A 230,686-nucleotide genomic window follows, 5' to 3' on the forward strand; every position below is an offset into this window, starting at 1 on the left:
AGTCAGCTCTTAAAATAGGTATTACAAAACTCTTGAAATCCTCATTGTCTCTGGAGTCTTTTGGTATCCCTCCTAAATTACATACCTCCGTCCAAAACATATCATCTGATTGATTGGTGTACTTCGTACTACGAACCCTAGAAGGAGGTGTTCTTCCTGTTATTATCAATTTTTCAGGCATTTTACGATGCATTTCCTGAAGCTTCACCGATACTTCATATGCCAGTAACCCTCCCATACTGTGTCCATAGAGGATATAATTTTCGTTACTATCCCAGATGCTTCCAATCTGACGCAGGCAGTCTTCTATTAATTCTTCAAATGTTTTTGCAAATTCCTGCTTCATTCTGGTTCCTCTGCCCGGATATTCTATCACCTTAATTTTATCTTTGTTTTCGATGTTTTCAATAAGGCTTTGGTAAGAAAACTTATGGCCTCCGGCAAAAGGGAAAAAAATTATATTCATCATTATAATTTAATAGTAAACTTTTATTTTGTGTTAAATAACCATTTTGGGATAATGTCCTTGTTATATAGATTTGGGTATATTGTGTGTTCCAAACCTGAAATCTCCCAGTAGTTATAATTTTTATTATTCATTTTTTTAAGATATTTTACCAACATTCTGTCTGGTTCTATAGGATTCTCGGTATCCGCATTTCCATGAATAATCCATATTGGTGACTTTGCTGCTTTTTCACTGAAGTCTTTATCTGGAATCCCAGAAATACTTACAGAGGCCTTTAACACACCTGGATTTCTAGCCAGCAGGTTATATAGTGTGGAAGCCCCCATTGAAAAACCTATTCCATAAACACGCTTTTCATCGATCCTAAGCTGAATAGTAAGGCTTTTTATAAGCGCGAAGGTGGCATCCAAGCAATAATCATTCGGTACGGAATACATCCGTTGGGACTGATCAAAAAGGTAATTGGAAGAGCGTACAGGATATTGTATTGCTACTATATAAGCGGGGTATTTGTTACGCACTTTTTCCTGAAGCCAGTATTTCGGAAGGGTCGTCATTTGGTTTCTGTTGTCATTCCCCACTCCACCTGAGTGGGGAAATATAATAACCAACGGATAATATTTTCCATCCTTTACTGAAACCGGTTCCAGAATCCTATAATTAAGTATGGAGTCTTTATAAGCAAATTTTTCAAACTTATATAACGAATCGTTTAACTTCATTACTTCCGCCCTTTTTTCCTTTATTTCGTTCATAGAAAACTTATTTTCTGTTAATGAATAAGCAGCATGATGCATTTTACACCCGATAAGGAGCAATATTCCTGTAAAAAAAAACAATCCTTTTTTTATCATGATTATTTAACTTTCAGATTTAAATTCGAAAATATAAGATTAGCAACCACTTTTGCAGGGCCTGTAGCCATAGTCATATGATTTCCAGGAGTGAAGCTTATCTTAATTTCGCCTTCACAATATTCACGGAAACCATTGTAGGGAGTATCATGATTTCTCTCAAATTCTGAAGTAAGTTCAGGTTTAATAAGAGCAATATCACCTTTATATATTGTACCGGGTCTGTAATGTTTTATGACATAATTAGAATGATATGCCTGCTCAATAAATCTGTGCATACCTATCGAATCCGGATCTATATTTTCCTGGATAAGTAAAGCTCTGATTATTTTTTCATAATCTTCTCTCTGCTTATTATCACTGTCAAATTCCGGTCTGTACATATTAGGATCCAATAATACCAGAGAGCTTACTTCTACTCCGAGTGCCTGAAGCTGGAGTGCTATTTCAAAAGCTGTGCTTCCTCCAAAAGACCATCCGCCCATATGTATTCTTTTACCTTTATACATTTGAAGGATAGAGTTTTTGTAAAAACCAGCCAATGTTTCTAAGTCTTTTGCCAGTTGTGGGTATTCTTCAATGGCAATAGTTTCGAAAACATAGAAATCTACATTTTCCTGAATAAATGGTTTTAATGTGTTAAACAGTGATGTTCCGGTAAGCGGTGGTATCAGGAAAAAAACATCTTCGTTAGCCTCATTCTGATTCAGGGTGTGATATATCTCTTCTCTTTTAAAGTTTTTATTGGCAATCATTGTATCTATAAATACCGCCAATTTCTCGATAGTATCATGCTGAAAAAGTTCTGCCCCTTTTAGGCTTATATTAAACTCTGTACTTAATTTATATGCAGCTTTCATTGTCAAAATGGAATTTACTCCCATTTCAAAAAACTCTTCATCAATGTAAATTACAGAACTTGGCATAATATCAGTAAAGATATCTTTTATCCTTTGTTCTGTCATGCTATTAGTTTCGGTTCTGTTTTTGTCTGTTACATTTATCTGTCTTTTCAAAAATTGTATATCTATTTTACCTGTACTGGTTCTTGGAAGTTCATCAAGAAAAAGTATTTTATTGGGGATCATATAGTTCGGCAGCATATCCTTCAAAAAATGTTTAAGGTTGATATCCGTGAACTCATCCACTTTTTTCACATGACAAAATGCCACGAGTCTTGCCATAGTCGGGTCTTCTACGTCTACAGGAACTATTTTCGCCTTCATCACTCCCTCAAACTTTTCCATCGCAAGTTCTATTTCTTCAGGCTCAATACGGTATCCCCTTAGTTTTAGCATTGCGTCTTTTCTTCCAATAAACTGTAAAATACCTTCCCGATCTATATATCCTAAGTCACCGGTTTTTAATCCTGAAATTTGACCTTCTTTATATATAAAGTTGTTATTTGTAGTTCCAATATAACCTTGTGCCACACTTTTACTTTCTACATATATTTCTCCTATAATTCCTAATGGAAGGACATTGCTGTTATCATCAATAATTTTAAACACAGTATTGTGTATTGGTTTACCCAAAGCAAAATATCTTGACGATGTGTTAAGATTATTTTCAAGCGCTTCGTTATAAGCTGTAGAAGATGCTTCTGTAGATCCATATCTGCTTACGATTGCGGTTGTTGGCATCAGTTTTTTAAATAACACCATGTCATCCATAGAAATTGCCTCACCACGTACTTCTAAGAAATTAAGCTTATTTAGGAAACTTTCTTTGTCATTTTCAATAAGAAGCTTAATAAAACTTGGAGTAAGTGAGAGTCTTGATATTTCTTTTTGAAATACGGTCTCTACGAACTTATCTATATTATGGTACAAATATTCCGGAAGGATAACGATTTTATTTCCCTGAATAATTGATTCCAGTATATTTCTTACTGAAGGGCTAAAAGAAACTCTTATGTTAAGACAAAAGATATCCTGAGAACTGGCCGGATAAGTTTTCAGAAGATATAATAGTCCGTTTAGGGTATTTTCATTAGAAACCTTAACTATCTTAGGAATTCCGGTAGATCCGGATGTGTAATAAATCGATAAAATATCATCTGTCAGGCTTTCTCTATCTTCGGTAAGATTATCTTCTGAAGGAATATTATCTGAAATATGAATCAATATACAGTTTTCTTTTACATATGGTAAACGGTCTCCAAAGAGCGTTTTTTCTTCAAAACTTATAATGCATGCCTGCAAATCTGTTTCCAGAGTAATGAGATTAAGCTGCTCTATCGGATAACCGTGCTCTAAACTAATCACCGTACATCCTGCTTTTAAGATTCCCAGAATACTTACAACCAGATTGGTCGAATACTTAAGGTGAACCCCTACGGCTCCATTAATGTTTTTCGCTATAAGTTGATTTGCGATATAATTACTTTTGGCATCCAGTTCAGCAAATGTGAGAGAATTATCCTCTATATCTTCTATTGCTGTTTTTTCTTTATGCTTTCCTAGTGCTTCTGTAAAGAGCTTTTGCAGAGAAACATTTTTCTGATCATATTTATCTCCGGTAATAACAGATCTTTCAATATCTTTTTTGTACTCAAAAATATCAAGATCAGAGTACTTCAATTCAGCAAGATTTTCCAGATTGTTGTAAAGTCCCATGATAATATCAGTCATATCTTTTATTATATCTTCAGAAAATATATCTGATCTGTAACTGATGCTAAATGAAATTTTATCTTTTTTTGCAGATGCCAAAATAGACAGTGGGAAATGCGATATACTCTGGCTCTCAGAAACCAGTCTTTCGATACCTACATCATTAAATGTGTCATTATTGTTTTCTGAAACATCCTGAAAACTTACATTAGCACTAAACAGATTTTTAGCATTGATAGCCTCATAAATTTCAGGCGTAGAGATATACGAGTACTCGCGTGAATCCAAAAGCTGATAGTGAAAATCAGAAATAGATTTCATAATAGTTTCCTGTTTCTCAAAATCATTAGCCACTGGTATTGTTGTAATCATAGGGCCAATAATATCTCTAAAATTATCATGATCCATATATCGGTGTGTTATTGTATTACCCCACACAAATTTTTTATTTCTGAAATATTTAGAGAACACCATTCCAAATAAAAAGTTGATCACCGTATTGCTAGTCAGTTTATTATTCTTCAGTATTTCCTGAGTCAAAGTATTCAGATCGTAGGTAACATTCAGTTCACCATAAGTTTCCCGAAGAGTTTTCTTAGCAGGAACAATTTGCTCTATTGGTGTCGCATCATAATTTTCTAACAGATTTTTCCAGTAAGACAATCCTTTTGCTTTGTTTTGCTTTAACAGCCATTTTGTATACTCAGAAAAAGGAACTGATTGCAGGGTCTCTGGAGTAACATTATTCTGAAATTTGTTATAATAGCTAAATAACTGTTGCAACATCAGCTGTACCGATACAACATCTGCTATAATATGATGAATTTTTATAATGATAATATACTTACCTATCAATGCAAATTTTATAAGCGATTCTTTAGAGATATCAAAGCTGCCTTGCCTGAAAGACTGCTCATCTTCTGAAGATATCTGTTCGCAGAAAAAATCGTCTGTGTCAATAATTTTCGACTTAAAAACCTGCTCCTGAGAATCATAATCAAATGATGATTTTAAAATCTCATTGCTTGATACCAAAAGTCCGCATGCTTTCTTAAAAGCATCAAAATCAATTTCTTTTTCAGATTTAAAAGTAAGATGGATAATATACCTTGAACTATCCGGATTATTTTTTACAAACCCCGCCAGACCTTCCTGAAAAGGTGTCATTCTGTAAACAGGAATAAGGCTTTCACTGTTCTTTGTTTCAAGATGTTTTATAAGATGTTCCTTGTTGCTTCTTATAGAGTCAATTAATTTTTTGTTTTCGGCGTCTTTTTTATTTAAGACAATGTTTAAGTTATAAGACTCATTAAGGCTTACATCAATGTTATTCTCCTCAATATATGTTAATAATTCTTTTAGTTCCATTAGTTAAAAAGTTAATGTTATTTTGTTATCGGTTATTGTTTGTATCTCTTGTGAAATTTGGTACAGATCTGTAGCATCCATAAGGTTTTTAAGACTATATTCTAAACTAAATTCTGATTTAATTTTATTCAGAATCACCATTGCTTTAAGAGAGTCACCTCCCAGTTCAAACATATTGTCTTTTATTCCTACCTCATCTAAGCACAGTACTTCCTTGATGATATTTACCAATTTGATTTCTGTTTCCGTTTCAGGAGCTATGTATTCTCTATTTGTAAATATTCGCTCTTTAGAGAAAGTAACGTGGTCCAGATCTTCTTCTTCTGTAACTTCCAAATATCCGGTCTCTACATCCATTCTGCTTCTGGAAGCAATTACAAGATGTTCTCCTGATGATATAGATTTAAAAAGTATTTGAAGCATCTGAGAAACGGTGATTGATCTGCTTAAAATAGATTTATGCCTGTATTCAGGGACGTTCTTTAACGCTTCGTTAATCATTCCTACGCCGGCTACAATAGGCCAGTGCACCGTTACTCCATTATTATTTGATATACAGTTATCCAGATATGAGTTTGCTGCAATATATCCCAACTGTCCTATAAACGGTTTTGATACAGCACGTGATGAATATCCTAAGAAAAACTGAAGAGAATTATTCTTTAAAATCTCCACTAAATTTTTACTACCATATATTTTAGGATTAAATACAGAAGAATCATCTGTTCCTCTTCTTAAAATGATCCCGTTATAGTCTCCTACTCCTGCAGCATGTATAACGCCGGTTACAGCACCTATTTCCTGTTGCGCAGCTTCAATTTTTTCTTTTAGCAGGTCGTAATCTGAAAGGTCTGCCTGCAGGTACATTACTTTGGTACCGTAGTCTTCAAGTATTTTTCTGTTTTCTGTATTTTCTTCTCCTCTTCCTATAATCATGAGGTTAGCCTGTGCATTTTCTGCAATATATTTGGCTACTTCAAAACCAAGTCCTCTCAAACCACCTGTTATCAAATAGGTATTTGGGCTGGAAACCTGAAAGAGATCTGACGGTAATTCCATTTCCTCAAATTTTTTGATGAGAAGCTCTTTTTCCCTAACAGCATATTCAAAATGTGCTTTACCATTCTTTTTAATGTGAGACAATATATCCTGAGATAAACTACCAAATTCCGGAACATCTGCGCAGGTAGCCGTGATATTCTCAAATTCCACATTCACCATTTTCAGGGCATTATATGCAGTTGCTTTTATTGCGCTTGTTTTTTCATTTGATTTAACCTTAAAGAATGAATCCCCTATTAAAGAGATATTCAAATCCTTATCAAAGAATACGCTATCAAATCCTCTTACGAAATGATAAATCGAACGATATCCGTACGAAAGTCCGTCCTCAGTTTCCTTATCTCCAAACCATACAAAATAAACCATTCTCGGTACAATGCCTTTTTTCTTTAAATTAGAGAACAACGCGGAGGTCTCTTTCTCATCTGAAAAATCAGCACATAAAATATTCTCAGATAATTCGGCCGAACAGCAGTTTTTATCCTGATTACAGATGTAAATGGTCTTTTTACCAAAAAAGGAAAGCTTCTCGTATATATTGCTGTCATCAGAGATCACAATAATCTGCTCTTCTTCTATATTGCTTTTATTTTCTGAAATATCTGTTCCCTGAACTTCCCATTTTTCACGATAAGTATAATATTCTTTTTCAGGTTCACTAGCTTCTTCTCTCTGAAATACAGGATTCGTTATAATTTCATCTATAAACTCCACTTTTTCAAAAGGATATGTCGGTGCTGATATGATATTGGCCTCCGGAAAGATTTTTTCCCAGTCTATCTCATATCCTTTCTCCCACAATGATGCGGTAAGGTTAAGCATCTGGCTATATTCGGATTCTTCTTTATTATAGGTATCATGAGTCTGGATGCTGATATCTACATTTTTCAATATTTTGGATACTGTAGTTCCCGGACCAATATTTATAATGGTAAGATTGTCTTTATTTGGAAGAATCGTACTGATGCATTTGTCAAACAAAACCGGCATTGACATATGATTAAGCCAATATTCTGATTCTATGACAGAATTTTCATTAATAGTATTTCCTCCGGCACAGGAAGTAAAAGGAATTTTTGGGGTTTTGAATGTGTAATTATCCAAAAATGACTTAAATTCCTCTTTTATAATTCCTGTAAAAGGAGTGTGGTACGGTCCGGCAGCCTGCAGTTCAGTAAAGTATATATCTTGCTCTTTCAACTTTTCTATCAAAAGAATTATATCGTCTTTCAAACCAGAAATAGTATAACTATCCTGTGAATTGTATGCAGATATAAATACATTATTATATTCTTTGATCATATCTTCAAGCTGTGATAACGGAATGCGAATACTTATCATTCTGCCTTCCGGTAAGCCTGCAAGTAATTTTGCTCTTTTATATATAATGCTTAGTGCTTCTTCATAAGAAATAACCCCGCTTAAACATGCACATACGTATTCTCCGAGACTATGCCCAATCATATATGATGGTGTCAATCCCACTTCTATTAATAGTTGGGCATACGAATACTGGAAAGCAAAAATTATAGGATTCGTGTGATCTATTTTTCTCTGATCTATTTCTTTTCCATCCAAGAATATTTTTCTGTAATCTATATCCGAAAGCTTTTCCAATGTAGAAAAACACAAGTCCATAGTATTCCTAAATACTTCAGAATTAAGATACATCTGTACACCCATTTCCATATAACTGGAACCTTGCCCAGAGAATCCGAAAACTAGTGGTTTGCTGGCAGGAGATATTGCTTGTACGCGTGAATTTCCTTTATAAAACTCTCTCAGCTTCAAGATTAGATCTCCTCTGGATTCGAATATAAAACTTTTTCTAAGATCAAAATTCGATCTGGAATTTCTGTACGTATATGCCAGATCATGAATATTTACATTTTCATTTTCTATTAATTCTGAAACATTTAAAGCTATTTTTTTAAGTGCTTTCTCAGATTTTGCAGCAATTGAAAAAACATCCAGAAAGTTGCCTTCTAATCTGTTTTTTTCTACAAGCGGAGCCTCTTCCAGAATAATATGAGCGTTTGTACCTCCTATTCCCAACGAAGTTACAGCCACTCTTAAAGGTGAATTCTTTTTTTCTATGTCTATAACGTTATTATTTACATAAAAAGGGCTTTGCTGAAAGTTGATGTTTGGATTTGGAGATTCATAATTAATACTTGGAGGAATCTGTTTATTCTCTAGGCACAATACTGCTTTTATAAAACTTAATATCCCTGAAGCATAACTCGTATGCCCGATATTGCTTTTTAGAGAACCAATTGGGATTTTATTTTCTTTTCCTAATCCATATGCTTGCGTAAGAGCCTCAACCTCAATAGGATCTCCCAAAGCTGTTCCTGTACCATGAGTTTCTACATAAGATATTGTTTCAGGTGAAACTCTGCTGAATTTCAGTGCTTTTTCAATACATTCTTTCTGCCCGATTACACTTGGTGCTGCATATCCGATTCTTCTGTTTGAATCATTATTACATGCGCTCCCTTTAATAACAGCGTAAATATGATCTTTATCTTTTATAGCATCTTTTAATTTTTTCAATACTACAACTCCTACACCTTCTCCCCAAGATGTCCCGGATGAATTTGCATCAAAAGCTCTACAGTGTCCGTCCTTCGATTCTACACCTTCTTTGTAGAGATAGCCTTTTTCTTTACTGTTGAAAAAATTGACTCCTGCTACTATGGAATATTTTGATTCTCCAAGCAAAAGGCTTTTGCATCCTTCATGAATCGCAACCAATGAACTTGAACATGCACTCATAATAGGCAGGGGCAATCCTGTAAATCCAAATTTATAAGATAAAAGTGCCGGAGTAAAATGATGCGCCGATAAAAAATTAAAGGAATAAAAGTCTATAGGCAATTTATCTCTTAGTGATCGTACATGCATCTGCCAGGTAAAATCTTCTATGATACTTACAAATAAACTACTGTTTTCTAATTTTTTAATATCACTTCCTGAATCTTCCACTGCTTCCCAGATAGACTGATGAAGCATTCTAGTTTGTGGCGAAAGCAACTGGGCTTCATTCTTATTATATCCAAAGAAAGAATAATCAAAATTTTTCTTGCTTTTTAATCGTCTGCTTTTGCAAACGTATTCTTTATTCTCAGCCAGCTCTCTTGGCACACCTGAAGCTACTATTTCATCAATAGTAAGTTCATCCATTGGCTCAAATCCCTTTTTAAGCTGATCCCAAAAAATATTGTGATTCTCTGCAGCGGGGACTTTACATGATATTCCAATCACTGCAATTTCTAAACCTGTATATTCGCTCATGTTATTCTGTTGGAAAATTATTTAATATGCTAAGAGTCTCATCTATAGTACTCAAAGATTCTTCAATACTTTTATTGTGATCAGATGTGGCTGTTTCACCTTTAAGATAAGCCGCCAGTTTTGAAATCTGAGGAAACTCGAAGATATTAACTGGAGTTACTTCTCTTTTTATTTCTGGCAACTGGTTAATTTCTTTTACCAACTGTAAAAGCTTTAATGAAGTACCTCCTATTTCAAAAAAATTGGCATTTGTGCTTATCTGAGATTCTTCAAGATTTAGAAGCGCTGCCCAAATTCTTCTGATTTTAATTTCAGAATCACCTTTAGCCTCAATATATTCTGTTTGTATAGTATCTTTAAACGACACTTCCGGCAAAGCTTTTCTGTCGATTTTTCCGTTTGGAGTCAGCGGAAATTCCTCTAATGAAATGTAATAGGTAGGAACCATATAATCCGGCAAATATTTCATCAGATATTTTTTCAGCTCAGCAGTGTTAATTGGCATTTCCGAGCAGTAATATACCGCGATATATTGCTCCGAATTATAAGAAACAACATTAGCCAAAACGGTTCTGATGTCGCTGGAATAATTACTTGCAGCAGATTCTATTTCCTGTAGTTCTACCCTGTTTCCTCTCAGTTTTACCTGAAAATCATTTCTTCCTAAAAATTCAATATTATAATCTTCCATTAGCCTTCCCAAATCGCCGGTTCTGTATAACCTTCCGTATTTAGGATGCTCGTAGAAACGAATATCTGTTTCGTTGGCATTGTTTGCATATCCAAGTCCTACACCTATTCCGCCTACAACAATTTCGCCTTTCAATCCTAAAGGAAGAACATTATAGTTATGATCCATAATGTAAACTTTTACATTTGGAATGGCTTTTCCTATAGGAAAAATATTTATGCTTTCTTCGTTTATCTCATAAAATGAAGAAACATCACTTGCTTCACTTGGTCCGTAAGAGTTGTATATTTTGATGTCACTTACAATGTTTCTAAGGTTTTTTACGATTACCGGATCTATTTTTTCTCCACCAAATATCACTTTATGCAGCGATTTTAGGACTTGATACTCTGCATCTGTAAAAGAGCTGAATATTGCCGGAGCTGCATTGGCTACCGTTATTTTATTTTTGTCAATAAACGAAGTAATACCATACAGCCCTGTATTTTCTAGATAAATGGCAGCTCCGGCTAAAAGCGGCGCAAAATAATTTTTCTGGGTAAGGTCAAAACTGATATTGCTTATAATACCTACTTTATCATTCTCGTTAATTCCTATATCGTTTTTATACCATTCTAATAGGTTCAGAAAACCTTTATGGGTATTAATCGCTACTTTAGGTTTTCCTGTAGATCCCGAGGTACACATCAGATACACAGGGTCTTCCGGAGTAATAGGCTGACTTTGCTCTACAGGAACAATTTCTTCTATCTTATCTAAAAAATCCTGAAGCTGTGCTTCATCAAAAATCAATTTACATTTAATATCTTCTAGCAATGACTTTTTCCTTTCTTCAGGAATAAAGGGATCAATTACAACATAGGCATTTCCTGATTTTATGACTCCGATCAATACGGGAATAAAATATTCTGATTTATTGATACAGATCCCAATATGACTTTTTTCGCTTTTTGTATAACTGCTGATATAGTGTGATACTTTATCTGATAGGTATTTTACGTCTCCATAGGTCAACGATTTCCCTTCAAAATCAATCGCTGTTTTGGTAAAATATCTATCAAAAGAATCTTCAAATTTCGAAATAAGACTTTCGTTTTCAAATACTTGTGATTCGGAAGAAGCCAAATATTCAACAATCTGATTTTCACTTTCAGACATATAACCAATCTCATTAAGAACGGTATGGAGACTTTCCGGTAAAGTATTAATTATATTTACCAGATGTTCCAGCAGTCGTTGAACTTGTTCGTGTTTATATGAAGGATGAGAATCTATACTAATATTCAGCTGCTTACAATCATCATGAACCAGAATATCAATATAGGAATTGCCTCTGTCATCAGATCTCTTGCCGTGTATCTTATCTTCGGAAGTGTATGAAAAAAACATTCCTGTTTTTACAATTTCCCCAAGCAGTTTATTTTTCTCACCATCTGCTAATAAATCTTTCCACTGATCATCCTCCGATGCAACGTGAATTGCTTCATCTTCTTTTCGAATAAGATTTTCTATCGTGTCTTTATCTTCAATTTTATTCTTTATAAATAGTGTTTTCTCTTCCTCTTTACTTAAAAAATTAGTACAAAGAATGAAGTTTTTCTGTCCCGTATATCGGTATAATAGTGCTCTGTAAATTGCAAGAAACAAAGCCTGCGAAGTAATATGATGTTCTTCAGTAAACTTCTTTATTTCATTATACTTCGTGCCTGAGATATCTCTGCTTATTACTGAGGAAACGGTATGCTGAATTTCTCCGCTATTCTTCAAATCATTCAGATCCAGTGTATCCAATTCTTCATGTCCAAAGTAAAGAACATCCCTGAAGAAATAAAATGAGTCTTTCCTGATGAGATACTCTATTATTTTTTCTTTATTCTCTTTCAAAAATGTTTTTTCTTCTACAGAAAGTTGAGCTATATTCCCTTTAAGCCTGATCTGTGTGTTTTCAACTTCCAGGCTTATTCCTTTTGCACCAAGCGTTTTTAAAATAGTTATGATTTTCATATTTATTTTATAAATTATATTAAAAATTCCTGATCCTGATTCATCTCCATTCTTAATGCCTCAAGAACCTCATCTAAAGTATCTCCTGAATTATTCGCCATTTTTTCAATCAAATCGGTATATAACTGTAGTAATTTTGTCATTTTACTTTCAGAAAAAATGTCTGTATTATATTCCAATCGAATTACGAGTTCTTCTTTTTTTACCGTTATATCTATTTTGAATTCTATTTTGGAGTGTGTACCTATTTCTTCTTCATGTACAAATTCTTCTATCTGTACGCCATCATCAAGCAGTATTGTACGGGAAACTTCTTCTTCATTATGAAGAATAATTGTTGTATCAAAAAATGGATTTCTCGATGCATCATTATTCGGCAAGTACTTTTCCACCATCAAATCAAACGGATAGTCTTCATTTTCATACACCTGCACAAATCCTTTAATATTTTCTTGAAGGAACTCCTGAAAATTCATTCCTGATAAAACCTTGATTTTTAAAGGCAGATAATTTATAAAAGATCCTATAATGGCTTCTGTATCTACGTGGGTTCTTCCAGAAGAAATTGTTCCGATATAGAATTTGTTTTGATTGCTGTAAGCATGTATTAACAGTCCATATATTCCAACAAGATAATTGTTCAGAGAAAGAGATTGTTCATTAATGCTTTGCTTCAGGCTGCTAAAGTTTTCTTTTATTTTTGTACTTACGGCGGTACCATTGTACGATATCATTCCGGGACGCGCATAATCTATCGGAAAATCCAGGGAAGGAAAATCCTCTGCAAAGAAGTTCTCCCAGAAATTTTCATGCGTCTTATATTTACCTTTGTGCCAGTTTACATAATCTTTATATTGTACGGTCAAAGGCTCAACATTGATATGTTTATCTTTAAGATAAGTATTGTAATTTTCTTTGATTTCTTTATATAAAATCTCACGCGACCAACCGTCAGAAATAATATGATGAAGCGTTGTAGCAAGCGTATATTCTGTCTCTCCCTTTTTTATTAGGTTTAACCTGATAGGCAATTCCTTTGAGAGATCAAAAGGTTTGTATCTTTCCTGACGTAAAAATTCGATCATCGACGGCATATCCTGTATAACTACAACAGGAATTTCGAGATCAATATTCTCGATTGGTAAGATGTACTGATAAATATCTCCATCTTCATATTTAAATATCGTTCTAAGGGTTTCATGTTTTTGTATAAGCGCCACAAAAGAAGCCCTGATCGCCTCAATATTCAAAGAACCATGGATTGAATAATGCATAGGAACATTAAACAATGCTGCACTTTCTTTTTTAATGGTCGAAAGCCACATGCGTTTCTGAGAATTTGAAACTTCATATCTGGACTGAACCGCTACGGGAGAAATCTTCGTGTAAGGAGATTCTCCACTCTCATTTACTTTTTCTAACAGAAATCCTGAAAGACTTTCAAAATCCGGGTATTTGTAAATATCACCCAAAGTTATTTTTACATTGAATTCTTTGTATATTTTGTTGAGCATCTGTATTCCCTTTAAGCTATGTCCGCCCAAAGAAAAGAAGTTGCTGCTTCCGGTTATCTCATCCGTTATTAAGGTTTCTTTCCAGATCCTTAATAAATGTTTCTGTAAATCTGAGGCTATAAAAAACGTATTTTCTTTAGAAGAATCATGAATCGCTTTATCCGATTTATGTTCCACATAAATATCTTTAAGAGCCTGCTGATTTACTTTATTATTTGTCGTTAACGGAATTTTGTCCACAAATAAAATTTCAGCTGGAACCATATATTCTGGCAGAGAATTTTTAAGGAATTCTTTCAAATCTGAAGAACTTTCTTTGGCGATCCCAGTTACAAAAGCACAAAGTCCACTATCTCCGTTGTTTTCTACAGCCAATACCGCAGAATCTGTTACTCCATCAAAAGTCCTGATGATGTTTTTCACTTCATCCGGTTCAACTCTGTAGCCTCTTATTTTTACTTGACTGTCTCCTCTTCCAAGGAACATGATTTCGTTTTCCATCGTAAAGAAACCGATGTCACCTGTCGCATATATTCTTCCATAATCGGGATGAACAATGAATTTTTCTGAGGTCAGTTCTTCATTATCCAAATACCCTTTTGCAAGTCCTGCACCTCCAATAAAGACGTTTCCTGTTTCATATTTTGAAACTTCTTTCTTTCTGTCATTTAAAATAACAGCAAAATTATTGGGAATCGGCGATCCTATTACAGGCCTTTGAATGTATTGCTCTATATTGTTTATTTTTTTAAAAACAGTTCCAATAGTGGTTTCCGTAGGGCCATAATGATTGATAACTTCTATTGTCCCGAAAGTTTTTTTAAAGTCTGCTAAATCTTTTGTCTTTATTTTTTCTCCTCCCACAATGACTTTTTTAAGATCTGATCCTTCAATCTTATTAAAGTTTTTTGCATTTAATATGGCGTTAAAATAAGACGGAGTCGTTTTTATATACGTTACTTTTTTATCTGTAATCGTACTGATTACCTCATCTACATCATACAGGAAATCTTTTTTTACCAGCTGTAATTTTCCTCCTGAAAGTAAAGTACCCCATAAGCTTGTATAACCCAAATCAAAGGCATACGAAGAAAGTAGTATAGAGGTGTCTGTATGATTTATATCAAGTGATCCGTTCAGGAAGTCGACATAGTTTATCAAAGATTTATCCTGAATACAAACTCCTTTGGGAACTCCGGTTGTTCCTGATGTATATATAACGTACGAAGTACTGTCCGGCGTACGAATGAAATTACTGATGACGGATGTATCACCCGTAAAATTGAGTATATCAATAAAGAGTTTTGGTTCAAATTCTTCTTTTTGATAGTGACTTCCCGTGATCAAAAGCTGAGCATTCGAATTGTTCAGTATATGCGTGATTCTTTGTTGGGAATCATTAGGATCTATAGGAACTATGCTTCCATTAATTTTTAATGTCGCCAAAAAAGCAACAATCACGTTATGATCCCAATCGCACATTACGCCTATTGTTGGCGATGAAGCATCTGCTATTTTATCCAGAATTAACGCTGCCAGCTCGTTTGATTTCTCATCGATCTGTTTATAGCTATAAGTTCCATTTTCATCTTCTATAGCAATATGGTCTGCAAACTGTTTTACTATTCCTACATATCTTTCTAAAACTGATTCTCCGGTCACTGTATTTTCTGTCTTCAGCGGTTTTTGAGTACCAGTTTCGTAAGGTTCGATAGCGGCTATATTTTCAGAATATTTTTCTATCATCTGAATACTATTGTGCTCCCACAGTTGTAAAAAGTACGTTATATCTTCACTTTTGATGTTATCTTTATGATGCAGCGCAACAGTAGTTTCTTCTTTTGCAGAATAAATCTGGGCGATAAAATCTGAATGGTCATTTTGGTGATCTGTAATCTGACTCAAAGGAGTTTTATCCCCGGTAATTTTACTCAGATCAATAAATTCAAAAATATACCTGAAGTTTGCTTTTATAAAATCTGCATATTCCTGATTATTCGGAATATATTCTTTGCGGCTGTTTAGTAATATCACCAGTTTCCCTATACTGTCACAGTATTCTTCTATTCCTGAAAAATCTTTTGCTGCTTCTGCATTAAAAGGTAAAGTGTTGGCATAAAGTCCAATATTTTTGTAAAGCTGCTCAAAGCTTCTGCCATGACTTACATATCCCGCGCCATATGCTGTATTTTTATCTGCAGATATCTGGCAAAGCGTATAATACCAACCTGATAATAGCAGTATCTCTTTATCAATTGGGGCATTTTGCAGTAATTGTATAAGCTTGTCGCTTAGTTTATAAAACTGAGTTTTCCTTTTTCCGGCTTCAGTAACATTCAATTCCAGGTTTGTTTTGAAAGGCTGAAAATTTTTCATTATATCTTTCCAGTATTCCAAATTTTCTTCATTCCCTTCTTCACTGATGATATGCTCTCTCCATGCAGAATATTGCAGGTAACTGATATCAGCCTTATCATAAGTACCTTTGTAGTATTTTTCTAAAATACGGTGGTAGAGTGTTATTATACTCCACTTGTCAAAAAAGTAAAGTCCGTATCTGAAGGCTATCGACACAGCATTTTCATTATCCTGAACAATGGTAATGCTCAGATTATGTTCTTTGGATACGGAATTCTCTGCATTTTCAATCTCTTGTTTGTGTACAAGTTCTACATCAAAATTTCTTTCCTCCTCAATATTTAAAAAGGCTTCTTTTCCTGGGGAAGTAATAGTCATATAAAGACATAACTCATCCTTCAGAACTTCATTTATATCATCACAGAGCTTTTGTCCCTGAATATTCTCCAGAGAAAAAACCATTACATTATACAAATCACCTTTACTCGCCGACAGATACGTAAGGTTTTGCTGGGGTGACAAATTATATCTTTTTATCATATGCTCAAAGAAATTGGATAGTAGTTTTTGATATCCACGTATTCTCTTTCGATTCTTCTCGCCAAAGCATCAAATTCAATTTTAAAGCCCATAGGATTGCTGATCCATTCTTTAGAATTTTGTGCTGTTTGAGAGTCTATAAGATTTACTTTTTCGTTCATTTGTCTTGCCAGTACGTTTAGTCTAAGGGTACGTTCCAGACTGATCATATACATCATAGCCGTTTCAATACTTTCTCCACAAGCAATTGCCCCATGATTAGCCAAAATGGCAACGTTTTTGTCTCTCAGCTTTTCAGCTAATTTAACAGCACGATCTGTTGTATTAACTGGACCATCGAACTCATTATACAAAACATAATTATCATAAAACATACAGCTATTCTGGTCAAGCATTAGGATTTCAGGTTTTTCCAGTGATGAAAAAAGTGTTCCCCAAGGAGAATGTGTATGCACGATACAGTTGGCTTCTCTACTGGTATTATGTATTTCTGAGTGTATGCAGAATCCTGCTACATTAATAGGATATTCTCCTTCAATAACTTCACCTTCGTTATTTACCAATATCAGATTGTCCGGTGTTATTTCATCGAATAATATACCGAAAGGATTTACCCAAAACAGGTTTTTCTCATTGGGTACTTTCATACTGATATGTCCACTGATACTTCCTTCATCAAGCTGAAGACTTCTCAGCATTCTACACGATAATGCAAGTTTATATTTAAGCATTGCTTTACTGTCTCCATATTTGGATTCGTTGGTGATAAAGAAAGAGGCTGTATTTTTTCTGGCTTCAGTCACTTTTTTTGTAGCTGAGGCTTTTACGTAGTTATTAATATTGTCTTCTTCAGACATTGATACAAAGAGTTGTCTTGCTCCGTCATAAGAATCACGACCATGAGTAAAATTAATATTATCCATCATCAAAAGATCGCCTTTGTCCCAATCAAATCTGAAAGCAACATCGTCATACGCTTGTCTTATCGCTTCCAGATCAGCGATAGATATGGCTGTACCATCTCCGTAGTAGCTGTTGCGCGGAAGATTGTCTATTCCGTATGCATCTATCAAATAGTTGTACACATCACTATCCAGGTTACTATAGTGGAAAAGATGCGCCTGATTGAACCATATTTTTTTATTAGTAGCCTTATCGAGAAGTGTAGCCTGTGCAACATAATCAATTCTAAGTCTGGTCTGGTCAATCTGTGTAAGATTCATATGATGCTCCTTACAGTATTTCTCTACTTCTTTTATATCTGATGTTCCAAAAAAAGTTTCCCACGGAATATCCATTTCCTGACTGAAATTTCGAACATACATTACGCCTCCTTTATCTTCAAATCTTTTGGAAATATCAGACGGAATTTTATTATACACAGCCGAACTATTACAGATAGGTGTACAACCGCCAATTTCAGAAGGACGTTCACAATAAAAAAACAGCTTTTTTGGCCATGATTTCGAATACGAATGCTCATTATGTTGAGGAATAGACTGCTCTTTAGGATATTCTGTAGATGTATATATTTTATCTTCAAGTCTCGTTCTCGGAGAAGAAGGCTCTGCATATTCTAAAGCTCCTCCTGAAGACAAATTGTCTACAACTGAAGAAAATTCTGTTTTAGAAGCAAAGCTTTTAAATTTTCTGAATAGAATGATTCTGTTTTTTTCATATATTTCATTTACAAAATCATTATTTTTTTCCAGCCAACCTTCCAGTTCGTTATCTTCAACCGAGGTTATAACTGCTATTTTTGTATATTCATTTCCAACTATTTCAAACTTTATATCTTTAGGATATTTATCACCGATTTCCTTAGGCTGGATATTTATAAGACTGCTAAAACTATTTTCCATGTTGTGTGTGATTTAATTGTTTATATTATTTAAAAGTTATCAAATGATTTTTTTGTTTCTTTATTTATTATTTTTTCAGGATGTACCTCCTGTATTATACTAAGAGAAGTAGGCTTCTTGTACTAATAACATTTTCTTTTCATAATGAATTTTTCCCTCATTGCTGATGGTTTTGTAACAATAGCTACTATTTTATCTAAATCACAAAATACCTGGTTTTCTTTAGGTCAGTGACAATAGCCTTTTATAAATGCAATTTGTCGTGCATCCTATCCACATTGTGGACACACAATCTTTTCTATGTTTAAAAAAACATCACTTTGAAAAATATTTTTTATTGCCAAGTGACATATATAATTTTGATCTATGGGTACTTTTTTTACATAAAATTTTTCTTCTTCAATTAAGGTAAGTCCCTCATTAATCTCAAAAGATTTCAAAGGGATGCTTAATCCCTTACCAGTCGCTTTAATAACTGCCTCTTTTTGAGTCCAATACTCATAAAAAGCAATTGTTTTATTGAGAGATAACTCAATCTTATTCCACTCCGTATTTGTCATTTGTAACTTAAAATCATCAATATCAATATCTTTGACTAGCTCAATATCAATTCCTACTTTATACTCTGAAGAAACAAATACCACTATATTACCTGAATGTGATATATTAAAATGTGGAAAACCCAAAATAAAAGGTTTCCCGTATTTGTTATATTCAATATCTATTAATTTATGAATATCCCCATTGAGAATATTGTTCAATATTAAATAAATACCTAATAATGAAGCCTGTGCATCCTGCCATCTTTTAAATTTCATTATTTTATCTCTCATTCTAAAGGGCAATTTTGACAAATAGAAGTCAAAATATTTAATATGAAATTCTTCAGATATAAATAGATACTTAATTTGGACAGGAAGATGATTGTTGCTTTTCATTTTCTGGTATAGCCACATTTTTAATAAAATCAATTACAAAGCTTTCAAATTCTTTATTCAGAGAAAATTTATATTCTTTGGCCACAATCGTTGAAAATTGTTGGTATAATTCAGCTGTTTTAATCAATGACTTTTGCATGTTATTTATATTATCAGATAATAACGTTCCATACAAATCATGATAAATTTCTTCTCCCCTCCAATCATATATTTTTAAACCATTATAAAAAACATCTATTGATTTTTTGTTTAGCATTGCCTCCCATTCTATCATTCTTATTAATTCTTTTTTTATGTAATTATCATAGGTTAGAATTGTAAAATAAAAGTCTTTTCTTACTAGCTTTATTGACGCGGTATAACAAGATTGCCAAAAAAAAATATAATGTTGGAAAAATGTATTTTGATCTAATTTTTTATCCAAAATAATAGTCTCAGAAAAAGCAATAGTTTTTTCTAAAATGTTTTTCAGATTAATTTTATCTATATGAATTTTATAACTTCTTTTTATAGTCTCATAGAATTTTACAATACTTCCCTCAATACCTTTTTGTAAAAACCTAGGCAACATAAATTTTAAGCCAATATTATTTAGTTTTAAATAATAGCTAATCAGCTTAATTTTTTTTATGTCGATAATTGTTAAATCATACATTAAACCATCTTCTAAAATCACTTTGTTTTTATCGACTCCTTCTTGAAAGTCTTTAAATACTCTTCTTGATATTATCTTTCCTAAGGGATTAATCCATGAGCAATTCTCATTGTCTAAATATTTTTTAGGATTATTAGTAAACAGATATAAATCTATATCTGAAAATTGATCTATCGAATTTTGAGAAAAACTCCCTATTGAGACCAATGAAATAATATCTTCGTTGACGGATAATAATAATTCAATGCCTTTATTTATAGTATCTATTCTTTCTGATGCATTCATAATAATTTAGTCTATTCGTTCTTTAATTTCATCTGAACCAGTTTCTCTTTTTCTTTGTTTTTTTAACTTGTTATTTCCAAAATTATAAGTAAACGTTAACCTTATAACTCTTGGTTCATAACTATATAGAACATAAGATCTGTTCAAATTATCTGTAGACTCAAAACTATAATCACGTCCAAAAATGTCGCTAAAACTCAATTGAACTCTACTATCCCATTTTGGAATTTTTTTATCTATACTTAAATTTACCCTCTGAAAATCATCTATATTGCTTACTCCTGATATTCTTTTTGAATTATAGGAAGCAAATACCTGAATAGAAAAGTCTTTTGGCAATGTGAAGTTTTGAGAGGTTCTTAAAACATAAAATGTATCACCATCTTTTTTATCATTCATTTTTTGATCTAAATAGGATAATTGAAGGTTATTTTGCATATCCCACCAATCTGCAATCTTAAATGGTAAAGACACAGAAAAATTTAAAACCTTCAGATGATCTATATTCAAGGACGTTAAAACTTGTTGGGTTGTGTTACCCAGAAATGTGGCTTGTGATCTGGCTATTGCATTTTTTTCAATTGTGTACTCCAGCGACACTATATACTTTTTGTATTGATAATTTGTTGAAAGTGCATTACTAATGGATGGTTTAAGCCCAATATTACCAAAATAATAAGTATTTGGATCCAAGAATAAAACAAAGGGAGCCAAATCAAAATAAGTAGGTCTTGCAATTCTTCTTCCATAAGAAAATTGCAAAGTGTTGTTCTTATTTAGTTTTCTGGATAAAAAGAATGATGGAAAAAGCTCGCTTAATTTAGAATCAAGAACATTTCCTTTGCTTAATAAGTTTAAATTCTGCGTCGAATATTCGTAACGCAGACCAAGTTTAATATCAGTCTTGTCATTTGCTTTCCAATCGACAGAAGAATAGGCCGCAGCTATATTTTCAACTAAATCTGATTTTTCGCTAAATTCTTCATTCCTTATATAGGCACCATTTATCAGATCCTCTACAAGTACGTTATTATCGAGATTTGAATTGGTATATTTTGATCCTAAATCAAATTTTACATTTTTGTTTATTTCTTTTGAATAGTCTACTTTCCCAACCCAAACATTTACGGGAGTCTTTTTTGTTGCCGAAAAAATTTCATTTTTATACTCAGTTCCTGTAGCATCAAAATAAATATTTTGGTAGTTATTGGGAGCTCCGTTATAATAGTTTAAATAATCAATATCAAAGTTTAAGGATTGTGAATCATCAATTTTCGTATTGAAATTAATATTTGTACTAAATAAATCTCTCTGACTATCTTCATCATTAAATAAAACGATCGTCGAATTATTGCCGGTTGATTCAGTTTGCACTGTATTCCCAAATACTTCTTGTTTAAATCTACTTGTATTACCATTAATAAGTAATCCAAGTGTGGTTTTACCATTTATATAATAATCCAGACCTAATCTTCCGGAATAGCCGTTTATTACCGGATATCTGTCGCTAACCGTTTTATTATAAAAAGTATTATTATCTGATTGTATGGTAGACGAATTCGTAAATTGTCGGGGATTGTTATTTCTGTCAAAATTTAAATCTCCAAAAAAATTAATGTCCTTTTTTCTTGTATTCCAGTTTATTCCCGCTTTTTCCTTGTCTTTTTCCCCATAACCTATTCCTAAAAGGACACCGCCATTTGTTCCTTCTGTATTTTTTTTAATCTGTTTTATGTTTATTAATCCACCAGTGAATTCTGCGTCATATTTAGATGGCGGATTCGATATTAATTCAATTTTATCAATGTCTTTTGCATTGGTACTGCTTAACATTTGCAAAAGAGATGCAATAGGAACTCTGACCAGCTTGTCATTGATCATTATACCCACTTCTGTTTTACCATTCAGCGTTATTGCACTTCCGTTTGAACCAATATCTACTCCGGGCATTCTTTGTAATACTTCTAATGCACTTCCGGAAATTCCTATTGGAGTACCCTCAACGTTAACAACCAAACGATCAGTCTTTTGAACCATTTGTTGTTTTTTTGTTGATATCACAACTTCCTTCAAAACATTATCCGTTATCAATATAATGGGGCTAATGTCCACGTCTTTATTTTCTATAGCGATATCTGTTTTATATTCCTGAAAAGACAAAGCAGAAACGATTAAAATATAATTGCCGTTTTTTATGTTTTTAATACTAAATGTGCCATCAATCCCTGAGTGGACAGGGTGAATCTTTACGGTATCATTTACTGCAATAATTTCAATTTTTGCCAATGATACAGCGCTTTCATTACTGTCTTTTATTCTACCCGATATATTATATTGTGCGATACAATTTGTAGAAATGATAAATAAAAAAATAACCGATAGTATACGTTTCATATTTTTGATATTCTGATTTAAAAATTAAAATTGATTTCGATGTTTTGCTTAAGTTCTTTTTCTGTTTGTAATAAAATGTCATAATCTGCCAATCTATCGTCAGGGCTTTTTATGATTTCCTTTATTATTTTTTTAAATTTTTCAATAATAATTGTAATATTATTCAGCGAGTAATAATCTGAATTGTACTCTAAGTCACAACATAATTTATCATCATCATAATAAAAATTAAATGTTAAAGGAAATCTGCTAACTTTGTGTTTATATTGAAACAGCTTTGTTTCAACTGCATTAAATCCCGAAATATTAGTTAATGAAAAATCCGGGTTTTGATATGCAATCATTACATCGAACAATGGTGAATTCCTATTTTGTAATGTTGTAAAAGGGAAATTTGAATTCTCAAATGAATCAATAATTTTTTGATTTATAGTATAGGAGACTTCACTAAAAGTATCCTCCTCCTCTATCATAAATCGTAATGGAACTGTATTTACAAACATTCCAATACATGGAAATAATTCTGTCGAATTTCGACCGGAATTTATCGTGCCAATACAAATATCTTTATGCTTGGAATACTTATGTATGAACGAACCTACTAATGAAATTAATATGGAGTATACCGTTAAATTAAGCGTGTCTGCTAATTTAACCAGCTCCGTTTTTTCACTGGCATCAATTATAAAATGAACCTGATTGCCATTAAACGAAACTTCATCATGTTTTAAGTCTCTAAAAAAGGAATCTTTGGTCTGATATCCTTTCAATTCTTTCCCCCAATATGCAGCAGCATTTTCATCTAAAGGCTGGTTATTTATCCATTCTGAATAATCTTTGAACTGAAATGGTAATTGGCTGATTTCATATTCATTTCCTTCAGACAATTGGTTGTAAATAGCCATTAACTCTTTTATAAAGACTTCAACAGACCATCCATCCATGATAATGTGGTGTGTTGAAAACAACAAATACTGTGTTAATTCATCTGTTACAACATGGTATAATCTTACTAATAAGTCTTGCTCTAATTCAAATTCTTTATATAAAATTGAAGCTGCGACAGTATCAAATTGTTCCCTTTCTACCTCAATAGTTTTCAATTCAAAATTTACTTCAGCGGCAGACTTTATTTTTTGTTTTGGAATTCCTTCCAATGCAAAAAAGTTCGTTCTTAAACTCTCGTGTTTATTAATAACCTGTGATAACGCCTGACTTAAAATAGATATATTAAGACTTCCCTGAATTTCATAAACAGCATTCATATTGTAGGCTATCGATGCTTCAGTTCGCTGAGATGCAAACCATATATTTTTTTGTACATGAGTAAGATCATAAAATTCTTTCTCAGGAGCAGTTGAAATTGGATTGATTATAGTTTCATTAGACGCATTATCGATTAATGCTCCTATAGACTTAATAGTTGGATTAATAAAAATATCTTTTTGAGACAAGTTACAGGCAAATAACTCATTGATCTCATATATTATTCGAACTGCATTTAAGGAATGACCGCCTAATTTAAAAAAGTTATCCGTGATACTTATCTGATTTACAGGCAGTTTTCCCAACCATATTTCAAGCAGCTTTTTCTCTGTTTCAGTTTGCGGCAACGCTACCTTATCCAGACTATATGTTATACTTTGGTTTGCCAGCGCTTTTCTATCAATTTTATTATTAGGCGTTAATGGAAAATTTTCTAATCTTACAATGATTTTTGGTACCATATACTCCGGTAATTCTTTTTGCAGAATTTCAGTAACCAAATCTTCCTGAAACAGATCATTCGTTTTTACAAAAGCAACCAAAAAAGCCTCGTCATTTATTTTTTTAGTAATTACAATAGCTTGGTCAATAGTAGATATTTTTACTAATTTTTCTTCAATCTCGCCTAACTCGATTCGATAGCCTCTTATTTTAACCTGAAAATCATTTCTTCCTAAAAATTCGATTTCACCTTTATCATTCCATTTACCTAAATCTCCGGTATTGTATAATCTTTCGTTATAAGCCGTTATATAAGGAAATCTTTCATTTGTTAATTCAGTATTCAGGTAATATCCTTTGGCCTGACCATCACCACCAATATAAATATCGCCAATTGCACCAATCGAAACCGGATTAAGCCATTGATCTAAAACATAAAAAGAGGTATTATCTATTGGTTTCCCAATGTTCTTAGCATCACAGGGTTGTACTATTTTTTTTGTACTTGACCAGATTGTTGTTTCCGTTGGACCATACATATTCCAAACTTCTTTACAAGTACTAATAAGTTTCCCAGCTAATGTTTCGCTTAGTAAATCTCCTCCACAAAGTATTTTTAAGGATTTATTCCCTTTCCATCCGGCATGAAACAACATTTGAAAAAAGCTTGGAGTTGCCTGTACAATAGTTGGTTTTGTATGCTCTATATCTGAAATAACTTTGGTTAAATCAGAAAGTACATCGCTCTTAACAATACGTAAAGCCGAACCTGAAATGATAGGCAGAAATAACTCCAGAATTGAAATATCAAATGAATAAGTTGTGACTGCATAAAAAATATCATCTGAGGTCATACCTGGCTCCTTTTGCATACTCCATAAAAAATTAATTAAGGATTTGTGCCCAATTTCAACCCCTTTAGGATTTCCAGTCGAACCAGATGTGTAAATTATATAGGCCGTATCTTCAAAAACCGGCAATGCCGTAATATAATTTTCAGCTTGAAAATCTTGTATATCTTCTAATATAAATTCTTTCGTATTTTTAAAATCAAAACTAACAGAAAGATCTTCGCTTATAATAATGCTTTCACATTTACTGTTTTCTATAATATATTCTAATCTATCTTTAGGAAAATTAGGATCAAGAGGAATATAAGGTCTCCCGGATTTAATAACGCCCAACAATACGCATACTAAATTAGCAGATCTGTTTAACAAAACTGCTATAGGCTTTTTTTCCTGCGAATCGATATTTTGAAGAATATAAGTTGCTATTTTATTGGATTCAAAATCCAGTTGCGAATAACTTAATTCCTGATCACCATCACTAACAGCTATTTTCTCCGGAAATAATTTTACATTTTTCAGGAAAATATCAACAAAAGTCTCAGAAGAATAGGAAACAGAAGTGTTATTAAATTCTTTTATGATTTTTTCTCTTTCCTGTACAGAAAGGTAATTTATATCTTTTATTTTTTGAGAGGAATCAATTAATACCTCCTGTAGTATATTTTCAAAATGAATAGCAAATTCATCAATATTAGAATCACTTAAGTAACTTACATTATAATCAAAATCAATTTTTACATCTTCCTGTTCGTCAAATTCTCTTATATAAACAGCTAATGCTACTCTTTCAGACTCATGGCTTAAAGGAATAACGGTTGTTTTTGTCTTGTTAAAATGACTGGAATAGTTTTGCTTTTCATAAGATAATGTAATATTAAATAGTCGCTCTGTCTCTTCAAAAATATTTAATGACTGAATAAGTTTGCCCAAAGGAAACCTTTGATGTCTGTATTCCTGACGTAATTTATTTTTAATTTGTAAAATTAATTCCTGAAAAGAATTGTCACAATCCAATGCCAGACGCAGGGGAGCAACCCCCATAAATAGCCCTACCGTTTTTTTAAAACTTGACTTCCCTCTGTTTAATACCGGAACACCTATCGATAAATCATCAGTTCTGTAATATCTTCCGAAGTAAACATACAATACTCCTAAAATGATATGAAAAGCAGAAGCATTATGTTTACCTGCCAGCTCGTTGATTTCATTGTATATTGCTCTCTTAATGTATAATTCCTTCCTTTTACTTTCATTCTTTTTTTCAGAAATCAACGGAATTAGTGCATCCGGTAAATTTGAAAATTCTTTAGCCCAAAATTTTTTGTCTTCAAAAAAAGCATCAGAACCTTGATAATTAATATCATCATGAACAAAATCAACATAATTAAATGGATAATCAGATAGTATTTTTCCATGCTCCACTATCTCATTATAATTTTGAACCAAACGCTGAAACATTAAAGATGTACCCCAGCCATCTGTAATAATATGATGGTATTTAGAGAATAAATAATATAAATCGTCCTGTACTTTAATTAAAATAAATTTATGCAGCAGCTCTTTTTTATTCAGGTCAAATGCTGTCTGGAAATTTTTACGCATAAATTCCAGAGAAATTTTCTCAGCATCAGCCTCATTAGAAAAATCAATATATTCTAATTGAGAGTTATGGTTATCAAGTATATAAAAATAAGGGATGTCGTTGTTTGAATCTATAATAATTCGGTACGCATCGTGTTGATTTATTAAATGAATGTAAGCATCTTTAAAAGCATCTACATTGATATTTCCTCTAATTTCAATTTTTGCCCCAATATTGTATATAGCGTCGTTTGGGTAGAGAATCTGTTCAAAATAAATATCTTGCTGTGGAAGTGTGAGAGGGAAATTATTGATTAATTGTTCCATAAAATAGCTTGACTAAATTCATTTTTTTCTATGCTTATATCTTTTATTATTTTTCCATATTCGAATTTTAAAATCCGATCTGCATGTTGAAAATAAGCGTCATCGTGAGTAACGGCAATAATTGTTTTGCCCTGTTGTTTGAACATTGGGATTAATTTCTCATAAAAATACTTTCTGAAATAAGGATCTTGATCTGCTGCCCATTCGTCTAAAATTAGTATCGGACTTTTTTCAAGCATCGCAAATATCATAGACATTCTTTTACTCTGACCTTTAGAAAATTTTCTTCTTGCCGATGATTCTTCATCATCCAAAAGAACCTTATCCAGCTCCATTAATTCTAATAAAGAGATATATTCTTTATTATTCTTAAGAGAATAATTATCATAATTCTGAGAAAAAATATAGTTGTCTGTAAATATTACAGATAATAAATTTTGATAATTGGGCGTATTGGATTGAATCTGAGTATTATTTAATAAAATTTCACCAGATGAAGGGCTATACAATCCGGTTAACATATTGATGAAAGTACTTTTACCACTCCCGTTTCCTCCAATTATAAAGATGGTCTCACCTTTATTTATAGAAAGATTTATTGGACCTAATCCGAAAGAAGAATTATGCTCAAATTTACAGTCTCTAAATTTTAAATTTTGAAAATCAATAATTTGCGATTGCTCCTTGTTCTCTTCAATTTCGTTTGTGTTAATTTCTTTAAAAAAGGATTTTACTCTTTTTATTGCAATTCTTGTCCTTGTGTACATGTTTTGCATTGTAATTATTTTATTTAAAGGACCTGACATAAATAGCAGTACCGTTACAAAAGAGACCATTTCTTTTGCCTGAATTATGCCAAACGCAGGAAGCAAAAAAAGGATGACACCAAAAACTACATAAAGCCCATATTGGCTTAATATATTGATAGCGTTAAAATTATTAGCTAAAAATTTATCTAAATCTTTGGCGTCGGTTCTATTGGCAGATACACTATTATATAAGTTATTTTTTCTTGTTTCGCTTATCTTTAATTCCTTGAATCCCTGAATAATATCATGAATGTATTTATTAAAAAAATCATTCTGACTTCTTAAAATACTCAGCTTTTTTGATAATTTTTTGCCGACAAGAAAGTACACATAGGCTATGATAGCAATCAAGACAACAATCACTAATGTGCTTTTATAGGATAGTATAAATAAATAACCAATACATAATAAGATCATTAATAAAGAATTGAGCGTATTTGTCATAATTCCGGGTAGAAATATAAAAACTCTCATTTCTTCAATAATTCCATATATTCTTTCAGTTCCTAAAGTTTCCAGTTGTTTTAAGGAAGAACTTTGAAGCTTTTTAGCTAGGAATAATTCATTATCATACACAAAATTGTAGGTGTAATCAATTATTTTTTTTTGAAAAAACAGGTTCAACAAATAAGAATAAACAATAAAAGAAAAGAAGGTAATTATTAGATAATTCTTAGATTTAAAATTTTCATCTGTTATTGCGACATTTAGTATATATATAATTCCAAGCGTTAATAAGGTATTAACTAACGAATAGAATATTAACAGTAAAATTTTATTTAGATTAATTTTAATCATTTAGTATTTCAATTTAATTACTTTTTCTTTAAGCTATTTTATTACAATTTTAAAATAATAAACGCTGTCAAAATTATTGTATCATCACTTTGTTATTGCCTTAAATTGGGCGTTGTCAATAAAATTCTTCCATGTTGACAATCCTTTTTCCGGTATGTTTTATTTATTCATGTAATTCAGAAAACTATCAAACACTTGTTTATTTTTTTGTTGCGTTTTAGTTTCCATATAAGCGGTATACTTTCCTTCAAAAGAATTTAATGAATGTATTTTTTCTGTTTGATTTTGGCTTATCTGCACTAGAACATCTTTATAACTATCTACAATCAAGTCCATATATTCAGTATCAAACAATTCTTTTTTATAGTCCAGAGATCCTAAAAGCCTGTTTTTTTTAATTCTCATAACAAGACTAAAATCGAATTTTGCGGTAAATTCTTTTGGCGTAAAAATTTCAAGTTTATTTACCTGAATTTTTTCGGCAATATTATTTAAATCATATAATTCTTCATTAAACACAAATCTGCCTTGAAATAATGCATTCGAATCATTTTTTCCTTTCAAATTCAGTTTTACCAACTCTTCCAAAGAAAGATTTTGATGATCAATATCCTGCATTATATCATTATTGGCTCTTATAAGCAGGTCAATGAATGTTTCTTCGGGATTGATTGTTGTTTTTATTGGTAATGTATTTACAAAAAAGCCTATAATAGATTCAAATTCTTTTCTGTTTCTTCCGGTAATAGAGCTCCCCAGCACGATATCTTTTTGATCTGAAATATGATGCAATAAAACACTGAAACTTGTCAGTAAAATTGAAAACAGGGAAACATTTTGCTCAATTGAGATTTTTTTCAGCAGGGTAAAAACCTCATCTTCAATATAAAAATCAGTAACATTACCTTCACTTTTACTATCCTTTTTAACAGGATGCTGATTTTTAATCAGGTTTAATTTCTCTATTCCGCCTTCCAGCCTGTTTTTCCAATATTGAACATTTTCATTATGCTCATCATTTTCTTTTATAGCGTTTTGCCATGAAACGAAGTCCAGATAGGTGTAATCAACTTCCGGTAAACTATTTTTTCTGTTCGTTACGAATGCATTATATATTTCAACCCATTCGTTTATTAAAATATTCAAAGACCATCCATCACTTATAATATGATGCATGACGATGATGACAAAGTAAGTATCATTGGGTAATTTAAGTATCTTTAATTTTGATAAAGGAGCAGTACTTAAATCAAAACTTGTTAAGTTTTCTGCATTTAAAATTTTTAATAATTCTTCATTATCGGGTGTATAGTCATAATCATCAATTTCAATTATTGGCGTTGCCTCTTCTTGTATAAATTGTATAGGATTTTCACCATCAAATTCAAATCTTGTTCTAAAACTATTGTGTCTTTTAATAAGCTCGTTATATGAATTTATAAAATGTTTGACACTAAAAATTCCTTCAATCAGCAATGCTGTTGAAATATTGTAAGCGCTGGATTCTATTTCATCCTGACTTAAAATCCATAATCTTCTTTGATTGCTGGATAATAATGATGATGTTGTTTTAGATTTTACTATTGTCAGGTTTGCATTATGTTTTAAATCCAGCCCATTAATAAACTTACTTAGACTTCTGACAGTTGGCTTACTAAAAATATCTTTTAGTTTTAGATCCAGAATAAGTTTTTTATTGATTGAATTTATATATTGTATAGCCAACAAACTATTCCCTCCCAATTCAAAAAAGTTATCGGTAATACAGATAGCATCTTTTTTAAAGAGTTCCATTAAAATAGTAACAAGAGTTTGCTGTACTTCATTTTCGGGAAGTATAATTTCGGCATTCTCTTTTGTACTGTCTATTTTTGGCAATCTTTTTTTATCAATTTTACCGTTAGAAGTCATTGGCAATGATTCCATTGTTACGATTATGGCAGGAACCATATAAACAGGCATTTTTTGGGTCAGATATTCTTTAAATTCATCTTCATCATATCCTTCTTTGGTCACTAAATAGGCAATTAGTATATTTTCTGAATTCGAATTTTTATCGACTTTTACACAGCTTTCTTTTATATATTGATTCCTGGCTATCATTACTTCGATATCTCCGAGTTCTATCCTGTTTCCTTGTATTTTTACCTGCCCGTCTTTTCTACCTATAAATTCAATATTTCCTTCTGGTAGCCATTTAACTAAATCGCCGGTATCATACATTCTTTCACCAATAACAAAAGGATTATCGATAAATTTAACCTTCGTAAGATCCGGATTGTTTAAATACCCATTAGAGACTCCTGCTCCGGAAATGTAAAGATTTCCAATAATCCCTATCGGCAGCGGAACCAAATCGCTTGTCAGAACATAAGCTGAGGCATTCGAAAAAGTACGTCCCAGAGGTGTTCTTTCCTGTAGTGGTTTATCATCCACAGGATAAATAAGCTTTCCTATAGTTGTCTCAGTAGGACCATAATGATTAACAATCTTTAATTGATTATTTACTTCTTTTATCTTTTCTATGATCCCTTTTGACAATTCTTCTCCTCCAAAAACAATCATTTTCTTCGGCAACAAAGGTTTATTGTTATTCACTAATGCTTTCCAAAAAGTAGGCACTATTTTTATGCAATCAATATCGTTTTGATCAAAATATTGATGTACATATTCTATATTTCTTAAAGAGTCCTTAGATAATAAATGTAATGTTTTGCCATAAATTAAGGAACTATATAAAGTAGTATTACCTAAATCTGTTGACAAAGAAGACATTAATAAAAATGTTTTAGCCTGATCGATTTGAATTTTAAAATTCAGCCCATAAAAATAATCTACCAAATTCAGTTGATTCACCATTACTCCTTTTGGAGCGCCTGTAGTTCCTGAAGTATATATTAAATACGCTAAACTATCCAGTGTTGTGTTATTAATATTTAATCCTTTTTCTTTTGAAAATTGATTATCAACTTTATTGTTTAATGTAATGATTTGAATATTATGATTTACAAAAATTCCTGAATCAGCATCATTTGTTACAACAAAATTGGCATTGGTGTCTTTTATTATATATGCCACTCTTTCCTCTGGCATATCAGCATCGAGAGGTACATAGACGCCTCCAGATTTCATGATTCCCAGTAAGGCCACAATTGACATACTCATATGCGAATTGTAACAAAGCAAAACAAAACCTCCTTTTTTTAGCCCATTGCTTAAAAGGTAATCCGCCAGTTGATTTGCTTTTTCATTAAGCTCGTTATAAGTGAGTTCTTCATCTTCAAAAACAACGGCAATAGCATCAGGAATATTCTTAGCCTGCTCTTCAAATAAATCTATAAGTGTTTTATCTTTAGGATAATCAACCAATATATCATTAAATCCAACTAAAAGTTCTTGTCGCTCCTCTGCTGTTAGAAAATCAATTTCTTCTACAGGCTTTTGCGGCTGCTCTAATGATTTTATCAGAATGTTTTCAAAATGAGAAAACATTTTTTTAATCAACAATGCATCATAAATTTCTGAATCATAATTTATTAACAAGGTCAAAACATCTGATTCCGAAAAAGTAAAGGTGATATCAAACTTAGAATTCTTGCTTTCAAATTCGTAATTTTCTATTTGTAAACCTGTTAATTCTTCTTCATTCACCAAGCTTTTTACTTGTTTTTGATTTTGTAATACTACTAAAACATCAAATAAAGCAGAACGACTGGTGTCCCTCTTTAAATTCAATTCGTCTAACAGCGCATCAAACGGATAATTTTGATGTTCGTAGGCTTCCAGCAGAATATTTTTTTCTTTGTTTAATAAATCAAGGAAACTATTTTTTTCCTCAAATTGAGTTCGTATTGCTAAAGTGTTTAAAAATAATCCCATTTGGTTTTCTAAATCCAGATGCTCTCTTCCTGCTATCGGAGTTCCAATTATGATATCATTTTGTCCTGTATATCGGTGCAATAGAGCATTGATTCCAGCCATTAAGGTCATAAACAAGGTCGCATCATACTCTTTTGAAAAGGTTTTCAGTTTATTTAGAAATTCTTTCGAAAAAATATGCGTGGCGCTGTTTCCATTATAATTGCGAACCAATGGGCGTGTTTTAAAACTTGGCAGCTCTAATACGGGTAATTCTCCGGCAAACTGCTGTAACCAAAATGCTTTAGATTCCTGGCTTTTTTCCTGTTGCAGTACTTCATTAAGCCATACTGAATAATCTTTATATTGAATACTTAATTCAGGCAGCTTAGCTTCTATTCCTTGTTTTAACGAATTATAGACTTTTACTATTTCTGATACCAATAACTCTATTGACCATCCATCGCCAATGATGTGATGCATCGACAGGGAAAACACAAATTCATCTTCTTTCAATTTAATCAAGCTTGCTCTAATCAGTACAGGTTGATCTAAATTAAAAGCAATTGCGTTGTTTTCCTGTAAATAGGTAAATACTGCGTTTTGGTCTTTTTCAGATGTAAAATCCTTTTCTGTTATCTTAAAATTAATTTCTTCTGTCGGTACTATAAACTGATGTACTTCTCCTTCTTCATTCGTTTTAAAATAGGTTCTCAATATTTCATGACGCTGGATTAAAAAGGCAAAGGATTCTTCAAATTTAATTTTATCGATATTTCCTTTTAACTTTACTACTGCTGGCATGTTATAAGCCAAAGAACCTCCTTCTAACTGGCTCAATATCCATAATCTGTGTTGAGATTTGGTTACAGGATATGATGCCTTCTCCGGAGCTTTAGTAATGAAGGTAAAATCTTGTGCCAGCAATTTTTGGCTAATTTCTTCAATTGTCGGGCTTGAAAAAAACTCTTTAAAGGTTATACCCTGATGCAGTTCTTTATGTATTCTATTGATAACCTGTCCAATGACTAGACTGTTTCCTCCCAGATTAAAAAAGTTATCTGTAATTCCTATTTTCTCAATTCCTAAAACATCTTGCCAGATTGCTGCTAATTTATCTTCGGTTTCGTTTTTTGGCGCTACATATTCACCTCTGATAATATCATCTCCGGTAACAGAAGGCAGTGCTTTTCTATCAACCTTACCGTTAGAAGTCAAAGGAATGCTCTCTAATGCAATATAGAAATTCGGAATCATGTAGTCCGGAAGTTTTTCCTGTAGATAATGATGGATTTCTATTTTATCAATTTTCGATTCTGAAACATAATAAGCAACAATTACTTTCTCTTGGTTTACTTCTTTAATCTCAACAATTACATTTTTTATTGCCTTTGAATATTGAAATAAATGCGTTTCTATTTCGCCCAATTCTATTCTAAAACCACGAATTTTTACCTGATGGTCTTTTCGTCCAATATATTCTATGTTTCCATCAGGAAGCCATTTGGCTAAATCTCCTGTATCGTACATCTTTGTACCCTGAATAAAAGGGTTATTGACAAACTTTTCGTCTGTAAGAACTGTTTTATTCAAATAACCTCTGGCAACACCAACTCCGGCAATGTACAGTTTACCAACTGCACCAATGGGTTTTAAAGATAAATTTTCGTCGAGAATGTATAAGCTGATATTATCAATAGGCTTACCAATTGGAACAGAATTAATATTATGCTGCTCTGCACAATCATAATAACTTACGTCGATACTTGCTTCTGTAGGACCATAAAGATTCATCAAAGAAATAGCTGATAACTCATTATAAAACAACTCCCTTTGATGTAATGTTAGTGCTTCACCACTTACAAATACTTGTTTTAAGCTTTTTAGATGTTCTTTTTCTTTCGGATTTTCCTTCACATATTCTAAAAAAACAGATAACATGGCAGGAACAAAATGTATGAGCGTTACATGATTTTCATATATATTTTGTATTAATTGAGCAGGATCTTTTTCTACTCCAGACTTAGTAACAGAAAGTTTTGCTCCATAGATAGCCCACCATAATAATTCCCAAACAGAAACATCAAAAGAATATGTCGTTTTTTGGATAAGAGTTTCACCGGAATCTAATTGATATGCTTTTTGCATCCAGGTTAATCTGTTAACCAAAGAAGTATGTTCGATCATTACTCCTTTAGGATTTCCTGTTGTTCCAGATGTATAAATTATATAAGCTAAATCTCTGGGAGAATTGATTTTAGCTAAATTTAAATTCGTATAGTTTTCCTTTTGATTATAGAAAATTCCGTATTCAGTTTCATCAATAATAATTTTACTTTTCGTATCACTTTCTATATAATCAATTCTATCCTGAGGATAATTAGGATCAATAGGAACATAAGCTGCACCAGATTTTAAAATACCCAATATAGAAACGATCATACGTTCGCTTCTTTCTAATTTTATACCTATCAGATCATCAGGCTCAATATTGTATTTTTCTCTTAGATAAGCGCCTAATTGATTGGTTGTCTCATTAAGTTGTTTGTAAGTAAGTTCCGTTCCCTCAAAAACAACTGCTACGTTGTTGGGAGCTTTTTCTGCCTGCTCTTCAAACAATTCGATGATGGTTTTATCCTGCGGATAATCTACTGTAGTATTATTAAAATCAAATAATAATTGGTGCTTCTCTTCTGAGCCTAATAAATCAAACTCATTTGTGCCACCACTAATAAATTCCTGAAGATGAACTAAAATTTTCGTAAAGCCAGAACCTAAATGTTGTATTAATGACTTGTCTACAAAATCTTCATTGAAGTAAATTGCTAATTCTAATGCTTCATTGGTTATATTAAAATTTAACAAAACGCCTTTGCATTTACTCGCACCTATTGACGCATCATTTAAACTGATTCCAAAATGAGAATAAGAATCTAAATTTAAATACTCTGAGTCATATGATGCATAACTCAATTTATTTTGAACTTCTTCTGATATCACCTGCAAATGCTCTTTAAAAGATTTGTTTAATGATGTGCTATCGTCTTCCAAAAAAAATGGGTTAGAATCTTTATTTCCTGTTAAAGAGTTGTAAGAGGTAATAATACCCGTATAATTATAAAAATATTTGTGCAGTAATATAGAATATATCGCAGTAATTATTGAAAATTGTGAAAGACAATTATTATTGGATATCTTTTGTAAATACCACAACTCTTTCAGTTCAATCGTGTATTTAAAGGAATTAACTTCTTTATTTGATGGAAATATTAGCTCTTTATCCTTAATCTTAGTATTCCAAAAAAGCTCTGCAATTTTATTAATATTCTCCATGAAACTTCTAATATTTTATTTAACGGGTGTATGTATCTGTTGTGAACGAAATATTTTTTTTATTCAGCTCAAAATTTTTATCAGTAATTCTAAAATCAAAAATGACGATTCATACTTATTAATATAACCGTTACTTATTCTTAACAAATTCATTAATAATGCATAAAATTCATTATGCATATAGCACAAAAATAACATTGCGTTTAGTAAAAAATTACGGGCTTTTTAGCTAAAAATTACGGGCTTCTCCCGTCCCTGCTTAAGTTTTGATAAAATTGTTTTGGAAAAAGTATTTTTACAGTTTTTAATAAAATCTTGCAATAGAATCATTTTTGTAAATGATAGAAGTTCTTGAATTTAGAAATGAATAGAAGATAATTTCGAAAGATTAAATTTTACTACGCAAGAGATTATTTTAAAGAAGGAAAAGGTAAAAATGGATCAAAAATCAATGCAAAACCCTTACTGAATGAAGCTTCATAGCAATTTGTGAAAGTAAAATCACTTGTCTATCAAAAGAAAACTGAGGTAAAAAAGTAAAATCACTTGTCTATCAAAAGAAAACTGAGGTAAAAAAGTAAAATCAATAAATTATTACACCTCTTTAAAACTGATTCAATACAATACTTTTAAATACCAGATTATTGATAGGCTTAGGAGCAATCAAATCTTCATATAGAATTTATTAACGAAGACTTAAACTATCAAGACAACATTATGAGTTGAAAGTCTGTAATTTGTATTATTAGACGTAGTCAATATCAACAGAAGGGAGAAATCACACATGTAAATCGACAAAGATTGGCAATTTTCTTTGCGGAGTTTCTAGTGAGATTTCTCCCTTCGGTCGAAAATGACAAACTATACGCTTAATCATTTGCTTAAAAAATATGGATTTATCTGAAATTTAACCAACAAAACATTATACAAAATCCCTTAACTTAATGACATTGAGCTTCAAGACAAAACTTTGTAGATATGATGATTAATTCCAGGAATACCTAACAGGTTTAAGAAAACCTATCAGGATAGCAACCTAAAAAAGTATTAGATTAAAAAATAGGTGTTTTTATTAATCAGATTCAGGTTTATACTAAAACAAGGTTACAGAGAAATACAATTAAATTGGCATTGGAGATTAACCATACCGTAATTAGATGATTCCCCAATGAAATAAATAAATAATTATTAATAAATAAGAAAACGCTATCGAAAAAACTACTTCTAAATTTGGTATAATCTTTATCTTAAATAGTAAGTATAATACATTAATTATTGTTGTTCCAATAAACACATAATTTAAAATAAACAAAAAGCTATATTTTTCAGGCAATCCAAATAGTAGAATAAACAAATTATAGTTAGAAGTTTGAAAAATAGCCCAAATAAAACCAAATACTACAATCATTGCCAACAATGAGTTTGCTATAAATAAGTATTTCAATACGTTCAAACTTTTATTTTTGCTCCTGAAAATTGAAAAAATACAGTATAATAATGTACCAAAAATAATCATTATTGCAATAATTAGTGGTGATATAAATAGCCAGATGGGTTTATTTAGACTTTTTGCCAATTTAGATATTCCGCTATTATATTTAATATTAGAAATAAATTCAATTTGAGTTAATTCTTCTTTTATTTCAGGCTTCTTATCAGGTGTTTTAATAAAACGTTCTACTATACCTTTTCCAGCTTTTGAAAAACTTGTTGCGTGACCGTATGGCATTTCAAACAGAAAGCTGTTTTTATATTTTTTTGCCATTTCCTTACCATTCTGTAAAGGTGTAATTGGATCATATTTTCCAGCAAAAATCAAAGCTTTAATGCTTTTATTTTTTTGCGTTGAATCATTTATTTTTTGTGCGCCAATTTCCAATTTTTCACAAACAGACAGATCTGAACGATAAAATAATATTCCCCCTTTATTTTTTTTAAATGCAAGAGTATTTTTGTCATATTCTTCAATACTTTTATTTGTAAACCCGTCATTACATGAAACGCAATAATAGGTCCCAAAGTCTCTTTTTAATGCCTCAGAAAAAGCATCTACTAAATTGGCCAATACAAATTTATCTTCTGTATAAAAACCGTTTATTATTAAAGGAATCATCTCTATTAATTGTTTATTATAAAGAGATTGATGGATAATTATTTTAAAATCGTCAGCATTATAGGTGAATCTTCCTGTTTGAACAATAGATCTCTCAACATTTACCTCTATACCTTTTTTGCTCAATTTATCTATTACTGAATAATATTTTGATTCTAAATCAGGGTATTTTTGTTTACTTTCTTTAAAAAGAGTATTCAGACTATTAATATAATTGAATGTATTATTTTTATAATATTCATTAAGGTCATTAATCGGAGAATCTAGAATAATGCCTTCGAAATCATCTGGAAATTGATGAGAATAAACCTGTGAGATATAAGTACCGTAAGATACCCCATAGACAAACCATTTATTTATGCCTAATGATTTTTTTAATGCATGCAAATCTTTTGAAATATTTAAACTATTATATGCTTTTATATCTATTCCTTTTTCGATAAGGTCATTTTTGCATTGTTCTGAAACATTGACAATTTCATTTATATCTTTAGTTGTATTATTATTTTCGGCAAGCACCCTTAGGATGTCTTCTCCTAGTTTAGGACATAAGCTAGGCTCAGAAAAACCAGTACCTCTTAAATCAATAAGTATAATGTTTGCTTCATTTCTTAGGGGATGATTTAACCATTTTTTGATAGGGCCTATACACCAACCGCCAGGGCCGCCAGAAATATGCACTACGTTTTTACTTGATTTTTTAAAACACGGTAATACAGCTATAGCTAATTTTACAGTTTTATTTGAACTGGTATTTTCCCAATTTTCAGGAACACTTAGAGAAAACCATTTTATATTCTGGCTATTTACTTCCTTCCAGTCTGGAAAATAACTTGCAGCAGTTTGAAGTCTATATGTGTTATTTGAATTTTGTGCATTTATGTGTAAAAATAAATGAAAAAAAATGATGCAAATAAATAGTTTTTTAATGTTGGACTTAATTCTCATTCGTTTATTTAAAATAATATATAATTTTTAGCTAATCTTGCGCTCACTTTTGTAATTGTTTTTTTGACAATGGGAAATTTTTATATTGATATTTATTACCTAATTCTCATTTTGTTTTTTACCAGGTGTTTTGCAAACAAATCTCCCCAACTGACTCATTTTTGTTTATTATTTCTTTTGTTATACTGTACTTAGTATATTGTTCAACAGTTATTTCTAAAATATATTTATTTGGCGGTAAATCATTTATCACAAACTCTCCGTTTTTATCACTAAAACTCAACTCTTTAACAAAAACCTTGTCTTTTTCTTTAAAAATTTTAATTGTAAATGTAGATACAGGATTAAAGCCATGATCAACTAATCTTCCCCATATTGAATAATTATTTATTCCATTAAAAGACATAAAAAGAAATGAAATGAATAGTAAGTATTGAATTTTTTTCATCTGATAGTGTTTTTATTTAAATATATTTATTTTATCTAATTTAGAATTGACACTTGTTTTGATTTTTAGAAAGATCATTTAATTCATAGTATACACCAGCAATCGTGATGTAATTGAGTGCCATCGGAACATGACGAAAACAAAAATCTACCAAGTGTTCATCCTCTTCATTCGTGTGTATTTTTACAGTTAATCAAAATATCACAGATGATATCTTTGTTTTCATATATAAAAAAATGATTTCCCTGCAAAATATTATAATCAAATCTGCTTTCTGTATAATTTTTCCAATTCAATATCAAGTCTGCTGATCTTTCTTCATTTCCCATCAGAGCAAAAATTGGCGTTTTAATTTTTGCTGCAGGGGTTACAGTATTCTTTTCAATAATTTCAAAATCGGCTCTTAATATCGGTTCAAATATCTCCAGAAGTTCTCTATTATTTAATATCTCTTCTGATAGTCCCCCTAATTCTTTTAGTTTTTCAAAAAATAAAGGATTCGGAATTTCAAATAGTCTTTCGTTTTTCCTCATATTCGGTCCGGGGTTTCCTGAAACTACCAAGTAAGATGGAAAATCTCCTGTTTCTTCTAATTCTTTAGTGATTAAAAAACCCAATTCTGCACCCAAACTGTGTCCAAATAAAATGAATGGTTTCTCATTTCTTCTTTCCTTTATTTGAAACAATAAATCTTTGACCGCCATTTCTTTATCATAAATTAAATCTTCTTCATACCTAAGTCCTCGCCCAGGTAATTCTACAGGCTCTAATGAAAATGAATCTTTCAATCTATTAGTAAATGAGTTGAAAGAATATTTACTTCCGCCTGAAAAGTGTAGCATAAATAGCTGATAATCCATTTTAAATATTATTTAAGTATTTCTTTGATTTTTCTTTGTTCTGAAATAACTCTTCAGTAATTATTGCCTTGATTACCTCCAAATTATTATTTATCATATTCATGTGGTTTCCTTCTACTATATTAAGGTTTATAATTCCTGAACAATATTTATCCAAATCATTAAATTGTTTATTATAATTCCGTTCATCAGCTCCTATTTTTGAAGGTTTAACTAATGTAATTTTACCTGAATAATTCATTGGTCTGTAATTCATCACTAATTTGTTGGCGTTTGCCATTCCGTTTACAACATTTTCTTCTATTTCCGAAATTAACAGCTTATTATCCTTTGATGATTTACTTAGGTCTTCATTTACATTTGAACTGATTTGGGTCTGATCAGAGAGTAATCTTTTTATTAATTCCCTACGTTTATCTTCATTAAGATTCTCATCGTAAGAAGGTGTAAAAAACCCAGGATCAAATAATATCACACTTCTTACTTTTTTATTCGATTTTTCTAATTGTGAAACCATTTCATAGGCAATTGTTCCTCCAAGCGACCATCCGCAAACATTAATACTTTTTAAGAAATCAAATGTGTTGACAGAATCTATATAATTTGCTGCTATATCTTCAATAGTGGTATTTACTGCATCATCAACGGTAACTGAATTAAAAACGACCAAGCTTACATTTTCCGGAATTATTTCTTCCCAAATTTTAAAGTTTAAGGTGTTATACCCTACTGGCGGTACAAAAAACAGGAACTCATTCTGCACATTGTAATTAATACAATAGAAATTATTTTCATAAAGGTTAAAATCATTTTTGAGTTGTTTATCTATGAACAATGAAAGATCTTTAATACATTGATTTTTGTAAATATCAGATGCGAGTATTTCAGCATCAAACATTTTTCTAATTTTGTGAATGGCTCTTAATGCTAAAATTGAGTCTAATCCGATATCGAAAAAATTAGATTGAATACCAAATTCCTTATATGGAATAAGTTCATGTATTATATCAAAAATTATTCTTTCAGTTTCTGTATCGGGTTCCATTAAATTTGTTCCAGTAATTAAATCTATACTTCTTGTCAATTCGATATAATTAATTTTGCCACTATCTGTTAAAGGAATTTTATTTATTTCAACAAATTCATGGGGAATCATATAATGGGCTATTTTTTTCTCAAGAAATGATTTTAGTTCGCCTTGATCTAAAGGTTTGTTTTGTGTATAAAATGCAACTAGTCTTGCATTGTTTTTATCCTTTATAGGTACTACAATAGCCTTAATTATTTTTGGATGAAGTTTCAGGTTATATTCAATCTCACCTGGTTCTACCCGATATCCTCTAACTTTTACCATTCTGGTTTTACGCCCGTGAAGAACTAATTTTCCTTCATTATCGATTAAACCTAAATCGCCCGTTTTTACATATCTGATTCCTTCGCTTTCCATAAAAGTATTTTCTTCGAGATCACTATGAAAATAACCTGTAGAAATACTAGCACCAGAAATGGCTATTTCTCCTATAATTCCCTTTGGGAGCAGTTCCTGGTTTTCGTTGAATACTTTAATATTGGTGTTTTGTATAGGCATACCCAATGGCAAAATTCTTTGGCTATCTGTAGTGTCTTTTGTATAATAGGCTACTCCCGGTGCTTCTGTCGCGCCATATCTGCCTACTACTTTTAAAGCTGGAAAAGAGTTCTTTAGTTTTCTGAAAAGTTCAACTGAAATAGGCTCTCCGCTTATCTCCAAATATTGCAATGATGATAAAGCATTTTCCATTTCACAGTCATACAATAACTGAATAAATGTTGGGGTTAAAAAAAGTCTTGTTACTGTATTTGTTCGCGATAATTCCTGAAATGATATTGGATTATTATTTGATTCATCAGAATATACAAATAAGGTGCTTCCCTGCATAAGTGGTTCAAATATTTCTCTTAACGAAGGTCCAAAACATAATAGTGTTTTAAAACCATATATATCTTCCGGAGTAGCAGGAAAATTATTTTTTAACCACAATATTCGGTTAACATGCCCGGAATGACTAATCTTAACTAATTTAGGTACTCCAGTTGAACCAGAAGTATAATTTATACAACAAAGCGAACTTGGATTAACTACCGGCAGTGTAATATCATCAACAAGATCAATTTCATTAATTACAAAATGTTTAATCTCCAAATTTACTTTTGATTCAGTATCGGTAAGTATCGCTGATAGTTTTATATTTTCATTTATCCATTCTACTTTTTCCTGAGGAAAGTCTTTTTCTATACTAACGATATGACAGCCTGCTTTTAATATCCCGATAATTGATGCTATTAAATTTGCTGAACGTTTCATATTAATACCAACCGGACCTGATATTTTATTTTTAAGAAGCAAATTGCAAATACCATTGCTCATTTTATCTAACTCTTGATAAGTAAGTTTTTGATCAAGATCAATTACTGCAATATTTTGAGGATACTTTTTTGCAATCTCGCTAAACTGCCCGTGTAAAGTAATATTTGACAAATCATAATGTGGTCCATCCAAACTTGCTTTTTTAAGTTCTGCAATTTCAAAAATGGATATATTTTTAAGTGATTTATCTTTAATTTTGTCTAAATTATTAAACATTTTGACAATTCCGTGAGTAATATCATTTAATAAATAGCTTGTAAAATTATCATTTCTATATCTTAGCTTCACTTTTAATCCACTTTTCTCTTCGATGAACATTATATTTATAGGAAAGTGGGAAGAAATATTACTATCGTGAGCAATTTGAGTCAAACTGAAATTATCCTCATCCTGATTTATTCCAAATTTTATATAGTTTTGAAATCCATAGGAAATACTAAACAAATTTTGATGGCCCGTATTTCTAATAATATCATTAAATGTAAGATAAGCATATTCCTGTGATTCTAAAACCTGAAATTGTACCTCTTTTATAGCATCTAAAATTGTTTTCTCTGAATTAAAATTTACTTTGACAGGAATTGTGGTAATACACGGCCCTACAATTGATTCCATATCATCCTGACCAAAAGGTCGTAAGGTAACAGTATTTCCCCAAACAAATGAATCTGTTCCATTGCATTTTGAGAAAATCAAACCTACTAAAAAATTAAATGTAGCCGATAATGTGATATTTTGCTTTTTTAAAATGTCTAGTGAGACTGTACTTATATCAAAATTATATTCTAAATCAGAGAATGTGTTTTCTTTCAGTTCAGACTCGCCTACTGTTTTATATTCTAACAAGCTTGGTTCAACATCTTTTAAGCGATCTGTCCAGTAATCTATTGCTTTTTTCTCATCTTTTGAATTAATCCAATCAACATAAGTTGAAAATTGTACTGTGGATGAGGCATTTATCAAAGGTTCTTTTCCTAATTTCAATTCGGTTGAAACTTGCATCAATTCATTAAGAATAAAAGAAATAGATGTTGCATCAATAATAATGTGATGGCTGGTTATTACTATTATACTTTTATTGTTTTTTATTTTTATTAATGAAAACTTAATCAAAGGTTCTTTCTCGATATCAAAGCCTTTAAATTTTATCTCATTCAGGAGTTTTATCAATTCTTCTGAGTCGGAATCATTCTCTATTTCAAAATGTTCGCATATTACAGTTCCAGGCGCTAAAGTAATAGACGCAAAATTTCCTGTATCGTAATTAAAGGTAAAGCAAGTCCTTAAAATTTCATATTTTGAGGTTACAATACTACATACCTGACGAAAAAAATCATACGATATGTTTTCCTCTGACTCATAACTATTTTGATTGATGTAATTCTTATTATCGGGATAATTTAATGCATAACCCACTAACCCTTTTTGAAAAGGGGTTATATTATCTTTTAAATTATCTTGTTTTTTATTGACTAGTTTTTCAAGATAATCTTTAAAAAAATCAATAAAATTATTGCACATTTCCTGATCGAATCCCAGTTCTTCACTGATATTAAATTCACAATTAATAATATCTTCCTGAATCCATGCATTAAAGATTATTTTATTAAGTTTATTTTGACTGAACCTGTCTGTTTTCTCAATAGTTGATGAAAATGCAGAATGCGAAGAGAGTATCAATTTATTATTACTTACTACTGATTCTGATTTTTGGCTGCCTGCTTTATATGATAAATCTCCCAAATAGTTAAAAAGTATAACAGGTATAGATTCAGATTCCATTTGTCTACTGATATATACCGGTCCGTAATACTTTAAAATTTCAAAGCCTATTCCGCCATTTGGCACTTCACCATTGCTTACTTTGACAGCACTTAATGTTTCTTCAAGAGATTGTTTAACAATGTTATACTTAGTAGGGTACTTACATGTAAACCAACCTATTACATCTGACACATCATGATTAGTAATGGAATCTCTTCCATGTCCTTCTCTTTCGATTACACAAGTTTCTGCTTTAGTAAGATCGTAAAATGAAAACAAAAGTGCTGTAATTATTTTATCCTGTAAATCTTTATTTGATTCATGATTTCCCTTTTTAATTTTCACAATATCTCTGAAGCTTATGCCATCATTTTTTTCAAACCCATCTGAAAAATCAATTTGTGACAACCAGTACTCTAATTCTGTATCTAATAGATTGTTTACTGCATTTTGATTTTCAAATATCCAATTTTTATAGCTATTCATTACTGGCGCTTTTTTTTATTTAATATAATTTAATTGTACATCACTAAGAAGTATTTGCCATGAAACTGCATCCATCACTAAATGATGACAGGCGATGAACATGACAGGTTTTTCTTCCTCATAAAACACGTTTATGTACAGTAATGGTCCCTTTTCTATATCTATTGACAAGATTGCCTTTTCAATAGCTTTTTCAACATTCATTTCTTCCTCTGTTGACTCTTCCAATAAATATCGTTGACTCTCGTAATCATAATGCTGTTGCCATAAACCTTTTTCTTTTTTAAATCTAAGACTAAAAGAGTCATGATCCTGGGTCAAGGTGTCAAAGCTTTTATCAATATTTTTTAAATCATATTCCGGACTGATGAAATAAGATGCATGCATGACAAAATTTAATTTATGCTTATTGACATCAAAAAAATATTGCTGGATTGGAGATAGAACAAAAGGTATATCTTGATTTTTATCTCTTTCTTGATTTACCTTTTTATCAGGAGAATGTTCTTTTTTATCTGTAGTCTCTAAAAAATTAAGATAAGGCGACATCATAAAATCTTTGATTGTTACCAGATATCCTTTCTTTTTACATATTGCAACTACTTTCAACATGGTTAAAGAATCTCCGCCTTGTTCAATAAAACTCAGCTCAGGATTTAAATTATTTATTGAAATATCAAGCACTTCTGACCATATCTCTGCCATCTCAAGTGATTTGGGAGATAATAGTTTTATAGTATCTTGCCCGCTTCCTCCATTTATGGAAGCTTTATATGTACTGATTAAGTTTTTCCTGTCTAATTTACCATTAGAAGACAGGGGTATTTCCTTGATTTGTTGAAAATGGTGTGGTATCATATATGCTGGAAGAGATTTTAATAATTCACTTCTCAAATGATTTTCTAATTGAAAATCAAGTTTTACTACATCATCAACTTGTATAAAACCAACTAGTTTATCTTTTATTTTTAATACATGCGCAGTTTTAATCTGCTCCTGCATTTCTAGTGTTTTATTAATTTCGCCAAGTTCAATTCTATTTCCTCTTATTTTTACCTGGTCATCATTTCGACCTAAATATTCAATATTTCCATCTGAGCGCCACTTACCTACATCACCTGTATTATACATGGATTGTCCTAAAACAAATGGATTGTCTATGAATTTTTGGCTGGTTAATTCAGCCTGATTCAGATAACCTCTTGCCAGACCAACTCCAGCTATAAAAATGGTTCCTTCAACACCTACCGGAACAATGTTGTGCTGGTTGTCTAAAATGTACATTTTTGTATTGTCAATTGGTCTGCCTATAGGTATAGAACTCAAATTTTTAGAACAATCAAAATACGTAACATCAATTGTAGCCTCGGTTGGACCATACAAATTAATTAGTTTTGTGCTTTCTAATAATTCATGAAATTTATTATTGGTTGCTACACTTAAAGCTTCTCCGCTTGCGTAGACTATTTTAAGGCTTTTTAGCTGATTGATTGATTCAGGTTCGCTTTCCACATATTCTAAAAATTGTGTAAGCATTGAGGGCACAAAGTGCATTACACTTACAGAGAATTGTGCAATATGCTCAATGATCTGAGCCGGATCTTTTTCATAACCGTCCTTTAAAAAAACAACTTTTGATCCTTCTATAGCCCACCAAAATAATTCCCACACTGAAACATCAAATGAATTAGGTGTCTTTTGCATAATCACATCAGTATCTGATAGGCAATATGATTTCTGCATCCAAAGCAATCTGTTAACTAAAGAATGATGTTCTATTAAAGTTCCTTTTGGCTGTCCTGTTGTTCCTGATGTATAAATTATATAAGCAACATCTTTTGATTTGTTCTTTCTTACTTTGTTAAGATCAGAATAATCATTTTTGCATTTTATAAATTCTTCTATAAAAGCAGCATCAATAATCACTTTACACTGACTGTCATTTTTTATATATTCTACCCTTTTTTCAGGTAAATTAATGTCAATTGGCAAATAAATCGCTGATGTTTTTAACACGCCAAATATTGATGTTATTAACCATTCATTTCTTTCTAGTTTTACTCCAATAACATCATTATCTGTAATAGCATATTTACTTATAAGATAATTTGATAATTGATTGGACAACTTATTGAATTCCTGATATGTAACACCTTTATTATCGGTTAAAATAGCTATTCTCTCCGGAAATTTATTTACTTGAGATTCAAACAAATCTACTATTGTTTTATCATCAGGATAAGAAACTTGAGTATTATTAAAATCAATTGTTAGCTTTTCTTTTTCTAATGCAGTAAGATAGGAGAGATTTTTTAATGGCTGATTTACATCTTCACAAATTTGCTCAACTAAATTAAGAGCATGATGAATTATGTTTTTAATTAGCGTTGTATCATATTTGTTATCATTGTATTTAAAATCAATTTTTAGTGATGATTTTCCAGGAACAATTATTAAATTAAAATCATAATTAGTTTGCTCAAATATTTCAACGGATTTTATTGTTAGTTCTTCCTCTGTATTTGACAAATCATTTTGAATTGCTTCCTGAACCATATAATTCTCAAAAACAAGTATATGATTTATTAAGCTCATTCCTAACTCACTTTGTGACTGGACTTGTGATAAATTAAGATAATGATAATCATGGGCAGTAACTGCTGCATGCTGAATTTCTTTCAGAAAAAATGTAGCTGTGTCTTCAGGATTATACTTAACTCTTACAGGTATAGTATTGATAAACAGACCAATAATCGTCTCTATTCCCGGTAAATCTCCCGGTCTTCCTGACACTACTGAACCAAATACAACATCTTGAGTATTATTATATTTTGAAAGCAAAAATCCCCATATTCCCTGAATAAAGGTGTTTTGGGTTATCCCTATTTCATGACACAAATCATTCATTTTGTTGAACAAATCGCCTTCTAATTTTAGTGTTTCTACTGATTCATTATAATCGTAATCAACAGAATTATCAATTTTAAAAGGAATTTGAGCAACATTTGAATAATCTGCCAGATAGTCTTTCCAAAATGATAAAGATTTTGCACTATCTATTTTATCCAGCCATTCGATATACTGAGAATAAGGTTTTGCTACGGGAAGCTCTACTGAAATACCCTGATTTATGCCATGAAGTATCTGATAAAAATCATTAATTAATATACTCATACACCATCCGTCAATAAGAATATGATGATGGCTCCAGATAAATTCATATTCATTATTTCCTAAATCAAGTACCAACAAACGCATTTGAGTAGGGTTTTCAAGATTAAATCCTGTTTGCTTATCCTTTTGTTTTGTTTCGTTTACAAAAACTTCACTAGTTTGGTTTCCTATTTTTAAAAATGAAAAATCACCTTCAACATTTTTCCTTACAATCTGTAATGGTTCACTAGCTAAATTTTCTGTAAAACTTGTTCGTAAAACTCCGTGTCTATCAATAAGTTTATTGTATGCTTCCTTAACATTGTCAATCCTTAAATTAGTCGCATTTATACGGTACGACATTTGTTCAAAATACATTGAGGAAGAAGATCCTGATGTCCAATGAAAATATAATCCCTGTTGTAAAGGTGAAAGTTTGTAAATATCCTCTATTCTACCATCGGCATTTATTCGATTTAAATCTTCAACACTTACTTCTTTAAAAGATAAATCAGAAGGTGTCAGATAGCTTATATCTAAACTTGCCAACTTCTCAATAAGCTTTATTAAGGCTTTTTCGTAAGAATTGATGATTTTTTGTACTGTTTCTGTATTATAGATTTCTTTAGCATACCTGAAATTGATATTGAGTTTTCCTTCGACCAATATTCCTATAACTTCTAAAGCTACATCTCTTTTATTTCGAGCATCAATATTTAAACCAATAAATTCTGAAGCATATTTTAATATGGATTCTTCTTTTTTATTATCAGCATTATTGCCAAAATCTCCTAAATAATTAAATGCAATTGACGGATTAATTTCAGGGATATAATGCGGGGATAAATATTTTAAAATTCCGTATCCTATTCCTTTATTTGGAATTTTCCTTAAACTTTCTTTAACATCTATCAAATTGTCTGTCAAGACATTTGTATCTGCAGTTTTTAAAACAAAAGGATAAACGGTCGTAAACCATCCTATAGTTCTGCTAATGTCAAGATCGGGAATTATATCTTCTCTTCCATGGCCTTCAATATGTAAAATACTTTTAGTTATACCCAGGCTTTCCTGTAGTGCAATCGCTAATGCCGTAAGCAAAACATCATTAACTTCTGTCTTATAGGTACGATTTACTTTGGTTTGCAGTAAATTAGTGATCTCAGGACTTAAAGTAAAAGTCAATACATCTTTGATATCAAATTCTCTGCTTTTTATTTCGCTGTCTGTTGGAAAATTAGGAATAGCTTCATTTGCTATTGCATTCCAATAGTTTTTCTCTGCATTTAACTTTTCCCCGTTTGCATATTCTTTCTGTGATGATGCCCATTTTTGAAATGAATCTGATTTTAAAGGTAGTTTTGGTTCTTTTCCTTTTTTGTATTCATTATATAATAATGTCAAATCTTCTAATAAAATGCGCCAGGAAACACCGTCAATAACTAAATGGTGAATAATAATTGCCAGTCGATCGCCATCTTTTAATCTAAAAAGTGCCGTTTTAATCAACGTTGTCTCATCAAGTTTAAAGCCCGCCTGCATTTCTGCTCCAATCTTAGAGATTGTTTCAAGTTCATTTTTATCCTCTCTAAGGTCGTAAAAATTTATAGCATGGTTTTCTTCAAGATTACTTCTGTTTTTTTGTTTCCATATTCCATTTTCATGACTAAAACCCATTCTTAGTGCATCATGATGGGTTAATATACTGGTAAAACATTTTTCCAGAATTTCAAGATCCAGTGCGGTTGTACTTTTTAATACTACTGATTGATTATAATAATTGTGCGCTTTAAAAACAGAATCATTGAAAAAATAACTTTGTATCGGTGTCAGCTCTACTGGTCCAACTACATCAGACTGATCGATGATTTTATTACTAACTTCAATATATTGCGCGAGATCCTCAAGTATAGGATTGTTGAATAAATGCAAAAGCGTAAGTCTATATCCTTTTTGTTTTAATTTAGATATAATCTGGATTGATTTAATCGAATCACCGCCTAAATTATAGTAATTGTCCTTAACACTAATAGATTCTCGTTTTAATACATCTTCCCAGACTTGTACTAATATTTTCTCTTCTATAGATCTTGCTCCTATATATTCTCCTTTTATTACGTCATCATTACCAACATCAGGCAATGCTTTTCTGTCTATTTTCCCATTTGGAGTTAAGGGCAAAATTTGAAGCTCTACAAAGAAAACCGGTATCATATACTCCGGAAGTTTTTCTTGTAAAAAGCTTTTTAATTCTGTTTTATCTATTTCAGAATTCGAAACAAAATAAGCGACAAGTGTTTTTTCCTCATTAACATCCTTAGCTTCAAGAACTACTTGAGTAATTAGCTCCGAATAATCTAAAACAGCAGCTTCTATCTCCTCTAATTCTATCCTAAATCCTCTAATTTTTACCTGATGATCTTCTCTTCCCAGAAACTCAATAGCTCCATTTGGTAACCACCTTCCCAAATCTCCCGTATCATACATTCGTTGTCCGGGTATAAAAGGATTTTCGATGAATTTTTTGGCTGTTAAATCAGGATGATTTAAATATCCTCTGGCGACATTGTCTCCAGAAATATAGATCCGTCCTGTTATATCTGTGGAAACGATTTGTAAATCTTTGTCTAAAATATAAATCTGAGTATTGGAAATAGGCTTACCAATAGGAATTACATTTTTGCAATTATTTACTTTTGCTACCGTTGCCCAAACTGTACACTCTGTAGGTCCATATTCATTATATAAGCCAATGTTATCAAAATGTGCGTTATGTGTGGCAATTACATCTAATTTAATTGCTTCACCGGCAAGAATAACATTTCGTAAGCTGAGATTCGCTTTTTCTTTTTTGAATGCCTCAAATAGTACCGAATAATAACTTGGTACACAAAGCATGTCTGTTATTTTATTATCTATTATTCTTTTGGTAATATCCTCAATATCTTTTAATACTTCATCTTTTTCGACTACTAAGGTGCCTCCAAGCAAGCCACTCCAGATAACGGCTATAGAGGAATCAAATGCAAATGAAGAGATCAGTAAAATTCTGTCTACCTGATAATAATTTAATCTGCTTAAAGTTGAATTTACAAGATTCCCGTGTTCTACCATTACACCCTTTGGATTTCCTGTTGTTCCGGAAGTATAGATAACATAAGCCAGATCTGATGCTGTGTTTGCAGCAACTGGATTTTCATTTCCGTATCTAAATCTTTCAAAATTATAAAGCATAATTTCTTCTGCATCCAGCACCAGTTTACATTTACTATCTTTCTCGATAAAGTCTACTCTATCTTCCGGATAATTTATATCTATAGGTAAATAAGCTGCTCCGGCTTTTAATATTCCTAAAATAGCAATAATAAAAGTCTCTGATTTATCCAGTTTTATTCCTACAATATCATTAGGTTTTATATTATAGTTTTCTAGTAAATATCCCGCTAACTGATTGGCTTTTTCATTTAACTCACGGTATGTAAAACGTTTATTATCAAAAAACAACGCTTCTTTATCTGGTGTACTTTCTACCTGATCTTCAAATAAGTTAATTATGGTTTTATCTTTAGGAAAATTTTCTTTAGTATAATTAAATTTTTCTAATATCTGTATTTTCTCATCTCTATTAAGATAACTGATTTTTGAAACTGGCATAGAAGGATTTCTTAATACCTCTCCTAAAAGTTGCTCCAGATGTTTTGATAATTGTTCTACAAAATCCTGACTGTATATATCGGTGTTATATGTAAGTGATAACCCAAGCCCTTTGTCTTTTTCAATAAAATTAAAGTACAAATCAAATCTACTGTTTAGATTTTCAACCGCATTATATGGTTTTATAGTAAAGTTATCGGGTTGTTTATCTGCCTGTTCATCTAAAACAGCAAAAGACTGTCTTAAATCAAGCATGACATCAAACAATCCACTTCTACTCATATCACGATACAGTGTTAGGTTCCTCATTAATTCATCGAGTGGATAAATTTGATTTTCAGAAGATTCTAAAGTTACTGTCTTAACATTGTTTAATAAGTCAATAAAACTTTCTTCTCTTTTTACTATGGTTCGTAATGGTAATGCATTTACAAAAAATCCAATGAGGTTTTTTAAATCTGCATTTTCTCTTCCGGAACTTGCACTTCCTATAATGATATCTTCCTGATGAGCGTACTTGGATAATAGAAGTTTCACTAAACTTAGTAAACTCATAAATAAAGTTACTCCTTGTGACTTATTTAATTCCTTTAGGGAGCTTAAAAGAGCTGAATTTAGTTCAAAATTTAAAGTTTTTCCGTTGTAAGTCTTTATAACAGGGCGTTGCTTTTGTGATGGCAACACTAATGTAGGCAAGTCACCACTAAATTGTTTGAACCAATATTCTTTGTTTTTCTCTAACTTATTGTTTTTTAACATATCCTGCTGCCAAACTGCATAATCTTTATATTGAATTATGAGTTCCGGCAATGAAACTTTTCCCTCTTTTTTTGAGCTGTTGTTATAAAAGCTGAATAAATCTTTTACCATCACTTCCATCGACCATCCATCACTTATGATGTGATGCATCACTAAGCTCAACAAGAATGTTGATTCTCCTGTCTGAAATATTTTTACTCTGAATAGTAATCCTTTTGCAAGATTAAAAGAGTTTATTTGTTCTTTTTCAATACTTTGATTTATAGCATCTAAACGCTCAATTGACCTAAAATCTTCGAAAGGCAAAGAAAAATCAATGTCTTCAAAATCTAAAATATACTGCTTTATTTCTCCATTTTTATCCTCTTTGAAAACGGTTCTCAACGACTCATGTCTTTTTATTAAAAATCTAAAAGATGCTTCGACCTGTTGTATATCTAAATCTCCTTCAAGCTCATGAACACTGGATAAATTGTATGCTGAGTTACCCCCTTCGAACTGGCTCAATATCCATAATTGGTTTTGAGCAGCTGATAATGGATAACTTTCCTGACGTAAAGCTAATGGTATAGAAAAAAATGTATCTGAGTCGCTTTTATAATTCTTAAAAAATTGAATTATATCCTCTTTATTATCTTTTATCAGGTTATAACTAATTTCATCTAATTCTTCTCCATCATAGTATACTTCCAGATTATCATTTTCCAGTTGAATATCTATATCGTTATTTTTTAATTGAACAAGTAACTCTCTAACCTTACTCATGGTTTTTTATTTTTTTTTATTGTAAAGTATTTCTTTCTCTCCAAATAATCTCTCAGCGACCAATCCTCTGGAAAGACACTCATTTATTAATAAATTAGATTGAACTATAGGGTTCGATTCGTCAGTATATTTAATACTGCTAATAAACTCACACCATGGTTCCTGCCCCATGGCATATACATATACTTCTTCTGGTTTAAATATATCTACCAAAGTCATCCCACGATTAAAATCACATCCGGCAAGTCTTCTTGATTGATCGTGTTCTTTTTGTAGCTCTTCTACAAGTAAAGGGCCATAAAGCCAGGTTAAAGGAGCTCCATCACATTCCATTCCCAGAAGAAGAACATCAATATTACCAATTATAGGTTGTGTATGTTCATATACTTTTTTTTCTAAAACTCTCGAATCAGCAACAAAAAGTAGAGAGAAATTGGATATTTCAATATGGAAACACAATTTTGCTTTTATATCTAAATCACTATGCTCTCCTGTAAAGGGAACACCAGTAATTTTACAATCTAAAAACTCCACAGTTTCAAAATCCTCAATTTCAATAACATTTTTAAAACCAATATTATTAAACATCAATTTTACTGAAGGGTCCTGAAGATGTCCTCCACCACTTCTTGGCACAACTAAGTTTTTTATTTTATGTCTCAAAGGCAAAAGTGTCTCAAATAAAACATGATCCTGATGATTATGAGTTATCAAAACATAATCAATTGAATCCGGCAAATCATAATCAGAAAAATGCTCAACACTTGATAAATAGCCATAATAGCTAATTAATGGATCTACCAATATACTTACATCTTTTGTCTCTATTAAAATACATGCATGTCCAAAATATCTCATTCTGATCTTATCTCCAGTATATTTAACATAAGGAACTGATGTTTCTTCAGTAAAAAAAGATTGAAATAAAGTCTCTTCATTTTCACTTAAATCCCCTAAATACCCTCGTATAACATCATATTCTTGAGGATTTCGACGCATTTTACTTAATTCGTCAATAAATTTATCATCAAAAGGTATATCTAAATGCAAGACATCATCCTCATTTAATTTTGGTGTGCTTAAGCAGAAAGGACGAGAATCATTATTGGTAACCCATAAGGCAATACTTTGGCTATTTTTATTATAATATTTGCTTTTATATAAAAGATTCTCAAAAAATCTAAATGATGCATTTCCATTCAAATCATAGATAAGTTCAACATATCCTTTCAAAATCTCTGGTACAAGCTCATAAAGCCCTTCCAATGATTGTCCTTTTGCTTCTTTTTTTAGCATTTTTACTAATTTTCTAACTGCTAATGAAAAGCTTATAGAATCTCTTTGATTTATTAAAGTAGATTCCATTAATTTTTTAATGTCCTCAGTCCTGTTTTCATTATAATCCATAAAAGGTCCGCCAAGCATTTTAGGATTATTGACCATTTCTTTATGAAGTTCCGGCGATTCTATATACGAATTCATTATCTCCAAATGTCGGCCTGTAATATTCATTGCTGCGGTTGAAGGCGATACTAAATGAGCCCATGCAAACCATCTTTCAATTAAGGGTTCAATTACTACGTTAGGTTTTAAATAAACTAATTTCTTCATGCTATTGTATTAAATTATTGTTCTTGATTTTCGAACATTATTCTTTTTATTTATAAAATTCAGTTCCTTGATTAATATTGATACTCTTTGAATAGTAGGGTTATTAAATACATCAACTGTTGTTATTTTAATTAAGAAATGACTCTCAATTATACTTTTTAGTTTCATCACAATGAGGCTATGTCCTCCCAACTCAAAGAAATCATCTGTAATTCCTATTTTTTCGATACCTAAAACTTCTTGCCATATCTCAACTAATTTTTCTTCAATTTCATTTGTAGGAGGGATATACTCTTTTTTAATAAAATCCTCTGATGATACTTCGGGTAAAGCTTTACGATTTACTTTTCCATTTTCTGTGAGTGGCAAAATATCCAGCTCTATAAAATAATTGGGAAGCATATATTCAGGTAATTTACTTTGCAGATAGTTTCTGATTTCTGATTTATCTAATTTTTTATCTGCAATAAAATAGGCCACCAACACTTTATTTGCATTAACTTCTTTGGTGTCTACTACTACCTGAAGCAGGTTTTCAGAATATTGTAATAATGCCATTTCAATTTCTGCCAACTCGATCCTGTGCCCTCTAATTTTTACCTGATTGTCTTCTCTTCCTAAGAAACCTATATTTCCATTAGGCAGCCAACGTCCCAGATCGCCAGTATCATATATCCGTTCGGCTTTGTTAAAAGGATTGGTAATAAATTTTTCTTTTGTCAAATCTGAATTATTGTAATATCCTTTTGCCAGACCATCGCCACCTATAAAAATATGTCCCGCAATACCTATTGGCACCATATTCATCCCATCATCTAAGATGTAAAATTTTGTATTATCAATAGGAGTTCCAATATTTAAAGCGTCTGAGGGGATTTCTATTTTTTTAGTGCTGGACCAAATAGTAGTTTCTGTAGGTCCGTACATGTTCCAGACCTCTTTTGCGTTTAAAAGTAATTTCTCTGCCAGCTTTTCACTTAACATATCGCCTCCGCAAAGAATCTTAATAGTTTTATCTCCTTCCCAGCCGGCATCAAATAATAATTGATAAAAACTTGGTGTTGCCTGAATAAATGTTGGTTTTAGTGCTTCTATTTTATCTGATAATTCTTTTTGATCAGAAAACAATATCTGATTTACAATATATACTTCTGCACCAGAAATTAATGGCAGAAAAAATTCCAGAATTGAAATATCAAATGAATAGGTTGTTACAGAAAAAAATAAATTCTGAACTTTAACATTCATTTTTTCTTTCATACTTAAAAGAAAATTAAATAGTGAACTATGTCCAATTTCCACCCCTTTTGGATTACCGGTTGAACCAGAAGTGTAGATGATATAAGCAGTGTCCGCCGGTTTTACTTTTGAATTATAGGGTGTATCTGTAACCTGTTCTTTACCTAGTTGATCACTATTTACGCATTTAATCTCATTAGAGTCATCGTGAAATTCATTAGTAAAAATGACTTTTATACCACTATTTTCTGCAATATATTTTATTCGCTTTTCAGGCAAATTTGGATCTATTGGAATATACGATTTACCTGCTTTAAAAATACCCAATAATAATGGTATAAGTTCTGCTGACCTTTTAATGCAAACACCAATAGGCTCGTAATTACTACCAAAATTTGCTGCAATCTCACACGCAATTCTATCTGATTTTAAATCTAACTCTTTATAACTATAACTTTTAAAATCATCTTTTACGGCAATATTATCAGGAACTTTTGTTACTTGTTCACGAAATAAATCTATAACTGTTTTATCTTTTGGAAAATCTTTCTCAGTAGCATTAAATTTTGATAATTCCAGTTTTTCATTTTCAGTGATGCATATTATATCCTTTAATAATACATTTTGATCTGCCAGAACCTGAGTTATCACCTGTTCAAAATGCCCTGCTATTCTTTTTGCAATTTGATGATCATATATATCACTGTTGTAATTCAAATTTAACAATAAGCCATTTGTACCTTGCTCAACAAATGCAAATGTCATATCTAACTGTGAGGTCTTATGACTATTTTCGTATTTACTTATTTTCAATTCATCAGAATTGTGATTCGGATTCTGAAAAGACTGGTTTTGATTTTGTAATATTACCATCACATCAAATAGTGCAGAGCGCCCAGTATTTCTTTTTAAATTTAGCTTTCCTACTAACTCATCAAAGGGATATTGCTGATATTGATAGGCATCTAACAATATTGTTTTTTGCAATTCCACAAAATCCAGAAATTTACTTTCCTTATTCAAGGGAGTTCTAATAGCTAATGTATTTAGATACAATCCTATTTGTTTTTCCAGATCAGGATGTTCTCTACCTGCAATTGGAATTCCTATTACGATATCATCCTGACCTGTATACTTGTGCAGTACGATATTAATCGCTGCAAGTAAGGTCATGAACAAAGTCGATTTTTTTTCTTTAGAAAATGCCTTTAAATTTTCTAAAAAAGTTTCAGAAAATCGATGACTAAAAGTATTCCCATTGTAAGTTTGAACTAATGGACGTCCTTTAAATCCTGATAAATTCAATACAGGAATAGTATTAGAAAATTGTTTTAACCAATATTGTTCCGCATTCTGATACTTCTTGTTTTTAAATTCGGCCGCAAGCCACACTGCATAATCCTTATATTGAATGGACAATTCAGGAACTTGTATTGCTTTTTCCTGAATCAGGTTTTTATAAAATTCTATTACCTCAGACATAAGTATTTGCATCGACCATCCATCTCCTATGATATGATGCATACACAGCGAAAATATGTGCTTTTTCTCTGCTAATTTAATTACTGAAACTCTTAACAACGGAGCTTTTTCCAGTTTGAAAGCTTCATTGTTTTTTAGTTCTAAATAAGAATCTACCTCTTGTGCCTGAATGGCAGAATCAGAATAATCTTTGAAACTTATTTTGAAATCGAATGTATTTTTTGGCAAGATATATTGCCTTACCTCTCCTTTATCATCCGCAACAAAATAGGTACGAAGTATCTCGTGACGATTGATCAAATAGTGAAAAGATTTCTCAAATTTATCAACGCAAAAATCACCTTCAATTTTTATTGAAGTAGACATATTATAAGCTAATGAACCATTTTCAAACTGACTTATGATCCACAAACGACCTTGAGAAGCAGTTAGTGGATACGATTCTGATTGTGGTGCTTTTGGAATTGAGTACACGTTTGATTTATTTACATCATCAAAACGAATATCGGTCTTGTGGCTTTCTTGCCCTTCAATTAATTCTTGCTTTAAAAATGCAATTAATTCTTGCTTTTTGCTAAGGATCTCTTGTTTATCACTTAATGTAACATTCGCAATATTCCCGATAAGTTTAAGATTTTCCTCAGAATTATCTAATGAAATGGTTATAGATTTCTTTTTAAATGTTAAAATTAGATCTTGTATATTATTCATTATTTAAATTATAATTAATTATTTTTATTTTGAATAACTAGATCACGTAGCATTTTTTCATACAAAAAAGGCTTTTTATCAATTTCATAAGATTGATTTTCAATCGTTATTAAACTCCTTTTAGAATTTAAATAATACAAGTTTAAAACTGTGAATCCTTTAGAATCAGAATAACCAGTATGTCCAACTTCTTTATTTATATCATTTAGATAAAGTGCAAAACCATAATGCATCTTTGTATTTCCAAAAACGGAGTGTTTGGTTTCAGAGTAAGGTGTGACCATTTCCTGAAATGACTTTTTCGAAATTAATTTACCACCAAATAAGTTGTTATTCCATATTAATAGATCCTGAACATTTGATATTACTCCTCCTGCCGGAACTTCAGACGGATCAAATGTTATTTTATCAATTTTAGATCGGGTCTCACCTATATAATTATAACTATGTACAAAATTTTGGAAATCTTTTTCAGGAAATATTGTGTTTTTCATTTTACATTCCTGCATTAGTTCAGTAAACAAATTCTTAAATGTTCTTCCTGAAACTTTTTCAATTATTTTACCCAACAATACATAATTTGCATTGTTATACTTAAAAGATGAATTGGGTTTAGAAATTAACGGCTCGTTTAAATCTACAATACCTGATGTGTGATTAAGTAAGTTTTTAACCGTAATATCTGAAGACCATTTTGGGTTTAAACCACTTAAATATTTATTTATTGGGTCATCAAGTGCAATATCTCCTTTTTCGACCAATCTTAATAATAGTACAGCTGTAATTTGTTTGCTAATAGACAAAATTATAAATTGATCATTTTTTTTCAGTGGTATTTTATTCTCAATATCTGAGTAACCAAAACTTTTACAATATTTAACCTTTGTACTATCTGCAATAAGAATTACACCATTAAATTTTCGGCCCTGATTAGAGCTATTAAAAACAGAATCTATTTTATGATCATAATCATACTCCGTATTGTTTTTTCTTTCCTTTGAACAGGAAATCAAAGAAATAAGAATGCAGAGCAATAAAATATATTTTTTTAAAATTGTCATATCTTTTTTATTATTAGATTAATTGTTTTATTATGTTTATCAAATGATTTTTATACGACTGAGATAACATTTCGATTTCCTGAACTGTAAAATGAAATTTGTTGAAGTTGATGTAGAGCAACAACTTGCCTTCGTTTATAATTCCGGTAAAATTAAGAATGTCGCTACACTCACTTTTTTCAGAAGCGTCCTGATAAGTAAATTCTATCCCTTTAAAAACACTATTATTTAAATTGTTTCTGATACTTGACGTAAAATCTCCTAAATAATTAAATGTAATTTCCGGAGTAACATTTAAGTCTTCATTTTTTAAATATTTCAAAATTCCATACCCAATACCTTTGTTTGGAATAGTATTGAGATTATTTTTAATTTCAAGTAAAGTTGCTATAACATCCTTATTATTCTCTTTTAAGTCAATATGGACTGGAAACATTGAGGTAAACCAACCTATGGTTCTTGAAATGTCTAAATCATAACCTATATTTTCTCTGCCATGTCCTTCTAAATTCACTAAAATTTGCTTGAATCCAAATCTTTCATTTACCGCTAAAGCAAGAGCTGTGATTAATATTTCATTAATTTCTGTTTGATGCTTTTTATAACACTTAGTAATTAAATCTTGTGTTTTATCCTCCTCCAGAATTATCAGATGTTTTTCTCTTTCTGCTATTGTATTTGCAGCACGAAAATTAATCTGTAATTTTTCAAAAGGCTTTTTGTTGATTTTGTGCCAATAGACACTCTCTCCTATAAGACTAAATTTATTTGAATACTCGATAAGTTTTCCTTGCCATTCTTTTAGTGAACTTCCTTTTTGAGACATTTCAAAATGGGTATCATATAAAAATTTATTATACAAATTAGATAGATCTTCCGCAAGAATTCTAAACGAAACACCATCAACTAATAAATGATGTACAATAAATAAAAGTCTATCCTGCTTTTCTTTTTTCAGTAAACAAACTTGTATCAAAGGCCCATTTTCAATATTGAGTTGTTTGCTTAAAGCTCTGTTTTTCTCGATAAAATCATTTTCATCCAGATAAAAGTCAGTAGAAAAACGATATACATTTTCTAAAGTTCCGTAATACTGTGTCCATTCATTATCAACTTTTTTAAACTTAATTCTTAAGGTATCGTGATATTGAATTAACTCTTTAATTGCTTTTTTAATACTCTCTACTTGTATTTCATGAGCATCTAAAACAATAGATTGATTGTAATGGTTGTAATCCCCTTTCTTTTTTTCAAAAAATAATTTCTGAATTGGCGAAAGCGGTACATCTCCGGAAAAAATATCCTCCTTGTTCTGGTTTGTCTTTTTTAATTTTACCTTTTCTGAAAAATCTTTTACTACAGGATTCTTTATAATTTCGCCCAGGCTAAGTAAATAACCACTCTGGCTCAATCTTGAAACTACTTGTATTGATTTTATAGAATCTCCTCCCAATTCAAAGAAATTATCGTTTATAGATATGGGTTTTCTATTAAAAATCTCTTCAAGTATTACTATGATTCTTCTTTGCAAATCATTTTCAGGACTGATAAATATAGAATTGTTTTTTTGCAAATCTACACTTGGCAACTTCTTTCTATCTACTTTGCCATTTGATGTCACCGGTATGTTATCAATCTCTACAATAATAGCAGGCATCATATGCATTGGAAGGTTTTTCTTCAGACTTTCCTTGAATTTCTGCTCATTATAGCCATCTTTTATCACTATATATGCTACCAGTATTTTATCTGAATTTAAATTATCAATGATAGTAACACTACATTCCTTAATATAATCTTGGTGAATAATTGTTGCTTCAATTTCACTTAATTCAACTCTGTATCCCTGAATTTTTATCTGATTATCGAATCTTGATCCAAATTCAATTTCCCCGTTCAAATTCATTCTTACAAGATCACCTGTCTTGTATAATTGGTCGTCGTCTTGAAATGGGCTTTTTATGCGCTTTTCATTTGTTAAAGAAGGCTGGTTTAAATAACCACGAAAAACTCCTTTTCCTCCTATTAACAGTTCGCCCCAGATCCCTTTTGGACATAAGTTTAAATTTTCATCCACTACATAAATCTTCGTATTTGAAAAAGGTTTACCAATTGGCACATTTTTCCCCATAAGATCATCTTTTACTTCATGCAGCAATTTTCCTATTGTGGTCTCTGTTGGTCCATAATGATTAATAATACGTATTGACGGTTTTACCTTTTTTATTTTATTTATGATGCTGCTTGACAATTCTTCACCTCCAAAAATTATCATACTTTGAGGCAATAGTAAATTATTATCATACTCCAATGATTTCCAATAAGTAGAAACTATTTTAATACAGTCGATCTCATGTTTTGCAAAATAATCGTGTATGTACATGGAATCGCGTAATTTTTCTTTTGAAAATAGGTGTAGCGTATTTCCATAAATTAACGAACTATACAGTACTGTGTTTCCTAAATCTGTTGACAAAGTTGACATTAGGCAATTAATTTTGTTTTTCCCGATGCTAATCTTATCGTTCAATCCAATAAAATAATCAGAAAGATTCTCATGGCTTATCATAACACCTTTAGGATTTCCAGTAGTTCCTGAAGTATAAATTATATAAGCCAAATCAACAGGATCTACAATATTAGTAGTTTGTGTATGCTGCATTTGATTCCAATCTTCATTTCTGTCATCCAAACATATTATCTCAATATCTTTATTGGCAAAAACTACTGAATCAACCTGGTTGCTTACTACAAATTTAGCTTTTGTATCCTTTATAATATAAGATATCCTATCCTCAGGAATATCAGAATCAAGTGGTATATATATTCCGCCTGATTTCATTATTCCTAATATTCCTATTATGGATTTATCCATAGTTGTATTAAAACATAGCAATACATTGGGATATTTTTCAATTCCCTCGCTGATCAAATAATGAGCTAACTGATTTGACTTTTCATCTAATTCTTTATAAGTCAAACTTATTCCATCAGAAACTACTGCTATATTATCAGGATAATTTTGTACCTGTTTTTTGAAAAGGTCAAGAATTGTGTAATTTTCTGTTTCTTCTTTAACACTAGGATTGAAGGATAGTAATTCATGCTTTTCCTGTTCCGTGATACATTCAATTTTTTTTATTACTAGGCTATCATCGGCAATAATACTAGTCACAATTTTTTCAAAATGACCAAATATTCTATTTATAATTTCATATTCATAGATATCAGCATTGTATTCAATTATCAGATCCAACTTTTCAGTTTCAATGAAACTAAAAGAAATATCCCAGATATGTTTTTTTAAATCAGGCTCCGACCATTTATTATCAATTATCCGATCTTCTCTTAGTACTTCTTTATCATTTAAAACAACCAATACATTAAAAAGCCCGGAATGGTGACTGCCTTTATTCAATTGATTTCTTAGTTCATCAAAAGGATATTCCTGATGCTCAAACGCATTCGACAACACTTTTTTTTGGAATTGTAAAAATTCCAGAAATGTGCTTTCTTTATCAATCTGAGTTCTAATAGCCAATATATTCATGTGCATATTAGAGTGATTCTCTAAACCAAAATGATCTCTTCCTCCTACAGTTGTTCCCGTTATAATATCGTCCTGCTTTGTGTATTTGTAAAGCAAAACATTTACCGCTGCCATTAACATTGTAATCAAGGTCGTTTGCTGCTCTTGAGAAAATTTCTTTACTTTTTTCAGAAAATCATTTGTAAAACTATGAGTAACCGAATCTCCAGTAAATGTTTGAATTAAGGGACGCGTTTTGAAACTGGGTAAATCTAATATTGGAATTTCTCCTTTGAACTGATTCAGCCAATACTCTTCAGAAGCTTGATATCTTTCTTTACCTATGAAAGATATCAGCTCTTCTTTTCTATCTTGTTTAAGATTTTTATCAATGGAATATAAATCTTTCATATTTTGAGAAATTGAATATTTTTATTATTGTTTAAGCTTTAATTTGTGTTAATCGCAATGGTTTAGTAACATAATAAACTAACCATAAGTGACTTGAAAAACACTTACAAATACTTAGCATTATTTTATTTTCTTTCCGTTAAACAGATCTTTAAAATGTTTTATAAAGTTTCATATAAATCAATTTTTTCTTTTCTCTCGTAAAGTTTGTGATTACACCAAAAATAATTGACACTTTCCCATTCCATTACACTCTTTAAATCAGGAAAAAATCCTTTACCTCTAAAGTTTGCACTGGTATTGCACAGTAATGGAATTCCGCTTATATCCTTATAGTGCGACAATAATTCGTAAATCACATTATTTTCATTTTCATTCACCGTTTGTAATCTGGCACTTCCGTCCAGATGAACAATGGCTGGAACTTTACTATCCCATTCTTCTTTTACTGTGTGTTCAAAAAGCATAAATGGATCTGGATTTCCAGGAAAGAATACTTCTGGTGCATCATTTTCCAAACAAATTGGAGCTACAGGTCTGTAAAATTCTCGTCCTTTTACTTTATTAAGCAAACTTTTCATTTTAATGTTTGTAGCAGGCGAAATAATACTTCTATTCCCTAATGATCTTGGACCTAACTCTGCACGACCATTAAGAACTACAACAGGTTCGTCTTTTTCATGTAAAAGTGCAGCAAGTTCTTTAATCGAAAATGGCTTGGTTAAATACGTATCACTTTCCTCAATATTTTCAATAATTGCGGGACCACTATAAACATTCCAGTCCAGAATAGTTGTATCACTTTTATCGACCATAGCACAACACGCAACCCCTATTGCACTTCCAGAATCGTTAGGAAAAGGCGGTACCCACATTGTGTCAAAAATCTCAGCATTACGTAATTTACTGTTCCATTTTATACTTAAAGCGCATCCTCCTACAAAACAAAAATTTGATCTTGAATAAGGAAGATTACCTACTATAATTTTTAATCTTTCGATTAAAAGATTTTCAAGAAAAATATGAAAAGTGCACAATACATCTTCATTACTTAATCCCATTGAATCACATAATTGTTTAGATTGACTAATGAATTGTTGTGTAATCCAATTGACATTTTTAATATTTATTACACCATTTATGTCTGCCTCTAATTCATTATAGATTCTGAAAAAATGCTGTAATAATTCTTCGTTTTTATTTCCCAGCGCGATATATGCCATCAATTTCCCTGAAATAGAGTAATCTTTTTTGTTTTCGCTAAATGGACTAAATTCATAAGCAAATTCTGGATAAACACCGCCAAACATTAAAAAAACAGGTCCATAGTTTACTACCTTTTTTTCCTTTGCCTCATAATAAAATAGTTGAGGAACCATTCCACCATCCCATGATAATATATATGAGTTTTCATTGTTTTTTGCATATGGACTTGAACAGTAAGCACCAAAAATATGCCCTGAAACATGCATATAACTAGAATAAGATAAATTTAAGGCATCAATTTTGGCATCATGAGATTGCAAAACATTATCAGTTTCTGACAATAAAACACCATATTTGGATAATTTTAAATCAATAAAGAAATCTTTTGACAATTCAAGATCTTTTAAAAGTGTCACCTCATCTTCTTGCTCTGACTTTAATACTTCTTGTTTATCATTTCTCCATCCATCGATAGCGATCTTGTCTAAAGTTGCAAAACTGTAGTTATATTTATTTAATATAGATTCAACCTCTTCAAAAGTTAGATTAAAATCGGCTAACCTAAAATTGTTGTTTAATTTTTCCATTTCATATGAAAAAATTAATTTTCCATTATCAATTAATGCAATTGCTCCGTCATGACTTGATTTTATTCCTAGTATTTTCATTGTTTTTTTTAATTTATCTTTTTATTTATTTTAAATATAATACAGATGTGTATTAATCTTTATTCGCCCGTAATCTTTAAAGCATAAGGAACATTATAAGCTTGGGATCCATTTTCTAACTGGCTCAACAACCATAATCTGTTCTGAGAAGAAGTTAATGGATAAAACTTTTCTTTGGTTGCTTTCTGGATCGAAAAAATATCTTCATCAATTAATTCAATTTCATTCTTTAATAATATTGGAATAAGTTCTTCTTTAATACTTAAGATGAGCTCTTTGTCTGTTGCAGTCAGGTTTTCGATCTTACCTTTTAACTTCAAATTATTCTTTGAGGCATCTAAAGATACATTGCTCCCTCTTTCATTTAAAGAAAGTAATAAATCAGTAATTTTATTATTAAATTTTGGCATAATATCTTTTATTATCTATAAAATCATTTCCTGAATTTCATTTGATTGATTCTCTGTATTCATTACTTCAAGTCCATTTTTTATTATAAAACCTGACAAACTTTCTACAGTACTGTTATCAAAAAAATCGTTCAAATTAACTTCTATTTTATGATTGTAATACATTCTTGAAAGTACATGGGTTGCCTTTAAAGAGTTACCGCCCAGATCAAAGAAATCATCATCAAGACCTATCTCATTTGTATTTAAGACTTCTGAAAAAATGTTCAATAAGATAGTCTCAATAGAGTTTGTAGATCCTACTGTAATAAGAGTTGCTTTATTGAATTTTGTATAATCTAATAATCTTAATGTTTTATAAATATTAGAATGCTGATCAGAATTCTTGTTTCTTATTACATTATCATCCCAAATCCATCCAACACTATCAGAAGTTAGAGTTTCAGATTTTTTAATATTATAATCTTCAACCTTCAAATGATTACTTAGCAAGGCATTTGGACTTTCGTAAGGTTTATTTATAGATACATTTATAGTTGTATTTTTTCTTTCCCAATGTTCTAATTCCAAATCAAAATTGGTATTTTCTGGAAGATTTAGTGTGTCCAAAAACTTTTTGAATGCCGAATTTTTACCAGTTTCTTTAAATACGAATTTTAAATTTTTAGATTTCTCAAAATACAAATCCTTTATTATTGATAAGATTTCATATTCAACACCTTTACCTAAAACTCTACAGCTTAAGAAGAAATTTGTAATTGTTAAATCTCCCTGGTCTTCTTTTAAGATAAGACAGCCAACGATACCATAATCACCAAATAAATCTTTTAAAGTAATAGAATATCCTTTATATCCTCGAGCCATCATATTACGCAAATCGGAATCCTCTAGAATTACTCCGTTCATGTTGAACTGATTGGTTCGTTTAGAAAGCTGAACCATCCTTTTCAGACTACTCTCATCAATTTCATTAAAATATAGCTGTAGATTTAATTTGGATAAAAAATCAATGTTTTGATCCTTGCTTTTTTCTGCATATTTGTTTCTTTCCTTTTCTGAAAGGTACATTTCGTTTCTAAGTTTGTCCTCATATGTGATATCAAACTTGTCCAAAGAAATAATACTGTTAAAAAAACCAGCAATATGCGATTCATTTTCAGGAAGCTGCAATGTCAATACTTCAGGGTTTCCTACAATCATAGTATGGCACTCCATCACATTATCATCAATAAAAATGAAATTATTTAAAGATAGATTCAACTCAGTTGCGATTTCCTTTATATTAAGATCCTTTTCATTCCAGTTAATTCTGGAAGAAATAATATGATTTTCTTTTAGAAGCATATCAGGATGATTTTGAAAGATATTCCAAACGTCCTCCTCATTATTTTTACTCAAAAGCACTATCAAAAATCCTTCTTCATGCTTTTTTAAGATAAACTCCTGCAAATATTTATGCCCTGCTGTTATTTTTATGTCTTCTATAGTATCTTCTCCACAAACTCCTGCCCATAAAGTATTATCACAGTCTAAAGCAATAACTTTTGACAGGATTGTCGATTTATTTAGGATTGCGCGAGTGATATAAGACGCTATTGAATAATAGAATTCTTCTTTATAAGGAATATTTGCATTTTTATTTCTGTAATTATCAAAAATAGGGACCCACGGAAAAATTTCAGAAAAATTCAATAAATTAATCAACGTAACATTATCTTTCCCTTTAGAAAAGTGCGTCAATTTATTGTAATAGCTAATTAATTGTTCATTTGTATCTTCGTTATATTGATCATGAGCAACAGGAAGAATAAATAGCAATACCTTTTGATCTTTAGAAACTCTTACCAATGATTCTTCTAATTTACTATATACCAAGGGTAAAGAATTGGTATTATTTTGATCAATGTAATCCTCAAAACGATTAAATACAACAATTAAATCATTATGCACTGAAGAGCGATGAATTTCATCCAGCCCTTGTAAAACCTGATTGTAATCAAAAAAAGAAATAGTATCGTTTATACTAAACTCCTTAAACCAAAAATCTAAATGCTCGCTTAGCGGGTTACTAACAAAAGATGAAAATATTTGTATTGACTTTTGAGAATTTTTAGGTTTGGATTTTTCTAAATTTTTAATTGGATTTTTTAAATCAGTTACAGAATTTAAAGTCATAGATTCAAAATCATTCAGCATGTTTTCCATCGAATCATTTCTGAAAAGATTAGAATTATATTCTAAAACGATGATAATTTCATCTTTTCCAATAGTTACGTCCAATTTAAAATCTAATTTAGACGAATCTCTCTCTGTTGTATCAATATACCTTGTAATTTCTGTATCATCTGATAACATTACTTTTGAGTCCTGATCTTCTTCATTATGAAATACAATCATGGTATCAAAAATCGAGTTTCTGGAATAATCGGTCTGTTTATTAAATTTTTCAATCATTAAATCGAAAGGATAGTCCTGATTTTCATAAACTTGTAAAATATCCTTATGCAATTCCTCTAAATATTCTTTTACAGTATAATTATTATTAACATTAATTTTTAATGGCAGATAGTTAATAAACACACCTATAATTTGCTCTAAATCAACATGGTTTCTTCCTGATACAATTGTTCCGATAATAAACTCATCCTGTTTGGCATACAAATGAATTAATAAACCATAAATACCAATAAAATAATCGTTTACATTGATATTGTTCAACTCTAATTTTTTCTTCAGATTGTTAAATTTCTCTCCATTTATGATTGCCTGAATGCTATTACCTGCATAAGTCATCCTTTTGGGTCTTGAAAAATCTAATGGAAAATTAAGAGGCTCTGTTTCTGAAATAAAGAAATTTTGCCAGAATTCCTCTTGTTTTTTACAGTTTTTTTCATGCCAATACACAAAATCTTTATATTGTACTTTCAATAAAGGAAGATTGTCTTTTTCGTTTTTTAGAATGGAATTGTAAAAAACAGGTATTTCACGATTAATAATTGTTCTCGACCACCCATCACTGATTATATGATGTAGAGTTAATAATAATATATATTCTTCGGCATTGATTTCAATGAGTTTCGCTCTTATGGCGATTTCATTTTCTAAATTAAAAGATTTTGAATTTTCTTCCAGAATTGCACTATCAATATTTCCAACATTCTTTAATACCTCAATTGAAAAATTTAATTCTTCAATAGGTAAGACATACTGCCTTAATTCGCCACTTTTGAATTTAAACAAGGTTCTGAGTGTTTCGTGGCGTTCAATCATTTTTAAGAAAGACTTCGCAAGTACATCTACATCAATATTTCCATCTATTTTAAATCTCAATGGCACATTATATAGATTTCTGGTTGCTTTTCTTTGTGATGCCAGCCAAAATCTTTTTTGAGCGTTGGAAACGCTATAATTTTCCTGAATTGAAATAGTTTCTATCTCATGAAAAACAGTTTCATTTTCTACATTCAATAATGAAGAAAATTCCTTAGGAGTTGGAAATTCATATATTTCCTTTAAACTTAATCGTATATTAAATTCTTTATGAACCCTGTTTAAAAATTGAATCCCTTTTAGGCTGTGACCTCCTAAAGCAAAAAAATTATCATGCAAATTTATCTCTTCTACTTGCAGTATTTCCTTCCAAAAAGAGATTATTTTCTCTTCTGTAGAATTGCTCACATACTGTTTATCATCTTTGACAGTTGCTTTTAATGGTAAATTTTTATAGTCAATTTTATTATTAGCCGTAATAGGAATTTTGTTCAACTGAATAATCGTTGAAGGAATCATATACTCTGGTAAGTGATTTATCAGATATTTTTTTATAACGATTTCATCTATGGAATCTTTTGATATTACATAAGCTATAATCTCTACATCATTATTTTCTTGACTTGTTACAACTACTGCCTGGTCAATATCAGGAATATTTTCCAATACATTTTTGACCTCATCTAGCTCAACTCTATATCCCCTGATTTTTACCTGATTATCATTTCTTCCTAAAAATAATATATCTCCGCTTAAAAATTTAATTCCTAAATCTCCCGTTGCATAAATTCTACCATATATATGATGTTCAATGAATTTTGTATGAGTCAAATCTACCTGATTAAGATAACCATGCGCTAATCCAGATCCTCCGATATGTATCTCTCCAATTACACCAAACTCGACTTCTCTGCCTTTTTTATCTAAAATTAGCCCAAAATTGTTTGAAATAGGTTTACCTATTACCGGCCTGGCCTTATATTGCTCAATTTTTGTTGAGTCTATTTTATGGGCTATACAACCAATAGTTGTTTCAGTTGGTCCATAATGATTGATAAACTGAATTCCGGAATTATTATAAGTAAATGAAATAATGTCCTTTGTATTTATTTTTTCTCCACCTAAAAGAACTAATTTAAGCTTCGAATCTCCTACTTTTGAAACATTAAATGAGTTACTTAAAACGTTAAAATAGGAAGGTGTCGTTTTAATATACGTAATTCCATTATCTGTAATATAATTTATAATCGAATCCGTTTGATAAATTAACTCTCTGTCAACAAAATGCAGTGTACCACCAGTCAATATCGTACCCCATATAGTAGTGTATCCAAGATCAAAAGCATACGACGATAGTAGTACTGAAGCGTCTGTTTCGTTAATTCCAAAATCAGTACCTAACCACTTCACATAATTTACCAATGAGCTGTCTTTAATACAAACTCCCTTAGATTTTCCGGTAGTTCCGGATGTGTATATGATGTAACCTATGTCTTCCGAAGACCTATTTGGAAGATGGCAATCATACTTCCCTAATTCATTAGAGTCAATTGTATCTAAAAAAATGGGAACACTGTTTTCAATATTTTCAAACAGATAGCTAAATTTCTCTATACTTAATATATGTTTTATCCCTGAGTCTGAAACAATATGATTTATCCTGTTACTGTTGTCATTTGGGTCAATTGGTATAAATGCTGATCCGAGTTTTAAAATGGAAAGCATTGAAATCATTAGATTATGATTCGGATCACATAAAACACCAATTTTAGAATTATTTTCAACTCCCTTTTCCGATAAATAAACAGCCAACAATGTAGAATTTATGTCTAATTCCTTATAAGTCAAAGAATTATAATCCGCTGTTATTGCACATTTATCTGCATGATTTTTTACCTGATAGTCAAATAAATCTAATATAGATTCTTTTGTATCAATTATATTTTTTGGTATTTCTCCATACTGATGGTAAATAATATCATTTATTTGCCCTTGGTCAAGATTATCTGTAATTTGAATACAATAGCTTTCCCATAAATCTAATATGTATTTTACCTCTTCCAACTGAAATACATTTTCGTCAAAAAACAAGACAATTTTAATATTATCGTCAGAATTATGTATCTGAATCCTGAGTTTTAAAGGCTGGTCATAAATCGATACTTCGTTTAATTTAAGTTCACCAGATTTACAAAACAGCTTATAATCAATATATTCAAATTGATACGTTAAAAAATCAGAAGTATATTCATAGTATTCCTTATCAATTGACAGGTATTCTTTGTGTGTATTTATAGTATTTAATTCCTTTTCAACATTCTTAAGGTATTCAGAAATTGACAGACTATTTTCAGTCGGAAGCAGCCTAAAAGGAATATTAAGTGAAAATGCTCCTAAATTACCATATAATTGTTCGAAACTTCTACCATTATGAATATATCCTAAAGTACCAGGTTCGTCTTTTTCATTTGACAAACGCGATAATGTATAATACCATGCCGATAAAAAACATAACTCTTTGTCTAAATGATTGGCATCTAATTTCAAGATTAATTCTTTATTAATAATCTTAGAAACTTGTGAAACATTAGTATTTTTAGCAACAGTTTCAAAATTAACTTTTAACCTTTTACTGTTTTTAATCTTAGCATTCCAGTAGTTTTTACTTTCTGCTCCATCATCAGACAATAACAATTGATTTTTCCACTCCGCGAATTGTAAATAATTAATAGATAATTCTTCTTCAGTATTACCATTAGCATAATGCATCGACTTATCGGCTATTGACAATAAACTCCACAAGTCCGAATAAAAAGCTGGAGATTCTAAAATAAGTTCTGATATATTTTCATCTATCTTTAATATCGTTACTTTCAGATTTACTTCTTCACAAGGCAAATCTTTTTGATTTTCTTTATTCTTTACAGATTCATCCGTTTCTTGTCTTATCAGGAACCTGTTTTTTTCGCCAAGTCTTATACAGGCTGTATTTTCCTCTTTTAAGATAGATACATCCATTTTAAGCATTATTTCATCCTTCACGATAGAAGTTAGACTTAAAATAAAATTATCTATACTACTATTTTTAATCTCAAGTACAATTCTGTTTAGTAGGTTATTGCTCTTTAAGCTATTAAAATGAATAAAATTTTGTTGAGGGGATAAACTGTAATAACTATTTTTTTCTAAAGACATGGTACTATTAATTATTTTTGGTGGTATTTGTTATATCATTCATTTGATTTTTTTCAATAATTATCAATAGAATCTTCTTCGGACATTGAAACCAGTATGCTTCTCTCGCCCTGATAAGGATCACGCCCATGTGTAAAATGAACATTATCAATCATAATAAAATTTCCTTCTTCCCAGTCAAATCGAAACATTGCTTTTTCATAAGCTTCTCGGATCTCATTTAAATCCTTTAGTTCAATTTCAGAACCATCTGCGTAATATGTATTTCTAGGTAAATTCTCCAGACCGTAAGTTTCAATTAAATATTGTGAGATTTCCTCGTTTAAATTAGAATAGTGAAATAAATGGGCCTGATTAAACCAATTTTTATCATTGCCATCTCTATCATTAAGTATAGCCTGAGAAATTTGAAAAATCCTCAGTTTATTGCCTTCCCCCCATTGTAATTTTATATTCTTTTTTTCACAATATTGCTCTACTTCACTCTTTACAGATGTATCAAAAAAAACTTCCCAATTAATATCCATTTCATCGCTAAAATTTCTCACATACATTACACCACCCTTTGACTCAAATTTTTTTGTAATTTCATCAGGAATTAGTTTATAAACCGAACGGCTATCCGCTATGGGTGTGTGCCCACCTAATACGGAAGGCTTTTCACAATAGAAGAATACTTTTTTAGGCCAAAAATCAGAATAAGAATGCTCATTATGCTGGGCTATTTTTTGTTCCTTTGGATATTCTGTAGAAGTATATATTTCATCCGTCACTTTTGTTCTTGGTGTAGAAGGCTCCGTGTAATTTAATGGTTTTCCTTGTGATGTAATAGTAACAATTTCCGAAAAATCTATTTTTTGGGTTAAAGCAGAAAAACCTTTAAATAGCAAAATCCTGTCTTTCTCAAAAAGTGCATTTACAAAGTTTATATTAGTTTGAATCCATTCTTTCAAACCCAATTGTTGATTTTTTGAAGTGATTAATCTAATTTTTGTATAATCATTCCCTATAATATCTAAATTTACATCTTCAGGCACATCCTTCATCGAGTTTGTTTTTTCGGATTCTGATTTTAATATATCTTGAAAATTATTTCTCATAGTAAATTTCATTTACGCTTTCCTATTTTTTTTATTTGAAAAAGAAAATTTTATTCTTATTTTTAGTAAAACTCAGAAGATTTAATAAAAGCACTATTATTGCTAATATCCACTTCTCTAAAAACACTAAATCAATTACATAAAAACCAACCAAATACAATAATTCAAATAAAAAAAACCTTTCTCTATCGTCTATAGTTTCTTAAAAAAATCCTGATACCACAAACACTTCTAGATAATTCTAAAAAGATAAATTCGGAAAAGCGATTATTTTTTTAAGAAAGTGAAAGAGCAAATGTTTCCACCTGCAAATGCAATAATTGTGTATGTTTTTCTATATATTCTGAGTTCTAGTTCGTAAAAATTAATCTTAAATTATAAAATTGACATAACTGATAGTCCTATTTTACAACTCTACATTTGTTGGTTTTTCCTTCACGAAAATAGCAGTATCATGTAGCTAAAAATTACGGGTTTTAAGTGTAAAAATTACGGAATTAGAATCCTGAAGATAAAACCATTTAAAATCGTAATTAATAGTAATATCTTTCTTTAAAAGAAGAAAGAGGAAAGAGGAAAGAAAGAAGGAGAAGAAGAAAAAGGAAAGAGGAAAGAAAAAAGAAGGAAGGAATAACCTAAAAGAAAATCTTAAATTATTAAGATCCCGATTTAAAAATGAAGTATAACTTTAATTCTGGTTCCTATCCCAATTTTAGATTCTATATGAAATTCTCCTTTAAGAGAATTCACACGCTCTTTTATATTGGTTAAACCTATACCTTTTCTTTTACTTTTAACATCAAAACCCTGTCCGTCATCAACAATAAAGATTATTAAGGAAGTATCATTAAACTTTTGAACACTTATTTCACAGTTTTTAGCATTTGCATATTTGTTAACATTCAAAATAGCTTCCTGAATTATACGATATAAATTTATTTTATATATATTTTGAATGCTTGACCAATCAAACATTCCATCATTTAGGTACTCAAACTGGGTATTGCTTATCTCTTTTTGATTTCCAATTAAATTTAATAGCAAAACATTAAAATCGCTATCTTCCAAAAAAGAACTTCGACTCAAATCATGTGAAATAGTTCTAATCTCATTTTCAATATTTTGTAATTCAAAAATATATTCTTTCCTTTTTTCAATTATTTCCTTGTCACTTTTAGAATTAAAGAAACCTAAATTCATTCGAACACCATAAATTTTATTCATTATGCCATCATGCAATTCTTTTGCTATTTTAGCTTTTTCATCCTCTTTTGCATCTTTTATTTTTTCATTTTGCTCAGTCAGCAGCAGATGTATTTCTTCATTAGCTTTTTGCTGTTTTTTTAAAAACTCTAACTCTTTATTTTTATATTTTAAATATCTTAAAACAATAATTATTATCAATAATAAAATCAACCCAAATGAAATAATTAAAATATAAAAGTTGTTGTTTGTCAAAATTTTATTTTCATCCTCGATTCTTGAGGTTTCATATTCAATTCTGGCATACTTATTATGAGCATTTTTTTGAACCGTATTGATACTATCGCTTAATTTTATATATTCATTTGCATAAAACAATCTCTGTTTTTTATCTAATTTAGAGAGAAACTTTAATGATGTTAAAATTTCATTACCATTCTTAATTTCAACAGCTAATTGATTGGCTTCTTTTAAAATCCGAATTGCTTTTGTAGTATCTTTCTGAGTTAAAAAATACTCCCCAATATGTATCTTTTTATACAAAATATCTGATTCTGTTCCAATACTATCAACAATTTTTAAGGATTCAAAAAACATCGACCCAATATTCTCATAATTCCCGTTTTTCATTTTGGAATATGCCAAATTGCTTAAAACATTAGCGTATAATCTTGGATTACTCTTTTTTAAATCTTCTGACAGCAGACTCTTTAATATTTTAATAGACTTCGGAAATTCACGTTTTAAATCATATAAATTACAGATGTTAATCATAGAAGACACGTAACAATTGTCTATCTCCATATTATCGTTATCTTTAATTTTCATTTTTTCTAGTTCACTTAAAGCTAATTTGTGATAACGTAATGCCTCGTTATAATCAACCAGTTTTTCTAAACAATTACCCATCAAAGTGTTACAAGAAAATATCAAGCGATGATTTGTAGATCTTTTTAAATATGGGAATGCTTTGGCAATTTGAACTTCACATTCTACATAATTTCCATTATAAAATAAAACATAGGCTTTACTAAATAACATTCGACCAACATTATCATAATCATTTATATTGTAGTACAGTTTTTCTGCAAGTAAATAATAAAAGTAGGCACTGTCTTTTTTTTTGTTAAGATAACAATCACCAACATAATAAGATGCTTTTGCCATTCTAACGCTATCGTTTGACTGTTTTGATAGTCGTAATGCATTTAAACTAGCAGATAAAGATTTTTTAAAATTATTAATATAATAATACTCTGTTGCAGTTTTTAAATATAAATTCCTTACAATTGAATCATTTTTTTTTAATTTTAATAAATCTACTATTGAATCCAGATATTTTTCTTTTTTATTTTTATCTAATTTATCTATCAGATTTTTATCTAAAAAAATAGCTGTATTTTTTTCAAAATCAACAGATTCTTTTCTTTTGCATGAAAATAATAGTAGCAGAAATAGAAAAATTATAGTAGCTCGAGTTCTCAAAATTGTAATTATTATTTTAAATTTCAAATATACTATTATGAAACAAGAAGACTATGTAATTCATATATAAATCACATAGTCTATCTTCAAATAATTACAACTTAATTAAGTCTTGGGGGTAGCGGATTACTTGGATCTCCATCTACATTAATTATTTCAACTTTTAAATTTACAGTCGTTGAATCAATTTTTTTTTCATTTAACTTATTTTTCAAGTAAGTATGCGGAACGATTTTTAAATTATTGCTTTTAGCTTCAGGAGCTTCAAAACTTTCATCATTAGAGCATGAATAAGTTAATGAAGAAAGGACTATAAGTCCTGCAATGTATAATTTGTTTCTCATAAAAATTTGTATTTAAGTTGATTTCGGGCAAAAAAACATATTAGATTTGCTTAAATTGTACGGTAAATCCGTAATATTTAATTATCTTTGACATCCCTATTAAAAAAAAATGAAGATTAGCCTTAAGATTTTGATCGTTGATGATCACCCCATGACAGTTGATAGCTATATTAATCTGCTATCTGACACGGATTTTCAAAAAAAACAACCAAGTTTTATAAAGAGCTATAATTGTGAGGATGCATATAATAAAATAAAACTGCAACGAATAGAAAACATAAATATAGATTTTGCCTTATTAGATATTAGCCTGCCTCCTTTTAAAGAGTTTAATATTAATAGTGGTATTGATTTAGCTATAGTTATTAGAGAAAAATTTCCAAATTGCAAAATAGTACTACTTACTATGCATAGTGATCCCTTAACTGTAGATAAAATCATTAAAGAAATAAAACCCGAAGGGTTCATTTCAAAAAGTGATATTAACTTTGAATTGTTCCCAATAATTTGCAAGAAAATTCTTGACGGAGATATATATCATAGTAATACCATCATAGAATCTCAAAGAAGATTATTTAAAAAAAATATAAATTGGGATAAACATGATAATCAAATTTTAACCTTAATTAACCAAGGAGTTAAAACTGTTAACCTTCCTAACTACATTCCTCTTTCAATGAGTTCAATAGAAAAAAGAAAAGCAAACATAAAAGATCAACTTTTAAAAGGAAAAGGGAGTGATAAAGATCTAATTGAAAAAGCTAAAAAATTAGGATTGTTACAAGCAATTGGAGTTGAATCCTTTTTTGGTTCAAAAAGTTAAAAGCATTCTTAAAAATACAAACAAATCATTTATTTTAAAAAAGTTAATCTATTACAAAAAAATCCAACTTGAAATATTGTTGCTTTGAGTTTCATGTCAAAATCATGATACGGGAGTTGCCTATGCCACAAAAAAACTAAGACGGTTTTAAGAAAAAGAAGTGAATGCTTGTTTTTTTTGACAATTGAAAAATTTTACATTGATGATAAAGCGGAAAAAAAATCTTAAATGTTGTTTTTTATTATTCAAATGAAATAAGCCTTAATTAAAAACATCTTTGACCAAGTTATTGCCAACCAATGGAAAGCCATACTCTCCTATGAAGGACTTTTCTCTACAATTTAAAACAAACCTATCTTGCATTAAATCTTATTAAAAAACTGCCATTATCAGTTACTCAGGCCTAAGTTATCAGAGAAAAAATATCACACAGCTTGAAAGAGAACTCAATATAACGCAGGGTTTGCTACATAAATGGCAGCGGGAATATTACAAATATCAAGGTGATTGTTTCCAAGGTAAAGGAAAATACAAAGTTAAGTTGCAAAGTACAACAAGTACCGGGCAATCTAAAACAAATATAAAATTAAAGTCTCGTTTTTTCGACTCAGCTTTTAAAGAAAGCGCAGTCCTGATAAGGTTATCAAAGAAACAATATTTCAGAGCTCGACAGGGAACTAAAAATACCATCAAGGTTTCTCCATTATTGGCGATATACCTATGAAAAATTTGGTGCAGGATGCTTCTGTGGAAAAGGCAGTATTCAGAACTTTGAAAAAAACTGCTCTGCAAAATGTATCTGCAAAGTTCTAGGCATTGCACAGCGCTCATACAGCAGATGGAAAAATCATTACGTCTCTGAAAGAAAAAAAAGAAAACTAGAACTCCTTCAGGTGATAACAACATTATTTATCACTAAAAAAAAGCGATATGGCTCTAAGAGAATAACTGTTGAACTTCGAAAGCGCGGTTATATTTTATCAATCTCAACTACAGCCAGATATATGAAGGAATTAGGTCTTTTCGCATCAATTAAAAAACCATGAGTATTAAACATTGGTTAAATCAAAGTATTAAAGTCTTTCGATTTATCATTAAAATTACTTATTTTTGATTTTGAAAACATGAATTATAGCTCTCATTTAAATAAGTTATCCTTTTTAAATTGTTAATAATTGACATATTAAATTTCGTGGCAAAATCGTGGCACAGTGGTTAAAAAAAAATGACAAATGCAGTATAGGCAAGGGTTTCCGACTTAAGGTTCGAATCCTGCTCTCCCCACAAAAAAGTCCTAATGAAAATTAGGACTTTTTTTATGCTATATAATTAAAAATTCCAAATCTCAATTTTTTAAGATTGGGATTTGGAATTTTTAATTATGTAATTTATTTTGAGTTAGTCTAAAATAAAACTAACGCTTACATTTGCTGTAATTTCTATTTCTCCAATCGCTAAAGTTTCGTTTGAAGCCCCCGCATCAGCTGATTCTTTCATTCTCATACCTGCATACATTGGCTGCGGTTGGTAAATTTGTGAATTATCAGAAATAGTAATTGCTTTACCTATTTTTTGTCCTAAAACCGAAACATAGTCTTCTGCTTTTGCTTTTGCATCCTTAATAGCCAGTTTTCTTGCTTCTGACTGATATTGGGCCAGTTTAGAAGATTCAAAAGAAACCTTGTCTATACGATTAATTCCTTGCTGAACCAAGCCTTCCATCAACTCATCGTATTTAGATAAATCTTTCAATACAATTTCTACAGTTTGGATAGCATTGTAGCTGGTCTTCTTTTTTTCATAATCATACTGCGGATTTAGAGCAACCTGTTTCGTTTTAAAATCAGCTGTTGGAATGTTCATTTTTTTAATGAATTTTAAAACTGCATCTATTTTTTCGTCATTTTGTTTTTTAACATCCTTAGCATTATTTCCTTTTGTTTCAACGGTAGCAGAAATACTGACCTGATCAGGTGTTACTTTTATTTTTCCTTCCCCATTTACATTAATTTGAGGAATTTGCTTGATTTCCTGACCATAAGTCATTGTCATAAACATGATTGTTATAAATAATACTAGTTTTTTCATTTTTGTTATATTTAAATTATTTGATAATGGCATTTCAAAAGTTGTGCCAACATTATAATTTATCCATTTTAGCCATCACAAAAAGTATCAAAATTGGAATCGCAAGTAAGATCGTCATTAAACTGTGGTCCATAATTAAAGACGGTTCTTTTATCAAAGTAATCAAATAACCTCCTACAGCACCTCCAAAATGCGCCGTATGTCCAATGTTGTCGTTTTTGGCTTTCATTCCATAAATAGAATACAATAAATATAAAATTCCGAAAAGATAAGCCGGGATAGGAATGATTCCAAAAATTCCCAACATCATATCAGGCTGCAATAATATTGCTGAATATAAAACACCCGTTACAGCCCCTGAAGCTCCAACGGCCCGATAACTGTAATCATTTTTATGGAATATCATCGTAAGTAAACTTCCAAAAATTAAACTTCCAAAATAAACTAAAATGAATGAAAAACTGCCTAAATAATCAATCACTGTAGGTGCAAAAAACCAAAGTGTCAGCATATTAAACGCTAAATGCATTATATCAGCATGTAAAAAACCCGAAGAAAGCATTCTTATCTGCTCGCCGGAACGAATACTTCCAACATGAAATTCGTATTTTCTAAAAAAAGCAAGATCGTTAAATCCTTTATAACTAATCAACACATTGGCAACAATAATCCCTATCAAAATGGTATTCATAAATTTTATTTTTATTTGAATTGTAAATATAGTCAATCTTGAAGACAACTTTCAAACTGTCCAAAACATATGGCGTCTATTCATTTTTACTTTATATTTGTGGAAAAAAAGTTAGATGCAATTTCTCGTTTATATTTTAGCTTATCCGATACTTTGGTTTATTTCAATCCTTCCCTTTCGAATATTTTATTGGTTTTCAGACTGTGTTTTTTTTCTGGTGTATCATGTTTTAAGTTACCGCAAAAAAATAGTACGTAAAAATCTTGCTCTTGCTTTACCGCATTTAAATGACACAGAACGAAAAGTCATAGAAAAAAAATTCTATCAGCATATGTGCGACATGTTTTTGGAAATGATAAAAACAATGAATATTTCTCCTGAAGAAATGGATAAAAGATTTACTGTTACCAATATTGAAGTAATGAGAGATTACGAAGAAAAGGGTAAAAGTATTGTTTTATTAGCTTCTCATTATGCCAGTTGGGAATGGCTTTTAAGCCTTACCAAAAGACTAAAATTCAGAGCTATTGGTGTTTATAAAAAAATTGCAAATCCATATTTCGATAAATTAGTCCGAAAAATACGCTCAAAATACGGGACGGAATTAGTTGAAACTAAAAAAACTATTCCGTTAATGGCACAAAATCAGCGAGATGGAGTTTTAAGCCTTTATGGCTTAGCCAGTGACCAATCACCTAAAATGGATAGAATTTTTCATTCCAAAACATTTATGGGAATTGAAGTTCCGGTTCATACCGGTGGTGAAATGCTCGCCAAAAAATATGATTTAAGTGTTTTATTTATTAAGGTAAAAAAAATAAAAAGAGGATATTATGAAGCAACAATAGTTCCGATTTGCGAGAATCCAAATGATTATCCAAATTTTGAAATTACTGAAATGTATTTGAAAGAAGTTGAAAAACAAATCCTTGAAGCTCCGGAATATTATTTATGGACGCACAAAAGATGGAAACACAGAAAATAAAAAAAGCCCAAAAGTAATCTCTCTTTTGGGCTTTTCATTGAATTAATTTTAGATAATTTATTCTTTTACAAGATAAATTCCATCTTCTTTAATTTCTATGAATTTATCCTTATAAAGAGCTCCAATTGCTTTTTTAAAAGTTTTTTTGCTCATTTTTAATACAGTTTTAATGTCCTCAGGATGTGAATTATCATTTAGGCGTAAAAATCCACGATTAGCTCTTAATTCATCCAGGATTTTCTCTGCATTAGGCTCAATACTCTGATAGCCCTGTACCTGCAAAGCAACATCTATTTTGTTATCCGGGCGAATATTTTTTATGTAACCGCGCATTCTGTCTCCGGTTCTTATCGCATCATCATAGACTTCATCTTTATATAGCAATCCTTTATGCTGTTCATTGATGATAACATTGATTCCTAATTCGGTAATATGCGAAACGATTAAATCAACCTCTTCACCTTTCTCAACTGTAAGCTCATCGTTCTTTAAGAATTGATTTAATTTACTTGAAGCTACTAAACGATTCGTTTTCTCATCCATATACAGATAGACCAAATAACGTTTCCCTTTTTCCATTGGACGGGCCTGCTCTTTAAACGGAACAAGAATATCTTTTTCCATCCCCCAATCCATAAAAGCACCAATCTGATTGATATAATTCACTCTCAATAAAGCAAATTCATTTAACAAAATATAAGGCTCAAGTGTTGTTGCAACGGGACGCTGCTCATGGTCTAAATAAACAAAAACAACGAGTTCTTCGCCGATTTCAAATTCATTAGGAACGTATTTATTTGGTAATAATATATCATGAATTCCTTCGGGGTCTTTTTCAGGATTTCCTAAAAATAAGCCAACTTTGGTGTCACGTAAAATGGTAAGTGTATTGTATTTTCCTATTTCAATCATATTCTTGGAGTTCTAAGCTCTAAATTAGCTAAGTTTTAAAGTGCAAATGTACGAAGTTTGAAAATGGTAAAGCGAAAAAATATTTATATAAAAAAGCGTCTAATGATGCTTTTAATTTTAAATCAACTCTTTGAAGTATTGCTTTAAAATAACATCATTTTCGAAGGTTGGAGTGAAAATTTCTAAAATATTTGGTTTATCATTTATTTCATAAAATGAAGTTATACTTTTTTCTAATGAAGGTAAATCTATTGCCGTCAAATAATTAAACTGATACATTTTTGCCAAATGCTCAGCAGTCAAATGATGTGAGGTTTCAAAAAAGGTATTAAAAACAGGTTTTTCCTCATGTCCTGGCAAAATTCTAAAGATCCCTCCTCCTCCATTATTAATCAAAATAATTTTAAAATTTTTAGGGATATAAGAATTCCATAAAGCATTACTGTCATATAAAAAGCTGATATCACCAGTAATAAAAATATTAGGTTTTAAGCTTGCTACAGCTGCACCAATGGCTGTTGATGTACTTCCGTCAATTCCACTTGTTCCGCGATTACAAAAAACTTCAATGGATGGGTCAATATCAATTAATTGCGCATATCGAATTGCTGAGCTGTTACTTATTTGTAATTGGCTGTTTTTAGGCAAAGATGCTATTACTTTTTCAAATACCTTAAAGTCAGAAAAAGGGATTTTATCCAAATACTTTTGCTTTTTAATTTTTCGCAATTCATAAATCTTATTTATCTGTTTGAAATAATCGCTTTTTACAAAAACCGTTTTGGATAATAAATCATTGAAAAAATCATTTGGCTGCATTACAACATGTTTTGTTAAAGCATTAAATGTATCATAAGCACGTAAAGTATCAATATGCCAATGATGCAACGGTTTATATTTTCGTAAAAAACCTTTGATACGTTTCGAAACGACCATTCCTCCAAAAGTTATTAAAATTTCCGGTTCAAACTCTTTAAAATCAATATCATCAAAGGGTGTAATTAAAGTATCAATACTATTAATAAAATTCGGATGATGTAAGTTAGAAGTGGTTTCTGTCAGCACGACAATCGATGGATCTTTAACCAGGTTCTCTATTATTTTCTCATCAATTGAATTTGCTTCATTTACACCAACTAAAACAAGTTTGCGTTTAGCCGAATTCCAAATAGAAACAAAATCTTCTATATTTTCAATTACTTTTGATTTAAAGGTTTCCTCAGCATAAGTAATTTTTGAATAAACCGAAAGTGCTTCAACCATTTCATATAAAGGCTCTTCAAAAGGTGCATTAATATGAACCGGGCCTCTTTGAAGAATTGCCGTTTCAATAGCTTTATTAATTTTTAAATCATTTTCTTCAGAAGCTTCTTCAGTTAAATTGGCATTAAATACCGAATGATTTTCATAAACATTTTGTTGACGGATTGTTTGACCGTCTCCAATATCAATCTTATTTTGCGGACGATCTGCCGAAATAACAATTAACGGAATCTGACTATAAAATGCCTCCGCAACTGCCGGATAATAATTCAATAATGCTGACCCTGAAGTACAAACAACTGCTGTTGGGAATTTAGTTTGCTGGGCAATTCCTAATGCAAAAAAAGCAGCGCAGCGTTCATCTGCAATGCTGTAACAATTAAAATTAGAATTTTGTGCAAAGCCTATAGTTAAAGGCGCGTTTCTTGATCCGGGAGAAATTATAATGTTGGTAATGCCTTTTGCTGAACAAATTTCTATAATACTTTGAGCAAGCGGTATTTTGGGGTAAATCATTCGTTATGGTATATTATTTTTTAAAGAAAATTATAAATTTCCTATGCTACAAAGTTACAAACTTCACATTATAAACAGGAAAGATATTAAGTCTCTTTTTGTGAAAAGAGAATATATTTGTAAAAAATAAAATTTTCGAATAAAATAAATTTCGTAAGCATTTAACAATCTTATAAAACATGGCAAATTTAACGATACGACCTGCAAAATTAGATGATTTAAACAAAATCCTGGAAATTGTTAATCATTCTATTTTGCACACAACTGCAAATTATAATTATGATATCCAGACTTTGCAAGTTCAGACAAAATGGTTTGAGGATAAAAAAACTAAAAACATGCCTGTTATTGTGGCAGATTTAGATGGTGAAGTCGTTGGTTTTGGCAGTTATGGACAGTTCAGGGAAAAAATTGGATACCAATATACTGTCGAACATTCTGTGTATGTAGTTGATAATGTGATTGGAAAAGGGATTGGTTCTAAACTATTAACCGAATTAATAAGATTGGCCAGGGAACAAGATTTTCATGTGATGATTGGTGCTATCGACGCCGACAATACAGGAAGTATTGCTTTTCATGAAAAATTTGGGTTTACAGCAATAGGAACTATTCGTGAAGTTGGCTATAAATTTAATCATTGGCTTGATCTGGTTTTTATGCAACTGATATTAAAGTAAATTTTAAACGATTACCTTGCCCTGACAAGAGTAACACGAGCAATAGCTAGCTAAACAGTTTATAAAAAATCCACAAACTTATATCTTATTATAAATTTGTGGATTTTTTGGTTTAGATAGTCTAAATATTAGCTTTTTATCCAATTGATGATTTCCGGATCGGTTGGCAATGTTTTTGGCTTAATTACTTTCACCAATTCACCCTTTTCGTTGATTAGGTATTTCTGGAAATTCCATTCTACTTCAGAATCCTGCAGGCCATTTTTAGATTTTTGAGTCAAAAATTTATATACTTCACACATATCGTCACCTTTTACAGAAACTTTGTCCATCATAGGAAAAGTTACTCCATAATTTTGCTGACAAAAAGCACCAATTTCTTCATTTGTTCCAGGTTCCTGTGAAGCAAAATTGTTTGCGGGAAAACCTACTATTACAAAACCTTTATCTTTATATTCTTTGTAAATGGCTTCAAGGCCTTTATATTGAGGTGTCAGTCCGCATTTTGAAGCGGTGTTTACAATCATTATTTTTTTACCTTTTAAAGAAGCAAAGTCAAAAGGGTTTCCTGATAAATCTTCAACTTTATATTGATAAATGGTTTCTTTTGTCATAACCTTATCTGTTTTAGTCGTTTTTGTTTTATTTGTTTGTGCCTGAATTTGGTAACTAAATAAAAATAGTAAACCACAGGACAGAAATAATATTTTTTTCATCGTTTTAATTTTTTTATAAAATTAATTAAAATCAGTTTTACATGAAGCTTTTGAGTGCTTTATTTTTATTAAATATAAGTTAAATAAAGAAGCCTAACATTAATCAGGCGTTAGGCTTCAGGCATATAAACAAATCAAACTATATTAAATTTTATTTCTTCCTTAACCCTTGGATTTAGATAATTAATATTGATATTTTTTACTTTTTACAAGAATTAACATCAGATTTTTACTATATAATCACGTACGTAAAAAATTAAATTTTGGTTTTAAAAAATGTCATAAAAAAACTAATTATTTTTAGTATCCCTTATTTTACAAAGGGTTTCATGCATAAAGAAAAAGCATTTCTATAAAAAAATAAATTATCTTTAATTCAGATATTTCATACACTTGTGCTCATTAATTGAAATGTATATGTTTGTATAGCTAAAACAAAAATTTATGGATCAGGAAGAATTATTAGTTTTAATTTACAAGAAAGATGAAAAAGCTTTCACACATTTATACGATATGTATTCTAAAAGCTTATTTTCTGTAATTAACGTTCTTGTAAAAAACAGAGAAGAAGCAGAAGATGTGCTTCAGGAAGTATTTGTAAAAATTTGGAAAAACATTGATTCTTATCACGAAAGTAAAGGCCGGTTTTATACCTGGATCCTAAATATCGCCCGAAATACATCGATTGACAAATTGCGTTCTAAAAATTTTAATAATAGTCAAAAAAACCTAAGTTCTGATAATTTCGTACATCTTTTAGAAGATAATAACAGGTTGAACAATAAAATTGATACAATTGGAATTCAGGAGTTTGTAAAAAAACTAAAACCAAAATGTATTGAAATTATTGATTTGTTATTCTTTAAAGGATATACACAACAAGAAGCGTCCGAAGAATTAGCTATTCCTTTAGGAACAGTAAAAACACAAAACAGAAACTGTATTAATGATTTACGCAATTATTTGAAAATCTAATGGAAGCAAAAGACTATATAGAATCCGGTATTTTAGAACTTTATGTATATGGATTACTAAGCGAAGACGAAAACATAGAAATTGTCAAAATGGCAAAAAGTAATCCGGAAATTGACAACGAAATAATTTCTATAGAAAAAGCAATTGTAGCACTGTCATCCAGCTTTTCACCTTTTCATTCGGTAGCTAATTATGAAAAAATAAAAGCCAAACTTGACCTCAAATATGGCAATGTTGTCGAAATGAAGCCGGTATCCCGCTGGTCAGAATATACCGGATGGGCTGCTGCCGTATTATTACTTCTGGGTATTGGATATCAGACATTACAGTTAAATGAAACCAGACAGGCAATTTCAGTTATTGGTACCCAAAAAAGTAAGATTGAAAGAGAATATGCCTATTTAGGAGAAAAAAGCAAAGCTGTCGAAAAAAGCCTGACTATTGTCAGGAATATTAAAAATACAGGTGTAACTCTGGGAGGTCAAGCGGTTTCGCCACAATCATTTGCAAAAGTGTATTGGAATAAAGAAACTAAAACAACTTACATTGATGCAGCAGGTTTGCCTAACCCCCCAAAAGGAATGGTTTATCAGGTATGGGCACTTAAATTAAGCCCAACCCTAACACCAACAAGTATTGGTTTGTTAAGTAATTTTGAAAAAAATGATCAAAAAATATTTGCAGTAAATCAAACTGTTTATGCTGAAGCTTTTGGTATTACGTTAGAACCGGAAGGTGGAAGCATTTCGCCAACAATGGAACAATTATATACTTTAGGAAAAGTTTAATTATAAAAATTACTGACCCAAATTTCAATTAGGTTTTTTATTTATTTATGCAATTTAACTCGCTTATACCTGTAGTCTTAAGATTGACTTAATTTTAAATGAGTTTTTCTTACAATATTTTTTTTAGTGTTCTATTTTATTCTTTTAATTATAGAGGGTTTTTATATTTTTTTTAAAAAAAGTTCTTAGAAATGCTTTATTTCTATAAATAATTGAATTAAGCACTTATTAATTCAAAAGTATATCATAAATTATAATTATTTTATAAAAATATTTATTTTAAATTTTATTCAATTAAATTTGTGCAATCGATTACATTAACCACAATCGTTAAATTAACTTAAACAATTAAACAAAAATTAAAATGAGAAAAAAATTCCCCTTATTCTTTTTCCTGCTAAGTTTATCCAGCGTTTTTGCACAAAATTATTATATGTCGGCTCCCGAAGGATTTGGTGCTGCAGCAACCGGAGGCGGAACCCCGACTGTTTCTAATACTGTGACGGTTTCAACTTATGCTGCTTTAAAAGCTGCTCTTACTTCAATTGCGACTGCTAATTCAGTAATTTTGGTTTCCGGAACTATTGATTGTGTTTATACTAGTGTATTATTGACCAATAAAACCATTATTGGTTTACCGGGAGCTAAACTTAGAAATACTCAGATAACAGTAACTTCTACCCCCCCATCAGCTAGTGATTCTTCAACATCTTCTGCTAATTCAGGAATTCTTTATATAAAATCCGGTTCTAAGAATGTTATTATTAGAAATCTTATTTTTGAAGGCCCTGGTGCTTTTGACGTTGATGGCCGCGATAATCTTACTAACGAAGGTACAGATGTTTGGGTAGATCACTGTGAATTTCAGGACGGAATTGACGGTAATTTTGACAATAAAGGTGATGCAGATAATGTGACCATTTCATGGTGTAAATTTACCTATTTGAAAGCGCCAACTGCTGGAGGGTCAGGAGGTTCTGCTGATCACCGCTTTACGAATTTAGTGGGTTCAGGAATTGATGATTTTCCAACAACAGATGCTAATGGAAGATTCAGTATTACCTTTAAAAACTGCTATTGGGCAGAAGGCTGCAAGGCCAGAATGCCAAGAGCCAGAAATGCTGAGTTGCATTTATTAAATTGTTATTACAAAACCAGCGTTTCAGGATCCACTGCTGTTGGTTTAGGTGCAGGAAATAAAGGTACGACTTGTTATGTTGAGAATTGTAATTTTGAAAAAGTGGGCACTATTTCCAGCCCTGTTACGGAAGGTACCGGAACAGTTCAGGTAAAATTTGACGGTTGTATTAAAGGAACACCAACTTCTACAGCTGTTACAGGTCTGGATGCCGGAACTGCACCTGCAAAACCAACTTATACCTATACCGTACTGCCTATAGGAGATGTAGCTACTTATATTCCAAATGCCACTTGTGGTGCGGGTGCTACACTTCAGGTTACTTCAGCCGGTGTAATTTCTAGTAGTTGTCCTAATTTAGGTGTTAATGATAATATATCTGATTTAGAACTTAAATATTATCCAACAGTTGTGGATAATTTATTGAACATTGAATTTTCAAGTATTGAAAATGGTACTGCACTTGTTGATATATTTTCTGCTAACGGAAGCAAAGTATATAACCATTCAAAAAGTGTTACTGCTAATGAAAAATTAGAATTAAACATTGGAAACCTCGTTAAAGGAGTTTATATCTGTAAAGTACAAATTGAAAACAGAGTTAAAACTTTTAAGGTTATAAAAAATTAGTTTTAAAACAAAACTAAAGCTCATTCATTAAAAATGTGCGTAATTATTTTAGACAGTAGTAGACTTAAGTTTACTACTGTTTTTTTATAGTCTAATATTAATTGTTTTTGCAATTATTCAATTACTATATAAATTAGTGTGTTATTATTAAAAGCTCTCACCTGATCCTCCTCCGCTAAAACCACCTCCGCCAAATTCCATTGGCGATTCCGGAGATTTTACTTCAGGTTTCATTCCGAATGTAGAGGCAATAATTAGAGCTTCTGCATTCAAAAAAGTATTTGAATTTGAAATTCTGTCTGGTTTAAAGGTTAATCCTGATTCTTTGTTTTTAAGTTTTTTTATTGAAAAATAAGCAATTCCAAATAAAACTAATCCGCCTAATATCAATGCAACTTCAGAAGGCAAAATATGGTGATAAGACCGAAAAGTAAAAAGTGAAAAACAAAGACACAAAAGACTAATCCAAAGCAAAATTCTTTGTTTGCTTTTGAGCGCATAAAACAAATAAAACGCCGGAACTATAAATGTAAAGCACCAAAAGATCCAGACAAATGGAATTTCCGGACTTTCTGCATAATAATTTTCTATTAAAAATGCCGAAAACTCTCGTACAATAAAATAATTTCCTGAAAGATACAGCAATATTAAACTAAGGCTTTTTATCAAAAGAATCCCGTTATTATAAAAAGTTTCTGTTAGATTATTTATAAGACTTCTGCAAAAATAATAAGTTCCAATACTAAAAATTATCATAAGAAATGGTAGAACTTCTTTTGCTGATTCTCTAAAATCAATTATCGCATATCCTATTGTTACCGTAAATGCTAAATAAAAAACGAATACAGACAATAAATGCAAATAGCGTAAAAACAAAATAAGTGAAACTATTGCTATAGTTATTGAAACAGCTAAAAAATTATCTCCATCTGTTGAAATTGCAACCGCAATACCAGCATTTAATATTGTTCCAAAAATAAAGGCTTCATCCAATCCATGTCTGTAATAATTATTTCTTCCAAAAAATTCAGAACCTGCCAATCCAACAAAAGCAAAAATATAGCAACAAACATTTAAATAATCACCAGGGTAAGTGTTATATCCAAATAATGAAATCGCACCTCCGATAGAAAAATATAAAAATACACCTAACAGAAAAAAACCTATCCGAATTAAAATATTATAATGAACCTTAAAAGACTGCAGCTCTTTTTCTATTACACGTTTTTGATCTTTATTTATAAAACCGCCTTGCAGCAAAGAATCAGCTTGTTCATGTAATGTTAAATTTTCCAATAACTTTTTATCATATACTATCATAGCGCTATTCCCTTATTAAAATCCTTAATTAATTTGATGAATAAAATCACTGAGCCTGCAAAATAAATTGGACTTATAAATAAAAAGAAATCGTCTAAATTCCCATAATTCCTGGAATCCAATAATTCTACAATTCTAAAAAGAAAAATCGAAATTCCGATATAAGCATAAATAATCATAAAAACATATATGGAAATTGCTTTTATTGGATAGCTGACTTTATAAAAATAATAAGAAGATATTGCTAACGGAATTATAGTCAGCAGCCATAAATCAGAATTAAACTTTAGTAAATTACTAATTAATGCAATACTGATTATGTGTAATGCAAATGTTAGATAAATTAAATTAAAATGTGTTTTTAGAGTGATTCGGGTGCTGTAAATTGTCCATAGAATTAATAAAATGCCCAACATTATTGCCGAATAACTTAAATTTTGATGAGAATAAAAATCGCTGTCCAATAAGTCCTGAGGCGTAACCGAAAAGCCTACATAAGCCGCCAAACCAGTAATAGCAATGGTCAAAACACTTTTATTATCAAAATAATAAGCACAAAAGAAGCTGACAATTGTCGGAATTAACGTTGCTAATCCGTAATAAGTACCAAAAGGCTTGTATTGAAATTGTAAATAACCTATAAAAATGCAGGTCAAAATATTCGCCATAAGCACTAAGTACTCTAAAACAGGACTTTCAAAAGTTGTTTCTGATTTCTGAAATCCCTTTGAATTTTTAAAACAAAAATAAAAGCAGATTGCCGTGACAATTAACAATAAAGATAAAATTGCAATGTGCCCAATTGTATCAATGTTTTTATAGATTAAAATTCCTATTCCGGATGTAAAAAGTAAAACAGATATATAGAGAAACATTTTCAATTCCGTATTTAGCGAAAAAATGCCTAAGTTTTTATAACTTTTTATCTGTTGAAATTGTTCTTTTGTAATGAAATTTTTCTCAAAGAGATTTTGAACCGACTCCTCGTCAAACTTTGCCATATGTATGATAACTTTTATGTTCAAATATATGGATTTAGCATGAATTTTCTGCTTTATTAAAAATCTTATACGAAAAAAAGCGTTATGAAATCATAACGCTTTTTTCTTTAATAGGAATTTTTCATTTTATCTTTAATTGCTTCTAAACATAAATTATTTATACTGCCTTCATGTGTGTGCTTTGTTTCTTTTGGCGATTGATAGGTTCCGGCTTCCAATTGTTCTGCAACAGCTTTGTAAGCATCTCTAAAAGGCATTCCGGCTACTACCATTTCGTTTAATGTATCAACCGTAAATAAGTAATCGTATTTTTTATCTTTTAAAATATTGTCTTTTACCGTAATATCTTTTACAGAGAAAATAGCAATATCCAGACACGCTTTCAGGTTTTGAATTGCTGGAAACAAACCTTCTTTCAATAATTGCAAATCTCTGTGATAACCGCTTGGCAAATTATTGGTAATTAAAGTAATTTCGTAAGGAAGTGCCTGAATCTTATTGCATTTGCCTCTGATTAATTCGAACACATCAGGATTTTTCTTGTGCGGCATGATACTGGAACCTGTCGTAAGATGTGCCGGTAGACTGATAAAATCAAAATTCTGACTCATATACAGACAAACATCCATTGCAAATTTTGAAAGCGTTGCTGCTACACTGCTCATGGCAAAGGCAACCGTTTTTTCTGCTTTTCCACGGCTCATTTGTGCGGCTACGGCATTAAATTTTAAAGTTTCAAAACCTAATTCCTGGGTTGTAAAAGTTCTGTTGATTGGAAAAGAACTTCCGTAACCTGCTGCAGAACCTAACGGATTCTGGTCTACAATTTTTGACGCGGCATTTAACATCGTTACATCATCAATTAAACTCTCTGCGTAAGCAGAAAACCACATTCCGAATGAGGATGGCATAGCAATTTGTAAATGTGTATAACCTGGCAATAAAACATTTTGATGTTTCTCTGCAGATTCCATTAGCAAGTCAAAAAGTGTTTTTACCTGTTCTTTTAAGGCTTTCAATTCATCTTTTAAATACAGATGAACATCAACTAAAACCTGGTCGTTACGGGAACGCGCAGTGTGGATTTTTTTTCCCGCATCACCCAATTTTACTGTTAGTAGATATTCGATTTTGGAATGTACATCTTCAAAACTGTCTTCGATTTCGAAATTTCCAACTACGATATCTGCAATAATATCATTTAAGGCATCAACTAAAGAAGTAGTTTCTTCTGAAGTTAATAATCCAATTTGTCCAAGCATTTTTGCATGTGCAATTGAACCTAAAGCATCGTATTTTGCAAGAACCAAATCCAGTTCACGATCGTTTCCGACTGTGAACTTTTCTATTTGTTTATCTGTTGGTATTCCTTTTTCCCAAAGTTTCATAAGATGTATATTTTTTTTTGTTTCACAGAGTTACTCAAAGAAACTCGAAGATTCACAAAGTTTTATTTTATTATTATGTTTCTTATTTCCTAAATGTCCTAGCCCCGATAGTAGTGAAAATCCTTTTTTGCCGGGGTTCGGCAAAAAAGATTGAAACGGATAGCGGGATTAGCTCCTTACCCTTCGACTTCGTTCAGGATGACAATTATAATTTAAAAAAATCAGTTAGTATTTTGATATACAACTCTACTCCTTCTTCGATTTCGTTGATAAAAATAAATTCATCTGCTGAATGTGACCGAAGTGTTTCTCCAGGCCCTAATTTCAAAGACTGACAACTCAAAACGGATTGGTCTGAAAGTGTTGGCGAGCCATAAGTTGTTCTTCCTAAAGCGATTCCGGCCTGAACCAAGTCGTGTACAATTGAAATAGACGAAGCGTTTAAATGCATGGATCTTGGCGTTACTTCGGCATTTACATTGGCTTTCACTACTTCAAGAATTTCAGCATTTGTGTAACAATCATTTACACGAATGTCCACTACCAAATCACATTCTGATGGTACCACATTATGTTGTTTTCCTGCACTGATCTGTGTTACGGTCATTTTTACGGGACCTAAAACCTCAGAGATTTTATCGAATTTATAATTTTTAAACCATTCCATTACCGGAATAGATTTATATAATGAGTTATCATCATTTTGATGCGCGGCGTGGCTTGCAGTACCTTTTACTTTTACATCCAGAACCAATAAACCTTTCTCGGCAACAGCCAATTGCATTAATGTCGGCTCGCCTACAATCGCGCAATCCAGCTTCGGTAAATGTTTTAACACACTGTTTAAACCGTTTTTTCCGCTGCTTTCTTCTTCGGCGGAAGCGACAATTACTAAATTATGTGACAAATTTTGATTTTCATAAAAATGAACAAAAGTCGCCAATAACGAAACCAAACATCCACCGGCATCATTACTCCCTAAACCGAATAATTTGTCGTCTTTTTCGATGGCTTTAAATGGATCATTGGTATATGCCTGATTTGGTTTTACGGTATCGTGGTGTGAATTCAGTAAAAGTGTCGGTTTATTTTGGTCGAAATATTTATTGAAAGCCCACACATTATTGTTTTCTCTTTTAAAGGGAATCTCGTTTTGATTGAACCAATTTTCTATTAAAAGTGCCGTTTGATCTTCTTCACTTGAAAATGAAGGTGTTTCAATCAGATTTTTTAATAATGATATGGCTTCCTGGGTAAGCGTTTCTATATTTTTCATTTCTTATTTTGGTACTGAGATGCTGAGATTGCAAAAGTCTTGGTTTATTGGGAACTTAGCAACTTTTTTTTTTATAATGTAATTGTCGTGTGCAGAACATCCGGGTTTTGCAGCATTTTATGATGTCCGATTTTGATTTTCTTGACGCCTCTCGACAAACTATTGAAACAATTATCCAATTTCGGAATCATGCCCGAATGAATTACTTTTTCGGACTTTAGTTTGTTGTATAATTCTTCATTAATTTCTGTAATTACAGAAGAATCATCCTCTGAATCCTGTAAAACGCCTTGTTTTTCAAAACAATAAGTCAGTGTAACATCAAAAACTTCTGACAAAGCAATTGATAGTTCACTTGCAATCGTATCAGCATTTGTATTTAATAATTGCCCGTTTTTATCGTGCGTAATAGCGCAGAAAACGGGTACAATTCCGTTTTCAAGTAACGTTTTCAATAATGCTGTATTTACTTGCTTTACATCTCCAACAAAACCGTAATCGATTGTTGGATGGTTACGCTTTGTAGATTGAATTAAATTTCCATCAGCACCTGAAAAACCAATCGCATTATTGCTTTTAGCCTGTAATTGCGCCACAATATGCTTATTGATTTGACCAGCGTAAATCATTACCACAACATCAAGCATTGGAGCATCTGTAATTCGGCGGCCTTCAATCATCTGAGGAACCAAACCAATACTTTGTGCCATTTTTGTAGCTGATTTTCCACCTCCATGAACCAGCATTTTATATCCTTCAATTTTAGAGAAATCCGTTAAGAATTGCTCTAATTCAGTTGGATTATCTATTATATTACCGCCAATTTTTATTACTGTAACTTCCATAAGTTGCTAAGATACTAAGTAGCTTTAAACTACAATTTCTTTAAAATCTTCTGTAAAACTAATTGTGCCGAATAGGTTCTGTTATTCGCCTGCTGAATTACAATTGAATTCTCGCTGTCAATAACTTCGTCAGTTACAATTACATTACGACGAACAGGCAGACAATGCATGAATTTACCGTTATTAGTCAATGCCATTTTTTCAGCAGTTACGGTCCAATTTGAATCTGAATTAGTCACTTTTCCGTAATCGTTGAAATTGCTCCAGTTTTTTACGTAAACGAAATCGGCATTTTCGAAAGCTTTATTTTGATCGTATTCGATTTTAGAATCTTTTGTAATTTCCGGGCTTAATTCATAACCTTCGGGATGCGTGATGACAAAATCCATGTCTTTTTGCATCTGCATCATTTCTACGAATGAATTTGCAACTGCCTGAGGCAATGCTTTTGGATGTGGCGCCCATGAAAGAACCACTTTTGGTTTGTGTTTCGTTTTGTATTCTTCCATTGTAATGGCATCAGCCAAAGACTGTAACGGATGACGAACAGCACTTTCCATGTTTACAATTGGCACTGTAGCATGTTTCAAAAACCCTGAAATAACTGTTTCAGCATAATCTTTTTCTTTGTCTGCCAAACCTGCAAAAGCACGGATAGCAATAATATCACAATACTGTGAAACGACTTCAGCCGCTTCTTTAATATGCTCTGAAGCACCGGAATTCATCACAGCTCCGTCTTCGAACTCCAATGTCCAGCCTTCGTTGGTAAAGTTCATTACCATAACGTTCATTCCTAAGTTTAAAGCCGCTTTTTGAGTACTCAAACGCGTTCTTAAACTCGGGTTAAAGAATAACATTCCTAAAGTTTTATTCTTTCCTAAACTTTGATTTTTAAGCGGGTTCTTTTTAATTTTTAATGCGCTTTTTACCCATTTTGATAATGAGTTGATATCTTTTATTGAAATATAGTTCATAACTTTTCTTTTTATTTTTTCTTACTGGTATCTAAAATTAGACGCGGATGAAACGGATTCGCTATCGCGAAGACGCGGATGAAAACTGATTTTATTTCTATATTTCATATTCTTACTTTTCTAGTGTTTTCAAATATTTTCCGTTTAAATTCTGGTTTTGTTCCAAAATTTAAAAGCAAACCTACTTCACAATTTGTTCCTTTTAAATAATTCAAAATTTGATTTTCAAATTCTTTTATTATACAATCAGCTGCTTTTAATTCCAATATAACTAAATCCTCAACAATCAAATCGGCGTAATATTGTCCAACCTCGATTCCCTTATAATAAACTTCAATTTTCTTTTGAGCTTCAACTTTAAATCCCTTATTTTTTAATTCTAAATATAAAGAATTCTGATAAACTCTTTCTAAAAAACCATATCCCAATTCATTATAAACTTCATAAAAAATTTTAATAATAGAATTTGTTAACTCCTCGTGTAATAATCCCATAATTAAAAAAATCAGTTTAAATCAGTGTCTTCGCGATAGCGAATCCGTTTCATCCGCGTTCTATAATTACACAATCTTAGTAAAAGGGATTTCGCCTTTTAAAGCTTTCAAAATAAAATTATCATTTAATCCGTTCACGATCCAGGTTTCAATGTTTGCCGCTTTTGCAATGCCTGCTGCTTCAATTTTGGACTGCATCCCCCCTGTTCCGTGTGATGATTTTGATTCACCGATTTCTTTTTCTAAAACTTTTAAATCACTCACTAAACCAATCGTTTCCGGATTTTCATTATGAATGGAAGCTTTTGTATATATTCCGTTAGTATTAGTTGCGATTATCAGAATATCAACATTTAAAAGAACTGCCGTTAAAGCTGCTAATTTATCATTATCCCCAAACTGAATCTCATCCGTGGCAACAGTATCATTTTCATTTATAATCGGAATGTAATTATTCTCAATCAAAACATTGATTGTATTGACAATATTTACTTTCGATTGTTCTTTTTCGAAATCAGAATAAGACAGTAAACATTGTGATGTCAATAGGCCTAAATCGCTGAAATTCTCATGAAAAATCCGCATTAAGTGAGGTTGCCCAATTGAAGCCAAAGCTTGTTTGACAATAATTTCTTTGCCTTTGCTTTCAAGTTTTACAAATTGTTTGGCAGCTGCAATCGCTCCTGAACTCACAATTACAAATTCGTAGTCTTTGTTTAAAGCGGCAATCTGCACACCAATATCCTCAATCTTTCCTCTCGAAATATGATTGGTTTCTTTGGTTAAGGTATTACTTCCTATTTTTAATAAAATCCTTTTTTTAGTCATTATTTTTTAGCTTCTAAGGTTCTGAGTTACTAGGATTCTAAGTTTTTTAAATCTAAAATCTGAACTCTTAAATCTAAAATTATCTAATTTGTCCTTCTCCGTAAATATACCATTTATTCGTAACCAGATGTTGTAAACCAATTGGACCTCTTTGATGTAATTTGTCGGTACTTATGGCCAACTCTCCTCCTAAACCAAATTGTCCTCCATCAGTAAATCTGGTAGAGGCATTTTGATATACTGCTGCCGAATCAATACTATCCATAAATTCCTGGGCAACGGCATTATTTTGTGTAATTATGGAAGCAGAATGACCACCACAATACTTATTGATTTTTGAAATAGCTTCTTCGTCAGAATTTACAATTCCAACAACAATTTTATAATTTAAAAACTCTTCGTACCAAATTTCATCATTTTCAATTGCAGGTACCTGAGTAGCATTTGCAAAAGCTGAATCACCCAAAACAGTAACATTATATTTTTGCAGTTCAGTAACTAATTGTTTTGCAAAATCTTCCCAATTAGAAAGTTTAACATCAATTAAAACTTTATCTAAAGCGTTACAAACACCTATATTTGTGGTTTTTCCGTTAATAATAATATCAAGGGCTTTTTTCAAATCAGCTTCTTTGTTTACATAAACAAAGTTATTGCCACGACCACTAACGATTACCGGACAAGTAGCATGTTTCTTTGTAAAAGCTATCAGCTGTTCACCGCCACGAGGCACGATTAAATCAACTCTTTGCGTTGGATTTTCCAAAAAAGCCTGAGTTTCGGCACGATTGTAATTCAAATATTCAACCCAATTCGTTGAAACTTCATTTTCTTCCAAAGCCTGATGCCAAAGAGAAACTATTTTTAAATTCGATAACAAAGATTCTTTTCCGCCTTTCAGTAAAATTTTGTTTCCGGACTTGAATGCAATTCCGCCAGCTTCAACGGTTACATCGGGTCTTGATTCATAAATGATCATTATTGTTCCAAAAGCTGCCGTTTTGTTAATGATTTTCATTCCGTTGTCGTGTACAAAATGAAATCGCTCAACACCTACAGGATCTTGCTGGCTGGCCAATTGCTGCATTGACAATATCATTCCGTCAATTTTGGCATCGTCCACCAACAAACGCTTTTCCATAGCCAGATCATCACCGGAATAATTGCTTAAATCCTGTCGATTAATACTTTTAAGATTAGCTCTTTCCTGTTCCAGAAGTTGAGCCATCCGACTTAAAACAGCATTTCTTTTTTCTATGGATAATAATGTATTCATCTTTAATTAGTTGTTTTTGGGCGTGTCCCTATCAGGTCGGGCTATTCGTTCCCGCTTTTTTATAATTCGCGAAAAATCGCTAATTATAAAAAGAGCTCCACTGCTATCCCTCACGCAATCAAAATATTATTTTAATTCAGCCAGCGACTCTTGTAAAGCCACAATAAACGCATCAATATCTGATTTTTTCACAGTAAGCGGAGGTAAAATTCTCAATAGATTTTTATTGTTCGCGCTTCCCGTAAAAATGTGTTTCTCAATGATTAGTTTCTTTCTCAAGGCACTTACGTCAAAATCAAATTCAATTCCGAGCATTAATCCTTTTCCTTTTACTTGTTTGATTCCTTCAACTTCTTTGATTTTTTCTAAGAAATAGACATAAATTTCATTAACATTCTTTTGTAAATCAAGCTTTTCTATTACGTCCAAAACCGCAATTCCTGCTGCACATGATAAATGGCTTCCGCCGAAAGTAGTTCCTAATAATCCGAAACTTGCTTCAAATTTTGGGGAAATCAAAATCGCTCCAACCGGAAAACCGTTCCCCATTCCTTTCGCAACAGAAATGATATCAGCGTTGATTCCGTGATGTTGGAAAGCAAAAAACTTCCCGCTTCTTCCGTACCCGGATTGTACTTCATCCAAAATCAAAACTACATCATGTTTTTTACACACTTTTTCCAAAGCCTGGAAAAATTCTGTTGTTCCCTGGTCCAAACCTCCTACTCCCTGAATTCCTTCAATGATTACAGCAGAAACATCTCCTTTTGCAAGTTCTGTTTCAACCAATTCGATTTGGTTAAGAGGTAAAAAAGTTACTGCTTGCTGTGCGTTAATCGGTGCTACAATTTTTTTGTTATCTGTAACCGCAACTGCAGCAGAAGTTCTTCCGTGGAAAGAATTATGAAAAGCAACAACTCTTGATTTTCCGTTATGAAAAGAAGCTAATTTCAAAGCATTTTCATTTGCTTCAGCCCCGGAACTGCATAAAAACAATTCGTAATCTTCTAATCCTGAAAGTTTTCCTAATTTCTGAGCCAATTCTACCTGCAAAGGATTCTGAATAGCGTTCGAATAAAATCCTAAATGATCCAATTGATTCTTTAGTTTTTCAACATAATCAGGTTGCGTATGGCCAATCGAAATTACACCATGTCCGCTATATAAGTCTAAATATTCCACTCCGTTATTATCTGTAATTGTGCAGTCTAGCGCTTTTACAGGAGTTATGTCGTAAAGTGGGTATACGTTAAATAAATTCATTTTCTATAAAGTTAAATGTTATTTGTTAGAGGTTAAGAGTTAAGATGTAGGCGTTTACATATAACTATTAACCTTTAACTTTTTTCCTAAAATCCGCTTGGTTTCAAATGTAAACCGGTGGTTTCTTCCAATCCAAACATTAAATTCATGTTTTGAATTGCTTGTCCTGAAGCACCTTTGGTTAAGTTGTCAATTATTGATGTTATTAAAACCCGGTTTCCTTTTTTCATTAAACTGATGATACATTTGTTCGTTTGAACTACTTGTTTCATATTGATGTTTGTCGTTGTCACCGTTACAAATGGTTCATCTTTATAGAAATCTTCGTATTTAGCAACCAATTGCTCCAAACTATCATCAGAAAGTGTATATAGGGTTGCGAAAATTCCTCTTGGAAAATCTCCTCTATTCGGAATAAAAAGCAATTCACTTTCAAAATCATCCTGCAATTGAACCAGACTTTCTGAGATTTCTCCCAAATGCTGATGTTCAAAAGCTTTGTAATGAGACATATTATTGTTTCTCCAACTGAAATGAGACGTTTCTGAAAGCCCAACTCCTGCTCCGGTACTTCCTGTTGTCGCATTAATATGAACATCATTATTCAGCAAACTGTTTTTCGCCAAAGGCAATAAAGCCAACTGAATTGCTGTAGCAAAACAACCCGGATTTGCAATATAATTTGCTTTTTTAATTTCAGATTTATTCAATTCCGGTAAACCGTAAATAAAATCTTTTCCTTCAAAATGAGCAGCTGCATTTAATCTGAAATCATTTCCTAAATCGATAATTTTAGTGTGACTTGCAAATTGATTTTCCTGCAAAAATGAAATTGATTTTCCATGTCCCAAACACAAGAAAACAACATTTACATTGGGGTTGACGGTATCAGTAAAATTCATTTCAATATCACCCATCAAATCGTGGTGCGCCACAGAAAGTGGTTTACCCGAATTTGTCGTACTGTAAACAAAATCGATGTTTACATTGGGATGATACATTAATATTCTGATAAGTTCTCCGGCCGTGTAGCCCGAACCACCAATTATTCCGATATTAATCATGATTTAAATGATTTACAGATGAAAATATGTTTTGAGCATTTCCTAAAATCTTAATAAATCCTTTTGCATCGTCAGACGTCCAGGCATTGTTCATTTCTCCATATTGACCAAAACCTGTGTTCATTAAATCATTTTTAGATTCGATTCCGTCAAGCGAAAAATGATATGGTTTTAATGAAACGGTTACAGTTCCATTTACCGTTTTTTGCGTGTCCTGCAAAAAGGTTTCTATGTTACGCATAACAGGATCTAAAAACTGGCCTTCGTGAAATAACATTCCGTACCAGTTTCCTAATTGCTCTTTCCAATATTGTTGCCACTTACCAAGTGTATGCTTCTCTAGTAAATGGTGTGCTTTGATAATAATTAATGGCGCAGCAGCTTCAAAACCAACTCTTCCTTTAATTCCGATAATGGTATCACCTACATGAATATCTCTGCCAATTGCGTAAGCGTTTGCCAGTTTTTCAAGTTTTACAATATTTTTTTCAGGAGCATCTTTTTTGCCATTTAAAGCAACCAATTCTCCTTGTTCAAAATGTAAAGTCACTTTTTCTTCTCCTTCTTTTTGCAATTGCGAAGGATAAGCTTCACTTGGCAAAGGCTGGCTTGAAGTTAAAGTTTCTTTTCCTCCAACGCTCGTTCCCCAAAGTCCTTTATTGATAGAATATTGTGCTTTTTCCCAAGAATAGTGAACACCATTTTGTGCTAAATAATCAACCTCTTCTTGTCTTGAAAGTTTTAAATCTCTAATTGGAGTGATAATTTCGATTTCCGGAGCGATTGTTTGAAAAATCAAATCAAAACGGATTTGGTCATTTCCTGCGCCAGTACTTCCGTGTGCGATGGCACTTGCTCCTACTTTTTTAGCATATTTAATGGCTTCAATTGCCTGAAAAACACGCTCTGCACTTACTGATAACGGATACGTATTGTTTTTTAATACATTCCCGAAAATCAAATATTTTATTGCTTTATCATAATATTTATCTACGATTGTAAGGTTGGCGTGTTGTGCGCTCCCTAATTCGTAAGCTCTTTTTTCGATAGCAGATAATTCTTCTGCATCAAATCCTCCTGTATCTACCAGTACGGTGTGAACTTCGTATCCTTTTTCATTTTTTAAATATTTCAAACAATACGAGGTATCTAATCCTCCACTATAAGCTAATACAACTTTTTTCATTTTTTATAATTTAGGCCAATACTTTCGTATTTAGCAAGTTTGAGATTCATTTATCTATTCATTCTTAGGATAAAAAGCCAAAAGAAAGAATTTTGCCTAAGAATAAAGCTTGTTTAATTTTTTTCAATCTTTTCAAAACAGCTTCATTAAAAGGATGTCTTGGCGGATCTTTTTGTTTTTCTTTTGGATCATACAACATTCCGGTACAAAGACACATTTTGTTTTCTTTGCTTTTTAGAATTTCATAATTGGTACAGGTTTTACAGCCTGACCAAAAACTAGGATCGGTTGTAAGTTCTGAAAAAGGTACAGGTTTGTATCCCAGGTCAGAATTAATTTTCATTACTGCCAGACCAGTGGTAATCCCAAATATTTTAGCGTCCGGATATTTTTGCAAAGAATAGTCAAAAACTTTTGATTTTATCTTTTTGGCTAAACCATGATTTCTATAATCAGGATGCACAATTAAACCCGAATGTGCCACAAATTGGCCGTGCTGCCAACTTTCGATATAACAAAAACCTGCAAATTTTCCGTCTGCCAGAGCAATCATCGCATCACCGTTCGACATTTTTTTCTGAATATACTCAGGAGTTCTTTTAGCAATCCCCGTACCTCTCAGCAAAGCCGATGATTCTATCGTATCGCAAATTTCCTGCGCATACTTAAAATGTTCTTCTTGAGTAACAACAATAGAGATTTTCATTTCAATAGTTGAAGTTTAGTGTTAAAAATAAAAACTGATTGCTTTTTCTGAAATCCAAAAAATAATCCGGTAAAATCAAATAGTATATCGACTATCAACCCTAAATCAACAAAATGATTGTGAGTGAAGTTTAAATAATAAATGCTTTTAGGATATGTATGCCCTATGGACAATTTGGATGATTTCAAAATGAAAATGAATATAAATAAATATGCGACGAAAAACTCTGTGAATACTATATAGATAGCATCCGTACTTCGGGAGAAGTAATCGGCAGGTTTGTCCGTGTAATAGAAATTATATGTAAACTTATTTTATTCATTGGTGCAAAAGTACACTATTTTTTTGTTTACAAATTAATTTTTTAGAATTCTAACATTTTTTTGGTTAAATGTTATTTTTAAAGCAAAAGAAAGCCCGATAGATTTATTAAACCTATCGGGCTGAATTATTTATAAATTTTTATTTAGTTTTTAGTGAACGGGATTTTTTGTCCATTACCTAAAATAATCATGTCAAATCCAGTCTTAGCATCATTAAACTTAAATTTCAATCCTGCTCTGTTGGATTGAAAAGTATCTTTTTCGTCAGCCACAGGCTCAACAGAAAACTTAGGGTAATTTGTAATTTCAACTGAAAGAGTGCTGTTTTTTTCTGTAAAATCAATTTTTAAAGGGGAGTTTGCAGTTGAATAACTTCCTACATAACTATCTAAAATAATGTCTTTTTCCACTTTACTTTTTCCTGCAGTCCAAACATTATTGTTTTCATTATAATCAGGAAAAGCATGGTCAGGATCAAGTGTTATGCTTTCGATTTCTTCTGTTGAATTATGTTTGAACGACCAATCTTTATTACGCTGCCAAATTTCAACAGGTAATTTAACTCTTGTTATCTTTCCACTTTTCGTTTTTACATCCAAAATAACCGGCATTGGCATTTTATCGAAGTTTTCTACTGTAATCACGACACCTTTGGCAGGATCATTTTTTACATATTTAATAGAATTAATTCCCTGATCAAAACGCCAGTTATTTACAAACCAACTTCTCCAGAACCAGCTTAAATCTTCTCCGGCAACATTTTCGATAGTTCTGAAAAAATCATCAGGAGTCGGGTGTTTATAAGACCAACGTTCAACATAAGTGCGTAATGCTTTATCAAATCGTTCTTCTCCTAAAACCTGTTCTCTTAAAATTGTCAATCCTGCACTTGGTTTTGAATAACACAAAACACCAATATTAGCTTCCTTCATATTATCAGGAGAACTCATAATAGTCTCTAATTTCGGGCTTGTATAATATTCCCAATCTTCATGCAAATCAGCAGGTTTTTGCTTATATTCTCCTTTATTAAAATCAATTGAACTTAGAGAATTGATAAAAGTATTAAAACCTTCATCCATCCAGGCAAATAAACGCTCATTTGAACCTACAATCATCGGGAACCAAATATGCCCAAATTCGTGATCTGTTACACCCCATAAATCCTCTCCTTTAGACTTCCATCCACAAAAAACAATGCCCGGGTATTCCATTCCTCCTTCATTTCCGGCAACGTTTGTAGCTGCGGGATAAGGATATTCGAACCATCTTTTAGAGTAATTTTCAATAGAGGATTTTACATATTCAGTTGAACGCCCATAAGCATCATTACCGGCGCTTTCTACCGGATAAGCTGATAAAGCCAATGCTTTTTTACCACTTGGCAAGTTTATTTTTGCTCCGTCTAAAATAAAAGCCGGAGAAGAAGCCCATGAAAAATCACGTGCATTTTTGATTTGATAGTGCCATGTTTTTTCGGCTGCAGCATTTAAATTAGCCGTTGCAGCTACTTCTTCTGCTGAACGAATCATAATTGTTTTATCACTTTGTCCAGCTTCTTTATAACGTTTAAATTGCTCCGCAGGCAATACCTCTGCCCCATTTAACAATTCTCCTGAACCTACAACATAATGATTTGCAGGTGCCGTAATTTTTACATCAAAATTACCATATTCCAAATAAAACTCAGATGCACCTAAATATGGCGCAGTATTCCAGCCTCTTACATCGTCATACACACACATACGCGGATACCATTGTGCAATCGTGAATATTTTACCGTTTTTGGTTTCTAAAACCCCCATTCTGTCCGATCCCTCAAAAGGTGCAATAAACGAGAACTCAATTTTAATTTTTACAGAACCTCCTTTTGAAGTCAATTCCTCTGGAAGAAAAATTTGCATTCTGGTATCTGTAACAATATATTTTGCTACAACTTCTGTTTTTTTCTTCCCACTGGAAATTACTTTTACGGATTTTATTTTATTTCCACCATCAAAAATCTGCCCCTGCGCACCGTTACGACTTCCGGTCAAAGGCACAATAGCATTTCCTCTTGAATCATTTTTGAATAAATTCTGATCTAGATTCAGCCACACAAAAGACATTTTATCCGGGCTATTATTGGTATACGTAATCTCATCAGTACCAATAATCTCATTTGTGGGAGCGTTTAATCTTGCAGTTATTTGATAATCGGCTCTGTTTTGCCAATATTCAGCACCCGGCTGACCACTCGCTGAACGGGTCGAAGTACCGTTCTTTGTGTAAAAATGTGGTGCAAATGCATCATGATAATCATAATTATTAACTGAATTTGTTGCTGTTGTAGCTGGGGTTTGTTGTGCCCAAACAGAAGAAATTCCAATAAATAAAGCCATACCTAATAAGGCTTTTGGAAAATTTGTTTTCATATTTATACCTATTTGTGTAACAAATTAATGAAAAAAAAAGCTATTTACAGAGAAAAACAAAAGCTATAATTCAATTTTAGTAAAATTTTACCAAAATAATAATTTAGCATTTTCTAAACTGAAAACTAAAATTTAAAAAATATATTTACATTAATAAATCAACTTAAAATCATTTACTATTTTGAATACATCTATTTCTAATAAAATATTAACGGCTTCCATAAAACACGCCGGAGCTGAACTATTTTCGTTAATTGACAATCAAAAAAAAGAATATATATGGAACGGAAACCCGGACTTCTGGCCAAAACATTCCCCTATACTTTTTCCAATTGTAGGCAGTTTAAAAAATGACACTTATATATTTAATGAAAAAGAGTATCATTTGCCAAGACATGGTTTTGCTCGCGATATGGAATTTCAATTGATCAAAAAAACAGAATCTTCGGCTACTTTTTCTTTATCTTACAATGAAGAAACGCTTCAGAAGTATCCTTTTAAGTTTGAATTGCAGATTATTTACGAACTTCAGGAAAACAAATTGAATGTGGCTTACAAAGTAATCAATAAAGGAGATATTCAAATTCCCTTTTCTATTGGTGCACATCCGGCCTTTGCTTTACCTAAAGAATTTTCAAATTACAGTATTCAATTTGAAAAAGAAGAAAAACTCGAGTATTCACTTCTTGAAAATGGTCTAATTTCTAATACAACTGAAATTTTAGAAACTTCAAATAATGCAGTTTCTTTAAATTACAAGTTATTTGAAAACGATGCCTTGGTTTTTAAAACCCTAGAATCAAATTCATTAACCATTCTTGAAAATTCAAAACCATATATTAAAGTTGATTTTGAAGATTTTCCCAATTTAGGAATCTGGACCAAAGAAAATGCTTCTTTTATTTGTATTGAACCTTGGTTTGGTTATTCTGATACGCTGGAAAAATCGGGGGATTTGTTTAAAAAAGAAGGAATAATAGTTTTGGAAGCAAATCAAACTTTCAACACTTCATTTGATATTGAAATCTTTAATTAAAAACAATAAAAAACCCATTTTGATACATATTTCAAAATGGGTTTAATTTTTATAACAAATTACATACTATCTACTCCATTCTGAAATACTATCCTTGTTCATTTTTACATAATCCTGATTGTTAGCCGCTTCAGCAGCAGCCAAAGAAATTTTAGCTGTTTCTATAGCGCCGGCTTTATCACCTTGTTTTGCCTGAATCAACGATTTTAATCTCGTAAGATAATAAGGTTTCTCTGTACTCATTTCCAAAGCTTTATCAACATAATCTCTGGCACTGATCATATTTCCATTTGATTGAAATAAATATTGAGATGCCGCATAATAGTCATTCCATGTTGGTCCGGCCAAAGTCTTTTGAATACTAGCAGTAGCAATTTTTGCAGTAGGAACTTCAAATTTCAATGCAACGTGAGAGTTTTCCCAAGCCATTTCCAAATAAGCAAAATTCTGATCCAAACCATTGATTCCGATTGTAAAAGTTTCAACAGGAGTCGGCAATGCTTCTTCTTTTACAGTTGTTCTTAAAGCTACATAAGCCTCATTCCAATTTTCCGGCAATCCCCAGTTATCTGTTGAAAGATAAAAAATCACTTCCCAGCTTTCTATTTTTGGAATAGTATAAATTGAATATTTTCCTTTTTTTAATGTTTTTCCATCAATTACAACATCATCACTAAAATTAATAATTGTATTTTCGTTGGCTCCTGTTCTCCATAATTTTCCAAATGGAACCAAATTTCCAAATACGGCTCTGCCTCTGGCTCCAGGTCTTGAATAGGTAACTTCAACATCTGTTAAACCAACAGTTTGCTTGATATATCCTTTAGGACTTGCCTGAGGTACTTTTATTTGTGCTTCTGTAGCAAATGGTGCTAAAATAATAGCGAATGCAATAAGAATTTTTTTCATTATTATAGTTTATTTGTTTTTTCCAAATTTACAAATTCAAAAAGGGCAAAAATGTTAAATTTTACTTAATTCAAGAGCATAGTTGTGATATTTTCTGAGCGTTTAATTCATTGAAATGATTTATAATCAAATCAGCTTCTGATAAATCCTGCATTGCGGAGTTTTCACTATTATATCCGACACAAAAAATGCCTGCAGCTTTTGCAGCCTTTACTCCATTGGTACTATCTTCAATTATAATACAATTTTCTTTCGGAGCAACCGACAAAGAAGCCGCATGTACAAAAATTGCAGGATTAGGTTTTGATTGTGGAAAATCTTCACCACTAACGATCGCTGAAAAATACTGATGTAAATTGAATCGGGTAAAAACGCGGTCAATGGTTACTTTTGATGCCGAAGAAGCCAAAATTAACTGAATTTTGCTATGATATAAATCCTTTATTAAATCTTCAACACCTTTCAGTAAATACAAATCTTCCTTGGTATCAAAGGCATCATTAAAAATATTTCTTTTTCTTTGAATCAAATCTTCAACACCATGCTCTATTGTTGGGAAAAAGCCTTTTAATGTTTGAAAAGTGTTACGGGTCGAAAATCCTGTAAATGAGGTATACATTTCTTCAGTAACATTAATATTTAATTCTGAAAATTGTTTGTAGTAGGCATAGCGATGAACAGGTTCCGTGTCGACAATTACACCGTCCATGTCAAAAATTACTGTTTTTATCATTTTATAATTGTGGTATTTTAAACTTATATGAAATTTAGATTTTACTTGTTTTTTTTAATCAAATAACGAATTACTGTTTCAGCTGCATATAAGCCAAATAAACCCGGCATATAACTATTGGTTCCATAGAATGATTTTTTATAATTTGAACCATCTGTCATTTTAAGACTTGATTCATCCTGAATTTCTGAAGAAAATACCACTTTTAGTTTATCAATTTTCACTTCTTTCAGGCGTCTGCGAATCGTTTTAGCAAAAAAACAATTTACTGTATTAGTAATATCGGCAACTTTTACTTTCGAGGCTTCCATTTTTCCCCCGGCTCCCATACTGCTGATTATTTTAACTCTTTTTCTCTTGGCAGCAATAATTAAATTTAATTTTGGAGTTACACTATCAATACAATCCAAGACATAATCAAACTCTTCCGAAACAATCTCAAAAGCACGCTCAGGTGATAAAAATTCCTGTACTCTGGTAAGCTTTAATTCCGGATTAATATCCTGCAGACGATCACCTACAATAGTAATTTTTGGTTGTCCGACAGTAGAATGCAGAGCCGGTAATTGTCTGTTAATATTCGTAATATCTACTACATCACCATCAACAATTGTCATTTTTCCAACTCCCGCCCTTGCTAAAAACTCAGCTGCAAAGGAGCCTACTCCACCCAATCCTACTACCAAAACATTAGAGTTTTGTAAATTATTTAATCCTTCTTTTTTAAATAAAAGCTCAGCTCTTTCTGTCCACTCTGCCATATTCTTTTGTTATTTATATTTTGTTTTTTTGTTTAAAGTTTGATGACTTTATTAATTAAATACACTTTTAAAATTACCTGAGATAATGTCTTTTAATTCATTGATTGATATGTTTTTATATTCTGAAGCTAAATCATATATCATTTGAATATTTTCGTTAATTGTATCAGTTTCCAGGAAAAAAAAATCATTTGGAATATTCTGAAAAACAGTTTTTAATTCGGGATTTTTCAGTAAATATTTTCCAAACGAAATATAAAATCCTTCCTTAATAAGCTGAACTGCCAGCTGTTTATTTTTTGAAAAACCGTGTACCGCCATCGGAACCGAAATTTTCATTTTTTTCTTAATAGCAATCAATTCCTGAAAAGCAGCTACACAATGTATAACAACTGGTTTTTTATATTTTTCAGCCAAAGCCAATTGCTTTTCAAAAACTGAAATTTGTAATTCTAAAGAAATCTCAATCCTTTTATCTAAACCACATTCTCCAATTGCCAGACAGTTTTGAGTTTGTAATTTCTCTTCAATAATTTTCAAATCAATATCAATTTGATCTTCTTCAATATACCAAGGATGAATTCCGATAGAATAAAACGGAATAGAATTATCAAATTCTCGTGGATATTGATTAACCAGTTCTAAAACATCAGGCTGATTTGTATATTGATGTGTATGAAAATTAAAGAATTCCATTAATGAAAAGTTTTTACTCCGGCTTTAATTTCAACATTCAAATCATTTTCCAAAGGTACAATTGGACATGAATATTTATGATTATAGGCACAATACGGATTGTAAGCTTTATTAAAATCAATTAGAATCGTATTTCTCTGCGGAATTTTCAAATCAATATATCTTCCGCCTATGTAGCTTTCTTTTCCACAAGTTTTATCTGAAAAAGGTAAAAACAAATAATCTTTATATTCATCAGACTTTGAAAGTTCAATATCCTGATAAACATTTAGTTTTAAACCTACACCATCAATAGAAAAGAAAACTGTACCATATTTTATATATTTAGGTTTTCTGTTTGTAGACGTTTTCATTTCAAAAACTTTTTCATCTTTCGCTTTAACAAATTTAGCATTCACAAAATATTTGCTGTTTAATGGATAAAAGTCTAAAGTTTTAAAAGTTTTTAAATCCGCCTCCATTAACGGACTTGTCTTCGCATCAGCATATTCTGAATTAATCTTCTTCTGAAATTTTTCTGCATCTGTTCGATCAAACTTCTTTTGGCAAAAGCCGAAATTAAAAGTTAAAAACACTGCAAGAATAAAGATTTTTTTCATTATTAAAATTTTAGCAAAATTAACCAAAAACAATTAATTATTTGTCTATACAATCCTTTCTATTTAAAACAATCTTATTCCATATTAAAACAATCAGGATTTAATTATTCAGGGCAAACTAAATTCACACTTATAAAATAAAATATTTATTAGTTAAATTATTGAACTAATTCAATTTTTTAATCAAAATAATTTAGTAATAATCATTTTTGATAGATTTTTTTTAAATAATATGTAATTTTGTATTATTTTTTTTATAAGTTTGCGTAATCGATTACATGCTGATTATCAATACTTTATTTTTTATTGATTTTTAGAATCGAGTAATTTAAAATAACAAAAAACTTTATTAACCACATTTATTAACCCAAATTATCAAACCCTTTAATTATTATGAAAACAAAATTTAAATTATTTGTATTGTGTTCAATTATTTCTTTCACAGCGTGTGAAACCAGCGAAGCTCCAGTAACTGACAACGAAACTGCAATTGATAATCAGGAAATTATACCGGACAACAGCTCTATTACGGCAAAAAGTACAACAGTTACAAATGAAGCTGCATTAAGATCTGCTGTTTCATCTGCAGTTGCAGGAGATGTCATTACAATCAGTGGTACAATAAACCTGACACAAACCTTAGAGCTTGCAAAAAGCGGTACTTCGAATTCGAAAATAAATCTAACAGGAGGTGTTCTAAATTGTTCAGGTCAACCATCAGGCAGCTGGGGAGTAAAAGTAAACGGAAGTTACTGGAATATTACTAACATGACAATTAAAAATGCACCTGATTGCGGCATAGTTTTTCAAGGCGGCGGTTATAATTATGTTTATAATGTAACTACTTCTGCTAATGGAGACTCAGGTTTGCAAATTTATAATGGAGGGCATGACAATTATGTATCCTCTTGCAAATCAAATGACAACTATGATGCTGCAAATGCAGGTGAAAATGCTGATGGTTTTGCCTGTAAATTATCAGCCGGAAAAAATAACGTTTTTGACAAATGCACTGCTAATCATAATTCTGATGATGGTTGGGATCTTTATGGTCAGCCATATACAGTAACAATCAAAGGCTGTACAGCGAGCAACAATGGCTTCGGATCTAATGGAGATGGCAATGGATTTAAATTAGGAAGTGCCGGTCAAAATGTTCCTCATACAGTAACCAATAACACGGCTACAAATAATTTAGCCTGGGGTTATGACGGAAACGGAAATACTGGACATATTACTATTACCGGCAGTGGAGGTTCCGGAAATGGGAAAGGTTTATTTACACGTTTATACTAATTTACAATCCATTTAATTATATTTTAAAGGCTGCCTTACTGAGCAGCCTTTTTTATTACTATGCCCTTAGTTTAAATATCCTTTACAAAAACGTATTCCAAACTATAAAAAAAGTTAAATAACTATTTTTATAGTTGTGTAACTAAAAAAATAGTTGTAGGTTTGAATTAAAATTAGAACACATGCAAAAGTTAACCAACAAAGAAGAAGAAATCATGCACATTTTATGGAAGCTTAAAAAAGCATTCGTAAAAGAAGTTCAGGCAGAAATTACCGAAGACCAACCGCATTACAATACACTTTCGACAATTATTCGCAATTTGGAAGAAAAAGGATTTGTCGCGCACAATGCCTTTGGAAATACACATCAATATTATCCAATAATAAGTTTGGAAGCATATAGCAAAAAATATATGAAAACTGCAATTGATAATTATTTCAACAGTTCTTATAAAAATATGGTTTCATTTTTTGCTAAAGAAGAAAAAATATCCGCAGCCGAATTACGTGAAATCCTGGCTATGATTGAAACACCAAAAGAAGAAAAATAACCGTTTATGGAAACACTTTTCATTTATATCGCAAAATCAAGCGGACTGTTAATTTTGTTTTATTGTGCTTATTATTTTTTGTTACGCAAAGAAACATTCTTCAACAGTAACCGCTGGTTTTTATTGGCAGGTTTGGTTACATCTGTCGCTTTACCATTTTTAGTGTATACCAAAATTGTTTGGATTGATCCAGTTCCAACTCAGAATCTAAACTATTCCCAGGCTTATATTCCTCAAACAATTCAAGAAGGATCTTTTGAGGTTAATTGGAATTATGTATTCCTTGCAATTTACAGCATTGGATTTCTTGCCTTTATAATAAAATTCGCTATAGATTTTTATAGTTTAAACTCTGTTTTGAAAGGCAAAAAAATACAGCAACAAGCTGATTTTAAATTTGTTGATGTAGAGGAAAACATTGCTCCATTTTCTTATTTTGATTACATCGTTTACAATTCCTCAATGTATTCCGACTCAGAATTAGAAAGTATTATTGAGCATGAAAAGGTACACAGCGATCAGAATCATACGATTGATGTAATAATTTCAAGGTTTTTCTGTGTTTTATTCTGGTTCAATCCAATTATTTGGCTGTACAAAAAAGCCATACTGCAAAACCTCGAATTCATTGCCGATAATGAAGCCTCAAAAAAAATATCAGACAAAAAAGCGTATCAATACACGCTTTTAAAAATAACAACACATGAAAGTTGTGTTGCCATTACCAATCATTTTTATCAATCATTAATCAAAAAACGAATTGTCATGTTAAACAAAAATCAATCAAAAAAAAGGAATTATTGGAAATATTATGCAGTAATTCCTGCACTAGTCGCATTTGTGCTTGTATTCCAAATTAAAACTATAGCACAGGAGAAAAAAGAAATTCAGGAAGTTTCTGAAAAAATATCATCCGTTGATGTTTACAAAATTAAAAAAACAACAACCGATCAGGAATTAAAAACAATGAGTGAAAAATTGAAGCAAAATCACGATGTTGATGTTATTATCTCAGATGTCAAAAGAAACTCAAAAAACGAATTGACTTCAATCAAAGTTGATATTCAAAAAGGAACAGAAGAAGTTCAAACTATCCAGATTGAAGGAAACGAAGCTATTAAAAGCTGTGGAATTATTATTACAACTGAAGACAATGGCTCTAAAAAAATTAATTTAGTTACTGATGGAGAAATGGATAAACCAATGATTATCAAAAATCATACAGTAGAAGTTCGAGAGACTGAAAATCAAGAAACTCCTCCTACACCTCCTGCGCCTCCAACAATGCCTACTTTCCCCACAGGTCCAATGCCACAAGCTCCAGCAATTGATATGTCAAAAATGCCTAAACCACCTGTAGCTCCAACCAATCCACAAGATAAAGCGGCTATGAAAAAATTCGAAAAAGAAATGACCGAATTTGAGAAAAAAATGGAATCCTTTGAACCCGATATGTCAGCTTATGAAAAACAAGTAGAAGAAATTATGTCTAAGCGTGAGGCTATCTTTGAGAAAGAAATGGAAAAATATGATTTAGCAATGGAAAAGTTTAATGCTGATATGGAGAAATACAGTCAAAATATAGAGCAGGAATATGGAGAAAACTCAAAACAGTATAAACAAAATATGGAGCAGTACGAAAAAGATATGAGACAACATGAAAAAGATATGAAGCAACATGCAAAAGACATGAAACAACATGCAAAAGAGATGAAGAAAATGGAGCAGGAAAGCAAATAATCTTAACCCAATTTAGAATCATAAAACAAAAAGACTTTGCTTAACTGCAAAGTCTTTTTTTATATCTTTGAAAAAATATATGAGATATGTATAAAATTTTAGCCAAAATAAACAAAATCCTTTTACCAAGTTTCACCAAACAAGGAGTGGATATTTCGAAAGCAAAAAAATGGCAGATGGCAATTATTGGCTATCGTTATTTTGTAACTACTCGTGCTTTAGGATAATTTATTACAAGTATCTTTCTTCAATCACTTTCAAATGGTGATTTTGATGGCCGGTAATAATAAATCCAATTGCCCTTACCGAAATAGCAGTATTTGAAGCCGTACCTAAAAAAACAAGCTGTTCTTCATTCAAACTTTCAAAAAAACTAATAGTTGCCTTTCTGACATTTTCATATTCCGAAAGTAAACTTTCAACTGAGCGGTTATTTGCAAATGCAAAAGGCACATAATCGTTTTCTTCAAAACCCGGCAAAGGTGTTTTATCTCCTCTGCTGATTCTTAATGCCCGATATGCAAAAATTCGCTCTGTATCAGTCATGTGCAGAATAATATCCTTTATAGTCCATTTTCCTTCCGCATAACGATATTCCAATTTTTCAACCGGAATTTTATTTACAAAATTTATCAAATGAGGTAAACCCTCAACCAAACCTTCTATTAAAGTTTTATCGGTCGTGGCTTTAATATAAGTAGCATTAAAAATTGAATATTCATTTGGTGATAATTCGCTGGCTTTCATAATTTAATATTTTAGGCTGAATTTCTACTTGCATTTGTATTTCCAAAAAGAGAACGTGTTACCACTTTTTCGTAAACTTTGATTAGCTCTTCATTATGGATTTTCTCTTTATTCAATTCATTAATTCTTAATAAAGCATACTGTTGTATTGTCAATAATGGCAACACTATACGCTCTCTTATTTGAATTGAAGCTTTACCATCAGGATAATTTTCCATTAGGGTTTTGTGACCTGCTATTTTAAGCAGAAGACGCTCTGTTTCTAAAAACTCATCGTAGATAATTTGCCAAAATTCACCAAATTCAGGATCCTTTCTCATATAAGCTGTTAATGGTAAAAATGATTTTGCCAGTGACATCATACTGTTTTCTAAAAGCGTTTTAAAGAATAAAGAATTATGATACAAATCATGTACTTTATCCCATTGATTGGTTTCTTCAAAATATTTTAAAGCTGATCCAACACCAAAAAATCCAGGAACATTTTGTTTCAACTGACTCCAGGAACCCACAAAAGGAATTGCTCTTAAATCCGCAAAATCCAATTGCTCAGATTTGCTTCTTTTTGACGGACGGCTTCCAATATTTGTTTTAGAATAGTATTTCAATGTACTCATCTTCTCCAAATAAGGTATAAACTTAGGATGATTTTTAAAACTTAAATATTTGTCATATCCTAATCCTGCCAATTGAGTCAAAATTGCGGTTTCTTCCGGGCTCAATTCATTTTTCTCCTTGCTAAAAACCTGATTTGTTACTCCGGCACTTAATAAATTCTCGATATTGTAACGACAGGAATCCAGAGTTCCAAAATTAGAACTGATAGTTTGCCCCTGTACTGTAATTTGAATTTCATTATTCTCGATTTTCGGTCCTAAAGACGCATAAAATTTATGGGTTTTTCCACCACCACGTGCAGGTGGTCCACCACGTCCGTCAAAGAAAATAGCTTTTATTCCATATTTTCTTGAAATTTCGGTAAGTTGAATTTTAGCCTGATAAATACTCCAGTTTGCCATTAAGTAACCACCATCTTTTGTACCATCTGAAAAACCAAGCATAATAGTTTGCTTATTCCCTCTCGCGGTTAAATGCGCTGCGTATTCCGGATTTGTATACAATTGCTCCATTATTTCATGTGCTTTTTGTAAATCATCAACTGATTCAAAAAGAGGAATGATATCAACTGTTGGATTTTCCCAATCATTCAAACGAATCATGGCAAAAGTTTCCATTACATTCAATGCGCTTTCATTGTTACTAATAATATAGCGGTTAGCACCAAATTCTCCGTTATTTTCCTGAATCGTTTTAATTGCCTGAACTGATTCCAAAGTCAATTTAGTAATTTCATTATCAAAATCAGCCGGATTCAAATTACCTTTTACTTTTGATAAAACAACTAATTTTTCTTCTTCCGATAAGTCAAAATAATTATCCGGGAATATTTTTGAATCTGAATTTAAATAATAATTTACTACATCATGAAAAACGGCATCATGAATTTTACTGTTTTGACGAATATCCAAAGTAGCAAAATGAAATCCAAATAAATTAATTTTAACTAATAAAGATTCTAATTCGTGTAAATATAAAGATTGGTGTTTTTCAATTATTATGTTACGGATTTTATTCAATTCCACTAATAATTCTTCCAGAGTAATATAAATTTCACCTTCTTTGGAATAAAACACAGAACGGTAAAGCTTGTATTCAAGTTCAGCAACCAAAGTATCTACACCTGAGAAGGTTAACTTTCTTTTTAAATTCCTCATTTCAACATAATAACATTTTAAAATTGAAGTACGAAGACGTTCAGCAACTTTTAAAGTAATCTCTGTTGTAACAAACGGATTTCCGTCACGGTCACCTCCCGGCCAAAAACCAAGTTTTATTAATTGATTTTGAATAGCTTTCCCCTGAAGAATATTTTTTTGCAGATAATGTACAATTTCACCCGAAGTTTCATAAAACACATTTTCCAAATACCAAATTAAACTCACTGCTTCATCATATGGATTTGGCTTTTCGTTTTGTATGAAAGGAGTTTTACCTAGTTGCGCCAGTAATTGTTTAATTTTTAATAAATCATTTAACCGAATCGCTTCTGTCAAATCATTTATAATTCCAAGAACCGGACCAGGATAAAATTGCGTAGGATGTGCCGTTAAAACCGTTCTGACATTAAAATTTTCAAGAAATTCAATTAATTCCTCGTCTTTTTCTTTTGCATCTGATTTTTCTTTAATATCACGTAAAGAACCACGTCCTTCCATATTGTTTACTGCAGGAAAAGCAGCGTCTTCAATTGCATCAAACAATACAATTTGACGTTCAATATATTGAATAAACCTAAACATCAAATCTATTTTTTCAGTTTCCGAAGCATTATTTAAATATTTGCTTGAAAAAAAATCAAAAATTTCTTTTGGTGTTTCCTGTTTTTTAAATCCGGTTTCGCAAGTTTCTGTAAATAAAGGCAGCAAAACCCCTGTATTATCTATAGAATCAAAAGGTAATGTTATAAAAACACTATTATAAATGTGGTATTTAGAGAGAACATCTTGATTAAAACGCTCTATTTTAGGTAACGTGTACATAATCCTTTTATAGTTGATTGGTTAATTAGTCATAAAAAAACCCCAAGAAAACTTGAGGTTATATTTTAATATAGCATTCAAGAAAATATTACATATTTTTAAAAATAGTATGCATCAAACGCTTCTTATCGTTAATACTTTCTTCTAATGAAATCATTGTTTCAGTTCTGTAAACTCCCTCAATATCATCAATCATGAAAATAACTTCTTTAGCATGCTTGGTATCTTTAGCTCTAATTTTACAGAAAATATTAAATTTTCCTGTAGTTACAGATGCTACAGTTACGAATGGAATCTGATTAATTCTCTCTAATACAAATTTTGTCTGAGATGTATTATTAAGAAATACTCCAACATAAGCAATAAATGAATACCCTAATTTATCGTAATCTAAGGCTAATGAAGATCCCATTATTATCCCTGCATCTTCCATTTTTTTTACTCTAACATGTACAGTTCCAGCAGAAATCAACAATTTTTTGGCAATGTCAGTAAACGGAACTCTCGTATTATCTATTAACATATCTAAAATCTGGTGATCTACTTCATCTAAACGAAATTTACTCATAATTCTTTAATTAATATTACTAATTGGTATTACAAAGTATAAAAATATATATAAAAAACAACAAATTCGTAAAAAATTTAACTTTTTATCAATCCGTTAACAAATTTAACATTTTTGTTTAAACAAAAATTTGCTTTTTGATTCGTTTTCGGAAAATTACTAAACTCATCCGAATACTCAGCACCTTTTGCATCGTATTCATAATGTCCAAAATAATTTTCCAACTCACCTGCTTCAACTATATAAGCGTTAAATTCAATCTTGTTGTTAATCAATTCTTCTTTGTATTGTGCGACAAAATTCGTAATAATTTCGATACCATCATAATTTATTTTGACATTTTTATACATAAAATCATAAAAAACCGCTTTATTTTGTGAAATATTCAAATAATCAGCAATCCTATTATCAACTATATCGTTTTCGAAAAGTGTTTTAAAACTTGTAACAAGTGAGAAAAATATAAATTTTCGGGTTACTTCTCTCGAGTAATCATTTTGAAAATGACCGGCTTCAAATAAAATAGTAGGAACTCCTAAATACTGAAATGTATCTCCTATACAGTTAATATTAAATGAATCATCAAAACGTCCAATTTGTCCAGGGATATGTTTTTCAAGCTCATCATTAATGGCAGCAATTAAATTAATGGCTTTTAATCTGTTTTCATTAATTTCTCTTTCTTCATTATAAGAAGGAGCCAAAAATGAAACAGTAGCAGGTTTACCCGTTTCGCCCGCACCAAAAATAGTACGCTGATCGTGCAGATTAAAACAATAATGCGGTTTAAAAGTTTCAAAAACTTCACGCAGCACCTTACTTTCAGGCTGCGTCAGGTTTTGGGAGTCTCTGTTTAAATCAATTTCATTTGCATTTGCACGAGTATATAACGCTGCACCATCAGGATTTAATATCGGTATACAGTAAAAAGTAAAAGTTTTAAGCATTTTTTCAGCAAATTCCGACCCGCTGTTTAAGACATTAATAAAGTCAAATAAAGCTTTGGTAGTTGTGCTTTCATTTCCATGCATTTGCGACCAAAGATAAATTCGGGTTTTACCAGTTCCAATTTCGTAACTATATATTGGTTTATCCAAAACCGATTTGCCAATAATCTTAACCTGATTATCTATATTAATTTTCTCTAATAAAGGCTGAATGTGTTCTATAGTAAGGTAGCGTCCTTCAATAGACTGCTCTTTGTTTTGATTAAATAATTCTTCTAAATTCATGATCTTTTGATTAGTTTACAAAAGTAAACATCTTTATTTTTACAATTGTAAACATATAAAATTTACTGAAATTTAGAAATGTAAACATCTTTTTTAATCCTAGGAAAAGCTTTAATTCTCTAATAGTTGACAAATGTTACTGGTGTTAATTGAAACACATAAATAACTGTAAATTAATGTGTTTAATGGTATCATGTATAGTTATAAATTAGAACTTATTGAGTATTAAATCTAATTCTAATATAGAAAATAGGTTATGTTATTTCTTTTAATTACATTTGTAAACAGCTAACTTATAAATAATAATTTACAATGGTAAACATCGATGATTTTGTAAAAAGGCTTGAAATTATACTGGATTATTATACGCTAAATGCTTCTTCTTTTGCAGACAAAATTGGTGTTCAGCGCTCAAGTATGTCGCATCTTCTTTCAGGAAGAAACAAACCCAGTTTAGATTTTGTATTAAAGATTTCAGAAGTTTTCCCCGAAGTTGATTTATATTGGATTTTAAATGGTAAAGGAGATTTTCCTAAAAGTGATGACAATGTGATTTCAAAAAAGCAAATTGCTGATAACATTTTAGCAACAGCTCCTTCCTCTATGTCTTCAAATGAAAATTATATTACTGAAGATTTATTTTCTAAAATTGATAATAGCGAAAAGGAAAAAACACAGTCAGGAAATATTCAGGAATCTAAAAACACAAAATTTGATCCTGAAGAAAATGAAATAGAAAAAATTGTGTTCTTTTATAAAAACGGGACATTTAAGGTATATATCCCGTAATTTGAAATTTAGCGCGTTTTTGAAAAATTTTAAAAATATTTTTCATTTAAGCGATTCTCAGGTAACTTTAAAATACTTAAAAAATTAAAGCTGAAATCCGTTTTTATGAATTTTCCCTAAAACGGTTTCATAATGTTTTTTTAAAATTTGTAAATCCGCTTCATAATCTCCGGTAGGGAAAAATGCTTTTCCAAGATTTACTTCTTTTTTGCCCCAGTCAAATGCAACAGGGATAATTGGCACGTTTGCTTTTAAGGCAATATAATAAAATCCGCTTCTAATTTCCGAAACTTCTTTACGGGTTCCTTCGGGAGCTACGGCGAGGCGAAAAACTTCTTTTCTTTCAAAAATAGAAGCTATCGCATCAACTTTATTCAAACCACCGGAACGATCCAGAGGCTCACCTCCTACACTTCTAAAATAATAGCCTAACGGGAATTTAAACAATTCTTTCTTGCCTACCCAATTCATCTCCAAACCAGATATGCCTCTTGTGAAAATTCCTAAATAAAAATCATGATTACTGGTGTGCGGCATTACCATCATCACACACTTTTTTACTTCAGCATTTTCAATCCCTGTTATTTTCCAGCCCATTAGCTTAAAAAAAAGGAATTTATAGAATTGTTTCTTCATTAAAATTTCATATTTCGCACAAAATAAAAAAAAATTAAACTAAATTTGAGTAAAAGCATAAAAATGATTCAAAAAATATTTAGCTATTTAATTCCAATCAAAATATTCACAAAAAAATCAAAACGCAGTAAAATGATTGAGGTTACCTGGGCTAATGGCGAATTGGTTTTAGATTCTGAAAACACCAATTACTCTTACGGAAGTTTACAGCGTATATTAAGGTATGGTTTAAAAAATATTGGTTTTAAAACTATTCAGGAAATGAATCATGTATTGGTTTTGGGAGTTGCCGGTGGAAGTGTTATAAAAACCCTGGTGAATGAAATTGAATATAAAGGCAAGATAACCGGAGTTGAAATTGACTCGGATATGATTCAGATTGCAAATGAATATTTTAATCTCAGTCAAATTAAACAACTAGAAATTATTATTGATGATGCTTTTGAATTTGTTTTAAAAACTAAAAATCTCTATGACTTAATTATTATAGATATTTTTGAAGATACAAATATGCCCAACTTTTTATTCGAACGCTTTTTTAGCGAAAGAATATGTTCAATGTTAAAAAATCAGGGCTTTGTGCTTTTTAATACCATGATTCTTGATGAAGCACATAATATCAGAAACAGGAAATACATTTCTGAAATTAATCAGGAATTATATTCTACTAAAATGTTACCTCGTGTAGAACATCATAATGAATTGATTATTATTGAAAAAGTAACCTAAACTCTTTATGAAACCTCTTGTAACCATATTAAAAACCCTTCCCCCTGCGAAAGTTATCGATTCAACTATTGATTATTCTAAATATATTGCCTTAGATTTATCTATGACAAATCAGGAATTGGTTAAAATAAAATCTAAAAATTCAGCTGATTTTGAAAAATTTATTGCCGATTATTTAAAAAAGAATAATGGCAAAGTAGCCTTTGGTGGTTATATTGAAGGTAGAGCTTTATACCAACGGAGTCCCATTTTTAATAATGACTTGTCTCCTGAGCGCAACATTCATATTGGTCTTGATTTATGGATAGAAGCCGGCACTCCCGTTTTAGCAGCTCTTGATGGTAAAATACATAGTTTTAAAAATAATACAAGTTTAGGAGATTATGGACCTACAATAATTTTAGAGCATGAAATTGAAAATCAAAAATTTTATACTTTATATGGACATCTATCGTTAGATAGTATAGAAGGAATCAATATTGGGAAATTTTTTAAAAAAGGAGAATTTTTAGCACGTATTGGAAATTCAGAAGTTAACGGAAATTATGCACCTCATTTACATTTTCAGATTATTAAAAATATAGAAGATTATTGGGGAGATTATCCGGGAGTTTGCAATACAGGTGATTTAAATTTTTATATTGAAAATTGTCCTGATCCAAATTTATTATTAAAAATAATATAAATAGCTATGAAGAAAGCAGGATTGATTATATGTTTGTTGTTATTAATTGGTTGTAAATCTAAAACAACCAGCAGAGACACGGAAGATTTAAAAATAAAAAAAGTCTCAGCTGCTGAAGTAGATTCAAATGAGCAAAACAAAGTTTACAAATTAGGGAGAAGAGTTCTGGAAACTTGCAATACATCCAAGTTTAAACCTTTTAATGAAACCGAAGTGACTAAATCTGTGATGGAAAATACAACTGAAGAACGGTTGACTAAAACTTGTTTAAGGTTTAGACAATATTACGGAAGCTTTATTGATTTGAAATTGGACGGTGTTTATAAAACTAAACAAGAAACCATTTATCGCTATCATGCTTTGTACACAAAAAAAGTTGCCAACAAAGAACTTCGAATTTTTGTGAATGAGGAAAATTTAATTACTGCCATAAAATCAATGGATTGGGATGAAAAATTCGACTCTAAAATAATTGAAAAATAAATTTACTGTTATGAATTTAAAATTACCCTTTTTTTTGTTTCTTTTACTTTCAACATTTGCAAATGCTCAACAGACTATGAGTGTTAAGGGATCAAAGCCTTTTCCGGCAACTGAAAATTATACTTTTATTTGTGAGAAGTATGTACTGACTGGAGAAGTTGATGTGCAAATTGCAAAAACAGATAAAGGAGGTATTTTAAAACTGACAATTGCGACAACGAATGATAAAACAAGAATTTCAGGAGGCGTCTACGTTGATTTAGTTAATGGAGATGTGATTGCTTGTGTGGACAAGAACAGTAAGGAAACAGCAGATGGGAAAACCACTTCTTATTATTATTTTACACCAACTGAATTATTAAAACTTAAGAAAACTGATATTCAGGCAATTAGATTTATTGTTGCAGGTAGTTCAAATACTTTTGGAAATCAAACGGGTTATTTTACTGCTGTTAATAAAAAGAATTATTTTTCTACTGCATTCGATAAATCTAAAAAAACCTTTGATACCGCCAAAGCAATTAGTCTTTTATAAGTATTATTTAACCAAAATAAATCTTACATTTATAGTCTAATTTTATATAAATGAATCCGAACGAAAATTTAATTACTAAATTTTATACTGCTTTTGCAAATGGTGATGCTAAAACCATGAGCGAATGTTATCATCCTAAAGTACATTTTATTGATCCTGTATTTGGTCTTTTAAAAGAGGAGCAAGTTTCTGAAATGTGGGAAATGCTGCTTTTAAAAAGTAAAGGTGACATAAAAATTGAATTTTCAAATGTAAGAGCTGATGAATTTTCAGGATCTGCCCGTTGGGTTGCTACATATAATTTTAGTAAAACCAATCGGAAAGTAGTGAATAAAATTTCTGCTGAATTTCTTTTTCAGGATGGTTTGATTATTAAACACACTGATAATTTTGATGTTTGGAAATGGTCGAAACAAGCTTTTGGGTTTACCGGATATTTATTAGGATGGACTGGATTTTTTCAGAACAAAATAAAAGAACAGGCTTTATTATCCCTTAAGAAATTTCAGCAATCTAAATAATTTTAATCCAATTAACTACCCTTTTAGAAGGAGTTAATTCTGATTATATATCTAATGTCCTAAATTTTCCAATTCTTTTGGATCGTGTTTGTGTTTAAACAAAACTGCAAAAGCAATTGCAATAATCAAGGCATATGCTGCAAAAGACAGCCATATGGTGTGCCAGTCTTTCATTAAAATCGGATTACTAAAAATCCCTTCAGCCGAAATTGAATTTCCCTGAGATTTTACAAAATCCAACATTTTTGAATTTGAAGTATCAGTTTGTAAAAATGTTGCCAGTTCAGAAGTAGTTGTAAAAGATTTTGTAAAATATTTGTCAATAGCCCAACCTGATGTCAAACTTCCCAAGACTGCGCCTACCCCATTTGTCATCATCATAAATAATCCCTGTGCTGAAGATCGGATTTTAGAATCGGTATTGCTCTCTACAAATAAGGAGCCTGAAATATTGAAAAAATCAAATGCCATTCCGTAAACAATACATGATAAAATAATCATCCATAAACCTGTAACAGGATCTCCAAAAGCAAATAATCCGAAACGCAGCACCCATGCTAACATACTAATCAGCATTACTTGCTTGATTCCGAAACGTCTTAAAAAAAACGGGATTGCCAAAATAAATAAAGTCTCAGAAACCTGGGAAATCGACATAATAATAGTCGAGTATTTTATCACAAAAGAATCTGCATATTTTGGAAAATGCTTAAATTCATCTAAAAAAACATCTCCATAAGCATTCGTTAACTGCAAAGCTCCACCCAAAAACATAGAAAATACAAAAAATAAAGCCATTTTGTAATTTCCAAATAATTTAAAAGCTTCCAGTCCTAAAGTTTCTACCCATGAGGCATTTTCTTTAGTTAAGCGCTGTGGTTCACATTTTGGCAATGTAAAAGCGTAAACTCCTAAAACTAAGGCTCCAATTCCAGCAATATAAAACTGGTATTCTGTTGCCTTACTACCACTTAAATTCGTAATCCACATAGCAACAATAAAACCTATTGTTCCCCATACACGAATGGGCGGAAAATCTTTTACGATGTTTTTATTGTTTAATTTAAGTGAAGTATAGGAAATTGAATTACTCAACGCAATTGTTGGCATATAGCAACACATTGCAGCAAGCATTACATATATAAAATTATCCGGTGTAGTGACTTGGGCAATGCCAAATAAAACTAATGCATAAAGTATATGTAAACCTCCATATAACTTTTCTGCATTTACCCATCTATCGGCAATGATTCCCGTTAAAGTCGGCATAAATAAAGAAGCAATTCCCATTGTTCCGAAAACCAAACCAAACTGAGTTCCTTCCCAGTTTTTAGTTCCAAACCAATAATTTCCAATTGTGATAAGCCACGCTCCCCAAACAAAAAATTGAAGAAAGCTCATTACAATTAATCTGTTTTTAATTCCCATAGATGAAATTGTCTTTAAATAAATGAAGTGTAAAACTACTATTAAAAATGAAATCTACAAACAATTAAACAGTTTTAACAACTTCATTTACCAATTCTAATACTGCAGCAAATTGTTCTTCCCTGCTTAAATAAGAATTATCAATTTCTATAGCATCTTCAGCAATAACTAATGGGGAATCTTCTCTGTGTGTATCTATATAATCTCTTTCGACTACGTTTTTTAAAACATCTTCATAAGATACATTATCACCTTTTTGTTGTAATTCATCAAAACGTCTTTGTGCCCGGGTTTCAGCACTGGCAGTCATGAATATTTTTAGTTCGGCGTCAGGAAACACTACGGTTCCGATATCTCGCCCATCCATGACTATAGCTTTGTTTTTACCCATTTCTTTCTGCTGTTCCACTAATTTGGAGCGTATTTCAGAAACTTCGGCAACTTTGCTCACAAAATTGGAAACTTCGATGGTACGAATTTGTTTTTCAACATTCTCACCATTCAGATACATTTCTGCAAAACCTAAGTTGGAATTAAATTTAAAATCCAATTGAATTTGAGGAAGTGAATCAATTAATTTTTTTTTATCAAAAAAATCAGATTTGATCAGATTGTTCTTCATTGCAAAGAAAGTAACTGCCCGGTACATTGCTCCAGTATCAACATAGACATAAGCAAGTTCATTGGCAAGTTGTTTTGCTAAAGTGCTTTTTCCGGTAGAGGAAAAGCCGTCTATAGCAATCGTGATTTTTTTCAAAGTGGTGATTTTAATTTATAGGAATTTATTATTGCTTAATAATAAATATTTAAAAGTATGTTTGACTTAGAAGTATCAATAATTTTTTCAATTCTTTTAAAAAATTGCTCATTTACCATAGGGCATCCATGACTACGGCTGATATAATGATCTTGTTCTTCGTAAGGAACTGCTGAATAATGATGTAAAACAATAGCTCTTTCCATTGCTTTGCTGTTGGTTTCATCTAAACCGGCCAGTCTGTATGCTTTGCCAAAAATTCCCTGATAATTTTTTCCGATAGCATATCTGCCTAAAGAAGTACAATTAGAATTAGGTTCATTGCTAAACTTCAAACTGCCCTTTACCCCTGTTTCAGAACCACATCCATGAGCAACCAGGCCTTGATCTAAAATTTTATTGTTTACTAAATCATAAACAAAAAAACGATTTTTTCCTGATGGAATTTTCATATCAACAAAAAAAGCAATTTTAGAATTGTACTTTGGATTATTATTAATCATCGTTTTTATTCCATCAATCTGATAATTAATTCTTTCAAGTTCTAAACTGTTGGGCTCATCTTTAAAGTAAGGTTTTGAACTTGTGAAAAGAACTCCTGCTATAACAAATAAAATAAAATTAAATATTTTCATAATTACTATTGAAGATTAATAATTAAACCAAAAAGACTTGTATTTGCTGCTAATGTATATTTAGAATACGAATAATTAAATTTTAATCGATTCATTTTTAATCCAAAACCTAATGAAATTCCTGAAAAATTGCGTTGCTCTTCGATTCTCAATTCTTCGGCTCTTCTAAAATTATATCCTAATCTTATGTTGAATGCTTTTTGCGGAAAAAGTTCTACTCCAAAAATCACATGTCTCAAAGCATTATTTACAAATGAAACTTTCTCTTCATTTGCTGAACCATCAATATTGCCTTCTCCACGAACCGGATTCGAGAACGAAATATTCCATTGTTGTAAATTTTCTAAAGAAAGATGCCATCTGATTGGCACATGATCCAATTCTTGCGAAACTCCTGCAATAATTTCAAGTGGTAATTTTTCCTTTACACCTGAATAGGTTGTAAACTGGGTTCCGATGTTACGAATTGCCAATGCCCAATTTACATCATTTCTTTCGTCTATAAATAAAAAACCTAAATCTAATGCACCGCCAACAGAATTATAACTTTCTAAAGTCGATGTTATTAATTTAGCATTTGCTCCAACATGTATATCTGTATTAGGAATATTGTATGCATAACCAACAGAAAGCGCTCCTTCACTGCCTGTAAAATCTGATGTAGCCTGGCCATTTTCATCATAACCTTCAAAAGTACCATAATTTATATAGCTTATACCAGCATACAAGGTTTGCAGATGTCTGTCATATGTATAGGCATAAGAAGCTGTTCCATAAGATGCTTCTCCATAATAATTACCGTAATTCATAGCCAGATGATTATCCATATCAGCATTTAAAGTGGCAGGGTTAAACATTACCTGATTAACATCTTCATCATAAATTGTAATCGATTTTCCTCCTAAGGCTGCCTGTCTTGGGGAGGTTGTTAAGTTTAAAAATTGATATGTATACCGCCCTCCTATCTGACCGAAAGAAACGGACACAAAAAATAAAAAAAACAGAACAAATTTTTTCAACATTTTGTTAAGAGCTTAATCTGCATTATAACGCAAATGCGAAGATAAAATTATAATTCTGAAACATTTAAATTTTTAAATATAACTTTTTTACAACACGGCAAAATTACAAAAAAAATAATTACAAATACAAAAAACAAGCCCAAAAAATGGATTTTTTTTCATCCTAATTTACTGAACTTGAATTATTTAAATGTTTTGTAAATAAAATATTGATAAACTTAATTTAAAGTTTTAAATCATCAATATCATTATAGTGTACTTTTTGAATTATTGTACCATTTTGAATAACAACAATACTTGGGTTTGCTCTTTCTATTGTTTTCAAAGCCGTCGCATCACAAAAATAAAAGTCAAAATTTAAACCAAATTGTTTTTTAGCTTTGAGAATTTGATCTGTTCCCGAAGCTGTCATTCCTATTACTTTGTAACCCTTAGTCTTGGCTTCCTGATTCAGTTTCTCCAATTTTTTCATCCCATCAGGATTTGACAAAGCCAAATCATAAGTTACAAATACTAATAATTTTGGTTCTTTCAAAAGTTCTTCCTTATAATCAGAATCATCTTTAGTCATTGTAAAATCATGAATCGGCGGCACATAACCTTCTGTAATGACTTTATCTTTTCTGTCAATAAAAGTTGCCCCTTCAGGAATATTCATTAAATCTTTTTCGCTAAACTCTTTATTAACACCATTGACTTTATAGATAAAAATCATTTCAACTACTGATTTTGGAGCACCTTCAGGAATCTCCATTCCTTTCTCAATATTGGTACCGACTTTATAAGGACGAAAATCTTTTATTGGATTATGGTTTAAAACCCAAACAGCCATAAAAATGCATAAAATAATACTTGCATACGTAATGATATTGGTTACAGTATTTGAAAATAAGGGTTTTACTAATTTTTTATTGATAAACAAGATCAGAATAAAGAACAGCAATATAATATCTTTTGTAAATGACTGCCAAGGTGTTAGATGTAAGGCATCGCCAAAACAGCCACAGTCTTTAACTACATCAAAGTAAGCGGAATAAAAAGTCAGGAAAGTAAAGAAAATAATTAAAAGCAATAAGCACCAAATTGTAGCTTTAGCTTTGTAACCGACAAGCAGCATAACTCCCAAAACTACTTCTAAAATTACCAGAAATAGTGCCAGCCCTAACGTAAAAGGCTCTAAAAATGGCATATTGAAAACAGGTTCACTAAAATATTCTGTCAGTTTATAAGAGAAACCAACAGGATCATTTAGCTTTATTAATCCTGAAATGATAAATAATACACCGACAAATAGCCGAGAGAATTGAGTAATGATGTTTTTCATAGGTATAGGTTTAATGCAAATTCCAAATTCAATTATCTTAGGCGTAGTTTAGAATTTATAATTTATTTAATTGGGTTTAAAATCAAGGCAAAAACGGAGTAATTAATCATATCCTGATAATTAGCATCAATTCCTTCAGACACTAAAGTTTTACCTTTGTTGTCTTCTATCTGCTTTACGCGAAGTAGTTTTTGAAGAATTAAATCGGTCAGTGAACTCACACGCATATCTCGCCAGGCTTCCCCGTAATCATGATTTTTGGCCTCCATTAATTCTTTTGTCAATTTAATTTTGGCATCATACAATTCGGTTGCTCTTTCAACATCTAAATCCGGCTGATCAACAACTCCTAATTCTAGCTGAATCAACGCCATAACCGAATAGTTAATGATTCCGATGAATTCTCCTTTTTCATCTTCATCAACTTTACGGATTTCATTTTCCTGCAAACTTCTGATTCTTTGGGCTTTTATAAAAATCTGATCTGTTAATGAAGGCAGTCTTAAAATCCGCCAGGCACTGCCATAATCTTTCATTTTATTGATAAATAAAGTACGGCAAACCGTAATTACATTATCATATTCAAGGGAAGTATTCTTCATTTATTGCTGTATATTTGCTAAAATTTCTTCAAAAATAAGGATAATATTAAAGAGTTTCAAGTTTCAGGTTTTCTTTTACTCCAAGTTTTTAAAAAGAACCTGAAATTCCGACAACTTGAACCTGAAACAAATAAAACTTGAAATAAAAATGACAATTAACTGTAAAGGCCAGCTTATTGATTTGTCAATTCCTAAAGTGATGGGAGTTTTGAATGTAACACCAAATTCATTTTTTGATGGAGGCAAATATAAAAATGAAGATGAGATTATTTTACAGGTAGATAAAATGCTTTCTGATGGTGCCACATTTATAGATGTTGGTGCTTATTCAAGTAAGCCAAGTGCCGAATTTGTTTCAGAACAGGAAGAGATTGACAGAATTGTTCCTGTGATCGAGTTGATTTTAAAGCATTTTCCTAAAGCTTTATTATCGATTGATACTTTTAGGTCCAAAGTAGCAAAAATAAGTATCGAAAATGGGGCAGCCATTATAAATGATATTGCTGCCGGAGAATTAGACGAGAAAATGTTTGATATTATTGCACAATATAACGTTCCGTATATTATGATGCATATGCGTGGAAACCCGCAAACAATGCAGAGCCTGACACATTATGATGATATTATAAAAGAAATGCTGTTGTATTTTTCTGAAAAAGTAAAAAAAGCCAGAAGTCTCGGAATTAACGATTTAATTATAGATCCGGGTTTTGGGTTTGCAAAAACAATCGATCAGAACTATGAGGTTTTACAAAAAATGAAACTTTTCAATTTTTTAGAATTACCAGTTTTAGCGGGTGTTTCGAGAAAATCCATGATATATAAAACGCTGAATAATTCGGCTCAGGAAGCTCTAAACGGAACAACGGTTCTAAATACAATTGCATTAACAAAAGGTGCTAAAATACTCCGTGTTCATGATGTTAAAGAAGCAATGGAATGTGTGACCTTATTCAGTAAACTAAATTTATAACAATTATGAAATACTTTAGTTTAATTCTTGTCTGTCTTCTTTTTTCTTGTGGAAACAAAGAAGATATTTTATTGCCAAAATCAAATGTTTCAATAATTAAAAATGTCGAAGATCTTTCGCCTGTTTATATCTTTTTTAAAACAAAGGGAAAAGATACCCTGGCAGAAGTAAATCGTAAAAACAGTATTATTTCGACCAATTGGATTTTCAATATAGATAAACGCCTGCCACTTAAACTAGTAATTCCTGAAGTAATGAAACTTCAGGAAAAAAAACGGGCTGAAAAAGCTCATAAAAATGAAAAAGCCGAAAACTATTATTCGTACGCCGATTCTGTCGGGAAAAATTTAGCCTTTTTGCCTTTCACGAAAGTGTATTATAAAATGGACAAACCATCATTAGGTGAAGGATTTATATTTTACTTTAGAAAAGGAAATAATTTTGTTTTACTTAATAAGGATGTTGAAGTTAAAAAATCAAACGTTCTAAATTATTTTTATGCTATTAATTTTGCCATTAACCCTGAAATTATATTATTATTTGATAAAAATATGAGCTATCAGGAATATCTTCAAAATAAAATTTTAATTAAAAAATTAGATAATTTTAATGATAAAACTCCAAAAGAATTTATATTCTGACAATTCCCACTTTTGCTGCTGTAGCTTTCGCCTGTGGAATTAATGATTTTAAATTAGCGATTCTGGTAGCATCTGAAGGGTGAGTACTCAAAAATTCCGGAGTTCCGGCTCCTCCTGATTTAGCAGACATTCTGGTCCAAAATGCAATAGAATCATCCGGATCATAACCTGCTATTGCCATAAGTGTCAATCCTATTTTATCAGCTTCACTTTCATTGCTTCTGCTAAATGGAAGCATTACTCCTACTTCTGAACCCAGTCCATAATATTTCTGCCACATCTGCTGATTTTCGGCACTTTGGTTTCCTGTAGCAACTGCTACTCCTACCGCTCCCAACTGTTGCAATTGAGCTGCACTCATTCTTTGGGCTCCGTGATTTGCCAGAGCATGCGAAACTTCATGTCCCATTACTGTAGCTAAGCCGGCATCATTTTGTGTAATTGGCAAAATTCCGGAGTAAACAACGATTTTACCGCCAGGCAAACACCAGGCATTAACTTCTTTATTTTCAACTAATTTATATTCCCATCTGTAATCTTTGAGGTATTGAGACTGTCCTAAATAATTTAAATATTTTTCGGCTGCAGCTTTTATTCTCATTCCCACATTTTCTACTCTTCTGGCATCCGATGTACCTGAAATAACTTTACTTTCTTTAAGGAAAGCATTGTACTGTTGAAAAGAAGATGGAAACAATTCGCTGTTTGAAACAAAATTAATATCTTTTTTTCCTGTGATGGGATTCGTTGCACAAGAGCAAATTAAAAATATAGTAAAAGCGTATGGAAATAAATATTTTTTCATGATTCTGGATTTTTGATATAGCGAATTTAGTTTAAAAAAACATTCTTCCTTTATACAATTTGAGGAAAAAGTAATATAATTTTAATCAATTCTTATTAATTTAACGGCTTTACAAGGTTATTATGCTTTATAGTTCATTGATTTACAACAACATTATAATAATCTTTAAATTATGTGTAAATAAAAATCTTCCAAATCTGCACAAATTATCTGCAGATTGGAAGATTCTAATAATCAAGTGCTGTTTTCAATTCACCACTATTAAAAATTTATCTGATGTTTTCATAAACAGTTCTGTTATTAACTGGCTGTATTGCACGGAAATTTTCTTCCTCGTAAATATCCGCGTAATCCTCTAATTGATCACCTGTCATCTGAATATTATTCTTGAATACAATCCATATTACCGGTCCCTGGTTTGGAGTTGAATCCAAATTTGGGGTTGTCAGCGAACCACTGTAGCTATAATATTTTCCGGTATCTGAAGGCATGATAGAACTCAAATAAAAAGTATCGCTCATCGCATTTATACCTTTATCTGTTGGAGATCCGTCGATAAGTGTTTGCAAAGCACTATTAACAGTTCCGGTTTTGATAACTACTCCCAAAACTGCATAAGCTCCTGTTGCTGATTTGTTTACAAAGTGAAGTTCCATGGTACCATATTCTCCATTAATATTGTGTTCGCTATGACGGTGAAAGTGAAATTGTTGCAATTCATATTTCATTCCCTTAATCGTAATATAATTGTTTGCTTTATCGGTAGTTGATAAACTTACTTTTAGGTTTTCGCTTGTGTTTTCTACACTGCTTAATGTTATTGCATTATAATGAATAACAGGATCCGTAGTATTCATTTTTTCGGTAGCACTTGTGTTGATGCTAATAGGCGATTGTCCCTGAATATTGGTTGTTCCAAGAGGATAATTATAACTTACTATGCCTTCAGGAAATTCCGTATTTGTTTCATTTGATTCATCTTTATTACAAGAAACGAACATTGCAGTTACTATTAATGCAATACTTATTTGTTTGATATATGCTTTCATCTTTTAAGTGTGTGTATTTTATTTAATTATTGTTTTTGGAAATTTCTTTAAAAACCAATAGAAAGAACATCTAAAAAGAGATTTAAATAGAAGCTTACTTCCAGATTAATCTATTTTGATCTGTCTTTGATTTGAATTAAAGATTTAACGGACAATTAAATTAAAAATGTGGCGGACGAAAAACTGAAGAAATAAACCTGAAAAAATAATTTGAAAGGATATTGTTTTGCAGGTTAGCCAAAATAATTAAGCCAGCAAAAAGGTTCGGTTGCTGGATTTTTATATTCTTTTTTTTTGAGGAAACTATTCACCCGGGATTTGTTATGAGAATTTCTCTTATTATTATGTTTCTGATAGGGTAAAGCGATTGGGGCGTTTGTCTTTTTTTGAAAAACAAGGTTTGAAACAAAACTGCTGTTTTTAATTGATACATCTCTTTTAAAATCAATAGATTGACCAAAGGATATAAAAAAACTAGAGACAATAATTACCCCTAATGAAAAATAGAAATGAAGTGATATTTTAAATGTATTTTTCAACAATTTTATTCTGGTTTTTTTAAATATTTTGGTTTTTGGTAATTGGCTGCAATTTGCATTAAAGCATTAACACAGCAATATTAATTAACATATTTTTATTTGTTAAATACAATTAAAAATAAACCTAAAACCATAACTTTATTTTTCAAAACCGTTTCCAAATGGTAGTTTAAAACCAACAAAAGTATATTAATAAGTATTTATCAGAAACTAATATTTCTGTGTTATTTGAAGTTTTATTTACTGATTTCGACAATTCTTTTTCTACTTACTACAAAATGGACTATCTATAATTATAGATAGCCCATTTTTACAGCAAACTTTAATACTTAATTTTTAATCAATTTCGATATATACGTATTTTTATCACTTATAACTTTGACAAAATAAAGTCCTTGAGCTAAGTCTGAGACATTAATTTTTTCAATAGCATTTTGAGATAAGAAAGATTGCTTTTTAACTATTTTACCTGCTGAATCCGAAATAACCACTTCTGAAATTATCTCGTTCAAAGCGGAAATAGTCAAATCATTGGCTACAGGATTTGGATAAAGCTGAACATTGTTTTCAATATCATTCTCAATATCATCTGTAGTCGAAGAATCTGTTTTTCCTGGTTTTAATCCATTTAGGATAGCATCAATAATTTCTGCTTTTTGTTGTTCTGTAATACTTCCGGTATTTGCATTTTTCGCTGTGGCATTAAAAGTTAACTGGTATGTAAAATCACTATCATAACAATCACATTCCGGTGTGTACATTCCAATTATATACATTTTATTATTTGCAAAAGTATAACCCGGAAAAGTAGTGGTAAGATTCCAGGCTGTAGCCGATGAAGTTCCGGCAAACGGAGGCAGATTGCTTCCTGCATTATTTCCGTGAGCAAAAGTACTCCAGTCAATCGCAATAGATGGATACGAAGTTACTTCAGCTACATACCAATGGTATTTTCGACAATTTCCTTTAATAGTATCATCTGTTGTTGTTATACTGTTAACCGATGCAATAATCGCATTATTCGTTCCATTGTGCTGCACGGTAATGGCAAGCCCCGGATCACTTAAAGCACCTACATAAATATCATCAATTGCTAAATCATTTCCATCTCCGTTTCCTGTTTCGTCAAGATAAATTCGAACGGTTTCGCTCGTTCCTGTTGCTGTAAAAACTACGTCTATATTTTGCCAGGCACAAGCATTAGCTGTCGGCATATTTACTGTAAAGACAGCTGAACTGGTAGTTCCTGCTTCCATTCTAACTTTTGGAAGAATATCAAAAGTACATTGTTTCATATTTTTGAAATTGGCACAAAAACGATAGTTTACTCCTTTTCTTAATCCTGTTATCGTTTGTTCCCAAACCACAGAAGAACCGGATTGTTGTGTTTTTCCGTTAACTGTCAAATATTCAGTATTTGAAGCATACGCTACAGGATCAGCACAATACGAATGATCTGTTACTGTGGCTCCAAAAGCTGATGCGGAATTTGTTACATTAAATTGTCCCGGATAAGTGGATGCATCCAGTGTATAAGTACTGGAGAAACCTGTATTTCCAGCCTCAAAATTTCCGTTTACCACCAAATTCTCAGAATCACAACAATAAGAACCTAAATTATTTATACAAAAACAGATGTCATTATTAAAACCTGACGTTTGTCCATATTGTACCCCTAAAACAGGATTTGCAGAATACTGAACAACTGTTTGCACGTTTCCATTTAAGTCAGTTAAGTTAAAAGTCAGTTTTGCTACTACATCATAACAAGTCCCCGGTGTCTGATTTGGAAAATCAGTTGCGGCTATATCAACTGTATAATTGGAACCTACGACTGTTGTAGCAGCAATGGTATTCAACAAAGCTCCGCTTTGATAAATCTCAAAACTAATCTGAACATTGGTTGCCGCTGCAGGAACAGTAAATGTTCCGTTAAAAGTTTGTTTCGGTTTAATACAATCGCGCCCTTTTAAATCTAAATCAATAGCTCCCTCAGCCGTATTTTTACAAGTTGTACATGTATCATCAATGTAGGTATAGCCATTATGACCACCCGCAGCACAATCCGAGTTAATAAACATGATCACCACTTCTCTCCCGATATGGCTTGACAAGTCCAAATACGCACAACGCCAGTCTCTATAATACTTTACCCCTTCAGTAGAATTAGTCGCACTGACAAAAGGATTAGACGGAGCCGCAATATCTACCATTTTATCAACTGTAACCCCGGTCATATCTACAGCTTCAGCTACAAAAAAGACTTCAGAACCGTTTACACTCCCGTCTGGGTTGGAGTGGCTTTTATCCATTACCACAGCATACTGAAAATAGTATTTCGCATTTGCTGCTGTTACAACAAAACGTTTAGCAACACCTTCTGCACCGTAACCTTGCTGGTCATTTCCTAAACGAATTGATTGTGTTCCAGAGGAACCCGGTGCTGTTTTAGACATTGAAAAAGAAGGGCTTGAAGCTAATAAAAGAGCATCTGTTCCTGTTGTTTCGATTGAAGTAAAATTTTGCCCATATCCCAAACCGGTAAAAGGCAATACAGAAACTCCCGGATTTAATGTTAAGCCATTTTCAATCGGAAGTGTTGAAAGTCCGTGTTTCAGACTCAAACCGGTCCATCCGCTGTAACCGCTTTCAAATCCCGAATTAAAACAAGGATCTTTAGAGACTTTTATATTTTGCAAAATAGATTGGATTTGTGCAGAAGATTTAATGGAGGGTTCAGATTGATTTTTGATAAATTGGTCAATATTCCTCGCTTTAACTTCTTTAGTCCAACTTAAATCATATTCATAATGCAGTTTAGCATTTTTGACTGTTATTAATGTGTCCTGATATTTCTGTGCAAAAACAGACCCGGACATTAAAATGAACAATCCCGTCGTAATTAGATGTACAATTGTTTTCATAATAAATGATTTTGAGGTTAATAATAGTTGTATAAACACATCTCTATATCAGAATTCATTTACAATTGTTACCCCTAAATTTGAAAATAAAAAAATGCCTCTCCAAAAACTGGAAAGGCATTTAATTTAGTACAGAAATTATTCTATTTCGTAAGCAGCAATTCTCTGTATTTAGTCAATGTCCAACTTTCATCATCTACTAATAATTCGAGTTTATCACAATGGTTACGGATATTGTCAAAATAAGGTATTACATTATTGCAATATGCTTCTGCCATTTTTTGGGCATCTGTTAATTGGTTTGCCTTTCTTCGTTCATCTGTCATAGCGGCAACCTTTGAACTGATACCTTCAATATGACCTGAAATTTCTTTTATCAACAGAATTTGTTCTTTGGCAATGGTTTCAAATTCTTTTCCGAAAATTTCTTTTAGTCCTTTTACATTTTCAATTAAAGTATTTTGATAACGAATAGCTGTCGGAATCACATGATTTCTGGAAATATCCCCTAAAACCCTTCCTTCGATCTGAATCTTTTTAGTATATTCTTCTAATTCGATTTCATATCGTGCTTCAGCTTCAACATGGTTCAAAATACCCATTTCATCAAATAAATCCAATGCCTGTTTTGAAACTTTTGCTTTAATGGCTTCGGGAGTAGTTTTAAAGTTACTCAAACCTCTTTTAGCTGCTTCCTTCTCCCAAGCTTCGCTATAACCGTCGCCTTCAAATAAAATTTTCTTCGATTGTTTGATGTATTCTCTTAAAACATTGAAAATTGCATCATCTTTTTTCATGTCTTTGGAATCGATTAAAGCATCTACTTCAATCTTAAAATCTTTCAACTGTTTGGCTACAATAGCATTTAAAGTAGTCATCGCATTGGAACAGTTTGCATTTGAACCTACTGCCCTAAATTCGAATTTATTTCCAGTAAAAGCAAAAGGTGAAGTTCTGTTTCTGTCCGTATTATCCAAAAGAACATCCGGAATTTTCCCTACCACATTCAGTTTTAAGTCTGTTTTTTCTTCGGGAGATAATTTACCGGTTGTAACGCTTTCCAATTCAGATAAAACCTTTGTTAATTGCTCTCCAATAAAAACCGAAATAATAGCCGGCGGTGCTTCATTTGCTCCTAATCTGTGATCATTACTGGCTGTCGCAATAGAAGCTCTCAGTAAAGTTTCGTAATCGTTAACTGCTTTTATTGTATTAATAAAGAAAGTCAAAAATTGTAAATTACTCATTGGCGTTTTACTCGGGCTCAATAAATTCACTCCGGTATCAGTTGCCAACGACCAGTTGTTATGTTTTCCTGAACCGTTTACTCCTTTAAAAGGTTTTTCATGAAATAAAACTTTAAAATCATGACGTTCAGCTACTTTTTGCATTACGTCCATCAATAAAGAGTTATGATCAACCGCAAGATTTGTTTCCTCGAAAATTGGAGCCAGTTCAAACTGATTTGGAGCAACTTCATTATGACGTGTTTTTACCGGAATTCCCAATAACATACATTCCTGCTCTAAATCACGCATATAGGTTAAGGCGCGGGTCGGAATTGAACCAAAATAATGATCATCAAGCTGTTGCCCTTTTGCAGATGTATGTCCCAACAAAGTTCTTCCTGTCATCATTAAATCCGGGCGTGAATTTGCCAAAGCTTTGTCAATCAGGAAATATTCCTGTTCCCAACCTAAAGTAGCAGTAACTTTTTTGACATTTTTATCAAAATATTTACAAACCTCAGTTGCTGCTTCATCCATTGCAGATAAAGCTCTTAACAACGGAATCTTATTATCTAAAGCCTCACCGGTATAAGCAATAAATACGGTAGGAATACATAAAGTTGTCCCGTAGATAAATGCAGGAGAAGTCGGATCCCAGGCGGTGTATCCTCTGGCTTCAAAAGTATTTCTGATTCCTCCGTTCGGAAAACTTGATGCGTCAGGTTCCTGCTGTACCAATTGGGCACCTCCAAATTTTTCTACAGGATCACTTCCGTCAAATGATGTTTCAAAAAAAGCATCATGTTTTTCTGCAGTAGTTCCGGTAAGCGGCTGAAACCAATGTGTATAATGAGTAACTCCTTTTGCCAAAGCCCATTCTTTCATACCCATTGCAATATACTCTGCCTGCTTTCTGTCTATTTTGGTTCCGTGCTGAATAGCATCCCTCACTCCTTTCAAAGCATCTGAAGTTAAATATTGCTTCATTGCTTTCTCATTAAAAACGTTTGAACCAAAAATGGTTGACTTTTTATCGATTTCTTCAAAATGAACAGGCTTTCTTGATGAAGCTTCTTTCAAAGCTTGAAAACGTAATGTAGACATTGTATATAATTTTTAAAAATTCGTAATAATTTAATTGAAAAGAAGAACAAATATAAAGAATAAAAAAGCCTTTTTAAAAGATAACTTTTTAGAATTTCAAGAAGCGATTTTTCAATAAAAGCATCCATTTACAAAGAATAACGAAAATGTTTTATAGAAATATAACAAAATCGTCAGACAATACTCAATAAATAAACAATTTTTCGTAATTTAATTATAATTAAAATCAAAAAATCCGTTCGTTTATTACGAATTTATTTTTTAAACATTAAAAAATTGCTATTTTTCAAATATACCCCTGCCAAAATTGCGCTTATGTAAAAAATTATAACTAGTCAGACAAAATACACCCCCTTATTTTTATGACTAAAAAAATAAATCTATATTTGACCCAGCGAAAAAAACAAAAAAAAATTAATTTATATTATTATGGCTAAAATTAAGTTAGAGTACATTTGGTTAGATGGATATGAACCAACTCAAAATCTTAGAAGTAAAACTAAAGTTGAAGAGCACGAAAATTTCAAAGGAACATTAGAAGAACTGGGAAACTGGTCATTTGATGGTTCGTCAACAAAACAAGCCGAAGGAGGTTCTTCTGACTGCTTATTAGTTCCAGTTGCAATTTACCCGGATCCAACCCGTATTAATGGCTGGTTGGTAATGACAGAAGTTATGTATGCTGACGGAACTCCACACTCTTCTAACGGTAGAGCTACTATTGATGACGATGGTGATTTCTGGTTTGGTTTCGAACAGGAATACTTTATCATGGACACAAAAACTTTATTGCCATTAGGTTTCCCTGTTGGGGGATATCCTGCTCCACAAGGTATGTACTACTGTTCAGTAGGTGGAAAAAACACTCACGGAAGAAAATTAGTAGAAGAACATGCTGATTTATGTATCGCTGCAGGAATCAACTTTGAAGGTATTAACCAGGAGGTTGCCTGTGGACAATGGGAATTCCAATTATTCGCTAAAGGCGCTAAGAAAGCCGGAGACGAAATCTGGGTTGCCCGTTACTTATTAGATCGTTTGACTGAGAAATATGGTTACTATATCGAATATCACCCAAAACCACTTGGAGACACAGACTGGAATGGTTCAGGAATGCATGCTAACTTCTCTAACGAAGTATTAAGAACATGTGGAGACCAGGCTACTTACGAAAGAATCTGTGAGGCTTTCCGTCCAGTTACTGCTGAGCACATTGCAGTTTACGGAGCTTACAACGACCAACGTTTAACTGGTAAACATGAAACTGCTTCTATTCACGATTTCTCTTATGGAGTATCTGACAGAGGATGTTCAATCCGTATTCCTTTAATGACTGTTCAAAAAGGTTGGAAAGGTTGGTTAGAAGACAGAAGACCAGCTTCAAACGGTGATCCATACAAAATTGCTGCAAGAATTATCAAAACTGTAAAATCAGCGCTATAATTCATTGTTCAAATTATATCCGAAAAGTGCCATCGTAACTGATGGCACTTTTTTTTATTTCAGAATGTCACATTGAGCGAAGTCGAAAGCCACACAACAAACCCGGCAGGTTTAAAAACCTGTCGGGTTTAGCATGATTGTTTGCTCAAAGTATGTCATTCCGAGGAACGAGGACACGAGCGATAACAATCTACACAATTAGCTCTACAAAGATTGGCGATTCTGGGTGCGGAGTTTCTTGCGGAGATTCCTCGTTCCTCGGAATGACAAAATTGTAGTGAAATTTGTAAACGAAGAGTTTCGACTCCGCTCAATGTGATATATAATAATAGGTGTCCGGCTGAGCATTCTATGATAAAAAACAACAAAAAGTACTAAAAAATTACGATGCAAATTTATAGGTATTTATATATGGAGTTTCCCTTGCTATAACAGCAAAGACCCTGCTTATAAGTTTGCATCTGATATTATTTAAAACCAACATTGAGTTTTTGCCTTCCACTTTTTTCTTATTGTAATATTCCTTTAATTGTGGATCATATTTTAATGTTGTCATAGCGCACATTTGCAATAGTGACTTCATTTTTTTATCAGCCATATGATTCACTCTGGTCCTTCCTTTTACACTGGAACCAGAGCTATGTTCAAAAGGGGCAACACCAGAGTAACAGGCAAATTGCCTCCAGTTTTTAAACGCTGTAAATCCTTTTGTTGCAATAATCAAATACACGCTGGTTTGTTCTCCGAGCCCGGGAATTGATCTGATAAGTTGGATTTGTTTGGTTAATTGATCGTTTGATTTAATTATTTCTTTAATTCTCGACTCAATTTTATTGATCGAATTTTTAATAGATTTAGCCAGAGCCTGGTTAATTTGAGATACTTCCCTGAAAATTATTTTATCTGTAAAATCTTTATTTTCTTTTGTAGCTTGTATAAGCAATAAGGCTTTTAGCATTTTTTCTCTTTCGGTATAAAGAATTTTTAGTTTTTGAATCTCTATGCCTGTTAAAGTAAATAGTTTTAATTTATCTATGTTTCTGTAACTGTAATAAGAAATATCCCTGGCATCAATTTTATCATTTTTTCCTCTTGAAATTCCTTTTGATTTTTTTATTTCAATCGCAGGAACAATCCATAAATCCAGATTGAGTTTTACTGAAGCACTTGATATATGATTGGTATAAATACCTGTGTTTTCACAACAAAAAAGAATATATTCTTTATTAACCTGCCTGCTCATATTTTTGATAAAAACAGAAATGTTTTTGATATTATTTTCTATGCTAAAATGCTCTGACCTAAGAGTTGAAGCATCAAGAATATTAATATCTAATTTAGCTTTTGATACATCAATGCCGACATAAAATGAATACTTTTTCATAACTTTGAATTTAAGATAAACAAAAATGTTGAACTTCTTTAGAGCCTTTATTAGACCGCTATGTCTATCATTCTATTTGAAGCAATTCAACGGGATTCAAGGGGAAGGCAGAGGACTAATGCACAGCATAGTTCTTAACTAGCGGAGTCGAAAGTTCACCTCTGCTTTCCTTTGAATAAATTTAAAGCTTTTTATCAAATCCAAAGTAAAGGCGGAGTCGAAGCCAGTTCCAATTGACAAGCCTTCGACTCCGCTCAGGGTGACATTTCAGTCAAAGAGATATATAGTACAAAAAAAAAACGTCATCAATAGCGGAGTCGAGAACCTTTAAAGTAGGGAACTCTAATGCATCTCAACTTTACATGTCCTGAGCTTTTTGCCGAAGGTCGATGTAACAAAAAAACAAATTGACTATTATTAATCTTCCTGCACAATTCCATAAAAAAACCTCGTTTAAAGTTTAAACGAGGTTTTTCATAATAAATAAGGATATTATTTTTTTGATTCTTCGATAGAAACTTTTCTGAACTCTTTTAAAAGTTTTTCAATTTCTAAAGTTGATTTACGTGCTCTTGCTCCTGCTGCTTTAACCCCTTTTTCAGTTAGTGATTCAGCTTCTACTTTAAATGTGTCGATTTCGGCGTTGATTTTTGCTAATAGATCTTTCATGCTTATGTTTATTAAATTAAGACGCAAAAATAAAAGTTTGCTTTATAGTTAACGCAACTTTAATGTTAAAATTATCACACTTTTTCCTTATAGAGTTAATATTAAACTAAATCAAATACTTTAGACTTAATAATCAATGCATTATAAAATTAATTTATTTTCAATACTTAATATTTATGTCTGTTACGCTTTATAATGCAATTCAGAAATGCATCCTGAATAATATATAAAAGTCTTAAAGAGAGTATTACATAACAAGTCATCAGTAAACGTATGTAGTTATTAATGAAGTTGTTATTTTCGTACATACAGGATACAACAGGATACAACCAAAAATATATACTCCTATTTTAGTAAGAAATCATGACTATTTATTTTAGCGATATTCAATTGATTTCTTAGAAAGAATTTGCAGAAACTGTGTTCGTAATTATGCCTTTTTAAACCTTAAAAAGTTATTTAACCCCATTACTACTTTAACCATGAAAAAAACTTTACCAAAAACAAGACTATCAGCTTGTATCTTCACAATTTTATTTTTCGGTATTATAAATACTTCATTTGCTCAGACATTTAATTGGACTGGTAGTATAAGTAACGATTTTTATAATGTAAATAACTGGGACAACCCCAGCATTAATTTTGCAAGTTTAGGTTCGTCAAATTTAATTATAGGCGCCGGAAATCCTAACAATCCCATAAATGTAGGACATACAGGGAATGATGTCATTGCTAAAAGACCTTCTACATTAACAACAAATGTTGGCGCAAATATCATTGTTACAGGCACATTTTTCCCTAATGGAGTTTCAAATTTAAATGGAACTATTACACTTAATGGTAACGCCAATTTCAATAACAGAAATTATGTTTATTTAGGTAAGGGAGCAGCCGGAATATTAAACATAAATTCGGGAAGTGCGGCAAGCAAAAACACTTTTTATATTGGTTATGCTGCGGGTGGAAATGGTTTGGTAAATGTAAATGGAGGAACACTTTATTTAAGCAGTTATTTAGAAGTGGGAAACGGAACCGGAAACCCAACGGGGAATCTGAATATTACAGGCGGAACTGTAGATGTTGCAACTGCTGTAAATATTGGCACTAATGGTCATATATTTATTAGCGGGATAGGTGAGCTCATCGTTACAGGAGATAAAACAACAGCTTTGCAGGCTTACATTACCAGTGGTAAAATTACATGTACCAGCGGTAAAACCTTAGATGTAGTGTATAATGGCACAAGAACTTCTGTAAATATTCATCAGGATCCAAATAGTATGCTAAGAGAATATCCTTCTTATATTACACTGGATAATGGAACTTTAATAGCAAAAATTGATAAAAACACAAGTAACCTGATATCAATGAAAATCAATGGGGTAGAAACTTTATATCAATCAACTTCCACCACTCGAACAGGAGGTTATTATGATTTTGTAACTTCTCAGGGGTTTGAACAAATCAGTGGAGCTACTTTTTCAGTAAAAGAAGAAACGGCCGATTATATTGATATTTCATTATTTAGACCTTACACCCCCGGAACAAATGTAACTCGCTGCGATGTTGACATTCATTATGTGCTTAAAAAAGGAGATGCAGGACTGTATACCTATTCCATTTTGAAACACAAAGCAGCATATCCTGATTTTGACTTAGGTTCGTGGAGACAAGTGCTCTGGATTGATACTACCATTACAGATAAAATTTGCGTAACTGATTTGAAAACCTGGGAAATGCCTCAACCTACTGATGCCTGGTCGGCAACATCAATTCCGGAAATTATTAAAATAGATTCAGGGGTACGTGCGGGTAAATATGATGGCAAATATGAGTTTAGTGAAAACCTGATTGATTTGAAAGCTTACGGTCATACAACGGATAAAAATTCATTAGGGATTTGGGCTGTTACTGCAAATCATGAATATTTTAATAGCGGACCAACCCATCACGATTTGAATGCAGCGGCAGGAATTATTCATATTTGTATGAATGGAGTGCATTATAATTCAAAAGGTTTTCAGGTTCTTCAGGGTGAAGAATGGTCGAAAATTTATGGTCCTTATTTAATTTATGCCAATCAAAAATCAACTGCTGCTGCTAATTGGGATGATGCAAAAGCAAGGGCAGCCAAAGATGAAACGGAATGGCCTTTTTCCTGGCTTACTAACACACCTGAATATCCTCTTGCAGCCGGACGCGGAAATATCACGGGAAATTTTGTAATTAATGACCCTTATAAACCTGCCGTTACCGGAAAAAATGCCTGGATAGGAGTTACTAAATTGAGTGATGATTCTGAGGGACAATGGCAATTTGAGGAAGAAAATTATCAATATTGGGTAAAAACTGATGCTTCTGGAAATTTTGACATCAAAAACGTAAGACCCGGAACCTATACTTTGTTTGCTTTCAGTGATGGTGTTACAGGAGAGTTTTCTATGTCAAATGTTACTGTAACTGCTGGCGGAACAAATAATTTAGGTACTGTAGAATGGTCAATTCCCCGTCCGAACGGAAGCCTGATATGGGAAATTGGTGTTCCAAATCGTACTGCTGCCGAATATAAGTTTGGAGATTTTGATTATTGTGAAGGATTTGTACAAAAAAAATTCGATGCAGTGTTTACTAATCCAATAGTTTATAATGTTGCCGATAAAAACTGGAATACCGCTTTGCCTTATGTACATTCCAAATATTACAATGCAGATGGTACAATTGCCGGAAACTGGATCTGGAAAATTAATTTTGATTTGCCTGTCGGAATGCCGACTACCGGTAATGCAAAGCTTACTATAGCGTATGCCAGCGCAGACCACGCGCAACAATGGATATACGTAAACACAGGAAGTGGAACCCCGATCAGTTATTACCCAACAATAGCCGATGGAAATGCCTTTTTGCGACAATCAAACCATGCTAAATATACTACTTCAGTAGTTAATATTCCAATGAATAAACTGCATTCGGGAAGCAATTATATACAATTGGTTATGCCCTCCAATTCAGGCGATGTGAGCCATTTGATGTATGATTATATCAGTTTTGAAGCGATAACAAATACTAATGATTTGGCAGTATCCACAAAAGTCATTAATACAGCCAAAGAAATTATTGCGCATCCAAACCCGACAACAGGAATTTTTGAAATCTCTTCCTTCCCTGATTCAATACATGAGGCCACTATTGAATTATATACGGTACAAATGCAGTTAATTTCCAAAAAAACATATCCTGTAAATAATGGAAAAGCCCAATTAAGTTTAGAAAATCAGGCTAACGGGATTTACTTCGCAAAAGTAGGATTAGAAACTCCTGTGACTTTAAAAATTATAAAAAAATAAAGATGTTAGCACTGAAAATAGTTCAGTACCGTTAAAATAAAATCGGTTAGTTTTCTATTCATTTTTTGCTAAAAAACAATATTTGGAGATCCAACATTATTTGATAATTGAAATAATGTTGGATTTTTCTATTAAATTTAGGATTATATTTTCGAATATCTTTCCTTAATAAACTGTCTTCTAATGATTAAAAAAATCATTTTACAGTTATATAATCGAGTACAATTCCGGTTTGATTTACCGCAATATTAATGGTATGTTTTCCTTTATTTGCAATGGAAACAGGTAATTTCACAATGGTACTATTTCGTAGTACGTTTTCTTTCCATGTTTTATCTCTGTCTTTCGTATTAATCGAAAAAGACTGTACTTTATTTCCGTCTATTTGTACATCAATTTCATGGTCGAAATTGTTTGAATGTGTTGGCAGTAAATGAATTTCTATTTCATAATTACCGGCTTTTCCAATCTCAAATTCATAAGAAACAGAAGGTTTTTCGGTTTTAAAATAGCGCTGTATCAACGGAAATAAAGTAACCGAATTGTTACTGTAACCCAACCCGTTAATCGTTTCCCATTGGTATTCTTTTGTCTCTTTTTTAGAAACAAACTGATTTGCCGGAATGAATATTTTATTTGAAGCTTCTTTAATTGTTACTTCTTTTGAAAATTCAGTCTGTTTTACAGTATCAAAAACAGGTAAATCTCTTGGTTTCATAGACATCATATTATTCCATTTTCCATTGCTCATTTTTATGTTATAAAAATCAGTCAGTTCCTTTATTTTTTGGTAGGCTTCCGCAGATAACAACTCGTATTTTTTCTTCTGGTTTGCATCAGAAGTTGTTGAAGCTAGTTTCCAATACAAAAACTTATGATTCATATAAGCAGCTCCTTTTACAGGATAAACCACTAATTGAAACCAGGCATCTTTTCTTTCTGACGGAATAAAATTTGACAAACTGTCAACTTTCTGCATCAAATTATCGTATGCTTTTATTCTGTCTAAAGATTCTTCTGCAGAAAAATCAGAAAGTTTTACGGGCGTTGCCGGTTCTGTTTGATTCCAGCCCATATATTCCGGTTTTCTTAAAAATGCCAGGCGGTAATATTCTTTCAAAACATAGCTCAATTCTGAGGCAATCTTTCCTGTGAATTCCCTTGAAATCCATTTCTTCAAATAATCATTTATTCCATCCGATTTTATACTGTTATTATCCCAGGCCAAATCAAGAAAAAGTTCCATGTCGTATTCTGCAGGTTTTATATCTCCTACGTTAAGAATCCACATTTTCTTTGCTCCATTTTCATAAGCTTTAGTCATTTCATACCAAATCAATCCCGGTTGTGTAGTGCTCAGCCAAAGATAATCGTGAGGTCTTCCCCAATAACTGATATGGTAATAAACACCGCTTCCCCCTGCCCTTTTTTGTTCTTCTTCAGTACTCAAACGACGAATATAGCCGTAATTATCATCCGGCCAAACAAGCGTAATATCATCCGGAACTTTAAGTCCGTTATCGTATAATTCCAATACTTCTTTATATGGAACGAAAACCTGAGGAATATCTTTTAGTGGCTTTTTAAAAGTATTCGAAAGCATTTCACGTTGGTTTACAATGATTTTTTCAACCATTTCGATTGATTCTTTCAAATCTTTGGCACCTTCCATTTTGCTGTCGTGAACACCTCGCATTCCTAAAGTCATAATCGTTTCATTCTGAAATGCTTTTACTTCATCCAAACGATCCTGCCAGTATTTATCGACCTTGGTTTTATTGGTAAAATAATTGTAATCTCCGTAAACCTTTGGTTTCCATTCATCAACATTGTTGCGAAGCATTGGCTCTGCATGAGAAGATCCGATAACGATATGGTATTTCTGCGCCATTTCCTTATTTCCCGAAAGGGTAAAAAAACCTTTTGCAGACGGATGCATCGCCGGCCAGATGGTATTGGCTTTTAAGCGTAATAATAATTGAAATATTTTCTCGTAGGTTTTTGGACCAATATTGCCAACTTCCGGTTCGAATGTTTTTTCTGCCCAAGGTTCCAATCCCCAATCTTCATCGTTTAAAAAGATACCGCGGTATTGAACTGATGGTGATGAAGCTATTCCGTTTTGAGGAATGTTCAGTACTAATTTTTCTTTTTTTATAGCATTTACGTCTGCCCACCATTTCCATGGCGAAATTCCTAAACGCTCTGCAATTTCAAAAATGGCGAAAACGGTTCCCCTTACATCGCTCCCAACGACTAAAAGGTATTCTTTTTCTTTTTTAATAGAAAATTTCTCCCATTGATTTGATAGTTCTTTCTGAATTGCTTTTGATCGAAAAAATTCAGAAGAAACTTCTCCGATATAAATTCCACTTTTTGATATTTTATCAGATTGAATTATTTCAGGTCTCTTTCCTGTTATTTCTTTTACATCATCAGCCAATTCATTTACAGCCCAAACAATTAAGGGATCCGTGTTTTTATCAATATAGATTGAGGTCAGTTGATTTGAATCTGCTATTGAAAAATCAACAGAAATTTTATCCTGACTGTATAATGACAAAGTTGAAATTGCGAAAATAAATGCTATGATTTTATTCATATTAGATAGTGTTTTTTACATTGCAATTACACTCAGATTTATTCTCATTTTTGTCATTCCGAGGAACGAGGAATCTCCGTAAGTAGCTCGGCAATTTATGAAATGCTGTATGTTAGTTTCTTGCGGAGATTCCTCGTTCCTCGGAATGACAAACTTTATGATTACTTACCGGAGGCAATTCAAAAAATATTTCTTTGTGTTAGACGCACTGCTGTGAGCCTTTACAGAAACCTTTACTCAACCAACACTTTGTTCACATAAACATTTTTTAGAGTAATCCCATCTACAATGCTTTTGTCGATAGCTGCTTTTGTCGCTTCAATTTTTAAATTTTCAAATGTAAAATTGGATAAACGAACATTTGGATCTTTTTCCACATTAAAAAAAGTATCCGATTTCATATCTATATTTTTTAAAGTAACATGATCTCCATAAGACAATGGAACATCAGGACGGCCTTTTAAATCGAAAAATTGTTTCCATGCCAAAACAACCAGACAGTTTTTTGCCTGTCCTTTTATATCTTCAACCCTGATGTACTCATATCTTTGAGGTGTATCCGGTCTCATTTTTAACCAAAGCATTCTTGTTGCTCCATCAATTTGGCAATTACGCATAATTACATTTCGGTTATGGATTGATTCACTTCCGTTTGTTAATGCCGAATGACAGAATCCAAATCTACAGTCTTCAATGATAATATTAGAGTTTGGCCCGTTGTTTTTATCCTGATCAGCATAAGGTCCTTTTCCTCCTTTTAATGCAATTGCATCATCATTTACAGATAAAAAACATCCTTTTACCAAAACATTAGAACAAATATCAATATCAATTGCGTCTGTACTTGGGGCTTTAATTTCTAAATGTGGAGAGAAAATGTATAAATCCAGTAATTTTACATTATTGCATTTATAAAAATGATTCGTCCAAAAACCTGAATTAATCAGTTTTACGTCCTGAAATTGCACATTGTTTGAATTCCATACAAAAACTAATCTTGGTCTTGAAACTTCAAGATTGGTGCATTTTGGGTTTATTTTACGTCTTGCCCAGAAAGCTTCGTAGTATTTATAGCCATTTCCGTTAATAGTTCCTTTTCCTGAAATAGAGAAGTTATCTACACCATAAGCATTTACCAAAGCCGGAAAATAATCCAGATTCTGTCCTTCCATTCGTGAAACCATAATTGGATAATTGGCAATATCATCAGAGCCTTTTAAAGTTCCTCCCTCAGAAACATATAAACTTGTTTTAGGTTTAAAAAACAAAGCACCGCTTAAAAACACACCTTTTGGAATCACAATTACTCCACCGCCATTTTTAGCCGCTTTATCAATAACTTTCTGAATGGCAACAGTCTGAATTTTGGTACTGTCTTTATTTACGCCAAAATCGGTAATGGTGTATTGTTTCCCTAAATCTTTCAATTGGAGTTTGGTGTAATCCTTAAACCAGGGGGTAATGGTACTTCCGTCCGGAAAAGTGTCATTTTTATAGTTTTGAGAAAATGCAGACTGGGAAATTCCCAAAATGTAAAGAACCAGAGTTAAGATTTTTTTCATTATTACTTTTGCTTTTGATATTGATTTTTTATTTGATGCAATTATTTTGTTGACTGTAATTGATTAATTTCTAATGCTTATTTTATCCGAAGAAATATAATTTCCTGTACTGCCATACATTGTTTTCTTTTTATCCGACCAATTGGGTTTTTCGCCTGTATTATAAACCATTAAATTGTAATTGCCTTTCTTCAAAATTGGAGATCTGAATACTTGTGCCGATACTGAAAATTTGCTGTACATATCGACAAGAGTTGTCACAATTACCTTGCCTTTTTCATCGGCCAAAACAACTTTTGCATAACCATTTTCCAAGCCAACTAAGCTATACAAAGCGATTTGCTGACCGGTAAATTTTATTGAAAACGAAGCATCCTTTTCATTTGATTTGCTTTCCAAATCCGTATGTTTCCAATTGCCATAAAATTGAATTTTCTTATCAGTGTTTTTTATGATCGTATCCGAAGTTTCCATTGGAGATGCAATTCCAGTTAATAAATCAATTTGCCAGGCATCCTGATAATTAGGAATCGATAATGAATTTCCTGAAATCACAAGTGGCTGCCAGACATAAGTAGCTGCCAAAGCCTGTTTAGGAAAAGACCAACGGTCACCCATAAACATATACGTTGTCTCTTTTGAACCCTGAATTGGCATTACAAAAGTAGATTGGGAATTCCATGTTAATGTTCCTTCGGGAGCAATTAAACCCTGAGATATCCATGGCCCTTTCAGGGAATTTGAGGTATAATAATAATTGTCGTTTTTCTCCCAGCTTGTTAAATGTGACCCTATAAAATAATAAAGACTATCTTTTTTAAACATGGCAGGTGATTCGAATCCGGAGGTAATATTTTCGTTTATTTTCTTCGTAACCGATTTATAATCATCTCCTAATTTATAAATTTCACCTCCATGAACCAAAATATAACCTGAACCATCGCTATCCTGAAAAGTTCCCATATCCCATTTTTTTATCGGTTTTCCCTGAAACAAAAGCGGTCCTTTAAATTGATATGGCCCTTTTATTTTTTTGGAAACAGCAAAACCCACAAACTGATCTTTATACGTTAAAGTATCGGCGTGCATGTACATGATAAATTCTCCGGTTTTAGGACATTTCATCACTTTTACTCTTTCTCCAACACGATTAGGGCCTAATTTACCTGACTTTTGTAAGGAAAGTGCAATGTTTTCAAATTTCCAGTTATACAAATCTTTTGAAGAATAGCAATTAAATCCGGCGAAAGCATTGCTGGTATCAGTATGCGCTTCTCCAAAGAGATAAAATGTGTCTTTCTCTTTAATAATGTTGGCACCATGAGCACTTACAATATTTCCGTTTTGATCGAACCAGGGAGTTCCTGAATAGATAGCATCCATTTTTCCCGGCTGTTGTGCAAATGAAATTAAAGCACTCAATAATAGTACAGTACAAATTATTCTTCTTGTTAAATATCTGAAAATAGAGTAATTATTCCTGAACATTTTTTGCATTTTAAATTCTTAGGGCATAACCAAATTTACTTTTTCCTATAGCTTTCTCTGTCCTGTGCTATACTGGTTATTTCATAAACAGCTACTGCTTCGCCATTAGCTCTTTTGGTTCTAAAAAATTAACCGCTCCTATTTGTTGTACTTATTTTATCTCTGGCTAAAGCTGGAGACGATTCAATACAAAAATTTAAAAACTTCTGACTTCTAACACTTACCTTCTAACTTTCCAAATTATCATTTATGCAGATTGTTTTTTCCTTCTATTTTTAATTGTATGGAACTGTCGTTTATCTGGAACTGACTGTCTTTTAACAACAGAATCACTTCGGCTCCAGCCAATAAAACAGGGCCATAACCATGAGCTGCGAATACATTTACAGGACGATAATAATAAAATGCAGGATCAAACCCCATTCCTGTTCCTACGCAGGTTCCTTCAACCTGACCTTTATCATTTACTTTTGAAGCTACTGCATTCCAGGCCAATAAAACAGCGGGTGCATATGTCATTTTATCAATATAACCGCGATTAATGGCTCTGGCAATCGAATAGGTATAAATTGCAGTTGCCGAAGTTTCTAAATACGAATCATTTCTGTCTAATAATTGATGCCAAAAACCGGTTCCGTCCTGATACTGTACCAATCCGGCGATGTGCTTTTGCAACTGTACCAAAACCTGAGGATATCCCGGATGATTCTTTGGTAAAACTTCAAGTAATTCAACCAAAGTCATTATTGCCCAACCATTTGCTCTTGCCCAATGAAACTGCGGATGTACTTCCATCGATTCCACCCAGCCGTGCATGTAAATACCTTTTTGTTCGTTAAACATTCTTTTAGAAAACTGATTTACCTGTTTTACGGCATCATCAAAATACTTAACATCTCCTGTATGGCTTCCCATTTGAGCTAAAGCCGGCACGCTCATAAACATATCGTCTAACCAAAGCGTATTGTCCTGAGGCCTGTTTCTTGCTAAGGTTCCGTCTTTTAATCTAAATTGTTTATTGCTTATAAAGTCAATATAATTGTTTACCAAAGGATCGATATTTGCTTTTAAACCGTCTTTTTTGGCTTTAATAAAGGCTGCACAAAGCGCTCCTGCAAAATCCAATGCTTCCGGATGAAGCGTCTTCAGCATGTCTTTGTCTTTGATGTTTTTTTCCTGAATATTTTCTGCAACGTCAGCGATTAACTTTATTCTTTTATTCGAATAATCTGCAAAATAATTTTCACCTGTAGCTTTAGAAGCCAAAAGCATTCCGGCATAGGTAACTCCCCATTCGTAACTGGTCAACCTAAAAGCTCCCGGCTCAAAAATGATGTCTTCCCTGTTTTTCTTATAATCCGTAATTTCAGCTTTTGTTGTGGCATTGAGAATTTTAGAAGCCGAGTTTTTATCTAAAAAGTTATAGACTCTATCCAACACAACTTTTATGTCCTCTTTTTGCGGAATAACATATGGTGTTGGATAATCCGGCTGCATTAAATGTAATGGTGCAGTTGCATCTGTTTTTTGGGCATTTACAGTACTGCATATTCCGAAAAGGGATAATATTATAATTTTGGTCGATTTATAAGTCATGGTTAGCGATTTTAGTTAGTAGGAATTCAATTTATTTACTTATTTCAACCTTTATTTTGGCAGAAAGCTGTTTCGCCAAAGTGGTTACATAATTGCTGAAATAAACAGAGTCTTTAAAGTTTTTATCAGCACTTAATTCCCAGCCTGCGATTGGATAATAACTTATTGACTGATTGTTTTTTGCATTTATTTTTATCAAATAGGAATCTGTTAATTTGCCTGTTTTTGGAGCTTCTATATATCCTTTATAACTATCTTTCGGAATTATGATAGCCGTTCCCAAAATCCATTGTCTCTCATATGTTAATTTATCATGCTGGATAAAACAAACATAATCTCCTGCATCAGTCACCTGTAACGGATTCTGATTATTTATATTAGAAAATACTATTACCAACATCTCATTACCTTTCAGTCCGTTTAAGGAAACTGTATTTTTATAACCGTACATTCCCGGCCAGATAGAAGCTGTTTCCTGTACCTGATATTTATTTCCTGACGCTTGCCAATTTTGATAATTATAACTTAAAACAGAATTTACAGGGCCTTCGCTTACAATTTTAAAAGTCGTTTTCTCTACATTATTTAAGGTATCATTTGCGATAATTCCAAGCCTGTTGATTTCACTCCCAACAAGCAATCCGTAACCTCCCAATCCTGCTGAACTTCCAACTGGAAAAATATCCCTTCCCCAATCGTGCATTTGATGGTAATTATCTTCTACGGCTCCTTTGCTGTTAATACCTACATTTTCTGGCGTGATTCCGGGAGTCTTTTTTCCAAAAACATCTTTTGAATTTCTTCCGTCCAGATAATGTCTGAAACCTACTTTATCATTTTCCCAGGTTGGACCATCGGTTTGATATTTTTGAAAGCCAAGTTTTTTATGAACCTGATTGGCCAATAAAACTTCTTCGGTTGCGGGTTGTACAGGCAGATCTTTAGCTTCTCTTTTTCCAAATCTGACACTGGTTTTTACAGTAAATTTAGGATCTGTATTTGACCATTTAAGTTCCACTGTTTTCTTTTCTTGTGCAGAAAAATTGGCAACAAAAAATAACTCATCCCATTTTCCGTCACCATCCAGGTCATTTACCTGAGCCGGAATTGTATCTGAATTGTGTAAAATGATTGGGAAAGAATTTTCGATACTGCTTTTGAGTAAACTCCTTTTTATGGAAATTGCTTTATCTGATAATTCCAAATCAGAATCATTAGTCAAAACAATTTTTGCTGTTTTCGATTTTTGTTCCACTTTACAGCCTATAAAAAGCATCGATACGAGAGCTATTGACAAGTGTAACCTAAATTTATTTTTCATGCGTAGTGTATTTAATTGTATTTTCTATCAGAGATAAAGGTATTGGAATATATTTTTATTCAAAAAAATCTGTTTTACTTTAGATAAAAAACTTCTTTTAAACCAATGGCAACCGGCGAATTATCCGGATTCGTTTCCATAATATCACTCATATACGCCCACCATTTTTTTACAATGGGATGATTTGGCAGCAAATCAAAATCAAAATCAGCACTTATTTTTTGAACAGCAAAAAGGATTAAGGTTTCTTCATCCAAAAAAATACTGTAATCCTGTATTCCAGTTTCCGAAAGTAAACTTGCTAATTCCGGCCAGATTTCATCGTGTCGTTTTTTGTATTCAGCTTCAAAACCCGGTTTTAATTTCATTTTAAAAGCATTTCTAATTGTATTTTGCATTTTTAATATTTTAAATTAATTGTGTTTTTATAAATAAAATCTTTTATACTATTTAAAAAAAAAACGAAGAAGCTGTTTCAAATTTCCCTCCCTGTGAAGCTGTAAACATATAAGTCGCCTTCCCGTTTTGAAATAATAACTGCGGCCGTTCTGCACGTCCATATCGATTAAGATGTTTAGGTGCTTCCGGCTGATTTATATATTTATTGAGCGGTTGGTAGGATATCAAAGGATTGTTCCAGTGAATTCCGTCTTCTGAATCCATATAAAGACCATTATCCTGTCCAAAAACTCCGAGATCTCTTGCCAGCATTTTAAATATATTATTTTCATACCAGACAAAAGCATCCTCACATTGTTTATTATCGCCCAATTTAGAAAAATCTACTACAGGATTACCTTCGTATTTTTTATAAGGGCCTTCAAGAGATTTAGCAATGGCTAATCCATATTTTCTATTTCCTTTAATTGGAAATTTTGGATGGATATAATTTTCGGTATCCAATGATTTATAGTAAAGCCAGTATTCTCCGTTTGGATGTTTTAAAAAAGAAGGGTTTGTGGTTAAAAGATCATCCCAGGAACCTTCATTTCCGGGAAGCAACAAAGGCTTATCGGGTCTTTTCCAGGGTCCGTAAAGAGAATCTGAAGTGGCTAATCCAATACGTTTTGTATTCATTTTGCCATTCGAATTTCCCATAAAAAACAACGCATATTTTCCGTCAACAAAATGAATACCTGGATTATGACAGGTAGTTGCATCCCAAAAACCTTCCCCTCGAGGTGCCAAAACGGTACTTACATATGTATAGGGTCCTTCAGGCCTATCTGCTGTTGCATGAGCAATTTCTGAACCGTTAATCCAGCCGCTCATCGATTTAGATTTCTTCCAACGGGAAAAAAATACATGAATTTTACCATCCGGACCTTCAATAGGACTGTTACACCATACATAATAATCTTCAAATTCAAGTGCGCGTCCTACAGGTTTAAGCTTTTTTTCAAAATCAGACAGTTTTGGATCAATCACAAAACTACTGCTTCTGAGTGAAAACGGAAGACACAGCCCAATAAGAGCAAGAGAATTTCCTATTATAAATTTTCTTCTATTCATTTAATTTTCTATAAAATAAAGAGTAAAACATTCTCAAAACAATTCATTAATGCTTTAAATTAATCTGAACCGGTTTATCACGGTTGCAGATAATTTCTCCATTAACATATTCTAATTCTGCAACCTGTATCGAACTTCTTCTGGTTTCAAAACTGTCGGTTCCTTTATTTTCAGGGGTTCTTCCGGGATGTGTAAAATAAAAAACATAAGCTTTGTCATCGTTTACAATAACATCAGCATGTCCGCCAATTACTTTGTCATCTTCTCCTGTTCCCGGAACCTGAAGAATGTTTTTCTCCTGTCGTTTCCAATTTATAAAATTATCAGAAGAGAAAACAGCCAGGCCTTTCCACGGATCTGTAATCATCCAGTTTTTTCCTTTCCAGTTAAAGACTTTCGGGCCTTCGCCCCTATCTTTTACGACCTTTTTTCTGCTGTCTGTCCAATGGTATAAATCTTTACTATCCGCATAATAAATTGATTTTCCATCATTTTCATTATTGTAATACATGCGCCAGTTTCCGTCCGGCAATTGAAATACTGAGGCATCAATACAACGTTCGGAAGCCAGTTTTAACTGCGACTCAAATTTCCAGTCAACTAAATTTTTACTTGTCAAATGCACGATATAGCGCGGATGATACCAATCTTCAAAAATACCAGGTACAATAGTTAAGTACATGTGGAATTTTCCTTTGTGTTTAATGACCTCCGGAGCCCAGTACGTGACATCATTAACTTTGTAATTTATATTGCAATTGGTTTTATATTTCCAATGCGCACCATCTGATGATTCGGCAATACCAATGGGAGTCCCATGCACCCAACTCACACCGTTACCGCCAATATTAGCTCTTCGATTCGTATAAAACATCAGCCATTTTTTGTCTTTCCTGCTCCAAATAATAGTTGGATCAGCAGCTCCGTCAAAAACAGGATCGCGAAATAAAGGTTTATCGGCGATTTCTTTTTTTACTTTTTGCGTGGCATTTTGAGAAAAACCGGGAAGACAAAATAAAAGTTGTATGAAAACTATTTTTCTTAAGCTTTTAAAGATGAATTTCATGAAAATACAATAAGTGTTTTGTTCAAATATATTTATTTATTATTCTAATACTGTCCTGTGCTATACTGTCATTTAAAGTGAAAATAAAAAGAGGATTTACAAAAACTGTAAGCCCTCTTTTTATAAATATTAGTTACCATTCAGTCCTGGTAATTAGTAAAGAGTGATTAGCTTTTTAGAACTACTAAATAGATTTGAATTAAGTCGTCCGTGATGTAATACGTGATGTAATATTTATATTTAAAACCTCGTTTAAACTAATTACTAATAACTGCTCACTAATCACTAAACCGCTGCATATATTATTTTTCAATTAAAATTTTAAGCGTTTTTGTCCCCTCCTCACTGGTTACTTTTAGAATATACACACCCTGATTATGGTTAGGAATACTAAGTGCTATATTTTGATTATTACCGGTAAGTTCAATTTCTTTTTGGGCTACAACTTGTCCGGTGATATTTGAAATTACGACAGTTGCTTTAGATGATTTAAAACCATTAAATCGAACATTAAATTGCCCCGGCGATGGATTTGGATATACCAATATTTCTACTGTTGCTAAACCAGTTGGCTTTTTAGTACCCAAACCGGAAATGCCTTTTATAACAATATTTGGTACAGGGGCGGGAGCCATATCATAACCAAGGAAAAAACCCGGATGCGGCGGTTGGTTGTAAGCTGAATTTTGCCATGCAATCGCCGTACGATATTGAGGATCATGCATCAAAGTATAAATTCTATAATCTGTAGCAATATTTGTTGTAAAAAGAATCAAGGCGGTATTATCTGAACGGCGAAGAATAATTTCCTCTCTCCAGTCACCTAAAATATCAGCGGTAAGAGCCGGATTCTTTTTAGTATCATTATTTGAAGAAACCGGAGCTGCCTGATATATTGTAAATAAACGATTCAATGATTGCGTAGTCGGATTCCATTTGTCCATAATGGTTCCATCAAGCAATTCACGACCTAAATCCCCATCCCACCAAACGGCTCCATTCACAGCCTGGCTACCACCAGTTGGTTTGCTGGTACCAATTTGTCCGTCTTGTACATTATACAAATTACCGGAAGAACTCCACATCTCATAACCTCTGTGATTCGGATCAATATCTGCCGCTAAAGCACGACCAACATCTCCTGTTGTAACGGCACCAAAAATCATTTTACCGGTTTTGGCATCATTAAGCCTGATTCCATAAGGACTATATTGCCCTTCAGACTCCAGACACTGCCAAATTTCCTGTCCGGGACGATCCGGATCCATATCTGACATATGAAGCGCATCTCCATGCCCCTGACCGTAAGTCCAAAGACGTTTACCATCATCATTAATAGCACTTGAACCGTTAATGATTTCGTCTTTTCCATCGCCATCAACATCTCCAATCGTCATCTGGTGGTTTCCCTGACTTGAAAGAGCGTTATTCGCCGGATCACTTGTATCTTTACTGTCGAAAATCCATCGAAGCGTCAATTGTCCATCACGCCAGTCATAAGCGGCACGCATCAGTTTATCATAATATCCACGCCCTACAATCAGACTCGGACGAGCACCATCTAAATACGCTACAGCAGAAACAAAACGATCCTGACGGTTACCATAATTATCTCCCCAATCTGTGGTATTAGCCCTTGCCGGCTGATACGTTGCCGTCGCCATAGCTGCGCCGGTTAAACCGTTAAAAACAGTCAGGAACTCAGGACCTTGCTGTACCCATCCTCCTGAATTTCGGTAATCGACAGAAGCGTTTCCAATGACAACTCCCGTACCATCAATGGTTCCGTCAGCCGTTTTTAAAATTATTTCCGCCTTTCCGTCCCCGTCAAAATCATATACCATGAACTGATTGAAGTGCGGACCGGCATTTACGTTTTTACCTAAATTGATACGCCATAGTAAAGTACCGTTCAATTTGTAGCAATCGAAAATTTGTTCTCCCGAAAATCCCCCTCCGTTATGATTTAATAAAGTAGGATCCCATTTTAAGAAAACTTCATATTCCCCGTCTCCATCAACATCACCAACGCTTGCATCATTTGCTGTATATGTGTAAGCTGTTCCATCCGGAATAGTACTTCCCAAAGGAATCTGCAAAGGAATTGACAACTGATTATTTGCCCATACCGAAACAGGAGCTGTTGCAATTCCTTCCGTACCATTGATAACCGTTTTTATTGAATAAGTACCATTCGTTGAAATGTTATCAATAAAGTTTGTAGAAGTTGTGATAGGCGTCGCATTGATTTTTACGTTATCTCTATACACATTAAAAGCAATATCTGAAGGGTCATTTCCTAATAATCGCCAGCTAATAAAAACCTCATTTGCCGATTTACGCAAGGCGACTACTCCTCTATTCAAAAATTCTACTTGTTTAGGTGTATTAACTACTACATCAGGTAATGCCAGCGTATTAAATCTAATATTTTCGCCATAAGTGGTACCACCATTAATAGCGTAAGCTCTGGCATAATATAAAGTGGCAGGTGTAAGCCCCGTAATGTTTACCGAAAAATTACCTGTACCAGTAGTTCCAGCGACAATTTTAGTATTCGCTACTGTTGGATTATTGCTGGTACTGTAAACGATTCCTCTTTCTGTAATTGCCGTTCCTCCATCTGAGGTAATATCACCTCCGGTTTCTGCCGTAGTTGGAGTAAGATTAGTGACAGCATTTGTGGTAAGTACTGCTGGCGGAGGAGCCGGAGCATAGCTTCTAACAATAGGCGTTACGATGCTGCCTGAATTTGCTTTTGTATAAACGACAAACGGATACAAGCTTCCTGCGGTAATTGTCAAATTTCCTGTGGGTTCATCAATTCCTCTGACTACTGTCGGGTCTTTCATTTCTGTCCAGACAGCTGCTCCGGCAGCTTGTTTAAATACACGAGCTGAATAAGTCGGAGTACTGCTTACGTTATCTATAAAAGAACAATATAAATTTCCGGAAATATCTTTGATTAAACTTAAACTTGGTGAATCTCTGGAACCTATTCTCGTAGTAGAACTCCAGGCAGCAGTAGTCTTATTATACTCAACAGCTGTAGCTCTGTTAGAATCAGCTGTATTAAAATAGACAATAACAGGATTGCCAACTGAATTAATTGCCATACTGGTATGGCGAATTGCGGCTGTAACTGTTGGAGTAATATAATTCCATGCTCCACTGCTAAATTTATAAAAAGCCATCGTTCCTGTCGAAGATGTAGCTGATGCCAAACTACAAAATACCAACCATGGTATATCGGCTTCATCAATTACAAGACTTACCGCTACAGCTATTTGTGAAGCATTTGTGGTAGTATTCAGTGGTATTGTGCCTACAGTAAACCAGGAAGTTCCATCAAATTTTTTAACAGTAGGAGTTAAAGATGCACCTTCACCAAAAGCAATATAAGGATTGTTATCTGAATCGAAAGCTAATGAGCAACGAGGTGTCGAACCATATTGTGAAACAGTATTGGTAACTGAACCTGTTGAAACATAAAGATTATTGTTATCGTTGTTCAACGGTTCCCAGGTATCTGTAGCAGCATTGTAAATTTTTACGGCTAACTTATTTCCGTTCGCTGCATCTGTATAAGTAACAAATAATCGATTTGTCTTATCGAATAAGATTCTGGAATACGTAAGGTTCGTTCCAATGTCATTGCCCAGCTGTTCCCAACTTCCTGTGGCAGCATTTCTTTTTTTTACTTTGACAACAGGCCCAGTTCCTTCTCTGAGTACTACATAAGGAACATCATTTAGAACTGCAATAGAAGTGTAAGAAGAGGCTGCAGAAGATATCTGAGATTCATTGCCTAAAATATTCCAATTCTGGGCAAATGTGTTCTGAGTAGTCAAAAAAAATAAAACTGTAAAAAAAATAATTCCAAAGAATATTTTCTGAAAAGAAATTTGTGTTGACTTAAAAGGTATTGGTTTTTTCATAAATGATTGATTTGAGGTTAGTTGTATTAAAATTATTCGGATAATCAATTAATACTATCCTGCACTACCCTGCTAATTTTCTGTAAACCAGATTTTTAAAATATATTTTTGCAATAACCAAATTTTAATTAATTAAAAATCAATCACTTATGCTATTTTGTTTTTATTGTTTTTTATACACTTACATTTTAACAAAATTAATATTGCAATTTTTATTTCTGATTTTTATAAATACTTAGCAAGTCAAAATCACGATTTATTCACAAAAAAAATTCCCGTCTATTTCTTAAAAATTAGAAATAAACGGGAATATTAAATAAGACGAAATTTAAATTCGCCCGTATAATTTTTAGTTACCAATCATCTGTACGAAAAGGAGATGCAGGCAAATTTTCAGCATTGAATAAATTTGGCTCAGGAATAGGTTTCCATGCAAAACGGACTGCTATTGGATTTTTTACTTTTTCGGAAGAAACAACAATAGTCTTTCCATCAATTTTAGCGTCTGCCGGATAAAAGATTTTGTCTTCGCCTGCGATTTGGAACTCTTTTAGAGTTTTTTCTGTTTTTTTGAATCCGGATTCAGTATAATCAAAAAATAACTGAATACGTCCTTTTTTAATTTTCATATGGTTAAAAATTGGTCCCGAGTAAACCAGCTTTTCTTCATTATAGGTTTTCGCCAAAGCTATTAATGCCAATCGATGACCTACAGTTTGTTTGTCTGTTGGATGAATATTGTTTGCATCACCGACATCTGTAGTAACCACCATTCCGCTGTTTGTTATCTTTTTTAATGACAATAATTGTGCTTCTCTGATTTCCGGAGTCTGCCCTTTGTGTGGTGCAATCTGAACATAATAGAAAGGGAAGTCTCCTTGTTTCCAATCATCTCGCCAATTTTTTACCATAGCCGGAAATAATGTCTGATACAATTTTGCTTTACCTGAATTACTTTCTCCCTGATACCAGATTACGCCTTTCATTGTGTAATTTATTAGAGGATGTAACATGGCATTGTAAAGTACATACGAGGTTTTATTGGCTTCTTTTTTAGGCCTTTTAAGTTCGGTTTTAGACAAATCATTATCATTGGCCAGCCTCTCATTTTTCAGATTCAAATAATAAGTTTCCAGTTTTTCCTGATACAATTTTTCGTTTTTAGCATCTTCTTCCAGAATAGGCAAAAAATCCGTATTGCTTTCTAAAACGTTTTGTGAAGTCCAGGCTTCGGCTTTTGTTCCGCCCCATGAAGTTGAGATCAGACCAATTGGAATTTTTAATTTCTGATATAAATCCCTGCCAAAAAAATAAGCTACAGCCGAAAATGATTTAATAGTATTGGGAGAACATGCTGCCCAGCTTCCTGTAACATCATTAAGAGGTTTTGGGGAAGCATTAGTCAAAACAGTAAATAACCTTATTGTCGGGTAATTAGCATTTTGGATTTCTTCAATATAGTTTTTAACCCCTGTTTTCCAGGTTACTTCTTCCTTTCCCACAGGAAAATACATATTCGACTGTCCCGAACAAATCCATACTTCCCCGATAAGGATATTGTTGAGTACAATTTTATTTGCTGCATTAATTTGTATTGAATATGCTGTTTCGCTTCCTTGTGGAGTGTCTACAGTAACTTTCCAGTTTCCTTCTGAATTTGCAGTAGTTTCTATTGGAGTATTTTGCCATCCCAACCGGATATTTATTTTTTCGTTTGGAGATGCCCATCCCCATAAATTAACTTTTGCATTTTGCTGTAAAACCATATTATCACTTACGAGAGCCGGTAATTTAACCTGTCCCTGTACAGATAATTGTATATTTAAAATAATTAATAATGACAGTAATTTTTTTATGCAGATCATAGATAATGCTATTTTAATATTTAAAACTAAAGATAACCGACTAAGACAATATAGGTGTCCTGTGCTTTCCTGTTTATCAGAATTACATAAAAAAAAGGCAATAACTAAAGTTACTGCCTCTTAAACTTAAACTAAAACTAAACTATCTAATTTTAAAAATTATTATTTAATTGTAAACTAGTCTTCTAAAAATTAAACATTTAAATTTAATCATTAACTAATTGATAACTATCCTGTTATACCCTGCTTACAAGACAAAAAAGGAAATTAATAATTCGGATTCTGCATTGCTTGTTTTTCTTCAGGTGTCAATGGTCGTCCGTTTGCATATATTCCATCAAGGAAAGTCTGAGGAATAGGGCGTAAATTATGGAAATCCTGAATATTTGAAGTGGCTTCTATATTGTAAGCTCTTGCTCTGGCAACCAAAGTTTTAGTTCTGCTTAAATCCTGCCAACGATGAAATTCCCCACAAAGCTCTCTTGTACGTTCATTCAACACTAAGCATAACATACGATCATAATCACTTCCATATCCCAATTTTGAAATCACAGCCTCATCCTCTGCAGGCAAAGCATTAATACTTAAAATCGTTAAGTTTGTTGAAGCTGTAGAAACTGCAATATTATTTGATTCATAATATGAGTTTTCAGGAATATAAGAAATAGGAATTCCTGCCTGGCCCGTAACCGTCCATGCCGCTGAACCATCTACATAAGCAGCGCGGTTTTCTCCAGATTTATAAGTTGCACGGGTACGAACTGTGTTGATATACGGTAATGCATCAGCAAATGTAGCAGCCCCTTGTTTAGCCAGACGTATTTTTGCTTCAGCAGCCATCAAATATGTTTCTGCAGAACGGGCCAATATGATATCACGCGACCCTTTAATATTACTTAAATCTATCCTGTTACCATCCATATGTTTACTTAGGGATGGAAATCGTACATCGGCCATTAAACCAATTTTATCAGCTGCATAAGCAACATATGCACTTGGAATTGTTTTTCCTGTTTTTGGGTAAATTATAGCATCCGTATTTTTGGTTTTGGCGAAACGTGTATCGGCAGCTGTATTTACAATATACATAATACCTAAATCGCCATTTTTATAAACATTTCCTGATGCGTTGTTTACGATGCTTTTTGTCTGGAAACTTTTCCAAAAACGAGAATCGTTTACATGATCAAAAACGTCATAAACAAAATAAGTTGGTGCCAAACGGCTAAACGGTCTTCCTCCCGCAAGATTACGTTTCATTTGAGGAAGCTGATCGTAAGTAGAAAGGAAATATAAATGTTGCTGATTACCGCCTGTAGTTAATGTACTGGCGTTAAACTGAGCAGACAAAATTAATTCAGGAAGTTTTTCGTTTACACCATCAGCAATAGTATAATTCCATAAATTATCATAATTAGTTGCTAACGGATGGTGCGAAATCACTTCATCTGATAAAGCAACTATCTGTTGCAAATCAGCCGTTTTTGTAGTAGAATTCCAACTGTCATTAATTTCACTGGCGCGAGCTAAATAAGCTTTTGCCAAATAATGGGCAGCAGCATCTTTAGTAATTTTAGCAGGTGCACCTGCATTACCTAACAAATTATAGGCTTGTGTAAAATCAGAAATAACCTGTCCTAAAACTTCTTGTGGTGTAGCTCTTGTAAACTCTAATTGAACAGTAGAACTAGTGACGGCTTTTAATTGTAAAGGGACTGCACCATATTGACTTACTAATTTTAAATAATTAAAAGCTCTCAAAAAATATCCTTCTCCCAATGCTGTTTTCTTGATTGCATCATTAGTCGAAACAATGTTTGTAGCTGCTTCAATTAATTGGTTTGCATTTCCAACTCCGATATATAAATTATCCCAATTCGTATTTGCTGCTACTGTATTAGCATTCGATACTGTCACAAAAGCCTTAAAACCAGTTGAATAAGAATTCCATGTCCAATTTGAGGGATCACCTCCGGCATGAAACTCATCTGTACCCGATTCTGTAGCTGTAAGTGGAACTTCGCCTTGAAACTCTGCGGCAAAAACCTGATAGTAAGTACCAACTGCTAATGCCTGGATTCCGGCTTCCGTTTTATAATATTCCTGATTGTAAGCTGTTGTCAGCTCTTCATCAAGAAAATCCTGGTTACATGAACTTCCTAAGGTCAATGCAGCAACAAGCATTAAATTGATATATAGTTTTTTATAATTTTTCATAATAATCTTTTTAAAAATTTAATTTAGAATTCTACATTTAACCCTAAAGCCATACCTCTGTTTGATGCTGTTGTCTGAGTGTCCAAATCAGTCCATTTAACCTTTGTGAAAATCATACCCGGATTAGTTGCCTGACAATATAATCTCAATTTTGAAAGTCCCAGTTTCTCCACCAATTCTTTATCGAAGTGATACCCCAAAGAAATGTTTCGTATTTTTAAGAATGAACCATCCCTATATCCCAAAATAGGAAAATAAGAATCTCCCGTACCTGCTGAATAAATTGGTTTTTGATATTCGGCATTAGTGTTATTATCTGTATAATAATTAATTTTTCTCTGACTTCCTTTTGCTCCTTCATTCTCTCCGCCTGTATCATACAGATAGCCCATTCGACCGTATACAAAAAATGATAATTCGACATTTTTGTATGTAAAAGTATTGGTTAATCCTACAATATATTTTGGATCTTTAGAACCTATAATTACACGGTCGTTATTAGCATCAATTTTATAATCACCATTTTGATCTACTGGCCTTGCATTACCAAAGGAGAAAACAGTAGACCCGGCAGCCGCATTGAATTTTGCCATTTCGACAGCATCTTCAGGTTTCCAGATTCCGTTGGATTCAAAACCATAAATTACATTTTGAGAATTTCCAATAAATAAGTTGTTATTGATATCATCAAATTTTCCATTTTGCAGCGACACTATGCGGTTTTGCTGGTAAGAACCGCTAAAATTGGTAGTCCATTCAAAATCTTTTGATGTTACATTTACTGTATTTAAAGTAAGCTCAACTCCGTTTCCTTCAGTTTCGCCAATGTTTTGATACATATCTTTAATTCCATTTACTGTTGGAAGAGATCTTTTTAACAGTAAATTAGTCGTTTTACTTGTATAATAATCCAAAGCACCTGATATCCTGCTATTGAACATAGAGAAATCAATACCGTAGTTAAACTGAGCAGTTTCTTCCCAACCCAAGCCTAGATTTCCTAAAGATGTATTATTAATCACACCTGAGCCATTTGGATAAACGATTCCTGTTAATGGAGGTGTAGTAGCATATGCAGGAACTGCAGCATTTCCGGTAACACCATAACCAACTCTTACTTTTAACTGGTCAATCCAGGATACATCCTCAAGAAATTTTTCTTTACTCAGTACCCATGCTCCCGAAGCACTTGGAAAAAATGCCTCTTTATGTCCTTCTGCCAATTGAGAAGCTGAATCACTACGGCCAGATACAGTAATCAAATACTTATCGGCATAACTATAATTTACTCTACCCATATACGAAAACAACCCAGACTCTATTAAGCCGGAAGAATATCCGGCAAGTGTTACATTAGCAGGAGTTAAAGCATTCCATTTGTTTTTTGGATTTTTTATATCATTGGCAGACATGGAATTTGTTTCATTATGATATCTTGTCTGACTCAATAAAAAAGTTCCTCCAAAACTATGATTACCTAAAGTTTTATTATATAAAAACAAGTTATCAAACGTATATGAAATTGAATATTCATTAGTTAAAGAAGCAAAACTTGTTCCTGAACGAATCGCTGATTTTCCATCTAAAAATACGCCATCACGGAAAGATGTAATATCTGGACCAAAATTAAGACGGTATTTAAAACCATCAAGTTTAGAAGAAATCGCTCCTAAATCAATTTGTGCGTATAAGCTACCAAAAGCACGCAATGTTATACGTTGATCCTGAGATAATTTGTATTCATCAACAGGAGTTCTGATTGTAGAATCTCCTCCCGGATTATCAATTCTCTTTCCATTCAGGTCAAAAGGAACTGCATATGGAAGATTGGTACGGGCTGTTGCATATATTCCGGTGGAACTTGTAACAGCTGTTCTTCCTACATTTGACTGGCCATATTCATTTGTACCATAACTGGCATTAAGACCTACTCCCATTGAGAACCATTTTGTTGGTGTGATATCAACATTACCGGTACCATTATATCGTACATAACTCTGCCCAAATAATGTACCTGTATTGTTCAGATATCCAAATGAACCATACGCTTTCATTTTTTCTGTACCTCCGCTAACACTCAAGGTATGCTGCTGTGTAATTCCGGTACGGGAAACAAATTTTGTCCAATCAGTAGTTTTTACTTTAGAGCCATCCCAGGTTCCTGATGCCCATCCTTTTTCAATATTTGCCCATGCAGCCGGGTCCGCAGACTGCAAAAAAATTAATTTATCATTCGCAATAGTTGGAGCATCACCCTTTGGGAAAGCACTTGGATTAGAGTAATATCTTCCCCAACGACGGAATTCGATATACTCTGCGGCATTCATCATTGGAGCATTCTCATGTATGGTTTCCATCATTATAGAAGTATCATAATTTAAAGTAAATTTTCCGTTTTTACCTTTTTTTGTTGTTATGATAACAACTCCATTAGCACCTCGGGAACCATAAATAGCAGTAGCTGAAGCATCTTTTAATACATCAATTGTTTCAATGTCGGTTGGATTCAAAAAATCAATTCCACCTGTATTTTGATCCACACTGATTTTTCCTGTAGTAGCATCAGTTACAAGTTTCGTGTTTAAAGGAATACCATCCACCACATAAAGCGGTGCATTAGAAGCTGAAATGGAACGGGCACCACGAATAGTAATTGCACCAACTGTTCCAGGACGCTCATTCGAAGCAATATCTACACCGGCTGCTTTACCCTGCATGGCCTGAACTGCATTTAAAACTGGTCTTGAGGCAATTTCTTCGGCACCTACACTCACAATAGAACCTGTAAGATCTTTTTTCTTTTTCACACCGTAACCTACAACAACAACTTCTTCGAGTGAATTATCCTCTTCCTTAAGTACAACATCATAAACATTTGCATTGCCAACAGTAATCTCCTGTTTCTTGAAGCCTATAAAGCTGTAAACAAGAACATTTCCCGGAGCTGCATTAATAGAGTAACTTCCGTCAAGATCCGTGCTTACTCCTTTCTGCCCTCCTTTAATTAGTACATTAACTCCCGGTACCGGTAGTCCGGAAGCATCTTTAATGACTCCTTTAATTACTTTACTCTGAGCATAAGCGGAAGCATTGAGCAATGCCATCATTACTATAGCCAGCAGAAAATTTAATTTGTTTTTCATAAAAGTTAATTTTGGTTAATTAATTAGTTAACTCAAATTTATCCAGAAGAAATTTCGGTACTGTCCTGTAGTATCCTGTGTTTTTAACCCATACAGTGTTAATTTTCAATATTTTACAAAAAAAAGTTGTATTTTATTTAACCAAAAAAATCTTCAACTAATTGATTTATAAGATGAAAGAACTGAGAATTTAATAAAAACATAAAACAAAATAATAAGGCTCATTTTGTAAGTAATTTATTTTTTTGTTATCAAAATAATATCAATATCAGATAAATAATTCGAATATTTAATTATAATACAATTGAAATAAAATACTGTACTCTTGGCACATGTTTAAATAATTGAACAAAAAAAACCGTCACAGGGACGGTTTTCAAAAAACAAAAAAATAAAAATTGGGGGCAAAATTTTATTAATCATAACCCGGATTCTGATCATATAAACCCGGCACTGCTAAAATTTCTGATAACGGAATTGGATATAACAATGAATTCTTATCAATTGTTCTAATCTTATTACCAGTATCTTCGGCTGCTTTCCATGCATTCATAATAGTTATAGCATTCCCTGACCTGATTAAATCAAACCATCTTGTACCTTCAGAAAAGAATTCCTTTCTTCTCTCATCAAATAACTGATCCAAAGTAATATTTGAGGCATTTGCAGGGACACCGGCTCTCGTTCTAACCTGATTTACTATTGCATCAACATCTGCCTGAGTTCCGCCTCCGCCATGAAGCGTACATTCAGCCATCATCATTAATACATCCGTATAGCGAATTACTATAAAATCCACACCCCAGTCTTCACGACCGCCGGTTCCGTATCTGGTCGCATCAATGTATTTTTTATAAACCGGAAATGTATAACTTCCTTTATAAGTTCCGGAAGCTACCGTATAACTTGTGGCTATACCTGCAGTTTTTCTATTATCATTTGCAGCAAACATATTTAAAAAACCCGTTGAAATAGGTCTGCCCTCTAATGATCCCTGATTTGATGTTATACCTACTGACGCAAAGTAAGGCTCATAACCAACTTCAACCATGAAATTTCCTCCAATAGAACTTGCTAAACTTTGTGTATATGGGATAGTCAAAATATTCTCTTTATTTGCAGTTCCCTCTGTTTTAAATATGGTTGCGTAATCTGTACCAAATACAAACGAGCCACTCGTTTTAATATCATTTAATTGTTGATATGCCTTATCCCATTCATTCAAGCCAAGCATAGCTCCATCAATTCCGTAAGTAGGACTTGAACGTGTCATATATACTAAACCTAATAATGCTTTCGCTCCATATTTAGTAACACGGCCAACGTAAGCAGCATCAGTAGTTGAAGCTGTAAGATCCGGAATTGCTAATTGCAAATCTGAAATAATCAAATTATATATATCCACAACCGGACTTCTTCCGATTTTAGACGCTTCTTGCGCTGTCATTGTTCTGTCTATTAATGGAACCCTTCCAAACCATCTGATTAAATCAAAATAACAAAATGCTCTTAAAAAACGGGCTTCGGCAGCCATTGATGCCTTATCTGCCGGGTTTGTAAAAATAACATCTCCTTTTTCAGCAATTTTTTCTAATAATTGATTTGCTTTATAAATAGCATTAAAATTACTCACATAAGCTTCTTTTACATAAGCATTAGAACTGATAGAAGTATAAAAACTATTAATTCCTTCCCAATCCCTGGAAGCTGTTGTTAATGCCAACAAATTATCTGATCTGGTTTCGCTTAAATTCAACACTCGATTTGCATAACCATAAGTACCTGTTCCATGAAATGCAACTGAATATACTGCATTTCTTGCCTGAACAAAATCTCCCGGAGTAGCATAAAAATTCTCTTCAGTCCCTTGTGATAACGGGATTTGTGTAAGTTCATCTGTACAGGAAACAGTTCCCAACAAAAGCAGATTTGCTGCCAGTAAATAAATATATTTTTTCATTTTAATTAAAATTAACGTTAAGACCTAAAACGATTGATTTTGCTAAAGGAGCTCCTCCGTAATCTACAGGAACAGCAAAATCATTATTTGAACTTCCGGAAGTATTTACCGCCTCAGGATTAAAACCTCCTTTGTATTTATTCCAGTAAAACCAGTTTTCACCAGTTATGTAAAGCCTCATATTATCAATCCTTTTTATATTTTTAACAGCCTCTCTTAAATTATATCCAATAGAAATACTTCTGATACTAACATAATCCGACTTATACATCCAATCCGAATTTGCCTGATATCCAAAAGAAGTTTTCCAGTTTCCTCTAACAGCAGGATCTACATTTAATGCATTTTCAACTGATCCCATTCCGGTACGATTAATGGCTCTTCCTGTTAATCCATAAACTGTTCCTCCATTTTGTCCTTGCACCAATACACTTAAATCCAAATCTTTGTATTTAAAAGTATTTGTCATACCCCAGGTATATTTTGGAGTTGGATTTCCTAAATCAACACGATCTTCTGAATTGATTTTTTTGTCGCCATTCTGATCAATATATCTCGGATCTCCCAAAACTAATTTGTTACCGCCAATAGTAGTATTACCATTAGTATTAGCATTATCAACATCCGCCTGGGTTACTACACCATTTTGCTGTAAACCGAAAATCATATACATCGGTTTCCCTACTTCTAATTTTATAAATGGAACTCCTCCGTCAAAAGCATTACTAATTTCAATTTTAGTCTGATCCGGTCCTAATGCCAACACTTTATTTTCATTATGACTTAAATTAGCTGATGTTCTCCACTCAAAATTATCAGTCTTGAAGTTTACAGTATTTAATTCAAACTCCCACCCTTGATTTTGCACCGATCCCACATTAGTAAGATAACTTGTAAATCCTGAGGCTGCAGGAATTGGAAGTCTAAGCAATAAATCACTATTAGTTTTTCTATACACATCGAATGTTGCAGAAATTCTGTTCTGTAGAATTGAAAAATCCAATCCGAAATCAATACTTTTAGACTGTTCCCAGTGCAATGAAGGATTTCCTATAGAACTTACTCCCTGGCCAATTCCAACAGCTCCTCCCACTGAATAATTAAATGGTCCCAGTGTTGAGTAAGATGAATAACTACCTATATTATTGCTGCCATTAGTTCCTGTACTTGCTCTTAATTTTAATTCGCTTAACCAATCTACATTTTGTAAAAATGACTCCTGTTTAACTCTCCAACCCAATGATAAGGAATAAAATGTTCCCCATCTTTTATCACTTCCAAACTTAGAAGAACCGTCACTTCTAATACTTGCAGAAAGCATATATTTCTCTTTATAATCATATTGAAATCTGCTAAAAAAAGACAATAAAGTATTTTTTTCCGCATTGGTAGAACCCAATGACCCTGTTGGAAGTGTTTCAATAGTTGAACTGCTATAAAGCCCTCCTGAAGAAAGACTTGATCTTGTAATTTTATAAGAACTGAACGATTCTCCTAAAAGAACATTAAAATTATGATTTCCTACAGATTTATTATAAGTTAAAGTGTTCTCATTTACAATATTTAATCTTCTGTAAGTATTGTACGCTCCCCTTATACTTGCCTGAACATCATTTGGTGTGTAACTTTCAAATACATTATCAGAATTGTCGAAGTTAAGTGTACTCTTCAATGTAAAGGCATTTGCAAATTTATAATCAGCATAAGTAGAAACTAAATTTCTGTACATCGAATTTTTCCCTTTTCTGGCCAAAGCATTAAGCATATTGGTAGTACTGCTACCCCATGCATATCTTGTTGTATATTTTTCACCTGCAGCATTAACAGCGCTTTCAAAAACAGGAGTGGCAGTAAGCGCTTTAAATAATGTATTATCTTTTCCTTCAACTCCCGGGTCGTTTTTTTCAGAATAAGAAGGAGCAAAATTAATTCCGATTTTAAAGCTATCAGATAATTTAAAATCAATATTGGCTCTTGCAGAGAATAAAGTATAATCTGTACCCACAATATATCCTGTGTTTTTTTGATAATTGGCAGACACATAATAATTAACTACATCAGTTGCTCCGGAAGCAGATAATTGATAATTACTAAATTCTCCCGTGCGAAAGACTTTATCCTGCCAGTCAATATAATCTAATCCCGGATGTCCTGGCATATCCCATCTTTCATCATACAAATAGGTGAAATATTTGTTATTGCTTGTAATAAGTGGTGCTGATGGATTTGCTGAATTATAAGCAGCAATACGCTCCGCATTTGTCTGACTTGCAGAGGCACCTGCAATCCCGGAACCTACCCATTGTGAATCAATCATCGTTTTTGCTCTTTTAATCCATCCTTCAGCCGATAACATATCCACTCTGTTAACTTCTTTATTTATACCGCCATAGGTATTAAAAGTAAATGTGGCTTTTCCTTTTTTACCTTTTTTGGTAGTAATCAAAACCACACCATTGGCTGCTCTTGAACCGTAAATAGAGGCTGCTGCTGCATCTTTCAGCACCTCAATCGAAGCAATGTCATTTGGGTTCATATTGTCTAATGGACTTCCATTTGAAAAACCCCCATTCGCATTTGTTCCTTCCGTAGAAATAGGAAAGCCATCTACTACATACAAAGGCTCATTTCCGGCAGTAATAGAACCGGCCCCTCTAATTTCTATACTAAAAGGCTGACCCGGTAATCCTGTAGTTTGTTTTACACGAACCCCGGCAATCTGGCCAATCATACCCTGATCAACTCTTGAAATAGGCCTTTCTGTAAAATTTTCTGTTTTAATACCAGATATGGCACCTGAAGTTAATTTTTTCTTCTGTGTACCATAACCAATAACTACAACTTCATTTAAGTTGGAACTTTCATTCTCCAAAGAAATATTATAGTTATTTGAAGCGCCCACTTTCAGTTCTTTTTTAATAAATCCTACGAAAGAAAAAACCAAAGTCTCTCCCGGAGAAGCTGATATTTTGTATTGACCATCAAAATCTGTACTGGTTCCCCGATTCGTCCCTTTTACTAATACGTTTACTCCTGGTATAGAGAGTTTGGCCGGATCAGTAACTGTTCCTGTAACCTCTTTATTCTGCGAATAACCTGATGCCTGCAATAATACAAACATGGCTATAGCGAGCAGAAGATTAATTTTGTTTTTCATAAAAAGTTAAATTTGGTTAATATTAGTTTCTCCAAATTTATTTAGAAGAGGTTTCCACAGCATCCTGTAGTATCCTGTTAACTCTCAGTATATTATATTTTTTATTTAATTTTTAATTAACAGGAAAAGACAACTTACTGATTAACAACACCCAACAGATACCCGTTTTGAGAGATATCATTTTAAAAAAATATTAATTATTTTTTCAGGCATTTCTACTTATTTTAATAAAAAACTACTAATTCAAAAAAAATATTCTTTACTGTTTATTTATCAAATTATTAAAAATAATAAGCAACAGGACGGAACAGGATAGCAATTTCACAAAACCAAATTATATTTACTTTTAACATTTTTAAAAATATCCAGGTTTTCATTTAACATAAAACAGTCCAACTCGTATCAACCATTGAATACAATAATTATAATGAAATTTTCCAAAGCAAAACTTTCTTTACTTTTTTTGATTTTACTTACATCGAATATTTTCTCTCAGGAAAAACATGTGTCACCATGGCCAAAATCCAGCAATATAAATCAGCCTTGGGCGCGTTGGTGGTGGATGGGAAGTGCCGTAGATAAACCTAACTTAAAAAAGAGTCTTGTAGATTTTCATAAAGCCGGAATTGGCGGCGTCGAAATTACTCCGATATACGGAGTAAAGGGAGAAGAAAACAATTTTATTGATTATTTGTCTCCAAAATGGATGGAAATGCTTGATTATACAATTCATATTTCTGACAGCCTTCATATGCAGGTTGATATGGTTTTAGGAACTGGCTGGCCTTACGGAGGTCCTCATGTTACTTTACCTCACGCAGCTACAAAGTTGATAGTCGAAAAATACCAGCTAAAAAAGAATGAAACAATTGACCGGGCTATTAAACTGGAAGATGCTAAGGAAAAAACTCCTGCAGAGCTATTATATGTAGTAGCATATGGAAGCGACGGCAGTTATATAAATTTAACCAATCAGTTAAAAAACAAACAGATTAAATTAAGCGACAATGGCATTGAAGGATCTTCTGTAAGAACATTAGAACCAAATAAATTAAAATGGAAAGCAAAAAAAACAGATTACACCATTTATGCTGTTTTTAGCGGTAAAACCGGACAACAGGTAAAAAGAGCTGCGCCAGGAGGTAAAGGCTACACTTTAGATCATTATTCGGAACAAGCACTAAACGAATATGTAGTTCCTTTTAATAACGCTTTTAAAGGACGCGAAGGAAAAATAAGGGCTATCTTTAATGACAGTTATGAAGTTTACGGAACTGATTTTACACCTGACTTTTTTGAAGAATTTAAAAAACTAAGAGGTTATGATTTAAAAAAAGAACTTCCTCAATTACTCAATGAAAAAGATACCGAAGAAAGTAACCGAATAAGAAGCGATTATCGGCAAACCATATCGGATTTATTATTGAATAAATTTGACAAATCATGGACTCAATGGGCACATACAAAAAACTTTAAAACCAAACTTCAGGCACACGGATCACCGGGCAATCTGATTGATTTATATGCTTCTGCGGATATTCCCGAGTGTGAAACTTTTGGTTCTATGCCTTTTGATATTCCGGGTTTCAGACGTGATAAAGAAGATATACGGGAAGGCGATGCAGATCCGGTGATGCTTAAGTTTTCGTCATCTGCTGCTCATATTTCAGGTAAAAATTTAATTTCATCTGAGACTTTTACCTGGTTGCGTGAACATTTTAAAACTGCTTTATCACAATGCAAACCGGAAGCTGAGGATTTAATGCTTAACGGAGTAAATCACATTTTCCTGCATGGTTCTACCTACTCACCAGCGAGAGCTGTATGGCCGGGATGGCAATTTTATGCCTCTGTAAATTTTAATAGCAACAATAGTATTTGGGAAGATTCTCCTGCGCTATTTTCGTATATAGCTAACTGTCAATCGATGCTGCAGCAAGGGAAACCGGACAATGAAATTTTGCTTTACTGGCCAATTTTTGATACTTGGGATAAATTTCATAAAGGTACTTTGTTTTTTCAATTCAAAATTCACTCTTTATCAGAATGGTTACATGAAACCTCTTTTTATGACACGACTAAAAACTTAATGACAAAAGGATACGGAGTTGATTTTATTTCTGATAATTTTATTGCAGAAGCAAAAGTAATAGACGGAAAAATTATTTTACCGGGCGGAACCTTCAAATCATTAGTAATTCCTGCCTGCAAAAAAATGCCTTTGGCTACTCTACAAAAAATCATCGCCTTACAAAAAGCGGGAGCGAAAATTATCTTCGAAGGATTACCGGAATCAGTCCCCGGATTTAATCATTACAAAGAACAAGAAGAAGAATTAAAATCAATTTTAGCTTCTAACCAAGAGTTGGTACAGCCCGCTACAGATGTTTTCAAAACTTTGACAGATGCTCAAATTTACCCGGAAACGCTTGTAAACACAGGTTTGAAATACATCCGACGAACAGTTGACGGGGAAAAAATTTACTATTTGGTTAATCATACTGCCAAAACAATTGACGAATTTATTCCGTTAGAAATTGGCAACAAAGAAGTGATAATCTTTGATCCTTTAAGCAGGGATTTTGGAAATGCTATTGTTCAAAAATCAGCCAAAAATACTTTAGTTAAAATAAAAATAGAACCAGGACAATCTTACTTCTTAAAGACAGAAAATAATGCTTCGCAAAAAAAATGGAACTATTATGAACCAACCGCTGATGCAATTGCTCTAAAAGGAAACTGGAAAGTAAATTTTGACAAAGGCGGACCGGCATTACCTCCAACAGCTATAATTTCAAATTTAGAATCCTGGACAAAATTAGGCCCTGAAGCAGAAGCTTTTTCAGGAACTGCGACATACTCTCTACAATTTGACAATCCAAATAATAAAACAGAAAACTGGAGTTTAAATCTGGGTGATGTCCGCGAAAGTGCAAAAGTCTGGTTAAATAACGAATTCATTGGTACCGCCTGGTCTGTTCCTTATCAATTAAACATCGGAAAATTAAACCCGGGAAAAAACACTTTAAGAATTCAGGTAACAAACCTTTCTGCAAACCGAATTCGTGATAAAGAATTAAAAGGCGAAGAATGGAAGATCTTTTATGAAATAAATATGGTTGATAAAGATTATAAAAAATTTGATGCAACTAAATGGAATCCAATGCCTTCAGGATTATTAGGTCCTGTTACCATTACACCTTTAAAACAACAAAATTAATTCCCAAATTAACGAATATAAAAATGAGAAAATTAGTTTTATTTTTCACGATATGCTTTTTATATGTGAACTCTGCAAGTGCACAACAACCATTTGATAAAAAATTGGTACTAAAACAAATGATACTTGCCAATGATTATTTTATGCAAAAATGGCCGGAAACTGGCAAAACAATCATTACAAATAAAGAACGTCCAAGTAATATCTGGACTCGCGGCGTTTATTATGAAGGATTAATGGCCTTGTATGAAATTTTCCCAAAAGATGCGTACTACGATTATGCGTATTCATGGTCAGAATTTCATAAATGGGGTTTCAATAGCGGAAATACTACCAGAAATGCCGACAATTATTGTGCAGCTCAAACCTATATTGATCTGTACAATTTAGAACCGGATGCTAAAAAACTGAAGAATACGAAAGCAAACATGAACATGTTACTGAATACTCCACAACTGGATGACTGGTCGTGGATTGATGCTATTCAGATGGGGATGCCTGTTTTTGCCAAATTGGGAGTTTTAGAGAAAGACAACCGATATTTCGAAAAAATGTACCAAATGTATATGTATTCCAGAAATAATCACGGTGATAACGGCCTTTTCAACCCTAAAGATGGTTTGTGGTGGCGTGACGCTGATTTTGACCCTCCGTACAAAGAACCTAATGGCAAAAATTGTTATTGGAGCCGCGGTAATGGCTGGGTAATTGCTGCCTTGGCAAAAGTCTTAACGATTATTCCGAAAAATGCGCCTCACAGAGAACAATATGTAAAAGATTTAAAAGCGATGGCAGCTGCTTTGGTTCCGATTCAAAGAGCTGATGGATTCTGGAATGTGAGTTTACAAGATCCTACGAATTTTGGTGAAAAAGAAACTTCCGGAACTGCTTTGTTTATTTACGGAATGACATATGGCGTAAACAGCGGAATTTTAAAGAAAGAAACATATTTACCCGTAATTCAAAAAGCATGGAATGCAATAACCAAAGAAAGTTTACATGAAAATGGATTCTTAGGTTACTTGCAATCTACAGGAAAAGAACCAAAAGACGGACAGCCCTTATCTTATGATAAAATTCCTGATTTTGAAGATTACGGACTAGGTTGTTTTCTATTAGCTGGTTCAGAAATTTATAAAATGAAATAATTTGGGCGTGCCCCTTCCGAAAAGGTCGGGTCGGGCTGTACGTTCCCGCTTCCCGATGAAAAATCGGGAGAGCTCCACTTCCATCCCTCACGCAAACTAACCAACAACCCATCATGAGAAAAATACTCTTTTGTCTTGTTTTGATATTTCTCAATTCAAGCCTGTTTTCACAAGAATTTAAAAGAGAAAAATACAATTTCAATTCCGATTGGAAATTAAAAACAGGAGATTCCAAAAATGCGGAATCTCCTGTTTTTGATGATACTGCATGGAGAAAAGTTACATTGCCTCACGCCTATAATCAGGAAGAAGCTTTTGAAAAGGATATTGAAAATCATACCACAGGAATTGTCTGGTACCGAAAGAAATTTAAACTTCCCAAAGGGATAAAGGACAAAAAGATTTTCATAGAATTTGAAGGAATTCGCCAGGGCGGTGTTATTTATGTCAACGGACAAAAAGTTGGACTTCATGAAAATGGCGTAATGGGCTTTGGTTTTGATATTTCTAAAAATGTAAAGCCTTTCCCTGAAGAAAATACGATTGCATTAAGAATCGACAATGACTGGAAATACAGAGAAATAGCCACCAACGCCACTTATCAATGGAATAATATGAATTTCAATGCTAATTATGGCGGAATTCCAAAAAACGTTTTCCTTCATATTACAGGCAAATTATACCAGACCCTTCCACTCTATTCAAATCTAAAAACTACGGGAGTTTATATTTATCCTTCTGATATCAATATTCAGGAACAAAACGCCATTATTCATGCAGAAACTGAGGTTCGCAATGAATTTGAAACGACAAAAAAAGTAGAATATAATGTTGTTATTGAAGATATTCAAGGCAAAATAATTGCTTCTTTTACCGGTGAAAAAACGGAGCTTCTTCCCAATGAAACTAAAATTATAAAAGCCAGCAAATTGGTTAATAATTTACATTTTTGGAGTTGGGGTTACGGGTATTTGTATACAGTAAAAACAATTCTGAAAGTTGATGGAAAAGTTATTGATGAAATTTCAACCAAAACAGGCTTTCGAAAAACAGCATTCAAAAATGGTGAAATCTGGCTTAATGACCGGGTTATTCAGGTCAAAGGGTATGCGCAAAGAACCAGCAATGAATGGCCGGCGATTGGAATGTCAGTCCCGCCATGGCTAAGTGATTTCAGCAATAAACTGATTGTGGAAGGCAACGGAAATTTAGTACGCTGGATGCATGTTACACCCTGGAAACAAGATGTAGAATCCTGCGACAGAGTTGGATTATTACAAGCAATGCCAGCCGGTGATGCCGAAAAAGACGCCACAGGTGAACAATGGAACCAACGTGTAAATCTGATGCGCGATGCTATTATTTACAACCGAAATAATCCAAGTATTATTTTTTACGAAAGTGGTAATGAGTCTATCAGCGAGGAACACATGAAAGAGATGAAAGACATTCGAAATCTTTATGATCCGAATGGCGGACGCGCAATTGGTTCCCGTGAAATGCTGGACAGCAAGGAAGCCGAATATGGCGGAGAGATGCTTTACATTAATAAAAGCGCACAAAAACCGCTTTGGGCAACTGAATATTCCAGAGATGAAGGGTTACGCAAATATTGGGACGAATTCTCTCCTCCTTTTCACAAGGAAGGCGTTGGTCCCTTATATCGTGATAAACCTGCCGAAGATTACAATCATAATCAGGATCGTCATGCGATTGAAAATGTTGTACGCTGGTATGATTATTACAGAGAAAGACCCGGAACAGGAAAAAGAGTAAATTCGGGTGGTGTCAATATTATTTTTTCTGATTCCAATACCCATCACAGAGGTGAATCGAATTACAGAACCAGTGGTGAAGTTGATGCCATGCGGATTCCAAAAGATGGCTTTTGGGCTCATCAGGTTATGTGGGATGGCTGGGTTGATATCGAAAAACACCGCACTCATATCATGGGACACTGGAACTACGCCGATAAAGTGGTTAAAAATATGTATGTGGTTTCGACAGCAGGTAAAGTAGAACTTTTTATCAACGGAATTTCACAGGGTTTTGGAAAACAAAGCAATCAGTTTCTGTTTACTTTTGAAAATATTGCATTTAAAAAAGGTACTGTAAAAGCGATTGGTTATGATGAAAAAGGAACTATTTTATCTGAAGATTCAAAAATAAGTGTCGGAGATCCGGCAGCAATCAAATTAAAATTAATTACACAAGAGCAAGGATTTTTAGCAGACGGTGCAGATGTAGCATTGATTGATGTTGAAGTTGTTGACAAAAATGGAAATCGCTGTCCAATCAGTAATGACATGATAACTTTTTCTGTTGATGGTCCGGTTACCTGGTTAGGCGGAATCGCTCAGGGACCTAAAAATTATATACTTTCTAAAAATATTCCGGTTGAAAATGGTATAAACAGAGTCATGTTACAGTCCATGATAACTGGCGGAAAAATAAAAATTTCGGCTACAGCCAAAGGATTAAAATCTGCTGAATTAACTTTTAAAAGCAAACCTACAAAAACTAAAAACGGGCTTTCGACAGCAGTGCCGGGCATTCATTTAGCTTCAAACTTAGAAAGAGGGCTAACTCCTGCAACACCATCTTATACCATAAAAAGAAATCCTGTTACTATTGTAAGCGCTTCATCACCATCAAATAACAATGATACCTTTAAAAGTTATGATGATAATGAACTGACTGAATGGAAAAATGATGGGAATGTAAAAAACGGTTCAATAACCTATACGCTGTCAAAACCTTCAATAGTGAACGAATGTGTAATAAAATTAACCGGATGGAGGTCTAAAAGCTATCCAATTCGTATTTTAGCAGATGGAAAAGAAGTTTTTAAAGGCAATACAACCCAAAGTTTAGGATATATTACGATTCCTGTAGAGCCTGTTTTAGCTAAAAAAATCACAATTGAACTTATCGGATCAAACACTGAAAAAGATGGATTTTCTAAAATTGTTGAAGTTGAAGCAAACAAAGATTTAGATTTATTTAAAGACCCAACAGCAGTAAATGCAAAAGGACAATTATGCATTGTCGAAATAGAATTTTATGAAAAAATCAAATAATTTTAACCGCATCAGAAAAGTATTATTTTGTATTTCTTTAGGATTGAGCCTGTCTGCTTTCTCTCAAAAAAAGGAAATTCCGCTATGGGATAAAGTCCCTGATGCAATTAAATCCAAAGAATATTCAGAAAAAATCGTAACTGATAAAAACGGTATTGCAGAAGATGTCCGCAAAGTAACACAGCCTGCTCTTACAGCTTATTTTGCAGATGCGGAAAAATCAAACGGAACCTCGGTTATAATCTGTCCCGGAGGCGGCTATGGAATGCTGGCAATTAATAAAGAAGGTTTTAAAGTTGCCGAATGGTTTAACAGTTTAGGAATAAATGCTTTTGTTTTAAAATACAGATTGCCGAGCGATTTAATTATGAAAAACAAAACGGTTGCCCCTTTGCAGGATGCTCAGGAAGCAGTAAGACTGGTACGCCGAAATGCCGTTAAATGGAAACTGAATCCTAACAAAATTGGTATTATGGGATTTTCGGCTGGTGGTCATTTAGCTTCAACTTTATCTACGCATTACAACGATAAGGTTTATATTCCTTCAGACACAACCAGTGCCAAACCAAATTTTTCAATTTTAATTTATCCTGTAATTTCAATGCAGGAAGGAATTACGCATCAAGGCTCAAAAGATAATTTGTTAGGAAAAAATGCCGGTAACGAAGCAGTCGAGAAATATTCGAATGAAAAACAAATAACAGCTGATACTCCAAAGGCATTTTTAGTTCATGCGACAGATGATAAAGCTGTTCCTGTAGAAAATAGTATTAATTATTATTTGGCCCTAAAAAAAGAAAAAGTTCCGGCAGAAATGCATTTGTATGAAAACGGAGGTCACGGTTTTGGTTTGGGTACAAAAGGAACCAATGCATCCTGGCCAAAAACCTGCGAAAAATGGCTGGCTGTCAACAATTACATTTTAAAATCGGATGGTTACGTGTTTACGTATTTTAAAGGCAATGGTGAAGACGGTCTGCATTTGGCTTACAGTGAAGATGGCTATAACTGGAATACTTTAAAAAACGATACTTCTTTTTTAACTCCGGAAGTTGGAAAAGACAAACTTATGAGAGACCCTTGTGTAATTAAAGGTGGTGACGGATTATATCACATGGTCTGGACAGTGAGCTGGACAGATAAAGGTATTGGGTATGCTTCTTCAAAAGATCTGATTCATTGGTCAAAACAGGAATTTATTCCGGTTATGGCACATGAAGAAAAAGCAAGGAATACCTGGGCGCCTGAAATCACATATGATGAAAAATCAAAAACATATATGATTTATTGGGCATCAACCATTGACGGAAAATTTTTAGAGACAAAATCAGAGGAAGAAAAAGGGTATAATCACAGGATTTACTATACCACAACCAAGGATTTTAAAAAATTCTCCAAAACTAAATTGCTTTACGAGCCTGGTTTCAACGTAATCGATGCTACAATTTTAAAAACAGATAGTGGATTTACAATGTTTTTAAAAGATGAAACAAAAGTTCCGGTTCAGAAAAATTTAAAAATAGCCACCAGCAAAAAACTGGAAGGTCCATATACAAAAGCAAGTAAGCCAATCACAGGAGATTATTGGGCAGAAGGTCCAGCAGCCATCAAAATAGACAACAAATGGATTGTTTATTTTGATAAGTACACTCAAAAGAAATATGGAGCTGTTAGAGAAACATCCAAAGGCTGGGAAGATATTTCAGAACAGGTTAGTTTTCCTGCAGGAACGCGTCATGGAACTGTTTTAAAGGTTTCTTTTGAGGAAATTAATGCTTTGAAAAAGGAGTAAGAATAAAAAATATATGTTAATTAGTCATGCAAAGCATACACGATGCTATTATTTTTTGGTATTATGAAGGCTATCTGGAATTTCACATAGAATAATCCTTTTTTTAATAAAATTTGATTGAATAATAGTGTTGAAATATTTATTTATGTAATATTACACTTTATATTTATTGTTTATTACGTATTTATTGAGCCCTTAATCGATGTAGGATTCGAAAATGAAAATTTAAAAGCGAATTTGTTTTAATTTCGTAAAAATAACATATCCGAAGAAAATATTGAAATTAAGTTATAGATTTGTACGTAAATTAATAATAAATTATTTAAATTGACCTTACGTACTTCTCTAGACTGACACCAATAATTTTATTGTTATTAGCCATAGCATTAGGATTAATCTCTACCGATTTTTTTTATGATCCAACCCGTTTTGCTTATTATGGTTTTTGTATCACAATATTCCTTTTTACAATCATATCCTCTTTTCTTTGTTTAAAGAGTAATAAATCGACGCTGCTTAAAACACCAATTCTCTTTTTTGGCCTCTGGTGTTTCTTTATTCTTATTCAATACCGTACTAATTTAGCAATTCCTTTAGTTGTTATATACTTTTTTGCGCTCTTCTTTTTGCTGATCAGTACAACTGCCCTATTTAGTTTGCCAGGATTTAAGTTCAATATCTTATTTTATGGCATAACAATACTCTCCACGACTGAATCACTATACTGCATTTTACAGTCCTTGGGATTTTGTAAAAGCCATAGCCTGCTTTTTCCTGTTACCGGAAGCTATAATAATCCAAATGTAACAGCAATCTTTTTAGCCTTAACAATGCCCGTTTTCTTGTATTTCTTCAGGAAAAAACACAAGTGGTTAATCCGCATCTGCTTCCTTATTCTGCTGACAGCTATTCTTTTACTTAAATGCCGTGCCGCATTTATAGGTACAATTATCTCTGTAGTCGTTTTTTATGGCATGGAATACAATCTGATTTCCTGGATAAAAAACAACAAAAGCAAACCCACGGCAAAAGCCCTGTTTATTTTAAGCTTTCTTATTATAATTCCATTTAGTTCCTATTTGTATAATTCCAAAAAGGATTCTGCTGACGGACGGAAATTTATTTGGAAAGTCTCAGGCGTAATGGCACTGGAAAAACCTTTAGCAGGGTATGGTTATGGTTACTTTGAAAAAGAATACAATTTATATCAGGCCAATTATATAAAAAACGGAAAAACAACACCGGAAGAACTCAAGAATGCCGGACCAGTAATCATGCCCCACAACGAGTTGCTGCATAATTTAGTGGAAGGCGGATGTATAGGACTGTTATTTGCCGGACTGTTTTTCGGTTCTCTTTTATTTGCCGTAAAACAGCGAAAAAAAACTGATGGAGAAAAATCAAATAACCCTGAAACAAAAAACAGTTTTTTTAATATAAGTTATGCGGGAGTTATTGCATTCATAGCCATGTCTATGGTCAATTCTACGATTCAAATCATTCCCATAATGGCTTTATTGATTATTTATGCGGGTATTATCTGCAGTACGCTAAACCCCTTGCAGCTTCCCTCATTTTTTCTCAATTTTCGTATAAGCAGTACTGCATTTTCAATCATTTTGATGATTACAACTATTGCTTTTAGCTGTTTTCTTGTGTGGACTGTTTTCGGAGTTGCCCTGGCAGACAGAGAAAATAAAAAGGCATCCCTGCTTCAGGAAGAGAAGCGATATAAAGAGGCGTTACAGATTATGCATGGTCTGGAAAACCATTTAAGTGACGATCGGAATTATTGGAGAAATCTGGGCGTCATTTATATCAAAACAAAAAACTACCAACAGGCGATTGACTGCTTTAACAGAGCAAAGAAATGGAGCTCACTCCCTGATTTATATTTTGCTCCCGGTATGTGTTATGAAAAGCTTCACGATTATCCAAAAGCTATAGCTGAATATAAACAGCTCGTTTTGTTACTGCCTTCAAAATTTGGGTATCGCTTTAGGTTGATGCAGGCGTACTACAAAAACAATGACATGGTCAATACTATGATAACAGCCAAAGAAATTCTGGCTCTTGAACCAAAAATTCCATCCTCTAAGGTAGAACAGTATAAAAAAACAGCCAGGAGTTTATTAAATAAAATAGAATTTGACAGAACAGCTAAGCAAAAAGTTGCCAGCATCAATAGTCAATTAATAGCCCAACCAATCAAAATTAAATCGTAAAAAAATATGTTTAATTATTTTACCAGAAAAATAGCCCAGAACACTAAAAAAGTAATTTTTATTTTATTCCCTTTTATATTACATGCCCAATATCCAATTGACGTCGAAGCAGTTTTAAAAAAGGCAGGCAGTAACCGAATAGAACTTGAAAAGGCACTACAATACACCGACAAAACTAAGGACGAGCAAAAAATAAGCGCCATGCAGTTTTTAATCAGCAATATGGATATTCATTCTTCATCTGATTATTATTGGGAGAACGAAGCAAAGGAAAAAGTCAACTATGATGAGTTGACATACCCAGACTTTTCTCAGTCCAAAACGGCTCTTACCGTGATTAAAGAAAAAAATCCGGGACTGAAGCCCAAACCCGTTATCTATCAGGATATAGAAACCATTACAGGCGATTACTTAATTCAGAACCTTGAAAAGGCTTTTACAGCATGGCATTCATCTGCAATGAAGAATGTTTCATTTACTGATTTTTGCGAATATATTTTGCCTTATCGGGTGAGCGAAGAACCGTTACAGGATTGGCGTACAGCTTATGCAGATAAGTTTAAATGGATCAGTGAGCAAGTACCAACCAAAGGATTCAAGCCAGTCTTGTTTGCTGTCAAAGATGATTACGGCACATGGTTTACCAATACCTGGGGTGAACAGCGTAAAGAGCCTTTGCCTCGATTAAGTGCTTTGCAATTATTGTTCAGGAAAGAAGGACCTTGTCCTGACATTGCTGATCTTGGGGTATTTGTGATGCGTTCACAGGGAATACCTGCGGCTGTAAATGTAATCTCGTATTGGGCAACCGCCACGGGAGGCCATTTTACGAATACTTTTTTTGATGATAAAATGCATCCTTACAATTGTGATTTTGGGGCAAAAGATTATGAGGAAGATTTAAAAAGAGAACCTGCCAAAGTCCTGCGCCTGACCTATTCCAAACAGCCTGAAACATTGGCCAGTTTTGAAGACAAAAACAATATCCCCACTGCAATTTTGAAACAGCAAAATTATATAGATGTTACTAAAGACTACTGGGAGACTACAGATGTAACATGCCCGCTATATGATTCAGCAAGCCCATCCAAAATTGTATACGCCACTACTTTTAACGGACTCTCATGGAGACCTTTCTGGTGGGGAAAAGCAGCAAACGGGAAAACTACTTTTAACTCTATCTGCAAGAAAACAGTTTTGATTCCGCAATATTATACTAATGGAAAACTGGTTCCTGCCGGAGCTCCTGTAATTGTTGGCGATAAAGAATCTAAAGTATTGCTCCCTGACCTTACGCAAACCAGAGAAGTTCTGATTGCCGAAGCCGATAAATACTTAAAATTTAAAATGGGTGTGACCTATAAATTATTTTACTGGAACAACGGCTGGAAACTGATAGAGGCACGGGAAGTAAAAGAACAGGTTACCTCTATGCTTTTTTCTAAAGTACCCAAAAATGCTTTGCTGATATTATTGGCCAGTGATTCTAAAAAATTAGAGCGTCCTTTTATAGTAGATGATCAGGGTAACAGAACATGGTTTTAAATAAAATTATAACGCTTTTTTTTTCAAAACAATGTAATCGATTACTTTGTTTTGAAATGAATAAAACAATAAAATTAACAATTTCAAATATGAAAACAAAAATACTATTCTTAGCTCTATTATGCTTTTCTATGATAAGTCAGGCACAAGTAAGCCAAAATATAAGCAGACTATTTCCGGCGCACATTGTCTACAAAATAGATGAAGTAAATTCAAAAGTAAACTTGTCTGAAGACAAACAAATTAAAATAGCCAGAAAGCTTTATACTGCTGACAGCCTGGCAAATGTCAGTCTTGCTAAAGGTGAACCTGTTGCCCAATTAAAATCGTATTATAATCTTGATGCCAATTTTTTAAAATCCATTTTATCTCCCGAAGAATTAGATACTTATGGATATGAAACAGATAAAGACAATCGTTATTTGACCGCCATAAAATTTGCAACAGATTTAAAACTGGAACCCTCACAAATAAACGAAATACGAAAACAAAATGACTCTCTGGCTGGTGTTCCAAAAATATCGTCAAAAGAAACGATCCGTATTTACAATAAAAAACTGCATAGTATTCTAGAGAAAGAGCAATTTATATCATTACTTAAAATAATATATCAGGAGCAATCAACAGAAGAGGCAAAAAGTGACTGGGCAAAAATAATAAAGCTCAAGCTGGTTGCCGATAAAAATGACAAAACTGAATACATGAATGTTTTGCATTATCACATGACCAAAAACGCTTTTTTGGATAAAAAAGCGGATAGGTATGAGAAGACTAAAAGAGACCTTTTAGCGAAAAAAATAGCATTGGGCGAACCGCCTATTTTAGTACATGCCAGTATATTGTCCGACGGTTCGTACACCAGTAATAAATACTCCTCCATAATCAAATACGAAAAAGAAGTCGAACTTACCAAAAGCCAGATAGACACACTTTTGGTAAAGTACAAACAATTGGAACGGATTAAGCTGGAAAACAAAGAAAAAGAATCATCTTCAGAGGCTCCAAAAGTGGTCCCTTCAGAATATGAAAATATTGCCCAGATATTAAACTCGGAACAAGTAAAAAAATGGCTGATTCAAAAAAATAAACAAGCTGCTAAAAAAGAAGCGCTAAAAAGTTGGGAACAACTCGAAGCGGAAGGCTTAACCAAAGATTTGGATAAGGATAAAACACTGACCGAATTTGCGGTCTACCAATTACAATTCCTGGTAACCAAAGACAGGGCAATGGTGTACCATACCCAGGAAAACATTTTTGCAAAACGTGACATCGAGAAGAAAAAGCCGGAGTTATTAAAACAGCTTGATGCTATTAACCAAAAGAAATCTCAAAACACCAAGACAAAACAAGCTCTGACGTGGTAGAAAAGCAGCAAGAAACTTACTAATTATGAATATAAAGAGAAGTAAGTTTCCTGCAAATTATAAATCACAATAACATCTTAAATAAAATTAATAACCAAACTAAATAAATATGAAGAAAATTACCAAGAAGGCAGTCTTATTGCTGCTGTTAGCAGGTGCGCTATGTCAGGCACAAGAAAGCCCTGATATTAAAAAAAGCTTACTGGCGGCCAGATTGCAGCTGCTGCAAGGCAGCAAGACGTATAATCCTGAAGAAGCAATCGCGACTTACAAACAACTGGCTAATTTAGGAAATGGCGAAGCCATGAATGCTTTAGGCCTGATATACAACAAAGGAATCAGTGTTGCCGTAAACGAGCAGGAAGGAATCCAATGGCTCGAAAAGGCAGCCGAAGCAGGATATGCCAAAGCCTGGTATAATTTAGGGATATTGCTTAAAGATGCGGATAATCCTTTGGATCAGACAAAAGCATTAAGCTATTTTGAAAAAGCAGCAAAAGCTGGTTACACTAAAGCCTATCATGAATGGGGCGGAATGGTAATGAAGGGAAAGGCACCTCACAGGATTATCCTTTGGCATTAAATATTTTCAAAGAAGGTGCATATAAGGGAGATTCCAGAGCAACATATTCAGTTGGATACATGTATTATAAAGGATTAGGATGTACGCAGGATTACGCCCAAGCTGTTCAACAGTTTGAATTAGGATCAGTAGAAGGAGGATTGTCTGCCATGTATATGCTTGGTTTATGCTACCGCAATGGCTATGGTGTCGCTATTGATGCAGAAAAAGCCAAATACTGGTTAAACAAATCCGCAGCTTTGGGATTGAAAAAATCTGAAATTGAACTTTCTATTCCTGAGGCAGAAAATGCACAGCCCAACCAAATAAAAACGGTTTCCCAGACAATTCCTGAGGTGATTACTATTACAGAAACAGAAGTTCCGGAAACCTTCCAGAAGGTGAAACAAGCACCGATAACTGCTAATATTTCCGGTAATTATTCAGGACATTTAGTACGTTATGACTGGAGCGGACAAAATATCATAAGCAAAACGCCATTGCAAATCGACTTTGCTCAAGATGGAACACAGCTTGTTGGGATATGGAAGGAAGAAGCCGGTGATACTGTTACATTTAATGCCCAAATTCAGGAGAATGCAATCGTATTTCAGGATTCCAGAATAGACAGAACGGAACATTTTTATAAAGATACTGTGGCAGCCTATGAATTCAAAGAAGCAAAATTACAACTGCTGCAGACTGATGAGTCGTTATTTATAGTAGGCAATCTGGCGCTTTATAATATAAAAGAGCGTGAGAATGAAAGACCGATGTATCTTATATTGGATAAAAAGCAGGAAAACGCAAGTGCGGAAAAAGAACTATTTTCTTCTGTTGTGATATATCCTAATCCCGTTGTGTCTGATTTTAACCTTAGTTTTGATTTAGCCAAAGATGTAGATGCAACTATGAGTATCTATTACATAACCGGCAGAGAATTATACCATGAGCAATGGAATGGTTTGATCGCAGGAAAACAAACCAAAACTTTAGCCTTAAATGCTCCTCCTGGTTATTATCTTTTGAGATTGACCTATGGTACTGAAATAAAAACTACACTTTTAATTAAAAAATAAGAACGATGAAAAACAAATACTTTATATTAGTCTTTACGTTCTTATGCTTGTTGGCGGCGCAAAACAGTTACTCGCAAGACTGGCAGGACATGGGCTGGGACGATGCTACAAATGACTTTGTGCAGGATTATGTAGATCAGGGTGGTACTGTTGATTATTTCAATGACGCAGAGGATTACGCAGAAGCAATAAATAGCGATGGTGATTCATACAATGATTGGGAATATGGCACTTATATCGATTCAGACCTGGTAGGGACAACAATAGAAAAAAGTGACGGAACTATTTATGATTATGTATACACGGAAGGATGGTTTCTTGTTAATCATTCGTCCGAAGGTAAAACTATTGATATATTTGATGGACTATTAGATACTCACAATTATGACAATGAGAATGGTACTGGAGATGATGATCAATATCCATATCCTGATGATCCTAATAATATACCAACTAATGATCCTCCTACACCAGATACTCCAGGCACTAGAAGAGTTTGGTATTTGGATGATGATGGAGACGGCTATTATGCTTCATATGTGTTCGCAATAGACAAACCGTTCGGAAATTATAAAGAAAGCGGTGAAGGATTTGATTGTGATGATAACAACCGTTTCAAAAATTTAGGCACTGACTGTGGATGGAAAAAATGGTATCTGGACGAGGATAAAGATCAATACCACAGCGATGAAACTGAAGAATTAAATTCTCCGGGTATAGGATGGGTTCTTAGCACAAAGGGTACTGATTGTGAAGAAAGTGATCCGGACATAACTGATCAATGCAGACGCAAAACGTGGTATCTGGATTTGGATGGCGATGGTTTTCATAGTGATGAAATTGTGGCCGGAGATTCTCCGGGTGCTGGATGGGCTCTTGAAACAAAAGGAATAGATTGTGATAAATATGATCCAATGATAACTATCCAATGCAGGCCTAACACTTGTAAAGAATGTCCCGAGGTAACATCTTTAGTAGCAGTTGTAGATGTGTTGCCAGTACAGACCGCTGATTATGGCTACGTTGATATTAATGGTAATGTTTATATAAAATCAGAAGATGGCACGTACAAAAAGCCATCGCAATTGAATCCAAATTCTGCAGTTGATAGAAAGGCAATGAACGAAATTGCTGCTTCATTGGCACGCACTATTAAAGGAATGAATAAGAATATTAAAATTGTATCTAACCCTGGAGAGAAATTATCCTTAGAAAACCAGGCCTGGAGTACTGGTAACATTATAACATTAAATACTAATGGCGGTTATAATCGAGATTTTAACAAGGTGAATAATTTTAAAAGTATATTAAAACATGAAATATTCCATGTGGATGATTATATTCATAATGTTCCACAAAATTACGAAACGCATGCCGATGTATATTTAAAACAAATGGAACACGAATCTTTTAAAAATGCAACATTTGACTTTCGAATTCATAATGCTGGGGCATTCTGCATCTATTTATTAAATATAGATCAGGAGAGGAAAAGATTAAATGAAAACTATAATCATGATATAGTTCTTGATAGAATTAATCAGTTTAATTTAGAACATAAGGGTGAAATTATTATTGAAAGACCCGAATTTGGACAATATAGTCTTGGAAATCTATGGTTAAATGTTAGAATGAAGGGCTTTGAGTCACAACCTATAAAATACATATATGAAAAAAATTAAATTATTATCTATAATATTTTTCGCTCTTTTAATTTCATGTACTAAAGAAAATAAAATTGAGGATATTTTTATAACTCCAAAGGATTATTATTGGCAATATAATAATACTTGTTATGATCTTGCATGCGCTGGTATCAATATTAGATTTGAAGAAGATGGATATTCTCATCGATATGATTTCAGTATAAAAAAAGGTTATACTTTAAATGAAGGATTTCATGGTAGTGATATTTCAAATGAACCTCAAAGGTGGTATGTGAAAAAAGATTCTACATTAATATGGAATGGTTTTAAATATAAAATAGAACATATTGATCATACTGTAATTGTGTTATCCTATTTTTTACCAAAAGATAAAAAACAACAATGTTCAATAAGATTACTTAAAGTGGTAGGAGAAAAGTAAGGAGTAAATATAAGAGGTTGTTTTAGGACAACCTCTTATATTTAATATTGTCTAGTCCTGAAATAGCTATACACAAAAAGTCAGGATATACAATTTATAAACCAATCAATGAATAAAATAATTATAATATTGTTACTGATATCGAGTATATCATGCAGCAAAAAAGGGGATATCGAGTCTATTTTTATCGCCGATAAAAACGAATACTGGGTACATCATGATTATTGTTACAATACCGGAGGTAACTGTTTTCACTTTAATGAAAATGGAAGTTGTGATAGATTTTTGGTAACACACGAAGGTTTTACGCTTGCCAACAGTGAAGGTGATTTGGTAAATGACCCCGGAACTTGGTCTATAACAAATGACTCAACGTTTGTTTGGGATAAAGGGGTCTTTAAAATAGAGAAACTTACAAAAAAAGAAATTTTATTATCATATTATCATTATGAGTTAAAGGGTATAAAATGTTTCGTAAGACTATCAAAGTGGGTGCAAACACCGCAAGGGCCAAAACCAGTAGATACGCTGGATAATGTTAAATAATAAGAAAAAAATAGAGGTTGCCCTAGAAGGCGACCTCTTATTTTAAATATTGTCTAGTCCAGAAATAGCGATACTCAAAAAAGTGAGGATATATAATCTATAAACCAATCTATGAATAAAATGATTATAATGCTGGTTCTGATATCGAGCATATCATGCAGCAAAAAAGGGGAAATCGAGTCTATTTTTATCGCCGATAAAAACGAATACTGGGATGACGCAGATTATTGTTATAATAGTGGTGGAAATTTTTTTAAATTTAAGGAAAATGGAAGTTACGATCGTTATATACTGTACAATAACTATTTAGGCTTTAGACTAGCCAACAATGACGGTGATTTGATACGTGATCCAGGAACTTGGTCTATAAAAAATGACTCTACATTTGTTTGGGATAAAGGGGTTTATAAAATCGAAAAACTTACAAAAAATGAAATTTTATTATCTTATTATCACTATGATATAAAAGATAAAAAATGTTATGTGAGGCTATCAAAATGGATCAAGACACCGCAAGGTCCAAAACATTTAGATGAGCAAAGTAATATTAAGAAATAATTATAAAAGAGGTTGTTTTAGGACAACCTCTTTATTCTTAAATATTTATCTACTCCTGAAATAGCTACACACAAAAAGTCAGGATATATAATTTATAAATCAATCAATGAATAAAATAATTATAATATTGTTACTGATATCGAGTATATCATGCAGCAAAAAAGGAGATATCGAGTCTATTTTTATCGCCGATAAAAACGAATACTGGGTTCACCATGATTATTGCTTCAATACCGGAGGTAACTGTTTTCACTTTAATGAAGATGGAAGTTATGATATATTTTTGGTAACAAATAAAGATTTTACGCTCGCCAACAGTGAAGGTGATGTGGTAAATGACCCCGGAACTTGGTCTATAAAAAATGACTCAACGTTTGTTAGGGATAAAGGGGTCTTTAAAATAGAGAAATTTACAAAAAATGAAATTTTATTATCGTACTACAATCATGAGTTTAAGGGTATAAAATGTTTCGTAAGACTATCAAAGTGGGAACAAACACCGCAAGGACCAAAACCAGTAGATACACTGGATAATGTTAAATAGTAAGAAAAAATAGAGGTTGCCTATATTAAGGCAACCTCTTTACTTTAACAGCTCATCTCTATTCGTAAAGGGCGTCTAAAGCTTGAAAGTAGGACAAAACCTGTAGATATGTTGGATAATGTTAAATAATAAGAAAAAAATAGAGGCTGCCCTAAAAAGACACATAGAAACTAAATGAAAACCTAAATAATGAAAAAAATAACTTTAATATTAATTTGCATAACATTTATTTCTTGTGATTTTGTAAAAAAACAAAACAAAAGCAAATTTGACAACATTTCAAAAGAAGACACTACTTGCATAAAAGATGTTAATGATGCAAAAATTGATATTCAAAAAGGCAAGTTAATCTACTGTTATACAATGGGCGGTCTATTATATCATGGATTACGTTCGGAAAAAGAGCTTACTTTAGTCTTAAAGCAAAATAACATTGAATTTAGAGGTGTTATTGTTTCTGACGTTGAATATGAAAACCAAACTCACTGCTATTGTGAATTTATGGAAGAAAAAATTCAAGAAAAATATGGAAAAAGATTTATTGATTCCATATTAGTTCTTTCAGATAAATTATATCTTAAAAATAGTATCAATGATACTTTATATTATGCAGATTGTGATAAATATCCAAACTATCCGAATGATAATAGCGAAGATCAAGATGAATATAGTGAAGTATTACAAAATGAATTAGAAAAGAAAATAACTTATCCAAAAGGCTACATAAAAAAGAAAAAACATGACGATTCAGCCTTTGTCGACATCCAATTTTATGTTAACAAAAAAGGAGAAGCAAAAATATTAAGTTTCTGGTTCATATTCGATATAAAAATAAATGACAAGTTTAAAAGAGATTTAGAAGCAGAAATCAAAAAATTTATAAAAACAGAAAATTGGACACCTGCTCAAATAAGAGGAGAAAATGTAAATTCAGATATGAATTTGAGATTCCATCTAAAATGAAAATAACAAGATAACCTATAAGCTAAGATAAAGGTAATCAAGAAGATACAAGTCTAAAAATTTGTAACTTTTTTTAAAACAAATTAACATGGATAGAATTTTTAAAAAATCAATTGCTATATTTTTAATTTTATTGATTTTAGGCTGTAAGAAAGACGAAAAACCAATTTCTAATAATAATCATAATACTTTAATTTCAGAAGCCAGAAATTTAATTCGGCAGAACTGTAATATACTTCTTGATTCTGTGGAACAATTTGATCCACCATTACCAAACGGAAAAAAAGTCATACCAAAATTAACAATTGGTTTAATGGATTCTATCCCTAAACGAGATATGAGTTTACGCATGGGTAGGTCTGATGGAGATACTTTTGCTGAATTCAAATTAGAAAAAGCTGATTTACTTAATTTTAGATCAACATACAAACTTAATTTAGTCAAAGTAAAAAAAGAGGATACCAATATTTTGCTTATAACTTTTTCTGAGGTAAGTATAAAAGGAAATCACGCGTTTGTTGTAGTTAAAAAAGTTAGGGGAATTGGTATGATTGAAGATACATTCTATTTTAAAAAAGAAAATGGCAAATGGGTTTTCATAAAAAAAGAGTTCTCAAAGATGGGGTAAATGTAAAATACACTAAATATGGGTTAATCCTTAAACCAAGCTGTAACTTGCTTGCTTGAATAGATTAGAATAAATATTTAAAAAGGCATAATTAATTCAAAGCTACAAGCCTAAAAATTTGTAGCTTTTTTATCAAACAAAATAACGTGGATAGGATTTTAAAAAAAATAGTCTTTGTCTTTTTATTTTTAGCAATTTTAAGCTGTAAAAAGGAGGAAAAATTAGACTCCGATAAAAACAATTTAATTTTAGAAGGAAGAAGTTTAATAAAAGAAAACAGTAATATATTAATTGATTCGTTAGATCGATATGATTTAAGATTCTTAAGAAAGAATGAAAAATTAGAGTCCTTTACTGTAAAGCTGCTTGATTCGATATCTATTGATGAAAAATATTCAAGATATGATTATGGAACACGCAATTTCCTTACATTCAAACTTGAAAATAATGATTTATCAAATTTTATATCACCTTACAAGCTTAATTTGATCAAGGCAGAAAGTTATGATGGTAATATTCTGTTTATTGCGTTTTCAAATCTTAAAATTGAAGGAGATAAAGCACAAATAATTGTTACAAAAGTTAGAGGAATAAGTAGCGTTAAAGATCGATATTATTTTAGAAAGGAAAACAATAGGTGGATTTTTACAAGGAAAAAATTCTTAACGATGGGTTAACTTTTAGCTCAGACGCAATATTGAGTTTATGACTTGTTGTCGTAACAAATTAGAACAAAAATTTTAAATTAGAAAAAACTAATTCAAAGCTACAAGCCTAAAATTTGTAGCTTTTTTAATTTACAACAGGATTTTTAGAATTAGTAAAAAGTTCCAAACTTAAAAGCAGTCAATTGTAATTTTAATTAAAGAGATAAAATATTCAGTATCCTTTACATTACAATTCAGAGTTAAGCCTTATTTATTGACTTACATCAATTTTTCACACTTACATAAATTTCATCTTTGCAATGAACATTAAAAACAAAAAAAGATGAATAAAAAGTATTTTAAGTATATCAATACACTATTTGTAGTTTTACCAATGACTTTGATTATGGCATTTGTAGGCTTGATTCGGAATTATGGTTTTGGGGAAGATTGGTTTTTTAAATTCTTAAATGCATGGACGATCATGCTTCCTGTTGCTTACCTGTCTGCATTTTTAATCATTCCGAGAGCCCGAAAACTGGCTGAAAAAATAAGTCTCTAAAAAGACTACAAAAAATTCGATTTTAATCAATCGGATTTTTTGTTTCTCTTTAATCTGGTTTAAATTTGTAAAAAGCATTGAATATGTATGAACAACTCGCCAAATTTATTAAAGACAAAGTTAGTATTTCTGAAGAAGATATAGATTCTATTTTGCCTTTCTTCAAAACGCTTTCTGCTAAAAAAAATGAATTTTTGGTTAGCCATGGCGAATTTGGCCAACGGCTTTATTTTGTAGAAAAAGGATGCCTTCGTATTTTTTTTATCAATGAAGAAGGTCAGGAATCTACCCGTTTTATCGCTTTTGAAAATCATTTTGCCTCTGCACTCGTGTCTTTCATTACCGAAGCTGCTGCTGTAGAATATGTTCAGGCACTTGAAGATTCGAAACTGCTGTACATTGACCGGAATGACTTTTTCAACTTATTGGAGAAATATCCCGCCTGGGAGAAATTCTATCGGTATTATTTAGAATTTGCGTATGTTACCAATACGAATCGTCTGATGTCCTTTATTACTATGGACGCCCGAACGCGCTATGAAAACCTGTTAAAAGAAAGGCCGATTGTTGTAAAAAGACTTCCTAATAAGGTCGTTGCTTCGTTTTTAAATATCTCGCAGGAAACGTTGAGCAGGTTAAAATCAAGGAAATAATTAGAATTTGATAAATTTTGGGGATTATTGGTTTCCTTACAGATAGCAACAAAAAAGCGAAACTCTAAAAGTTTCGCTTTTATTTTTTAAAAAAAATGTCTTATCGCTTATTCTCCACTAATATGAAGTTCAGCAAACTCCTTATCAACAATTAAAAAATGATTTGATTCTAAAGCAATTGAATCAAATTCAACTTTTTCATTATCAATTTCTATTTTTGTAACTTTAAAAGGCAATCCAATTAAGTTGATTTTATATTTAGTGTAAGGTGTATCATATTTACCTTCTTTATGTAACTGAATAATAAGTTCTTTCTCTTTTCCGATAGTCCTGAAAGACAGAAAGCTGTAACGCCCTTTTTTATAATCATATCCGTCCTGGGCATCCTCATAAACTACAGATTTCTCCTTACCGTTTTTATAGTATAAATCAAGTGTCAGTTCATCAAATTCAAGTTCCCCAACAAATTGCTGAACAGGATATTTTGGAATTACAGCGCCCGCTTTTATAAAAACAGGGATTTCATCAAATTTAGTATCAATCCAGACTTCTCTTCCTCCTGTTACAAATTCATTTGTCCAATAGTTATACCACTCCCCCCTTGGAATATACATTCTTCTTCCAACAGCATTAGGCTCAAGGATCGGGCATACTAATATTTGGTTTCCGAATATAAATTCGTCATTGCGATAATGTGTCTGAGTATCATCCTGATCATAATACACCAAAGGTTTCAGCATCGGAATGCCTTCTTCAATATATTGCCAGAACATAGTATACAAATAAGGCAATAACTGATAACGCAAATTGATAAATTTACGGGTAATATTAATCACTTCTTCATCAAAAGCCCAAGGCTCCTGATTACCATGATCTCCTGAAGAATGTGTTCTGCAAAAAGGATGAAATACGCCTAACTGAATCCAGCGAGTGTATAATTCACCTGTTGGCTGTTCGGCAAATCCGCCAATATCAGAGCCTGTGAAACCCATTCCTGAAATGCTCATACGCTGTACCTGAATATTGGCTATCCACAAATGTTCCCAGGTTGCTACATTATCTCCTGTCCATGATGACGTATATCGCTGAGCGCCTGAATAAGCTGATCTGGTAATAACAAACGGACGTTTCGGATAAGCAAATCGCTTCACACCATGATAGGTTGCCCTTGCCATTTGTGTACCGTAAATATTGTGTGCTTTTCTATGGCTGCAGGGATTTCCATCATAATCATGGCGGACATCCATGGGGAAAGTCTTGTTTGGAACCTCCATAACAGCAGGTTCATTCATATCGTTCCAAACCCCTTTTACGCCAATATCCGAAATTAATTCTTTAAATAAACCTGCCCACCATTCACGGACAACAGGATTGGTATAATCCGGAAAATTACATTCACCCGGCCAGACTTTTCCTTTCATATAAGGTCCATCGGCTCTTTTGCAGAAATAATCTTTTTCTAAAGCTTCTTTATAAACCGAATATTCTTTATCAATTTTAATTCCCGGATCTATAATTACGATTGTTTTAAATCCATCTTCGGCTAATTCTGCAACCATTTTCTTTGGATCCGGAAAATATTCTTTGTTCCAGGTAAAACATCGGAACCCTTCCATATAATCGATATCCAGATAAATGGCATCGCATGGGATTTTTAATTCCCTGAATTTAGATGTAATTTCTTTGACTTTGCTTTCCGGATAATAGCTCCATTTACATTGATGGTATCCTAAAACCCAAAGCGGGGGCAGTTCCGGTTTTCCGGTTAAATCTGTATAAGTGGTGACTACATCCTGCATTTGAGGACCATAAACAAAATAGTAATTCATTTCGCCGCCTTCAGCCCAAAAGCTTGTAACATTTCTTCTTTCCTGACAAAAATCAAAAAAAGTCCTAAAAGTATTGTCAAAGAAAATCCCGTATGATTGTTTATTTTGCAAACCAATATAAAACGGAACTACTTTATATAACGGTTCCTGATCTTTTTGATAGGCATATTGATCGGTAGCAAAATTTTCTACTCTTTTGCCTTTTAAATTCATTTGCGTGGCTTTATCTCCAAGACCGTAAAAACATTCCCCGTCTTTTGATGACTTACTCATTTTTACGATATTCCCTCCATATTCATAACTTTCTTCCCAATGAAATCCAAGTTCATCTTCAAGAATCAGCTGATCATTCAAATCAAAAATGGATAAGCGAAGATCTATTTTCTGAATTTTACATTTAACCTTACTGGTTCTGATGAGGAAAAAAGTTTCTTCTTCCGTGAGTTCAAGAAAGTTGTATCCGTGTAACTGGCTTTTGTCAATAGCATACGAAAAATCATTACTAAAATAGCCTTTGGTAGTAAATCGAAACCGAATTAAACTATCTCTTAAAATCGTAACTTTTAAAATTACCTTATTGTCGGTATGAAAAAAAATGGAATCACCCTGATGCTCATACGACACAATTTTCGTTGGATACAAATCTCCCTTATATTCTAATTGTGTATTTACAATCATATACTAAATGAATTAATTATAAGAACTCTATCTCAGTTCCAAACATACAAAAAAACTAAGTAAGCCTGCATGAATATTAGGTTTATTCACGAAAACGTTTTTTTTGACTGAGTGATAAATTACTTGTCAAAAAATAAGTAATTCAGTAATTTATATCTGAAAAAATCACAAAATCACAGCGCCTGAAAAAATAATTTTTACTGCACAAATGAATAAACCGTAACACTTAAAGGAGGCAGAATCAATTCGATAGAAAAATGTCTGCCGTCGTATGGTGAAGATTCAATTTTTAATGTTCCTGAATTACCAACTCCGCTTCCGCCATAAAGCTGAGAATCGCTATTGAAAATTTCTTTTAATATTCCTTTTTTAGGAACTCCAATTCTGTAATTTTCGCGAATAACGGGAGTAAGATTACAAACAATAATTAAATTTTCTTCAGGATTATTTCCTTTTCGGATATAGGATAAAACCGCGTTTTGATGATCTGAATAATTAATCCATTCGAAACCTTCTCCGCTGAATTGTTTTTCATACAATGCCGGATGTGATTTATATAATTGATTCAAATCTGTAATTACCTTTTTAATTTCTGCATGATAGTCGTATTGCAATAAATGCCAGTCCAGGCTGTTCTCGAAATTCCATTCAGAACTTTGTCCAAATTCAGAACCCATAAATAACAATTTGGTTCCCGGATGGGTAAACATATAGCCGTAAAGCAACCTTAAATTGGCAAATTTCTGCCATTCGTCACCGGGCATTTTATTCAAAATAGATTGTTTTCCATAAACCACTTCATCATGCGAAAAAGGCAGCATGAAATTTTCGGTAAAAGCATATGTCATCGAAAAAGTCAAATCATTTTGATGGTATTTTCGATAGACTGTTTCTTTCTGAAAGTATTTTAAAGTATCGTGCATCCATCCCATCATCCATTTCATTCCGAAACCTAATCCTCCGGTAAATGTTGGTCTTGAAACCATTGGAAAAGAAGTGCTTTCTTCTGCAATTGTGTGAACTCCATCAAAATTAGCATAAATAACTTCATTAAATTCTTTAAGAAAACTAATCGTGTCCAAATTTTCTCTTCCGCCATAAATATTAGGTTCCCATTCCCCTTCATTTCTGGAATAATCCAAATATAACATTGAAGCTACAGCATCAACCCGCAGGCCATCGACATGGTAATGCTGAAGCCAAAAAACAGCATTACTTATTAAAAAAGCACGAACTTCATTACGCCCGTAATTAAAAACAAGACTTTTCCAATCCGGATGATAGCCTTTTCTGCGATCCGGATGTTCATATAAATGCGAACCGTCAAAAAATCCTAAACCGTGTGCATCGTCAGGAAAATGTGATGGAACCCAGTCCAGAATCACACCTATACCGGCCTGATGCAGCTTATCTACCAAAACCATAAAATCCTGTGGCTTACCAAACCTGGATGTTGGCGCAAAATATCCAACCAGCTGATAACCCCATGACGGATCATAAGGATATTCCATTATCGGCATAAACTCTACATGTGTAAAACCCGTTTCCTTAACATAAGCCACTAAATCATCAGCCAATTCCAAATACGTTAAAAACCGATTATTATCCCCACGTTTCCAGGAACCCAAATGTACTTCGTAAACTGAATAGGGCTTATCCAAAATGTTATTTTCCTGACGGGACTGCATCCATTTATCGTCTTTCCAGTTATAATCTAAATCCCAGACAACAGAAGCAGTATGGGGAGGTTTTTCGCAGTATAAAGAAAAAGGATCTGCTTTTTCTGTTACAATTCCGTCAATACTGGATTGGATTTTATATTTATAAATTGTCCCTTTGGTTAAATTTGGAATAAAACCTTCCCAAATACCCGAAGAATCCCAACGTACCTGAAGTAAATGCTCCCCTTGTGTCCAATAATTAAAATCACCAACAACTGAAACAGATTGCGCTGTGGGTGCCCAAACGGCAAAATAAACGCCTTTTGCCCCATTAACTTCTACTAAGTGTGCCCCTAGTTTTTCGTATAATTTGAAGTGTTTCCCTGCTTTGAATAAATCGATATCAAAATCAGTAAATAGAGAATGCGTAATAACGTTGGACATATATTGAGTTCTTAATAGTTAGTACCTAGTACTTAGTTTAATTAGTACCTAGTAATTAGTTCTTAGTAATTAGTTGTTTGTTTGTTCTTGATATGTAGTAATAGTTCGTGGTAATTAGTTTTTAGCACAAAGTAACACTCTTTACTAATCACTAGGCACTAATTACTAAGGACTTAAAAAACATTAATCTATTCTGAAATTATCCGGAAGGACAGCATCTTTTTTAATAACAACAATACCATCTTTTATACTGTATAAATCATTGGTAAAATTCTCCAAATGTTTACCTCCGTTAATATGAACATTGTTTCCAATACGAACATTTTTATCAACCAAAGCATTTTTAATAAAACAATTGTTCCCTATTCCAACATGTATTTTATTGTTAGCGGTATCCTGATTCATTTCGTCAAGATCCTGATAAAAATCATTCCCCATCACATACGAATGCTGAATCACAGTTCCGTCTCCAATTCGGGAACGAATACCAATTACAGAACTTTTGATTTCCTGTGCATTGATGATACAGCCTTCAGATATTAAGGATTGATTGATGTTTGAGTTTCTAAATTTTGATGGAGGCAGTAATCTTGGGCGTGTGAAAATTTTATTCTCATTATCAAACAAATTAAATTCGGGTATATCTGCTGTCAAACCAATATTTGCCTCGAAAAATGAATCTATGTTTCCAATATCTGTCCAATATCCTTCATATTGGTAACTTAAAATTTTATGTTTCCCTACGGCTTGAGGAATAATTTCTTTTCCAAAATCTTTAGTATCCGGATTGGCCATCAAATCTATCAACAATTGGCGATTGAAGATATAAATTCCCATTGAGGCTAAATATTTTTTGCCTTTAGCCTGCATTTGTTCACTCACCTCAGACTCCCATTCAGGTAAAAGTGATGCGTCTGGTTTTTCAATAAAAGCTTCAATACAACTTTCATGATTGGTTTTAAGAATTCCGAATTCCGGTGCATCCTTAGCATTTACAGGTAAAGTAGCTATAGAAATGGCTGCATCTGCTGCAATATGAGCTTCCAGCATTTCGTTAAAATCCATTTGGTACAATTGATCACCGGAAAGTATTAAGGCATATTCAAAATCGTGCTTTAAGAAATGTGACATACACTGACGAACAGCATCCGCCGTACCCTGAAACCATGTTGGGTTATCCGGAGTTTGCTCAGCTGCTAAAATATCAACAAATGACTGACTGAAAATGCTGAAATTAAATGTGTTTTTAATGTGTGCATTTAACGAAGCCGAGTTAAACTGGGTAAGCACAAAAATTTTAAAAATATCCGAATTAATACAATTGGATATAGGAATATCTACCAATCTATATTTACCTCCGATCGGAACAGCGGGTTTTGACCTTGTCTCTGTTAATGGATATAAACGTGATCCCTGACCACCTCCTAAAATAATGGCAACTACTCCTTTTTTGTTAACTTTCATTTTTTTGAATTATTTGGTTGTATATTTCGATATATTCTTGACAAACTCTTTCCCAGGAATGATCAATGGACATTCCTGTTTTTCTTATTTTATTAAATTCTTCAGGATCAGCATATAATTTTACCGCACGTTTAATAGAATAACAAACATCACCAACTGAAGCCTGATCATGACAAATACCGTTTCCGTTATCTCCAAAATCAATTACGGTATCGCGGAGGCCTCCTGTTCTTCTCACAATAGGAATTGTTCCGTAGCGCAAAGCATACATCTGATTTAATCCACAGGGCTCAACCCGTGACGGCATTAAAATAAAATCGGAACCGGCATAAATCAAGTGTGCCAGTTCTTCATTATAGCCAATAAAAACATTGTAATTTCCTTTATAATCTTCCCGTAATTGCAATAATTGCGTTTCAATATCAGGATTCCCTGATCCTAAAATCAGGATATTAATATTTTCAAAATTCTCAGATAAAGCTAATGCCGAAGCCTGAGGCAAAAGATCACCGCCTTTTTCATCAAACAAACGGCCTATAAAACTAAATAATGGTTTTGCAGGATCTAAATCAAATCGTTCGCATAATTTTTCCTTGTTTTTTTGTTTTCCGGTTTCAAAATCCTCAATTGAATAATGTTCCTCAAGCATTTTATCTTTTAGAGGATTCCAGACTTCAATGTCTATGCCGTTTAAAATTCCTTTTGATTTATTGCGGACTTTATTAAATAATGATTCCAGTCCATTTGCTGACACATTAATTTCATCCAGATAACTCGGGGAAACAGTTGTAACCGCATGGGCACATTTAACCGCTACGGCTAATGAATTCAGGCAATTATCCCATTCTAAGAAACCAGCATGACGTACATCAAATTCCGGCAGGTAATTCATTTTATCATAACCAAACCAACCCTGATACAAACCATTATGAATTGTGATAACAGTTCTGATAGTACTTAATAGTTCATATTTATAGCTGTACTTAAGCATAAACGGAATAAGTCCGGTATGGTGATCGTGACAATTTATAACATCAGGAACAATATTCTCAGTCAAAATCCAGTCTAAAGCGGCAATTTGAAAAGATAAAAAACGCTCGATATCGTCTTCATATCCATATACCTCTGGCCTGTCAAATAATTCCTTAATTTCAATCAGGTATAATTCATAACCCAATTTATCTGTGACTTCTTTTAGTACATTAAATGGAAAATCAAAATTCCCTAAAGTAATACTGCCAGAATGTACATTTTCGAAAATATTTTCTTTTTTAAACTTTGTATCATAACCCGGAACTATTACCTTAACCTCATGACCCGCATTTTGTTGATATTTTGGCAATGCTCCAACAACATCAGCTAAACCGCCCACTTTTGCCATTGGATAACATTCTGCACTGATATGAAATATTTTCATTTAAGACTACTATTTAAAAAATGATGATAACTAAATTAGTATGTAAACTTTTATTATTTGTGGTACTTTTATGTTTTTTAAATTTAGGAAAAAATAAGCGAAATTGAGCCTTATCATAAAAATTATCATTATGCCAAAAAAAACACCAAATCCTACAAAATCTTTAAAAATCCCTCTGTTTATTGTTATTTCAAGTAGAATATGTGCCTTTATTTCCAGTAAACTCGTAACAGTATATGCAGCAAAACTTTTTACAACACCTATAAAACATAAAATTCCAAAAAGAGAATTGGAAATGGACTCCCGAAGTATCCAAAAAACCATTCATATTTCATCAATTAATAAAAACATTATGGTCTATGAATATGGCAAAAGTGATAAAAAAATATTGTTGGTACATGGCTGGTCAGGGCGCGGAACACAACTTTTTAAAATTGCCGATGCATTATTAGAAAAGGGATATTCCGTAATTAGTTTTGATGCTCCGGCCCACGGAAAATCAGAAGGCAAAACAACCATTATGTCTGAATTCATCGAATCAATTTTAGAAATCGAAAAACAATACGGTCCTTTTGAAACTGCCATCGGTCACTCGTTGGGCGGAATGTCGGTTTTGAATGCAATCAAAAACGGTTTGCAGGTGAAAAAAGCTGTAATCATTGGTAGTGGCGATATTGTACAAGATATTTTGGATGATTTTATTTTTAAATTAAGATTAAAACCCGAAATTAGTATTCGTTTGCGTAATCACTTCGAAACTAAATATAAAGTAAAAATGGATGACTTTTCAGCTTACAAAGCGGCAAAAGAATTAGAGATTCCTGCTTTGGTAATTCATGATAAAAATGATCCGGAAGTTCATGTAAAAGCTGGGATTAACATTCATAAACATCTTAAAAACGGGAGTTTATATTTGACAGAAGGCTTAGGGCATCGAAAAATTTTAGGAAATCAAAACGTAATTAAAAAAATTATAGAATTCATCACAGAAAACAATAATTAATTGAATTATCATGGATCTATTTGGAGAAACAAAGAATTGGGAAAATGATTTAAAACCCATTCTCAAGAAATATAAAGGAAAGAAACATCCTTTGGAGTATCAAAATACCTATCAATTATTGGTAATGGTTGTATTGTCGGCTCAGGATTCTGATGCCAATATAAATGCTATATCCCCTGCCCTGTTTGCTAAATTTCCAACATTAAAAAGTTTGGCAAATGCAGATTCTGAAACTTTCATGCCTTATGTAAGCAAAGTTCGAAATCATGCAACCAAAACCGGATGGCTGTTAGAAATTGCCAAAACTATTAAAGATGACAAAAATATCCCATTAACGATGGATGGCTTGACGGCTTTGAAAGGTTTGGGCAGAAAATCAGCCAATGTTATTTTAAGGGAAACACATCAGCCAGCCGAAGGAATTATCACTGATTTACATGTAATCCGTGTTGCTCCCAGAATTGGAATCGTGCAGGAAAGTAAAGATGGCAATAAGGTCGAAAAACAATTGATGGAGGTTCTGCCAAAAAAAATATGGTCAGAAATTGGTATGGCTATTTCATTTCACGGCAGGGAAATCTGCCGTCCAAAACCTAAATGCGAAGAATGTCCCTTGACTTATTGTTGTCAGTATTATTTGCATCTTAAAAAGGATAGTTGATTCAATATTAAGATTGAAGAAAATATTTAGTTATTTTCTTTTTTTATAAAAACATATATCGTAATATTGCAATATAAAAATTTATAAATGGGCGCAACTAAAACTGATCATTTTACCGACAAGCAAAATCAAATTGCCATAATTGCAAAAGCATTGGGACATCCTGCCAGAATCGCTATTATCGAATATTTACTTAAAGTAAATACCTGCATTTGCGGAGATATTGTAAACGAGCTTCCCCTGGCTCAGCCTACAATTTCACAACATTTGAAAGAGCTAAAAAACGCGGGTCTTATTAAGGGAAACGTTAAAGGAACTGCTATTTGCTATTGCATTGATGAAAAGGCCTTTTCTATTTTAAAGGATTATTTTTCAAAAATTATTTTAACTGTTACGAATCAAAAATGTTGTTAAACCTTTTTTTAACCAATTAAATCGCAATATTGCAATAAATAACTAAATGAAAAATTATGAAACTTTCAGAAATTAAAACCATACTGGAAACTGTAGAAACAGTAAATTTTCAATTACCAAACGGAAACTTCGTTCCCGAACACTTTCATGTTACGGAAGTGGGTCTAATCACCAAAAACTTTATTGATTGTGGCGGAACAGTCCGCAAAGAAACCGTTGTAAATTTTCAGCTTTGGGATGCCAATGATTTTGAGCACCGTTTAAAACCGAAAAAACTAATTCATATTATTGAACTCTCTGAAAAAATTCTTGGGATTGAAGATTTTGAAATCGAAGTTGAATATCAGGATACAACCATTGGTAAATATGATTTAGGTTTCAACGGAAAAGATTTCTTATTGCTTAACAAGCAAACGGCTTGTTTAGCTCAGGAACAATGCGGAATTCCTGCTGAAAAAACAAAACTGAACCTTACCCAGCTTAATACCAATAATACTAATTCATGCACTCCCGGCGGAAGCTGTTGCTAATTTTAAATTAATATGTTAAATAAAGAAACATTATTACCTAAAATAAAAGAAGTTGCATTGTCTTTTAGTTTTGAAGAAATTAACTTTGAACGCAAAAATATTTTACAACCGCTTATTGATTTTATTCAATTAAAAATTGAAAATCAAGAAGAAATCCGGCTGAATTTTATTTGCACTCATAATTCCAGGCGTAGTCATTTATCGCAAGTTTGGGCACAAACAGCGGCATATTATTACGGAATAAAAAATGTTTTTTGCTATTCGGGCGGAACAGAAGCTACGGCCTTATTCCCTAAAGTTGCTGAGACTTTAGAAAATACAGGATTTAAAATTCAAAAACTCTCAGAAGAGAATAATCCGGTATATGCTATAAAATTTACAGAAAACGAGGCTCCGGTTATAGGTTTTTCCAAAACGTATGACGATGATTTTAATCCTGCAAGTGGTTTTGCAGCTATTATGACCTGCTCGCAAGCTGATGAAGGCTGTCCTTTTATTGCCGGGGCAGAAAAAAGAATTCCAGTTACGTTTGAAGACCCAAAAGTTTTTGATAACACACCACAGCAAGCAGAGAAATATCAGGAACGCAGTCATCAAATTGCTACTGAAATGTTTTATGTTTTTTCTCAAATAAAAAAATAATATGGCTCCAAATCATTGTACACCAATTGCAGAAAGAAAAAAACTGGAATTTCTGGATAGATTTCTAACATTATGGATTTTCATAGCCATGGTAATTGGCGTTTCTATTGGTTATTTAATTCCGTCGAGTGGAAATTTTATTAATTCCTTTTCCAGCGGAACTATAAATATTCCACTGGCAATTGGACTCATACTGATGATGTATCCGCCTTTGGCAAAAGTGAAATATGAAAAAATGAGCGAAGTTTTTAAAAACACAAAAGTGCTTGGCGCTTCTTTATTCCTGAATTGGATTGTAGGGCCAATTTTGATGTTTGCGCTGGCTCTTTTGTTTTTAAAAGGCTATCCGGAATACATGATTGGTTTAATTTTGATTGGATTGGCGCGTTGTATCGCAATGGTGGTTGTCTGGAATGACCTTGCAGACGGAAACCGTGAATATGCTGCAGGATTAATTGCTTTAAACAGTATTTTTCAGGTTTTGCTTTATAGTGTTTATGCTTATATTTTTATTACAATTTTACCTCCTTATTTTGGTTATACCGGTTTTAATGTCAATATAAGCATTGGTCAAATTGCCGAAAGCGTTGGTATTTATTTAGGAATTCCTTTTGCACTTGGAATCATAAGCCGTTATAGTCTGATAAAACTTAAAGGTGAGGAATGGTTTCAGAATAAATATGTTCCCTTTATTTCTCCTATAACCTTAATTGCCTTGTTATTTACAATTATGATTATGTTTAGCTTAAAAGGACAATTGATTGTTCAGATCCCGATGGATGTTGTTCGGATTGCTATTCCTTTGGTGATTTATTTTGCTGTGATGTTTGTAATCAGCTTTTTTATCGGAAAGTATTTTGGTGCTGATTATTCGAAAAGTACTGCGATTGCATTTACAGCCACAGGAAACAATTTTGAATTGGCAATTGCTGTTGCCATTGGCGTTTTCGGAATTAATAGCGGACAGGCTTTTGCGGGTGTTATTGGTCCTTTGGTTGAAGTTCCTGCTTTGATTGCGCTTGTAAATGTTGCTTTTTGGTTTAGGAAAAAATATTTTTCTTAGAGGTTCTGATTTTCTAAATTATCAAGTCTGAGTAATTTTTAAACATTTCTAATGAAACCTAAAACCCTAGCCCGGATGGAAGCGACATCCTTTTGTGCCGGGGTTTGGCACAAAAGATATAGCGGACAGCCGGAAATAGCTTCTAATAAAAATTGAACATTAACATTTCATTTAAATACTGTTGAAAGATATAATTAGTATTTTTGAAGCTCTTTCAAAAATACTAATCACACTATGCGAAAAACTCAGATACAGGCATTTTTAGTTTTCTTAATCAGTATTCAAATTTCTTTTGCTCAGCAGCCACAAAAACCTAATTCTGTTGAGATTTATAATCAAATTAGAAAATTAAACTTTTTAGGTTCTGTTTTATATATTGCAGCACATCCTGATGATGAAAATACGCGTTTGATTTCGTATTTATCGAATGAAGTTAATGCCAGAACAGGTTATTTATCCTTAACCCGCGGTGATGGCGGTCAAAATTTAATTGGTTCGCAACTGCGTGAATTATTGGGTGTTATCAGAACGCAGGAATTAATAGAAGCCAGAAAAATTGATGGCGGAGAACAGTTTTTTTCGCGTGCCAATGATTTTGGTTATTCAAAAAACCCTGATGAGACTTTAAAAATCTGGGATAAGGATAAAGTGCTTGCCGATGTCATCTGGACGATCAGGAAATTCCAGCCTGATGTAATCATCAATCGTTTTGACCATCGATCACCGGGAACAACCCACGGACACCATACTTCATCTGCGATGTTAAGTGTGGAGAGTTTTGATTTAGCAAATAATGCTAAAATATATCCTGAGCAGCTAAAATATGTAACTCCATGGCAGGTTAAACGTCAATTTTTTAATACTTCGTGGTGGTTTTACGGAAGCCAGGAAAAATTTGATGCTGCTAATAAGTCCAAATTTACCACATTACAAACAGGTGTTTACTATTCCGGAATAGGAAAATCTAATCAGGAAATTGCTGCTTTAAGCCGTAGCCGTCATCAGTCCCAAGGTTTCGGAAGTACAGGAAGCCGTGGTGATGAATTGGAATATTTGGAACTTATCAATGGTGAAACTCCACAAAATCGCAATGATTTGTTTGATGGAATTGACACTTCATGGAATCGTGTAAAAAATGGAAAACCTATCGGCGAACTGATTTCTAAAATTATTGCAAATTACAATTTCAGCAATCCATCAGCCAGTATTCCGGATTTGGTAAAAGCGTATTCAATGATTCAGGATTTGGAAGATACCCATTGGAAAGATATAAAATCGGATGCTATAAAAAACATCATCGCATCCAGTTCGGGTTTATATTTAGAGGCTGTTGCAGAGGAACAGGAAGCTACGCCCGGAAGCACTATTAAATTAAATATTGAAGCGATCAACAGATGTGCAGTTGAAATGCAATTGACAGGTTTAACTTCGTTACCGGATAACAAAACCACTGTTAAATATAAGCTTTTCTTAAAAAACAATAACGACCAGCGATTTAAACTTGAAATTCAGCTTCCAGACACAATCGAATATACGCAGCCTTATTGGCTAAAAGAAAAAGCAAGCACAGGAATGTACACGGTTTCTAATCAGGAAATCATTGGAATTCCGGATATTATTCGAGAAGTAAAAGTTATTTTTAATGTGAGAATTAATAGTGTTGACATTCCCTTTGAAAAAACTGTAGTCTATAAATACAACGACGGAGTAAAAGGCGAAATGTATAATTTTCTTGATATTGTACCGGAAGTTACCTCTTCTATACTTGAAAAAGTTCTCATTTTTAAAGATAATAAAAGTAAAATGATTCCGGTAAAAGTCCGTGCCGGTAAAGATGCCATCAAGGGAAATTTACAACTGGAATTACCAAAAAGCTGGATAGTTTCTCCAAAACAAATTCCGTTTGCTTTAGACAAAAAAGGCATGGAACAAACTTTTTATTTTGAAGTTATTCCTCCGTCAAACCCGGAAGAAGCTATTGCAAAAAGCATTGTTATTATTGATAATCAGCGTTTTGATAAAGACGAAACTATAATCGGTTTTGAGCATATTACCAAACAAATGGTTTTGAAACCAGCCGAATCAAAATTCTTAAAAATCGATTTAAAAACCACAGATGATACCATTGGTTATATAATGGGTGCAGGCGATGAGGTTCCGGAAAGCCTGAGTCAGATGGGATATAAAGTGACCATTTTGAAACCGGAAGAGATTACACCTGAAAAACTGGATTCGTTTAATGTCGTCATAACAGGAATACGCGCCTATAATACTGTAAACGCTTTGGCTAACAAACAGTCGATTCTTTTTGATTTTGTAAAAAGAGGGAAAACAATGATTGTGCAATACAATACAAATGGAAAACTTATTACGGATAAAATTGCGCCATATCCACTTAAAATTTCAAATGATCGTGTAACAGAAGAGAATGCAAAAATTACATTTTTAGCTCCTAATCATCCTGTTTTGAACACGCCAAACAAAATCAGTACAAAAGATTTTGAAGGCTGGACACAAGAACAAGGCTTATATTATCCCGATCAATATGATCGTGCCTTTACTCCTGTTATATCCTCACACGATAAAGGTGAATCTTCTAAAGATGGTGCCTTATTAGTCGCTCCTTATGGAAAAGGATATTATATTTACACTGGTCTAAGCTTTTTTAGAGAATTGCCGGAAGGGGTTTCAGGTGCTTACCGATTATTATCGAATATTATTTCGTTAAAACAACCTATAGAAGCTCCTAAACAAGAATTAAAGCCTTAAAAAACAGTCAAAGATGGAAGCTAAAAAACAAAAAAAATGGAAAAAAAGTTACACCTATGTATTGGTTGCTAATGCAATTTACATTGTTATTTTTTTCTTAATCATGCAATTATACTCTTAACTTATGCAATTATTTGATTGGTTTGTACTGATTGTTACTCTTTTATTTATTGTAGGGTATGGTTCCTGGAAAACAAAAGGCAGTAAAAATGTTGAGGACTTTATTTTAGGAAATAACGAAACTCCATGGTATACTGTAGGTCTGTCCGTTATGGCTACTCAGGCCAGTGCGATTACTTTTTTATCTACTCCGGGTCAGGCTTATCATGACGGAATGGGGTTTGTGCAATTCTACTTCGGATTGCCAATTGCAATGATCGTTATTTGTGTAACTTTTATTCCGCTATATCATAAACATAAAGTTTTTACCGCGTATGAGTTTTTGGAGAAACGATTTGATGTAAAAACACGTTCGTTGACAGCCATTTTGTTTTTAGTTCAGAGAGGTTTGGGAACAGGATTGACTATATATGCTCCTGCAATTATCCTATCAGCACTTTTAGGCTGGAATTTAACTTTGATGAACATCATTATTGGTGTTTTGGTTATAATTTACACTTTCTCAGGAGGCACAAAAGCCGTAAATGTGACTCAAAAGCAACAAATGTTTGTGATCATGACCGGAATGTTTATTACCTTTTTCCTAATCCTTCATTATTTACCTCAGGATATGACATTTTCAAGTGCAATGCATATTGCCGGTGCAAATGACAAAATGAATATTGTAAATTTTTCTTTTGATCCTGAAGAAAGATATACTTTTTGGAGCGGTATCACAGGTGGTTTTTTCCTGATGCTTGCCTACTTTGGAACAGATCAATCACAAGTAGGACGCTATTTGTCCGGAAAATCGGTTAAGGAAAGCCAAATGGGATTAATCATGAACGGGCTGTTAAAAGTTCCCATGCAGTTTTTTATATTGCTGACGGGAGTGATGGTTTTTGTATTTTTTCAATTCAATCCTGTGCCACTGAATTTTAATCCCAACAATAAGATCATCATTGAAAAATCAGCTTATAAAGATGAGTATCATGCTCTGGAAGCTAAATTGAATACACTTTCTGAAGATAAAAAAGTGATCAATCTCTTATATATTGAACAATTGAATCAGGATTATGATAATCCGATTCTTAGGAAAGAATTAGTTGCCTTATCCAATAAAGAAAAAGATTTGCGGGACCGTGCCAAAGAAATTATTTCTAAAGCTGACAGTAACAGTGAAACTAACGATAAAGATTATGTGTTTTTTCATTTCATCCTGCATTATTTACCCAAAGGACTCATCGGTTTATTACTCGCTGTGATTCTTTCGGCAGCAATGTCTTCAACGGCTTCAGGACTAAATGCACTAGCTTCTACTACCGCAATTGATATTTATAAACGTAATCTCAAAAACGAAAAATCGGAAAAGCATTATCTGAATGCTACCAAATTTTTTACTCTTTTTTGGGGAATTATTGCCATCCTTTTTGCCTGCATAGGAACTTTATTCGAAAATTTAATTCAGCTCGTAAATATTATCGGTTCTATATTTTACGGAACTGTTTTAGGAATCTTTTTGGTTGGATTTTATTTAAGGCGTGTTCAGGCCAAACCTATGTTTTACAGTGCCATTCTCAGTCAGATAACTATTTTTGTCATTTATTATTTTATGATATATATTTATCCAAGCGGTCAGGAAAAATTAGGCTATTTATGGCTAAATTTCATTGGGGCAATATTAACTATTTTGTTATCGCTTTTTATGCAAATTGCTTTTTTCAAGAGGGATGATCTTGAGTTAAATGAATTATGACCTAAGTTAAACATCAATTCAAATAATTTATTTCAAATTTGCTTATCAAATAATATACTACTTATATATGCTGAACTTTAATTTTACTCCTTTTCCGGTTATAGAAACTGAACGTTTAATTTTAAGAAGAATCACAAATGATGATGCTAACGAAATATTTGAATTACGCTCAAATCCGGAAACAATGAAATATATTCCGAGGCCTTTGGTAAAAACTACTGAAGATGCACTCGAACATGTAGCCATGATTGAAGAAAAAATCGTTACAAATGTTGGTATTAATTGGGGAATAACTTTAAAAGGCAATTCTAAAGTTCTGGGTATTATTGGATATTACAGAATACAGCCAGAAAATCACCGCGCCGAAATCGGTTATATGTTACTCCCTGATTTTCATGGAAAAGGAATTATTTCCGAAGCGCTAAAACGATTGATTGCCTATGGTTTTGATGATTTAAAATTACATTCCATTGAGGCTGTAATTGATCCTGAAAATGCTGCTTCTGAAAAGGTTTTACAAAAATGTGGTTTTGTCAAAGAAGCACATTTAAAAGAAGCGGAATTTTATGAAGGAAAATTTCTCGATAAGGTAATTTATTCATTATTAAACAGTAAGTAATTTTCAGAAATAAATCTATTAAATAATTTTATTTCGGCAACAGTAATTATTTGTTTGCGTTATATTTGCACGCGAAATAATATTTACAAAACTCCATGAAAAAGGTATTTTTTATAATTGTACTTATACTATCTCTTCAATTACAGAGCCAAACTTACATAAAATTTAATGCCGCTACAACATTAGTCCTTGTTCCAAATATTGGAGTAGAAACCAGTATTGGGGAAAAAACTACTTTTAGTTTTGACGTAATGGCTTCTTTTTGGGATTCTTTTGATGGAAAAAAACCAATGAAATTTTTCCTTTTAACTCCTGAGATCCGTTATCACTTTAAAGAAAAATATAATGGATTTTATGCGGGTCTTAATACAGGATTTGACACCTATGAACTTCAAAAATGGAATTATTGGGATTCTAATAAATATGAAACAGGTTTTGGATATAGATTAGGAGCTACAATAGGTTATAATAAAAAACTGACTGACAAATTATTATTGGACATTTTTGTAGGTGGCGGTTGGCACCAGGGGTTTTACGAAGGCCATTATAACGACGGAACTCCCGGAAGTTACGAGCAGGTAAAAAATTGGGATAAAAGCGGTGAATGGTTACCTTATCGTGGCGGAGTTATGATTTCTTATAAATTAAACTAATTTCCTGAAAATTTAGAAAGCGAATTTAAATACAGTTCTTCCACTTTTTTTCTGGCCCAATCGGTTTTTCTTAAAAAAGTTAAGCTTGATTTTACACTGGGATTTTCATTAAAACACTTAATCGGAATTAATTCTCCCAAAGTATCAAAACCATAATGATCTACTAACTTTTCTACTATTTTTTGAAGTGTAATCCCGTGTAACGGATCTTGTGATTTTTGCTTTTCCATATTGCAAATTTATATCATTTATCCAAAAACAATTGCGCTTTCATTTATTTGTTACTAAATTTGTCAAACTATGTTAAAAACTGTCAATATACTTAATAAAAGAGCCCGGTTTGATTATGAAATAATCGACACCTATACTGCTGGAATTGTTTTGGCAGGAACTGAAATAAAATCTATCCGGTTAGGAAAAGCAAATATTACAGAGAGTTTTTGTGAATTCAGTAATAATGAGCTTTTTGCGATCAATACTTATATTGAAGAATATGCTTTTGGAAATCAATTCAACCATAAATCAAGAAGCGAAAGAAAATTGCTTTTAAATAAAAAAGAATTAAAAAATCTTCAAAAAAGTGTTCAGGCAAAAGGATTGACTATAGTTCCTCTAAAATTATTTACAAACGAAAAAGGACTTGCCAAACTTCAGATTGGTCTTTGCAAAGGAAAGAAAAACTACGACAAACGTGAATCTTTAAAAGAACAGGATACAAAACGTGATTTGGACCGAATTAAAAAGGCATACAATTAATCTAAAGTATTCGCTTTAAAAATAGAATTCTAAAAAGCAATATTTTTTAATATTGCTTTTTTTGTTTAAAATTTTATGACAAAATATGTCACGACAATTTCAGAACATCTAAATTATGAAATCACTTCTTAAAAACGGCAGAGAAAAAAAGGGACTAAAAACGAGAGAAGTAGCACAATTACTCAGTATCGACCAGGCTTTGATAAGTAAATTTGAAAGCGGTACACGAAAACCAACCAAAGAACAAGTAATCAAATTAGCCGAACTTTTAGAAATTGATTATGAAACTTTGATAATTGCCTGGCTAAAAGAAAAAATTCTAAATGAAATTGAAAACGAAGAATTTGCTTTAAAAGCACTTGCTGTTGCTGAACAAGAATTTAAATATAAAAAAACCGTTTCTAAAATAGAATTATCCGATACGTTAGAAAAAATAGTAAAAGAAATTGATAACCTGAAAACCAAAGTCGACATTTTTCGCCAAAATGATGATTCTAAAAATATAAAAACTTTTGAACTCGAATATACTTTTGAAAGTAATCGGACTGAAGGGAATACCATGACTCTTCTCGAAACTGAAATGGTAATAAATAAAGGATTAACTATTTCCGGAAAAAGCATGCGCGAACATCTTGAAATAATCAACCATCAGGAAGCTATTGGTTTTATAAAAGATTTAGTCAAAAAAAATAATTCTTTGAACGAACGGGATCTTTTATCAATCCATAATTTACTCCTGAGAGGAATCATTCCGGAAGAAGCAGGAAATTACAGAAAAGAACAAGACAAAATTAATAACAGTATTGCTATTTCTGCATCACCACTTATGATTTCCAAAGAGATTGAAGAGTCTTTTATTTGGTATGAAATCAATAAAAACAGACTTCATCCGATAATTTTAGCTGCAGAAATGCACGAACGCCTTTTTAAAATCCAACCTTTTGCTAATGGTAACGGAAAAGTTTCAAGATTAATGTTAAACCTCATTTTAATGCAAAAAGGGTATCTGATTGTTAATATAAAAAAAGAAGATTACAAAAAATATCAATCATTAAAGACTGAAAAAATAAAAAACAACAATGAAGATTTTGCACTTTTTATTGCACAAATGGAGAAAGAAAGTTTAGAAAAATATATTAAGCATTCTTAGCAAAAGAAAATACGACATACTATTTTTATATTAGTTACCTTAAATAAATAATTTCAATTTTCAAGAATCAAAAAAGCCTTTCCAAGATTTTGAATAATATCCGATGCTATAAAAGATTGGCAACCTGTTTGTGGCAGTGCAATATCAGCTGTTAGTCCATGAAGAAAAACTCCTAATTTTGCCGCTTGTACAGGTTCATAATTTTGCGCTAATAATCCCGTAATAATTCCTGTTAGTACATCACCGCTTCCGGCAGTTGCCAAAGCGGCATTACCAGTAGTGTTTTCGTAGATTTTATTTTTATTGATAATGAATGTTGGCGCACCTTTCATCACTATGATGACTTTATATTTTTCAGAAAAAGCGATTGTTTTCTGAAACTTCTCCGATTCAGAATTCCAATTGCCAATTAAACGTTCGAGTTCTTTTGGATGCGGAGTTAAAATTGTGTTTTCCGGCACTAATTCCAGCCAGGGTTTATTTTCGGCTAAAATATTTAAAGCATCAGCATCCAGGACCAAAGGGGATTTGTTGATTCTTAAAAACCCGAATAATGCTTTTTGTGTGGCCAGCTCCTTCCCTATTCCCGGACCAATTCCGATTGCTTGTGGCGGCAGCGGGAGATTAATATTGGTAATGAAATTTACATTTTCATCAGTAATTACCATAACTTCCGGGATGCTCATCTGCAGGATTTGATAACCACATTTTGGTGTAAAAGCCGTAACGAGTCCACAGCCGGCTTTTAAACAGGATTTTGAAGCTAAAACTGCCGCTCCTATTTTGCCGTAACTTCCTGCAATGATCACAGCATGACCCTGAAGCCCTTTATGTGTCTGTGGATTTACAGGTTTGTAAAATTTTAGAATTTCTTCTTTTGTGATTAAAAATGAAGTTTTCATTTAGGTTTTTTTATAAATTAAAGTTACATAAAAAAGGGGATATAAGGGTTGTAATTGCTAACGTAAAGTCATAGCCCTGGTAGCAGCGGCATCCTTTTTGTTTTTCCTTTAAAAATAAAAAGATATAGCGGATAACAGGAAATAGCTCCTAATCATTGCGAATTTTATAATTCAGACAGCTTATTTTCGGTATTTTTTGAATAAATTTGCGACACAATTTTTAAAACATCACAATGAAAAATACTGCGCTTACGCACATACATGAAAGTTTAGGAGCAAAAATGCTGCCTTTTGCAGGTTATAATATGCCAATTACGTACGAAGGCGTTAATGCTGAACACGAAACGGTTCGTAACAGTGTAGGCGTTTTTGACGTTTCACATATGGGCGAATTTTTACTTACAGGACCAAATGCTTTAGCTTTGATTCAAAAAGTAACTTCAAACGATGCTTCAACATTAACAATCGGCAGAGCACAATATTCTTGTCTGCCTAATAATGATGGAGGAATTGTTGATGATCTGATTGTTTATAAAATGAAAGAAGAGCAATATTTATTAGTAGTAAATGCTTCGAATATTGAAAAAGACTGGAATTGGATTTCTTCACACAATGATTTGGATGTAGATATGAAAAATCTTTCTGATGATTATTCTTTATTGGCAATTCAGGGACCAAAGGCAGTCGAAGCTATGCAAAGTCTTACTTCTATAGATTTATCGGCAATAGCTTATTATCATTTTGAAGTGGCGGATTTTGCAGGGATCGAGCATGTAATTATTTCTGCAACTGGTTATACCGGTTCAGGCGGATTTGAGATTTACTGCAAAAACAACGAAGCAGAACAAGTTTGGAATAAAGTTTTTGAAGCCGGGGCTGCTTACGGAATCAAACCAATTGGATTAGCTGCACGTGATACTTTGCGTTTAGAAATGGGATTCTGCTTATACGGAAACGATATTAATGATACCACTTCTCCTCTTGAAGCCGGTTTAGGCTGGATCACAAAATTCAATAAAGAATTCACGAACTCAGACAACCTGAAAAAACAGAAAGAAGAAGGCGTTACTAACAAATTAGTGGCTTTTGAAATGCAGGAGCGCGCAGTACCAAGACATGATTATGAAATTGTTGATGCTTCGGGTGCTGTAATTGGTATTGTAACATCAGGAACTATGTCACCTTCTATGAATAAAGGGATTGGTTTAGGATATGTTACTGTGGATAATAGTGCCATTGACAATGATATCTTTATCCGAATTAGAAAAAATGATGTTCCTGCGAAAGTGGTAAAACTGCCATTTTATAAAAAATAGATTTTTTTATTCGCTGCAAATTTTTTAATTATTTGCAATAGAATTTTAATACCTCAAAATGCATTGCACTGATAAAGTTGTAATGCATTTTTTTTGCTGTGAATTCAATGTAAGGAAAACTGTTTTTCTCTCATTTCTTTCATTGTCAAATTAATGACATTCATTAGGTTAGTTCAAAAAGTGTCGGGCTGAGGCGGAGTCGAAGCCCTTCATACTTACAAATCTCTTCGACTCCGCCTTTACTTTGGATTTGATAAAAAGCTTTAAATTTATTCAAAGGAAAGCAGAGGTGAACTTTCGACTCCGCTAGTTAAGAACTATGCTGTGCATTAGTCCTCTGCCTTCCCCTTGAATCCCGTTGAATTGCTTCAAATAGAATGATAGACATAGCGGTCTAATAAAGGCTCTAAAGAAGTTCAACATTTTTGTTTATCTTAAATTCAAAGTTATGAAAAAGTATTCATTTTATGTCGGCATTGATGTATCAAAAGCTAAATTAGATATTAATATTCTTGATGCTTCAACTCTTAGGTCAGAGCATTTTAGCATAGAAAATAATATCAAAAACATTTCTGTTTTTATCAAAAATATGAGCAGGCAGGTTAATAAAGAATATATTCTTTTTTGTTGTGAAAACACAGGTATTTATACCAATCATATATCAAGTGCTTCAGTAAAACTCAATCTGGATTTATGGATTGTTCCTGCGATTGAAATAAAAAAATCAAAAGGAATTTCAAGAGGAAAAAATGATAAAATTGATGCCAGGGATATTTCTTATTACAGTTACAGAAACATAGATAAATTAAAACTATTTACTTTAACAGGCATAGAGATTCAAAAACTAAAAATTCTTTATACCGAAAGAGAAAAAATGCTAAAAGCCTTATTGCTTATACAAGCTACAAAAGAAAATAAAGATTTTACAGATAAAATAATTTTCAGGGAAGTATCTCAAATTAACCAGGCTCTGGCTAAATCTATTAAAAATTCGATCAATAAAATTGAGTCGAGAATTAAAGAAATAATTAAATCAAACGATCAATTAACCAAACAAATCCAACTTATCAGATCAATTCCCGGGCTCGGAGAACAAACCAGCGTGTATTTGATTATTGCAACAAAAGGATTTACAGCGTTTAAAAACTGGAGGCAATTTGCCTGTTACTCTGGTGTTGCCCCTTTTGAACATAGCTCTGGTTCCAGTGTAAAAGGAAGGACCAGAGTGAATCATATGGCTGATAAAAAAATGAAGTCACTATTGCAAATGTGCGCTATGACAACATTAAAATATGATCCACAATTAAAGGAATATTACAATAAGAAAAAAGTGGAAGGCAAAAACTCAATGTTGGTTTTAAATAATATCAGATGCAAACTTATAAGCAGGGTCTTTGCTGTTATAGCAAGGGAAACTCCATATATAAATACCTATAAATTTGCATCGTAATTTTTTAGTACTTTTTGTTGTTTTTTATCATAGAATGCTCAGAGTGACATTGATTATTAAAAATAGATATCATCGACATTTTAAGAGAATTACTATTATTTGTCGAAAAATAAACGTAATTTTAGTATAAGCGAAGATTATTTATTTATGAAAAATTTATCATTGGTATTTTTACTGGTTACAAATGCTCTATTTAGTCAAAATAGCGATCAGACATGCGAAATACTTACCAAAATAAATTCGCTTATTCAAAGTGACCATGTAAGACCCAAACCAGTAGATGACAGCTTATCGGTTTTTGTTTTTGACAATCTTATTGATGAACTTGATCCGTCAAGAAATATTTTTTTAAAGTCAGAATATGATGAAATGGCGCAAAAATATCGTTTGAATTTAGACAATTTAATTTTAGGAAATGATTGTGATTTTTTAAGTGATATTACCACTAAATATATAAATGGACTTACGAGAACCAAAAATGTTTTAGAGAAAATTCAAGCCGGAACAATTGATTACAATAAAAAAGATACGATTCGGTTCTACAAAAACGCTTTTTCGTTTTATCTCAAAAAAGAGGATTTGGAAAAAGTCTGGCTGAAAAAATTACGTTATCAGATTTTAGATGATATTGTTGAAAAGAGTAACGATCTGGATTCTCTTAAATCTAATTTTAAATCGATAGAATCAGAATCAAAAAAAGCAATTTTATCAAATGAGATATGCAGAATTAATACCCTCCTGGAAAGAAAGGATACACAACAGGAAAAACTTTATAACTTTTTTTGTACTTATTTCGATCCACACACAACTTATTTTAGCAACGATTCTAAATCCAGTTTTGTAGCTTCATTATCAAAAGAACATTTGTCTTTGGGAATGAGTGTAAAATTAAATGAGAAAAACGAAATCATCATTGAAGAATTAGATCCTAATGGCCCTGCTTATCAGACAGGACAAATTAAAAAGGGAGATCAGATTGTTTCTATTTCTAATCAAAAAGAAACTTTGGAAGTTTCCTGCTCTTCTCTGGAATCAATTTCTACCATGATTTTGTCTGAGTCAAATAAGAATATTACCCTTACGCTGAAGCGAAATTCAGGTAAAAATTTCGATGTTTATATTGAAAAACAATTGATGAAAGATGAGGATAATTCGGTTTTCAGTTTTATAATTGGCAAAGAAAGTAAAATTGGATACATTAAAATTCCAAGCTTCTATGCCGATTTAGAATCTACAGGTCAAAAAGGCTGTGCAGATGATGTTGCCCGGGAAATTATAAAGTTAGAAAGAGATAATGTAAAAGGTCTGGTAATTGATTTAATTGATAATGGAGGCGGTTCAATGGAGGAAGCCATAAGACTGGCCGGGATGTTTATTGATTATGGACCTATTTCTATTGTTGTAGATAACAAAAAAAATAAATCGGTTATTAATGACCCATACAAAGGATTAATTTATAAAGGTCCGATTGTAGTTTTAGTTAATAGCAATACAGCTTCTGCCAGTGAGTTTTTTTCTTCAATTTTACAAGATTACAACCGTGCTTTAATATTAGGCAGTAATACATTGGGAAAGGCAACTATGCAGACCATTCTTCCGCTTGACGAAAATACAGCTACAGATTTTTTAAAGATTACAGTTAATAAATTCTACAGGGTTACTGGTAAAAGTCACCAGAATATCGGCGTAAAACCTGATGTTGTCCTTCCTGAGTTTTATGAAAGTGTTTACCAAAAAGAAAGTAATTTCCCGACGGCAATTCAGAACGACAGTATTGACTCTTTCTTAAAATACAGGCCTTATGTAAAAAGGAACTTAATTGATAAGATTGCAAAAAACAGCACTGCAAGACTGGCTGATAATTTTTACTTTAATGAAATTAAAAAAATAAATGTAAAAATTGATCAAATGGTAAATGTTCCAAAAGCTGAAGTTCCGATAACTCTGGATGCAATTTTCGAGCAAAAAAAAATCAGGGATGGATTATGGACAGAAATTAGTACTTTTAATGATGAGAACAATCCCCTGGAAGTTTATAATTCAACAGTCAATCAGTTTTTATTAGGCGTTTACCCAAGTGAAAAAACAATAAACCAATATCAGATTAATAACCTTAAAACCAATCCTTATCTGAATGAGGCTGTGAATATTATTAATGAATTCAATTCCTCAAAATAATTTTCTGTTTCTTGTTGTGCTCAATATAGTTAAAATAAAGGATGATTTTTGAAGTTAAAAATGGCTTCGTATATGCTATAATCAATCATAAAAACATAATTTAAAAAAGAATAGTTTTGTTTTTGGAAAAATAAGGAATAACCGTATTTTTGCATCACAAAATAAAAAATTAGTAATGGGAAGAGCGTTCGAATTTAGAAAAGGAAGAAAAATGAAACGTTGGTCTGCAATGGCCAAAACATTTACCAGAATTGGTAAAGATATCGTTATGGCCGTTAAAGAAGGTGGTCCTAACCCAGATGCCAATTCTAGATTAAGAGCCGTTATACAAAATGCTAAGGCGGCCAACATGCCTAAAGATAATGTTGAGCGTGCCATAAAAAATGCAAGTAATAAAGATACTGCCAATTATAAGGAAATTTTGTTTGAAGGATATGCTCCTCACGGAATTGCAATTTTGATTGAAACAGCTTCTGACAACAATAATAGGACTGTTGCTAATATCCGCAGCTATTTTAACAAATGTAACGGAACAATGGGAACTCAGGGCTCAGTAGAGTTTATGTTTGACCACACTTGTAATTTCCGTATAGCAAAAGGAAATCTTGATCCTGAAGAACTGGAACTGGAACTAATTGATTTTGGTGCTGAAGAAGTTTTTGAAGACGAAGACGGGATCTTAATCTATGCTCCTTTTGGAAGCTTTGGAGCTTTACAAAAAGAATTAGAAAACAGAGGTTTAGAAATTTTATCTTCCGGTTTTGAGCGTATCCCGCAAATTACCAAAGAACTTACCGAAGCTCAAATTGCCGATGTTGAAAAGTTAATTGAAAAAATAGAAGAAGATGATGACGTAATGAACGTTTATCACACAATGAAGGAAGAATAATTTCTCCTTTTGATAATACGAAGCCTTGTATTTCAGAGCCATTTGTTTATAATGATTTTAAACAAATTCAAAGTATGAACAAATATACTGGTAAGCATTATATTTGTAATTCAAAATAAAAATAATTTTATGAAAAATTCCAAATACACTAAATTTGCCGTAATTATTATGGTCCTATTATTTGTAATGGTGAGTATGTTAAGCTGTGTCATACATCACTCACATTCAAACGGTAACTCTCGAAAAGTACCACCCGGACAGGCCAAAAAAATGTCAGGAAGCAAAAGTGCCAGAGCATATGCCCCTGGACAACAAAAATAATAATTGAAAGGAGAGCCTATTTTTCTTTTGATACATATACAAAAAGCTTTGGGTTTTCCAGAGCTTTTTTATTATACACCTTTTTGAATAAATTAAATCCATTCTGAAACTTCCTTATAATTATTCGGAAGGTATGTAAGATATTGCACCATTCTGGGGAATAAACCATGGTTGGGAGTAGCGCAATGAGGCAAAGCTTTATGCCAGATAATAAAATCACCAGTATTTCCGGTTATAGCAGCTGATTTTAATGTTTCGACAGCTACTGCTCTTGGATTATCCGTTGGTTTTAAATCTCCGAGCCACTGCTCTATCTTTCTATGAAATCCCGGTACACAATGGAATGCTCCTTCATTTTCGGCACAATCTGTAAGATATAAAAGTCCTTGTAAGCCAAATGGAATAGGTAATTTTAAACTAACATCCCAATGGAGCGGACTTCCTAAAAATTTAAAGTGTTCTGATTCAGGGGGATTAAAACTTACTTTATCAATGGTTTTATAAATATTTGTTGTTTTATAAAGCTGTTCATAAGCTTTCTGTATCCGTAAAGATGATCTGTTCTTATTTAAAGTTGGGTGATTAGAAAAATTAAGCATAAGTCCTTTCTGCTCCTTATGTCTGTTATACCATGTTTCTCTTACATCAGGATCCATTTCCAAAAAATTCCAAATGGCTTTTTGAGTTTCCTCACATTCTGATATTGTAATAGCATTTTTCACTATTACATATCCATTTTCCTCCCAAAAGTCAAGGTCTTCTTTTGAAAGAACATCTTCAGAATCAATTTGTTCTTTATTCTTTATTTCATTTTTATTTTGCAATATCCAGTTTTTAAAAGACTCAAAATCAGGTTTATTAAAATACAAATATTGAAGTGTGTCTTCCATACTGATACCTAATCTATAAAGCATTTCAATTTCTTCATTCCATGTAGAGTCATCTTTGCTGTTATGAGAACTTACAGTACGTTTCCAAAGTTTTTCAATAAGTGTCCATTGCATAATTTTTGTTTTAATCAAAAATAATAAAATTTAACGACTTTTCTTATTAATAAAAACATTTGCACACTAAATTGCATTGCTGAAAATTATTTCTAAACCTATTTGAATTGTTGTCATTTAGCCCTGATAGCAGCAGAAATCATTTTTTGAGAAAGCCTGTTTTTTCCTGACTGGGCAGAGCGACCAGCGGAAGCTCCTGAGCAGACTTGGAAAAAAGGATTTGGAGAAAAATATTGAAGCGGATAGCAGGATTAGCTTCATAAAAAAATCTTAAATCTTCATCTGCGATTCATAAATCATAACTACATTTGCACTGTCAAAAAAATCATATTATGAACATACAACATATTCCACAAATTAAGCATACTGATAGTGGCAACTTCTTTTTATTGGCGGGACCCTGCGCTATTGAAGGAGAAGAAATGGCTCTTAGAATTGCTGAAAAATTAGTTGGTATTACCGACAAACTTCAGATTCCTTATGTATTCAAAGGATCTTTTAAAAAAGCCAATCGCTCCAGAATTGATAGTTTTTCCGGAATTGGGGATGAAAAAGCATTAAAAATATTAAGAAAAGTTTCAGAAACTTTCCATGTTCCTACTGTAACAGACATTCATACCAATGAAGATGCTGATATGGCGGCACAATATGTTGATGTTTTACAGATTCCTGCTTTCCTTGTACGTCAAACTGATTTGGTTGTGGCTGCTGCAAATACAGGAAAAGTGGTAAATCTGAAAAAAGGGCAATTTATGAGCCCTGAAAGCATGAAACATGCAGTACAAAAAGTATTGGATTGTAATAACGAAAATGTAATAATTACAGATCGTGGTACTATGTTTGGCTATCAGGATATGATTGTTGATTTTAGGGGAATCCCTACTATGCAGCAATATGCTTCTACAGTTCTGGATGTAACGCACTCCTTACAACAACCTAACCAAACGGCTGGTGTTACGGGTGGAAGACCTGATATGATTGAAACTGTTGCAAAAGCAGGAATTGCTGTAGGTGTTGACGGTATTTTTATTGAAACTCACTTTGACCCTGCCAATGCAAAAAGTGATGGTGCCAATATGCTGCATTTAGACTATTTTGAAGATCTGATGACCAAATTGGTTGCTATCAGAAAAACAGTTAATTCATTCTAATTCTTACTAATAATTGAAAAATAAATTTTTATTCTTGCTTTTCTTTTTAATGTGCTTTGCTAACACTTTTGCTCAGGAAGAAATTGCAATACAAGATAAATACACAGCACACAACAAAGGAAAGTTCTTTATTTCCTGGGGAGGAAACAGAGACAGCTACACAAAATCAGATGTAAACTTCAGAGGAAAAGATTATAATTTTACTTTGCATGATATTTCAGCCCACGATAAACCGAAAGGCTGGCATATTGATTATCTTAATCCTTCCCGAATGACTATCCCTCAAACTAATTTCAGAATGGGATATTTTATTAATGATCATTACAGTGTTGCAATTGGTTGGGATCACATGAAATATGTAATGTATCAAGATCGTGCAGTTGACATTGATGGTTATTATCCAAATCCCGGTACTTATGATGAACAGATTGCAGGTAAACCGGATCAGGTACTTTTGACTGAGAAATTTCTAACTTACGAACATACTGATGGTTTAAATTATGTCAATACAGAAGTTTCAAGACATGATGATATTTCACAATGTATTCATCTTCCAAATACGGATAAATTTCAAATTAACTTAACCGAAGGTTTTGGTGGCGGACTCTTATATCCTAAAACAAATACTAAACTTTTAGGTAAAGATCGTCATGATGATTTTCATGTTTCCGGTTATGGTGTATCTGCTAAAGCTGGAATTAACTTTACTTTTTATAAATATTTTTATATTCAGGGTGAACTAAAAGGAGGTTACATTAACATGCAGGATATCAGAACAACCGTAAGTAAAGATGATAGTGCTTCACAAGATTTTTTCTTCTTTCAGCGAATTGTTGCTTTTGGAGGAATTTTCAGAATTTAAATATACTTTTACAAGACACAAAAAATAGCAGAATTCAAATTTGGATTCTGCTATTTTTATTCATTAAACATCTTTAGCAAATTTGTTACCGTATTCCAGTTTCTAATTGTTGCGATTACATTTAGTTTTTTCTCGATATATTTCTGATCAAATCTGGTTTTTCCGGCTCCAACAGCATATTTAATAAAAATTCGATTTCCATCAATACTAGCGTCGTCCGGTTTAAACTGACTGATTTTCAGGTCGTTTATATTTTCACTTTTTAAAGCAATCGAAACAAAAGCTACATACAGTTTTTTAGTATCTAAATTCTTTTCTTTTAGAAATGGGTTATTTTTAAAACAAGCCTCTAAGTCTTCTTTGGTGATAACAACTGTAGGTACTTCATGCCCGAAAACCTTAAAGATTTCCTGCTTGATGATAAACCCTACCTTAGAGGCATTCTCTTCTTCTGTATCAACAAAAACATTTCCGGATTGCAAGTAAGTTCTAACATTTGAGAAACCAATATTCTCAAGCATCAGTTTTAATGCTTCCATTTTCATCATGTTGTGACCAGAGACGTTAATTCCTCGTAAAAGTGCTAAGTGTGTTGTCATTTCTAAAGTTTAAAATAAAAAATAAAGAGTATTCAATAATTAAAATCGAACACTCTTTCTATTCATCTGCAAACTTACAGTTTTTTATTTCTTCTTTTGATAAACCAATCGAGGGCCGTCACAATTTTGCCAGGTACTTACTAATAAATTATTGTCGTCAATGAAAAAATCTTCTTTTAAATTTCCATAACAACTTCCTACCAGAGTATTGCTTTTTGAATAAGTCAATTCTAAATGTGTCTCATCTGATGTTTTAATAATTGAGAATGTTCCCGATGCGGTTGTAGTGATATTATCTTTTATTCTTGTTTTTACAAATTCTCCATTAGTATTAAAAGTATAAAATTCCTGCCAACTCATTTCAGGCCCCACTATTACAGAGTTGACAATTGAACCTGATATTTCGATTAATTGCCATTTTCCGTAATAATCTAAAGCTAAAGACGGCTTTGTATCATCACTTGAACAAGAAATAAAACTTAAAATTAGAATAAAAGCTGCTCCAAATTTTTTCATCTATATTGTTTTTAAGGTTCTACTTAATAGATGGCCATTTTATTAAATGGTTGCTTATATAAAATTAAAAACCTAAAACCTTGTTACTGAATTTATTATAACTCGTCAGATAAAGCCGTATTTTTATTTTTTACGTTCGATAGTTTCAAAATCCAAATCCATTTCAGATTTGCTGTTTAGGATTCCACCCAAATATATAGGGTACTCTTTGCCATTTTCATCTTTATTATACATAAAAAAACTGCCCAAATTATTATTTTTCGAGTCCTCAAATTTCTTTACTTTATATTCTTTAGTATTGAATGCACCAGGATCTGCTGAAAGCTTATTCCACTCTTCTTCAGAAAAGCTCATCGGAATCATTTCTTTACTTCGAACAACATACATAGTATCCCCGTTAATGCGCATTAATTTTATTAATGCTCCTTGTGAGATACTGTTTTCTTCAGACCACATTGCTTTATAAATATCTCCCGGTTGCGGATGGTTAATTAACTCCGCATATTTTTTAGCATTGTCATTACGGTTTTCTTTAATTATAGAACCGTAAGCAAATAGAAACAAAATTATAAAAGGCAAAACAAACCAAATTGACCAGGGATATAATAATTGCCATAAGGTTCTTTTATGATTGGCGCGAATATTTTTTATAGCAGCAGCCACTGTGTTTGAATACTTTTTCTTTGCAAATATTGAAGCATACGGGTTTTTCAACACATTTTCGCAATTAGTACAAGTCACTCCGGTATGCCTTCCCATTCCAAAAAAAGGTATTCCCAGTGCTATGTATCGCATATACAGGGTTAATTGTAGGTCATCTTTTTTATTACAAGCAGGGCAAGTTTCTTCAGAAAGAATTCTTGAGGTTAAAGGTTTTGTGATTATTTGATAAACGAAAATGAACATCTTTATTTTTTTAAGGTTATTATGGCTAATTGCTGATTAATTGCATTAGATTATTATTATCCAATCCTAAATTTCAATCCGAATGCAAACATAAGTTTTTTCTTTCCAAAAAAAAAGACATAAAAATTATAAAAAATCGTTTCATAATGAAGGTTCCAGAAAAATGAAAAGTATAGATTTTCAAATTTCCCAATTAAAATCTATCTTCGCTTTTGAAAGGAAAAAGAACACAGAACAAAAAAATAACAAAAATCTATGCTCTATTTTCTATATTCTTTATTCTAAATCAGCAACCTAAAATCTACAATCAGTAAATGTCCAATAATCTCCTTGATACTCCAATCGAATACTTAAAAGGCGTTGGTCCCAGTCGTGGTCAATTGCTTCGCAAGGAGTTAGGAATTCATAAATATGGGGATTTAATTAATTTTTTTCCAAATAGATATATTGACAGAACACGTTATTATAAAATAAATGAACTTCAAAATACCGGTACAGAGGTTCAGATTATAGGTAAAATCATCAACATAAAAACTGTTGAGTTTGCAAAGAATAAAAAACGTCTTGTAGCCACTTTTGTGGATGATACCGGACAAATTGATCTGAATTGGTTCCAGGGACATAAATGGATTCGCGAAAGCTTAAAACTAAATGAAGTTTGTGTCATTTTTGGAAAATGTTCTTTATACGGAAGTCAGTTTAGCATGGCACATCCTGAAATTGAGCTTTTAAGCGAGCATGAAAAAAGCCTTCGTTCAGCTATGCAGCCTGTTTATCCTTCAACAGAAACTTTGACCAATCGCGGCATTTCTAACCGAACGGTAAACAAACTAATGGAGCAATTATTTATTGAAACACAGGCTTTATTTACCGAAACTTTTCCTTCCTATTTAATTGAAGAATTAAAATTGATTTCGAAGAAAGCAGCCTTATTCAATATTCATTTTCCTAAAAGTGCCGATGCTTTAGCGAAAGCGCAATTCCGCTTAAAATTTGAAGAACTGTTTTTTATTCAACTACAATTGATTACCAAAAACTTAATTAGAAAGCATAAAATAAAGGGCCATCCATTTACCAAGGTGGGAGAATATTTTAATGAATTTTACCAGAATCATTTGCCTTTTGAGCTTACAAATGCCCAAAAAAGAGTGGTAAAAGAAATCCGTTCTGATATGGGAAGTAATGCTCAAATGAATCGTTTATTACAAGGAGATGTGGGTTCCGGAAAAACGATCGTGGCTTTTATGAGTATGCTTCTGGCTATCGATAATGGGTTCCAAGCATGTTTGATGGCGCCTACAGAAATTTTGGCAAATCAACACTTTATTGGGTTATCTGAATTAGCTAAAACACTAAATATCAATATAAAAATATTAACAGGCTCAACTAAAACTTCAGGAAGAAAAATTATTCACGAAGAACTTGAGGATGGTACTTTGCACATTTTAATCGGAACACACGCCTTATTGGAAGACAAGGTGAAATTTCAAAATTTGGGATTGGCAGTGATTGATGAGCAACATCGTTTTGGTGTAGAACAGCGTTCTAAATTATGGAAGAAAAACGAAATTCCGCCACATGTTTTAGTAATGACCGCAACCCCTATTCCGAGAACTTTAGCAATGAGTTTGTACGGTGATTTGGATATCTCTGTTATTGATGAATTGCCTCCCGGCAGAAAACCCATTCAGACCGTTCATCGTTTTGACAGTAACCGGTTAAAAGTCTGGAAATTTCTTCGTGACCAAATTGCCCTTGGAAGACAAATTTATATTGTGTATCCTTTAATTCAGGAATCTGAGAAAATGGATTTCAAAGATTTAATGGCCGGCTACGAAAGTATTTCCCGTGATTTTCCGTTGCCTCAATATTCAATTTCAATTTTACACGGAAAAATGAAACCGGCTGATAAAGATGCCGAAATGAAACGCTTTTCTGAAGGAAAAACCAATATTATGGTAGCCACAACCGTAATTGAAGTTGGAGTGAATGTTCCGAATGCCAGTGTAATGATTATAGAAAGTGCTGAACGCTTCGGATTATCCCAATTGCACCAATTGCGTGGGCGTGTAGGTCGTGGAGCCGAACAGAGTTATTGTATTTTGATGACAAGCCATAAATTGAGTTCTGACAGTAAAACCCGTATGGAAACAATGGTTCATACCAATGATGGCTTTGAAATTGCCGAAGTCGACCTAAAACTTCGCGGTCCGGGGGATTTGATGGGGACACAGCAAAGTGGTGTCTTAAACCTTCAAATTGCTGATATTGTTCGGGATCGCGATATTTTGATTTTAGCCAGAAATTATGCCCTGAAAATTTTAAGAGAAGATGCTCCATTACAAAAACCTGAACATGCGGTTTTAAAAGCAGTTTTCATAGAATTAACCAAGAAAAAAAATATTTGGAATTATATCAGTTAAAAATAAACTTTCTAATTATCTTATATGTAACCTGAAATATTAATCTAAAAAAAAGACCTTAAATGAATCATTTAAGGCCTTGATGATAATATAATTATGAAAAATATTTAATTAAAATATTTGGTAATGTATGCCACGAGATTTTCATCACTCATTTTATTAGACGTACTTTCACTTGATACTGCATTTTTATATTGTGGAGTTTCAGCTAAAAAATTTATAAACTGTTCCTGGTTTTGCCCAGTTCCGGTTACATGAATTTGATCAATGTTGGGCATTTTACCTGCAATCTCTTTGAAAAATTTGTGCATCAGGCTAATTTCCTGATTGTTTGCATTTTTTTCATTTGAATTATTATCCGGTCCTGCATTTTTTACATGTCCGAGTATAGTAAATTCTCCATTATCAACACTTTCTTTTCCTACGATTATAGCGTCATGCGAATCCATCCAGACTCCGAACGACTTTTTGTTTTTATCTGACATATTTTTATCTTTTCTTAAAGATAGCCTTCTGTAAATTAAAATATGCCTTTTTGTGTTAAGATTGTGATTTACTCATATGGATAAATGAATCATCAAAAAATCAAATACTTGTTTTTTTAATTAATATAAGAATCCAAAAGGGGACAGTTATATTTTTTAAAATTTGCAGTTCCTGAATAAACCGAGTAAAAATTAATAAGCTCCTGCCCTGCTTTAAATGGTATTTTTTCCTGATCAGAATACACATAATTAGCATAAAAATCATAATAATTACATTCGAAAATCATTAAACTGGCCAAAGCCTTTTCATTATTATTTTTAGACATTTGCAAAGCTTTTTCATAATATCGTTTAGCCATTGTCAAATTATAATAATTACCATTTTGATACTTTTTTTCGGCTTCTGTATTATCTCCATAAATATAATCAATATAAGATTCTCCTGAAGTCCAGTCATAAGCAGTCATCATCCAGGAATTTCCTAAATACGAAACATTAAAATAAGCATGCGCCAATTGTAAATGACTACTGGCTGTATTTTGTTTTTTTAAACGAATCAGTTTTGCAATAAATTCGGCTTTATTAAAACGATAATTGAATTTACGCTCTTTAGTTTTTTGTAAAATTTTAGGAATAAATGGATTTTCATTCAGATAATCTGTAAATGAATAATTCTTTTCCCAGAAATCTTTTGGCATACTTGAAAACA

At 32.5% G+C, this 230,686-nt stretch carries 157 protein-coding genes (2 of these 157 only partly in view); 61 read left to right on the forward strand and 96 right to left on the reverse strand.

The features are described 5' to 3' along the window. From ACEN92_RS04220 to ACEN92_RS04355, 28 genes are all read right to left on the reverse strand, one after another. Positions 1-469, reverse strand: partial view of a thioesterase II family protein gene (locus tag ACEN92_RS04220; protein WP_495641123.1) — the 5' portion only. The gene continues 221 nt to the left of window position 1, outside the view; only the first 469 of its 690 coding nucleotides appear in the window; the start codon lies at positions 467-469; its stop codon lies beyond the left edge, outside the window. Positions 470-489: 20 nt separating this feature from the next. Continuing rightward, a complete protein-coding gene (locus ACEN92_RS04225) occupies positions 490-1,323 on the reverse strand; it encodes a carboxylesterase family protein (protein ID WP_495641124.1) in 834 nt (277 codons plus the stop codon). Positions 1,324-1,325: 2 nt separating this feature from the next. Then, positions 1,326-5,306 (reverse strand): non-ribosomal peptide synthetase, encoded by a 3,981-nt coding sequence (locus ACEN92_RS04230; RefSeq protein ID WP_495641125.1) that lies wholly within the window; start codon positions 5,304-5,306, stop codon positions 1,326-1,328. A 3-nt stretch (positions 5,307-5,309) separates the two neighbouring features. Beyond that, positions 5,310-9,665 carry a type I polyketide synthase gene (locus ACEN92_RS04235; protein WP_495641126.1) on the reverse strand — a complete coding sequence of 1,452 codons (4,356 nt, stop codon included), beginning with the start codon at positions 9,663-9,665 and terminating at the stop codon, positions 5,310-5,312. Position 9,666: 1 nt separating this feature from the next. Continuing rightward, positions 9,667-12,360, reverse strand: a complete 2,694-nt coding sequence (locus ACEN92_RS04240; protein ID WP_495641127.1) for an AMP-binding protein — start codon at positions 12,358-12,360, stop codon at positions 9,667-9,669. A gap of 14 nt (positions 12,361-12,374) precedes the next feature. Further along, positions 12,375-16,772 carry a condensation domain-containing protein gene (locus ACEN92_RS04245; RefSeq protein WP_495641128.1) on the reverse strand — a complete coding sequence of 1,466 codons (4,398 nt, stop codon included), beginning with the start codon at positions 16,770-16,772 and terminating at the stop codon, positions 12,375-12,377. After that, positions 16,769-18,634 carry a class II aldolase/adducin family protein gene (locus ACEN92_RS04250; protein ID WP_495641129.1) on the reverse strand — a complete coding sequence of 622 codons (1,866 nt, stop codon included), beginning with the start codon at positions 18,632-18,634 and terminating at the stop codon, positions 16,769-16,771. Before ACEN92_RS04250 ends, ACEN92_RS04245 begins: the two co-directional genes overlap by 4 nt. Positions 18,635-18,903: 269 nt before the next feature. Further along, a complete protein-coding gene (locus tag ACEN92_RS04255) occupies positions 18,904-19,590 on the reverse strand; it encodes a 4'-phosphopantetheinyl transferase family protein (protein ID WP_495642326.1) in 687 nt (228 codons plus the stop codon). Next, the gene (locus tag ACEN92_RS04260) at positions 19,538-20,512 is read right to left on the reverse strand and encodes an aminoglycoside 6-adenylyltransferase (protein WP_495641130.1); all 975 of its coding nucleotides are present in this window, start codon (positions 20,510-20,512) and stop codon (positions 19,538-19,540) included. The genes ACEN92_RS04255 and ACEN92_RS04260 overlap by 53 nt, the downstream gene beginning before the upstream one ends. Positions 20,513-20,518: 6 nt before the next feature. After that, the gene (locus tag ACEN92_RS04265; RefSeq protein ID WP_495641131.1) at positions 20,519-22,906 is read right to left on the reverse strand and encodes a TonB-dependent receptor domain-containing protein; all 2,388 of its coding nucleotides are present in this window, start codon (positions 22,904-22,906) and stop codon (positions 20,519-20,521) included. Between the two features lie 17 nt (positions 22,907-22,923). Next, complete coding sequence (locus ACEN92_RS04270; protein WP_495641132.1) at positions 22,924-27,372, reverse strand: amino acid adenylation domain-containing protein; 4,449 nt, start codon at positions 27,370-27,372, stop codon at positions 22,924-22,926. Further along, complete coding sequence (locus tag ACEN92_RS04275; RefSeq protein WP_495641133.1) at positions 27,360-28,979, reverse strand: cyclic peptide export ABC transporter; 1,620 nt, start codon at positions 28,977-28,979, stop codon at positions 27,360-27,362. The genes ACEN92_RS04270 and ACEN92_RS04275 overlap by 13 nt, the downstream gene beginning before the upstream one ends. A gap of 159 nt (positions 28,980-29,138) precedes the next feature. Next, a complete protein-coding gene (locus ACEN92_RS04280) occupies positions 29,139-36,170 on the reverse strand; it encodes an amino acid adenylation domain-containing protein (protein WP_495641134.1) in 7,032 nt (2,343 codons plus the stop codon). A gap of 1,153 nt (positions 36,171-37,323) precedes the next feature. Continuing rightward, the gene (locus tag ACEN92_RS04285) at positions 37,324-39,231 is read right to left on the reverse strand and encodes an alpha/beta fold hydrolase (RefSeq protein WP_495641135.1); all 1,908 of its coding nucleotides are present in this window, start codon (positions 39,229-39,231) and stop codon (positions 37,324-37,326) included. Positions 39,232-39,349: 118 nt separating this feature from the next. Beyond that, a complete protein-coding gene (locus ACEN92_RS04290; protein ID WP_495641136.1) occupies positions 39,350-39,679 on the reverse strand; it encodes a peptidase associated/transthyretin-like domain-containing protein in 330 nt (109 codons plus the stop codon). Between the two features lie 167 nt (positions 39,680-39,846). After that, entirely contained in the window at positions 39,847-40,539 is a 693-nt protein-coding gene (locus ACEN92_RS04295) for a thioesterase II family protein (protein ID WP_495641137.1), read from the reverse strand. A 1-nt stretch (position 40,540) separates the two neighbouring features. Further along, positions 40,541-45,196, reverse strand: coding sequence for an amino acid adenylation domain-containing protein (locus tag ACEN92_RS04300; RefSeq protein ID WP_495641138.1), 4,656 nt, complete (start codon positions 45,194-45,196; stop codon positions 40,541-40,543). A 15-nt stretch (positions 45,197-45,211) separates the two neighbouring features. Continuing rightward, positions 45,212-53,527, reverse strand: coding sequence for an amino acid adenylation domain-containing protein (locus tag ACEN92_RS04305; RefSeq protein ID WP_495641139.1), 8,316 nt, complete (start codon positions 53,525-53,527; stop codon positions 45,212-45,214). 6 nt (positions 53,528-53,533) lie between these two features. Next, positions 53,534-55,138, reverse strand: a complete 1,605-nt coding sequence (locus ACEN92_RS04310) for an MBL fold metallo-hydrolase (RefSeq protein WP_495641140.1) — start codon at positions 55,136-55,138, stop codon at positions 53,534-53,536. Positions 55,139-55,147: 9 nt separating this feature from the next. Further along, positions 55,148-58,570: a non-ribosomal peptide synthetase gene (locus ACEN92_RS04315; RefSeq protein ID WP_495641141.1), complete on the reverse strand. Its 3,423-nt coding sequence runs from the start codon at positions 58,568-58,570 to the stop codon at positions 55,148-55,150. Positions 58,571-58,584: 14 nt separating this feature from the next. Further along, positions 58,585-59,631, reverse strand: coding sequence for a serine hydrolase domain-containing protein (locus tag ACEN92_RS04320; protein WP_495641142.1), 1,047 nt, complete (start codon positions 59,629-59,631; stop codon positions 58,585-58,587). A gap of 13 nt (positions 59,632-59,644) precedes the next feature. Next, a complete protein-coding gene (locus ACEN92_RS04325) occupies positions 59,645-63,571 on the reverse strand; it encodes an amino acid adenylation domain-containing protein (RefSeq protein WP_495641143.1) in 3,927 nt (1,308 codons plus the stop codon). A gap of 161 nt (positions 63,572-63,732) precedes the next feature. Next, positions 63,733-65,445, reverse strand: a complete 1,713-nt coding sequence (locus ACEN92_RS04330; RefSeq protein WP_495641144.1) for a carbamoyltransferase N-terminal domain-containing protein — start codon at positions 65,443-65,445, stop codon at positions 63,733-63,735. Between the two features lie 59 nt (positions 65,446-65,504). Beyond that, the gene (locus tag ACEN92_RS04335) at positions 65,505-65,855 is read right to left on the reverse strand and encodes a hypothetical protein (RefSeq protein WP_495641145.1); all 351 of its coding nucleotides are present in this window, start codon (positions 65,853-65,855) and stop codon (positions 65,505-65,507) included. A 15-nt stretch (positions 65,856-65,870) separates the two neighbouring features. Next, positions 65,871-72,143 carry an amino acid adenylation domain-containing protein gene (locus ACEN92_RS04340; RefSeq protein ID WP_495641146.1) on the reverse strand — a complete coding sequence of 2,091 codons (6,273 nt, stop codon included), beginning with the start codon at positions 72,141-72,143 and terminating at the stop codon, positions 65,871-65,873. A gap of 230 nt (positions 72,144-72,373) precedes the next feature. Next, on the reverse strand, positions 72,374-73,420 hold the full coding sequence (locus ACEN92_RS04345; RefSeq protein ID WP_495641147.1) for a TauD/TfdA family dioxygenase: 1,047 nt from the start codon (positions 73,418-73,420) through the stop codon (positions 72,374-72,376). Between the two features lie 669 nt (positions 73,421-74,089). Then, positions 74,090-76,135 carry a sensor histidine kinase gene (locus ACEN92_RS04350; protein ID WP_495641148.1) on the reverse strand — a complete coding sequence of 682 codons (2,046 nt, stop codon included), beginning with the start codon at positions 76,133-76,135 and terminating at the stop codon, positions 74,090-74,092. Between the two features lie 74 nt (positions 76,136-76,209). Continuing rightward, positions 76,210-76,452 (reverse strand): hypothetical protein, encoded by a 243-nt coding sequence (locus ACEN92_RS04355; RefSeq protein ID WP_495641149.1) that lies wholly within the window; start codon positions 76,450-76,452, stop codon positions 76,210-76,212. A 109-nt stretch (positions 76,453-76,561) separates the two neighbouring features. Here ACEN92_RS04355 and ACEN92_RS04360 point away from each other — a divergent pair, with 109 nt between their 5' ends. Both ACEN92_RS04360 and ACEN92_RS04365 read left to right on the forward strand, forming a co-directional pair. Further along, entirely contained in the window at positions 76,562-77,275 is a 714-nt protein-coding gene (locus tag ACEN92_RS04360) for a response regulator (RefSeq protein ID WP_495641150.1), read from the forward strand. 815 nt (positions 77,276-78,090) lie between these two features. Further along, positions 78,091-78,321, forward strand: coding sequence for an IS3 family transposase (locus tag ACEN92_RS04365; RefSeq protein ID WP_495642327.1), 231 nt, complete (start codon positions 78,091-78,093; stop codon positions 78,319-78,321). A 352-nt stretch (positions 78,322-78,673) separates the two neighbouring features. Here ACEN92_RS04365 and ACEN92_RS04370 read toward each other — a convergent pair whose 3' ends face one another. Together ACEN92_RS04370 and ACEN92_RS04375 are read right to left on the reverse strand one after the other, a co-directional pair. Continuing rightward, a complete protein-coding gene (locus ACEN92_RS04370) occupies positions 78,674-79,363 on the reverse strand; it encodes an SIMPL domain-containing protein (RefSeq protein WP_495641151.1) in 690 nt (229 codons plus the stop codon). 52 nt (positions 79,364-79,415) lie between these two features. Next, the gene (locus tag ACEN92_RS04375) at positions 79,416-80,054 is read right to left on the reverse strand and encodes a rhomboid family intramembrane serine protease (RefSeq protein WP_495641152.1); all 639 of its coding nucleotides are present in this window, start codon (positions 80,052-80,054) and stop codon (positions 79,416-79,418) included. A gap of 115 nt (positions 80,055-80,169) precedes the next feature. Between ACEN92_RS04375 and ACEN92_RS04380 the strand changes: the two genes are divergently transcribed. Further along, entirely contained in the window at positions 80,170-81,039 is an 870-nt protein-coding gene (locus ACEN92_RS04380) for a lysophospholipid acyltransferase family protein (protein WP_495641153.1), read from the forward strand. A 57-nt stretch (positions 81,040-81,096) separates the two neighbouring features. Here the strand turns inward: ACEN92_RS04380 and ACEN92_RS04385 are convergent, their stop codons facing one another. Beyond that, complete coding sequence (locus tag ACEN92_RS04385; RefSeq protein ID WP_495641154.1) at positions 81,097-81,951, reverse strand: CvfB family protein; 855 nt, start codon at positions 81,949-81,951, stop codon at positions 81,097-81,099. Positions 81,952-82,068: 117 nt separating this feature from the next. After that, on the reverse strand, positions 82,069-83,730 hold the full coding sequence (menD, locus tag ACEN92_RS04390) for a 2-succinyl-5-enolpyruvyl-6-hydroxy-3-cyclohexene-1-carboxylic-acid synthase (protein ID WP_495641155.1): 1,662 nt from the start codon (positions 83,728-83,730) through the stop codon (positions 82,069-82,071). A gap of 179 nt (positions 83,731-83,909) precedes the next feature. Between menD and ACEN92_RS04395 the strand changes: the two genes are divergently transcribed. Next, positions 83,910-84,410 carry a GNAT family N-acetyltransferase gene (locus ACEN92_RS04395; protein ID WP_495641156.1) on the forward strand — a complete coding sequence of 167 codons (501 nt, stop codon included), beginning with the start codon at positions 83,910-83,912 and terminating at the stop codon, positions 84,408-84,410. 128 nt (positions 84,411-84,538) lie between these two features. Here the strand turns inward: ACEN92_RS04395 and ACEN92_RS04400 are convergent, their stop codons facing one another. Next, positions 84,539-85,126, reverse strand: coding sequence for a glutathione peroxidase (locus tag ACEN92_RS04400; RefSeq protein ID WP_495641157.1), 588 nt, complete (start codon positions 85,124-85,126; stop codon positions 84,539-84,541). Positions 85,127-85,570: 444 nt separating this feature from the next. On the opposite strand from ACEN92_RS04400, the gene ACEN92_RS04405 reads away from it, so the two are divergent. The 3 genes from ACEN92_RS04405 (at position 85,571) to ACEN92_RS04415 (ending at position 88,657) form a co-directional block, all read left to right on the forward strand. Then, a complete protein-coding gene (locus ACEN92_RS04405) occupies positions 85,571-86,101 on the forward strand; it encodes an RNA polymerase sigma factor (RefSeq protein WP_495641158.1) in 531 nt (176 codons plus the stop codon). Then, positions 86,101-86,889 (forward strand): anti-sigma factor, encoded by a 789-nt coding sequence (locus tag ACEN92_RS04410; protein WP_495641159.1) that lies wholly within the window; start codon positions 86,101-86,103, stop codon positions 86,887-86,889. Before ACEN92_RS04405 ends, ACEN92_RS04410 begins: the two co-directional genes overlap by 1 nt. 364 nt (positions 86,890-87,253) lie before the next feature. Beyond that, positions 87,254-88,657 (forward strand): T9SS type A sorting domain-containing protein, encoded by a 1,404-nt coding sequence (locus tag ACEN92_RS04415; RefSeq protein WP_495641160.1) that lies wholly within the window; start codon positions 87,254-87,256, stop codon positions 88,655-88,657. Between the two features lie 147 nt (positions 88,658-88,804). Here ACEN92_RS04415 and ACEN92_RS04420 read toward each other — a convergent pair whose 3' ends face one another. From ACEN92_RS04420 to ACEN92_RS04485, 14 genes are all read right to left on the reverse strand, one after another. Then, positions 88,805-89,977 carry a hypothetical protein gene (locus tag ACEN92_RS04420; RefSeq protein WP_495641161.1) on the reverse strand — a complete coding sequence of 391 codons (1,173 nt, stop codon included), beginning with the start codon at positions 89,975-89,977 and terminating at the stop codon, positions 88,805-88,807. After that, positions 89,974-90,978 carry a DUF2157 domain-containing protein gene (locus ACEN92_RS04425; protein WP_495641162.1) on the reverse strand — a complete coding sequence of 335 codons (1,005 nt, stop codon included), beginning with the start codon at positions 90,976-90,978 and terminating at the stop codon, positions 89,974-89,976. The genes ACEN92_RS04420 and ACEN92_RS04425 overlap by 4 nt, the downstream gene beginning before the upstream one ends. Positions 90,979-91,085: 107 nt before the next feature. Next, entirely contained in the window at positions 91,086-92,366 is a 1,281-nt protein-coding gene (argH, locus tag ACEN92_RS04430; protein ID WP_495641163.1) for an argininosuccinate lyase, read from the reverse strand. Between the two features lie 205 nt (positions 92,367-92,571). Further along, entirely contained in the window at positions 92,572-93,642 is a 1,071-nt protein-coding gene (locus tag ACEN92_RS04435; RefSeq protein WP_495641164.1) for a M20 family metallo-hydrolase, read from the reverse strand. Between the two features lie 71 nt (positions 93,643-93,713). Beyond that, positions 93,714-94,487 carry an acetylglutamate kinase gene (argB, locus tag ACEN92_RS04440; protein ID WP_495641165.1) on the reverse strand — a complete coding sequence of 258 codons (774 nt, stop codon included), beginning with the start codon at positions 94,485-94,487 and terminating at the stop codon, positions 93,714-93,716. A gap of 29 nt (positions 94,488-94,516) precedes the next feature. Next, a complete protein-coding gene (locus tag ACEN92_RS04445; RefSeq protein ID WP_495641166.1) occupies positions 94,517-95,464 on the reverse strand; it encodes an N-acetylornithine carbamoyltransferase in 948 nt (315 codons plus the stop codon). Positions 95,465-95,568: 104 nt separating this feature from the next. Further along, positions 95,569-95,958: a GxxExxY protein gene (locus tag ACEN92_RS04450; protein WP_495641167.1), complete on the reverse strand. Its 390-nt coding sequence runs from the start codon at positions 95,956-95,958 to the stop codon at positions 95,569-95,571. Between the two features lie 66 nt (positions 95,959-96,024). Next, positions 96,025-96,786, reverse strand: coding sequence for a glutamate 5-kinase (proB, locus tag ACEN92_RS04455; RefSeq protein ID WP_495641168.1), 762 nt, complete (start codon positions 96,784-96,786; stop codon positions 96,025-96,027). 79 nt (positions 96,787-96,865) lie between these two features. Then, positions 96,866-98,062 (reverse strand): glutamate-5-semialdehyde dehydrogenase, encoded by a 1,197-nt coding sequence (locus ACEN92_RS04460; protein WP_495641169.1) that lies wholly within the window; start codon positions 98,060-98,062, stop codon positions 96,866-96,868. A 126-nt stretch (positions 98,063-98,188) separates the two neighbouring features. Beyond that, entirely contained in the window at positions 98,189-99,325 is a 1,137-nt protein-coding gene (locus ACEN92_RS04465; RefSeq protein ID WP_495641170.1) for an aspartate aminotransferase family protein, read from the reverse strand. 86 nt (positions 99,326-99,411) lie between these two features. Next, positions 99,412-100,389 (reverse strand): N-acetyl-gamma-glutamyl-phosphate reductase, encoded by a 978-nt coding sequence (argC, locus tag ACEN92_RS04470; protein ID WP_495641171.1) that lies wholly within the window; start codon positions 100,387-100,389, stop codon positions 99,412-99,414. Continuing rightward, positions 100,382-101,575 carry an argininosuccinate synthase gene (locus tag ACEN92_RS04475; RefSeq protein WP_495641172.1) on the reverse strand — a complete coding sequence of 398 codons (1,194 nt, stop codon included), beginning with the start codon at positions 101,573-101,575 and terminating at the stop codon, positions 100,382-100,384. Before ACEN92_RS04475 ends, argC begins: the two co-directional genes overlap by 8 nt. A 64-nt stretch (positions 101,576-101,639) precedes the next feature. Further along, positions 101,640-102,281 (reverse strand): GNAT family N-acetyltransferase, encoded by a 642-nt coding sequence (locus ACEN92_RS04480; protein ID WP_495641173.1) that lies wholly within the window; start codon positions 102,279-102,281, stop codon positions 101,640-101,642. A gap of 466 nt (positions 102,282-102,747) precedes the next feature. Next, positions 102,748-105,018, reverse strand: a complete 2,271-nt coding sequence (locus tag ACEN92_RS04485; protein WP_495641174.1) for a M1 family metallopeptidase — start codon at positions 105,016-105,018, stop codon at positions 102,748-102,750. A gap of 181 nt (positions 105,019-105,199) precedes the next feature. Between ACEN92_RS04485 and ACEN92_RS04490 the strand changes: the two genes are divergently transcribed. Next, complete coding sequence (locus tag ACEN92_RS04490) at positions 105,200-106,054, forward strand: aldose 1-epimerase family protein (protein WP_495641175.1); 855 nt, start codon at positions 105,200-105,202, stop codon at positions 106,052-106,054. Between the two features lie 66 nt (positions 106,055-106,120). On the opposite strand, the gene ACEN92_RS04495 is transcribed toward ACEN92_RS04490, so the two are convergent. The 5 genes from ACEN92_RS04495 to ACEN92_RS04515 form a co-directional block, all read right to left on the reverse strand. After that, positions 106,121-106,963: a DUF2911 domain-containing protein gene (locus ACEN92_RS04495; RefSeq protein ID WP_495641176.1), complete on the reverse strand. Its 843-nt coding sequence runs from the start codon at positions 106,961-106,963 to the stop codon at positions 106,121-106,123. Between the two features lie 70 nt (positions 106,964-107,033). Continuing rightward, positions 107,034-107,696 carry an HAD family hydrolase gene (locus ACEN92_RS04500; protein WP_495641177.1) on the reverse strand — a complete coding sequence of 221 codons (663 nt, stop codon included), beginning with the start codon at positions 107,694-107,696 and terminating at the stop codon, positions 107,034-107,036. A gap of 41 nt (positions 107,697-107,737) precedes the next feature. Next, positions 107,738-108,457, reverse strand: a complete 720-nt coding sequence (locus ACEN92_RS04505; RefSeq protein ID WP_495641178.1) for a tRNA threonylcarbamoyladenosine dehydratase — start codon at positions 108,455-108,457, stop codon at positions 107,738-107,740. 51 nt (positions 108,458-108,508) lie between these two features. Further along, on the reverse strand, positions 108,509-109,153 hold the full coding sequence (locus ACEN92_RS04510; RefSeq protein WP_495641179.1) for a TatD family hydrolase: 645 nt from the start codon (positions 109,151-109,153) through the stop codon (positions 108,509-108,511). Further along, positions 109,153-109,752: a DUF1684 domain-containing protein gene (locus tag ACEN92_RS04515; protein ID WP_495641180.1), complete on the reverse strand. Its 600-nt coding sequence runs from the start codon at positions 109,750-109,752 to the stop codon at positions 109,153-109,155. Before ACEN92_RS04515 ends, ACEN92_RS04510 begins: the two co-directional genes overlap by 1 nt. 393 nt (positions 109,753-110,145) lie before the next feature. On the opposite strand from ACEN92_RS04515, the gene ACEN92_RS04520 reads away from it, so the two are divergent. The 4 genes from ACEN92_RS04520 to ACEN92_RS04535 all read left to right on the forward strand — a co-directional run bounded on the left by ACEN92_RS04520 (position 110,146) and on the right by ACEN92_RS04535 (position 113,566). Further along, a complete protein-coding gene (locus ACEN92_RS04520; RefSeq protein ID WP_495641181.1) occupies positions 110,146-111,048 on the forward strand; it encodes a right-handed parallel beta-helix repeat-containing protein in 903 nt (300 codons plus the stop codon). Between the two features lie 182 nt (positions 111,049-111,230). Beyond that, positions 111,231-111,599: a BlaI/MecI/CopY family transcriptional regulator gene (locus tag ACEN92_RS04525; RefSeq protein ID WP_495641182.1), complete on the forward strand. Its 369-nt coding sequence runs from the start codon at positions 111,231-111,233 to the stop codon at positions 111,597-111,599. Positions 111,600-111,605: 6 nt separating this feature from the next. After that, a complete protein-coding gene (locus ACEN92_RS04530) occupies positions 111,606-113,339 on the forward strand; it encodes a M56 family metallopeptidase (RefSeq protein ID WP_495641183.1) in 1,734 nt (577 codons plus the stop codon). 86 nt (positions 113,340-113,425) lie between these two features. After that, a complete protein-coding gene (locus ACEN92_RS04535) occupies positions 113,426-113,566 on the forward strand; it encodes an SsrA-binding protein (protein WP_495641184.1) in 141 nt (46 codons plus the stop codon). Positions 113,567-113,570: 4 nt separating this feature from the next. On the opposite strand, the gene ACEN92_RS04540 is transcribed toward ACEN92_RS04535, so the two are convergent. The 4 genes from ACEN92_RS04540 to ACEN92_RS04555 all read right to left on the reverse strand — a co-directional run bounded on the left by ACEN92_RS04540 (position 113,571) and on the right by ACEN92_RS04555 (position 118,486). After that, a complete protein-coding gene (locus ACEN92_RS04540; RefSeq protein ID WP_495641185.1) occupies positions 113,571-114,086 on the reverse strand; it encodes a DinB family protein in 516 nt (171 codons plus the stop codon). Positions 114,087-114,097: 11 nt separating this feature from the next. After that, on the reverse strand, positions 114,098-116,686 hold the full coding sequence (locus ACEN92_RS04545; protein WP_495641186.1) for a phosphoenolpyruvate carboxylase: 2,589 nt from the start codon (positions 116,684-116,686) through the stop codon (positions 114,098-114,100). 88 nt (positions 116,687-116,774) lie between these two features. Continuing rightward, positions 116,775-117,254: an Lrp/AsnC family transcriptional regulator gene (locus tag ACEN92_RS04550; RefSeq protein ID WP_007805990.1), complete on the reverse strand. Its 480-nt coding sequence runs from the start codon at positions 117,252-117,254 to the stop codon at positions 116,775-116,777. 77 nt (positions 117,255-117,331) lie between these two features. Then, positions 117,332-118,486 (reverse strand): M14 family metallopeptidase, encoded by a 1,155-nt coding sequence (locus ACEN92_RS04555; RefSeq protein WP_495641187.1) that lies wholly within the window; start codon positions 118,484-118,486, stop codon positions 117,332-117,334. A gap of 312 nt (positions 118,487-118,798) precedes the next feature. On the opposite strand from ACEN92_RS04555, the gene ACEN92_RS04560 reads away from it, so the two are divergent. Beyond that, positions 118,799-119,275, forward strand: coding sequence for a helix-turn-helix transcriptional regulator (locus tag ACEN92_RS04560; protein WP_495641188.1), 477 nt, complete (start codon positions 118,799-118,801; stop codon positions 119,273-119,275). Positions 119,276-119,359: 84 nt separating this feature from the next. Here the strand turns inward: ACEN92_RS04560 and ACEN92_RS04565 are convergent, their stop codons facing one another. Further along, complete coding sequence (locus tag ACEN92_RS04565) at positions 119,360-119,911, reverse strand: 1-acyl-sn-glycerol-3-phosphate acyltransferase (protein ID WP_495641189.1); 552 nt, start codon at positions 119,909-119,911, stop codon at positions 119,360-119,362. A gap of 63 nt (positions 119,912-119,974) precedes the next feature. Between ACEN92_RS04565 and ACEN92_RS04570 the strand changes: the two genes are divergently transcribed. The 5 genes from ACEN92_RS04570 to ACEN92_RS04590 are packed head-to-tail and all read left to right on the forward strand — an operon-like array spanning position 119,975 to position 122,864. Next, the gene (locus tag ACEN92_RS04570; RefSeq protein ID WP_495641190.1) at positions 119,975-120,640 is read left to right on the forward strand and encodes a spermidine synthase; all 666 of its coding nucleotides are present in this window, start codon (positions 119,975-119,977) and stop codon (positions 120,638-120,640) included. Positions 120,641-120,647: 7 nt separating this feature from the next. Next, the gene (locus ACEN92_RS04575; protein ID WP_495641191.1) at positions 120,648-121,325 is read left to right on the forward strand and encodes a peptidoglycan DD-metalloendopeptidase family protein; all 678 of its coding nucleotides are present in this window, start codon (positions 120,648-120,650) and stop codon (positions 121,323-121,325) included. Between the two features lie 6 nt (positions 121,326-121,331). Beyond that, positions 121,332-121,808 (forward strand): hypothetical protein, encoded by a 477-nt coding sequence (locus ACEN92_RS04580; RefSeq protein WP_495641192.1) that lies wholly within the window; start codon positions 121,332-121,334, stop codon positions 121,806-121,808. A gap of 10 nt (positions 121,809-121,818) precedes the next feature. After that, positions 121,819-122,343: a hypothetical protein gene (locus ACEN92_RS04585; protein ID WP_495641193.1), complete on the forward strand. Its 525-nt coding sequence runs from the start codon at positions 121,819-121,821 to the stop codon at positions 122,341-122,343. 50 nt (positions 122,344-122,393) lie between these two features. Further along, positions 122,394-122,864 carry a nuclear transport factor 2 family protein gene (locus ACEN92_RS04590; protein WP_495641194.1) on the forward strand — a complete coding sequence of 157 codons (471 nt, stop codon included), beginning with the start codon at positions 122,394-122,396 and terminating at the stop codon, positions 122,862-122,864. Between the two features lie 51 nt (positions 122,865-122,915). Here the strand turns inward: ACEN92_RS04590 and ACEN92_RS04595 are convergent, their stop codons facing one another. The 6 genes from ACEN92_RS04595 to ACEN92_RS04620 form a co-directional block, all read right to left on the reverse strand. Further along, positions 122,916-124,292 (reverse strand): nucleoside permease, encoded by a 1,377-nt coding sequence (locus ACEN92_RS04595; RefSeq protein WP_495641195.1) that lies wholly within the window; start codon positions 124,290-124,292, stop codon positions 122,916-122,918. Positions 124,293-124,356: 64 nt separating this feature from the next. After that, complete coding sequence (gene cmk, locus ACEN92_RS04600; RefSeq protein WP_495641196.1) at positions 124,357-125,049, reverse strand: (d)CMP kinase; 693 nt, start codon at positions 125,047-125,049, stop codon at positions 124,357-124,359. A 35-nt stretch (positions 125,050-125,084) separates the two neighbouring features. Next, positions 125,085-125,684: a murein L,D-transpeptidase catalytic domain-containing protein gene (locus ACEN92_RS04605; protein WP_495641197.1), complete on the reverse strand. Its 600-nt coding sequence runs from the start codon at positions 125,682-125,684 to the stop codon at positions 125,085-125,087. Positions 125,685-125,689: 5 nt separating this feature from the next. Then, positions 125,690-126,706: a type IX secretion system protein PorQ gene (gene porQ, locus ACEN92_RS04610; RefSeq protein WP_495641198.1), complete on the reverse strand. Its 1,017-nt coding sequence runs from the start codon at positions 126,704-126,706 to the stop codon at positions 125,690-125,692. A gap of 223 nt (positions 126,707-126,929) precedes the next feature. Then, a complete protein-coding gene (locus tag ACEN92_RS04615; protein ID WP_495641199.1) occupies positions 126,930-128,030 on the reverse strand; it encodes a BT_3928 family protein in 1,101 nt (366 codons plus the stop codon). Positions 128,031-128,092: 62 nt separating this feature from the next. Beyond that, on the reverse strand, positions 128,093-128,632 hold the full coding sequence (locus ACEN92_RS04620) for a DUF1599 domain-containing protein (RefSeq protein ID WP_495641200.1): 540 nt from the start codon (positions 128,630-128,632) through the stop codon (positions 128,093-128,095). A 148-nt stretch (positions 128,633-128,780) separates the two neighbouring features. Here ACEN92_RS04620 and folP point away from each other — a divergent pair, with 148 nt between their 5' ends. Then, the gene (gene folP, locus ACEN92_RS04625) at positions 128,781-129,605 is read left to right on the forward strand and encodes a dihydropteroate synthase (RefSeq protein WP_495641201.1); all 825 of its coding nucleotides are present in this window, start codon (positions 128,781-128,783) and stop codon (positions 129,603-129,605) included. A gap of 5 nt (positions 129,606-129,610) precedes the next feature. Beyond that, on the forward strand, positions 129,611-130,246 hold the full coding sequence (locus ACEN92_RS04630) for a hypothetical protein (RefSeq protein WP_495641202.1): 636 nt from the start codon (positions 129,611-129,613) through the stop codon (positions 130,244-130,246). On the opposite strand, the gene ACEN92_RS04635 is transcribed toward ACEN92_RS04630, so the two are convergent. The 5 genes from ACEN92_RS04635 to ACEN92_RS04655 form a co-directional block, all read right to left on the reverse strand. Next, complete coding sequence (locus ACEN92_RS04635; protein ID WP_495641203.1) at positions 130,236-131,051, reverse strand: M48 family metallopeptidase; 816 nt, start codon at positions 131,049-131,051, stop codon at positions 130,236-130,238. The genes ACEN92_RS04630 and ACEN92_RS04635 overlap by 11 nt on opposite strands. 269 nt (positions 131,052-131,320) lie before the next feature. Beyond that, on the reverse strand, positions 131,321-132,100 hold the full coding sequence (locus tag ACEN92_RS04640; protein ID WP_495641204.1) for a carbonic anhydrase family protein: 780 nt from the start codon (positions 132,098-132,100) through the stop codon (positions 131,321-131,323). 233 nt (positions 132,101-132,333) lie between these two features. After that, a complete protein-coding gene (locus ACEN92_RS04645) occupies positions 132,334-132,639 on the reverse strand; it encodes a hypothetical protein (protein WP_495641205.1) in 306 nt (101 codons plus the stop codon). 329 nt (positions 132,640-132,968) lie between these two features. Next, the gene (locus ACEN92_RS04650; protein ID WP_495641206.1) at positions 132,969-135,563 is read right to left on the reverse strand and encodes a T9SS type A sorting domain-containing protein; all 2,595 of its coding nucleotides are present in this window, start codon (positions 135,561-135,563) and stop codon (positions 132,969-132,971) included. Between the two features lie 143 nt (positions 135,564-135,706). Then, positions 135,707-137,896, reverse strand: coding sequence for a glutamine synthetase III family protein (locus ACEN92_RS04655; RefSeq protein ID WP_495641207.1), 2,190 nt, complete (start codon positions 137,894-137,896; stop codon positions 135,707-135,709). 429 nt (positions 137,897-138,325) lie between these two features. Between ACEN92_RS04655 and ACEN92_RS04660 the strand changes: the two genes are divergently transcribed. Continuing rightward, positions 138,326-139,339 carry a glutamine synthetase beta-grasp domain-containing protein gene (locus ACEN92_RS04660; protein WP_042563234.1) on the forward strand — a complete coding sequence of 338 codons (1,014 nt, stop codon included), beginning with the start codon at positions 138,326-138,328 and terminating at the stop codon, positions 139,337-139,339. Positions 139,340-139,721: 382 nt separating this feature from the next. On the opposite strand, the gene ACEN92_RS04665 is transcribed toward ACEN92_RS04660, so the two are convergent. Further along, positions 139,722-140,723, reverse strand: a complete 1,002-nt coding sequence (locus ACEN92_RS04665; protein WP_495638805.1) for an IS110 family transposase — start codon at positions 140,721-140,723, stop codon at positions 139,722-139,724. 492 nt (positions 140,724-141,215) lie between these two features. After that, on the reverse strand, positions 141,216-141,392 hold the full coding sequence (locus ACEN92_RS04670) for a BF3379 family histone-like protein (protein ID WP_134150244.1): 177 nt from the start codon (positions 141,390-141,392) through the stop codon (positions 141,216-141,218). Positions 141,393-141,874: 482 nt separating this feature from the next. Between ACEN92_RS04670 and ACEN92_RS04675 the strand changes: the two genes are divergently transcribed. Then, entirely contained in the window at positions 141,875-144,736 is a 2,862-nt protein-coding gene (locus ACEN92_RS04675; protein ID WP_495641208.1) for a polysaccharide lyase family protein, read from the forward strand. 196 nt (positions 144,737-144,932) lie between these two features. On the opposite strand, the gene ACEN92_RS04680 is transcribed toward ACEN92_RS04675, so the two are convergent. From ACEN92_RS04680 to ACEN92_RS04745, 14 genes are all read right to left on the reverse strand, one after another. Continuing rightward, positions 144,933-147,338 carry a glycosyl hydrolase 115 family protein gene (locus ACEN92_RS04680; RefSeq protein ID WP_495641209.1) on the reverse strand — a complete coding sequence of 802 codons (2,406 nt, stop codon included), beginning with the start codon at positions 147,336-147,338 and terminating at the stop codon, positions 144,933-144,935. A 233-nt stretch (positions 147,339-147,571) separates the two neighbouring features. Beyond that, entirely contained in the window at positions 147,572-148,900 is a 1,329-nt protein-coding gene (locus ACEN92_RS04685) for a rhamnogalacturonidase (RefSeq protein ID WP_495641210.1), read from the reverse strand. A 63-nt stretch (positions 148,901-148,963) separates the two neighbouring features. Then, complete coding sequence (locus ACEN92_RS04690) at positions 148,964-150,388, reverse strand: family 43 glycosylhydrolase (RefSeq protein WP_495641211.1); 1,425 nt, start codon at positions 150,386-150,388, stop codon at positions 148,964-148,966. Between the two features lie 243 nt (positions 150,389-150,631). Next, on the reverse strand, positions 150,632-151,984 hold the full coding sequence (locus ACEN92_RS04695; RefSeq protein ID WP_495641212.1) for a glycoside hydrolase family 88/105 protein: 1,353 nt from the start codon (positions 151,982-151,984) through the stop codon (positions 150,632-150,634). Between the two features lie 31 nt (positions 151,985-152,015). Then, entirely contained in the window at positions 152,016-153,305 is a 1,290-nt protein-coding gene (locus ACEN92_RS04700) for a DUF4861 family protein (RefSeq protein ID WP_495641213.1), read from the reverse strand. A 74-nt stretch (positions 153,306-153,379) separates the two neighbouring features. Then, positions 153,380-153,703 carry an L-rhamnose mutarotase gene (gene rhaM, locus ACEN92_RS04705; RefSeq protein WP_495641214.1) on the reverse strand — a complete coding sequence of 108 codons (324 nt, stop codon included), beginning with the start codon at positions 153,701-153,703 and terminating at the stop codon, positions 153,380-153,382. Positions 153,704-153,755: 52 nt separating this feature from the next. Further along, a complete protein-coding gene (locus ACEN92_RS04710) occupies positions 153,756-154,817 on the reverse strand; it encodes a glycoside hydrolase family protein (RefSeq protein ID WP_495641215.1) in 1,062 nt (353 codons plus the stop codon). Positions 154,818-154,863: 46 nt separating this feature from the next. Beyond that, positions 154,864-155,883 (reverse strand): family 43 glycosylhydrolase, encoded by a 1,020-nt coding sequence (locus ACEN92_RS04715; RefSeq protein ID WP_495641216.1) that lies wholly within the window; start codon positions 155,881-155,883, stop codon positions 154,864-154,866. A 302-nt stretch (positions 155,884-156,185) separates the two neighbouring features. Continuing rightward, positions 156,186-159,821 carry a rhamnogalacturonan lyase family protein gene (locus ACEN92_RS04720; RefSeq protein WP_495641217.1) on the reverse strand — a complete coding sequence of 1,212 codons (3,636 nt, stop codon included), beginning with the start codon at positions 159,819-159,821 and terminating at the stop codon, positions 156,186-156,188. Between the two features lie 353 nt (positions 159,822-160,174). Continuing rightward, on the reverse strand, positions 160,175-161,686 hold the full coding sequence (locus ACEN92_RS04725) for a sialate O-acetylesterase (RefSeq protein WP_495641218.1): 1,512 nt from the start codon (positions 161,684-161,686) through the stop codon (positions 160,175-160,177). 267 nt (positions 161,687-161,953) lie between these two features. Then, a complete protein-coding gene (locus ACEN92_RS04730) occupies positions 161,954-163,903 on the reverse strand; it encodes a RagB/SusD family nutrient uptake outer membrane protein (RefSeq protein ID WP_495641219.1) in 1,950 nt (649 codons plus the stop codon). 23 nt (positions 163,904-163,926) lie between these two features. Continuing rightward, complete coding sequence (locus ACEN92_RS04735; protein ID WP_495641220.1) at positions 163,927-167,046, reverse strand: SusC/RagA family TonB-linked outer membrane protein; 3,120 nt, start codon at positions 167,044-167,046, stop codon at positions 163,927-163,929. A 415-nt stretch (positions 167,047-167,461) separates the two neighbouring features. Further along, positions 167,462-169,006, reverse strand: a complete 1,545-nt coding sequence (locus tag ACEN92_RS04740) for a RagB/SusD family nutrient uptake outer membrane protein (protein WP_495641221.1) — start codon at positions 169,004-169,006, stop codon at positions 167,462-167,464. Between the two features lies 1 nt (position 169,007). Continuing rightward, a complete protein-coding gene (locus ACEN92_RS04745) occupies positions 169,008-172,163 on the reverse strand; it encodes a SusC/RagA family TonB-linked outer membrane protein (protein WP_495641222.1) in 3,156 nt (1,051 codons plus the stop codon). Positions 172,164-172,590: 427 nt separating this feature from the next. On the opposite strand from ACEN92_RS04745, the gene ACEN92_RS04750 reads away from it, so the two are divergent. The 19 genes from ACEN92_RS04750 to ACEN92_RS04840 all read left to right on the forward strand — a co-directional run bounded on the left by ACEN92_RS04750 (position 172,591) and on the right by ACEN92_RS04840 (position 195,367). Continuing rightward, entirely contained in the window at positions 172,591-175,383 is a 2,793-nt protein-coding gene (locus ACEN92_RS04750; RefSeq protein WP_495641223.1) for a glycosyl hydrolase, read from the forward strand. Positions 175,384-175,406: 23 nt separating this feature from the next. Further along, entirely contained in the window at positions 175,407-176,531 is a 1,125-nt protein-coding gene (locus tag ACEN92_RS04755) for a glycoside hydrolase family 88/105 protein (RefSeq protein ID WP_495641224.1), read from the forward strand. A 113-nt stretch (positions 176,532-176,644) separates the two neighbouring features. Beyond that, the gene (locus ACEN92_RS04760; RefSeq protein ID WP_495641225.1) at positions 176,645-179,611 is read left to right on the forward strand and encodes a glycoside hydrolase family 2 protein; all 2,967 of its coding nucleotides are present in this window, start codon (positions 176,645-176,647) and stop codon (positions 179,609-179,611) included. Further along, positions 179,595-181,403, forward strand: coding sequence for a prolyl oligopeptidase family serine peptidase (locus ACEN92_RS04765; RefSeq protein ID WP_495641226.1), 1,809 nt, complete (start codon positions 179,595-179,597; stop codon positions 181,401-181,403). Before ACEN92_RS04760 ends, ACEN92_RS04765 begins: the two co-directional genes overlap by 17 nt. 740 nt (positions 181,404-182,143) lie before the next feature. Continuing rightward, entirely contained in the window at positions 182,144-183,628 is a 1,485-nt protein-coding gene (locus tag ACEN92_RS04770) for an O-antigen ligase family protein (RefSeq protein ID WP_495641227.1), read from the forward strand. A gap of 6 nt (positions 183,629-183,634) precedes the next feature. Next, on the forward strand, positions 183,635-185,173 hold the full coding sequence (locus tag ACEN92_RS04775; RefSeq protein WP_495641228.1) for a hypothetical protein: 1,539 nt from the start codon (positions 183,635-183,637) through the stop codon (positions 185,171-185,173). An 89-nt stretch (positions 185,174-185,262) separates the two neighbouring features. Continuing rightward, the gene (locus ACEN92_RS04780; RefSeq protein ID WP_495641229.1) at positions 185,263-186,537 is read left to right on the forward strand and encodes a hypothetical protein; all 1,275 of its coding nucleotides are present in this window, start codon (positions 185,263-185,265) and stop codon (positions 186,535-186,537) included. Between the two features lie 109 nt (positions 186,538-186,646). Beyond that, positions 186,647-187,120 (forward strand): tetratricopeptide repeat protein, encoded by a 474-nt coding sequence (locus ACEN92_RS04785; protein ID WP_495641230.1) that lies wholly within the window; start codon positions 186,647-186,649, stop codon positions 187,118-187,120. Beyond that, positions 187,063-188,178 carry a T9SS type A sorting domain-containing protein gene (locus ACEN92_RS04790; RefSeq protein WP_495641231.1) on the forward strand — a complete coding sequence of 372 codons (1,116 nt, stop codon included), beginning with the start codon at positions 187,063-187,065 and terminating at the stop codon, positions 188,176-188,178. Before ACEN92_RS04785 ends, ACEN92_RS04790 begins: the two co-directional genes overlap by 58 nt. 5 nt (positions 188,179-188,183) lie before the next feature. Beyond that, on the forward strand, positions 188,184-189,860 hold the full coding sequence (locus ACEN92_RS04795) for a hypothetical protein (protein WP_495641232.1): 1,677 nt from the start codon (positions 188,184-188,186) through the stop codon (positions 189,858-189,860). Further along, the gene (locus ACEN92_RS04800) at positions 189,847-190,266 is read left to right on the forward strand and encodes a hypothetical protein (RefSeq protein WP_495641233.1); all 420 of its coding nucleotides are present in this window, start codon (positions 189,847-189,849) and stop codon (positions 190,264-190,266) included. The genes ACEN92_RS04795 and ACEN92_RS04800 overlap by 14 nt, the downstream gene beginning before the upstream one ends. A gap of 108 nt (positions 190,267-190,374) precedes the next feature. Beyond that, positions 190,375-190,812: a hypothetical protein gene (locus tag ACEN92_RS04805; RefSeq protein ID WP_495641234.1), complete on the forward strand. Its 438-nt coding sequence runs from the start codon at positions 190,375-190,377 to the stop codon at positions 190,810-190,812. 111 nt (positions 190,813-190,923) lie between these two features. Then, positions 190,924-191,370 carry a hypothetical protein gene (locus tag ACEN92_RS04810; RefSeq protein WP_495641235.1) on the forward strand — a complete coding sequence of 149 codons (447 nt, stop codon included), beginning with the start codon at positions 190,924-190,926 and terminating at the stop codon, positions 191,368-191,370. A 106-nt stretch (positions 191,371-191,476) separates the two neighbouring features. Continuing rightward, a complete protein-coding gene (locus tag ACEN92_RS04815; protein WP_495641236.1) occupies positions 191,477-191,914 on the forward strand; it encodes a hypothetical protein in 438 nt (145 codons plus the stop codon). 189 nt (positions 191,915-192,103) lie between these two features. Beyond that, positions 192,104-192,877, forward strand: coding sequence for a hypothetical protein (locus tag ACEN92_RS04820; RefSeq protein WP_495641237.1), 774 nt, complete (start codon positions 192,104-192,106; stop codon positions 192,875-192,877). Between the two features lie 88 nt (positions 192,878-192,965). Continuing rightward, positions 192,966-193,505: a hypothetical protein gene (locus ACEN92_RS04825; RefSeq protein WP_495641238.1), complete on the forward strand. Its 540-nt coding sequence runs from the start codon at positions 192,966-192,968 to the stop codon at positions 193,503-193,505. A 146-nt stretch (positions 193,506-193,651) separates the two neighbouring features. Then, a complete protein-coding gene (locus ACEN92_RS04830) occupies positions 193,652-194,182 on the forward strand; it encodes a hypothetical protein (protein WP_495641239.1) in 531 nt (176 codons plus the stop codon). Between the two features lie 313 nt (positions 194,183-194,495). Further along, positions 194,496-194,714, forward strand: a complete 219-nt coding sequence (locus ACEN92_RS04835; protein WP_495641240.1) for a DUF2798 domain-containing protein — start codon at positions 194,496-194,498, stop codon at positions 194,712-194,714. A gap of 83 nt (positions 194,715-194,797) precedes the next feature. Continuing rightward, the gene (locus tag ACEN92_RS04840) at positions 194,798-195,367 is read left to right on the forward strand and encodes a Crp/Fnr family transcriptional regulator (RefSeq protein ID WP_495641241.1); all 570 of its coding nucleotides are present in this window, start codon (positions 194,798-194,800) and stop codon (positions 195,365-195,367) included. Between the two features lie 107 nt (positions 195,368-195,474). On the opposite strand, the gene ACEN92_RS04845 is transcribed toward ACEN92_RS04840, so the two are convergent. From ACEN92_RS04845 to ACEN92_RS04860, 4 genes are all read right to left on the reverse strand, one after another. Then, the gene (locus ACEN92_RS04845; protein ID WP_495641242.1) at positions 195,475-197,874 is read right to left on the reverse strand and encodes a glycoside hydrolase family 31 protein; all 2,400 of its coding nucleotides are present in this window, start codon (positions 197,872-197,874) and stop codon (positions 195,475-195,477) included. Between the two features lie 197 nt (positions 197,875-198,071). Continuing rightward, the gene (gene glgB, locus ACEN92_RS04850; protein ID WP_495641243.1) at positions 198,072-199,979 is read right to left on the reverse strand and encodes a 1,4-alpha-glucan branching protein GlgB; all 1,908 of its coding nucleotides are present in this window, start codon (positions 199,977-199,979) and stop codon (positions 198,072-198,074) included. Positions 199,980-200,162: 183 nt separating this feature from the next. After that, positions 200,163-201,443 (reverse strand): glucose-1-phosphate adenylyltransferase, encoded by a 1,281-nt coding sequence (locus ACEN92_RS04855; protein ID WP_495641244.1) that lies wholly within the window; start codon positions 201,441-201,443, stop codon positions 200,163-200,165. Beyond that, positions 201,433-202,860, reverse strand: coding sequence for a glycogen synthase (locus ACEN92_RS04860; RefSeq protein ID WP_495641245.1), 1,428 nt, complete (start codon positions 202,858-202,860; stop codon positions 201,433-201,435). Before ACEN92_RS04860 ends, ACEN92_RS04855 begins: the two co-directional genes overlap by 11 nt. A 130-nt stretch (positions 202,861-202,990) precedes the next feature. On the opposite strand from ACEN92_RS04860, the gene ACEN92_RS04865 reads away from it, so the two are divergent. From ACEN92_RS04865 to ACEN92_RS04910, 10 genes are all read left to right on the forward strand, one after another. Then, positions 202,991-203,863: an alpha/beta fold hydrolase gene (locus ACEN92_RS04865; RefSeq protein WP_495641246.1), complete on the forward strand. Its 873-nt coding sequence runs from the start codon at positions 202,991-202,993 to the stop codon at positions 203,861-203,863. A 10-nt stretch (positions 203,864-203,873) separates the two neighbouring features. Beyond that, positions 203,874-204,524, forward strand: a complete 651-nt coding sequence (locus tag ACEN92_RS04870; protein ID WP_495641247.1) for an endonuclease III domain-containing protein — start codon at positions 203,874-203,876, stop codon at positions 204,522-204,524. 87 nt (positions 204,525-204,611) lie between these two features. Beyond that, positions 204,612-204,938 (forward strand): ArsR/SmtB family transcription factor, encoded by a 327-nt coding sequence (locus ACEN92_RS04875; RefSeq protein WP_495641248.1) that lies wholly within the window; start codon positions 204,612-204,614, stop codon positions 204,936-204,938. Positions 204,939-204,994: 56 nt separating this feature from the next. After that, complete coding sequence (locus ACEN92_RS04880; protein ID WP_495641249.1) at positions 204,995-205,468, forward strand: DUF6428 family protein; 474 nt, start codon at positions 204,995-204,997, stop codon at positions 205,466-205,468. Positions 205,469-205,480: 12 nt separating this feature from the next. Continuing rightward, entirely contained in the window at positions 205,481-206,110 is a 630-nt protein-coding gene (locus tag ACEN92_RS04885; protein WP_495641250.1) for an arsenate-mycothiol transferase ArsC, read from the forward strand. A 1-nt stretch (position 206,111) separates the two neighbouring features. After that, a complete protein-coding gene (gene arsB, locus ACEN92_RS04890; protein ID WP_495641251.1) occupies positions 206,112-207,173 on the forward strand; it encodes an ACR3 family arsenite efflux transporter in 1,062 nt (353 codons plus the stop codon). A 234-nt stretch (positions 207,174-207,407) separates the two neighbouring features. Next, positions 207,408-209,942: a PIG-L family deacetylase gene (locus ACEN92_RS04895; protein WP_495641252.1), complete on the forward strand. Its 2,535-nt coding sequence runs from the start codon at positions 207,408-207,410 to the stop codon at positions 209,940-209,942. A 124-nt stretch (positions 209,943-210,066) separates the two neighbouring features. Further along, entirely contained in the window at positions 210,067-211,797 is a 1,731-nt protein-coding gene (locus ACEN92_RS04900; RefSeq protein WP_495641253.1) for a sodium:solute symporter family protein, read from the forward strand. 67 nt (positions 211,798-211,864) lie between these two features. After that, positions 211,865-212,416, forward strand: a complete 552-nt coding sequence (locus ACEN92_RS04905; RefSeq protein WP_495641254.1) for a GNAT family N-acetyltransferase — start codon at positions 211,865-211,867, stop codon at positions 212,414-212,416. A 95-nt stretch (positions 212,417-212,511) separates the two neighbouring features. Further along, entirely contained in the window at positions 212,512-213,069 is a 558-nt protein-coding gene (locus ACEN92_RS04910; RefSeq protein ID WP_495641255.1) for a DUF3575 domain-containing protein, read from the forward strand. Here ACEN92_RS04910 and ACEN92_RS04915 read toward each other — a convergent pair. After that, positions 213,066-213,299: a VF530 family protein gene (locus ACEN92_RS04915; protein WP_495641256.1), complete on the reverse strand. Its 234-nt coding sequence runs from the start codon at positions 213,297-213,299 to the stop codon at positions 213,066-213,068. The genes ACEN92_RS04910 and ACEN92_RS04915 overlap by 4 nt on opposite strands. Before the next feature lie 70 nt (positions 213,300-213,369). On the opposite strand from ACEN92_RS04915, the gene smpB reads away from it, so the two are divergent. Together smpB and ACEN92_RS04925 are read left to right on the forward strand one after the other, a co-directional pair. Continuing rightward, positions 213,370-213,825: an SsrA-binding protein SmpB gene (gene smpB / locus ACEN92_RS04920; RefSeq protein ID WP_495641257.1), complete on the forward strand. Its 456-nt coding sequence runs from the start codon at positions 213,370-213,372 to the stop codon at positions 213,823-213,825. 115 nt (positions 213,826-213,940) lie between these two features. After that, positions 213,941-214,975, forward strand: a complete 1,035-nt coding sequence (locus ACEN92_RS04925; protein ID WP_495641258.1) for a Fic family protein — start codon at positions 213,941-213,943, stop codon at positions 214,973-214,975. Between the two features lie 53 nt (positions 214,976-215,028). On the opposite strand, the gene ACEN92_RS04930 is transcribed toward ACEN92_RS04925, so the two are convergent. Then, the gene (locus tag ACEN92_RS04930) at positions 215,029-215,877 is read right to left on the reverse strand and encodes an NAD(P)H-hydrate dehydratase (RefSeq protein WP_495641259.1); all 849 of its coding nucleotides are present in this window, start codon (positions 215,875-215,877) and stop codon (positions 215,029-215,031) included. 233 nt (positions 215,878-216,110) lie between these two features. On the opposite strand from ACEN92_RS04930, the gene gcvT reads away from it, so the two are divergent. The 5 genes from gcvT to ACEN92_RS04955 all read left to right on the forward strand — a co-directional run bounded on the left by gcvT (position 216,111) and on the right by ACEN92_RS04955 (position 222,031). Then, a complete protein-coding gene (gene gcvT, locus ACEN92_RS04935) occupies positions 216,111-217,193 on the forward strand; it encodes a glycine cleavage system aminomethyltransferase GcvT (protein WP_495641260.1) in 1,083 nt (360 codons plus the stop codon). A 448-nt stretch (positions 217,194-217,641) separates the two neighbouring features. Further along, the gene (locus ACEN92_RS04940) at positions 217,642-218,643 is read left to right on the forward strand and encodes an IS110 family transposase (protein ID WP_495638805.1); all 1,002 of its coding nucleotides are present in this window, start codon (positions 217,642-217,644) and stop codon (positions 218,641-218,643) included. Positions 218,644-218,790: 147 nt separating this feature from the next. Beyond that, positions 218,791-220,821 carry a S41 family peptidase gene (locus ACEN92_RS04945; protein WP_495641261.1) on the forward strand — a complete coding sequence of 677 codons (2,031 nt, stop codon included), beginning with the start codon at positions 218,791-218,793 and terminating at the stop codon, positions 220,819-220,821. Positions 220,822-220,996: 175 nt separating this feature from the next. After that, entirely contained in the window at positions 220,997-221,710 is a 714-nt protein-coding gene (locus ACEN92_RS04950) for a YebC/PmpR family DNA-binding transcriptional regulator (RefSeq protein WP_007811539.1), read from the forward strand. A 129-nt stretch (positions 221,711-221,839) separates the two neighbouring features. Then, the gene (locus ACEN92_RS04955; protein ID WP_495641262.1) at positions 221,840-222,031 is read left to right on the forward strand and encodes a hypothetical protein; all 192 of its coding nucleotides are present in this window, start codon (positions 221,840-221,842) and stop codon (positions 222,029-222,031) included. 92 nt (positions 222,032-222,123) lie between these two features. On the opposite strand, the gene ACEN92_RS04960 is transcribed toward ACEN92_RS04955, so the two are convergent. Next, positions 222,124-223,035, reverse strand: a complete 912-nt coding sequence (locus ACEN92_RS04960; RefSeq protein ID WP_495641263.1) for a phytanoyl-CoA dioxygenase family protein — start codon at positions 223,033-223,035, stop codon at positions 222,124-222,126. A gap of 332 nt (positions 223,036-223,367) precedes the next feature. Between ACEN92_RS04960 and kdsA the strand changes: the two genes are divergently transcribed. After that, a complete protein-coding gene (gene kdsA, locus ACEN92_RS04965; RefSeq protein ID WP_495641264.1) occupies positions 223,368-224,186 on the forward strand; it encodes a 3-deoxy-8-phosphooctulonate synthase in 819 nt (272 codons plus the stop codon). A 13-nt stretch (positions 224,187-224,199) separates the two neighbouring features. Further along, positions 224,200-225,048: a hypothetical protein gene (locus tag ACEN92_RS04970; RefSeq protein WP_495641265.1), complete on the forward strand. Its 849-nt coding sequence runs from the start codon at positions 224,200-224,202 to the stop codon at positions 225,046-225,048. A 56-nt stretch (positions 225,049-225,104) separates the two neighbouring features. On the opposite strand, the gene ACEN92_RS04975 is transcribed toward ACEN92_RS04970, so the two are convergent. The 3 genes from ACEN92_RS04975 to ACEN92_RS04985 all read right to left on the reverse strand — a co-directional run bounded on the left by ACEN92_RS04975 (position 225,105) and on the right by ACEN92_RS04985 (position 227,069). Further along, entirely contained in the window at positions 225,105-225,647 is a 543-nt protein-coding gene (locus ACEN92_RS04975) for a DUF1697 domain-containing protein (RefSeq protein WP_495641266.1), read from the reverse strand. A gap of 84 nt (positions 225,648-225,731) precedes the next feature. Next, complete coding sequence (locus tag ACEN92_RS04980; RefSeq protein ID WP_495641267.1) at positions 225,732-226,163, reverse strand: hypothetical protein; 432 nt, start codon at positions 226,161-226,163, stop codon at positions 225,732-225,734. A gap of 123 nt (positions 226,164-226,286) precedes the next feature. Continuing rightward, positions 226,287-227,069 carry a hypothetical protein gene (locus ACEN92_RS04985; protein ID WP_495641268.1) on the reverse strand — a complete coding sequence of 261 codons (783 nt, stop codon included), beginning with the start codon at positions 227,067-227,069 and terminating at the stop codon, positions 226,287-226,289. A gap of 314 nt (positions 227,070-227,383) precedes the next feature. Between ACEN92_RS04985 and recG the strand changes: the two genes are divergently transcribed. Next, a complete protein-coding gene (gene recG / locus ACEN92_RS04990) occupies positions 227,384-229,492 on the forward strand; it encodes an ATP-dependent DNA helicase RecG (protein WP_495641269.1) in 2,109 nt (702 codons plus the stop codon). Between the two features lie 107 nt (positions 229,493-229,599). Here the strand turns inward: recG and ACEN92_RS04995 are convergent, their stop codons facing one another. Both ACEN92_RS04995 and ACEN92_RS05000 read right to left on the reverse strand, forming a co-directional pair. Beyond that, a complete protein-coding gene (locus tag ACEN92_RS04995) occupies positions 229,600-229,977 on the reverse strand; it encodes a hypothetical protein (protein WP_495641270.1) in 378 nt (125 codons plus the stop codon). Positions 229,978-230,093: 116 nt separating this feature from the next. After that, positions 230,094-230,686 carry the 3' portion of a hypothetical protein gene (locus ACEN92_RS05000; protein ID WP_495641271.1) on the reverse strand. It continues 1,741 nt past the right edge of the window, so only the last 593 of its 2,334 coding nucleotides appear in the window; the start codon falls outside the window, past its right edge; it ends in the stop codon at positions 230,094-230,096.

The organism is Flavobacterium sp. Flavsp81 (assembly GCF_059491325.1).

Bases quoted from the DNA above. Each gene is read 5' to 3' on its own strand.
- ACEN92_RS04225 (WP_495641124.1), bottom strand. From the start codon at position 1,323: ATGATAAAAAAAGGATTGTTTTTTTTTACAGGAATATTGCTCCTTATC.
- ACEN92_RS04230 (WP_495641125.1), bottom strand. From the start codon at position 5,306: ATGGAACTAAAAGAATTATTAACATATATTGAGGAGAATAACATTGAT.
- ACEN92_RS04235 (WP_495641126.1), bottom strand. From the start codon at position 9,665: ATGAGCGAATATACAGGTTTAGAAATTGCAGTGATTGGAATATCATGT.
- ACEN92_RS04240 (WP_495641127.1), bottom strand. From the start codon at position 12,360: ATGAAAATCATAACTATTTTAAAAACGCTTGGTGCAAAAGGAATAAGC.
- ACEN92_RS04245 (WP_495641128.1), bottom strand. From the start codon at position 16,772: ATGATAAAAAGATATAATTTGTCACCCCAGCAAAACCTTACGTATCTG.
- ACEN92_RS04250 (WP_495641129.1), bottom strand. From the start codon at position 18,634: ATGGAAAATAGTTTTAGCAGTCTTATAAATATCCAGCCTAAGGAAATC.
- ACEN92_RS04255 (WP_495642326.1), bottom strand. From the start codon at position 19,590: ATGTGGCTATACCAGAAAATGAAAAGCAACAATCATCTTCCTGTCCAA.
- ACEN92_RS04260 (WP_495641130.1), bottom strand. From the start codon at position 20,512: ATGAATGCATCAGAAAGAATAGATACTATAAATAAAGGCATTGAATTA.
- ACEN92_RS04265 (WP_495641131.1), bottom strand. From the start codon at position 22,906: ATGAAACGTATACTATCGGTTATTTTTTTATTTATCATTTCTACAAAT.
- ACEN92_RS04270 (WP_495641132.1), bottom strand. From the start codon at position 27,372: ATGGAACAATTAATCAATAATTTCCCTCTCACACTTCCACAGCAAGAT.
- ACEN92_RS04275 (WP_495641133.1), bottom strand. From the start codon at position 28,979: ATGATTAAAATTAATCTAAATAAAATTTTACTGTTAATATTCTATTCG.
- ACEN92_RS04280 (WP_495641134.1), bottom strand. From the start codon at position 36,170: ATGGAGAATATTAATAAAATTGCAGAGCTTTTTTGGAATACTAAGATT.
- ACEN92_RS04285 (WP_495641135.1), bottom strand. From the start codon at position 39,231: ATGAGAATTAAGTCCAACATTAAAAAACTATTTATTTGCATCATTTTT.
- ACEN92_RS04290 (WP_495641136.1), bottom strand. From the start codon at position 39,679: ATGAAAAAAATTCAATACTTACTATTCATTTCATTTCTTTTTATGTCT.
- ACEN92_RS04295 (WP_495641137.1), bottom strand. From the start codon at position 40,539: ATGGATTATCAGCTATTTATGCTACACTTTTCAGGCGGAAGTAAATAT.
- ACEN92_RS04300 (WP_495641138.1), bottom strand. From the start codon at position 45,196: ATGAATAGCTATAAAAATTGGATATTTGAAAATCAAAATGCAGTAAAC.
- ACEN92_RS04305 (WP_495641139.1), bottom strand. From the start codon at position 53,527: ATGAGTAAGGTTAGAGAGTTACTTGTTCAATTAAAAAATAACGATATA.
- ACEN92_RS04310 (WP_495641140.1), bottom strand. From the start codon at position 55,138: ATGAAGAAATTAGTTTATTTAAAACCTAACGTAGTAATTGAACCCTTA.
- ACEN92_RS04315 (WP_495641141.1), bottom strand. From the start codon at position 58,570: ATGAATAATATACAAGATCTAATTTTAACATTTAAAAAGAAATCTATA.
- ACEN92_RS04320 (WP_495641142.1), bottom strand. From the start codon at position 59,631: ATGACAATTTTAAAAAAATATATTTTATTGCTCTGCATTCTTATTTCT.
- ACEN92_RS04325 (WP_495641143.1), bottom strand. From the start codon at position 63,571: ATGAAAGATTTATATTCCATTGATAAAAATCTTAAACAAGATAGAAAA.
- ACEN92_RS04330 (WP_495641144.1), bottom strand. From the start codon at position 65,445: ATGAAAATACTAGGAATAAAATCAAGTCATGACGGAGCAATTGCATTA.
- ACEN92_RS04335 (WP_495641145.1), bottom strand. From the start codon at position 65,855: ATGCCAAAATTTAATAATAAAATTACTGATTTATTACTTTCTTTAAAT.
- ACEN92_RS04340 (WP_495641146.1), bottom strand. From the start codon at position 72,143: ATGGATGTATCTATCTTAAAAGAGGAAAATACAGCCTGTATAAGACTT.
- ACEN92_RS04345 (WP_495641147.1), bottom strand. From the start codon at position 73,420: ATGAGAAATAATTTTCAAGATATATTAAAATCAGAATCCGAAAAAACA.
- ACEN92_RS04355 (WP_495641149.1), bottom strand. From the start codon at position 76,452: ATGAGAAACAAATTATACATTGCAGGACTTATAGTCCTTTCTTCATTA.
- ACEN92_RS04360 (WP_495641150.1), top strand. From the start codon at position 76,562: ATGAAGATTAGCCTTAAGATTTTGATCGTTGATGATCACCCCATGACA.
- ACEN92_RS04370 (WP_495641151.1), bottom strand. From the start codon at position 79,363: ATGAAAAAACTAGTATTATTTATAACAATCATGTTTATGACAATGACT.
- ACEN92_RS04375 (WP_495641152.1), bottom strand. From the start codon at position 80,054: ATGAATACCATTTTGATAGGGATTATTGTTGCCAATGTGTTGATTAGT.
- ACEN92_RS04380 (WP_495641153.1), top strand. From the start codon at position 80,170: ATGCAATTTCTCGTTTATATTTTAGCTTATCCGATACTTTGGTTTATT.
- ACEN92_RS04385 (WP_495641154.1), bottom strand. From the start codon at position 81,951: ATGATTGAAATAGGAAAATACAATACACTTACCATTTTACGTGACACC.
- menD (WP_495641155.1), bottom strand. From the start codon at position 83,730: ATGATTTACCCCAAAATACCGCTTGCTCAAAGTATTATAGAAATTTGT.
- ACEN92_RS04395 (WP_495641156.1), top strand. From the start codon at position 83,910: ATGGCAAATTTAACGATACGACCTGCAAAATTAGATGATTTAAACAAA.
- ACEN92_RS04400 (WP_495641157.1), bottom strand. From the start codon at position 85,126: ATGAAAAAAATATTATTTCTGTCCTGTGGTTTACTATTTTTATTTAGT.
- ACEN92_RS04405 (WP_495641158.1), top strand. From the start codon at position 85,571: ATGGATCAGGAAGAATTATTAGTTTTAATTTACAAGAAAGATGAAAAA.
- ACEN92_RS04410 (WP_495641159.1), top strand. From the start codon at position 86,101: ATGGAAGCAAAAGACTATATAGAATCCGGTATTTTAGAACTTTATGTA.
- ACEN92_RS04415 (WP_495641160.1), top strand. From the start codon at position 87,254: ATGAGAAAAAAATTCCCCTTATTCTTTTTCCTGCTAAGTTTATCCAGC.
- ACEN92_RS04420 (WP_495641161.1), bottom strand. From the start codon at position 89,977: ATGATAGTATATGATAAAAAGTTATTGGAAAATTTAACATTACATGAA.
- ACEN92_RS04425 (WP_495641162.1), bottom strand. From the start codon at position 90,978: ATGGCAAAGTTTGACGAGGAGTCGGTTCAAAATCTCTTTGAGAAAAAT.
- argH (WP_495641163.1), bottom strand. From the start codon at position 92,366: ATGAAACTTTGGGAAAAAGGAATACCAACAGATAAACAAATAGAAAAG.
- ACEN92_RS04435 (WP_495641164.1), bottom strand. From the start codon at position 93,642: ATGAAAAATATAGAAACGCTTACCCAGGAAGCCATATCATTATTAAAA.
- argB (WP_495641165.1), bottom strand. From the start codon at position 94,487: ATGGAAGTTACAGTAATAAAAATTGGCGGTAATATAATAGATAATCCA.
- ACEN92_RS04445 (WP_495641166.1), bottom strand. From the start codon at position 95,464: ATGAACTATATTTCAATAAAAGATATCAACTCATTATCAAAATGGGTA.
- ACEN92_RS04450 (WP_495641167.1), bottom strand. From the start codon at position 95,958: ATGGGATTATTACACGAGGAGTTAACAAATTCTATTATTAAAATTTTT.
- proB (WP_495641168.1), bottom strand. From the start codon at position 96,786: ATGACTAAAAAAAGGATTTTATTAAAAATAGGAAGTAATACCTTAACC.
- ACEN92_RS04460 (WP_495641169.1), bottom strand. From the start codon at position 98,062: ATGAATACATTATTATCCATAGAAAAAAGAAATGCTGTTTTAAGTCGG.
- ACEN92_RS04465 (WP_495641170.1), bottom strand. From the start codon at position 99,325: ATGAATTTATTTAACGTATACCCACTTTACGACATAACTCCTGTAAAA.
- argC (WP_495641171.1), bottom strand. From the start codon at position 100,389: ATGATTAATATCGGAATAATTGGTGGTTCGGGCTACACGGCCGGAGAA.
- ACEN92_RS04475 (WP_495641172.1), bottom strand. From the start codon at position 101,575: ATGAAAAAAGTTGTATTAGCTTATAGTGGAGGATTAGATACCTCGTAT.
- ACEN92_RS04480 (WP_495641173.1), bottom strand. From the start codon at position 102,281: ATGAAAATCTCTATTGTTGTTACTCAAGAAGAACATTTTAAGTATGCG.
- ACEN92_RS04485 (WP_495641174.1), bottom strand. From the start codon at position 105,018: ATGAAAACAAATTTTCCAAAAGCCTTATTAGGTATGGCTTTATTTATT.
- ACEN92_RS04495 (WP_495641176.1), bottom strand. From the start codon at position 106,963: ATGAAAAAAATTCTTATTGCATTCGCTATTATTTTAGCACCATTTGCT.
- ACEN92_RS04500 (WP_495641177.1), bottom strand. From the start codon at position 107,696: ATGATAAAAACAGTAATTTTTGACATGGACGGTGTAATTGTCGACACG.
- ACEN92_RS04505 (WP_495641178.1), bottom strand. From the start codon at position 108,457: ATGGCAGAGTGGACAGAAAGAGCTGAGCTTTTATTTAAAAAAGAAGGA.
- ACEN92_RS04510 (WP_495641179.1), bottom strand. From the start codon at position 109,153: ATGGAATTCTTTAATTTTCATACACATCAATATACAAATCAGCCTGAT.
- ACEN92_RS04515 (WP_495641180.1), bottom strand. From the start codon at position 109,752: ATGAAAAAAATCTTTATTCTTGCAGTGTTTTTAACTTTTAATTTCGGC.
- ACEN92_RS04520 (WP_495641181.1), top strand. From the start codon at position 110,146: ATGAAAACAAAATTTAAATTATTTGTATTGTGTTCAATTATTTCTTTC.
- ACEN92_RS04525 (WP_495641182.1), top strand. From the start codon at position 111,231: ATGCAAAAGTTAACCAACAAAGAAGAAGAAATCATGCACATTTTATGG.
- ACEN92_RS04530 (WP_495641183.1), top strand. From the start codon at position 111,606: ATGGAAACACTTTTCATTTATATCGCAAAATCAAGCGGACTGTTAATT.
- ACEN92_RS04535 (WP_495641184.1), top strand. From the start codon at position 113,426: ATGTATAAAATTTTAGCCAAAATAAACAAAATCCTTTTACCAAGTTTC.
- ACEN92_RS04540 (WP_495641185.1), bottom strand. From the start codon at position 114,086: ATGAAAGCCAGCGAATTATCACCAAATGAATATTCAATTTTTAATGCT.
- ACEN92_RS04545 (WP_495641186.1), bottom strand. From the start codon at position 116,686: ATGTACACGTTACCTAAAATAGAGCGTTTTAATCAAGATGTTCTCTCT.
- ACEN92_RS04550 (WP_007805990.1), bottom strand. From the start codon at position 117,254: ATGAGTAAATTTCGTTTAGATGAAGTAGATCACCAGATTTTAGATATG.
- ACEN92_RS04555 (WP_495641187.1), bottom strand. From the start codon at position 118,486: ATGAATTTAGAAGAATTATTTAATCAAAACAAAGAGCAGTCTATTGAA.
- ACEN92_RS04560 (WP_495641188.1), top strand. From the start codon at position 118,799: ATGGTAAACATCGATGATTTTGTAAAAAGGCTTGAAATTATACTGGAT.
- ACEN92_RS04565 (WP_495641189.1), bottom strand. From the start codon at position 119,911: ATGAAGAAACAATTCTATAAATTCCTTTTTTTTAAGCTAATGGGCTGG.
- ACEN92_RS04570 (WP_495641190.1), top strand. From the start codon at position 119,975: ATGATTCAAAAAATATTTAGCTATTTAATTCCAATCAAAATATTCACA.
- ACEN92_RS04575 (WP_495641191.1), top strand. From the start codon at position 120,648: ATGAAACCTCTTGTAACCATATTAAAAACCCTTCCCCCTGCGAAAGTT.
- ACEN92_RS04580 (WP_495641192.1), top strand. From the start codon at position 121,332: ATGAAGAAAGCAGGATTGATTATATGTTTGTTGTTATTAATTGGTTGT.
- ACEN92_RS04585 (WP_495641193.1), top strand. From the start codon at position 121,819: ATGAATTTAAAATTACCCTTTTTTTTGTTTCTTTTACTTTCAACATTT.
- ACEN92_RS04590 (WP_495641194.1), top strand. From the start codon at position 122,394: ATGAATCCGAACGAAAATTTAATTACTAAATTTTATACTGCTTTTGCA.
- ACEN92_RS04595 (WP_495641195.1), bottom strand. From the start codon at position 124,292: ATGGGAATTAAAAACAGATTAATTGTAATGAGCTTTCTTCAATTTTTT.
- ACEN92_RS04605 (WP_495641197.1), bottom strand. From the start codon at position 125,684: ATGAAAATATTTAATTTTATTTTATTTGTTATAGCAGGAGTTCTTTTC.
- porQ (WP_495641198.1), bottom strand. From the start codon at position 126,706: ATGTTGAAAAAATTTGTTCTGTTTTTTTTATTTTTTGTGTCCGTTTCT.
- ACEN92_RS04615 (WP_495641199.1), bottom strand. From the start codon at position 128,030: ATGAAAAACATCATTACTCAATTCTCTCGGCTATTTGTCGGTGTATTA.
- ACEN92_RS04620 (WP_495641200.1), bottom strand. From the start codon at position 128,632: ATGAAGAATACTTCCCTTGAATATGATAATGTAATTACGGTTTGCCGT.
- folP (WP_495641201.1), top strand. From the start codon at position 128,781: ATGACAATTAACTGTAAAGGCCAGCTTATTGATTTGTCAATTCCTAAA.
- ACEN92_RS04630 (WP_495641202.1), top strand. From the start codon at position 129,611: ATGAAATACTTTAGTTTAATTCTTGTCTGTCTTCTTTTTTCTTGTGGA.
- ACEN92_RS04635 (WP_495641203.1), bottom strand. From the start codon at position 131,051: ATGAAAAAATATTTATTTCCATACGCTTTTACTATATTTTTAATTTGC.
- ACEN92_RS04640 (WP_495641204.1), bottom strand. From the start codon at position 132,100: ATGAAAGCATATATCAAACAAATAAGTATTGCATTAATAGTAACTGCA.
- ACEN92_RS04650 (WP_495641206.1), bottom strand. From the start codon at position 135,563: ATGAAAACAATTGTACATCTAATTACGACGGGATTGTTCATTTTAATG.
- ACEN92_RS04655 (WP_495641207.1), bottom strand. From the start codon at position 137,896: ATGTCTACATTACGTTTTCAAGCTTTGAAAGAAGCTTCATCAAGAAAG.
- ACEN92_RS04660 (WP_042563234.1), top strand. From the start codon at position 138,326: ATGGCTAAAATTAAGTTAGAGTACATTTGGTTAGATGGATATGAACCA.
- ACEN92_RS04665 (WP_495638805.1), bottom strand. From the start codon at position 140,723: ATGAAAAAGTATTCATTTTATGTCGGCATTGATGTATCAAAAGCTAAA.
- ACEN92_RS04670 (WP_134150244.1), bottom strand. From the start codon at position 141,392: ATGAAAGATCTATTAGCAAAAATCAACGCCGAAATCGACACATTTAAA.
- ACEN92_RS04675 (WP_495641208.1), top strand. From the start codon at position 141,875: ATGAAAAAAACTTTACCAAAAACAAGACTATCAGCTTGTATCTTCACA.
- ACEN92_RS04680 (WP_495641209.1), bottom strand. From the start codon at position 147,338: ATGAATAAAATCATAGCATTTATTTTCGCAATTTCAACTTTGTCATTA.
- ACEN92_RS04685 (WP_495641210.1), bottom strand. From the start codon at position 148,900: ATGAAAAAAATCTTAACTCTGGTTCTTTACATTTTGGGAATTTCCCAG.
- ACEN92_RS04690 (WP_495641211.1), bottom strand. From the start codon at position 150,388: ATGTTCAGGAATAATTACTCTATTTTCAGATATTTAACAAGAAGAATA.
- ACEN92_RS04695 (WP_495641212.1), bottom strand. From the start codon at position 151,984: ATGACTTATAAATCGACCAAAATTATAATATTATCCCTTTTCGGAATA.
- ACEN92_RS04700 (WP_495641213.1), bottom strand. From the start codon at position 153,305: ATGAAAAATAAATTTAGGTTACACTTGTCAATAGCTCTCGTATCGATG.
- rhaM (WP_495641214.1), bottom strand. From the start codon at position 153,703: ATGCAAAATACAATTAGAAATGCTTTTAAAATGAAATTAAAACCGGGT.
- ACEN92_RS04710 (WP_495641215.1), bottom strand. From the start codon at position 154,817: ATGAATAGAAGAAAATTTATAATAGGAAATTCTCTTGCTCTTATTGGG.
- ACEN92_RS04715 (WP_495641216.1), bottom strand. From the start codon at position 155,883: ATGAAATTCATCTTTAAAAGCTTAAGAAAAATAGTTTTCATACAACTT.
- ACEN92_RS04720 (WP_495641217.1), bottom strand. From the start codon at position 159,821: ATGAAAAAACCAATACCTTTTAAGTCAACACAAATTTCTTTTCAGAAA.
- ACEN92_RS04725 (WP_495641218.1), bottom strand. From the start codon at position 161,686: ATGATCTGCATAAAAAAATTACTGTCATTATTAATTATTTTAAATATA.
- ACEN92_RS04730 (WP_495641219.1), bottom strand. From the start codon at position 163,903: ATGAAAAATTATAAAAAACTATATATCAATTTAATGCTTGTTGCTGCA.
- ACEN92_RS04735 (WP_495641220.1), bottom strand. From the start codon at position 167,046: ATGAAAAACAAATTAAATTTTCTGCTGGCTATAGTAATGATGGCATTG.
- ACEN92_RS04740 (WP_495641221.1), bottom strand. From the start codon at position 169,006: ATGAAAAAATATATTTATTTACTGGCAGCAAATCTGCTTTTGTTGGGA.
- ACEN92_RS04745 (WP_495641222.1), bottom strand. From the start codon at position 172,163: ATGAAAAACAAAATTAATCTTCTGCTCGCTATAGCCATGTTTGTATTA.
- ACEN92_RS04750 (WP_495641223.1), top strand. From the start codon at position 172,591: ATGAAATTTTCCAAAGCAAAACTTTCTTTACTTTTTTTGATTTTACTT.
- ACEN92_RS04755 (WP_495641224.1), top strand. From the start codon at position 175,407: ATGAGAAAATTAGTTTTATTTTTCACGATATGCTTTTTATATGTGAAC.
- ACEN92_RS04760 (WP_495641225.1), top strand. From the start codon at position 176,645: ATGAGAAAAATACTCTTTTGTCTTGTTTTGATATTTCTCAATTCAAGC.
- ACEN92_RS04765 (WP_495641226.1), top strand. From the start codon at position 179,595: ATGAAAAAATCAAATAATTTTAACCGCATCAGAAAAGTATTATTTTGT.
- ACEN92_RS04775 (WP_495641228.1), top strand. From the start codon at position 183,635: ATGTTTAATTATTTTACCAGAAAAATAGCCCAGAACACTAAAAAAGTA.
- ACEN92_RS04780 (WP_495641229.1), top strand. From the start codon at position 185,263: ATGAAAACAAAAATACTATTCTTAGCTCTATTATGCTTTTCTATGATA.
- ACEN92_RS04785 (WP_495641230.1), top strand. From the start codon at position 186,647: ATGAAGAAAATTACCAAGAAGGCAGTCTTATTGCTGCTGTTAGCAGGT.
- ACEN92_RS04790 (WP_495641231.1), top strand. From the start codon at position 187,063: ATGGGGCGGAATGGTAATGAAGGGAAAGGCACCTCACAGGATTATCCT.
- ACEN92_RS04795 (WP_495641232.1), top strand. From the start codon at position 188,184: ATGAAAAACAAATACTTTATATTAGTCTTTACGTTCTTATGCTTGTTG.
- ACEN92_RS04800 (WP_495641233.1), top strand. From the start codon at position 189,847: ATGAAAAAAATTAAATTATTATCTATAATATTTTTCGCTCTTTTAATT.
- ACEN92_RS04805 (WP_495641234.1), top strand. From the start codon at position 190,375: ATGAATAAAATAATTATAATATTGTTACTGATATCGAGTATATCATGC.
- ACEN92_RS04810 (WP_495641235.1), top strand. From the start codon at position 190,924: ATGAATAAAATGATTATAATGCTGGTTCTGATATCGAGCATATCATGC.
- ACEN92_RS04815 (WP_495641236.1), top strand. From the start codon at position 191,477: ATGAATAAAATAATTATAATATTGTTACTGATATCGAGTATATCATGC.
- ACEN92_RS04820 (WP_495641237.1), top strand. From the start codon at position 192,104: ATGAAAAAAATAACTTTAATATTAATTTGCATAACATTTATTTCTTGT.
- ACEN92_RS04825 (WP_495641238.1), top strand. From the start codon at position 192,966: ATGGATAGAATTTTTAAAAAATCAATTGCTATATTTTTAATTTTATTG.
- ACEN92_RS04835 (WP_495641240.1), top strand. From the start codon at position 194,496: ATGAATAAAAAGTATTTTAAGTATATCAATACACTATTTGTAGTTTTA.
- ACEN92_RS04840 (WP_495641241.1), top strand. From the start codon at position 194,798: ATGTATGAACAACTCGCCAAATTTATTAAAGACAAAGTTAGTATTTCT.
- ACEN92_RS04845 (WP_495641242.1), bottom strand. From the start codon at position 197,874: ATGATTGTAAATACACAATTAGAATATAAGGGAGATTTGTATCCAACG.
- glgB (WP_495641243.1), bottom strand. From the start codon at position 199,979: ATGTCCAACGTTATTACGCATTCTCTATTTACTGATTTTGATATCGAT.
- ACEN92_RS04855 (WP_495641244.1), bottom strand. From the start codon at position 201,443: ATGAAAGTTAACAAAAAAGGAGTAGTTGCCATTATTTTAGGAGGTGGT.
- ACEN92_RS04860 (WP_495641245.1), bottom strand. From the start codon at position 202,860: ATGAAAATATTTCATATCAGTGCAGAATGTTATCCAATGGCAAAAGTG.
- ACEN92_RS04865 (WP_495641246.1), top strand. From the start codon at position 202,991: ATGCCAAAAAAAACACCAAATCCTACAAAATCTTTAAAAATCCCTCTG.
- ACEN92_RS04870 (WP_495641247.1), top strand. From the start codon at position 203,874: ATGGATCTATTTGGAGAAACAAAGAATTGGGAAAATGATTTAAAACCC.
- ACEN92_RS04875 (WP_495641248.1), top strand. From the start codon at position 204,612: ATGGGCGCAACTAAAACTGATCATTTTACCGACAAGCAAAATCAAATT.
- ACEN92_RS04880 (WP_495641249.1), top strand. From the start codon at position 204,995: ATGAAACTTTCAGAAATTAAAACCATACTGGAAACTGTAGAAACAGTA.
- ACEN92_RS04885 (WP_495641250.1), top strand. From the start codon at position 205,481: ATGTTAAATAAAGAAACATTATTACCTAAAATAAAAGAAGTTGCATTG.
- arsB (WP_495641251.1), top strand. From the start codon at position 206,112: ATGGCTCCAAATCATTGTACACCAATTGCAGAAAGAAAAAAACTGGAA.
- ACEN92_RS04895 (WP_495641252.1), top strand. From the start codon at position 207,408: ATGCGAAAAACTCAGATACAGGCATTTTTAGTTTTCTTAATCAGTATT.
- ACEN92_RS04900 (WP_495641253.1), top strand. From the start codon at position 210,067: ATGCAATTATTTGATTGGTTTGTACTGATTGTTACTCTTTTATTTATT.
- ACEN92_RS04905 (WP_495641254.1), top strand. From the start codon at position 211,865: ATGCTGAACTTTAATTTTACTCCTTTTCCGGTTATAGAAACTGAACGT.
- ACEN92_RS04910 (WP_495641255.1), top strand. From the start codon at position 212,512: ATGAAAAAGGTATTTTTTATAATTGTACTTATACTATCTCTTCAATTA.
- ACEN92_RS04915 (WP_495641256.1), bottom strand. From the start codon at position 213,299: ATGGAAAAGCAAAAATCACAAGATCCGTTACACGGGATTACACTTCAA.
- smpB (WP_495641257.1), top strand. From the start codon at position 213,370: ATGTTAAAAACTGTCAATATACTTAATAAAAGAGCCCGGTTTGATTAT.
- ACEN92_RS04925 (WP_495641258.1), top strand. From the start codon at position 213,941: ATGAAATCACTTCTTAAAAACGGCAGAGAAAAAAAGGGACTAAAAACG.
- ACEN92_RS04930 (WP_495641259.1), bottom strand. From the start codon at position 215,877: ATGAAAACTTCATTTTTAATCACAAAAGAAGAAATTCTAAAATTTTAC.
- gcvT (WP_495641260.1), top strand. From the start codon at position 216,111: ATGAAAAATACTGCGCTTACGCACATACATGAAAGTTTAGGAGCAAAA.
- ACEN92_RS04940 (WP_495638805.1), top strand. From the start codon at position 217,642: ATGAAAAAGTATTCATTTTATGTCGGCATTGATGTATCAAAAGCTAAA.
- ACEN92_RS04945 (WP_495641261.1), top strand. From the start codon at position 218,791: ATGAAAAATTTATCATTGGTATTTTTACTGGTTACAAATGCTCTATTT.
- ACEN92_RS04950 (WP_007811539.1), top strand. From the start codon at position 220,997: ATGGGAAGAGCGTTCGAATTTAGAAAAGGAAGAAAAATGAAACGTTGG.
- ACEN92_RS04955 (WP_495641262.1), top strand. From the start codon at position 221,840: ATGAAAAATTCCAAATACACTAAATTTGCCGTAATTATTATGGTCCTA.
- ACEN92_RS04960 (WP_495641263.1), bottom strand. From the start codon at position 223,035: ATGCAATGGACACTTATTGAAAAACTTTGGAAACGTACTGTAAGTTCT.
- kdsA (WP_495641264.1), top strand. From the start codon at position 223,368: ATGAACATACAACATATTCCACAAATTAAGCATACTGATAGTGGCAAC.
- ACEN92_RS04975 (WP_495641266.1), bottom strand. From the start codon at position 225,647: ATGACAACACACTTAGCACTTTTACGAGGAATTAACGTCTCTGGTCAC.
- ACEN92_RS04980 (WP_495641267.1), bottom strand. From the start codon at position 226,163: ATGAAAAAATTTGGAGCAGCTTTTATTCTAATTTTAAGTTTTATTTCT.
- ACEN92_RS04985 (WP_495641268.1), bottom strand. From the start codon at position 227,069: ATGTTCATTTTCGTTTATCAAATAATCACAAAACCTTTAACCTCAAGA.
- recG (WP_495641269.1), top strand. From the start codon at position 227,384: ATGTCCAATAATCTCCTTGATACTCCAATCGAATACTTAAAAGGCGTT.
- ACEN92_RS04995 (WP_495641270.1), bottom strand. From the start codon at position 229,977: ATGTCAGATAAAAACAAAAAGTCGTTCGGAGTCTGGATGGATTCGCAT.